Raw genomic sequence first — 225,540 nt, 5'->3', positions numbered from 1 at the left:
CCCCCGGCAGAGCCCGGGGTCGCGATCACGCTCATGTGCACGACGGTGTCGATGTCCTCCTTGGCGAGGACCTTGGCGATGACCGGCGTGCGGATGTCGGCGCGCACGAAGGAGACGTCGCCGATGTCACCGCGAGGTGGGACGACGTCGACGCCGATGACTCGGTCGATGGACGGGTCGTGGGCGGCCGCGCGCGCGAAGCGGCGGCCGATGTCGCGGGAGATCCCCGTGACCAGTACGACCCGTCCCATGACCTGAGCCCCCGGCCCGGGACCTACTTGCCGAGCTTGCGACGCTGGACGCGCGTCTTCTTCAGCAGCTTGCGGTGCTTCTTCTTGGCCATGCGCTTGCGCCGCTTCTTGATGACAGAACCCACAGGGAAACCTTTCACGTGCGTCGCACGAGCACTCCTGCGCACGTGCGGCGCGCAGGCAGGTGCCCGCGCGACCAGCACAGCCTACTGGCAGCACCGGACGGTGGAGAATCGTGTGTCCGGGCTCGCACCCGGCCACACCTCCAGGAGGGACCGACGTCGGTCGGAGGGACGTGCCGGACTGGGTCAGCCGGCGTTGTAGAAGCTCTTGCGGAGGTACTCGTTGACGTCGTCCTCCGTCACCCGGAAGGAGCGACCCACGCGCACGGCGGGGAGCTCCCCACCGTGGACGAGGCGGTAGACGGTCATCTTCGAGACGCGCATCTTCGCGGCGACCTCGGCGATCGTGAGGAACACGACGTCCGACATGTCGCCGGGTGAGTTGGGGGCCATGATGCACCGATCCTTCTGTTGCCACGGCACCGGCTTCCCCACCGGTGTCACAGTTCGTGGCGCTCTGCCGCGACAATAGGGCCTGTGTGACCCGTGGGGAAGAGGATCACTCCTGAAACTTGTGGGACCAGCGGCGTGTCGGGTTGATTTTGCCCTTGAGGGCGTCGATCAGGGGTAGGGGTCGAGCCCGTGCAGCGGGAAGACCTCGGTCCGCGTGGCCATGATCGCGCGGTCCAGCCAGGTCTCGGGGTCGTACCCGTCGGCCCAGTCCCGGTAGGCCGGTGTGCGACCGTCGGTCATCCGGTGCGGCGGGGTGCGGTCCAGCAGCTCGGTGACGTGGGACCGCCACCCGGGCGGCGTCGGCGTCTCGGGCGGGATCGGGTGCCCGCCCACGATCGCGAGCAGGTGGGTCCAGGCACGCGGCACCACCTCGACGAGGGCATAACCGCCGCCGCCGGTGACGACCCACCGCCCGTCCGCGACCTCGTGGGCGAGCTCGTGGAGCGCGACGTACGCCGCCCGCTGGCCGTCCACGGTGAGCATCAGGTGGGCGAGCGGGTCCTCCATGTGGGAGTCGCAGCCGTGCTGGGTCACCAGGATTTCCGGCTCCCACGCGCGCAGCACCGGCGGCACCACCGCGTGGAAGGCGCGCAGCCAGCCCGCGTCCGCGGTGCCGGGCGGCAGGGCGACGTTGACCGCTGTCCCCTCGGCACCCGGACCGCCGCTGTCGGAGGGGAAGCCGGTGCCCGGGAAGAGCATCTGCCCGGTCTCGTGCAGGGAGATGGTGAGCACCCGCGGGTCGTCGTAGAAGATCCGCTCGACGCCGTCGCCGTGGTGGACGTCGACGTCGACGTAGGCGATGCGCTGGTAGCCCTGGTCGAGCAGCGTCTGGATGCCGACGGCGATGTCGTTGTAGATGCAGAAGCCCGCGGAGCGGTCGGCCATCGCGTGGTGGAGCCCGCCGGCGATGCTCGCGCTGTGCAGGGACTCCCCGCTCGTCACCTGGCGGAACGCCTCGACCGTCGCGCCGACGACGTGGGCCGCGGCCTTGTGCATGTCGCGGAAGACCGGGTCGTCGTCGGTGCCGAGGCCGTGCTCGGCGTCCTCCCCGCCCTCGGTCCCGCAGCGGGTGACCGCGGCGATCAGGCTGCGGTCGTGGACGGTGGCGATCAGGTCGTCGTCGGCGACCGGTGCCTCGACCATGCGGACGTGCTCGAGGACGCCGAGCTCCTCGGCGAGGCGCATCGTCAGGTCGACGCGGACCGGGGACATCGGGTGGCCGGGGCCGAAGTCGTACTCCACGAGGCTCTTGTCGAAGACGACGGACGCGGGACCGGAGCACTCCATGTGACGGACGCTACCCGCAACGCGCCCGGTGGGCGGCGGGCACCCGCGGCGTGAGAGCCACCTTTCCGACCGGGTGGGAGACTCGTCGCATGGACACCACGACCACCCGCGGCACCGGCCTCGACCTCGACTACCCCCAGTCGCTGGCCGTCTACGACACCTACGAGCAGGCGCAGCGCGCCGTCGACCACCTCTCCGACGAGGAGTTCCCGGTCGAGAACCTCCTGATCGTGGGCACCGACCTCAAGCGCATCGAGCGGGTCACCGGCCGCCTCACCTGGGGCCGGGTCGCGCTCGCGGGAGCCGTGTCGGGCCTGTGGTTCGGCGTCTTCGTCGGCCTCGTCCTCGCCCTGTGGGTCGAGGACGACCTGCTCAGCGTCCTGCTGTCCACCGCGGCCTTCGGGGCCCTCTTCGGGCTCGTCTGGGGCCTGATCGGGTACGCCGCGACGCGTGGGCGCCGCGACTTCAGCTCGGTGACCGCCGTGGTCGCCACCCGCTACGAGGTGCTCGTCGAGCACAAGCACCGCGAGGCCGCGCGCACCATCCTGGCCGCCACGCCCGGCCTGCTCCCCGACCCGCACGCCGCCGGCTGACGCACGACGCGGGCTGACGCTCAGACGCCCTCGGCGAGCTCGCGCGAGCGGTTGCGGGCGGCCTCCATGGCCGCGAGGAACGCGGCGCGCACCTTGTGGATCTCGAGCTCGCGCAGCGCCGACGCGGTCGTGCCGCCCGGCGAGGTCACCTGCTCGCGCAGCACGACCGGGTGGGTGCCCGTCTCGCGCAGCATCGTGGCCGACCCGTAGAGGGTCTGGATGACCAGCTCGGTGGCCGTCGCGCGCGGCAGGCCGAGGTGGACACCCGCCTCGATCATCGACTCGACGACGAAGAAGATGTAGGCCGGTCCGGAGCCGCTGATCGCGGTGACCGCGTCCATCTGCCGCTCCGGGATCCGCAGCACCTTGCCGGTCGAGGCCATCAGGGACTCGGCCTCGGCCAGGTGCCCGTCGTCGCAGTGCGAGCCGGGTGAGATGGCCGCCATGCCCTCGTCGACGAGCGCCGGGGTGTTGGGCATGACGCGCACGACCGCGACGCCCTCGGGCACCCGGGACTCGATGAAGGCGGTGGTGATGCCCGCGGCCAGGCTGACCAGCAGCTGTCCGGGTCGCAGCTCGCCGGCGATCTCGTCGAGGACGGCCGCCATGTCCTGCGGCTTGACCACGAGCGCGACGGTGTCGGCCTTGCGGGCCGCCTCCGCGTTGGACACCACGGCGACGCCGTACTGCTCCTCGAGCTCGCGGGCCCGCTCGGGCCGCTTCTCGCCCACCAGCAGGTTGTCGACGCGACGCCCGGCGCGGACCAGCCCCAAGAGCAGGGTCTCGCCCATCACGCCGGCGCCGATGATCGCGGTCTGCGGCATCGCCGGTCCTACTTCTTGGAGATCAGCGAGCGGAGGAAGAAGGTGAGGTTCTGCGGGCGCTCGGCCATCCGGCGCATGAGGTAGCCGTACCACTCCTCGCCGTACGGGACGTAGACGCGCACGGTCTCGCCGGTCTCCGCGAGGCGCTTCTGCTCCTCGGGCCGGATGCCGTAGAGCATCTGGAACTCGTAGGTCCCCGGGCGGCGGCCGTAGCGGCTGGCCAGCGAGGACGCGATCTGGATCATCCGCGGGTCGTGGCTCGCGATCATCGGGTAGCCCTGACCGGCCAGCAGCACCTTGAGGCAGCGGACGTAGGACTTGTCGATGTCGAGCCGGTCCTGGAAGGCCACGCTCTCGGGCTCGTGGTAGGCGCCCTTGCACAGCCGCACGCGCGACCCCTCGTAGGCAAGCGCACGGCAGTCGGCCTCGGTGCGGTGCAGCATCGCCTGCAGCACGGCACCGGTCTCGGGGAAGTCCTTGCGCAGCTCGCGCAGGATGCCGAGGGTGGAGTCGGTGGTGGTGTGGTCCTCCATGTCGAGGGTGACCGTGGTGCCGGCGTTGCGGGCGGCGCGGCAGATCTCGCGCGCGTTCTCCAGCGCGACCTTCTCGCCGTTCTCCGGGAGCGCCTGGCCGACCGCGCTCAGCTTGACGCTGACCTCGGCCTTCGCGGCGAGGCCGCGGCGGGCCAGCTCGGCCAGCAGGTCCTTGTACGCCGCGACGGTGGCCTCGGCCTGGGCGAGGTCGAGGGTGTCCTCTCCGAGGAAGTCGAGGGTCACCCAGAGGCCGCCGTCGACCAGCTCGGCGGTCGCGGTGACGGCGTCGTCGGTGGTCTCACCGGGGACGTGGCTGGTGACGATGCCCGACGAGACGGGCATGGTGCTGACGAGCTTCTTGACCTGCTCGCTCTTGGCGAGCAGCAGGATCGGCTGGCGGAGCAGAGGCATGGCGCACAGGCTACGCCGACACGCCCCGGACGGCCTCCTCAGGATGTGCCATCCGTCTGCACCAGCCCCCTGCCGCCCGCCCTGCACAGGACCTCCACGACTCCTCCACCTCTCCGGCCGGACGGCGCCCTACGGTCGGTGGACCAGCCGCTCGCCTTCCGAGGAGACCCCATGAGCACCGCCCGCACCCGCTACGTCCTGGCCGCCACCGTGTGGGCCGGCACCCTGCTGGTCCTGCTCTTCGGGGTTGGCGCGCTGGGCATCGTCGGCGACGGCGGTCCCCCGGACCTCATGTACCTCGCCGCCGCCGTGGTCGGTCTCCTCGGCGCCGCGGCCGCGCGCTTCCGCCCGGCCGGTACGGCGCGCGCCCTCGCCGTTGCTGCCGGGCTCACCCTCGTCGCCGGTGTCGTGGCGGTGGCGGCCGGGTGGCAGGAGGACAGCTCGGTCGTCGACGTGCTCGCGCTCAGCGCGATGTTCGCCGGGCTGTACGCCGCCTCCGCCTGGCTGTTCCGCTCCGCCGCCCCGCGGACCGCCTGACGGGTGATGGGTCGGAGGGCGCCGGGGGGATCGGAGCGCGCCAGGAGCTGGCGGCGTACGACATCCACCTCGGCCGCCCCTTGTCGGCCGCCGCCAGTCACGGAGGAGCCGGGCGGAGGAGCGGGCGGAGGAGCGGGCTCAGGCCGTACGCCGCCGCAGGGTCGCGGCGCCGAGGGCGAGCCCGGCGAGCGCGAAGCCGAGGACGACCGCCACGTCGGCCCACACGCTCGCCTGGTCGGCCGCGCCGACCAGCTCCTGCATGGCGTCGACCGCGTAGGAGAGCGGCAGCACGTCGCTGATGGCCTGCAGCACCGGTGGCAGGAACTCCCGGGCGACGAACAGCCCGCACAGCAGCAGCTGCGGGATGACGAAGGCCGGCATGAACTGCACCGCCTGGAACTCGGTGTCCGCGAACGCGCTGACCAGCAGGCCGAGCGCCGTGCCCAGCACGGCGTCGACCACCGCCACCACGCCGAGCAGCCAGACCGGGCCGTTGACCTCGAGGCCGAGCAGGCCGACGCTCACCCCGACCGCCAGCGCCGACTGGACGGCGGCGAGCAGCCCGAAGGCGAGGGCGTAGCCGAGGAGGAAGTCCAGCTTGCCCATCGGCATCGACAGCAGCCGCTCGAGGGTCCCGCTGCCCCGCTCGCGCAGGGTGGTCACGCTGGTCACCAGGAACATGACGGTGAACGGGAAGATCGCGAGCAGGCCGGGGCCGATCCCGTCGAAGACGTCCCCGGGCAGGTCCAGGAACATCCACCAGAGCAGGGTCATCAGCAGGCAGGGCAGCAGCAGCAGCATCGCCAGCGTGCGGTGGTCGCGACGCACCTGCGTGAGCACCCGGCCTGCGACGGCGAGCGTCACCCGGGCGCTCATGCCGCGCCCTCGACGATCTGGAGGAAGGCCGCCTCGATGTCAGGCGCCCCGCCGCGGATCTCGGCGGGCGTGCCGTCGGCGATGATGCGGCCCTCGCGCATCAGCAGCAGCCGGTCGCACCGGTCCGCCTCGTCCATCACGTGGCTCGACACGAGCACGGCCTTGCCGCTGTCCGCGAGCCGGTGGAAGAGCCGCCACAGGTCACGGCGCAAGACCGGGTCGAGGCCGACGGTCGGCTCGTCGAGCACCAGCACGTCGGGGTCGCCGAGCAGCGCGACGGCCAGGCTGGCCCGGCTGCGCTGGCCGCCACTGAGGTTGCCCACCACGTGGTCGCGACGGTCGGCCAGGTCGACGGCGGCGATCGCCTCGTCGACCTCGGCACGGTCGACCCCGAGCACCCGGGCGAAGAAGTGGAGGTTCTCGGCGACGGTGAGGTCGTCGTACACGCTCGCGGCCTGGGTGACGTAGCCGACGCGGTCGCGCAACCGTCGGTCGCCCGCGGGCAGCCCGAGCACCTCGACCCCGCCGGACCGCACGCGCTGGACGCCGACCACGGCCCGCAGCAGCGTGGACTTGCCGCAACCGCTCGGACCGAGGAGGCCGGTGACGCCGGCGGCCACGGCCAGGGAGATGCCCGGGAGCACCTCGTGGCCGCCGCGCACGACGACCAGCTCCCGGATGTCGATGACGTTATTCATCATGCGTTGAATTGTGCTCCCGGCCATCGCGCCCGTCAAGGGTCGGGAGGCCGGGACTCAGGGCGGCAGGTCCCCGGTGAGGTAGCGCTGGATGGTCGGGGCGTACGTCGCGACCACCTGTTCACCGGTCAGCGACGCCACCGGCTCCACGCGCATCACGTAGCGCACCAGGATCAGCCCCATCACCTGGCTGGCGACGAGCGCCATCCGGTGCTCGGGCCGGTCGATCCCCAGCGCAGCGCCCACCGGCTGGACCACCACCGGCAGGAACCCCTCGCTGAGCAGGCGGTGGGCCGACGGGTCCATCACCCCGCGGGCCACGGCCAGCAGGGCGGGCTGCACGTCGGCGTCGTCCCACACCGACAGGAAGGCGCGCAGGAAGCGCTCGGCCGCCTCCTCGACCGGACCCGCGATAACCCCGCCGATGACCTCGCGGGGGTCGACGGGCAGCTCCATCGCGGCGAGGAAGAGGTCGTCCTTGGTGCCGAAGTAGTGGTGCACGAGCGCCGGGTCGACCCCGGCGTCGGAGGCGACCGCGCGGATCGTCGTACCCCCGAAGCCCTTGGCGGCGAAGGCCGCACGAGCCGCGGCGAGGACCGCGGCACGCGTGTCGGGGGCGCCGGGTCGGCGGCCGCGGGAGGGGCGCGTCATGCGAGGGAGGGTACGACGCGTCAGCGCGCCGGCACGGAGAAGTGCTCGCGGGCGAACTCCAGCGACTCGCGCAGGTCCGCCTCGCGCTCGGCACGCGTGGAGCAGCGGCGGGTGTTGATCTCCAGCACGATGTGGCCGGCGAAGTCGCGGGCGGCCAGGTGGGCCAGGAAGTCCTCGGCCCCCATCGCCCCCCGACCGGGCACCAGGTGCTCGTCCTTGGCCGAGCCGCTGCCGTCGGTGAGGTGGATGTGCCGGAGCCGGTCACCGAGCCGGTCGGCCATGTCGATCACCGAGGTGCGCGCGATGGCCGCGTGCGAGAGGTCGATCGTGGTGTTGGCGTACTCGTGGTCGCTGGGGTCCCAGCTGGGGAGGTACATCTCCATGCCCCGACGCTGGGAGGCCCGCCAGGGATACATGTTCTCCACCGCGAAGGCGATGCCGGTCGACTCCTCCAGGGCGGCGATGCCGTCGACGAAGCCGGCGGCGTACTCCTTCTGCCAGCGGAACGGCGGGTGCACCACGACCACGTCGGCGCCGACCGCGGTAGCGAGCTCGGCGGAGCGCTCGAGCTTGCCCCACGGCTCGGTGCCCCAGACCCGCTGCGTCCACAGCAGGCACGGCGCGTGGATCGCACAGATCGGCATCTCGTGGTGGTCGGAGAGCTGCTGGAGGGCGGAGGTCTGCTGCGACAGGGCGTCGACGCCGACCATCACCTCGACGGCGTCGTAGCCCACCTGCGCGGCCCACGCGAACCCGTGGGCGGTGGACTCCGGATAGACCGAGGCGGTCGAGAGCGCGACGAGGGTCACGACGCGCCCCGCCGTGCCGCGGGACGGGTCACGACGGACAGCTGGTCGAGACGCTCCAGGATGACGCCCTCGCGCAGCGCCCACGGGCAGATCTCGAGGGCCTCCAGGTCGAAGATGTCCATGCAGGCCTCGGCGACCAGCGCGCCCGGCACGATCTGGTGGGTGCGGCTGGGCGACACGCCCGGCAGCGCGGCGAGCTCGTCGGCGTCCAGCGCGATCAGCTTGGGGATCCACTGCGAGAGGGTGTCGAGATCGAGCACGCGCGGGACGAGCGGGCCGTCGCCGCTCGGCGCGGCGCCGCAGATGCGGGCCAGCGAGCGGAAGGTCTTGGAGGTGGCCGCCGCACGGTCGGGCGCACCGGGGCGCAGCAGGTTGCCCGCGTCGCGGGCGATGTCGGCGCGGATCTGCTTGCGCAGCCGGCGGATCGCCTCGTCGTCGGGACCGGCCCCACGTCCGAACCCTTGGGTTGAGGAGGACCCCCCGGGCCCGTCTCGAAACCAGTCGCGCGCCAGCCGGGCCGCGCCGAGCGGCATGGACCACGCCACGTCGGGCGCCTCGTCGGAGCCGCCGGCGATCTCCAGCGAGCCGCCGCCGATGTCGAAGACCGCCAGCCGGCCGGCCGACCAGCCGAACCAGCGGCGTACGGCGAGGAAGGTCAGCCGCGCCTCGTCCTCCCCCGACAGCACCGACAGGTCGACCTCGGTCACGTCGTTGACGTGGGACAGGACGGCGTCGGAGTTGACCGCGTCGCGCACCGCGGACGTGGCGAAGCCGAGCATGTCCTCGCACCCCTTGTCCTCGGCGACGGACACGGCCTCCCGACAGAACTGCGTGAGCGCGTCGACGCCCGCCTCGGAGACCGCACCGGACGCGTCGAGGTGCTCGGCCAGGCGCAGCGGCTGCTTGTAGGAGAAGGCCGGCAGGGGCGCGGCGCCACCGTGGGCGTCCACCACGAGCAGGTGGCCCGTGTTGGATCCGATGTCGAGGACGCCCAGGCGCATGTGGCCAAACTACTAGGCTTGGCCAGTGCCCGAAGTCGACCTCGTGTTTCCCCGTGCCTACGTCGAGTTCGTGGACCCCGCCGACGAGGAGCAGGTCTTCCGCTGCGACCTCACCTGGCTGACCTCGGCCTACACCTGCATCTTCGGCAACGGGTGCCAGGGCATCTACGCCGACTCCCCCGACGTGGGGTGCTGCACCCTGGGTGCGCACTTCAGCGACGCGGACGACGAGCAGCGCGTCGCGTCGTACGTCGCGCAGCTCACGCCGGAGCAGTGGCAGTTCCACCCGCAGCGACCCGTCGAGACCGACGACTGGGTCGAGTCCGACGAGGACGGCGAGCGCAAGACCGTCGCCCTCGAGTACGACGGACAGTCGGCGTGCGTCTTCCACAACCGGGCCGATTTCGGCACCGGAGCGGGCTGCGCGCTGCACGGCCTGGCCCTCGAGCAGGGCCGCAACCCGCTCGAGACCAAGCCCGACGTCTGCTGGCAGCTCCCCATCCGGCGCACGTTCCGCAACGTCGAGCGCCAGGACGGGACGGCGTACACCGAGGTCTCGATCGGCGAGTACGACCGCCGCGGCTGGGGACCGGGCGGCCACGACCTCGACTGGTACTGCTCGGGCAACACCGAGGCCCACGTCGCGCCGGAGCCGGTCTACGTCACCCACGAGCCCGAGCTGACGGAGCTGATGGGCGCCGACGGCTATCGCGAGCTGGTGCGCCACTGCGACGCGCACGTGCGGTCGCGCTCGGCCCTCGCGCTGCACCCCGCCGACCCGCGCTGACCCCCGCCCGTCGGGCCCGAAATCCCTCGACGTCAAGACAACCTGACCCCGATGTGGCACCCCGCGGGGTGTGAGCACACAATGCTCGCATGCGCCTGGACCATCTCTCGTTCGCAGCCGGACCGGATGGACTTGCCAGCACTGCCCAGCGCATCGGGGGCCAGCTCGGCAAGAACTTCATCGACGGCGGCGTGCATCCCCGCTTCGGGACCCGCAACATGATCATGCCGCTGGACGGCCGCACCTACATCGAGATCGTCGAGGTGCTGGACCATCCCGCGAGCGACAAGGCCCCCTTCGGGCAGGCCGTCCGCGCTCGCTCCGCACTCGGTGGCGGCTGGCTCGGCTGGGTGGTGGCCGTCGACGACATCACCGTCGTCGAGACCCGCCTCGGCCGCGAGTCGGTCAAGGGCAACCGGCACCTGCCCAACGGCAAGGAGCTCCTCTGGCGCCAGATCGGCGTCCACGGGCTGCTGTCGGACCCGCAGCTCCCCTACTTCCTCCAGTGGGAGTCCCCGGCCGAGATGCACCCGAGCAACGCCGCCGACAGCGACTTCTCGCTGGTGGCGCTCGAGATCGCCGGCGACCCGCAGCGGGTCAGCGAGTGGCTCGGCGAGACCGTCGAGGCACCGCTCGAGGACATCAAGGTGGAGTGGGTCGCCCCCAACGGCACCCCGGGGATCATCGCGGTCCAGATCCAGACGCCCTCCGGGCTCGTCCGGCTCTGAGCCGTCCGCCGGCTCGTGACGGGGCCACACCGAGCCCGAACATCTGGCACCACCCGGAGACCTACGAGCTCGAGAACCTCGCCGCGGACCCGCACGGCCGCATCGAGGCCGCCATGCGGTCCGTCGCGTCCTGGGACGACCGGGTCCTGCTCGACGTCGGGTGCGGCACCGGCTTCCACCTCCCCCGCTGGGCCGAGCACGCCCGGACGGTGATCGGCGTCGAGCCGCACGCCTCCCTCGTCGCGCTCGCGCGGCGTCGTACGCGTCGGCTCGACCACGTCGAGGTGCGGCAGGGCACCGCCCAGCACCTCCCGCTACCGGACGCGTCGGTCGACGTCGTGCAGGCCCGGTGGGCCTACTTCTTCGGTCCCGGCTGCGAGCCGGGCCTGGCCGAGCTCGACCGGGTCGTACGCCGCGGGGGCACGGCGTTCGTGATCGACAACGACGCGAGCCGGTCGACGTTCGGGGCGTGGTTCCGCCTCGGCTACCCGATGGTCGACCCCGACGAGGTCGAGCGCTTCTGGTCGGGGCGTGGCTGGACCCGGGTGCCGGTCGACATGGGCTGGTCCTTCGCGCGGCGCGAGGACCTCGAGGCGGTGGTGCGGATCGAGTTCTCCCCCGAGGTCGCGGAGCGGGTGCTCGCGTCCCACGAGGGCACCGAGGTGGACTACGCGGTCAACCTCTGGTGGCGGGAGTACTGACCCCCTCGCCGCTCTCAGCAGCGGCGGGCCGTCGCACGCCGGTCAGGAGGACTCGCGCACGACCAGCGTCGGGGTGAGGAGCACGCCGTCCTCGGGGGCCGGCTGGTGGGACAGCAGGCTCTGGAGGGCGTTGACGATCTCGACCGCGACGTCCTCGAGGGGCTGGCGCACAGACGTCAGACCCACCGGGTAGACCTGCGCGACCTGCGAGTCGTCGAAGCCCACCACCGCGATGTCCTTGCCGGGTGCGAGCTGGCGCAGCCACAGCGTGTGGAGGACGCCCATCGCCAGGGTGTCGGAGGCGCAGACGAAGGCGGTGGGCTCCGACTCGTCGAGCAGCACCGCGGCCGCCTCTCCCCCGGACTGGACGGTGTCCTCGACCCGGCTGGCGAGGCCGGTGGTGGGGAGCCCGTGCTCGTGCATGGTCTTGAGCCAGCCGGCGCGCCGGTCCTCACCGATCGGGGAGTCCTTGCGCCAGCCGATCCAGGCGATGCGGGTGTGGCCCTTGGCAATGAGGTGCTCGGTCGCGAGCCGGGTGCCGGCGGCCCCGTCGACGTCGACCCACGGGTGGCGGGCGCTGGCGCGGTCCCACGGGCGTCCGAAGGCGACGAACGGCGCCCGCTGCTGGGCGAGCCAGGCGGCCTGCGGGTTGCCGAGGTAGGTGTCGGTGACGACGAAGGCATCCACCGCGGTCGAGCGCAGCAGGTTGTCGTAGCCCGCGACCGGGTCCTCGTCGTCACCGGTGAAGAGCAGCACGTGGTGCCCCGCCAGCGCCGAGGTCTCGACGAGGGTGTGGACGAAGCGGTCCATCATCGCGTTGGCGGTGCCCTCCTGGACCGGCGAGACGCGCAGGCCGATCAGCTGGGAGGTGCGGGTGCGCAGGTTGCGGGCCGCGCGGTTGGGCGAGTAGCCCATCTCCTCGATGGCACCCCGGACCCGCTCGAGCGTGCCCGGACGCAGCAGGTCGGGGTTGTTGACGGCGTTGGACACCGTCTGGCGACTGACCCCCGCGCGCTCGGCGACGTCGGCCAGCGTCGGTGGGGACACCGGCAGGTGTGCACCCAACCGAGACTCCGGTCGCGACATGTTCGGCCCCCTTGATCGTTCCAATCAGGGGCAGCATAACCGCGCTGTCGGTGCTGTCGCCTAGCGTGCCGCCCATGAGCAGACAGCGCGCCGCCTACAAGTGCTCCGAGTGCGGCTGGGAGACCGGCAAGTGGGTGGGCCGGTGCGGTGAGTGCCAGGCCTGGGGGTCGGTCGCCGAGGCGGCCGCCACCCCGACCGGGCGCACGACGGCCTCACCCGTGACGCGCCCGGCCGTGCCCATCGGCCAGGTGTCGGTCGAGGACGCGACGTTCCGCTCCTCCGGGGTCCCCGAGCTCGACCGCGTGCTGGGCGGCGGGCTGGTGCCGGGTGCGGCGATCCTGCTGGCCGGCGAGCCCGGTGTTGGCAAGAGCACGCTGCTGCTCGAGGTGGCCGCCCAGACCGCCCGGGTGCGCACCCGCACCCTCTACGTCACCGGCGAGGAGTCCGCCTCGCAGGTGCGGCTGCGCGCCGATCGCACCGGCGGCGTCCACGACGAGCTGTTCCTCGCGGCCGAGACCGACCTCGGGGCCGTGCTCACCCACATCGAGCAGGTGCGCCCGACCCTGCTGGTCATCGACTCGATCCAGACCATCGGCGCGCCCGGCATCGAGGGGGTGCCCGGCGGCGTCACCCAGGTCAAGGAGGTCGCGGCCGCGCTCGTCCGGGTCGCCAAGACGCGCAACATCACCACGGTGATCGTCGGCCACGTCACCAAGGACGGCTCGATCGCCGGCCCGCGGGTCCTCGAGCACCTCGTCGACGTGGTGCTCAACTTCGAGGGCGACCGCAACTCCCGCTTCCGGATGGTCCGCGCGATGAAGAACCGCTTCGGCCCCGTCGACGAGGTCGGCTGCTTCGACCTGTCCGCCGGCGGCATCACCGCGGTCACCGACCCGACCGGCCTGTTCGTCGAGCACCACAGCCAGCAGGTGCCCGGCACGTGCGTCGCCGTCACCATGGAGGGCCGCAGGCCCTTGCTCGCCGAGGTCCAGGCGCTGGTGACACCCTCGCCGCTCGAGCGTCCGCGGCGCACGACGTCGGGCATCGACTCCTCCCGGGTGGCGATGATCCTGGCCGTGCTGCAGCAGCACGCCTTCATCAAGCTGCACGCCCACGACGTCTTCGCCTCGACCGTGGGCGGCGCCCGGCTCACCGAGCCGGCCACCGACCTGGCCGTCGCGGTGGCCATCGCCAGCGCCACGCACGGTCTGGCCCCGCCCAAGGGGGTCGTGGCGATGGGCGAGATCGGGCTGGCCGGTGAGCTGCGCCGGGTGCGCGACCTGCCGCAGCGCCTGGCCGAGGCAGCACGGCTCGGTTTCGAGGTCGCCGTGGTGCCGCGGGAGGCGCACGAGCCCGAGACCGGGTCGCACCGGATGGTCGACGGGCTCCGGGTGATCTCCGAGGGCACGGTGTGGGGCGCGCTCTCCACCCTGCGTGTCACGAAGGCCGACCACCCCCGACTGCGTCCCCTAGACTGAGCGCCGCGACGCCCGGCGTCGTACCCGTCAGAGAGGACCACCGTGCCCGAGCGTTCGGACGACGTGCTGCGCCTGCGCGCCACCCTCGCGATGATCGCGCCCGGCACCGCCCTGCGAGACGGCTTGGAGCGCATCCTCCGCGGCCGCACCGGCGCGCTCATCGTGCTCGGCCAGGACAAGATGGTCGAGTCGCTCGCGACCGGTGGCTTCACCCTCGACGTGCCGTTCACCGCCACCGGCCTGCGCGAGCTGGCCAAGATGGACGGCGCCATCATCGTCGACCGCGACGTCACCCGGATCTCGCGGGCCGCGGTCCACCTGATGCCCGACCAGTCGATCCCCTCGGAGGAGACCGGCACCCGGCACCGCACCGCAGAGCGGGTGGCCAAGCAGACCGGCCACCCGGTCATCTCGGTGTCGCAGTCGATGCAGATCATCGCCGCCTACGTCGGCGAGATCCGCCACGTCCTCGAGGACTCCGGCAAGATCCTCTCCCGCGCCAACCAGGCGCTCGCGACGCTGGAGCGCTACAAGCTGCGTCTCGACGAGGTCTCGGCCACCCTGTCGGCCCTCGAGATCGAGGACCTCGTGACCGTGCGCGACGTCGCCGTCGTGGCCCAGCGACTCGAGATGGTCACCCGGATCGCCCGCGAGATCGACGACTACGTCCTCGAGCTGGGCACCGACGGCCGGCTGCTGTCGCTCCAGCTCGAGGAGCTCATCACCGGTGTCGACGCCGAGCGCGAGCTGGTGGTCCGCGACTACCTCCCCGCCGGCAAGCGCCGCAAGGTCGAGGCGTCGGTGATCCTCGGCGACCTCTCCACGCTCTCCCCCACCGAGCTCGTCGACCCGGGCGCGGTCGCGGCCGTCCTCGGTCTCGGCACCGGCGAGCACCTCGACGGCGCGGTCGCACCGCGGGGCTACCGTCTGCTGGCCAAGGTGCCGCGCCTGCCGGGCTCCGTGGTCGACCGGCTCGTCGAGCACTTCGGCGGCCTCCAGCAGCTGCTCTCCGCGGGCATCGACGACCTCCAGGCCGTCGAGGGCGTCGGCGAGCTGCGGGCCCGCAGCGTGCGCGAGGGGCTCTCCCGGCTGGCGGAGTCGAGCATCACCGAGCGCTACATCTGAGTCACGCAGCAGGACGCGCTCGCGCGTCCTGGTGGGCGTGGCCAGATCGAGCAAGCCCCGCGAGCGAGGCGCCGTCCTGAGGAGGCGCGCCAGCGCCGTCTCGAAGGGGACGAGCTCGCGACGGGCGCGTCGAGGTCGAGAGGCGCGCACCCGCGCGCGCTTCGCACGCACTGCGTCGACATGCGCCTCAGGCCCGCGCCGGCTCGGACCCGGCCCGGGGGGCGAGCACACAAGTAACGCGGTGTTAGACGGACGAAACAAGGCGTCGAGGGCGGGTTTCGTCCGTCTAACACCGCGTTACTTGTCCGGGGCGCCGCGCGAAGCGGCGGGCTCTCAACCCGCGGAGTTGCCCTCGCCGTCCTCACCGGGCTGGTGGGCGTTGTCCTGCTGCTTGTTCTTCCCCTTCTGGGGCTTCGGCGTCACCGTCTTGGTGATCACCTCGCTGGCGGGGCGGACCAGCTCGAACTGCACGTCGGTCGGCTCGCCCGCGAGGGCAGCCGCCTCCACGTGGTAGAAACCGGGCATCGCCCACTCGGTGAAGGCGGAGCACTCGTCGTCGGAGCGCTTGGCGTTCCAGGTGATGACGACCGGCGCGTCGACGGCCTGGCGCACCACGACGTCCTGAGGCACGATCGCCGCCGGGCACTCGCGGCTCGACCAGATGGAGTCGGTGCCCGAGGTGATGCTGACGGTCAGCGTGTCCGGGGACACCGTCCAGGTGCAGGCGGCGGTGACACGGGTGCGCAGGTTGAGCGTGATCGGGACGTCGCTGCCGCCGGGCGCCTCGGTGATGGTCGGGGTGGCGACGATGTCGCCGTTCTCGCAGGTGCCGACGGGCTCGGCGAGCGGAGGCTCGGTCGGGGTCTGCTTCTTCTTCTTGCGCTTCGGCTTGTCCGTCGGGACGGTCGGCGCCTGGGTCGCGGCGCTCTCGCCGGGGTCGGCGCTCGTGCTCGTCGTCGCGCCGGCGGTGGTCGCCTGGGGGTCCTCGTCGGACGACGCGTCGCTCGAGCCGCCCAGGAGACGGGCCAGGCCCGCGACCAGGAGCACGGCCACCCCGAGCACCACGAGGCGACGGAACCAGTAGACGCGAGCGGGCAGAGGACCACGCGGTGCCATCGGAGGGGCAGGGCGCGAGGACGGCATGACCCCGACCCTAGGAGCAGCGTGGTCGCGCGAGGTGGTGCCACACCGGGCCCCCGCGGATCCGTGCGTACGATCACCGCGATGACCGACCTGCACGCGCCGATCCTCGACTGGTACGACGCCCACGCGCGCGACCTGCCGTGGCGTCGGCCGGACGCTTCCGCCTGGTCGGTGCTGGTCTCCGAGCTCATGCTCCAGCAGACCCCGGTCGTGCGGGTGCTGCCGGTCCACGACGCCTGGATGGAGCGCTGGCCGACGCCGGCGGCCCTCGCCGCCGAGCCGACCGGAGAGGCGGTCCGGATGTGGGGTCGCCTCGGCTATCCGCGGCGCGCGCTGCGGCTGCATGCCGCGGCCGTGGCACTCGTGGAGCGCCACGACGGCGAGGTGCCGGCGGCGTACGACGAGCTGATCGCGCTGCCCGGGGTGGGCGACTACACCGCAGCGGCGGTGGCGAGCTTCGCCTTCGGCCGCCGGCACGTCGTGCTCGACACCAACGTGCGGCGGGTGCTGGCGCGGTTGGTGTCGGGGGTCGAGTTCCCGGGCGCGTCCGTGACCCGCGCGGAGCGTGACCTGGCCACCGACCTGCTGCCCGAGGACGAGGACACGGCCGCCACCTGGGCGGTGGCCGTCATGGAGCTGGGCGCCCTCGTCTGCACCGCCCGCGACCCGCGGTGCGACGCCTGCCCGGTCGCGGACCGGTGCGCGTGGCTGGCGGCCGGCCGGCCGGCGTACGACGGTCCCCCGCGGCGCGGGCAGGCCTGGGCTGGCACCGACCGCCAGTGCCGCGGCCGGATCATGGCCGTGCTCCGTGAAGCCGACGGCACCGTCCGGCCGGCCGCGATCGAGGCGGTGTGGCCCGGCGCCGAGCAGCGGGAGCGCTGCCTGGCCGGCCTGGTCGAGGACGGCCTCGTCGCCATCGTCGACGGCGGCTACGCCCTCCCGGGGTAGTCGGGTCCCGGGGTAGTCCGTGACGATCGGACCCCTCAGAGTCCCGACCCGGGGTCCGTTCGTCGGGGACTACCCCAGGAGAGGTCCACTCCCGGGGGCGGCGAGACAGACGGGTCCCGGACGCACGGGAGCCCCCGGCGCGGGTGCGCCGGGGGCTCCTCGTGGTGGTGCGGTGTCAGTCGATCGTCACTCGGGACCGGTGGCCCGGGGGACGTCGGTGGGACCCTCGGAGTCGTCGGGACCCTCGCCCTCGACCGGGACCGCGATGTCGAGCGACTCGGCGCCCACGTCGGCCGTCTCGAACGGCGGCAGGTCGGGCAGCGCCGAGACCTTCTGGCCCTGGAAGGTGAAGGTCGCGGACGGACCCTCGCCCTCCACGTCGACCAGCACGATCTGACCGGGGCCGATCTCGCCGAAGAGCATCTTCTCGGCCATCACGTCCTCGATCTCGCGCTGGATCGTGCGACGCAGCGGGCGCGCACCCAACACCGGGTCGAAGCCCCGCTGGGCCAGCAGGTTCTTGGCCGGCTGGGTCAGCTCGAGCTGCATGTCGCGGTCCTTGAGCCGCAGCTCGACGCCCGCGATCATGTTGTCGACCATGGAGACGATCTGGTCCTGCGACAGCGGCGGGAACACGATGATCTCGTCGACGCGGTTGAGGAACTCGGGCTTGAAGTGCTGCTTGAGCTCCTCCGAGACCTTGCTCTTCATCCGGTCGTAGGACCCCGCCTCGCCCGACTGCTGGAAGCCGAGGTTGACGCCCTTGGCGATGTCGCGGGTGCCGAGGTTGGTGGTCATGATGATGACGGTGTTCTTGAAGTCGACCACCCGGCCCTGCGAGTCGGTCAGGCGACCTTCCTCGAGGATCTGCAGCAGGCTGTTGAAGATGTCCGGGTGGGCCTTCTCGACCTCGTCGAACAGCACCACCGAGAACGGCTTGCGCCGGACCTTCTCGGTGAGCTGGCCGCCCTCTTCGTAGCCGACGTAGCCGGGAGGCGAACCGAAGAGCCGCGACACGGTGTGCTTCTCGCCGAACTCGCTCATGTCGAGCTGGATCAGCGAGTCCTCGTCGCCGAAGAGGAAGTCGGCGAGCGTCTTGGACAGCCACGTCTTGCCGACGCCCGAGGGCCCGGCGAAGATGAACGACCCGCCGGGACGCTTGGGGTCCTTGAGTCCGGCACGCGTACGACGGATGGCGCGGGAGAGTGCCTTGACGGCCTCCTCCTGGCCGATCACGCGCTTGTGGAGCTCGTCCTCCATGTTGAGCAGGCGCGTCGACTCCGCCTCGGAGAGCTTGACGATCGGGATGCCGGTCGCCACGGCGAGCACCTCGGCGATGAGCTCCTCGTCGACCTCCGCGACCTCGTCCATGTCGCCCGAGCGCCACTGCGACTCACGCTCGGACTTGCGGGCGATCAGCTGCTTCTCCTCGTCGCGCAGGCGCGCGGCGGCCTCGAAGTCCTGGCCGTCGATCGCGGCCTCCTTGCGCTGGCGCACGTCGGCGATCTTGTCGTCGTACTCACGCAGGTCGGCCGGGGCCGTCATCCGACGGATGCGCAGGCGCGAGCCCGCCTCGTCGATGAGGTCGATCGCCTTGTCCGGCAGGAACCGGTCGGAGATGTAGCGGTCGGCCAGGGTCGCGGCCGAGACGAGCGCCTCGTCGGTGATGGTCACCCGGTGGTGCGCCTCGTAGCGGTCGCGCAGGCCCTTGAGCATCTCGATGGTGTGCGCGATCGAGGGCTCCTGCACCTGGATGGGCTGGAAGCGGCGCTCGAGGGCGGCGTCCTTCTCGAGGTACTTGCGGTACTCGTCGAGCGTGGTGGCACCGATGGTCTGGAGCTCACCACGGGCCAGCATCGGCTTGAGGATCGAGGCAGCGTCGATGGCACCCTCGGCCGCGCCGGCACCGACGAGGGTGTGGATCTCGTCGATGAAGAGCACGATGTCGCCGCGGGTGCGGATCTCCTTGAGGACCTTCTTGAGGCGCTCCTCGAAGTCACCGCGGTAGCGGGAGCCCGCGACCAGCGCGCCGAGGTCGAGGGTGTAGATCTGCTTGTCCTTGAGCGTCTCGGGCACGTTGCCCTTGACGATGTCCTGGGCCAGGCCCTCGACGATGGTCGTCTTGCCGACGCCGGGCTCGCCGATGAGGACGGGGTTGTTCTTCGTGCGGCGCGACAGGATCTGCATGACGCGCTCGATCTCCTGCTCGCGCCCGATGACCGGGTCGAGCTTGCCCTCGCGGGCGGCCTGCGTCAGGTTGCGGCCGAACTGGTCGAGGACCAGCGAGCTCGAGGGCGCCTCGGACGACGAGCCGCCGGTGGCGGAGCCGGACGCGGCCGACTCCTTGCCCTGGAAGCCGCTGAGCAGCTGGATGACCTGCTGCCGGACCCGGTTGAGGTCGGCGCCGAGCTTCTGGAGGACCTGGGCGGCCACGCCCTCGCCCTCGCGGATCAGCCCGAGCAGGATGTGCTCGGTGCCGATGTAGGAGTGGCCGAGCTGGAGCGCCTCGCGCAACGACAGCTCGAGCACCTTCTTGGCGCGTGGCGTGAAGGGGATGTGGCCGGACGGGGCCTGCTGGCCCTGGCCGATGATCTCCTCGACCTGGGCGCGCACTGCCTCCAGGGAGATGTCGAGGGACTCCAGCGCCTTGGCCGCGACGCCTTCGCCCTCGTGGATCAGCCCGAGCAGGATGTGCTCGGTGCCGATGTAGTTGTGGGAGAGCATGCGGGCCTCTTCCTGGGCCAGCACGACAACTCGCCGGGCTCGGTCGGTGAACCGCTCGAACATGTGCGCTCCTTGCTCCGTCTGTGCGTCCGCGAGACCACCGTCAGACGGTGGGCGGACAGTGGGCTCAACGCCCGACTCCACCCTACGTGTTCCCGGTCGCGCAGCGGAGGCGTCCGCTCTCAGCGAACACCCGCGAGGCGGCCGACGTCCACCCTTCGTCCACACAGGTCGCACGTGCGGGCCACAGCGCGACGGCCTCGCGGGAATCACATCGACAGTGCAACCGGGACCGGAAAGGGGCAATGGCCGATGAGCATGGGTCGATTGTCAAGGAATCAATGACACGGCGCCGCACTCCCGGACGGGAATGCGGCGCCGATCGAGACTTAATTCAGTGCGCGGCGTCGTACGCCTGCTGGACGTCGGCGGAGATGCGTCCGCGCTCGGAGACGTCCATGCCCTGGGACTTGGCCCATTCGCGGACGTCCTTGGTGTTGGAGGCGCCGGACGACGAGGAGGCGGAGCCGGCACGGCGACCGCGGCGGGCGCCGCCGGTGACCTTGCGCGCGTGGCCGACATAGCCGCTCAGGGCCTCACGCAGGGCGGCGGCGTTGCCGTCGTTGAGGTCGATCTCGTACGACGCGCCGTCGAGGCCGAACGAGACGGTCTCGGTGGCCTCGGAGCCGTCGAGGTCGTCGACCAGGATGATGTTGACCTTTTGTGCCACGTTTTCCTTCTTCCAGAAGACGAGCATTACTACTCGGGGGTGTCAGGAAGATACTCGCGCGCAATTCGCAAAAGCAAATAGCCACGCCAAATGGTATTGACCATTGGCTATTGACCGAAGGGAGTGGAATTCAAGAGTTGCGCTCATAGACGAGGCGCAGTCCCTGGAGCGTGAGCCACGGGGAGTGCTCGGTGAAGCAGTCGCACTCGTCGAGCAGCAGCGTCGCGAGGTGACCGGTCGCGATGACGGTGACGTCGCCGACCGCGACGCCGAGCTCGGCGATCATCCGGTCGACGATGCCCTCCACCTGCGCAGCGACGCCGAAGATCATCCCGCTCTGCAGTGCCTCGACGGTGTTCTTGGCGATGACCGAGCGGGGCCGGGCCAGCTCCACCTTGCGCAGCTGGGCGCCCCGACGGCCGAGGGCCTCCAGCGAGATCTCGATGCCGGGGGCGATGGCGCCGCCGATGTACTGGCCGGCGCCGCTGACCACGTCGAAGGTCGTCGCGGTCCCGAAGTCCACGACGATCGCCGGGCCGCCGTACAGCGTCGCGGCGGCGAGCGCGTTGATGATGCGGTCGGCACCCACCTCCCGCGGGTTGTCCATCAGCACCGGGACCCCGGTGCGCACGCCGGGCTCGACGACGACGCTGTGCGCCTGCGGGAAGTGGCGGGCCATCATGTCGCGCCACTCGTGCAGCACCGCCGGGACGGTCGCGCACACGGAGATGCCGGTGATCCCGGTGGCGTCCACGTCCGCGAGCAGCCCCCGCACCAGGACGGCCCACTCGTCCGACGTACGCCGCTCGTCGGTGGCCACCCGCCAGTGGTGCGCCACCTCCTCGCCGTCGAAGAGGCCGAGGAAGGTGTGGCTGTTGCCGATGTCGGCCGCGAGGAGCGTCATCTCAGGAGTCCGTGGCGCTGTCGTCGACGAGGTCCATGCCGAGGTCGAAGACCACCACGCTGTGCGTCAGGGCCCCCACCGAGATGTAGTCGACGCCCGTCTCGGCGACCGAGCGGGCGCGCTCGAGGGTGAGGCCGCCGGACGCCTCGAGGATCGCCCGACCGCCGGTGATCCGGACCGCCTCGGCCATCGTCGCGTCGTCCATGTTGTCGAGCAGGATCCACTCCGCGCCGACGTCGAGCAGGGCCCGCAGCTGGTCGAGGTCGGTGACCTCGCTGATGATCGGCAGTCCGGGGTACGCCGCCCGCACGGCCTCGATGGCCGGCACCACTCCCCCGGCCGCGATGACGTGGTTGTCCTTGATCATCGCCTTGTCGGCCAGGCTGAAGCGATGGTTGACGCCACCGCCGCACCGCACGGCGTACTTCTGGAGCGCCCGCCAGCCCGGCATCGTCTTGCGGGTGTCGAGGACCCGGGCTCCGGTGCCCTCGAGGGCCGCGACCCAGCGGCTGGTGGCGGTGGCGACCCCGGAGAGGTGGCTGGCGAAGTTGAGGGCGGTGCGCTCGGCGGTGAGCAGGCCGCGGGTCGGCCCGGCGACGTGCAGCACGACGTCGCCCGCGTCCACGCGGGTGCCGTCGGGGACCCGGCCGGTGATCGTGACCGCGTCGCCCATGACGAAGTGGAAGACCATCGCGGCGAGCGCGAGGCCGGCCACGACCCCGGGCTCGCGGGCCGCCCAGTCTGCCCGGCCGGTGGCGTCGGCCGGGATCGTCGCGACGCTCGTCGCGTCGTCCGCACCGTCGGGCAGGTCCTCGGCGAGGGCACGGGCGATGTCGGCGTAGACCTGCTCCGGGTCGAGCCCCGCGTCGCGGACCTCGGCGAGCAGCTCCGGCGGCAGGGCGTCGTACGGCGTGGGGTTCATCGCTTCTCCGCGGTGGGGGTGGACGGGTCGGTCGAGGGAGCCGGGACGAAGTCCTGGCGGAGCAGGCCGTCGACGACGCGGCTGTCGACGTGCCCGGCCCAGGCGACGTCGTCGCGCTCGGGGAAGTCCTCGCGCCAGTGGGAGCCGCGGGTCTCCTCGCGGAGCAGCGCGGCGCCGGCCAGGGCGGTGCTGAGGGAGAGCAGGTTGGTCGTCTCCCACCCGTCGACACCGGGGGCCTCGTGGCCGTCGGCGCCCAGGCCGGACAACCCGTCGAGGGCGGCTCCGATGCCGTCGGCCGAGCGGAGCACGCCGACCCGGGTCGTCATCAGCTCCTGCAGCGGACGGCGGCGGTCCCCGGCGACGAGACCGTCGGGACGCGGGTCGTCGGCGACCGGGTCGGCCCACGGCCGGAGCTCGCCGGGCAGGACCGCGGCGATCCGCCGGGAGAAGACGAGCCCCTCGAGCAGCGAGTTGGAGGCCAGCCGGTTGGCGCCGTGGACGCCGGAGCAGGCCACCTCCCCGGTGGCGTAGAGGCCGGGGACGTCGGAGCGGCCGTGCAGGTCGGTGGCGACCCCGCCGGAGGCGTAGTGCTGGGCCGGCGCCACCGGGATCAGGTCGGTCGCCGGGTCGATGCCGTGCTCGCGGCAGACGGCCAGGATGGTGGGGAACCGGCGCTCCCAGAAGGCCGCCCCCAGGTGACGGGCGTCGAGCCACATGTGCGGCCGTCCGGTCTCGATCATCCGACGGGTGATCGCCTTGGCGACCACGTCGCGGGGCGCGAGGTCGGCGAGCTCGTGCTCGCCCTGCATGAAGCGGGCGCACTCCCAGTCGACGAGGAAGGCCCCCTCCCCGCGGACCGCCTCGGAGATCAGCGGCTGCTGGCCCTGGGAGTCGGGTCCGAGGTACATCACGGTGGGGTGGAACTGGACGAACTCGAGGTCGCGCAGGGTCGCTCCGGCCCGCAGCGCCAGGGCCATCCCGTCACCGGTCGAGACGCTCGGGTTGGTCGACTGGGAGAAGACCTGGCCGAGGCCGCCGGAGGCCAGCACCACCGCCCGGCAGTGCACGGCCCCGACCCCGTCGCGCTGGCCCTCGCCGAGCACGTGCAGCGTGACGCCCGCGACGCCGCCGTCGTCGGCGCGGAGCAGGTCGACCGCGAGGGCGTGCTGGATGACCTCGATGGCCGGTGCCCGCTCGACGGCGGCGATGAGGGCCCGCTGGATCTCGGCGCCCGTGGCGTCGCCGCCGGCGTGGGCGATGCGGTCGCGGTGGTGGCCGCCCTCCCGGGTCAGCGACAGCTCGCCGTCGGGGTGGTGGTCGAAGACGGTGCCCAGGTCGATCAGCTCGCGGACCGCATCGGGCCCCTCCGTCACCAGCACCCGGACCGCCTCCTCGTCGCAGGCACCCGCGCCGGCGACCAGGGTGTCGTGCAGGTGCTGCTCGGGGGTGTCACCGGGCCCGAGGGCGGCCGCGATGCCGCCCTGCGCCCACTGGGTGGAGCCGGCGTTGAGGACGTCCTTGGTGACGACGAGCAGCGACAGCGAGCTGTCCTCGGCGTGGATGCGCAGCGCGGCCGTCAGCCCGGCGATCCCGGAGCCGATCACCACGACGTCCGCCCGGGTGGTCCAGCCCGGGTCGGGCGCCCGCAGGCGCTGGGGAAGCGTCACCGTGGACGTCGACTGCATCAGCGCAGGCTAGCGGGACACGGCGTCGCCGCGGGTCAGCGACGGGTCGCCGAACGTCTCGGCGGGGTCGTAGCCGGTGGCCATCACCTTGTTGTCCGCGTCCACGAACACCACCGAGGGCGTGAGCTCGCGGGCCTCGGCGTCCTCGACCTGCGCGTAGGCGATGAGGATGACGGTGTCACCGGGGTGCACCAGGCGGGCCGCGGCGCCGTTGATGCCGATCACGCCCGAGCCGCGCTCGCCGGCGATCGTGTAGGTCTCCAGCCGGGCGCCGTTGGTGACGTCGACGATGTGGACGAGCTCGCCCACGAGCAGGTCGGCGGCGTCGAGGAGGTCCTCGTCGACCGTCACCGAGCCGACGTAGTGGAGGTCCGCCTGGGTGACGGTGGCCCGGTGGATCTTGGACTTCATCATCGTGCGCAGCATCAGCTGCTCCTTTCGTGGGTGGTCGGGCCCCCGGTGGGGGTGCCCGCCTGCGGGAGCGTGTCGAAGACGATGGGCATGTTGTCGATGAGCCGCGTGGTGCCGAGCCGGGCGGCCACCAGGATCCGGCCCTCACCGTGCGCGGGCGGCTCGCCGAGGTCGACACCGGTGAGCGCGAGGTAGTCGAGCTCCACGCCCGGCTCCGCCTTGAGGACCCGCATCGCCGCCCAGCGCGCCGAGGGGACGCCGTACGCCGCCCGCTCCCGCGCCGCCCGCAGCGCGCGGCTGAGCGCGACCGCGGCGATCCGCTGGTCGGCGTCGAGGTAACGGTTCCGGCTGGAGAGCGCCAGGCCATCAGCCTCGCGGACGGTCTCGGCGCCCACGACCTCGACCGGCAGGCAGAGGTCGCCGACCATCCGGGTGATCAGCGCGAGCTGCTGGTAGTCCTTCTGGCCGAAGACCGCGACGTCGGGCTGCACCAGGCCGAGGAGCTTGGCGACGACCGTGAGCACCCCGGTGAAGTGACCGGGGCGGCTCTCGCCGTCGAGGATGTCGCCGAGCCGGCCGGGGTCGACGGTGACGCCCCGCTCGCTGCGCACGCCGTGCGGGTAGACCTCGTCCACTGACGGCGCGAAGACCACGTCGACGCCCTCGGCCGCGCAGACGTCGAGGTCGGCGTCGAGGGTGCGGGGGTAGCGGTCGAGGTCCTCGCCCTCACCGAACTGGAGCGGGTTGACGAAGACGCTCACCACCACGGTGTCGGCGTGCTCGCGAGCGGTGCGCATCAGGCTGGCGTGCCCCTCGTGGAGGGCACCCATGGTCGGCACCAGGGCGACGCGGCCGGGCCGTTGTGCGCGCCAGGACCTCAGCTCCTCGCGGGTGGACGCGAGGACGGGCGTGGCGGTCATCGACGCGAGGACCCCGGCCGGGCCGCCGGAGCGCCCTGGTGGTCGAGCGGGGCCTGGCGGTCGAGCGGGGTCGAGACCTCCGCGGCGTCGAGGACCGAGGCCAGCTTGGCCGCACGGATGGGCAGCACCCGGCCGTCGAGGACGACGCGCTCGAGCGTCGCGCGGGCCATCGCGACGTACGACGGGAGCGTGTGCGGGGCGGTCGCGGCGATGTCGGCGAGGTGGGCACGCACGGTCTCGACGTCGCCGCGGACGATCGGCCCGGTGAGGGCGGAGTCGCCCTGCGCGAGGGCGTTGTCGAGGGCCGCGGTGAGCAGCGGGCGCAGGGTGTCGGCGGGGCTGACGGCGTCGCTGCCGTCACCCGTGACGTCCATCGCCTGGGAGAGCAGCTCCATCGCCTGCGTCACGAGGGTGACCAGGTGGTTGGCTCCGTGGGCAAGACCTGCGTGGTAGAGCGTGCGACGGTCCTCGGGCACCCACATGGTGCGACCGCCGAGGTCGGCGACCAGCCGCTCGGTGAGCTCGCGCTCGGCGTCCCCGGCGGTGACGCCGAAGACGCAGCCCGCGAGGCGGGGCAGGTCGACCTCGGTGCCGGTGAAGGTCATCGCCGGGTGCAGCGCGATGACGCGGGCACCGACGGCGGCGGCCGGCTCGAGGACGGCGAGGCCGTGGCGACCGGAGGTGTGGACGACGTACTGGCCCTCGCGGATCGCGCCGGACGCGCTCAGCATCGCGACCACGTTGGGGAGCATGTCGTCGGGGACGGTGAGCAGCAGGAGGTCGCAGGCCCGGGCGACGTCGGAGGGCTTCGCGAGGGGTACGCCGGGCAGCAGTGCGGCGCTGCGCTGGCGGGAGGCGTCGGACTCGCCGGCGACGGCCACGATCTCGTGGCCCGCGCGGACGAGGGCGGCGGACAGGGTCGCGCCGACGCGACCGGCGCCGATGGCGCCGACCCGCAGGCCCGTGCTGGGCTGGGTCATCTGGTGCGAACCTCTCGTTTCAGTCCCGCTGCCCCCCGATGGGGCAGGTTGGGTACCGCTCGATGTGCTCGTGACTGCGACGAGAGTACGCCCGGCGAAACGGCCGTGTGAACAGTCGGTGAACGTGACGTACCCGACACCGAGGTGGTGGGCGGCGGGCGCCGACCGTCCGGGATGGGCGGTGTCAGGCGCGCAGGTGCAGCTTGGCGTGGTCGGGGTCGTCGACCGCGAACGGGCGCGGGGCACGGGGCAGCCACGCGTGGGTGACGTGGTCGACGACGTGCACCCCGGCCGGGGCGACGATCTCGGTGACCCCCTCGGGGACCTCGCCGTTGTTGAGCGCGTTGAAGACCGTCCACTCGCGGCGCTTGCGCCGGTTGCGGATGCTCGTGGCGAACGACGCCGGGTCGGTCCAGTGCGCGAACTCGTCGCCGTCGAGGTACTTCAGCTCGACCACGAGGCCCTGCGGCAGCGCGAACATCCGGAACGTCTCGGGTGTCGTACGGATCTCCCACTCCGGCGCCTTGGAGTAGACGAAGTCCGGGCTCATCGGGAAGCCCCACTCCTCGATGTTGCGCAGGCCGAGGTCGAGGTAAGCCGTGGTGTCGTCCTTGATGTAGAGGCCGTGGCGCGGGATGCGGACCACGGCGTCGGTCATCCCGATCTGCCACGACAGGTCGGCCAGCGAGACCTCGCCCTCGGTGGTGAGGACCATGTCGCCGTCCCACTTCCACGAGTAGCGGGTCCGGACGTGGCTGAAGCACCAGTTGTAGAAGTAGGCCAGCGAGTGCACCGACCGCTCGTTGACGGCCAGGTGCTCCGCGCCGGCGCGGGCGACGGAGAAGGGGTACTCCGCGAGCGTCAGCTTGTCCGGCAGGCCGGCGTCCGCGGCCGCGGCCCGCGCCGCCTCGCCCGTGCCGTCGTCCGACCCGTTGTCGACGACGAGCACGTGGTCGCAGGCCCGCAGCAGCGGCGGCAGCACGAAACGCATCGAGGGCGCCTCGTTCTTGACCCGGAGCACCGCGGTGGCGCCCCGACGCAGGCCGCCCTCCCGGTTCCAGGGCCAGACGATGTCGAAGTCGGTGTGCCCCTCGAGGTTGCTGAGGCCATGGCCGGAGCCGATGGGGATGCTCATCCCTGGGACCGCTCCCGACCGAGCGCCTTGCGTACGCCGCGGCGTACGGACGGCGGGATCTTGGCGCGCACGTCGTGCGGGATCTTGTCGGCCAGGCCGCCGGCCGGGGCCGGCTGGTCGGCGCCCGCCGCCTGGGCACCGGCGATCCGGGCCGCGACGACCGACGACTTGCTGATCGCCTCGGCCTCCTCGTAGAGGTCGGTGTAGGCGTCGCGGAGCTCGTCGAGGGTGGCGTGCACCTCGGTGGTGTCGCCGTCGGGCTCGGCGAGCTTGTTGAGCTCCTCCCACGTGGTGGCGGTCAGCTCGTGCAGCCGCGGCGGGAGACCGAGGTCGTCCAGGCTCTGGGTGACCCGGCGCAGGTTGGGGTCGATGAAGCGGTGGACCTCGCGGATCTGGTCGCTGCGGGTGTGGATGATGGTCTGGAGGTCGAGGGACCGGCCGACGTGCATGGTGGTCTTCACCCAGTCGGTGAGCAGGTCCTCGTAGCGGACGAAGACCCGGGCGCCGCCGGCGTTCTCGCGGGTCGCGCGCTCGGTGTGGAGCAGCATGTTGAGCCAGCTGGCGGCGAGGTGCGAGGCGCCGAGCTTGTTGGCGTAGTACTTCTGCTTGCTGCCCACGACCTCGGCCGGGGGGCGCAGCATCGTGGCGAAGACGGGGGTCGCACCCGTGCGGATGGCCGCGACCCGCCACAGCCCGATGAACCAGCTGAGCCGCGGGTCCTTGACGACCAGCTCGGGGTGGACGTCGAAGTGCGGCTCGAGCCACTCGGCGACCCGGATCCGGGCGGGCTCGCGGGTTGAGATGCGACCGGTCTCGAACCAGGCGTTCGGCCGGCTGTCGCTCACCTGGACGCCGGCCTCCTTGAGGAGCCGGTCGTGGAGGTCGACGACCCACTGGGGCTCGCTGAAGCCGCGGGGGTTGGACGCGTCGGCGGGGACCTCAGGCAGCGGGACGTGCATGCCGAGCAGGCTGGTGATGCCGGCCATCGTGGAGGTGCCGCTGCGACCGGCCCCGGCGACGAACAGCACCTTGCGGGGGACGCCGTCGGGATTCATCTCGTCGATGGCCCGGGCCTGCCGCTGCGTCGTCGATCCGGCCGTCGCTCCGATGGTCGGTCCGGTCGTCGCTCCGGTGGTCCCGCTCGCCTCAGTCACGGTCGGTGAGCCTACAACTCGTTACTGTCCCCACCTGTGAAGTGGTTTGGTCGGCGACAGCCCCTCGTCAGCGTGGTCGTGCCCGTCTATGCCGTGGAGGAGTGGCTGCCCGCCTGCCTGGCCTCCCTGGTGGCCCAGACGCACACCCGGTGGGAGGCCGTGGTCGTCGACGACGGCACCCCCGACCGGGCCGGCGAGATCGCCGACGAGTGGGCCGCCCGCGAGCCGCGTATCCGCGTCGTGCACACCCACAACGGCGGGCTCGGCGCCGCCCGCAACGAGGGCCTGCGGCACGTCCGCGGCGACTACCTGGCCTTCCTCGACTCCGACGACGTGCTCCCCCCGACCGCCCTCGCCGTCCTGGTCGGATCCCTGGAGGCCTCCGGCTCGGACTTCGCGACCGGCTCGGTGCTGCGCTGGGAGGACGGCACGCTGTCCGAGCCGCCGTGGATGCGCCGGCTGCACCACCCGCCCCTGACCGGGGTGCGGGCGCACGACCACCCCGAGATCCTCGGCGACGTCTTCGCGTGGAACAAGCTGTTCCGGCGGTCCTTCTGGGAGTCGGCCGGGCTGTCGTGGCCCGAGCGGATCCGCTACGAGGACCAGCCGACCACCACCCGCGCCTATCTCGCCGGCACCTTCGACGTCCTCGACGAGCCGGTCTACCACTGGCGGATCCGCTCGGACGGCAGCTCGATCACCCAGCAGCGCGCCTCGGTGCCCGACCTCGTCGACCGCTGGGAGACCAAGCGGATGACCCTCGCCTCGGTCGAGGAGCACGGGGACCCGGGGGTGACGTCGTACGTCGTGGACCGGGTGCTGGTCGGCGACCTGTGGCGCTACTTCCTGCTGATCCCCGGCGCGAGCGAGGAGTGGTGGCGGCTGCTGCGGGCCGGGGTGCTGGAGATCTGGGGGCAGCGCTCCCTGGTGCACAGCGGGCTGCCGCCCGTGCACCGGCTCTGCGGGTGGCTGGTCGAGCAGGACCGGCGCTCCGAGGCGGCCGAGCTGATGACCTGGGTGGCGGGCCTGGACGGGCCGGCGGGCAGGGTGCAGGACGTCGCCAGCGGCGCATGGCGGCTCGACGTACCGCACCGGGTGCTCGACGTCGCGACGGTGGACCCTGCGGCGCTGGAGGTGCGGCCGCACGAGGTGTGAGAGTCCCCGCTCCAGCGGGGATGTTGACGCTTGCTGGCCGAAATGTCGGCCAGCAAGCGACAAAGTCCCCGCCTCAGCGGGGACTTTGTCGGAAGCACGAAGCGGTCAGCGGGTCAGAGCAGGCCCTGCTCGCTGAGGAAGTCGGCCGCGACGTCCTCGGCGGTCTCCCGGTCGACGGCCATCCGGCCGTTGAGCTCGGTGAGCCCCTCGGTCGTCAGCGCCGCCATCAGCGGGTTGAGGATGTCGGCGACGTCGGGGTTGTCGGCGAGGAAGTCGGCGGACACGGCGGGCACGAGGTTCTGCGCCGGCTGGATCTGCTTGTCGTCCTCGAGGATCACCAGGCCCTGGGACTCCAGGGTGCCGTCGGTGGTGGAGGTCTCGCCGAGCTCGGACTCGCCGTCGAGGACCGACTGGTAGGTCTGGTCGGAGGCGTAGCCGAGCGGCAACACCTCGGTGACGTCGATGCCGTACTCGTCGGAGAGACCGCCCTCGCAGTCGAGGCGGCCCTCGCAGTCGGGCGCCGCGGCCAGGGTGACCGACTGGCCCTCGAGGTCGGAGAGCGTGGTGACGCCCTCGGCCTCGCTGAACTCCTGGGTCACGAAGAAGGCGTTGGCGTCGGTGGCGGGCGAGAGGTCGAGGAGCTCGATGCCGGCCTCCTCGAGCAGGGACGCGCCGTCGGAGGCGAGCTGCTCGCCGTCGCCGGCCTCGAAGGGCTCGGCGTCGGCGCCGTTGGCCTGGGTGTTGAGGAAGTTGACGATGCCGCCGACGTACTCCGGGACGATGTCGACGTCACCGGGGAAGGTCGGCATGTAGGCGTCGCGGGAGTCGACGAGCTTGGTCTCGACGGTGTAGCCGGCGTCCTCGAGGAGCTGCTCGTACATCGAGGCGACGAGGGTGGCCTCGGGGAAGTTCTGCCCGGCGAGGGTGAGGGAGCCCTTGTCGGCGGCGGCGGAGGTCTCCGGGTCGGAGGCGGAGTCGTCGGCGAGGTCGTCGCCGGCGCAGCCGGTGAGGGTCAGGGCGCCGGCGGCGAAGACCGCGGCGAACGTGCGAGCGAGGTGCATGGGAGGTTTCCTTCTGTGTCCCGCATCCCGAGGGTGCGCGTGTCCGGATGCTGCGTTCAGCCGACGGATTCGGCGGAGGACTCCACGGTAGCCCCGGTCACCGACAACGCGTCGTCGTGACCACCTGCGGGGGTGGATGCACCCGTACGCCGCGCGGGGTCGGCCGCGCGCTGCGCCAGCGCCGCCGCCATCTCGAGCACCAGCGCGACCGCGGCCACCACGACGGCACCCGCGATGCCCTTGCCGTAGTTGGAGCGGAAGAACCCGTCGGTGATGATCCGGCCGAGCCCGGGCCCGGCCACCAGCGCTGCGATGGTCGCCGTCGCCCAGACCTGCACGAGCGCGAGCCGCAGGCCCGACATCACCAGCGGCAGGCCCAGCGGGAGCTCCACCCGCCAGAACTGCTGGCGGCCGGTCATGCCCATCCCCCGCGCCGCCTCCCGCACGTCGGGCGCGACCTCGCGCATGGCGACGTACGAGTTGGTGATGATCGGCGGCAGCGCGAAGAGGGTGAGGGCGATCAGCGTCGCCAGGCCGGCGCGCCCGTAGGGGCCGAAGGAGTCGGTGCCCGGCCACGGTGCGACGACCAGCAGCGCCAGCAGCGCGAAGGTCGGCACCGCACGGCCGATGTTGGAGATGTTGATGGCCAGGAAGCCACCCCGGCCCAGGTGGCCCAGCCACAGGGCGAGCGGCAGCCCGAGCACCATCGCCATCAGCAGGGCCGTGAAGGTGAGCAGCAGCTGCTCGGCCATCAGGGCGAGGATCCCGTCGCTGCCCGTCCAGTTGGCCGGGTCGGACAGGTAGGCCCACATGTCCGTGAGGACCGTCATGCCCGCACTCCCCTCGTCCACGGCGTGAGCACCCGTTGCATCAGCACCAGCAGCGCGTCGAAGACGACCGCCAGCACCACGCACAGCACCGACGCCGTGAAGAGCTCGGCGCGGAAGTTGGTGAGCACGCCGTCCTTGATGAGGTTGCCGAGGCCGCCGTACGCGACCAGCGAGCCCACCGTGGTGAGCGCGACGGTCGAGACGGTCGCGACCCGCAGGCCGGCCATCACCACCGGCAGGGCCAGCGGCATCTCGACCTTCATCAGCAGGGACCTGCGCCCGTAGCCGAGGCCGACCGCGGACTCGCGCACCTCGTCGGGCACCGAGCGCAGTCCCTCCAGCAGGCTGCGGACGAGGATGGTGAGCGCGTAGAGCGCCAGCCCGATGACCACCGTCGTGGCCGACAGCCCGGTGAAGGGCACCAGCAGGGGGAAGAGCGCGAGCGAGGGCACCGTGTAGATGCCGGTCGTCACCGCGAGGATGCTCGACTCCATCCGCGGCAGCCGGCGCGCCAGCAGCGCCAGCGGGAACGCGATCAGCAGCCCGAGGACCACCGCCACCACCGTGATGCCGATGTGCTGGACCGTGGCGTCGACGATCTCGTCCCAGCGGTCCACGACGTACTCGCCGCAGACCCACTCGTTGACCTGCCGGCTGTAGCAGCTCGGCTCGTCGGCACTCGACAGCCGGATCTGCGCGGCCTGCACCAGTAGGGTCACCGCATGGACGCTACCGCCTCCGACCACGGATTCCAGTCAGCGTCGGCGACCCCCGACGCGCACGACGACGCGGCCGACGGTGCGGACTCCGACACCATGATCCGCCTGTCCGGCGTGGGCAAGACGTACGACGACGGCACGGTCGCGGTCCACGAGCTCGACCTCGACGTACGCCGCGGCGAGATGGTCTGCCTCGTCGGTCCGTCGGGCTGCGGCAAGTCCACGACGCTCAAGATGATCAACCGGCTCATCGAGCCCACCACCGGGCGCATCTGGCTCGACGGCACGGACGTCACCCACGCCGACCCGGTGGAGCTGCGCCGCGGCATCGGCTACGTCATCCAGCAGATCGGCCTCTTCCCGCACCAGAAGATCATCACCAACGTGATGACCGTGCCCCTCCTGTACGGCGAGTCCAAGTCGACCGCGCGCGAGCGCGCCCGCGAGCTCATGCACACCGTGGGCCTCGACCCCGACCAGTACGCCGACCGCTACCCGCACCAGCTGTCCGGCGGCCAGCGCCAGCGCGTCGGCGTGGCCCGCGCCCTGGCGGCCAACCCGCCGGTGCTGCTGATGGACGAGCCCTTCGGCGCCGTCGACCCCGTCGTCCGCACGCGGCTCCAGGACGAGTTCCTGCGTCTCCAGCGCGAGCTGGGCAAGACGGTCGTGCTCGTCACCCACGACATCGACGAGGCCGTCCGGATGGGCGACCGGGTCGCGGTCTTCGCCACCGGCGGCCGGCTGGCGCAGTTCGCCACGCCGATGGAGCTGCTCGCGCACCCGGCCGACGACTTCGTGGCCGACTTCGTCGGCTCGACGCGGGGCCTGCGCCGCCTCGCCGTGACGCCGCTGCGCGTGGAGCACCTCGAGCCCCTCGAGGGCGTGCAGGGCGGTCAGCTCGGTGCGGCGATCGACCTCGACTCCACGCTGGAGGAGGCGTTCGCCGCGTTGCTGCGCGACGACAAGCCGATGATCGGGGTCAAGCAAGGTGCGGCCTTCGTCGGCGTGCTCACGCCGGCCGGGGTGCACCGCGCGCTGCGCGAGTCCCTGCGCTGAGGCGCGGCGCGAGTCGCTGCGCTGAGCGCTGCGCCGGGCCCCGAGGACGACGTCAGCGGACCGGCACGTCCTTGTGCCACGACTCGGTGACGTAGCGCGTCTCCCAGCCCATGGCGACGTACAGGCCGTCGGCCCCGGTCGGGGAGTCCGCATCGACCTCCAGACCGACCCGGTCCCGGTCGCGCGCGGCGGCGTCGGCCACGATCGTGCGCAGCAGCCCGGTCGCCACGCCCCGGCCACGGGCCGACTCCAGGACGCCGAGGTAGGACACGTAGGAGCCGTCGGGGCCGTCGTCGCTCTCCGAGACCGTGCCGACGAGGGCGCCGACGGGCTCGGGGGCCTCCGGGTCGTCGAGCAGCTCGGCGAGCCACCAGTGGTCCCAGCGGTGGCCGGGGTCCTCGCGGAGCCGGTGGATGAACTCGTCGAAGGTCTCCTCCGCCGAGTTGAAGTGGTCGGTGAAGGCACCCTCGAGCACGTCGTGGACCGCCCGCAGGCAGGACTCGTCGGGCATCCCGTCGTCCTCGCGACCGACGAGCCGGAAGCGCACGCCCTTGCGCTCCCACCCGGCCGGGTCGGCCACCAGCGTCGCCTCGTCGGCGGTGACCGGCCGGCTCATCTGCCACCAGGTGCGGACCTTGGTGAAGCCGGCCCCCTCGAGGAAGCGGTGCTGGCGGTCGTCGCCGGCGAACGCGCCGGTGTCGATCTGCTGGACCTCGAGGCCGCGACCCTCCCCCACCGACCGGGCCTGGGCCTCGGCCCACTCGAACAGCACGTCGGAGCATGCCAGCGCGGTGTCGTCGTCGAGGTCGCGGTCGACGACGTGGACGAAGAGCATCCGGCCCTCGGCCCGGTCGTGCACGCTGCCCCATGCGCGGATCGTGCCCGCGGTGTCGCGGACGACGACGTTCTCGCGGGTGGCGAGGCCGTGGTCGGAGACCTCGACGCGTACGTCGTCCTCGGACGCGCCCGCCCAGCCCCGACCGGCGGCCTCGTGGGCGCGGAGGAGGTCCCTGAGGCGGGCCACCGTCGCGGCGTCCCCGCCGTCGACCGGCCCGGGCTCCCAGCCCTCCGGTAGCGGGTGATCCTCGGGAATGACGCTGGCGGGGTCGCTCTCGAACCGGTTGTCCTCAGGGATCACATCAGTTGATTCTGCCCTACGGGCCGGGCGGTCACCCGGCCACGGTCACCCGGCCGCCGCCGGCGGGACGGTCGGCGGCGTCGTGGATCAGGCGGACTCGGCGCGCTTGGCGGCCGCGGCGGCCTTCCAGGAGACGAGCTCGGCGCGCATCACGTCGAGCTCGGCCTCGAGCTCGGCGACCAGCACGATGGCCTCGGCCGCGCGGTCCTCGGAGGCGTCGAGCAGCCGGGCGGACTCGGAGACCTCACGCTCGGCGACGTCGGCGCGACGGGCCTCGGCGTTGAGCTTGCGGGTCTGGTCGGCGGCGAGGCGCTGGGCCTTGCTCAGGGCCACCTCGAGTCCGTCGATGACCTCCTCACGATCGGCGATCTTGCGGCGCATGTCGGCGGCGAAGACGGCGTTCTCGGCGGTGCGCTCCGCGGTGAGGGCGGCGTACGCGGACGCCTGCTCGGCGCGGTCCCGCGCGGCGTCGCGACGGGCCTGCATGACCTCGGTGTGGGTGATGCGGGTCGCGGCAGCGCCGAGCACCAGGGCCGCGACGGCGACCAGCGACGTCAGCCAGCCGATGCCCGCGACCAGGGCCCACCCGACCAGCAGGGTCGCCACGGCGAGCAGGGCGACGGCCACGGTCAGTCGCGTGCTGCGCTGGCGACGACGGGAGGCGCTGCGCGCGGTGGGCGCGGTGCTCGTCGGGGCCGGGGCAGCCGGAGCGGACACCTGTGACTGCTGGGGCTGGAGGGAAGGCATACCAGCAGGTTAGGGCCCGTTCTCGCGGGAGGGCAGCCGACACGCGCGCTCGAGGAGCAGCGAGGAGATGACGATCGCCACTCCGGCGGCGGCCGCCACGGCCGAGCGGAGCACTCGCTGGCCGGCCAGCTCGGAGGCGTCGCCGACCCAGGTCACGGCGTACGCCGCATAGCCCGCGGCCACCAGCGCACCGACCAGGGCGCAGGCGCGGGCCAGCACGAGCCGGTTGACCGCGCGGTGCGGCTCCAGCCGCTCGTGGCGGACGTGGAGGGTCCGGCGGGTGTCCCACGCCAGCGCACCGACGAAGCACGCCACGAAGACCAGGGCGAGCACCTGGACCCACGTGACGATCGGCGCCGTCCCGTCGAGGGCGACCGCGACGTCGCGCAGCACCCCTCCCCCGACCATCCCGAGAGCGGCCGCGACCGCCAGGGCGGTGGCGGAGGTCGGACGCAGGCGGCCCTCCGGCTCCTCCTCGGGACCGGGGACCTCCGGGCCCCCGTCGGGAGGGCCTGCGGTCACTGGACCTCGAGGGCCAGGTCGTCGCGGCGCGAGATGCCGGTGGCGTCGGCCTGGTCGAGCAGGTCGGCGATCGGGCCGTGGTCGGGGAGCTCGGCGTCGGGCTCGAGGTCGTGCCACGGCTTCAGCACGAACGCGCGCTGGTGGGCGCGCGGGTGCGGCAGGCGCAGGAAGTCGTCGTCGGCGCGGCGGTCGCCCACGACGATCAGGTCGACGTCGAGGGTCCGCGGGGCGTTGCGGAGGTCGCTGCGCTCGCGGGCGAAGGCGTCCTCGATGGCGAGGGCCCGCTCCATCAGCCGGGCGGCCGGGAGGGTGGTGTCGGCCAGCACGACCGCGTTAAGGAACATCGGCGAGTCCTCGACCGGCGAGTCCACCGGCTCCGACTCGTAGACCGGCGAGACCCCGGTGAGGAAGAGGTCCGGAGTGTCGGCGAGTGCGTCCACGGCGCCCTGGAGGGTGGCGAGCCGCTCGCCGAGGTTGGATCCGAGCGCGACCACGATCCGGCGGATCGGGTGCATCTCTCCGGTGAGGGAGTCCGTGTCCACGATGTAGGGATTGGGGGTCTCGGTCATCGACTGGCCTCTGTCCTGGTGATCGTCAGCGCGACATCCCGAAATGTCGCGTCAATGGGTGCATCTGGCTTGTGGATCGTGACGCGGGCCCATTCAACACGACCGTCGGTCAGGCAGATGTCGGCGATGCGCTGGGCCACTGTCTCGATGAGGTCCACGGGGTCGGACTCGACTGCCGCCCGGACCCGGTCCACGAGAGTCCCGTAGTTGACGGTGTCCTGCAAGTCGTCGGACGCGGCCGCCGGACGGGTGTCGATGCCCAGTGCGAGATCGATCACGAAGGTCTGTCCCTCGCGTCGCTCGAAGTCGAAGACGCCGTGGTGCGCGAAGCACTCGACGCCCGTGATGCTCAGCTCGTCGGTCATCCGTGCTGCTCCTGTCCGGTGGTCGGCGCGGGTCCTGGCGACCGGTGGGTCCGCCAGGCCTGCCAGGCCGCGAGGGCGTCGGTGGTGGCGCGTACGTCGTGCACCCGCAGGCCCCACACGCCCAGGTCGGCGAGCAGCGGCACCAGGGCGGAGTGCGCGTGCTCGCGCTCGCCGGGCGGTCGCGGGGTGCCGTCGGGGCCGGCGAGCAGGGCGCCGAGGAAGCTCTTGCGGCTCGCGCCCACCAGCAGCGGTCGACCCAGGGCCGCCACCGCCTCGAGGTGGGCCAGCAGCTGCCAGTTGTGCTCCCCGCGCTTGGCGAAGCCGAGGCCGGGGTCGAGCACGACGCGGTCGGGGTCGATGCCCGCGGCGGTCGCCGCGTGCAGGCGCTCGGCCAGCTCGTCGACGACGGCCGTCACGACGCCGCCGGGACCGTCGTACGTCGCGAAGTCGGCCATCCGGTCGCTGTGCGCGCGCCAGTGCATGGCGACGTACGTCGCGTCGGAGCCCGCGACGACGCCGAGGATCGCCGGGTCGGCCAGCCCGCCCGAGACGTCGTTGACGATCCGCGCCCCGGCCTCGAGCGCGGCCGCGGCGACCTCGGCACGCATGGTGTCGACGGAGACGACCGCGCCCAGCGCGGCGAGCCCGGAGATGACCGGCACGACCCGGTCGAGCTCCTCGGCCACCACGGGCCGGGTCGCCCCGGGACGCGTCGACTCGCCGCCCACGTCGAGGACGTCGGCCCCCTGGGCCAGGAGGTCGCGGCCGTGGGCGAGGGCGGACGCGGTGTCGGCGTACAGGCCGCCGTCGCTGAAGGAGTCGGGGGTGACGTTGACGATCCCCATCACGAGGGGTCGCTCGGGGAGCGTCATCGGCGGGAGTGGATCAGCGCCATCGCCTCGGAGCGCGTGGCGGCGTTGTGCATGATGCCGCGCACCGCCGACGTGATCGTGCGGGCGCCCGCCTTGCGCACCCCGCGCATGGTCATGCAGAGGTGCTCGGCCTCGATGACCACGATGACGCCGCGCGGCTCGAGGATCTCCATGAGGGCGTCGGCCACCTGCGTGGTGAGCCGTTCCTGCACCTGCGGTCGCTTGGCGAAGACGTCGACGACGCGCGCCAGCTTGGACAGCCCGGTGATCTTGCCGGTCTCGGCCGGGATGTAGCCGACGTGAGCCACCCCGGTGAAGGGCACCAGGTGGTGCTCGCACATCGACCACAGCTCGATGTCGCGCACCAGCACCATCTCGTCGTGGCCGATGTCGAAGGTGGTGGTGAGGACGTCCTCCGGGCGCTGCCGCAGGCCGGCCGTCAGCTCGGCGTACGCACGCGCCACGCGAGCCGGGGTGTCGTGCAGGCCCTCGCGGTCGGGGTCCTCCCCGATCGCGTGCAGCAGCTCGCGGACCGCCGCCTCGGCCCTGGCGTGGTCGAAGTCGGGAACCTCGCGCTCGTCAAGGCTGATCGGGTCGGTCATGGCGTGGGCCCGTCAGGTCGTCGTGGGCGGGGTGGGCGGCGTGGTGTCGGGACCGCCCACGGTGTCGCCGTGGGTGTCGCCACCGGCGCCGGGCGGGGTGAGGACGATGCCGCCCTCGACCCGGTCGGGCGCTGTGCCGTTGGCGTTGCGGGCCCGCTCGCGGATCTCCTCGGGGATCTCGACCGGCGGGATCGCGGACGGGTTGCGGTCCGGCGACCCGGTCCAGGCCGGACGCGCCCCCTGCAGCCGCAGGGGCTCGAAGATCCTGGCGATCTGCGCCTTGTCGAGGGTCTCCTTGTCAAGGAGCTCGAGGACCAGGGCGTCGAGGACGTCGCGGTTCTGCTCGAGGATGTTGAAGGCCTCCTGGTGGGCGGTGCCGAGGAGCATCTTGACCTCGGCGTCGATCACCGCGGCGACCTCCTCGGAGTAGTTGCGCTGGTGGCCCATGTCGCGGCCCAGGAACGGCTCGGAGGTGCTGTCGCCGAGCTTGATCGCGCCGAGCCGCTCGCTCATGCCGTACTGCGTGACCATGGCACGGGCCAGGCTGGTGGCCTTCTCGATGTCGTTGCCGGCGCCGCTGGTGACGTCGTGGAAGATCAGCGCCTCGGCCGCCATGCCGCCGAGCATGTAGGCCAGCTTGTCGAGCATCTCCGAGCGGGTCTGGCTGTACTTGTCCTCGTCGGGCAGGACCATCGTGTAGCCCAGGGCCCGGCCGCGCGGGAGGATCGTGACCTTGTGCACCGGGTCGGTGCCGGGCACCGCGGCGGCGACGAGGGCGTGGCCGCCCTCGTGGTAGGCCGTGATGAGCTTCTCCTTCTCGCTCATCAGGCGGGTACGGCGCTGCGGTCCCGCGATCACGCGGTCGATGGCCTCGTCGAGGGACGCGTCGGTGATCAGCTTCTCGTTGCCGCGGGCGGTGAGCAGCGCCGCCTCGTTGAGCACGTTGGCCAGGTCGGCGCCGGTGAAGCCCGGCGTACGACGGGCCACGCTCAGCAGGTCGATCTCCGGGGCCATCGGCTTGCCGCGCGAGTGGACCTTGAGGATCTGGTGGCGACCGTTGAGGTCGGGGGCGTCGACCTGGATCTGGCGGTCGAAGCGGCCCGGGCGCAGCAGCGCCGGGTCGAGCACGTCGGGCCGGTTGGTCGCGGCGATGAGGATGACGCCGCCGCGGACGTCGAAGCCGTCCATCTCGACGAGGAGCTGGTTGAGGGTCTGCTCGCGCTCGTCGTGGCCGCCGCCCATGCCGGCGCCGCGGTGGCGTCCGACCGCGTCGATCTCGTCGATGAAGACGATGGCCGGGGCGTTCTCCTTGGCCTGCTCGAAGAGGTCGCGGACGCGGCTGGCGCCGACACCGACGAACATCTCGACGAAGTCGGAGCCGGAGATCGAGAAGAAGGGCACGCCGGCCTCGCCGGCGACGGCGCGGGCCAGCAGCGTCTTGCCGGTGCCGGGCGGGCCGTAGAGGAGGACGCCCTTGGGGATCTTGGCGCCGACCGCCTGGAACTTGGCGGGCTCCTGCAGGAACTCCTTGATCTCGCCGAGCTCCTCGACCGCCTCCTCGGAGCCGGCGACGTCGGAGAACGTCGTCTTCGGCATGTCCTTGGTGATGAGCTTGGCCTTGCTCTTGGCGAACTGCATGACGCCGCGGCCACCGCCCTGGGCCTGGTTCATCAAGAAGATGAAGAGCAGCACGATCAGGGCGAAGGGCAGCAGGGTCACCAGCAGCGAGCCGAGGACGCTGGGCTGGGGGTTCTCGGAGTTGGCCTCCTCGATGGTGCCGGCCTCCACCTGCTCGTCGACCGCGGCCAGGATCGACTCCTGCTGGCCCTGGATGTAGTAGGCGACGACCTTGTCGCTGCCCTCCCGTACGCCGGAGTCGAGCGTGGCCCGGATCTCCTGGTCGCCGTCCACGAACGTGATGTCCTTGACGTCGCCGGCGGCGATCCAGGCGTTGAGCTCGGAGGTCTTGACCTCGTCGTGCCCGCCGTTGGGGATGAGGAACTGGATGGCGAGGAGCGCGGCGACGCCCGCCACCAGCGCTATCAGCCAAGGGCCCTTGAAAATACGCTTCACAAGCATCTTTCGCGACGAGGGGTTCGGGGGGTGTGACCGTACATCGTCACGCCCACCCGCGGGTGTGGACCATTCTTTCAGGCCGGGTGAAGCGCGGGGCCTTTCACGAGTAGACGTGCGGCGCCAGGGTGCCGATGTCGCGCAGGTTGCGGTAGCGCTCCTGGTAGTCGAGCCCGTAGCCCACGACGAACTCGTTGGGGATGTCCCAGCCGACGTACCGGGGCTCCACCGGCATGCTCAGCGCCTCCGGCTTGCGCAGCAGGGTGGCGATCTCGACGCTGGCCGGGCCGCGGCTGCCGAGGCTGTTGACCAGCCAGCTCAGGGTGAGCCCGGTGTCGATGATCTCGTCCACGATCAGCACGTGCCGACCGGTGATGTCGGTGTCGAGGTCCTTGAGGATCCGCACCACGCCGCTGGACTTGGTGCCCGAGCCGTAGGAGCTGATCGCCATCCAGTCCATCTCGACGTGGCGGCCGAGTGCGCGGGACAGGTCGGCCATCACCATCACGGCGCCGCGGAGGACTCCGACCATGAGCAGGTCGTGGCCCTCGTAGTCCGCGGCGATCTGCTCGCCCATCTCCCGCAAGCGGGCTTGGATCTGCTCCTCGGTGAAGAGCACGTTGACCAGGTCAGACTCCACGTGGGACGCGTCCATGGCGAGCAGCCTAGGTGCACCGGGCGCCGGGTCGTCGGGGCGGTCGAGGAACGGGCGGGCAGCCCCGGCGCGGGTGGGGAACCACCACGGCGTACGCCGCGGGGATCGGGCCGCCCTCGTTCCCCGGCGACGCCGGTGGGGAACAGGATCGGCCGGCACGGTCGCGGTGAGCCGGGTCTGGTTCCCCGCCGACGCGAAGCGGTCAGGCGGGCGCGGGGCCGCCGGGCGCGGACGGGGCGCGCTCGAGGACGAGGTGGCCGTTGCGGCGTACGGCACGCAGGTGGCCGGGGAGGTCGATCCACTTCTGGCCGCGCCAGTCGGTGAGCAGGGCGTCGACGGCCAGCACGTGCTCGTGGTGCACCTCGGAGGCCGGGGCGCCCGCGGCGAGGAGGGCGCTGCGGAGCACGCGGCGACGCAGCGAGGGGTGCTGGTCGGCCAGGGGATCGACCGCGAGCCCGTCGTCGGTGGTGACGGCGGCGGCGACCGCGGTGGCGAGCTCGTCGAGCAGGCCCATGTCGTCGCGGAGCTGGTCGGCGGTGCGGGCCAGGGTGGGTGCGACACCGGGTCCGAGCTCGTCCTCGAGCACCGGCAGCACCCGGCGGCGGACCCGCACCCGGGTGTAGGCCGGGTCGGTGTTGTGCGGGTCCTCCCACGCCCGGAGGCCCTCGACCTGGCAGGCGGTGACGGTGTCGTCGCGGCGTACGCCGAGCAGCGGCCGGGCGAACACGTCGAAGCGGCGGCGCATCCCGGCCAACGAGCGCCCGCCCGAGCCGCGGGCCAGCCCGAGCAGCACGGTCTCGGCCTGGTCGTCGAGGGTGTGACCAAGGAGGACCACGGCCGCGGAGGTGCGCGCGGCGACCTCCTCGAGCACGGCGTAGCGCGCCTCCCGGGCGGCCGCCTCGGGCCCGAGCCCGGCGGCGTCGACCACCACGGTGGCGGTCATCGTCTCGTCGGCGCCGAGCCCGGCCATCTGCTCGACCACCCGCGACGCCTGGTCGGCGGACCCGGCCTGGAGCCCGTGGTCGACGGTCACGCCGATGACGCGCTGGTAGCGCTTGTGGCCCTCGAAGACGGCCGCGCTCATCAGGGCCAGCGAGTCGGCGCCGCCGCTGCAGGCCACCACGACCGTGGCCCCGGCGGGCAGGTCGTCGAGCACGGCCCGTACGCCGCGGCGTACGGCAGCGATCGCGGGGTGCAGGCTCACCGCCCGCCTCAGAGGACCCGGGTGATCCAGGCGTCCGGGTCACCGATCTCGGACTTGCTGGGCAGGTGTGCGGGCTCGGCCCACACGGCGTTGAAGTCGTCCATGCCGACCTTGTCGACGACGTGGCGCACGAAGGCGGCGCCGTCGCGGTACTGCGCCATCTTGGCGTCGAGGCCGAGCAGCCGGCGCAGGATGCGGTCGAGGGTGCCGACACCCTTGCGGCGCTCGTTGAAGCGTCCCCGGATCCGCTCGACGCTGGGGATCACCGTCGGCCCGACCCCGTCCATCACCACGTCGGCGTGGCCCTCGAGCAGGGACATGACGCCGGTGATCCGGTCGAGGATCTCCTTCTGCTCCGGGGTGCCCATGACGTCGACCAGGCTGCCGCCGCCCCCGCGGACGGCCTCGGAGACGCGGCGTACGACGTCGTCCATCATCCCGGTGGGCTCGACGGTCCCGGTGAGGGCGAGCATCTCGGAGTAGAGGTGGTCGCGCATCCACGGCACGGCGGTGAACTGCACCCGGTGGGTCTCCTCGTGGAGGCAGACCCAGAGGCGGAAGTCGGTCGGGTCGACGCCGAGCTCGCGCTCCACGTGGACGATGTTGGGGGCGACGAGCAGCAACCGGCCGGTGTCCGTGGCGACTCCCCCGTCGGGCCCCTCGTCGGGAAGGCCGTAGAAGGGGTCGAACTGGCCGAGCACCTTGGTGCCGAGGAAGCCCAGCATGAGGCCGACCTCGGCCCCGGTGACCCGCGAGCCGATGGCCAGCGACAACCCCTGCGGCGTGCCCTTCTTCTCCGTCAGCCGGGTCACGAGGGGATCCAGGATGCGGGCGAAGCCGTCGGCGTTGGCCTGCACCCAGCCGCGCCGGTCGACCACGAGGACGGGTGCAGAGTTGCCGTGGGCGACCAGGCCGGTGAAGTCGCGGACCAGCCCGGTGGAGCGGTTGGCGTCGTCGCGGAGCTCGGTCACCGCCGCGGCCGCGTCGGCCGGGGTCACCTCGGGGCCGTCGCCGGCGACCTTCGCCCCGAGGTTCACCGCGAAGTCCCAGTCGACCATTGACGTCATGGGGCGACCCTAGCCGGACGGCCCACGTCAGCCGGCGCTGCAGCGGCAGGCCGCGAGGTCCCCCGCGAGGCGGTCGACGGCCTGCTGCGCATCGAGCTTGTCCTCGTCCCTGGCCCGGTCCACGGCCACCACGAAGGCCATGGCGTTGCCGTCGCGGTCGGTCGTCACGCCGGCCAGCGAGTGGACCCGGCTCAGGGTGCCGGTCTTGGCCCGCACGTGCCCCGGCCCGGCGGGCGAGCCGGTGTCGAAGCGGAAGGCGAGCGACCCGGTGAACCCGGCGACCGGGAGGCCGGTGAGCACCGCCCGCAGGGCCGGGTTGGCCGGTGCGGCGGCGGCCTGCACCACCTGCAGGAGGGTCCCGGCAGAGACCCGGTTCTGCCTGGAGAGCCCCGAGCCGTCGTGGATCACGTCGGAGCCGGTGTCGACGCCGATCCCCCGGAGCGTCGCGAGCACCGCGGCCGCGCCGCCCTCGAAGGACCCCTCACCGCTCACCGCGATCCCCACGTGGCGGGCCAGCACCTCGGCGGCCTCGTTGTCGCTGACCTCGAGGACGTGCTCGACGATGTCGGCCACCGGCGCGCTGGTCACGGAGGCGATCTCGGTGGCCCCGGCCGGCGCCGTGGTCGGTGTCGGGGCGCCGACCACGCGCACCCCCGCGTCGCGCAGGGCGGCGGCGAACGTCTCGCCGGCGGTCGCGCTGGGGTCGTCGGAGTAGCCGAAGCCGGTGGGCGAGGCCCCGCGGTCGACCCACAGGGCCGTGATCGGGCTGACGATGTCGTCGGGCACGTAGTCGGCCCGCCACCGCGGGTTGTTGCTCGGCCCGGTGAAGAGGCTGTCGTCGTACTGCACCCGCACCCGCTGCCCGGGGTCGACGCTCGCCGCCACCCGGCGGGCGAGGGTCACCACGTCGGTGCGCTCGGGATAGGCCGTCAGCGACTCCTCGGGGGTGAGCGGCCTGCTCGCGAGGTAGGGGTCGCCGCCTCCGACGAGCACCACGTCGCGCGGCGAGGCGCCCGTGACGACGCGGGTCGTGAAGCGGGTGTCGGGGCTGAGCGCCTCGAGCGCAGCGGCTCCGGTGAGCAGCTTGGTGGTCGAGGCGGGGATGACCGCGCCCTCGCCGTACGACCAGACGGGCCCGTCGCCGTTGAGGTCGCCGACCGCGGCGACCACGTGCCGGCCGAGGTCCTCGTCCTGGAGCCCGGGGGCCATGGCTGCCGCGACCGCGGCCGGGTCGACGGTGCCGCGTCGAGCGGGCGGTACGACCTCCGAGACCGACGCGGGCTCGCTCCACTCCGGCAGCGCCACCCCGGCGGGTGGGGCGATCGCGGCGGGCTCGGACTGCGGGTCGAGCGCGAGCCAGGGGAGGTAGCGGGGGCCGAGGTCGAGGCGGTACGACGCGAACGCGGCGGCCACCAGGGCCAGCACCAGGAGGGTGGGCACCCAGTGCGCGACGCGGCCGGGACCGGTGGGTCCCGGCGAGTGGCGTCGGTCACGTCCCACAGGAATTCCCCCCTCACTTTGGCCGTCGGGGGTCATTGTGCGCGACACTGGCCGCCGATCACCCACATGCCCCAGGAGATAACCGTGCCCGACGAGCAGGTAGCCGACGACGTCCGCGACGAGATCAGTGAGAGCGACGTCCACCCGCCCGAGGGCGGCCAGCTCCTCTTCGACGTGCTGATCGAGATCCCCAAGGGCTCGCGCAACAAGTACGAGGTCGACCACAAGACCGGGCGCCTGCGCCTGGACCGGATGCTCTTCACCTCGACCGCCTACCCCGAGGACTACGGCTACATCGAGAACACCCTCGGCCAGGACGGCGACCCGCTCGACGCGCTCGTGCTGCTGCAGGCGCCGACCTTCCCCGGCTGCCTCATCGAGTGCCGCGCGATCGGCATGTTCCGCATGACCGACGAGGCCGGCGGCGACGACAAGGTCCTGTGCGTCCCGTCCCACGACCCGCGCCTGCAGCACCTGCAGGACATCGGCGACGTCTCCAAGTTCGACCGTCTCGAGATCCAGCACTTCTTCGAGGTCTACAAGGACCTCGAGCCCGGCAAGTCCGTCGAGGGCGCCAACTGGGTCGGCCGCGCCGAGGCCGAGGCCGAGGTCCGCGCGTCGTTCGAGCGCGCGCAGACCGAGGGCCACTGACCCACTGACCCCTCGCCCTCAGCGGGCGAGGGGGACAGGCTCCCCGAGCGACGCGAGCTTGTCGGGGTTGCGGACCAGGTAGAGCCGGGTGACGACCCCGTCCTCGACGAGCATCGTGCCGACGCCGTCGCGGTGGCCGCCGACGACGAACTGGATCGCCGGCGACCCGTTGAGCCAGACCGGCACCAGCTCCAGCGCGTCCGGCGCGACCGCGGTGAGGAAGCGCAGCACCTTGTCGCGCCCGTGGATAGGGTTGAGCGCCGCCTTCACCTTCCCGCCGCCGTCGGTCATGAGCACCACGTCGGGGGCGAGGACGTCCATCAGCAGCTGCAGGTCGCCGGTCTCGGTGGCCAGCCGGAAGCGCTCGATGACGGCGTCGCGCTCCCCCGCGGTGACCGCCGTTCGCGGGCGCCGGGCCTGCACGTGGGCGCGGGCCCGGTGGGCGACCTGCCGCACCGCGGCCTCCGACTTGTCCACGGCGGCCGCGATCTCGTCGTACGGGACGTCGAAGACCTCGCGGAGCACGAAGACCGCCCGCTCGGTCGGCGGCAGCGTCTCCAGGACGAGCAGCATCGCCGTCGAGACGCTGTCGGCGAGCGCCACGTCGTCGGCGACGTCCGGGGTCGTGAGCAGCGGCTCGGGCAGCCACGGGCCGACGTACTCCTCCCGGCGCCGCGCGCCGCTGCGCAGGTGGTTGAGCGCGAGCCGGGTGGTGATGCGCACGAGGTAGGCCCGCGGCTCGCGCACGTCGTCGTGCTCGACCCCTGACCAGCGCAGCCAGACCTCCTGGAGGACGTCCTCGGCGTCGGCGGCCGACCCGAGCATCTCGTAGGCGACCGTGAAGAGCAGGTTGCGGTGGGCGACGAACGCCTCGGTGGCCGGACCGCTCATGGGGTGGAGGGTACGGCGAGGGGGAGGAGCTCGCAGCGGTCGGCGTACCCCTGGCTGGCCAGGCCGAACGCGGCGTTGAAGCGCGAGCGTTCGTTCTCCACGGCGATCACCATCGTCAGCTCGACCACGGCCTCGTGACCGAGTGACGCGTCGAGGGCGGCCACCATCTCGTCGGTGACCTCCGGCGGGGTCACGGTCATCGCCTCGGCGTAGGCCATCACGTCGCGCTCGAGCTCGGTGAAGGCCTCCGACTCGCGCCACCGGGGCACCTCCCGGACCTTCTCCAGGGTGAGGCCTTCCTCGTGGGCCAGGAAGTAGCCGAAGTCGAGGCACCACGAGCAACCGATCCGCGCGGCGCTGGCCAGCTGGGCGTAGGTCTTGAGGTGCGGGTCGAGGGCCTTCCAGCGCGCGACCTTCTGCTCGAAGGCGAAGACCGCGCGGGTGACGGGCCTGTGATGGAGCAGGACGTAGGCGTTGTCGGGCACCTCGCCCCACATGCGTCGCGCGACGACGGTCATGACGCGGCCGTAGACGCCGTCGGGCGTGGCCTTCGGGATGCGGAAGTTGCTGGGCATGGTGCCTCCTCGTCGGTGGGTCCCTGGTGGGCTCGCCATGGAGACACCGGCGGAACGGGATCTGTGACAACCCGGGACACCGGCCGCGACCGTGCCCGACGATGGGGCGATGACGGGGGTCGGTGCACGGGTGACGATCGCGGTCGGGCTGCTCGCGCTGGTCCCGGTCGCGGGCGGCTGCGGGGGCTTCGAGGCCCCGACCACGCTCGAGGAGTGTCGAGCCTCCGCTTCCGACGGCGGTGGCGACGGCGAGCTGTGGACCGTCGCGTACGACGAGGCGGACCGGCCGCTGGGCGCGAGCGGCACCGTCTACGCGTGCGTGGGTGACATGCCGGGGTCCGTGGTCAGCGTGGACCCGCCTGCCGGCGTCGTGGTCGAGCCGGGCGAGGTCACGGCACCCGTCGGGGGCGGCGTGGTGGAGCTCGCGGTCACCGTGACCGGGGACGAGGACGTGACCCTGGAGCTGCACCTCGACGGCGGCGCCGACGGGAGTGCCACCCACTGGGTGGACCTCGACGTCGACGACGACGAGTGGTCGTTCGCCCAGCCGGACGGCCGGGACCTGTGACACCCCGCCGGGACGTCATGGGAGTCGGTCGCCCGGACGACCAGGTCCCATGACGTCCGCAGGCGTCAGGTCGCGGTCGCGCGGAAGTAGCCGAGCCCACCGCTCAGGTGCAGGTCGACGTCGCGGCAACCCGCCTCCGTCAGCCAGGCCACCGCCTCCCGGCTGGTGCACATGGGTCCGAGCACCCCGGCCAGGGTGCCCATCCGGCGGGCCGGCTCGTGGGCCCGCCCGGTGTCGGTGAACATCGAGCTCCCGGTGATGACCCCGCCGGGGCGCAGCACGCGCACCATCTCGATGACCGCCCGGTGCGGGTCGGGGAAGCAGTGCAGCCCGGTGAAGGTGGCGACCAGGTCGACCGAGGCGTCGGCGAGCGGGAGGTCGCCGACATCGGCGACGAGCGGCGTCACCTGGTCCTCGACCCCGAGCCGTCGGGCCGTCGCCAGGGCGCGGTCGAGCATGGAGGCGGAGATGTCCGCGGCGACGTAGTCGAGCCCCTGGCCCGCGGTGATGCCTCGCATCGCGATGCCGTTGCCCGTCGGCACGTCGAGCACCCGCGACCCGGCGGGCAGCCGCCCGACCTCGCGCACGGCGTCGTACAGGAGGCCGAGGTCGCTGCCGAGGCCGAGACGCCAGGCCACTCCCCCGACACGCCGGTGCTCCACGAGCCAGCCGTAGATGCTGGCCCACAGGGGGTCCTCGTGCCAGCCGCCCAGCAGCCTCATGAGCCCAGGATCTCCTCGGAGCGCAGCATCTCGCGGGGTACGCCGAGCGCGTCCACGAGGTCGGGCGCCAGCGGCCGGATCTTGCGGCACAGGTCGTTGACCTCGCGGCTGATCGCCTTTGAGCGGGCCGCGGTGAGCCGGCCGTGCTCCATGAACCAGGCGCGGTCGGCCTCGATCGTGGTGAGGGCGTGCAGGTCGCAGAGCAGGTTGAGGGCGACCTTGGTGTCGCCGTCGGGGAAGTCGCCGGCCTTGGCCACGAACGCGTCGAGCACCAGCCGCTCCACGTGCGCGCGGGCCGCGCCGATGACGTGGTCCTGGACCCTGGAGAAGACCTCACCGGGGTTCATGCCCTGGTCGATGCCGCGCTTGAGCCGCCGGGCCACGCCGCCGAGCATGTGCTCCTCGCGGAGGCGCAGCATCGCCTGCTGGTAGGCCGGGTCGAGCAGGCCCGCCTCCTGGTCCCACTCGTCGCCGCCGGGCAGGGCGTCCTTGATCGCCGAGAGCAGCTTGCGGGCGCTGGTCCGCTCCAGGACGGTCTCGACCGCGAGACCGGCGACGAAGCGGACCATGCCGAACTGGTCCATGTCCTCGAACTCGCTGGCGTAGTCGGTCAGCAGCCCCTTGGCGACCAGCTGGAGGAGGACGTGGTTGTCGCCCTCGAAGGTCGTGAAGACGTCGGTGTCGGCCTTGAGCGCGTCGAAGCGGTTGGCACTGAGGTAGCCCGCGCCGCCGCACGCCTCGCGGCACTCCTGGATCGTCCGGGTCGCGTGCCAGGTGCCCAGTGCCTTCAGACCGGCGGCGTCGGACTCGAGCCGGCGGCGCTCCTGCTCGCCCTCCTCCCCGCCGGTGGGCGGCGGGCCGGAGAAGACCTCGTGCAGCTGCTGGGCGACGTTCTCCTGCGCGAAGTGCAGCGCGTAGGTGCGGGCGAGCAGCGGGAAGAGCCGGCGCTGGTGCATGCCGTAGTCGAGGATCAGGTCCTCCGCCGGCGGGGCGGTCGCCTCGAACTGGCGGCGCCGGACGGCGTACTTGACGGCGATGGCCAGCGCGACCTTGGACGCGTTGATGCCGGCACCGCCGACGCAGACGCGGCCCTGCACGAGGGTGCCGAGCATGGTGAAGAAGCGTCGGTTGGGGTTGTCGATCGCGCTCGAGTAGATGCCGTCCTCGGACACGTCGGCGAACTGGTTGAGCAGGTGGTCGCGGGGGATCCGGACGGCGTCGAACCAGATGCGCCCGTTGTCGACGCCGTTGAGGCCCATCTTCGGGCCGCAGTCCTCGATGCGTACGCCGGGCAGCACGGCGCCGTCCGCGCGCAGCGGCACCACGAAGGCGTGCACCCCGCGGGACTCGCCGCCGACCTCGAGCTGGGCGAAGACGACCGCCACGTCGGCGTGCGCGGCCGCGTTGCCGATGTAGTCCTTGCGGCTCGCGTCGTCGGGCGTCGTGATGACGAACTCGCCGGTGTCCTCGTCGTACGTCGCGGTGGTGCCGAGGGCCTGCACGTTGGAGCCGTGGCCGGTCTCGGTCATCGCGAAGCAACCCATCAGCTCGCCGGTGACGAGCCGGGCGAGATAGGCCTCGTGGTGGCGCTCGGTGCCGAGCTGGAGGATGGCGCCGCCGAAGAGCCCGAACTGCACGCCGACCTTGACCAGGACGCTCAGGTCGCCGAGGGCGAGGGTCTCGAAGGCCGCGATGGAGGCGCCGATGTCGCCGCCCCCGCCGTACTCCTCGGGGAAACCCATGCCGGTCTGGCCGGTGGCCGCCATCTCGACCACCACGTCCCTGACGCGCTCGCGGAACGCGGCGGTGTCGAGGGTCTCCGCGTCGGTGAGGAGGTCGGCGTGCGCGACCAGGTTGGAGCGCACGAGCCGGCGCACCTCGGCGTACCGGCCGTCGAGCAGGGCGGTCATCGCGGCGACGTCGACCTCTGGCTGGACGTAGCCCTTGGCGGGCTGGTCGGTGGTCTCCCCTGCGACTGCCTCGGTGGCGTGCTCCGTGGTCATGGGCACAAGGTAGCGTCGCGCGCGTGAACCGTCCGGAGCCCGACGTCGATCTCGGGCGGATGCCCTACAACTTCTCGATCGTTGGCGTCCAGAAGAGCGGCACCTCCACGTTGTCGGGGACGATCAGCCAGCACCGCCTGGTGTGCCGGCCGCCCCGCAAGGAGGCGCACTTCTTCAACGACGAGTCCTACGACTGGGACCACCCCGACTACGAGCGCGACTACACCGCGCCGCGGCGGGCGAAGGTCCACACCATGGTCGGGGACTCCACGCCGGTCTACCTGTTCTGGCCCAACGCGCTGGAGCGGATGCGCGACTACATGCCCGGGATGCCGCTCATCGCGGTCTTCCGCGACCCCCTGGAGCGGCTCTTCTCGCACTGGACGATGCTCCGGACGCGGCACCCCGACTGGCCGGACTGGCCGGGGTTCCTCACCGAGTTCCGGCCCACGTCGCTGCCCGACACGGTGCCGACCGACGTCAAGCCGATGCGCTACAAGCACATGTCCGGGATCGCCCGGGGCTACTACGGCGCCCAGCTCGAGCGGGGCTTCTCGGTCTTCCCGCGCGAGCAGTGGCTGCTGCTGGAGTTCCGCTCGATGCTGGCGTCGTTCGACGCCTCCGTCGACCGGGCCACCGACCACCTCGGGCTGCCGCGCTTCGAGGCGCACCCGCCGCTGCGCAACCGGTACGCCGGGGCGGAGCTGGTGAGCGGGACCCCGCCGACCGCCGAGGACCTGCAGTCGCTGGCCGAGCTGTACGCCGCCGACCTCGCCGTCTTCGACCGGCTCTCCGGTCTCGACACCTCGGGCTGGCCGACCACGCAGATCCTCGCCGGGACGCTGGACCCGGGCGAGCTCGCCGCGCGGCTGGCGACCAAGGTCGCGCCGGCCTGACGGGCACACCCGGCTAACCCCTGCCCGGGGTAGTACCGGACCTTCGGGTGGCCGACATCGGCGTGTCGCCACGCGAACGTCCGGTACTACCCCGGGACCGGGTCAGCGTCAGGGGCGGGCGAAGAAGTTGGGCGTGGTCCAGGAGTAGATGGACTCCCTGACCACCGGGCGGCCGGTGCGCGGGGCGTGGATCATCTGGCCGCCACCCACGTAGAGGCCCACGTGGTAGATCGAGCTCGGGCTGCTGCTCGAGCCCCAGAACACGAGGTCGCCCGGCGCCAGCTGGGCGGCGGTGATGCGCGTCGAGCCGGTGAACTGCGCGACCGAGTAGTGCGGGAGGTACTTGCCACCCCTGGCCCAGGCGCCGGCGGTGAGGCCCGAGCAGTCCCAGGCGTCGGGGCCGGCCGCACCCCAGCGGTACGGGTCGCCGATCTGGGCGGTCGCGAAGGCGATCGCCGCGGCGGCGCCCGTGCTCGCGGGCGGCGGCGGGGTGGGTGCAGGAGCGGGCGCCGGAGCGGGGGCCGGAGCCGGTGCCGGCGCGGGCGCCGGAGTCGTGGGGGCCGGCGTGGTCGGGGCCGGGGCCGGGGCCGGCGTGGGGGTCCTCGTCGGCGTGGGGGTCGGGGTGGGCGTCCTCGTCGGCGTGGGGTTCGGTGTCGACTCCTGCTGGGCCTTGGTGGCAGCCTCCTGGGCCGCCTGGTCCGCAGCCTCCTGCGCGGCCTGGTCCGCAGCCTCCTGCGCGGCCTGGTCGGCGGCGTCCTGCGCCGCCTGGTCCGCAGCCTCCTGGGCGGCGGCGGCAGCGTCCGCGGCGGCCTGCTCGGCGGCGTCCTGCGCGGCCTGCTCGGCAGCCTCCTCGGCGGCAGCCTGCTCCGCGGCCTCCTGTGCGGCCTGGGCCGCAGCCTCGGCGGCGGCCTGCTCCAGCGCCGACTGGCGCCGCTCCGCGAGCCGGACGCTGATCCCCTGGAGGTCCGCCAGCTCGGAGATGAGCGCCGTCTTGGAGACCGCGATCGCCTCGGCCGTCGCGGCGGCCTGCGCCTCGGCGGCCGACGCGGCGGCACGGGCCTCCTCGGCCTCCGCCTCGAGCCGCTCGGCGTCGGCGAGCGCGTCCTCGGCCTGCGTGCTGGCGAGGTCCGCCAGCGTGGCGGCGGCGCGGAACGCGTCGTACCTGCCGTCGAGGGCGTCCTCGGCGTTCTGCATGGTGGTGGTGCGGTCGATCATCGTCTCGATGCCGTCAGAGCCGGCGACGGCAGCGAGGCCCTGCAGGGTCGGGGCCATCTCATAGCTGCGGACGAGCGCGTCGCTGTAGTCCTCCTGCTGGCGCTGCACGTCGGCCTCGGCGGCCTCGGCGGCGGTGGTGGCCGCAGCGGCGACGGTGCGAGCCTCGTCGGCCGCCCAGCGGGCGCCGTTGTAGGCCTCGGCCGCCTGCGCGGCCGTGACGGCGGTCTGGCGGAGCTGCTCGTTGGCCAGCACCAGGTCGGCCTGGACGGCGGAGACGTCGCGGGCCTTGTCGCTGGCGTTGCGCTCGGCGACCGCGACGTCCTCCTCGGTCGGCACCTCGTCGTCCGCCACCGCGGTGGTGGTGACGCCGGCCGCGAGCACGAGGCTCAGCGCGGCGACAGCGGGCCAGCGCAGCCGTCGGGCGCGGCCCGGCGTACGGCGTGGTGCGGGTGCAGGCAGTGCTCGCACAGGTGTGTCCCCTCGGAGGTCATGGCCACGGGTGACTTCCCTTTCACCCGTGACACTCGCGGCACGCTAGTGCTCACGAGTCCCAATAGGAACAACTTTCCCAACCTTTTACCAACTCGGCGGCGTGTCGACTTGACGAACTACAGGGTTGTAATTCGTGTCGATCCGCCCTCGCGCGCCAGGGGACGGCGTACTTGCTGGCCGACTTCTCCGGTTGCTGGCCGATGCATCGGCCAGGAAGCGACAAAGTCCCCGCCGGAGCGGGGACTTTGTCAGGGCGCAGGCGTACGACGCTCAGTCGGCGTCGACGGGCACCTGCGAGGTGGTCGTCGTCGGGTGCGAGGCGAGCCCGCCGCGGTCGAACTTCTGCCCACTGGCGAGGCCGCCGAGCCAGAAGGAGATGAGCGCGATCGCCACCCCGGCGATGTCGTCGGCGACGTAGTGCCAGCCGAAGTAGAGGGTCGCGACGACCGTGATCGCGAAGTTGATCCAGAACACCCAGTGCAGGACGCGGCTGCGGAGCGTGTACTGCACCATCAGCGCCACGAGCAGGGTGATCGCGACGTGCAGGCTCGCGAAGCCGGCCACCGACTGGACGGCACCCTCGATGCCGTCCCTCAACACCCCTTTTCGGGCATAGAAGAGCGAGTCCATCAGCGCCCCTGACCCCGTGTCCGGCAGGTCGTTGTAGAGCCACGAGTAGGCGAAGCCGGGCCCGAGGGTCGGGAGGGCGTAGTAGGACGCGGTGCCGAGCGCCCAGGCGAGGCACTGGGAGGTGGCGAACCAGTAGCCGAAGCTGATGTTGCGCGACCACACCAGCCAGGCCGCCAGCGCCAGCGGCACGAGCGGGAGGAACCACAGGTAGATCGAGGACAGCACGTGCGCGGTCCAGCCGGTGCCGAAGACCTGGTGGAGGATCGTGGCCGGCTCGTGGCCGAGGAACAGGGCCCGGTCCATGAGGTGCAGCTCGCGGTCGTACTTGCCGTCGCCCATCACGAAGGGCAGGAACGACTTGAGGTTCCGGTAGCTGACGTAGGTGATGTAGAAGCACACCAGGCCCATCACGACGAGGGTCATCCGCTCGCGGGTCCAGTGGTCGCGCACCCGGGCCCGGGCGATGTCGGGCATCAGCCGGGGGTTGAAGCGCGAGCCCCACAGCGTGCGCGGCAGCATGTCGAGCAGGAACGCTCCGAGCAGCAGCATCGGCAGGCGCAGCCACGAGGGTCCGAGGAACCCTTCGGGGTCGACGAGGGGACGGTCCAGCGTCACCGATGCGAACACGGCGAGCAGACCCATGACTGCGGCGACTCCCACGAGGAGCGCATAGGCCGGGCGATACACGCAGGCCAGTCTAGGGACGACCGGTGAAACCGACCCGATCGTGAGTCAGGTGATCGTCGCCACCCTCGTGGGGTCGACCCGCAGGCGCACCGGTTCGCCGGGTGCGACATGGCTGCCGGGGGGTGCCACGGCGTCGAGCTCGCCCATGTCGTCGACGGTGACGACCAGCCGCACCAGCTCGGGGGTCGCCCGGGCCGAGACGACGGTGCCGACGAGGTCGCCCTCCCCCGCGACGAGCGCGGAGCGGCGCAGCGCGACGCTGGAGGCGTCCGGCAGCCGGGCCGCGGCGAGGAGACGTCGGGCCGGTACGCCGACCAGCACGCGCGCGTAGCCGAGGAACAGCGCCGTGGCCTCGTCGGCCGGCGCCGCCCACACGGCACCGATGGGCCCCGACTGCACCACCTCGCCCGCTCGCATCACGGCCAGCCGGTCGGCGACGGTGAAGGCCTCCTCGTGGTCGTGGGTGACCATCAGCGCGGTGGTGCCGGCCGCCCGGAGGATCGCGCGCAGGTCGACGGCCAGCCGCTCGCGCAGCGACGCGTCGAGCGCGGACAGCGGTTCGTCGAGGAGAAGCAACCGCGGCTCCACGGCCAGCGCCCGGGCCAGGGCGACCCGCTGCCGCTCGCCGCCCGACAGCGTGGCCGGGAGCCGGTCGTCGTACCCCTCGAGGCCGACGAGCGCGAGCAGCTCGCGGACCCGGGCGGTGGAGGGCTTGCGGCGCAGCCGCAGGGCGTAGCCGACGTTGCGGGCCACGGTCATGTGCCCGAAGAGCTGCCCGTCCTGGAACATCAGCGCGAAGCCGCGGCGGTGGGTCGGCAGGTGGTCGACGGGCGAGCCGTCGAAGGCGATGCCACCCCCGGTCAGCGGCTCGAGGCCGGCCACCGCCCGGAGCAGCGTCGACTTGCCGCACCCGGACGGCCCGAGCACGGCGAGGACCTCGCCGTCGGGCAGGTCCAGGCTGACGTGCCGGACGGCGGGGACGTCGTCGTACGCGACGGAGACGTCGGTGAGGCTCAGCATCAGAAGGCTCCCAGGCTGGGGACGCGCAGGCGTTCGACGACCAGCATGACGGTGGCGGTGGCCACGGCGAGGACGACGGACGCCGCGAGCGCCATGCCGTAGTTGTGCTCGCCGGGGTGGCCGAGCAGGCGGAAGATCACCACCGGCAGGGTGGGCTCCTCGTCGCGGGCGAGGAACGCGGTCGCCCCGAACTCCCCCAGCGACACGGCGAAGGCAAAGCCGCTGGCGGCGAGCAGCGGCTTCCACACGACGGGCAGGTCGACGGTGAGCAGCGCCCGCCACGGGGGCGCACCCAGGGAGGCGGCCGCCTGCCGCTGCCGGTCGTCGATGCCGGCCAGCACCGGCGCGATGGTGCGCACGACCAGCGGCAGCGCGACGAGCGCCTGGGCGATCGGCACCAGCAGCGGCGAGTCGCGCAGGTCGAGGGGCGGCTCGTCGAGGGCGATGAGGAAGCCGAAGCCGATCGTCACCGCGCTCACGCCGAGCGGCAGCATGAAGAGGAGGTCCAGCGACCCGCGCACCCGGCGCTCGACGCGGGTCCGCGACCTCCGGGTGACGAGCAACGACACCGCCAGGCCCATCAGCAGCGCCATCCACGTCGCGTCGACGGCGATCCGCAGCGACGTCACCAGGGCGACGGTGACCGGCACGAGCAGGGCCTGGTCCTCGCCCGTGGTCGCCAGGCGGCGGTAGTTGTCCAGGCTCCAGGCCCCGTCCACGTGCAGCGAGCCCGAGACGAGGGTGACGATCGGCAGCGCCACCAGCGCGAGCAGCACGGCGGTGCCCACGAGGACGGGTACGTCGCGCCGGCCCGGCCGCTGCGGACGCGGGGTGGACCGGGCGGTGGCCGGGTCGGGGGTGGCGCGCAGCCGGGCCGCGACGACGAGCAGGACGACCACGACGACGAGCTGCACGAGTGACAGCGCCGCCGCCGCGCGCAGGTCGAACAGCGTCGTGGTGAGCAGGTAGATCTCCGTCTCGACGGTCGCGTAGCGCACCCCGCCGAGGGTGAGCACGACACCGAAGGCGGTGGCGCAGAAGAGGAAGACCACGCTCGCCGCGCTCACGATCGCCGGCCGCAGGGCCGGCAGGGTGACCGTCAGGAGGACCTGCCACGGCGACGCACCCAGCGCGGCGGCCGCCTCACCCGGGCGCCGGTCCAGCGACTCCCAGGCCGCACCGACCGCCCGGACGACGACGGCCACGTTGAAGAACACCAGACCCGCGATGATCGCGACGGGGGTGCCGTCGAGGCCGAGGCCGCCGAGCGGACCCGACTCACCGAGCAGCTGCCGGAAGGCGACGCCGACCACGACGGTGGGGAGCACGAACGGCACCAGCAGCGCCGCCCGGACGATCCGCCGCCCCGGCAGCGCGAGCCGGTGCAGCGCGTACGCCGCGGGCAGGCCGAGCAGGACGGCGACCGCGGTGGCGACCGTCGAGGACCAGACGGTGAACCACGCGACCCGCAGCACCCGGGGGCGGGTCAGCACCTCGAGCACACCGGCGACGTCGAGCTCGCCGTCGACGAAGAAGCCCTCCGAGACCATGGCGGCCACCGGGAGCACGAAGAACACCCCCAGCAGCAGCACCGGCCCGAGGGCCAGCAGCGCCAGGACGGCGAGTCGCCTCACCTGCTGATGACGTCCGTCCACTCGGTCAGCCACTGCTCACGGTTCGCGGCGATGTCGGCGGGCGCCACCTCGTAGGGCTCGGCGGGTTGCTCGGCGTACCGCGCCCAGTCGGCGGGCACGTCGACGGCGTCGCTCACCGGGAAGACGTACATGCTCGTCGGCAGCGCGGCCTGCACCTCGTCGGAGACCAGCCAGTCGACGACCGCCTCGGCGCCGGCCGGGTTGGCCGCACCCTCGAGCACCCCGGCGTACTCCACCTGGCGGAAGCAGGTGTCGAGCAGCGCGGCCGTGGTCGAGCGGCCGTCCGCGACGGTGAACGCCGGCGACGAGTCGTAGGACAGCACGATCGGGCGCTCGCCCTCGCCGCCACCCTGGGTGAAGTCGCCGTAGTAGGCGTCCTCCCACCCGTCGACCACCTTGGCGCCGTTGGCGAGCAGGTCGGTCCAGTAGTCCTGCCAGCCGTCCTCGCCGTACTCCGCGATCGTGCTCAGGAGGAACGCCATCCCCGGCGAGCTCGTCGAGGCGCCGGAGGTGACGAAGAGGTCCTCGTACGCCGGGTCGACCAGGTCGTCGAGCGTCTGCGGCGGGTCGATGCCCTCCCGCTCGAACCAGGTCGTGTCGACGTTGACGCAGACGTTGCCGACGTCGACCGGGGTCAGCTTGTCGCCGCCCTCATCGAGGGCGTACTCGTCGGCACCCGCCGGCAGGTCGGCGGCGTACGTCGCGAAGACGCCCTCGTCGAGCGGCCGCGAGGCGAAGGTGTTGTCGACGCCGAAGGCCACGTCGCCGGTCGGGTTGTCCTTGGTCAGCGACAGCCGCGCGGTGAGCGTGCCGCCGTCGCCGGCGGAACGGGTCTCGAGGTCGATCCCGGTCTCGGACTCGAAGGAGCGGACGAGCTTCCTGGGCAGCGCGAACGACGAGTGGGTGACCAGCACGACGGTGCCGCCGACCTCCCCCTCGGTGCTGTCGCTGCTCCCCTCGCTGGTGCCCGACGGGCTCGGCTCGGTGGCCGAGTCGCCGCCGCCGCCCATGGTGCTGCAGCCGGTGACGGCGAGCAGCAGGGCTGCGGCGGTCGTGCGGGCGGTGAGGGCGCGTGCGCGCGCGGTCTTCATCATGGACTCCCTATCGCCGGTGCTAGCCGGATCAGGTTCGGAGGGTCTGCGGTCTCCCGCACTCTCAGCACGCTGGCGTGCTCCCCTGTCTGTGTGCTGGGCACTCTACGCTGGCCGCCATGCCGAGCCGACGCCACCAACTCGTCGCGGCCGCGATCCCGCGCCTGCGCCGCAGCCGCGACCTCGACTCGGAGCCCGCCGAGCGAGCCCGCGTCGAGGCCTGGCACCGGACCCTCGACCGGTCGCTCCCCACCCGCGCGGTGCGCGGGCTCGACCGCCGCTACGCCGTGCGGGTCGAGGAGCTCGACGGCTTCGTGGCGCACGTGCTCACGCCCCGGGACGTCGAGCCGGTGCGGACGATCTACTACGTCCACGGCGGCGGCTACATGGCCGGCATCGACGCCTTCCACGTCCGGTACGCCGTCCGGCTGGCCCGCGCGCTCCGGGCCCGGATCGTCATGCCGGACTACCCCCTGGCGCCCGAGCACACGTGGCGCGACTCCCACGACGCGTTGGTCGAGCACGCCGCGCGCTGGGCCGACGAGCCCGGCGGGATCGTGCTGGCCGGCGACTCCGCCGGCGGCGGGCTGGCGCTGGCGATCGCCCAGTCGATGCGGGACCGCGGGCACACCCCCGCGACGCACCTCGTGCTCCACGCCCCCTGGGTCGACCTGACGACGAGCACCCCGGAGACCGCCGCGTTCGCCGAGCGGGACACGTGGTTGTTCCTCGGCAAGCTGCACGCGTACGCCGGGTGGTGGGCCGGCTCCCCCGACGACCTGGGCCGGCCCGAGGTCTCCCCCGCGCTGGCCGACCTCTCCGGGCTGCCCCCGGCGCTGATGCTCTACGGCACCCGCGACCTTCTCGCCCCCGGGTGCCGGCTGCTTGCCACCCGGGCCGCGGAGGCCGGCTGGGACCTCACCTGGGTCGAGGAGCCCGACCTCATCCACGTCTACGGGATCCTCCCCCTCGTGCCCGAGGCCCGTCGCGCCTTCCGCCAGGTCGTGGAGTTCTGCTCGTGAGGATCTCGACGGTGACCTTCGACGACCTCGACGCGCGGGCGGCGTACACGCTGTGGCGGCTGCGCCAGCAGGTCTTCGTGGTCGAGCAGGCCTCGCCCTACCCCGACCTCGACGGCCGTGACCTGGAGCCGGAGACGCGGCACGTGCTGGCCCACGACGGCGACGAGCTGGTCGGGTGCCTGCGACTCCTCGACGACGGCACGCACGCGCGGATCGGCCGTGTCGTCGTCGCCGCGTCAGCCCGCGGTCGCGGCCTGGCGCGGGACCTGATGGACGCCGCGATGGCGGAGGTCGGCGGGCGCGAGGTGCGGCTGGACGCCCAGACGGGGCTGACCGGGTTCTACGCGTCGTACGGCTTCGAGGTGAGCGGCCCGGAGTTCGTCGAGGACGGCGTGGCTCACGTGCCCATGGTGCGCCGGTAGACGACGACCCCGTCCTGCTCGGCGTGCCCGACGGCGCCGCGGGCGACGAGCAGCTCGAGGTGGGCGCGCGTCTCGAGGGTGGCCAGCGCCGAGTTGAAGACGTCGAGCGAGGCCAGCGTCCGCTCGTGCCGCGTCCACGGCAGCACGCCCGCGACGTCGTACGACGACAGCGCACCGTCGCCGACCGCCTCGAGGCACAGCGCTAGCCGGTCCTCGTGGTGGGCCAGCAGCTCGTCGACCCGGGCGTGCGAGGACGGCGCGACCGGGCCGTGGGCGGGCAGCAGCGCGAGGTCGGGCAGGCCGCGGACCTTGGTCAGCGAGCCCAGGAAGTCGCCCAGCGGCTGGGCCGCGACCGCCGGCTCGAAGCCGATCGACGGCGTGATGGTCGGTAGCACGTGGTCGCCCGCGAACAGCAGCGAGGCGTCCCGGTCGGCGAAGACGTAGTGGCCCCGGGTGTGGCCGGGGGTGTGCACGGCGTCGAGGGCGCGGTCACCGACCTCCAGGGTGGTGTCCCCCTCCAGCCAGGTGTCGGGGTAGTCCCACAACGAGAGGTCGGGGGTCTGCCGGCGGGTGAAGTCACCCCACGCTCGGGCGATGTCGGGCGCCCCGGCGCGCTCGAGCAGCGTGATGTGCGGATCGGTCCCGCCCGAGTCGTGCTCGTGGATCACGTCCAGGGTCGCCTTGTCGCCGATCCCCAGGCTGACGTGCGAGCCGACCTCGCGGCGGATGGTGACGGCCTGCGTGTAGTGGTCGCGGTGCACGTGCGTGACGAGGAAGCGCCGGATGTCGCCGACCTGCCGGTCGATCTCCTTGAGCGACTGCTCGAGCTGGGTGCGGGACACCTCGATGGCCCAGCCGCCGTCGATGAGCGTGAGCCCGTCGTCGGTCTCGAGCACGTAGACGTTGACCGCCCGCAGCCCGTCCATCGGGAGCGGCAGCGGGATCCGGTGCACCCCCGGCGCCACGGCCCAGGCGCCGGGCTCGGTCCAGTGGGTGCCGGAGTCAGGCGAGATCGCGAGGGCGGTCGAGGTCACCGGCCCGACTCTAGGCGGGTGGCTCAGCCGAGCCAGGCACGGTAGGCGGTGACGTCTGGCGTGACCACCCCGTCGGCGCCGACGTCGCGGAGCGTGCGCCACTCCGGGCGGGTGAGGGCGTAGCCGCCGAGGACGACCGCGCCCTGGCGGTGCAGCCGCCTCACGCGCTGCTCGGAGAGCAACCGGGCGGGCACGTTGTAGCCGCCCACCAGGCCCTTGGCCTGCCGGACCTTGCGCCAGCCGCTGACGATCAGCTGGTTGCCCATCCGCGGCGAGAGGCGGCGTACCCGCTCGAGGACCGTGGCGCGCAGCGACGAGATCGCGGTGACGTCGACGAGCCCGGCGTCCTTGACCAGGTTGACCACCCGGCGGACCTGGGTCACCGACCAGTTGCTGCCCTTGAGCTCGAGCATCAGCGAGAACGGCCGGCCCCGCTCCGCGCGGGACGTCGCCAGCGCGAGCAGCTCCTCGACGTGCGGGATCGGCCGGCGTCCGGTGCGCTCGAGGCACTGCCGGTCCAGCTGGCGTCGCGTCCACGCGCCGATCGGGCCGGTGCAGGTCGTGGTGCGGCCCAGCCCGCTGTCGTGCAGGACGACGAGCTCGTCGTCCCGGGTGCGGCGTACGTCGGTCTCGAGGGCGGTCGCGCCGGCGCGCAGGGAGTGCCGGAAGGCCGCCATGGTGTTCTCGCCGAGGGTCTTCGTCGGGCCGCCGCGGTGGGCGGTGACGGAGAAGTCCCGTCCACCGCCGGCGCCCTCGGTGGCGGACGCGGGGACGGCGGCGAGCGGGAGGGCGAGCGCCAGCGCGACGAGCGGCGTCAGGACCAGGGCGAGGGTGCGGGACACGGCGGACATCATGCCTGCCGGGACGAAGGTCCCTTGTCCCCCTCCCCGCCCCGACGCACACTGGAAGGAGGGCCGGGCGCCCGCCCGGCCGCACGGGAGTCGCGCCATGGACACGCTCGTGCCCGGTCTCCGGGTGACCCACCAGATGCTCGTCGAGAGGCTCGACCTCGCCTCCGTGGCGCGCCCGACGACCGATCCCCAGCACCCGCGCGACCAGTACCCGGCGATCGACACGTTCCTCGCCAGCGCCAGCCGGCACAACGCCGCGACGCTCGCCGTGGTCGTCCCCGCCGTCCGGAGCCACGTCGTGGACGGACCCGAGCGCGCCCACGACTTCGTCGCACAGAGCCGTCGCTTCGAGGTCGCCCTGTCGCAGGTCAAGGCCAAGCTCTACGGGTCGTCGTACGCCGTGCGCCGGCCGTGGGAGTCGATCTGGAGCGACGTACGACGCGAGCTCGCCGAGACCTGCCAGATGGAGCGCGCGCTGGTGGTCGACCTCGCCGCCGCCCGGCGTGAGAGCGACCCGGACTGGGGCGAGCGGCTCTACCGGGCCGAGCTCACGGCGCCGACCCGGCCGCACCCCTACATCCCCCACCAGGGCGTGCCCGGCCGGGTCGCGCGCACCGTCGCCCGCCGGGTCGACGGCTTCTGGGACACGGCGGAGGGCCGGATGGTCCCGGAGCCGCTGCGCCACCACGAGCGGAGCGAGGACGGCCGGTTGACGCAGTACCTCCTCGCCGACCCGCACCTGCCCGACGAGGACGAGGACGACGGGGGCGGCCAGCGGGCCGCGGGCGACCCGGGCCCGGAGGGCTGATCAGAGGGAGTCGGGCACCTGCAGTGTGTCGGGATCGCTGCGCGGCGGGAGCCCCGCGAGCGCGGCCCGCAGCACCGCGACCCGGGCCGCGACGACGACCTTGCGACGCATCCGGCCGCCGGGCGCGTCGCCGAGTGTCTCCTCGACCGCGGCGAGGACCTGGGCGTCGCTGAACTCCGGCCGGGTCCCGGTCGCGACCTCCACGTCGGGCAGCGCCACCAGGGCCGGCAGCAGCTGGCCACCGAGGGCGTCGAGCACCTGGTAGCGCTCGTAACCGGTCATCTCGCTCCACACGGCGTCCGGGTCCTGGCGGCCCTTGCGGAGGCCCCGCTTCTGGGCCGCGGCGACCGGCTTGGCCGCGGCGGTGAGGGCGACGGTCAGCTCGTGCTCGGTGAAGCGCATGGCACCAGCATGCCGTCACCTCCCGGAGCCCGCCTCACCAGTCGAGCTCGTGGCACTCCCGGGAGGCGGCCGACTCCACCTGGAGGGTGGCGTGCGAGATCTCGTGCTCGCGACGCAGCAGGCTGCGGGCGTCGTCGAGCACCCGCTGAGCCTGCCCCTCCTGTGCGACGAGGTGGGCGGTGGCGACGTGCATGCCCGACGTCAGCGTCCAGACGTGGACGTCGTGGACGTCGGCGACCCCCTCGAGGGCGGCGAGGTCGGCGGCGATCACCTCGACCTCCATCCCGGCGGGCACGTGCTGGCCGAGGACGGCGAGCACCTGGCGGCCCAGCACGAGGGCGCGCACGGCCACGAAGATCCCGATCGCCAGGGCGACCACGGTGTCCCAGACCCCGTCGCCGGTGGTGGCGACCAGCCACCCCGCGACGAGCACGCCGACCGAGCCCAGGGTGTCGGCCACGACCTCGAGGTAGGCGCCCTTCACGTTGAGCGACTCGTCGGCGCCGCCGCGCAGCAGGAGCAGGGCGACGAGGTTGACCACGAGGCCGAGGCCACCGACGACCAGCATCGGGGTAGAGGCGACCGCGACGTCGGAGCCGCGGCGACCGAGCGCCTCGACGACGACGTACGCCGACACCCCCAGCATGAGCAGCACCGCGAGGCCGGAGGCGAAGACCTCGGCCCGGTAGGAGCCGTACGTCCGCCGGCCGGTCGTGTCGGGGCGGCTCGCGACCCGGGTGGCGACGAGCGCGGCACCGAGCGCCACCACGTCGGCGGCCATGTGGCCGGCGTCCGAGAGCAGCGCGAGCGAGCCGGACGTGAGGCCGACGACGAGCTCGACGGAGAAGAAGGCGGCGATCAGCCCGAAGGAGACCGCGAGCCGCCACCGGTGCCGCTCCCCGGCGTGCCCGGACCCGTGACCGTGGCCGTGCCCTGCCCCCATGCCGCCTCCGCTCGTCCTGCCGGGACCACGGTAGCCAGCCCGCAGCCGGACCGGGACGTCAGCCGCCGCGGCGACCCCAGCGGGACGTCCGCGGCTCGCGCGGCTGGGAGGCCCGGAAGCGCATCCCGGCCTGCTGGACGGGCACGCCGGTCGACGCCGGGGCGGGCACGGGTGCGGACGCCGCGGCAGGGTCCGCCCCGAGCGGCTCCACCCGGGTCTCCCCGCTCGCGATGGTGTCGGCACGGGCGACGTCGCCGGGCGCGAGCACGGCCCGGACCTCGTCGACGATCTCGGCCACCACCCGGGGGTCGAGCTTGTCGGCGAAGGCGTAGAGCGCATGGTCCCCGACCGCGGCGACCAGCATCGTCCCGTGCGTGTAGTCGAGCAGGACGCAGGTCTCGCGGTAGGGCTCCTCCAGCGCGCCGAGCACGGCCAGCGCCCGTACGCCGACCTCGGGCAGGGCGGCCATCGCATCGAGGACCGCGCCGCCGGACTGCGGGACCGCCGCGGCGACGACCCGCTTGTCCCCGGTGATGACCGCGCTCCAGTGCGTGCCCAGCATCTGTCGCACCCGTTGCATGCAGTGGCCCAGCGCCGCGTGCACGTCGGCGCCGCCCACCACGGTGAACTCCTTGGGTGCGCGGGCCTCCCCGGTCTCGACCTCGGCCGACAGCGTCACCTCGCGCGCATCGCTCCACCCGACGCGGGCGGTGACGGCGGTGGTGCTCACGGTGCTGACCCACTCGAGGTCGCCCGCCCCGGTGAGGAACTCGAGCTGCCCGGCCACCCGGCAGGCGTAGCGCAGCGACGCGGCGAGGCGGCCGTCGGCGCCGTCGTCACCGTGGATCGTGCCGTCGGCGGCGACGGTGAAGCGTCGCGCCGGCGTCTCGGGCGGGCTGGCGTCGTACTCGGTCATCGGGACCTCCACACGCGGCGGTTGCGGCAAGCGCCCGACGGTCCCGAGACCCCTCCAACCCACGGACACACTGCCCTCAGGACACCAGCATCGAGGACGGCCCGTGGGGTCTTCAGCGAAACCGTCCACCTTTCACACGCCCGACACGCGGCCCCCGGATCGGTAACCGCGACGAAACGCCGCCGGCCCGCAGGGACAACACGGCGGCCCGAGGGTGGTGCCACGGTGCGGCTCGGGAGCACGAACCTGCTTCTCCACGACCTCAGGAGGTCACCATGGTCAACACCGGCGACACCGCCTGGATCCTCACCAGCGCGAGTCTCGTGCTGCTGATGACGCCCGGCCTCGCACTCTTCTACGGCGGCATGGTCCGGGTGCGGAGCGTGCTCAACATGATGATGATGTCGTTCGGCGCGCTCGGCCTCATCAGCGTGCTGTGGGTGCTCTACGGCTACTCGATGGCGTTCGGCGACGACATCGGCGGCGGTCTCCTCGGCGACCCGTTCCAGTACGCCGGCCTGCGCGGCCTGATGGAGGACGTCACCTCCACCCAGGGCGGGCTCCCGGCGATGGCCTTCGTCGGCTTCCAGGCGGTCTTCGCGATCATCACCGTGGCGCTGGTGTCGGGCGCGGTGGCGGAGCGGATGAAGTTCGGCGCCTGGATGGTCTTCGCCGGGATCTGGGCGACGCTGGTCTACTTCCCGGTCGCGCACTGGGTCTTCGACTTCTCCCTCGGCGACCACGTCGGCGGCTGGATCGCCAACGACCTGGCGGCGATCGACTTCGCGGGCGGCACGGCCGTCCACATCAACGCGGGTGCCGCGGCCCTGGCCCTGGCGATCGTGATGGGCACCCGCCGCGGCTTCGGCGCCGAGGCGATGCGCCCGCACAACCTGCCGCTGGTGATGCTCGGTGCCGGCCTGCTGTGGTTCGGCTGGTTCGGCTTCAACGCCGGCTCGGCGGTCGCGGCCAACAACACGGCCGCCGTCGCGTGGGTCAACACCCTGGTCGCCACCGCCGCCGCCAGCCTCGCGTGGATGGCCACCGAGAAGGTCGTCGGCGGCTACGCCACCTCGCTGGGTGCGGCGTCCGGTGTCGTGGCCGGCCTGGTCGCCATCACCCCGGCCTGCTCCTCGGTCTCGCCGCTGGGCGCGATCGTGGTCGGCGCGGTCGCGGGCATCCTGTGCTCGCTGGCGATCGGCGTGAAGTTCCGCTTCGGGTACGACGACTCGCTCGACGTCGTCGCCGTCCACCTGGTCGGCGGCCTGTGGGGCACGGTGGCGGTCGGCTTCCTGGCCACCGCGGCCGCGCCTGCCGGCGTCGACGGCCTGCTCTACGGGGGCGGCATCGACCAGCTCACCCGGCAGGTGGTCGGTGCGCTCGCGGTCCTGGTCTTCTCCTTCGTGGTCACCTTCGCGATCGCCAAGGTCCTCGACTCCGTGATGGGCCTGCGGGTCGTCGAGGAGCACGAGGTCGCGGGCATCGACGCAGCGGTGCACGCGGAGCAGAGCTACGAGCTCGGTGTGTTCGGCGGTGGGACGACAACACACTGATCGCTCGGGGTGGAACGGCGCCACGGCCTGCTGCAGGGCCGTGGCGCCGTTCGCCTGTCCGGAGCGGACCGGGTGGGGCTACTCCGCGCCCGGCACGATCCGCAGGTCCCGCACGGCGCCGCCGTCGAGCGCGGCCAGCGCCTCCTGGTAGGCCGGGCTGTCGTGGGCGGCCCGGGCCGCGTCGACCGAGTCGAAGACGCTGACCACGGTGCGCGTCACCTCGCCCGCTTCGTAGGTCTGCTCCGGCAGTCCGCGCACCACGAACGTCCCGCCCGCCGCCCGCAGCGCGGGCCCGGCCAGCTCGGCGTACGCCGCGACCTTCGCCTCGTCGGTGATCTCCCGGTAGATGCTGATCCAGTAGGCACTCATGGGACCCATCCTGTCGGGTGCCGGGTGACGCGTCGGTGGCAGCATGCAGGGGTGGACGAGTCACGGGCACGGGCACGGCTGGAGGCCGAGCGGGCGACGGTGCTCGCCCGGCTGGCGGCACTCACGGGTGACTACGACTCGGTGGTCGCGGCATCCCTCGACACCAACGCCGACGACGAGCACGACCCTGAGGGGGCGACGATCGCCTTCGAGCGCTCGCAGATCGGGGCGCTGGTCGCCCAGGCGCGCGACCACCTCGCGGAGGTGGACCGTGCCGTGTCCCGGCTCGACGACGCGACCTACGGCACCTGCGAGCGCTGCGGCAACCCGATCCCGGCCGCCCGCCTCGAGGCCCGACCCACGGCGCGCAGGTGCGTGCCTGCGCGTCCCTGCCCTGACCCGGCACTGACCCAGCCGGGTGCACGCTAGCGGGCCCTTCCCTGCGCAGGTGCGCAGCCATGGGGCGAGCCGTCCGCGCGTTCCCTGCGCGCGTGCGCAGCTCTCGGGCCGAGGAGATCGGGCCTTCCCTGCGCAGGTGCGCAGCCATGGGGTGCGGCCATCGGGCCTTACCTGCGCGGGTGCGCAGCTATCAGGGCAGGCGACCGGGCCTTACCTGCGCACGTGCGCAGGGAAACGTCCACTGCCCGCCTCGATACCTGCGCAGGCGCGCAGGGAAGCGGAGGACACCCACCCTGTGAGTTGCGCAGGTGCGCAGGGAAGCGAGCCGAACCTCGCGCGCAGCGACGGGTCCTCCGCGAGGGCGCCCAGCGCGGCCGCCGAGCCGGCCGGCCCCGCACCGACCACGACGACGTCCCACGCCTCGCGGCTCAGGGGAGGTCCACCGCCTCGTCGTCGACGAGGACCACGTGCAGGGTGCGCGGGCCGTGGACGCCCTCGACCCGGTCGAGCTCGATGTCGCTGGTGGCGCTGGGCCCGCTGATCCAGGTCAGCGGACGCTGCGGGTCGAGCAGCGCCACCGCGTCCGGGACGTCGGCGACCACCTGGTCGGCACGCACGATGCAGACGTGCAGGTCGGGGACCAGGCTGATCGCCCGGCGACCCTGGTCCTCTGCGTGGTCGAGCACGATGGTGCCGGTCTCCGCGATGCCCACGCGGGCGGCGGTCACCACGGCGTCGATCCCGTCGAGGTCCGCGGCGGAGAGGCCGACGCGGTGTCCTGGGCCCGTCGAAGGGTCGACGACGGCACCGGGCACGTCGAGGCCGAGGCCGGCAGGTACGACGGCGCTGCCGCCGGCGAGCACGGCGGCCACGGTGGCCGCGACCTCGTCGGCCGAGCAGCGGGTCACCACGGCGCGGTAGTCCTCGACCCGCTCGGCGAAGCGGCCCACCAGGTCGTCCACCGGGTGCACGATCGGCGGCGCGGGCAGCGGCCCGGCCGGCTCCACGCCCTCGAGGGCGGCCCGGACCTTGGCCAGGATCTCGTCGCGGGCGCTCGTCATCGCCGTCCTCCGTCGGTGCGCTTCCACCAGGCGCGGAAGGACTCCGCAGGCGGTGCGGGCAGGTCGCGCGCCGACGTCCACGCGCTCGCGGGACCCGGCAGCCGGCCGGCCGCCCGGCGACCGCCCGGGAGCGTCGTACGACCGAAGCGGCCGAGCACGCGACCGGCGAGGCCGGACGCCGTCTCGGCCCAGCCCAGGCGCCGGGAGTCGGAGAACGTCCAGGCCGCGGCCTTCATCGCCGCGGCCTCGGGCTTGGGCACGGTGTCGCCGCGGTGGCTGTCGACGACCTGCGCGCGCAGGTCGACCAGCACCGAGGGGATGTCGATGAGCACCGGGCAGACCTCGAAGCAGGCACCACACAGCGAGGAGGCGTAGGGCAGCGACGCGGTCTGCTCGTCCGAGACGCCGTTGAGGAGCGGGTTGAGGATCGCGCCGATCGGCCCGGGGTAGACCGAGCCGTAGGCGTGACCGCCGACCCGCTCGTAGACCGGGCACACGTTGAGGCAGGCCGAGCAGCGGATGCAGCGCAGGGCCTGGCGCCCGACGTCGTCGGCCAGGGCGTTGGTGCGGCCGTTGTCGAGCAGGACGACGTGCACCTCCTGCGGCCCGTCGCCGGGGGTGACCCCGGTCCAAGTGGAGGTGTAGGGGTTCATCCGCTCCCCGGTCGAGGATCGCGGCAGCAGCCGCAGCAGTGGGTCCAGGTCGCGCCAGGTGGGCACGACCTTCTCGATGCCGACCACGCTGACGAGCACCTCAGGCAGGGTCAGGCACATCCGGCCGTTGCCCTCGGACTCGACGACCACGAGGGTGCCGGTCTCGGCGACGGCGAAGTTGGCGCCCGAGACGCCGACCTTGGCGCGCAGGAACTTCTCCCGCAGGTGGGCGCGGGCGGCGGCGGCCAGCACCGCGGGCTCGTCGGTGAGGTCGTCGGGGGCGGGGCGGCCGACGTCGGCCATCCGGCGGCGGAAGATCTCGCGGATCTCGGCGCGGTTGCGGTGGATGGCCGGTACCAGGATGTGGGAGGGCAGGTCGTCGCCGAGCTGCACGATGAGCTCGGCGAGGTCGGTCTCCCACGCGGCGATGCCCTCGGCCTCGAGCACCTCGTTGAGGCCGATCTCCTGGGTGGCCATCGACTTGACCTTGACCACCTCGTCGACGCCGTGCGAGCGGGCGACCTGCGCGACGATCTCGCAGGCCTCGGCCGCGTCGCGGGCCCAGTGGACCGTCGCGCCGCCGGCGACCAGGGATGCCTCGAGCTGCTCGAGGTGGGTGGCCAGGTCGCGCAGCGCGGCCTCCTTGACGGCGGCGCCGGCGATGCGCAGCTCCTCCCAGTCCTCGACCTCGGCGACAACCCGGGCCCGCTTGTCGCGGATCGTCTTGGTGGCGTGCGCGAGGTTGTGGCGCAGCTGGGTGTCGCCCAGCGCGGCGCGGGCGGCCTCGGGGAAGGCCGGCATGCCGACGAAGGTGCCCGTCATGCCAGATCTCCTGCCCGGGCGCCGACGGCCGGTCCACCGGAGCGGGACTCGGTGTCCTCGGTGGCGGCCAGGATCTCGGCGAGGTGCACGGTGCGGACCCCGGAGCGCTCGCGCGAGAGCAGCCCGCCGATGTGCATGAGGCACGAGTTGTCGCCGGCCGCCACCATCTCGGCTCCCGTCTCGCGCACGTGGCGCGCCTTGTCGGATCCCATCGCCACGGACGTGTCGGCGTTCTTCACCGCGAACGTCCCACCGAAGCCGCAGCACTCCTCGGCCTGAGGCAGGTCGACGAGGGTCAGCCCGCGCACCTTCTCGAGCAGCTGCCGGGGCCGGTCGCCGACCCCGAGCATCCGCAGCGAGTGGCAGGTGGGGTGGTAGGTCACCCGGTGCGGGAAGTAGGCGCCGACGTCGGTCACGCCGAGCACGTCGACGAGGAACTCGCTCAGCTCGTAGGTCCGCGGGCCGGTCTCCGCGACGGCCGCCACGAGGCCGGGGTCCCCGGAGCGGCGGGCCACGATCGAGTGCTGGTGGCGCGCGGAGCCGGCGCACGAGCCGCTCGGCGTGACGATGGCGTCGTACCCCGCGAAGGCGTCGACGAACGTGCGCACCACGGGGACGGCCTCGTCGAGGTAGCCCGTGTTGACCATCGGCTGGGCGCAGCACGTCTGCGCTGTCGGGAAGTCGACCTCGACCCCGAGGCGGCGCAGCAGCGTGACCACGGCCTTGCCGGTGTCGGGGTACATCGCGTCGTTGATGCACGTGACCAGCAGGGCGACTCTCATGCGTGCATCCTGCCCCGCGCGTCACGAGGCGTGAAGCGTCGCAGGTCGTGGGTCACCCCTACGAGGGCACGCAGGTCGTCGAGCCCGCCGGTCACCGCGCCGGCCGCTCGGGCCTGCACGAGCACGTTGCCCAGGGCGGTGGCCTCGACCGGGCCGGCGACGACCTCGCGCCCCGAGCGGTCGGCGATCGCCTGGCAGAGCAGGGTGTTCTGGGCGCCCCCGCCGACGACGTGGACGGTGCTGACCGTGCGACCGGCCAGCGTGCCGGCGGTGTCGAGGGCCGTGGCGTACGCCGCCGCGAGCGACTCGACGATGCTGCGCACGGTGGTCGCGGCGTCGCCCAGTGGCCGGACGTCGTGCTCGGCGCACCACGCCGCGATGCGGGCCGGCATGTCGCCCGGCGGCACGAAGCGCGGGTCCTGGACGTCGAAGACCGGCACCTCGCCCGTCACGTCCGCGGCCGCGGCCAGGAGGGCGGCCAGGTCGGTCCGGTCCCAGGTGCGCATGGTCTCGCTCAGCAGCCAGGTCCCCATGACGTTGGTCAGGAAGCGCACGGTGCCATCGACGCCGCCCTCGTTGGTGAAGTTGGCCGCGCGGGCCGCGCCGGTGAGCACGGCCGAGTCGAGCTCCAGGCCGACGAGCCCCCACGTGCCGAGGGAGAGGTACGCCGATGCGTCGTCCGCGAGCGGGGTCCCCACCACGGCGGAGGCGGTGTCGTGGGAGCCGACCGCGACCAGCGGCAGGTGGTCCACCCCCAGCGAGGACGCGACGTCCGCGGACAGGTCTCCCACCACGTCGCCGGGCCGGACGAGATCGGCGAAGACCTTCCGCGGCAGGCCGAGCATCGCGATGAGCTCGTCGTCCCACCGCCCCGTGCCCGGGTCGAGCAGACCGGTGGTCGAGGCGTTGGTGACCTCGGCGACCTCGCGGCCGGTGAGCCAGTGGCCGAGCAGGTCGGGCACCAGCAGCATCCGGTCGGCGTCGTGGACCCACGGGTCGGCGGCGAGCTGGTAGATGGTGTTGAACGGGAGGAACTGCAGCCCGTTGCGGCGCTGGAGGTCCTCGGCGTGCACGGCGGCGTGCACGATCTCGGGTCCGACGGTGCAGCGCCGCTCGTCGCGGTAGTGGTAGGGCGTGCCGAGCAGCCGGCCGTCGCGGAGCAGGCCGTAGTCGACCGCCCAGCTGTCCACGGCGACGCTGGCCAGCGGCCCCGTCCCCGAGGTCCCGGCGAGCCGGGCCGCCGAGCGCAGGCCCGCCAGCGCCGCGGCGTACAGGCCGAGGACGTCCCAGTGCAGGCCGTCGGGCGTGCGCACCGGGGTGTTGGCGAAACGGGCGACCGGTTCGAGGTGCAGGCGTCCGGGACCGACCTCGCCGAGCATCACCCGGCCGCTCGACGCGCCCAGGTCGACGGCGGCGACGCTGACGGACGGTCTCGAGGCTCGCTGCGCTCGCACCTCAACCACCGGGACCTCCTGATCGCACCTCAACCACCGGCCCCTCCTGCTCGCACCCTAGTCGTCGGTCAGCGGAGGAACGCCGCGGCGACGCCTGCGTCGACGGGGATGTGGAGGCCGGTGGTGTGGGTCATCTCCGGGCCGCAGAGCGCGAAGACGGCGTTGGCGCAGTGCTCGGGGAGCACCTCGCGCTTGAGCAGGGTCCGCTGGGCGTAGAACTCGCCGAGGTTCTCCTCGTCGACTCCGTAGACCGCGGCCCGCTGGGCGCCCCAGCCGCCGGCGAAGATCCCGGACCCGCGGACCACGCCGTCGGGGTTGACGCCGTTGACCTTGACGCCGTGCTCGCCGAGCTCGGCGGCCAGCAGCCGCACCTGGTGGGCCTGGTCGGCCTTGACCGCGGAGTAGGCGATGTTGTTGGGGCCGGCGAAGACGGAGTTCTTCGACGAGATGTAGACGATGTCCCCGCCGAGCTTCTGGTCGATGAGCACCCGTGCTGCGGCCCGCGAGACGAGGAACGAGCCCTTGGCCATCACGTCGTGCTGGAGGTCCCAGTCCGCGACGGTGGTGTCGAGCAGCGACTTGGACAGCGACAGCCCGGCGTTGTTGACGACCAGGTCGAGGCCACCGAAGGCCAGCACGGCGGCATCGACCATGGCCTGCACGGCCCGCTCGTCGGACACGTCGACCTGCACGCCGACGGCCACGTCAGGACCGCCGATCTCGGCGGCGGCTGCCTGCGCCTTCTCCAGCGACAGGTCCGCGATCACCACGCAGGCACCCTCGGCGGCGAGCTTGACCGCGATGGCCCTGCCGATGCCGGACGCGGCACCGGTGACCAGCGCGATCCGGGTGGCGAGCGGCTTGGGGGCGGGCATCCGCTGGAGCTTGGCCTCCTCGAGGGCCCAGTACTCGATGCGGAACTTCTCCGACTCGTCGATCGGGGCGTACGTCGAGAGCCCCTCCGCGCCACGCATCACGTTGATCGCGTTGGTGTAGAACTCCCCCGCCACGCGGGCGGTCTGCTTGTCCTTGCCGTAGGAGAACATCCCGACGCCGGGCACCAGGATGATCAGCGGGTCGGCGCCGCGCATGGCCGGCCACGTCCCGCCGAGGGCCTTCGCGTTGCGGTCGTAGTAGGCCGCGTAGTCGGCGCGGTAGGCCTCGTGCAGCTCCGCCACCCGCTCGCGCACCTTGTCCAGCGAGGCGGTAGGCGCCACGTCGAGCACCATCGGCTTGACCTTGGTGCGCAGGAAGTGGTCCGGGCAGCTGGTGCCGAGCTCGGCCAGCCGGACGTGGTTCTTCGCGGCAAGGAAGTCGAGGACGACCCGGTCGTCGGTGAAGTGCCCGACCATCGGCCGGTCCTGCGAGGCCACGCCGCGCAGCAGCGGGGCCAGCTCGGCCGCGCGGGCCCTGCGCTTCGCGGGGGCCAGGGGCTCGTACTTCTTGAGCCGCGTCCCGAAGGGGTCCTTCTTCGAGTGCTTCTTGATGTAGCGCTCCGCGGTGCGGATCATCCACAGCGAGTTCTTCTCGCACGCGGCGCTCGTGTCGCCCCATGCCGTGATCCCGTGGCCGCCCAGGACGCAACCGACCGCCTGCGGGTTGGCCTCCTTGATGGCCGCGATGTCGAGGCCGAGCTGGAAGCCGGGCCGGCGCCACGGCACCCACACCACCTTGTCGCCGTACACCTGCTCGGTCAGTGCCTCGCCGTCCGCGGCGGTCGCGATCGCGATCCCGGAGTCCGGGTGCAGGTGGTCGACGTGCGCCGCGTCCACGAGCCCGTGCATGGCGGTGTCGATCGAGGGGGCGGCGCCGCCCTTGCCGTGCAGGCAGTAGTCGAACGCCGCGACCATCTCGTCCTCGCGCTCGACGCCCGGGTAGACGTCGACCAGCGCACGCATCCGGTCCAGCCGCAGCACGGCCAGCCCGGCCGGGGTCAGCGTGCCCAGGTCGCCGCCGGAGCCCTTCACCCACAACAGCTCGAGGTCCTCACCGGTCACCGGGTCGGTCTCGACGCCCTTGGCGGAGGTGTTGCCGCCGGCGTAGTTGGTGTTCTTCGGGTCCTGGCCCAGGCGGTTGGACCGCTCGACCAGGTCGGAGACGGCAGACGGGGCGGCGGTGCTGGGGTCACTCACGGTGGTGTCCTTCGGTGTCGTACGTCGGGGGGCGTCGGTCGGTCGAGGCGTGCGGGCGGTCAGTTCCAGCCGGCCTGGGCGCCGCCGACCCGGTCGGCCGCGATCTGCTGCTGGTAGCCGGAGTCGAGGTAGGCGCGCATCGGGTCGCCCGGCAGCCCGCGCTCCTCGCGCCAGCCGGCGAGGTCGGCGCGCACGTCGGTGTAGAAGGCGTCCATGAAGACCGCGTTGGCGGCGAGCACGTCACCCGCGGCCCGGGCCGCGGCCAGCGCCTCGGCGTCCAGGAGCAGCGCACGGGCGGTCATCTCCTGGACGTTGAGCACCGACCTGATCTGGCCGGGCACCTTGTCCTCGATGTTGTGGCACTGGTCGAGCATCAGCGCGACGTCGCTGTCGGGTCCGAAGCCGCCGCCCCGGATGACCTCGACCATGATCCGGAACAGCTGGAACGGGTCGGCGGCACCGACGATGAGGTCGTCGTCGGCGTAGAAGCGGCTGTTGAAGTCGAACGAGCCCAACCGGCCCAGGCGCAGCAGCTGCGCCACGATGAACTCGATGTTGGTGCCGGGCGCGTGGTGACCGGTGTCCAGGCACACCAGGGCCCGCTCGCCGAGGGCGGTGCAGTGGGCGTACGACGTACCCCAGTCCGGGACGTCGGTGTGGTAGAACGCCGGCTCGAAGAACTTGTACTCCAGGACCAGTCGCTGGTCCTCGGACAGCTGGGCGTAGATCTCCGCGAGGCCCTCGGCCAGCCAGTCCTGCCGGGCGCGGATGTCGCCCTGGCCGGGGTAGTTGGTGCCGTCGGCGAGCCAGATCTTGAGGTCGCGGGAGCCGGTCCGGTTCATCACCTCGATGCAGGCGAGGTTGTGCTCGACCGCCTTGCGACGGACCGCGGGGTCGGCGTTGGTGAGGCTGCCGAGCTTGTAGTCGTCGTCCTGGAAGGTGTTGGAGTTGATCGTCCCCAGCGCGACGCCGTGCTCCTTGGCGTAGGCCCCCAGTGCGGCGTAGTCGTCAACGTGGTCCCACGGGATGTGCAGCGCCACCGTGGGAGCGAGCCCGGTGAAGCGGTGCACGGTCGCGGCGTCGGCGATCTTCTCCTGCACCGTGCGGGGGGTCCCGGGGCTGCCGAACACCTTGAAGCGGGTGCCGGAGTTGCCGTAGGCCCACGACGGGACCTCGATGGCCAGCCCCTCGAGGGCGGTGGCGATGTCGGCGAACACGGTCATGACGGATCCTTCGTCCTGGAGGTCGAGCTGGAGGTCGGGCTGGGAGTCGAGCGGGTGCTCGCGGGGTGGGTAGCGGGGAGCTGGTCCTCGAGGTGGAAGACCTCCTCCAGGAGCAGGAACCCCTCGTCGGGAGGGACGTCCAGGTCCTCGAAGAACCCGCCCATCGCGGCCTGCCACCGGGCGTTGACCTCGGTGGCCGCCATCGCGCTCTGGGCCGCGGCCAGGTCGTCGCTCTCGACGTAGCCGATGAGCAGGCCGTCACGCCGGAGGAAGAGCGAGTAGTTGTGCCAGCCGGTGTCCGCGAGGGCCGCGAGCATGTCGGGCCACACGGCTGCGTGGGCCTCGACGTACTCGTCGATGCGGTCGGGCCTGACCTGGAGCTGGAAGCAGTAGCGCTTCATGGCAGGCTCACGCCTCCTCGTCGATCGCAGGTGGTGGTGGTGGTCGCCGGTTGAGGAGGGCCCCAGGGCCCGTCTCGAAACGTGGCTGAGGTTTCGAGACGGGTTCCGCAGCCCCTCACACGTTCGGGTCTGCGGGACCCTCCTCAACCTGATCGTCTTCTCCAGCCCTCGCTTCGCTCGGGCTGGGACGATCAGAAGTCGAAGTCGGCGATGTTGTCGGCGTTGAACGTGAACGGCTCGCCCAGCAGGACGACGCCGTCGGGGCCGACCTCGAACTCGCCGAGCTCACCGGCCTCGAAGGTGTCGCCCTCCTCGCCGGTGATGTCACCGTTGACCAGCGCCGCCGTGGCGTAGACCGCGAGGGAGCCCAGGTCGGCCGGGTTCCACAGGGCGAAGGCCTCGACGGTGCCGTCCTCGACGAACGGCCGCATCTGGTTGGGGGTGCCGAGCCCGGTCAGCATGACCTTGCCCTTGGCCTCCGACTCGGAGAGGTAGCGCGCCGCGGCAGCGATCCCGACCGTGGTGGGCGAGATGATGCCCTTGAGGTCCGGGTGGTTCTGGAGGAGGGCCTCGGTCTGGTCGAAGGACTTCTGGTCCTGGTCGTCGCCGTAGACGGTGTCGACCAGCTCGATGTCGGCGTAGTCCGGGTTGGACTCGAGCTCGGCCTCCATCATCTCGATCCAGGCGTTCTGGTTGGTGGCGTTGGCCGCCGCCGAGAGGATGGCGATCTCACCGGCGCCGCCGATCTGCTCCGAGATCAGCTCCAGCTGCTTGGCGGCGATGCCCTCCGAGGTGGCCTGGTTGATGAAGAGGTCGCGGCACTCGGGGTTGGTGTCGGAGTCGAAGGTGACGACCTTGACGCCGGCGTCGCGGGCCTCCCCGATGGCGTCACAGATCGCCTCCGGGTCGTTGGCCGACACGATGAGCCCGTCCTCACCCTGCTGGGCGACGGTGTTGATGAAGGGCACCTGTCCGGCGGGGTCGTCGCCGGTCTCGGGGCCGACCTGCTCGATGGTCGCGCCGACCTCCTCGGCCGCCGCCTCGGCGCCCGTGGTGCTGGTGTCGAAGTAGGGGTTGCCGAGGTTCTTGGGGAGCATGGTCAGCGACACGTCTCCGCCACCGTCGGACTCGCCGCCGGAGTCGCTCCCGGAGTCCTCGGAGCCGCACGCGGTCAGGAGGGACAAGCTGAGCACCAACGCTGCCAGCGCGGTCGCCCGGTTCGAATGGAGGTTCATTCCATCCAACCTTTCTCTTGGTTTCAGACGCCGGCCGGTGTGGCCTGCTTCGGAGTGGTCGGCTCCTCGGACGGAGGAGCCTTGCGTGGGAGCCGGGTGGCGACCCACGACAACAGGGGGGTGGAGATCACCGAGGCGATGAGGAGCAGCCCGATGATGATGTTGGTGACGTTGACGGTCACGCCCTCGAGGCGGAGCGCGCTGGCGATCACGCCGATGAGCACGACGCCGGCGATCACGCCGTGGAGGCGGCCGCGTCCGCCGAAGATCGAGACCCCGCCCAGCAGGACCGCCGCGATCACCTGGAGCTCCATGCCGGTGGCGTTGTCGCCGCGGGCACTGCCGAAGCGGAGCGTGTAGTAGACGCCGGCGAAGGCCGACACCACGCCGGAGAGCACGAACAGGATCCACTTGGTGCGCGCCACGTTGACGCCGGTGAAGTGGGCCGCCTCGTCGTTGAGCCCGATGTCGTAGACGCCGCGGCCGAAGGTCGAGAAGTGCAGCAGCAGGGAGAACCCGATCGCGAGGACGACGAACGGGACCATCACGACGGGGATGTTGCTGGACCCGAGCGTGTCGGTCGCCAGGTCGGTCCAGCGCTCGGTGAACTCGGTGACCGCCTTCGTCCCGAGCAGGCCCACCGCGATCCCCCGGAACAGGGCGAGGGTGCCGATGGTGACGGCCAGTGACGGCAGGCCGACGTAGGCGATCAGGAAGCCGTTGAGCGCTCCGCAGGCCGCACCGAGGAGCAGCGCCAGCAGGGCGGCGACCGGGACCGAGAGGCCGTTGTCGTGGAGCACCCCGAGCATCACGCTGCTCAGGCCCACGATGCTGGCCACCGACAGGTCGATCTCGCCGGTGATGATGATGAGGGTCATCGGCAGGGCGATGAGCAGGATCGGGGCGATGTCCTGCAGCAGGAACTTGACCGTCAGCGGACCGTCGAAGTTGGGCACGTTGGCCAGCGAGTAGAGCACCACCGCGACCGTCAGGACGATCACCGCCATCTCGCGGGTCAGCAGCACCCGCCTCCACAACGGCTGGGAGAAGTCGGAGTAGGTACGCGGCGACGTCATGTCGTCATCTCCCTTGCTTCGGCGAGCTTGCGCGCCTGGCGGTTGGCCAGGAGGCGGTCGAGCACGATGGCGCCGAGGATCAGTACGCCGACCACGGCGCGCTGCCAGAAGTCCTCGATGCCCAGGCTGGGCAGGGCGCGGTTGATGGTCACCAGGAGGAAGGCGCCGATGGCCGCTCCCCACACCGTGCCGCTGCCACCGAAGATGGCCACGCCGCCGACCACCACGGCCGCCACCGCCTGCAGCTCGATGCCCGAGCCCACGCCGGAGCTGACCGTGCCGTACCGAGCGGTGTAGAGGACGCCGACCAGGCCGGCCAGTGCTCCGCTCAGCACGAAGGCCGCGAGCACCCGGCGGCGTACGTTCAGCCCGTAGAGCACCGCCGCGTCGGGGTCCGAGCCGATGGCGTAGAACTCGCGACCGCCGCGTGCGGTGTAGAGGTAGTAGCCGACCGCGGCCAGCACCGCCATGGCGATGATCGTCAGCACCGGGATGGTCAGGATCGCCTTGTTGCCCAGGGCGAGGAAGTCGCTCGGCAGGTCGCCGGCGTTGATCCGGTCGCTCCCGGCCCACGAGAGGACGATGCCGCGGTAGATGTAGAGGGTGCCCAGCGTGATCACCAGCGAGGGCACGTTGAAGTAGGCGACCAGCATGCCGTTGACCAGGCCGAGCACGGCGCCGGCGAGGATGCAGATGGCGAAGACCGCCACGATGGGCAGGCCGGGCTGGTCGATGAAGAGCCGCCCGGTGAGGTACGCCGTCAGCGCCATCACCGATCCGACCGACAGGTCGACGTTGCGGGTGATCACCACCACCGCCTGACCGACCGCGAGCAGCAGCAGGAGCGACGGGTTGACCCAGAAGTTGCGCCAGCCGTCGGCGCTGAAGAGGAAGCTCTCGTTCTTGAGGGTGGCGACGACCGTGACGGCGACGAGCACCAGGAAGATCGACAGCTCGCGGGACCGCAGGACCGTGGTGGCCATGCGTCGCGCGGGCGACAGCGTGCTCGGCTCGACCAGGAGCACCTCGCTCGTGGAGGCCTCGGTGCCGTCCGGGTGCCTGATCCCGGCGTGGGGTGTCATCCGGCAACCTCCAGCTGGCGGGTGGCCGCGTGCATCACGGCCTCGGGGGTGGCGTCCGCACGCGGCAGGTCGGCGGTGATCCGGCCCTCGCAGACGACCAGGACGCGGTCGGCCATGCCGAGCACCTCGGGCAGCTCGCTGGAGATCATCAGGATCGCCATGCCCTGTCCCGCGAGCTCGGACAGCAGGCGGTGCACCTCGGACTTGGTACCGACGTCGATGCCGCGCGTGGGCTCGTCGATGATCAGCAGGTCGGGCTCGGTGGCCAGCCACTTGGCGATGACGACCTTCTGCTGGTTGCCGCCGCTCATGGTGCGCGCGCTCATGTCCAGGGCGTTGGTCTTGACCTCGAGACGGCCGGCCCACGGACCCGCGGCCCGGTTCTCGGCTCCGGTGGTGAGGAGCCCGGCGCGGGCGAGCCCGCCCCGGATCACCGAGGCCACGTTGCGGGCCACGGACGCCTCGGTGACGAGGCCCTGCGCCCGGCGGTCCTCCGGCACGAAGGCCATGCCCGCGTCGATGGCGGCGCGGGGGCTGCGTCGGCGGATCTCGCGGCCGTTGAGCCGGACGCGACCGGCGTCGTAGCCGTCCACGCCGAAGACGGCTCGGGCGATCTCGCTGCGGCCGGCGCCGACGAGCCCGGCCAGGCCGACGATCTCCCCGCGGCGCACGGTGAACGAGACGTCGTGGAAGACGCCGCGCGACTGGAGGCCCTCGACCTCGAGGACCGGTTCACCGATCTCGGCTGGTGTCTTGGGGAACAGGTCGGCGACCTCGCGGCCCACCATCTCCGCGACGATGGCCGGGGAGGACGTGTCCTCGGTGCGGTGCGTGGCGACGTACGAGCCGTCGCGCATCACGGTGATCGTGTCGCACAGGTCGAAGACCTCGTCGAAGCGGTGCGAGATGAAGACGAGGGCACGGCCCTCGTCGCGCAGGCTGCGGGCCACCGCGAAGAGGCGCTCGACCTCGACCCCGCTGAGGGCGGCGGTCGGCTCGTCCATGATGAGGAGGCGTGCATCGAGGGAGATCGCCTTGGCGATCTCGATGATCTGCTGGTCGGCGATGGAGAGGCCGCGGGCCGGCCGGCGCGGGTCGAGGTCGACGCCCAGACGGCCGAAGAGGCCCTCCGCCTCGGCGTACATCGCCGCCCGGTCGATGCGGCGGCCGCGGCCGACGATCTGGCGCCCCATGAAGATGTTCTCCATGACCGAGAGGTCGGGGAAGAGCGTCGGCTCCTGGTAGATCACGGCGACGCCCGCGTCCTTGGAGTCGGAGGTCGAGCCGAAGTCGACGCTGTCGCCACCGAGCAGGAAGTCACCGCCGTCGCGGCGGTGCACGCCGGCGACGACCTTGACCAGCGTCGACTTGCCAGCGCCGTTCTCCCCCACCAGGGCGTGGATCGAGCCGGCCTCGACCCGCAGGCTGCCGGCGCGCAGGGCGACGACCGGGCCGAACGACTTCGAGACGTCGCGGAGCTCGAGCACGGGGGTGCTGCTGCCGGTCACGGGTCCTCCTCGTCATCGATTGAAAGGTTTCAATTCGATGGCTGAGACGTTAAGTGATGGCAGTCACAGCCGTCAAGGCCCTTCTGGATCATTTCCGGCTAGAGTGCGGCTCACCGCTGACGGTGGACCGCACCGCATCAGCGTTCGATCGTTTCAACTTCTCGGAAGGAGGCGCCGTCGTGCCGCACCCACGCGACGGCTCGGGGCGCAGCGCATCCGTCAAGGACGTCGCCCTCCGCGCCGGGGTCTCCCTGGGCACCGTCTCCAACGTGCTCAACCGACCCGAGCGGGTCAGCGCCGACACCCGCACCCGGGTGGAGAAGGCCATGGCCGACCTCGGCTTCGTCCGCAACGAGTCGGCCCGCCAGCTCCGGGCCGGGCGCAGCCGGACCATCGGCTACGTGATGCTCGACGCGACCAACCCGTTCTTCACCGACGTCGCCCAGGGGATGGAACACGTCGCCGAGGACCGCGACCTCTCGCTCTTCCTCTGCAACAGCGACAACCGCGCCAGCCGCGAGGCCGCGCACCTCGGGCACCTGCAGGAGCAGCGGGTGCAGGGCATCCTGGTCACGCCGGTCGACCCGGACTCCCCCACCCTGGCCGACCTGGCCGGGCGCGGCACCCCCCTGGTGATCGTCGACCGGACCCGTCCCGGGGCCGCCTTCTGCACGGTGTCGGTGGACGACGTGCTCGGCGGTCGACTCGCGGTCGACCACCTCGTGGACCGGGGGCACCGTCGCATCGCCTTCGTCGGCGGCCCCGACTCGCTCGGCCAGGTGCGCGAGCGCCTCGAGGGCGCCCGCCAGGCGTGGCGCGAGGCCGGGCTGCCCGAGGCCGACCTCGTCGTCGTGCCCACCACCGCGCTCTCGGTCGCCGAGGGCCGCGCCGCCGGCGAGCGGCTCGCCGGGCTCCCGGCTCGGCGTCGCCCCACCGCCGTCTTCTGCGCCAACGACCTGGTCGCCCTCGGGCTGCTCCAGCAGGCCACCTCCGCAGGGGTCCGGGTCCCGGACGACCTGGCGATCGTGGGCTTCGACGACATCGACTTCGCCGCCGCCGCGGCCGTCCCGCTCACCTCGGTGCGCCAGCCGCGCGCCGAGCTCGGCAGCACCGCCGCCCGCCTGCTGCTCGCCGAGGCCGACGACCCGGCCCACGTGCACGAGCAGGTCGTCTTCGAGCCCGAGCTGGTCGCCCGGCGCTCGACGCTGGGCTGACGCGCCCGTACGCCGGTCGGCCCGGGTCGGTTCCGATCGACCCATCGCCGGGGAGTGGGCTGGGTTCCGAGATGACAGCGGCCCGTGCGGTCCACCGGGTGGATCGCACGGGCCGCTGTCGCGGGTGGAGCTGTCAGTCGCCGGCGTCGTACGCCTGAGGTCGGACGCCGGTCCCCGCCTCCCCGCTGTAACGCGCCGTCACGGTTGCTCCACACCCCACCGGTGGGGTGTGGAGCGGGTGTAACAGCGCGTTACACGCGAGGGACAGCCCGCCGGACCGGGCCATCGGGAGGCTCAGGCGTCGACGGCCATCTCGCCTAGCTCGGACCAGTCCGAGTCCTCGATGGTGGTGTTGACGATCCTCGGGGTGGCGGCGAGGTGCTGCGGCAGCTCGGCCGTCGCGGCCTTGAAGTGGTCCGACCCGACGTGGGCCGCACCCGCGGCGTCGTCGGCGAAGGCCTCGACCAGGACGTACTCGCAGTCGTCGTCGAGGCTGCGCGACCAGTCGAACCACAGGCAACCGGGCTCGGCGCGGGTGGCCTCGGTGAAGGCCCGGCTGATCTCGGGCCACTGCTCGGCCGACTCGGGACGGACCTGGAACTTGGCGGTGATGAAGATCAACGCGTGACTCCTCGTGCGGGGGCGGGACGGACGCGTCCGAGGATACGGCCGGCCCGGGGACCGGGGACGCTCAGCGCAGGACGCCGGCCTCGAGGAGCGCGTCGGCCACCCGGGTCCCGAAGACCCCGTGGCTCTCCGGGGTCAGGTGCAGCCGGTCGGGGAGGTAGCCCAGGTCGTCCCAGGCCAGCGTCGAGACGTAGACGATGCCCGACTCGTCGGCGGCCCGGGCCAGCGCCTCGTCCGTCGCTGCCGTGAGAGCCAGGTCCCGGTTCGGCGCCGGGGGCGGACCGACGACCGCCTCGGCGTCCGAGGTCTCGATCACCGCGACCGCGGCGGACTCGATGAGCCCCGGGTCGGCGTTGACGTCGTTGAGCCCGCCCTGGATCACCAGCACCTCGTCGTCGCCGCGGGCGAGACCCTTGGCCCGGGTGCCGAACTCCTCGCCGTCGCAGAACGCGGACCCGGTGAAGCCGGAGCCGGCGAAGCCGTCGACCCGCACGGTGGCGTCCGCCTCGGCGGCGAAGGCGGTGGGCCAGGACTCGGTCTGGTCGCTGAGGCCGAAGCCCTGGGCGTAGGAGTCGCCCATAACCACGACCTTGCGCGGCCCGGTCCCCACCGCCTCGTCGGGCCGGCGCTCGACGCCGGCACGGATGATCTCGCACGCCTCGCCCTGCTGGTGGGCGCGCCAGAGCCACGCACCACCGGCGGCGACCGCCAGGGCGACGACGATGACGGGCACCACGCGCTTGACCACCGACCGACCGTACTGACCGACCGCCCCGGGCGCCGAACCCGCTCCCCCGAAGGTGGGGGGGAGGCGCCGAACCCCCGGTGCTGTCATCCTCGCAGGATGGAGACGCCGACCTTCGACGAGGTGATGGAGCTCGTCGTGCACGGCTTCGAGATCGGCGGGGTCGCGATCCTCGTCGTGGGCTCGCTGGCCGCCTGCCTGCACGCCGCCTGGTCCTACCGCACGGTGGGCGGGCAGCAGGCCTACGAGTCGGCCCGTCGCAACGTGGGCCGGGCCATCCTGCTGGGCCTGGAGTTCCTGATCATCGCCGACATCGTGCTCACCATCACGGTGGACCCGACGCTGGAGAGCGCGCTCGCGCTGGGGCTGATCGTGCTGGTGCGGACGTTCCTCAGCTTCTCCCTCGAGGTCGAGCTGGAGGGGACGCTGCCCTGGCGCAAGGCCGGCACGCGCGCGCCGGGCACGCCGCCCGGCTGAGACCGGCGTCCCGGCGTACCCACCTCGGAGACTGACCACGATCGCCCAGCGGGACTAGTCTCGAGGCGTGCAGAGTGCGCGGGGCCGGGGCCAGCGCAGGGACGCGGACGTCCCTGAGTGGGCTCGTGCGGCCCTGATCTCGCTGAGCGGGCTGCCGGGCGTACGCCGTGCCGGTGTCGGTCTCGTCGAGGGCGGCGGCCGTCGCCTGCGCTTCACCGCCAGCGACCGGGGCGACATCGGCGCCGACAGCACGGCCGTGGAGTGGTGCCACGTCGACGCGTACGACGACGTCCCCCTCACCACCGTGGTCCGCTCAGGACAGGCGGTGCTGGGCGACCTCGCGGACCTGGCACCCACGTTCCCCGACTTCGTCGAGCGGCAGCGCGACACGGCGACCGTGTGCCTGGCGGCGGTGCCGATGACCGTGGCGGGCCAGGTCCTCGGCGGCTACGTCCTGATGTACGACGAGGCGCAGGACTTCGGCGTCGGGCAGCGCGAGATGCTGGCCAGGCTGGGCGTCGAGCTGGGGCGGGGGCTGCGGCGCGCCCAGCGGGGCGACCTGCGTCGTCGCGACCACTGGTCCTCCGAGCCGGCTCCGCCCGGGGCCGAGGTCGCGGTGCACGACGTGCCGGGCGACCCGGCGGCCGTCGCCGGGGCCCGGCACTTCCTGCGACGCACCTTCAGCGACTGGGGAGTCGACGAGGACACGACCGACGTGGCCACGCTCTGCCTCTCCGAGCTCGTCACCAACGCCGTCGTCCACGCTCACGACGGGTGCGTGGTCCGCATCCTGCGCGAGCCGGGCGTCATCACCACCGCGGTGCGCGACAACGGCACGCAGCCGGGCTCGGCGGTCAAGGAGCCCGACGACCCCCTGCGCGTCCACGGTCGCGGGCTGCAGCTCGTCGACGCCCTCGCCCCCCGGTGGGGCTCGGAGCTCGACGCGGTCGGTACCACGGTGTGGTTCGTGCTTGAGGCCTAGCCGCCCGAGGCCTGGCCGCTCGAGGCCCGGCCGCCCGAGGCCTGGTCGGTCGGTGACTGGCCGCGCGCGGCCGGCGGCAGGTCGTCGTACGACGCCACGGGCGCGGCGAGCGGGTCGGCCGGGAGCTCGGCGACCTGCTCGCGGCACCACGGGGAGATGTCCCGGCTGCCGTCGAGCACGCCGGCGCGGAACGCGTCCCACGGCTCCCACCGCGCCTCCTCGACCTCGGCCGGGTCGGGGCGGACGTCGTCGGCGGTGGTGGCGGCGAAGACCGGGCACATCTCGTGCTCGACCATGCCGTCGTCCATCACCGCGCGGTAGCGGAAGCGCGGCAGCAGCAGCCGCAGCCCCTCGACGCGCACGCCGAGCTCCTGCCCGACGCGACGTCGTACGGCCTCCTCCAGGTCCTCGCCCGGCGCCGGGTGCCCGCAGCAGCTGTTGGTCCACACCCCCGGCCAGGTGGGCTTGTGGAGGGCGCGCTGGGTGACCAGGACGGAGCCCGCACCGTCGAAGAGGTAGCAGGAGAACGCCAGGTGCAGGGGCGTGGCCGTGTGGTGCACGCCGCGCTTGTCCGCGGTGCCGATGGCGCGGCCCTCCTCGTCGAGCAGGACCACCGACTCGGCCGGGGACAGGGGGACGGACGTCATGCGGGCACCTCGATCGGTCGGGCGAGCTGGTTGACGGCGGCGGAGAAGAGCCAGGGGGCGCGGGCCGCGGCCGGCACCAGGTGCCGGCGCAGCGGCCGGTGCGCGGTCGCGCGGAGCAGGGCGTGGGTGAGCAGCTCGTGACGGCGGCTGAGCCTCTTGGCCATCGCCTCGAAGCGGGCCGGGTCGTCCGCGACCGCGCAGGCCACGGCCGCCCGTGCGTGGGCCAGCCCCAGCGCGATGCCCTCACCGGTGAGGGCGTCGACGTAGCCGCCGGCGTCGCCGACCAGCATCGTCCGGCCGGCCACCCGACGCCGGGACCGCTGCCGCAGCGGACCGGCGCCCATCACCTTGGTGCGCTCCCCGGTGAGCCGCTCGCGGAGCGCCGGAAAACCGAGGAGCACCTCGTCGAAGGGCGCGCCGCTGTCGGTGAGCACGGCGACCCCGACGAGGTCGTCGGCGACGGGGGTCACGTAGGCCTCCGCGCCCGGCGACCAGTGCACCTCCACGAAGGGGGTCCACGGCGCCTGCCGGACGTGGCAGCGCAGGCCGAAGCGACGTGGACCGCGCGCGGCGACCTCGAGGCCGAGCAGGCGCCGGACGGGCGAGTGCAGGCCGTCGGCGGCGACGAGGTGGCGGGCCGGCTCGTCGTCGACGAGCACGTGGTCGCCGGCGTCGCGGACCGAGCGGACCGGCTCGGGCTCGACCTCGACGCCCGCCCGGTCGAGCGCGTCGGTCAGGGCGGCGTGGAGGGTCGTGCGGCGCACCCCGCGCCCGGGGCCGGCGCCGAAGACGGCCTCCGCGGCCGCGCCGGAGCCGTCGACGTAGCGGATGCCGGAGAGGGGGTGCCCGTCAGGGTCGACGCCGAGGGCCGCGAGGTCGGCCACGGCTCCGGGCATCAGGCCCTCGCCGCACGCCTTGTCGACAGGGCCGGTACGCGGCTCGCGCACGACGACGTCGAGCCCCGCGCGAGCGGCGTACAACGCGACGGCCAGGCCGACCGGGCCGCCACCGGCGACGACGAGGTCACGCATCGCTGGCCTCGCGCTCGGGCAGGGTCGCGAGTGCGGCGTCCTCGGCCCGGATCCGCACGGTCAGGAGGGCGGCGTTGAGGACCGTGAAGACCAGCGCGGTGATCCACGCGGCGTGCACCATCGGCAGGGCCACGCCCTCCACCACGACGGCGACGTAGTTGGGGTGCCGGAACAGCCGGTAGGGCCCCGAGCGCACCGGGGGCAGGCCGGGGACGATGATCACCCGGGTGTTCCAGCGCCGGCCGAGGGTGGTGATGCACCACCAGCGCAGCGCCTGCGAGGCGACGACCAGCGCCAGCATCGACCAGGCGAGAGCGGAGGGCACGTCGGGTCGCCGCAGCCACGCCTCGGCGAGCGCGCCGACGAGGAGGCCGGTGTGCAGGACGACCATGAACGGGTAGTGCCCGCGACCCGACTCGACCCCGCCGTGCTCCATGCTCCACGCGGCGTTGCGGGTCGAGACGACGAGCTCGGCGATCCGCTCGAGGCCGACCAGCGCGACGAGGACGGTGAAGGCGAGGAGCGTGGTCATGCGGTGGCCCGCAGCAGGACCAGCTCGGAGCAGAAGCCCGGGCCCATCGCGAGCAGCACCCCGTGGCTGCCGGGGGCGGGCGGTCGCTCGCGGAGGGTGTCCTCGAGGACGTGGAGGACCGACGCGGAGGACAGGTTGCCGACGCGCGCCAGCGAGTCCCAGGTGAGCTGGACCGCGTCGCGCGGCACCTCGAGCGCGGCCTGGAGGGCCTCGATCACCTTGGGACCGCCCGGGTGGCAGACCCACCAGCCGATGTCGTCGCGGGTGAGCCCGTGGTCGGCGAGGAATCCGTCGACGTCGCCGCGCAGGTGGCGCTCGACGATCGCGGGCACCTCGGCGTCGAGGACGATCCGCAGGCCACCGCCGGTCACGTCGAAGCCCATGGTGCGCTCGCTGTCGGGGTAGAGCCGGCTGCGCGACGCCAGCACCTCGACGGGTCCGTCCGGGCCCTGGGAGCCGACCGCCACCACGGCGGAGGCGCCGTCGCCGAAGAGCCCGCTGGCCACCAGGTTGGGCACCGACACGTCGTCGCGCTGGAGGGTGAGCGAGCAGAGCTCGACGGCGACGAGGACCGCGGTGTGGTCCGGGTGGCCGAGCAGGTAGTCGTGCAGCCGGGCGATGCCGGCCGCGCCCGCCACGCAGCCGAGGCCCACGAGGGGCATCCGGCGGACGTCCTCGCGGAGGCCGACCACGGCGGCGATGCGAGCGTCAAGCGACGGGATCGCGAGACCCGTGACGGTGGCCGAGACGATGAGGTCGACGTCGGACGGGGTGAGGTCGGCGGCCTTGAGGGCGTCGACGAGCGCCTGGGCACCGAGCTCGACGGCGTGCTCGATGAAGAGGTCGTTGGCGTGCCCGAAGTCGCGGAGCCCGGCGTACTCCTCCAGCGGCAGCACGGTGTGGCGCCGCTCGACGCCGGCGTTGCGGTGGAACCGGCGCAGCAGGGCGCGGTCGAGGCTGCGCTGCGAGATGACCTCGCCGAACGCCTCGGTGATCTCCTCCTGCGGGTAGGAGTGCTGCGGCAGCGCACCACGTGCGGACAGGATCCTCATGACAGCCTCCGGAGATCTGGGCGGGTGGACGAGCAGGTCATCGGGCGACGACCAGGAGCGTGGCGTCGACGAGGGCGATGCCGATCGCGGCGAGGAACGGGAGCCGGCCCCGGCCGGCGACCACCAGGATCGCGAGCACACCGACGACGACGCCGGCGACCACCGCGAGCGCCACCGGTGGCGACGAGCCGACCACCACCACGGCGGTCGCGGCGACCAGCACGACGGTCGCCACGGGGGCGATCCACCGCTCCCCGAGCCGGTGCGGGAGGCCGCGGACGCCGGTGCCGGCGTCGTCGTCGAGGTCGGGCAGCACGTTGAGGAGGTGGGCGCCGATCCCGAGCAGCGCGCCGCCGACGGGCCACCACCACGGGGGCGTCGTGGACCCGGCCAGGGCGACGAAGACGGGCAGGCCGCCGAACGCCACGGCGTACGGCACCCACGACCAGACCGTCGACTTGAGCCCGAGGTTGTAGGCCCACCCCGCCGCGACGCACAACAGGTGCACGGCTCCGGCGGCAACGCCGCAGGCGAACGACAGCACCAGGCAGGCGGCCAGGGACAGGAGGCACGCCGCCCGGACCAGCCCCACGGGGACGGCCCCGCTGACGAGCGGCTTGTCGGTGCGCCCGCTGCGGCGGTCGCGCTGGAGGTCGAGCAGGTCGTTGCTCCAGCCGATCGTGAGCTGGCCGGTGAGCACGGCCGCGGCGACGAGGAGCACACGGCCGGGGGCCAGGTCCGCCGCGACGGCGAGCAGCACGACGAGGACGGTGACCGCGAGGGTGGGCCCGGCGTGCGCGGCGGCCACCAGTCCGGCCACCCGCGACGTGGCGGGCGCGCGACCGGGAGAGACGTCAGCGGTCATGGCCTCCCCTGTCCGCCCGGCCCCGGGCCTGTGCCCGGGGTGCTGTCCCCGACGGTACTCACCGGACGCTCATCATCCGCACTCAGCCGGCGAGGGTCACGCCCGGCGGCGCCGCTCGTCGACCACCAGGGCGAGCGCGTTGAGCACGCCGTAGCCGGCCGCGACGGCGACGGCCTTCTTGCGCGCGGAGGCCGAGGAGGCGGTCGTCCCGAGCGTGACCGCGTCGGTGACGTCGCCGGCGATGCGCAGGAGGGCCGCCGTGCGGGCGCCCCCCGCCCCGCCGAGCAGCGCCAGGGTCGAGATCGGCACGTCCCGCCCGGCGTAGGTGAAGGCGAGCCGCGACGCCGGGAGCCGCCAGTCCGCCGGGTCGTCGAGCTGGGTCCGCAGGGTGTCGCTGCTGGTGACCACCCAGGCGCTGTAGCCCAGGGTCACGACGGCCAGGGCCTTGGTGAGGGGATACTCCATGCCTCGAACGTAGGTCGTGCCCGGTGAACCGGTCAGACCCGCAGGGGTACGACGCGGGCTACCGCTCGACGGCCGTCTGCTGCGAGCGCCGCACCAGGCGTCGTACGACGAACCAGAGCACGGCCACGCCGAGGACCGCGTAGATGACCACCGACGCCTCGCCGACGTACGCCTCGACGCGGTGCCACTGGGCGCCCAGCTCGTAGCCGGCGACGATGAGGGCGCTGTTCCACAGCAGGCTGCCGGCCGTCGTGTAGAGCGCGAACCGGAGCACCGGCATCCGGTCGATGCCGGCCGGGATGGAGATGAAGCTGCGCACACCCGGCACCAGGCGGCCCAGGAAGATGGCCGACCGCCCGTTGCGGCCGAACCACGAGATGGCCCGCTCCACGTCGCGGGCGTGCAGGAGCGGGATGCGCTCGGCCATCGCCTCGAGCCGCTCGGCGCCCCAGAGCGCACCGAGCCAGTAGAGGACGAAGGCTCCCACCAGCGAGCCGACCGTCGCCCAGGTGATGGCGGCGAGGAGGCCGTAGTGGCCCTGGCTGGCCGTGTAGCCGGCGAGCGGGAGGACGACCTCGCTCGGGACCGGGGGAAAGACTGTCTCCAGCGCAGTGGCGAGGCCGACGCCGGGCGCGCCCAAGGTGCGCATCACCTCGACGACCCAGTCGAGCACGGAACCCATGGAGCACCTCTCGTCGTCGGGTCGGCGCGGCCAGCATGCCGCACGGGTGGGTGTGCCTACCCGGTCGGGTTTGCGCCAACACGCCTGAAGTCCCCCCGCAGGCAGCCGCGCTGGCCTAGCATCGCGACGCCCGTTGAGGGCCGGGTCCGGTCCGCCACCCCCCCATGACCAGGCGACGCCGGGCCTGCCGCGCCGGCGAACCGTCGACCCCCCGTCGACGTGGCGCCGGCGCGGGTCTTCCGGGCCGATCTCGGGCCTGCAGGCTCGTGCGATTACCCCATCGTGGGACTGTCTGCCACCCGGGGCGGGCCCTATCGTGGATCAAGACGCGTCTGGCGATGCACCCATCCCCCGGGGTTCCGCCAGACGCGTCGAGGACCACCGGGCCGGCCCGGTGGGTCAGAGGTTGATCGTGATGTCCGCGTCCTTGCGGAGCTGCTCGACGAGCTTTCCTGCGACCGTGCCCACCCGCTGGGACTCGGCCTGCTCCACGAGCTGCGACTTGACGTCGGCGAACGGCGGGATCTCCTGCTGCTGGCCGCCCTGCTGGGCCATCTGCTCCTGCTGCTGCACCGCCTGGCGGTAGAGGGTGCGCAGCTCCTTGTCGGTGACCTCGGCCGGTCCGGCCTCGTCGTCGACGAGCTGCTCGACCATGACCTGGGTCTCGAGCTGGGCGCGGGCCTGCTCCTCGGTGGTGCCCTGCTGCTCCAGCGCGGCCAGGAGCTCGTCGGCCGAGCCGAGCTGGTTCTGCTCGGCGAGTGCCGTCAGCTCGGCGTCGACGTCCTCGTCGGAGACCTCGAGGCCCCGCGACTCGGCCTCCTGCGCCAGCAGCTCGGTGTCCACGAGGCTGTCGGCCGTCTGCTTCTGCAGGGCGGCCTCGTCGGGCGCCTCGCCGCCCATCTGCTCGGCCTGGGTCGTCGCCTGCTCGAGCTGCGCCTGGTAGATCGGCGCGAACTCGTCCTTGGTCACCTCCTCGCCGTTGACCTCGGCCACGACGTCGGGGATCCCCTCGAGCTCGGGAGCCGAGGCCTCCTGCGAGGTCGCCTCGGAGGCGTCTCCTCCGCCTGAGGAGCTGTCGTCGCCACCGCCGCAGGCGGTCAGGGCGATCATGGCGGCGGCCATGGTGAGGCCGAGGACGGTGCGGGTGCGCTTCACGTGAGTCATCCGTCCCGACGGTACGGAACGACCCTGAGTGCCACCTAAATGGCACCCGGAGCGTCGTACAGGACGACACGGGCGACCCCGGGTGCGGTCAGGAGTCGAAGCCCAGCCCGAGGCGGTCCAGCAGCCGCAGCCACGCGTTGCGCCGACCCGTGGCGTCCTCGCGGGACAGAGACCAGCGGGTGGCCTGGATGCCCAGCCAGGCGAACGGCTCGGGCGGGAAGGGCAACGGCCGCCGGCGGACCATCTCGAGGCGGGTGCGCTCGGTCGACTCCCCGTCGAGCAGGTCGAGCATCACGTCGGCGGCGAAGCGGGAGGCCCCGACACCGAGGCCGGTGAAGCCAGTCGCGTACGCCGTCCGGCCGCGGTGGGCGGTCCCGAAGAGGGCGCAGAAGCGGGTGGAGGTGTCGATGACCCCGGACCAGCGGTGCGTGAAGCGGATCCCCCGCAGCTGGGGGAAGGTCTGCGCGAAGTTGCGGGCGAGGACCTCGAAGGTCTCCCGGCGGTCCGCGTGCTCGTCGGAGATCGAGCGCCCGTAGTGGTAGATCGCGTCGTAGCCGCCCCACAGGATCCGCCGGTCCGGCGTCACGCGGTAGTAGTGGAACTGGTTGCCGGAGTCGGAGATGCCGATGCTGGGGTCCCACCGGAGCGCGGCGAGCTGCTCCTCGGTCAGCGGCTCGGTCGCCAGCACGTAGTCGTAGACCGGGACCACCGACCAGCGCGGGCGCCGGAGCAGGTTGCGGAAGACGTTGGTGGCCAGGACGACCCGGGTGGCCCGGATGACCGCCCGGTCGGTCCGCACCTCGACCCCGGCGCCGCGGCGCCGGGCCGAGACCACGCGGCTGTGCTCGTGCAGCCGCACGCCGAGCTCCTCCGCGGCGTCCGCCAGTCCCCACGCCAGGCGCGCGGGGTCGACGACGGCCGTGCCGTCCGGCTCGAGGCGTCCGGCGAGGTACGTCGGGGAGTCGACGAGGGCGCGCACGGCCGCGGCGTCGAGGAAGCCGGGCTCCTCCGGGTCGAGGTGTCCCACCTCGTGGGCCCGGGTGGCCACCGCGAGGGTGCCGCCGCGGGCGAAGCCGCAGTCGATCTCGTAGCGCTCGACCGTCTCCTCGATGGCGTCGAGGTTGCGCAGGCCGAGCTCGTGCAGCCGGTCGTACTCGTCGGGCCAGCGGGTGCGCCCGTTGGACTCGCCGTGGGTCAGGCTGGCCTCGCAGAAGCCACCGTTGCGACCGGTCGCGTGCTCGGCGATCCGGTCGCCCTCGACCAGCACCACCGACAGTCCCGGGTCCCGCTCGACCGCGCGCAACGCCGTCCACAGCCCGGTGAAACCGCCGCCCACGACCAGCAGGTCGGCGTGCACCACCCCCGAGGCGGCCGGCCGCGGGGCGGGACGGTCGGGGGTGTCCAGCCACAGCGGCGCAAGCACGGAGTCGTCGAACGAGCCGGCCGGCCACGCGTCGTACCGCTCGTGGGAGCTGGACCGTCGGGAGGTGCGGATCACGAGGCGGCTGCCGCTTCGGCGAGCGACTCGCCGAGGACGGCGATGGCCTCGCGCACCTCGTCGGCGGAGGTGGTCAACGGCGGCACCAGGTGGATGCGGTTGAAGTTGGCGAACGGCAGCATCCCGCGGCGCTTGCACCCGGCGATGACCGCGGCCATCTGCGGGCTGCTCCCGCCGTACGGCGCGAGGGGCTCGCGGGTCTCGCGGTCGCTGACCAGCTCGATCGCCCAGAAGGCCCCGGTGCCGCGGACCTCGCCGACCCAGGCGTGGTCCTCGAGCAGTGCCTCGAGGCCGGGACGGAAGACCTCCTCGCCCAGGGCCGCCGCGTGCTCGACGACGCGGTCGTCCTCCATCGTGCGGATCGTGGCGACCGCGGCGGCGCAGGCCAGCGGGTGGCCCGAGTAGGTGAGGCCGCCGGGGTAGGCGCGGTCGGCGAAGGTCGCGGCGACGGCCTCGCTCATCGCGACGCCCCCGAGCGGCACGTAGCCGGAGTTGACGCCCTTGGCGAAGGTCAGCAGGTCGGGCACGACCCCGTCGAGCTCGCAGGCGAACCACCGGCCCGCGCGACCGAAGCCCGACATCACCTCGTCGGCGACCAGCATGATGCCGTGCCGGTCGCACAGCTCGCGCACCCCGGAGAGGTAGCCGGCGGGCGGGACCATGATCCCGGCGGTGCCGGGGATGGACTCGAGCACGACCGCCGCGATCGTCGAGGGACCCTCGAGGGCGATGACCTGGGCGAGGTGCTCCAGCGCCCGCTCGCACTCCTCCTCGCTCGTGGTGGCGTGGAAGGGGCTGCGGTAGAGGAACGGCCCGAAGAAGTGGACCGTCCCGGTCGAGCCCTGGTCGTTGGCCCACCGCCGCGGGTCGCCGGTCATGTTGATCGCGAGCTGGGTGCCCCCGTGGTACGACCGGTACGTCGACAGCACCTTGGGCCGGCCCGTGTGCAGCCTGGCCATCCGGACGGCGTGCTCGTTGGCGTCGGCGCCGCCGTTGGTGAAGAAGACCCGGTCGAGGTCGCCCGGCGTGTGGGTGGAGATCAGGCGTGCGGCCTCGGACCGGGCGGCGTTGGCGTGCTGCGGAGCCACGGTGCACAGGTGCGCGGCCTGCTCCTGGATGGCCGCCACGATCCGCGGGTGCTGGTGGCCGAGGTTGGTGAAGACCAGCTGCGAGGTGAAGTCGAGCAGCCGGTTGCCCGCGCCGTCCCAGATGTGCGACCCCTCGGCCCGGGTGATGACCATCGGGTCGAGGGACGCCTGGGCCGACCACGAGTGGAAGACATGGCGTCGGTCCAGCTCGTGGGTGCGCTCGGCGCCGAGGTCGACGAAGTCCGGCGAGGTCGTGAGCAGCTCGGTCATGGCGGTGTCGGTGGTCGCGGTGTCAGACATTGCGGGGGAACCCCAGCTCCAGGCCGCCCTGCGGCCGGTTGGCCGGGTCGACCCACCGGGTGGTGACGACCTTGCCTCGGGTGAAGAAGTGCACGCCCTCGGCACCGTGGGCGTGGGTGTCGCCGAAGAGCGAGCGCTTCCAGCCGCCGAAGGAGTAGTAGGCGACCGGCACCGGGACCGGCACGTTGACGCCGATCATCCCGACGTGGACGTCGGCCTCGAAGCGGCGGGCCGCTCCCCCGTCGTTGGTGAAGACCGCCGTGCCGTTGCCGTACTGGTTGGCGTTGACGAGGGCGACCGCCTCCTCGTAGGTCTCCACGCGGACGACCGACAGCACCGGGCCGAAGATCTCCTCGGTGTAGACGTCCATGTCGGGGGTGACGTGGTCGAAGAGCGTCGGGCCGAGCCAGAAGCCGTCGGCGGCACCGCGTGCCTGCACGTCGCGGCCGTCGACGACGACCTTGGCGCCCTGGTGCTCGCCGGAGTCGATGAACGACGCGACCTTGTCGCGGTGGGCCTTGGTGACGAGCGGACCCATGTCCACCTCGCCGCCGTCCTCGTCGCGCGCGCCGCCGTCGCCGATGACCAGGGTGCGGGTGCGGTCCGCGATCCGGGCGACGAGCTCGTCGGCGACCGAGCCGACCGCGACGAGCACGCTGATCGCCATGCAGCGCTCACCGGCGCTGCCGTAGCCGGCGTTGACGGCCGAGTCGGCGGCGAGGTCGAGGTCTGCGTCGGGCAGCACGACCATGTGGTTCTTCGCCCCGCCCAGGGCCTGCACGCGCTTGCCGTGCCGCGACGCTGTCTCGTAGACGTACTCGGCGATCGGGGTCGAGCCGACGAAGCTGATCGACTGGACCTCCGGGCTCTCCAGCAGGGCGTCGACGGCCTCCTTGTCACCCTGGAGGACGTTGAAGACGCCGTCGGGGAGACCGGCCTCCTTCCACAGCTCGGCGAGCCAGACCGCGGCCGAGGGGTCCTTCTCGCTGGGCTTGAGCACGACGGTGTTGCCCGCCGCGATGGCGACCGGGAAGAACCACATCGGCACCATGGCCGGGAAGTTGAACGGCGAGATGATCCCGACGACGCCGAGCGGGTCACGCTTGGAGTGCACGTCCACCCCCGTCGAGACGCCCTCGGAGTGGCCGCCCTTCAGCAGGTGGGAGATCCCGCACGCGAACTCCACGACCTCCTGGCCGCGGGCGATCTCGCCCATCGCGTCGGACAGCACCTTGCCGTGCTCGGCGGTGATGAGCGCGGCGAGCTCGCCCTTGCGGGAGTTGAGCAGCTCGCGGAACGCGAACATCACCTGTGTGCGCGCCGCGAGCGACGTACGTCCCCATGCGGGTGCGGCCGCGGCGGCGGCCGCGATGACGGCGTCCGCGTCGGCGCGGGACGCCAGCGCGAGCCGGCCGGTCACCTCGCCGGTCGCGGGGTTGGTGACGTCGGCGGTCCGCTCGCTCGTGCCGGCGAAGGCCTCGCCGCCGGCCCAGTGGCCGATGTTCTTCGTCGTGGTCATGTCGTCCTTCTCTCTTGTCAGCTCGTCCGGAGGGCCTGCTCGGGGAGCGCCTGCTCGCGCATCCCCCAGGGACTGCCGTAGTCCTCCAGCAGCTGCAGGAACGGCGCGGCGTCGAAGGCCTCCGGGCCCAGCACGCCGACGCCGGACCACCGGCCGTGGGCCAGCAGCTCCAGCGCGATCACCGGATTGATCGCGGTCTGCCAGACCACGCACTGGTGGCCGTACTCACGCATCGTCCACTCGTTGTCGACCACGTGGTAGAGGTACGTCGAGCGCGGCTCGCCGTCCTTGCCCTTCCCGGTCACCCACAGCCCGGCGCACGTCTTGCCCGACATCCGGGGGCCGACGGTCGCGGGGTCGGGCAGCACGGCGGCGACCACGTCGCGGGGGCTGACCTCCACGCCCTTCACCGTGACCTTCTCGGTGCGGTCGAGGCCGAGCGTGTGGAGCACCTTGAGGATGGTGATGAACTCGTCGCCGAGGCCGTACTTGAAGGTCGCCCGCTTGCACTCGATCCAGCGCGGCATGAGGAGGACCTCCTCGTGCTCCACGTTGACGCACTCCACCGGACCGATGCCCTCGGGGAAGTCGAAGACCTCCGGCTCGGAGAAGGGCGCCGTCGTGTGCCAGGCCCCGTCCTCCCAGATCACCGGCGGGTTGAGGCACTCCTCGATCGTCGTCCACATGGAGAACGACGGTGCGAAGACCTCGTTGCCGTCGTCGTCGGTGACGACCAGGTTGGCACCGTCGCGGGTGCCGAGCTCGTCGATCTCGCTGAAGAGGTGGTCCGCGGCGTACCGCGCGAAGACGTCGGACAGCCCGGGCTCGACGCCCATCCCGACCAGCGCCAGCCGGCCGGCGCCTGCCCACTCGTGGGCGACGGCGAACTGCTCGTCACCGAGCTTGACGCCGGTCTTCTCGTACGGCGCCTCGGGGTGCGGCTGCGACAGCGACATCGCCATGTCGACGTAGTCGGCGCCGGCCGCGAAGGCCCCGTTGAACAGCGGCATGTTGAAGACCGGGTCGACCGCGTTCATCACGTGGGTGATGCCGTGCTCGCGGCACAGTCGCTCGACCGCCGCCGCGTCGGACGCGTCGATGTGCGCGCCGAGGAAGCGGTCGTCGGCCTCGGCCGCACGTTCCGCCTTCGCCTGGTCGTAGTCGGCGATCACGATCTGCTCGTAGAAGTCGCGTCGGGCCGCGATGGCCGCGAACGCGCCGCCGACGCCACCGGCGCCGGCAAGGAGGATCTTCATGTGTCGTTTCCGTTCTTTCCTACTCGACTGAGCGTCGCGAGATGGGTGTGATGCCAAGGCGGAGGCCCGAAGGCGGCCGTGGAGCGGAGCGGGCCGTCGAGGGCCGACAACGCAGGCAGCGCGCCGAGATCGCGGCGGTCAGCCGATGTAGGACATGACGTGCTTGATTCGTGTGTAGTCCTCGAGGCCGTACATGGACAGGTCCTTGCCGTAGCCCGACTGCTTGAAGCCGCCGTGCGGCATCTCGGAGACGTAGGGGATGTGGGTGTTGATCCACACCACGCCGAAGTCGAGGCCGCGCGACATCCGCATCGCGGTGCCGTGGTCGCGGGTCCAGACGCTCGAGGCCAGGCCGTACTTCACGCCGTTGGCCCACTGGAGCGCCTGGGCCTCGTCGGTGAAGCGCTGGACGGTGATGACCGGACCGAAGATCTCGTCCTGCACCTGCTCGTCGTCCTGCTTCAGGCCGGACAGGACCGTCGGCTCGTAGAAGTAGCCGGTGGAGCCCTGGCGACGCCCACCGGCGCGGAGCTCGGCGTGGTCGGGGAGGCGGTCGACCATCCCGGTGACCCGGGCGAGCTGGTCGGCGTTGTTGAGGGCGCCGTACAGGATGTCCTCGTCGTCGGGCATGCCCGTGCGGGTGGCCTTGGCCTGCTCGGTGAGGGCGGCCACGAAGTCGTCGTGGATGCCGGGGCCGACGAGCACGCGGGTGGCGGCGGTGCAGTCCTGGCCGGCGTTGAAGTAGCCGGCCTCGGCGATGCCCTGGGCGGCCTTCTCCACGTCGGCGTCGTCGAAGACGATGACCGGCGCCTTGCCGCCCAGCTCGAGGTGGACGCGCTTGAGCTGCGTCGCGGCCGCGCCGGCGACCTCCATGCCCGCGCGCACCGAGCCGGTGATCGCGACCATCTGCGGGGTGGGGTGCTGCACCAGCGTGCGGCCGGTGTCGCGGTCGCCGCACACGACGTTGAGCACGCCCGGCGGCAGGAACTCCGCGGCCAGCTCGGCCATCATCGTCGAGGTGGCGGGCGTGGTGTCGGAGGGCTTGAGGACGACGGTGTTGCCCGCGGCCAGCGCCGGGGCGATCTTCCAGACCATCATCGGCAGCGGGTAGTTCCAGGGCGTCACCTGGCCGACCACACCGATGGGCTCGCGGCGGATGAAGGAGGTGTGGTCCTCCATGTACTCCCCGGCCGACTTGCCCTCGAGGACCCGGGCCGCGCCGGCGAAGAAGCGGAAGTGGTCGACGGTCGGGGGCATCTCCTCGCTGGCGGTCAGGCCGAGCGGCTTGCCGGTGTCGCGGCACTCGGCCGCCACGAACTCCTCCGCGCGGGACTCCAGGGCGTCCGCGATCCGCAGCAGTGCCAAGGAGCGCTCCTGCGGCGTCGTACGACCCCAGGAGCCGAAGGCGCGCTCGGCCGCGGCGTAGGCGCGGTCCACGTCCTCGGCGCCCGACAGCGGGGCGCGGGCGTACACCTCCCCGGTGCTCGGATCCACCACCTCGTAGGTCTCGCCGGACACGGAGTCGACGGCCTCACCGTCGACGACGTTGCGGAAGGTCTGGTGCTCAGTCTGCTGGGCCATGGGGCGAGCGTAGTGATTCCCGCAGCAAAACGGGAGGTCCGGCGACGGATTTCGTCGCCAAATGGACACAGAACGCACGGATCGCTTGCGTGAGAGCGGTGTGGACGAGCACGATAAGGCCATGACTGACGCTCGCCACCCCGACTACGACCACCTCCAGCAGGCCGCCAAGGACCACCTGTGGCTGCACTTCACCCGGCAGGGGCAGTACGCCGACATGGACGTGCCCGTGATGGTCCGGGGTGAGGGCGCCTACCTGTGGGACGCGAAGGGGAAGAGGTACCTCGACGGACTGGCGGGCCTCTTCGTCTCCCAGCTGGGCCACGGCCGCACCGAGCTCGCCGACGCCGCGGCCGCCCAGGCCCGCGAGCTGGCGTTCATGCCGCTGTGGTCCTACGCGCACCCGCCGGCCATCGAGCTCGCCGAGAAGATCGCGTCGTACGCGCCCGGCGACCTCAACCGCGTCTTCTTCACCTCCGGCGGCGGCGAGGCGGTGGAGACGGCGTGGAAGCTGGCCAAGAACTACTTCAAGATGGTCGGCAAGCCGATGAAGCACAAGGTCATCAGCCGGGCCATCGCCTACCACGGCACCACCCAGGGCGCGCTGTCCATCACCGGGCTGCCGCTGCTCAAGCAGCAGTTCGAGCCGCTGGTGCCCTCGACGTTCCGGGTGCCCAACACCAACGCCTACCGGGCCTCCGAGATCACCTCGGGCCACCACGACGGCAGCGACCCCGAGGCCTTCGGCCGCTGGGCCGCCGACCAGATCGCCATCGCCATCGAGAACGAGGGCCCCGACACCGTCGCCGCCGTCTTCCTCGAGCCGGTGCAGAACGCCGGCGGCTGCTTCCCGCCCCCGCCCGGCTACTTCCAGCGGGTGCGCGAGATCTGCGACGAGTACGACGTCCTGCTCGTCTCCGACGAGGTGATCTGCGCCTTCGGGCGGCTCGGCCACATGTTCGGTGCCGAGCGCTACGACTACATGCCCGACATGATCACCTGTGCCAAGGGCCTCACCTCCGGCTACGCGCCCCTCGGCGCGATGATCGCCACCGAGCGCCTCATCGAGCCCTTCCTGGCCGACAAGGCGTCGTTCGCCCACGGCTACACCTTCGGTGGCCACCCCGTCTCGACCGCGGTCGGACTGCGCAACCTGCAGCTCTTCGAGGAGGAGAAGGTCCTCGAGCACGTCCGGGAGAACGAGCCCCGCTGCCGGGCCATCCTGGAGCGGCTGCTGGACCTGCCGATCGTCGGCGACGTCCGCGGCGACGGCTTCTTCTACGGGATCGAGCTCGTCAAGGACAAGGCGACCAAGGAGTCCTTCACCGACGAGGAGTGCGAGCGCATCCTCTACGGCTTCGTGTCCAAGCAGCTGTACGCCGAGGGCCTCTACTGCCGTGCCGACGACCGTGGCGACCCGGTCGTCCAGCTCGCCCCGCCGCTCATCTGCGGGCCCGAGCACTTCGAGGAGATGGAGCAGATCCTCCGCGTCGTCCTCGACAAGGCCCACTCGATGCTCTGAGCTTCTCGCGGGCGGGACGGCCCGGGGGCCGGGGGGCTGCCGGGCCGTCTGCCGCGCGCCGTGGGAGCATCCGCGGGTGATCGGCAGCCCGGAGACCCGCCTGGTGATCCTGCGAGGCAACAGCGGGTCGGGCAAGTCCTCGGTCGCCCGTGCGCTGCAGCGGCGCCGGGGTCGGGGCCACCTCGCCGTCGTGTCGCAGGACGTCGTACGCCGGGACGTGCTCTGGGCCCACGACCGTGCGGGCAACCCGGCGATCGCACTGATGGACCTGATGGCGCGGTACTCGCTCGACGCCGGTTACTCGGTGGTCGTGGAGGGCATCCTGCACCCGGACCGGTACGCCGAGATGCTGCTGCGGCTGGTGCGCGACCACGGTGGATCCACCCGGGCCTACTTCTGGGAACTGCCCTTCGACGAGACCCTGCGGCGGCACACGACCAAGGACAAGGCGTCGGAGTTCGGCGAGACCGAGATGCGCGAGTGGTGGTACGGCGATGCTCGCATCGCCGGGCTGGACGAGGAGCTGCTCGGCCCCGAGTGCTCCCTGGACGACACCGTCCGTCGCATCGAGACCGACTGCGGCTGGCCCTGACGACCTCGGCATGCCCGTCAGCGTGGAAGATCCGACGCCCCACAGCCGTCGGATCTTCCAGCGTGGCCCGACACCGCCCGCCGGAGGACAGCGGCGGTCGCGTAGACACGCGGACACAACCACGGTGACGGGCGCCGCGGCGCGCGCCCGCGTCGTACGCCGCAGGGCTTGTGTCCGCGTGTGTACGACGCGCGCAACCGTCAGCGGCCCGCGCGCCGCCTGCTCGCCATCTCCCCCAGCACCACGACGAGCAGCGCGATGAAGAACATGATCGTGCCGATCACGTTGATCTGCGGTGGGATGCCGCGCTGGTTGGCGCCCCACACGAACATCGGGAAGGTGACCTCCTGCCCGGCGTTGAGGTTGGTGATGATGAAGTCGTCGAAGGACAGCGAGAAGGACAGCAGCGCTGCGGCGAGGATGCCCGGGAAGACCAGCGGGAAGCTGACCCGCCAGAACGTCTGCCACTCGTTGGCGTAGAGGTCGGCCGCGGCCTGCTCGAGGCGCGGGTCGAGACCGGAGAGCCGGGCCTTGACCGTCACCACGACGAACGACAGGCAGAACAGGATGTGCGAGATCAGGATGGTCCCGAAGCCCAGCGCCCCGGCGAAGCCCGCGTTGACGAAGAGCGCCAGCAGCGAGGAGCCCATCACGATCTCCGGCGTCGCCATCGGCAGGAAGACGAAGAGGTTGGCCGACGATCGCCCACGGAAGCGGTGCCGCACCATCGCGAAGGCCATCAGCGTGCCGAGGATCGTCGCGCCGAGAGTGGCCAGGAGGCCGATCTCGATGCTGGTGCGCAACGAGGAGCAGAGCTGGAAGGGCTCGCAGACGTTGAGCCAGTTGTCGAGCGTGAAGCCGTTGAAGGTGTAGCTGTTGCGGGCGCCCGGTGCGTTGAAGCTCATCAGGATCACGACGAAGATCGGCACGAACATGTAGAGCAGCACCAGCAGGCCCAGGATGAGCACGAGCCGGTCGCCGAGCCAGCGGGAGAAGGTGTTCACACGAGCTCCTCGGTGCCGGCGCGGCGTACGTAGAGGAAGACGAGCAGCACGATCGCCGACATCAGCGTCACCGAGAGGGCCGCCGCCGTCGGGTAGTCACCGGCCCCGAACAGGTCCTGGATCTCGTTGCCGACCATCCGGGTCTGCGGGTTGCCCAGCAGCTCCGAGTTGATGTAGTCACCGGCCGCCGGGATGAAGGTGAGCAGGGTGCCCGCGACCAGGCCCGGCATGGCCAGCCGCAGGGTGACCGTGCGGAACGTGGTGATGGGCGAGGCGTAGAGGTCGGCGCCGGCCTCGATGAGGCGCGGGTCGATCTTCTCCAGCGAGGCGTAGAGCGGCAGGACCATGAAGGGGAGGAAGTTGTAGGTCAGCCCGGTGACCACGGCGAACGGCGTCGCCAGCAGGTACCCGTCGGGACCGAGGATGTGCAGGGTGCGGAGCAGCGAGACCAGCGGCTCGTTGTCGCCGAGGATGTACTGCCACGACAGCGTGCGGATCAGGAAGCTGGTGAAGAACGGGGCGATCACCGCGACCAGCATGAGGTTCTTGTAGCGACCGGCCTTGAACGCGATGGCGTAGGCCAGCGGGAAGCCCAGCAGGATGCAGGCGATGGTGGCGATGCTGGCGTAGATCAACGAGCGCACGAACTGCGGCCCGTAGTCCTGCAGCGCGTCCACGTAGTTCTGCCAGTGCCACGTCATCTGGTAGCCCAGCTGCAGCGAGCCCGCGGGGTCGTAGAGGCTGGTCGCGACGAGGGTGACGGTGGGCACCACGAAGAACAGCAGCAGCCACAGCCCGCCGGGCAGCAGCAGGAGGTAACCGGCCCAGCCCCGCTTCTGTCCCTCCGGGTCGGGCGGCCCGTCGAGCTGGGCCTCCGCGGGACCCAGGGAGGAGATGTGCCCTGCGGCGCTCACGCGTCCTCCCGCTCGACCCCTGCCGAGGCGTCCTGGGAGGCGTCGAGGAGGAACGTGTGCTCCGGGCGCCAGTGCAGGTCGACCTTGTCGCCGGCGCGGAACCGCTCGCGGGCGCCGGTGTTCTGCTCGAAGACGGTGAGCTCCTGGCCCCAGGCCATCCGCACGAGGTACTGCGTGCTGACGCCCACGAAGCTGACGTCGCTCACCACGCCGTCGGAGAGGGTGTTGACCCCCGAGCCGTCGTCGTGGCCGGCTGAGCTGAGGTAGACCTTCTCGGGACGTACGCCGGCCCAGACCTCGCCGCTCGTCACCCTCGCGCGCGCCTTGTCGGCCACGACGCGGGTGCCCTGGACGTCGAGGTCGATCACGTCGCCCCTGGCCCCGGCGACCGAGCCGGAGACCAGGTTGGACTGGCCGAGGAAGTTGGCCACGAAGGTCGTGGCGGGAGCCTCGTACAGCTCCTCGGGCGGGCCGAGCTGCTCGATGCGGCCCTCGTTCATCACCGCGACCGTGTCGGCCATGGTCATGGCCTCCTCCTGGTCGTGGGTGACGTGCACGAAGGTCAGCCCGACCTCGGTCTGGATGGACTTGAGCTCCAGCTGCATCTGCCGGCGCAGCTTGAGGTCGAGGGCACCGAGGGGCTCGTCGAGCAGCAGCACCTGCGGCTGGTTGATCAGGGCCCGCGCCAGCGCCACTCGCTGCTGCTGGCCACCGGAGAGCTGGCCGGGACGGCGCTTGGCGAGGTGCTCCAGCTCGACCAGGGCGAGCATCTCGGTGACCTTCGCGGCGACGTCCTTCTTGCCCTGGCGCTTGAGGCCGAAGGCGACGTTGTCGCCGATGGTGAGGTGCGGGAACAGCGCATAGCTCTGGAAGACCGTGTTGACCGGCCGCTTGTAGGGCTTGAGGCGGGTGATGTCGTCCTCGCCCAGCATGATCGTGCCGGTGGTGGGCTCCTCGAGACCGGCGACCATCCGCAGGGTCGTGGTCTTGCCACAGCCCGACGGGCCCAGCAGCGCGAAGAACGAGCCCTGGGGGACGGTGAGGTCGAGGTCGTCGACGGCCGTGAACGCGCCGAACCGCTTGGTGACCGACGTCAGCTGCAGGTCGGTGCCCATCAGGCGCCGATCACCTTCGCGAAGTCCTTGTCGTACTGCTGGCGCGTCTTCTCGTCGAGCTCCATGAAGCCGTACGCGTTGGCGAGGAAGGCCTCGTCCGGGAAGATCAGCGGGTTGTCCACGAGCGACGGGTCGATCTTCTCCATCGCCTCCTGGGCACCGGCGACCGGACAGATGTAGTTGACCCACGCGGCCAGCGTCGCCGCCACCTCGGGGTCGTAGTAGTGGTTCATCAGGGCCTCGGCGTTGGCCTTGTGGTCGGCCTTGTTGGGCACCAGCATGTTGTCGGACCAGAGCGAGAGGCCCTCCTCGGGGACGACCCACTTGATGTCCGGGTTGTCGTACTGCATCGCGATCACGTCACCGGACCACGCCTCGCAGGCCACGATGTTGCCGGCGTTGAGGTCGCGGATGTAGTCGTTGCCGGTGAAGCGGCGGACCTGGCCGGCACTGACGTAGCCCTCGAGGCGGCCGATCGCCGCCGACCACTCCTCGGAGCTGAAGTCCTCCGGGTTTGCGCCCTCGAGCAGCAGCATGAACAGCATCGTGTCGCCCATCTCGGACAGCAGGCTGATCTTGCCCTTGAGGTCGCCGCGGGTCATCAGCTCCTCGAACGATCCGACCTCGTCGGTGTACTTCGAGTTGTAGGCGATCCCGGTCACGCCGGACTGCCACGGCACGCTGCGGGTGCGGTCGGAGTCCCACGAGGGCGACCGCAGGTCGGGGGCGAGGTTGGCCTCGACGTTGGGCATGTTGGCCTTGTCGAGCTCCTGGATCCAGCCCAGGCCGATCATCCGGGCGGCCATCCAGTCGGTGAGCGTGATGATGTCGCGACCGATGGGCTCGCAGCTGCCGAGCTGGTCCTTCACCTTGCCGAAGAAGTCGTTGTTGTCGTTGACGTCGGTGTTGTAGGTGACCGAGATCCCCGACTCCGACTGGAACTGCTCGAGCGTGGGCATCGCCTTGCCCTTGCGGTCGATGTACTCGGGCCAGTTGGAGAAGACCAGCTCCTTCTCCTCGGCGGAGATGTCGGTGCTCTCGCACGTCTCCGCGCTCTGCACCTGGGAGTCGGTGCCGCAGGCGGAGAGGAGGCTCGGCGCCCCGAGCGCGAGGGCGGCCAGCGACGCGCCCCGCAGGACGTTGCGGCGACCGAGTGGACGCCCTGCGACATTGCTGCGAGCGGCTCGCAGCATCGCATCCAGGGACGGCTGGTCAGTGGGCATGCGCACTCCTCGTGGTCCGGTGATTCGAAGTGGATCGTGTCAAAGGAACCCCGCCTCCACAAGGGATCCAGTCGAAACGAAACCTCCCCGCAACGAAATCGCTTGTTTTCTGGCGCGATTCCTTTGCTCTGGGGCTCTCGTCCTGCCAGAGTTCGGCCCATGACTCGGAACCAGGAGAAGCCACCGGTGCACCTCGACGACGTGTCGAAGGCGATCATCGAGCAGCTCCAGCAGGACGGCCGTCGCTCGTACGCCGCCATCGGCAAGGTCGTGGGCCTCTCCGAGGCAGCGGTGCGACAGCGCGTCCAGCGCCTCATCGACGGCGGCGTCATGCAGGTCGTGGCCGTCACCGACCCGCTGGAGCTCGGCTTCGCCCGCCAGGCCATGGTCGGCGTCCGAGTCCAGGGCCCACTGGAGCCGGTCGCCGACGCGCTCACCGCCCTCGACGAGGTCGACTACGTCGTCATCACCGCCGGGTCCTTCGACCTCCTCGTCGAGGTCGTCTGCGAGAGCGACGACCACCTGCTCGACCTGATCTCCACGCGCATCCGCACGGTCGACGGCGTGGTGGCCACCGAGACGTTCATGTACCTCAGCCTGCGCAAGCAGACCTACTCGTGGGGCGTGCGCTGAGAGCTCAGCCGGCCGTCGCGGCGAAGGCCGCGTCGAGCACGTCGAAGGCCTCGTGCAGCTGGTCGTCGGAGATGGCCAGCGGCGGGAGGAAGCGCAGGACGTTGCCGTAGGTGCCGCAGGTGAGCACCACGACACCCTGCCGGTGCGCCTCGGCGGCGACGGCCTTGGCCGTGGCGGGGTCTGGGGTGCTGGTGCCGGCCTCGACGAGCTCGACCGCCATCATGGCGCCGCGACCGCGGATGTCGCCGACGCGGCCGTCGGCGGTGCGGATCCGCTCCAGGCGCTCGGTGAGGATGCGCTCGACCTGGCCGGCCCGCTCGACGAGGCCCTCCTCGACGATCGTGTCCATCACGGCCAGCGCGGCGGCGCAGGCGAGCGGGTTGCCGCCGTACGTGCCCCCGAGACCGCCGGCGTGGACGGCGTCCATCATCTCCGTGCGACCGGTGACGGCCGAGAGCGGCAGCCCGCCGGCGATGCCCTTCGCGGTGACGATGAGGTCCGGCACGACACCCTCGTGCTCCGAGGCGAACATCGCGCCCGTGCGGGCGAACCCGGTCTGGACCTCGTCGGCGACGAAGACGACGCCGTTGTCGCGGCACCACTCGGCGAGCGCCGGGAGGAAGCCGGGCGCGGGCACGATGAATCCGCCCTCGCCCTGGATCGGCTCGATGACGACCGCGGCCAGGTTGGCCGCGCCGACCTGCTTGTCGATGAGGTCGATGGCCCGGGCCGCCGCCTCGGCGCCCGACAGCCCGCCGTCGCGGAAGGGGTAGGACAGCGGCGCCCGGTAGACCTCGGACGCGAACGGGCCGAAGCCGTGCTTGTAGGGCATCGACTTGGACGTCATCGCCATCGTGAGGTTGGTGCGGCCGTGGTAGGCGTGGTCGAACGCCACCACCGCCTGCCGGCCGGTGTGCGTGCGGGCGATCTTGACGGCGTTCTCGACGGCCTCGGCGCCGGAGTTGAAGAGCACGCTGCGCTTGTCGTGGTCGCCGGGGGTCAGCTCGTTGAGCCGCTCGGCCACGGCGACGTACCCCTCGTAGGGCGTGATCATGAAGCAGGTGTGGGTGAAGGCCGCGACCTGCTCCTGCACCGCCGCGACGACCCGCGGGGCGCTCGAGCCGACCGTGGTGACCGCGATGCCCGAGCCAAGGTCGATCAGCACGTTGCCGTCGACGTCCTCGACGACGCCGCCGTGCGCGCGCACGGCGTACACGGGCATCATCGTGCCGACGCCGGAGGCGACCGCGGCGGACTTGCGCGCGGCGAGCTCGCGCGAGCGCGGGCCGGGGAGCTCGGTGACGAGGCGGCGCGACCCGGAGACGGGGGCGGTGGCGGGGCGGCTCTCGGTGCTGGTCATGGGTCTACCTCTCGGGGTCTGCGACGGGACGGAGCGGGGACGGGACGGCGAGGATCCGCTCGGCGGCGGCCTCGCCCATGCGGATGCCGCCGTCGACGTGCTGGAAGCCGAGGCCGGCGATGTCGCTGCTGGCGAAGGACAGCGGACCGACGTCCTCACGGGTCAGCGGGCCGAAGCGGGTGAGCGAACCGGTGGCGAAGCTGGTGGCGTAGGCGCCGGCCGTCCACTCCTCGTGCATCCAGGGGCTCTCGTAGTAGCCGACCGGGTGCAGGGCATGCTCGCCGTAGTAGCCGGCCAGCGACTCCAGGACGCGGCGGCGGCGCTCGTCGTCCGGCAGCGCGAGCAACGCGTCGGCCTGCTCGTCGGACACGAAGCCGACCAGGGTGCCGCGGGTCTCGCCGGGGACGTCCTCGTTGGTGTTGTCGTAGGCCTCGTGCACCAGCGCGTAGGGGCTGAACGCGGTGCCGGACAGGCCGGCGTCGCGCCAGAACGGCGTCTCGTAGGTGATGTGCAGCTTGATGACCAGCCCGAAGGACTGGTGCTGCCGCATCTGCTGGTGGCCGGCAGGCAGGGCGGGGGTGAAGGCGATGCGCCCCACCAGGGTGGGCGGGACGGCGAGCAGCGCGCGCCGGGCGGTGACCGTGAGGTCGGGGGCGGTGACCGTGACACCGTCGTCGTCCCAGCCGATCGCGGTCACCGGGGTGGAGACGCGGACGGCGTCGCCCAGCCCCTCGGCGAGGCGCAGCGGCACCTCCTGGAGCCCGCCGACGACGCGGCGGTCGAGGATGAAGTCGGCGTCGACGAGGTTGCTGAAGCCCCCGGCACTGGCGGCCATCAGCACCGCGGTGAGCACGGAGAAGGCGTGGGTCGGCTTGGTCAGCATCGCCGGCCCGACGTAGAGCGCGATGTTGTCGCGCGCCTCGACGTCGTCGGTCTGGCGCACCAGCCACTCCGCGAAGGTGACGCGGTCGAGCTCCTCGGCGTCGGGGTGCTCCCAGGGCGCCAGCGGATCCATCCCCGCGGCCAGCCGGTCGAGCTCCGCGGTGATCCGGTCGACCTCCGCGGCGGTCTCCGCCGGGACCGGGAACGCGTCACCGGTGAAGGTGCGGCGGACGCCGTCACGACCCACGTAGACCGACTCGCCCTCGCGGTGGCGGGGGTACGTCGCGAGGTCGAGCTCGTCGAGCATCGCGAGCAGGGCCGTCTGGTCCGGCGACACCCACTGGCCGCCGACCTCGAGGCGGACACCGTCCACGTCGTCGGTCAGCAGCCGGCCCCCCACCCGGTCCCGGGCCTCGACGACGAGCACGCTCCGGCCGGCCGCACGCAGCCGGCGCGCGGCGGTGAGCCCGGTGACGCCGGCGCCGGTGACCACCACGTCGACGTCGACGGCCTCCGCGGCGGAGGCGTCGCGCTGGGGAATCTGGTGGGTCATGGCGTCAGCCTAGCCTCAGACCACCGATTTCGTCGCCTCGGGATCCTTTCACCGATGGAATGCGTAACAATCGGCATGATTGACCCCCGAAACAGTGCGTCGATCATGCTTCGAACACCGGACGGCCGTCCGCCCAGGTGTGCGTGACCCGGGTCCGGGCCAGGGCCATCGGGTCCCCGCCGAGGACGTCGGCGTCGACGGCGACCAGGTCCGCGGCGTACCCGACCTCGAGGCGGCCGGAGACGTCCTCGAGGCCGTTGAGGTAGGTCGAGCCGGTGGTGTAGCCGGCCAGCGCCTCGACGACGGTGAGCGCCTCGTCGGGGAGCAGGGGCTCGTCGCCAGGGCCCATGTCGGGCGACCGGCGGTTGACCGCCACGTGCATCCCGCGCAGCGGATCGGCCTCGGAGACCGGCCAGTCGCTGCCGCAGGCGAGCCGGGCGCCGGCGCGCAGCAGCGACCCGAAGACGTACTGCTGCTGGCGTGCGGTCTCGGACACGAAGGGCAGCGTGAGCTCCTCGACCGCCTGGTCGCGGCACGCCCACAGCGGCTGCGCGTTGGCGGTGACGTCGAGGGCGGCGAAGCGGGCCACGTCGGCGGGGTCGATGACCTGCAGGTGCGCGAAGTGGTGGCGGTTGCCGCGCGGGCCGTTGACCGTGCGGGCGTGCTCGACGGCCGCCAGGCTGTCGCGTACGGCGCGGTCGCCGAGGGCATGGACGTGCACCTGGAAGTCCTCGGCGTCCAGCGCCGCGACGTACGCCTGGAGGTCGTCGGCGGCGATGAAGGAGAGGCCGCGGTTGTCGGTGGCGTGCCCGTGCGCGTCGAGATAGGGGTCGAGCATCGCGGCCGTGTGGGTCTCGCACACGCCGTCCTGCATGATCTTGACGCTGGTCGCGCGCACCCCGGCCTCGGCCGCCCGGCGCCGGCGCTCGACGAGCTCGGGCACCTGCTCGATGCCGCGCTCGCGGTCCCACCACAGCGCCAGCACCACCTTGGCGGTCAGCCTTCCGGACCGCCTGGCGTCGAGGTAGGTGTCCAGGGAGTCGAGCATGCCGAGGCCGGCGCCGACCAGGGCGTCCTGCCAGCCGACGATGCCGATCGAGTGGAGGTGCTGCTGCGCGGTCATCAACCCGGCCATCAGCTCCTCCTGCGTCGCCTTCGGCGCGTGGGCGGCGACGAGGTCCATCGCGCCCTCGTGCAGCGCACCGGTCGGTCGCCCGTCCGGGTCGCGCTCGATCCGCCCGTCCGCCGGGTCCGGCGTGTGCGCGTCGATGCCGGCCAGCTCGAGCGCGCGGGTGTTGACCCACGCGGAGTGGTGGTCGCGGTTGGGCAGGAATGCCGGACGGTCCGGGCACGCCCGGTCCAGCAGGTCTGCGGTGGGGACCCCGCCGGGGAAGGCGTCCATCGACCAGCCGCCACCGGTGACCCACGGGCGGTCGGGGTGCGCGGCGACGTACGACGCGACCCGCTCGACGTACTCCTCGATGGTCCCGAGGTCGGTGAGGTTGCAGAGGTTCAGCTCGGTGCCCGCCTGCACCGGGTGCACGTGGGCGTCGTGGAACGCCGGCAGCAGCCAGCGCCCGGCGAGGCTCTCGACCCGGGTGTCGGGGCCGACGAGGTGGGCGACGTCGTCGTGGCTGCCGAGACCGGCGATCAGGCCGTCGCGTACGACGAGGCAGTCGCCGTCCCAGCGTCCGTCGCGGTAGAGCGGCGCGTCGCGCAGGAGCAGGTCGCCGGGGCGGGTGTCGGTGCGGTCCATGGAGTTCCGATCGTGGGGTCTCGGCGGCAGGTCGGACAGGGGTCCGTCAACGGCCGGCGACGACGTCGGCCGCCCGGGCGAGGGGCGAGGTGGTGGGCCGGCCGGACGCCTCCTGGCGGTCGGCGGCGTGGTAGGCGCGGTAGAGGGCCTGGACGCCCAGCCACCGCAACGGCTCGGGCTCCCAGCGGCGCGCCCGGTGCCCCACCCACGGCAGCCGGGTGGTCTCGGTGTCGTGGCCGAGGACCAGGTCGGCGAGGGTGCGGCCGGCGAGGTTGGTGGCGGTGACGCCCGTCCCGACGTACCCGCCCGCCCAGCCCAGGCCGGTGCGGGCGTCGTGGCCGACGGAGGCCGACCAGTCGCGCGGAACGCCCAGGACGCCGCACCAGGCGTGGTCGATCGCGGCGTCGCGGGCGGCGGGGAAGAAGGTGCGCAGCAGGCCCGTCAGCGTGCCGATCGTCTCCGGGTGGGTCGCGCCGTCCGTGTCCGTGCGCGACCCGTAGCGGTAGGGGACACCGCGGCCGCCGAAGGCGATCCGGTCGTCGGCGGTCCGCTGGGCGTAGATGTAGGCGTGCGCGAAGTCGCCCAGCGCCTCGCGGCCGTGCCAGCCGATGCTGTCCCAGACGTCCGTCGGGAGGGGCTCGGTGACCACCAGGCTGGAGTTCATCGGCAGCAGGGTCCGCCGCTCGCCGGCCAGCCCCGGCGTGAAGCCCTCGGTGGCCCGGATGACGTGACGGGCCCGGACGTCGCCGCGTCCGGCCAGCGCCCGGCCCTCCTCGATGGCGGTGACGGGGGTGTCCTCGTGGATCGTCACGCCGAGCCGCTCGACCGCGGCGGCGAGACCCGCGACGAGCCGCGCCGGGTGGAGGGTGGCGCAGTGCGGGTGCCAGAGTCCGCCGACCGCCCCGGCCACCGCCACGCGCTCGGACGTCGCGGTGGCGTCGAGCAGCTCGGTGTCCGTGTGCGGCCACGTCGCCTCGGAGGCGGCCTTCGCCCGCAACCGGGCGAGCTGCGCCGCGTTGCGGGCCACCTCGAGCTCGCCGCCGCGGACGATGTGGGCGTCGATCCCCTCGCGCTCCGCGACCTCGATCACCTCGGTCACCGACTCGTTGAGCGCCTTCTGCTGCGCGATCGCCGGGCCGCGGTCACCGGCGCGGACGTACTGCTCGCGCCCGCCGGTCACGCTGTTGGTGAGCCAGCCGCCGTTGCGCCCCGACGCGCCGTACCCGGCGAACCGCGCCTCCAGCACGACGACCCGCAGGTCCGGCTGCGCCCGCTTCAGGTAGTACGCCGTCCACAGCCCGGTGTAGCCGGCTCCGACGATGCACACGTCGGCGTCGGTGGAGCCGGGCAGCGGCGGCCGTGGCGTCGGCGTACCGACCTGGCTCCACCAGAAGGACACTCCGCCGTTGGTCGGTCCGGCACCCTCGCTCTGCACGGGACGACCTTGGCACCTCGGCGGTCGTCCCGCCAGAGGCGACCCGTCGCGGCGCACCGGCGGACCGGCGGTGGATCAGGCGTGCAATCCGCGCAGGACCTCGTGGAAGACGGCCTTCCCCTCCAGGCCGATGCCCGGGCGCTCCCCCGGTGACACGCGGCCACCCTCGACGACCGCGTCGTCCGCGAAGCCACCCGTGGGCCGGAACTCCCCGGGGTAGGACTCGTTGCCACCGAGCTTGAGGGCGGCCGCGATGTGCAGGGAGAACTGGTGCCCGCCGTGCGGGATGCACCGCCGCGAGGACCAGCCGTGCTGGCGCAGCATGTCCTGGATCCGGACGTACTCGACGAGTCCGTAGCTCAGCGCCGGGTCGACCTGGATCCAGTCCCGGTCGGGCCGCATCCCGGCGTACCGCACGAGGTTGCGCGCGTCCTGGAGGGAGAAGAGGTTCTCCCCGGTGGCGATCGGGTGGCGGTAGTGCTCCGACAGCGTGGCGTTGAGCCCGTAGTCGAGCGGGTCGCCGACCTCCTCGTACCAGAACAGGCCGTAGGGCTCGAGGGCCCGGCCGTAGGCCAGCGCGGTGTCGAGGTCGAAGCGGCCGTTGACGTCCACCGCGAGGCGCGAACCGTCGCCGTCGAGCACCTCGATGACGGCCTCGATGCGCCGCAGGTCCTCGGCGAGGTCGGCGCCACCGATCTTCATCTTGACGACCTCGTAGCCGGCGTCGAGGAAGCCCCGCATCTCGTCCTGGAGGTCGCGGTCGGTCTTGCCGGGCGCGTAGTAACCCCCGGCGGCGTAGACGAAGACCGACTCGTCGGGCTCCCCGTCGCCGTAGTGGTCGGAGATCCAGCGGTAGAGAGGGACCCCGGCGGCCTTGGCGGCCAGGTCGTGCAGCGCCATGTCGACGACACCGACCGCGACCGAGCGCTCGCCGTGGCCGCCCGGCTTCTCGTTGCGCATCATCACGTCCCACGCCAGCGTCGGCGAGAGCTCGCCGCCGTCGTCGAGCAGGCTGTCGGCCGGGGCGTCGGTGAGGCGCGGCAGGATCCGTCGGCGCAGGATGTCGCCCGCGCTGTAGCGGCCGTTGGAGTTGAACCCGTAGCCCACGAGCGGCTCGCCGTCGACGACCACGTCCGAGACGAGGGCGACGATGGAGCAGTCCATCGTGCTGAAGTCGATGAACGCGTTGCTCATCGACGAGCTGATCGGGATGACGCCCTCGTGGACGGAGACGATCTTCATCGGGGTAACCCTTCCGCGGATCTTATAAGATGTGAGATCCGCACGATAGGCCGCAGCCCACACGGTCCGCAAGTCGGTCTTATAAGGTCTGGAGGTGGTCGACAACGTGTACTCCAGCAAGAGCGACGTCGCGTACGCCGAGCTCCGCGCCCGCATCCTCGACGGTCGCCTGGAGGCCGGCTCCAAGCTGATGCAGTACGTCCTGGCCGACGAGCTGGGCATCAGCATCACCCCGCTGCGCGAGGCGATCCGCCGTCTCAGCGGCGAGGGGCTCATCGACCTCGACGCCCACCGCAACGCCCGCGTCGCCCCCATGGACGCCGACGAGGCCCGCGAGCTCTTCGAGACCCGGCGCGCCCTCGAGTCGGAGGCGGTCGCGCTCGCGGCCACGCGGCGTACGGATGCCGACATCGAGCGCATGCAGGAGGCCCTGGGCCGGCTGCTGCCGGTGACCCAGCAGTGGGGCGAGGCCGCGCTCGTCGCGCACCGTGACCTCCACCGCGCGCTGTACGTCGCGTCGCACAACACCGTGCTGATCGCGCTGCTCGACGGGCTCTGGGACCGGTCCGACCGCTACCGCCGCGCCGGGCTCGAGCTGCCCCCGGGCGCGGAGCCGCGCACCCGCGACTTCGAGGAGCACGGCCGCCTCGTCGAGCTCGTCGTGGCGGGGGGCGCCGACCAGGCGGCCGCCCTCATGCGCAGCCACATCGACCACAGCCTGACCGCCACCGCGCTCGCCACCGAGGCGGGCGAGGAGGCGCTCAGCAGCTGAGGCCTACCGTGGACCCATGGCCACGACCGACCTGCGCGCGCAGATCCGCGACTTCCTCAGCACCCGGCGCGCCCGGATCACGCCCGAGCAGGCCGGCCTCCCGGCGTACGGCGGCAACCGACGGGTCAAGGGCTTGCGCCGCGAGGAGGTCGCGATGCTGGCCGGGGTCTCGGTCGACTACTACGTGCGCATGGAGCGCGGCAGCCTGGCCGGCGCATCCGAGGGCGTCCTCGAGGCCCTCGCCGGGGCGCTCCAGCTCGACGAGGCGGAGCGCACCCACCTCCTCGCCCTGGCCAGGGAGAGCGGAGCCGGTACGACGCGACGCCGCCGGGCCGCGCCCGTCAGCGTGCGCCCGGCGATCCAGCAGGTGCTGGACGCCATGACCGACGCCCCGGCCTGGGTGCGCAACGGTCGCCACGACATCGTCGCGATGAACCAGCTGGCCCGCGCCCTCTACAGCCCGGTGCTCGCCGATCCCGAGCGCCCGGCCAACACCACGCGCTTCGTCTACCTGCAACGCGAGGCCGCCGAGGAGTTCTTCGTCGACTACGACAAGATCGCCAACGACGCCGCCGCGATGCTCCGGCTCGAGGCGGGCAAGAACCCGCACGACAAGGCGCTGATCGAGCTGGTCGGCCGGCTCTCGACGAGCTCGGAGCTCTTCCGCCAGCGCTGGGCCTCGCACGACGTGCAGTTCCACCGCAGCGGTCGCAAGCGGCTGCGCCACCCCGCCGTCGGGCAGCTCGACCTCGACTTCGAGTCGATGGAGCTCGCCTCCGCACCCGGCCTCCACCTCGTCGTCCACACCGCCCCGGCCGGCACGCCCTCGGCCGACGGACTGCGCCTGCTCGCCTCGTGGGCGGCCTCGCAGGAGGATCTCGCCACCGAGACCGCGGCAACGACCTGACCCTCCCGCCGCGGGGCCCGCAGCGTCGCGGGACGGAGGGGGTAGTGCTGGTACCCCCCAGACCGGGCATCGATCCCGGCGCCACGTCGTTGGGACCGGACGTAAGCCGTCACACCACCCCCAAGGAGCACCCATGCAGGTCACAGCATTCGCTGCCCCCGCCGAGGGCGAGGCCCTCGCCCGTACCCAGATCACCCGCCGCGACGTCGGCGCCCACGACGTCCTGATCGAGATCACCCACGCTGGCATCTGCCACTCCGACATCCACACCGTCCGCGGCGACTGGGGTCCCCAGTCCTACCCGCTGGCCCCCGGCCACGAGATCGTCGGCACCGTCACCGAGGTCGGCCCCGAGGTCACCCGCCACGCCGTCGGCGACACCGTCGGCGTCGGCTGCATGGTCAACTCCTGCGGCGAGTGCGCCAACTGCCAGCGCGGCGACGAGCAGTACTGCGTCGAGGGCATGGTCGGCACCTACGGCGCCGAGGACCGCGACGGCACCGTCACCCAGGGTGGCTACTCCACCCACGTCGTCGTGAACGACGAGTACGTCCTGTCCGTCCCCGAGGGCCTGGACCCCGCCGCCGCCGCGCCGCTGCTCTGCGCCGGCATCACGACGTACTCCCCCCTCAAGCACTGGCAGGCCGGCCCCGGCAAGCGCGTCGCGGTCGTCGGCCTCGGCGGGCTCGGCCACATGGCCGTCAAGATCGCCCACGCGATGGGCGCCGAGGTCACCGTGCTCTCGCAGTCGCTGAAGAAGCAGGAGGACGGCCTCCGCCTGGGCGCCGACCACTACTACGCGACCAGCGACCCCGACACGTTCGAGTCGCTCGCCGGCTCGTTCGACCTGATCATCAACACGGTCAGCGCCAAGATCGACGTGAGCGCCTACCTCGGCCTCCTCGACGTCAACGGCTCCCTCGTCAACGTGGGCGCCCCGGCCGAGCCGCTGAGCCTCAACGTCTTCGCGCTGCTCACCAACCGTCGGTCCTACTCCGGCTCGATGATCGGCGGCATCGCCGAGACGCAGGAGATGCTCGACTTCTGCGCCGAGCACGGGATCGTCTCCGAGGTCGAGGTCATCGAGGCGGACCAGATCAACGAGGCGTACGAGCGCGTGCTCGCCTCCGACGTCCGCTACCGGTTCGTCATCGACGCGAAGACCTTCTGAGTCGTTCGTCGCCGTCGCTCCCCGGAGCCCTCGCACCCTCGTGGGTGCGGGGGCTCCGGTGCGTCCGGGGCAAAGTCGCTCGCGTGCGCGCCGTACGACGCCTAGCCTCCGAGGCGTGATGCCGTCCCGCTCGGAGGAGACCCGGTGACCGCACGACTCGAGGCGCTGACCATCCGTGCCACCGACCCCGACCGGCTGGCCCGCTTCTGGGTCGACCTCCTCGGCTGGGACGTGTCCCCCGACTCGACGACCCAGCTGGTGCCCACCGACGACACGGGCTTCGGGCTGCGGTTCGTGCCGGCCACGCACCCCCGCGTCGGGCTCAACCAGGTGCACCTCCACCTCGGGAGCGCGGAGCCGCAGGACCAGGCGCTCACCGTGCAGCGGGCCCTCGACCTCGGAGCCCGGCACCTCGACGTCGGCCAGCTGCCGGAGGAGGACCACGTCGTGCTGGCCGATCCCGACGGCAACGAGTTCTGCGTGATCGAGGCCGGCAACGGCTGGATGGCGGGTTGCGGGTTCCTCGGCGAGGTCGCCTGCGACGGCACCCCGGAGGTCGGCCACTTCTGGGCCGCGGCCCTCGACTGGCCGCTGGTCTGGGAGCAGGACGGCGAGACCGCGATCCGGTCACCCCACGGCGGACCCAAGATCGCGTGGGGCGGGCCGCCGCTCAACGAGAAGCACGGGCCGAACCGGATGTTCTTCGACCTCGTCACGTCCGGTGACCTCGCTGCGGAGGTCGAGCGGCTCGTGTCGCTCGGCGCGACCGTGCTCGAGCGCGTCGACGACGCCGCGGTGCTGGCCGACCCGGACGGCAACGAGCTCCGGCTGTCCCTCCGCTGACCCGCCCGGGCGGGCCTCGGGCGTGCACAACGAAGGCAGTTCGCGTGCCGATCGACATCGCCACGCGGGGCCGAGAGCTGCCGTCCACCAACTGCCTACGTCGTGCTCACTCGGCTCGGTCCGCGCGCTCGTCAGCCGGCGGTGAGCCAGACCGCCTGGTAGGGGCGCAGGCGTACGTCGCCCGGCCCCGCGAGGTGGGGCGGCTCGCCGCTGACCCGGTCCACGCAGCGGTCGGGGTCGAGGCCGAGGTCGCGCAGCCGGTCGCCCCAGACCCAGCGCTCGGTCGCGGTGACGTTGTAGGCGCTGACCATCGGGCCCAGCGGGTGCTCGCGCAGGGTCAGCAGGACGCCGGTGTCGTGGGGGTCGAGCACCGTGGTGCCGGTCGAGGCGTGCAGGTGCGGGGTCGCCGCGCGGGCCCGGACCAGGCGTCGTACGCGCTGGAGGAGCTCGCCGTCCTCGTCGACCGGCCAGGGCATGCGCGGGCGGTGCGCCCACCGGTTGTCGCCCTCGTGCCCGGGCTCGTCGGCCCAGTCGGGGTCGTTGAGCAGCCCCACCTCGTCACCCATCCACAGCACCGGCAGGCCGCCCCAACCCAGCACCACCGCGTGGGCCAGCAGGATCCGGTCCACGGCGAGCGGGTCTCCGCACTCGAGCCCGGCGAGGCTGGCCAGCGTGCCCGAGATGCGTCGGTCGCCGGTCGCGGGGTTGTGCTGGAAGACCAGCCCGCGCGCCCACGAGCCGGGGAAGTCGCCGCTGTAGAAGTCCGCGAGGAACGAGCGGTGGCTCCACCCGTCCAGCCCGACGGCCGCGGCGTCGCCGTCGTCGATGGCCCAGCCGATGTCGTCGTGGCAGCGGACGTAGGTGATCCAGGCCGTCGAGGCCGGGATCGGGTCGAGCCGCTGGAGCGCCTCGGTGGCCAGCCGGACGTCGCCTGCGGCGAGCATCGACCAGACCTGCACCATGAGCCCGTTGTGGTAGGCGAGGTCGCTGACCTTGCCGTGGTGGCGGCCCTTCCCGAGGTACTGCACGAGGTCGCGCGGCCCGACGATCGCCTCCGCCTTGAAGATGGTGGCGGGGGCGGCCAGGCGGGTGACCGTGCGCAGGGCCTGGGTGAGGGCGTGCACCTCGGGCTGGTTCTGGCAGGCGGTGCCGAGGCGCTTCCACGTGAACGCGATGGCGTCGAGCCGGATCGCCTCCACGCCGTGGTTGGCCAGGTGGAGCACGATGTCGGCGTACTCGCAGAAGACGTCGGGGTTGGCCCAGTTGACGTCCCACTGCCAGCTGTTGAAGGTCGTCCAGACCCAGGCCTCGAGGTCGTCGTCCCAGGTGAAGCTGCCCGGCGCGAAGTCCGGGAACACCTCGGGCAGCGTCGCCTCCCAGGCGTCCACGGCCGCCCGGTCCGCCTCGACGTGGAAGTAGTCGCGGTAGCGCTGCTCCCCCGCCCGGGCGCGCACCGCCCACTCGTGCTCCGCGGCGACGTGGTTGAGCACCAGGTCGAGGCACAGCGAGATCCCCTCGCCGCGCAGGGTGCCGGTCAGGTCGCGCAGGTCCTCCATGGTGCCCAGGTCCTCGCGGATGCTCCGGTAGTCCATGACCGCGTAGCCGCCGTCGTTGTCGCCCGGCCGCGGCTTGAGCAAGGGCAGCAGGTGGAGGTAGGTGACGCCGATGCGCTGGAGGTGCCCCACCTTGTCGGCCACCCCGCGCAGGTCGCCGGCGAAGCGGTCGACGTACGCCGCGTAGCCGACGGCCTCCGGTCGCTGGAACCAGTCCGGGGCCAGGGTGCGGCGCAGGTCGAGGGCGTGCAGCTCGTCGTCACGCTCCTCGAAGGCGCGCGCGGCGAGGGCGACGACCCGTTCGCCCACCGCGGCCGGGTCGGCGTACACCGACAGGCCGTCGAGGAGGTCCGGCCACCAGCGCTCGACCCGGGCCTCGAAGAGCTCGCGGCGGTGGGACGGGAGGGCTCCCAGGAGCTCGGCGAGGTCAGGCGGCGGGACCGACATGGAGACATCCAACCGCACGGGCGCGGCGTGGGGGTCAGACAGCGGCGCGGGTCGGGACGCCGTACGTCGTGGTGCGCTCGCGCATCGGGCGCCCGATGCCCTCCCCGATCTCGTGGAGGTCGGCGATGGTCTTGGCCGAGCCGTGCTCGGAGCCGGCCATCCGGGAGATGGTCTCCTCCATGAGCGTCCCGCCCACGTCGTCGGCACCGGCGCGGAGCATGGCCCGGGTGCCGTCGACGCCGAGCTTGACCCAGCTCGTCTGGATGTGGCGGATCGAGCCGTGCAGCATGATCCGGCCCATCGCGTGGACCGCGAGGTTGTCGCGCATCGTCGGGCCCGGGCGCGCGACGCCGGCGAGGTAGATCGGCGAGGAGGTGTGCACGAACGGCAGCGGCACGAACTCCGTGAACCCACCGGTCTCGTCCTGGATCCGGCGCAGCACCCGCAGGTGCTGCACCCAGTGGCGGGGGTTGTCGACGTGGCCGTACATCATCGTCGAGCTCGACGGCAGCCCCACGCGGTGCGCCGTGCTGACCACGTCGATCCAGGTCCGGGTCGGCAGCTTGCCCTTGGTCAGGATCCAACGCACCTCGTCGTCGAGGATCTCCGCCGCGGTGCCGGGGATCGAGCCCAGGCCGGACTCCTTGGCCCGGATCAGGAAGTCCTCGACCGACAGGCCGGTGCGGGTCGCGCCGTTGACGATCTCCATCGGGGAGAACGCGTGCACGTGCATGCCCGGCACGCGCTCCTTCACCGCGGCGGCGAGGTCGAAGTAGGCCGTGCCGGGCAGCTCGGGATCGATGCCGCCCTGCATGCAGACCTCGGTCGCACCCAGCTCCCACGCCTCGACCGCCCGGTCCGCGACCTGGTCCAGCGACAACGAGTAGGCATCCGCATCCGTGCGCCGCTGGGCGAACGCGCAGAACCGGCACCCGACGTAGCAGACGTTGGTGAAGTTGATGTTGCGGTTGACGACGTAGGTCACGTCCTCGCCCACGGTGTCGCGGCGCAGGTCGTCGGCCAACCGGCACACCTGCTCCAGCAGGTCGCCCTCGGCGGTCATCAGGGCCAGAGCCTGGTCGTCGGTCAGGCCCGCCGGGTCCGCCTCGGCGGCGCGCAACGCGGCCCAGCTGTCGCCGGTCAGTGCGCTCTCGCTGGCGGATCCGCGGGCGGCGACGCTCGTGCGGAGCTCGTCCCAGTCGCCGTACACGCTGTCGAAGTCGGCCCGCCGGTCCTCGGTCCGGCCCTCGGTGTCGATGCTCGCGTGCAGGTCGACCCGGCCCCGACCGTCGCCGTGGAACTCCAGGCCTCCGTCGGGGGCCTGCCACGGCAGGCCGCTCGGACGTACGCCGTCACGGGCCAGGCCGTCGGGCCCGGCCAGCGCCGCCACGTGGGCCGCGACCCGCGGGTCGAGCCACGGCTCCCCCGCCAGCACGTATTCCGGGTGCACCGTCAGCCGCGGCCGCAGCTCCAGCCCGGCCTCCGCGGTCAGCGCACGCAACCGCTCCAGCGACGGCCACGGCCGCTCCGGGTTGACGTGGTCCGGCGTCAGCGGCGACACCCCACCCCAGTCGTCGATGCCGGCATCGAGGAGCAACCGGCACTCGTCCGTGTCGGTCAGGTTGGGCGGCGCCTGGACGCGCGCCTTCGGCCCGAGCACGATCCGGGTGACCGCGATCGCGGCGCGGTACTCGTCGAGCCCGAGGTCGTCGACGTGGCGCATCGCGGTGTCGGGCTTGGCCCGGAAGTTCTGCACGATGACCTCCTGCAGCCCGCCGTACCGGCGCCCCACCGCGCGGAGAGCGAACACCGTCTCGGCGCGCTCGGCCAGGGTCTCGCCGATCCCGACCAGGAGCCCGGAGGTGAACGGGACCGACAACCGGCCCGCGTCCTCGAGCACCCGCAACCGGACCTCGGGGTCCTTGTCCGGTGACCCGAAGTGCGCCAGCCCCTTGGTCTCGAAGAGCCGCTGCGAGGTCGTCTCCAGCATCATCCCCATCGACGGGGAGACCGGCTTGAGGCGCGTCATCTCCTCCCACGACATGACACCCGGGTTGAGGTGCGGCAGCAGCCCCGTCTCCTCCAGCACCCGCACCGCCATCGCCCGGACGTAGGCCAGCGTCGAGTCATAACCCTGCTCGTCCAGCCACGCCTGCGCCTCGGGCCACCGCTCCTCAGGACGGTCGCCCAGGGTGAACAGCGCCTCCAGGCACCCCAGCTCGGCACCCTCGCGGGCGATCGCCACGATCTCGTCCGGCGACAGGTACGGCGCCCGCCCCCCACGCTCCGCCTGCGCCGGCGACTCCACGAACGTGCAGTAGTGGCAACGGTCCCGGCACAACCGGGTCACCGGGATGAACACCTTCGGTGAGTACGTCACCACGCCCGGCCGACCCGCGGCCACCAGCCCGGCGTCGCGCACCCGCGCAGCCACGGCCGTCAGCCGGTCGAGGTCCTCACCGGTTGCCGCCAGCAGCACCGCGGCCTCGTCCACGTCGAGGGCCGCACCCCGCTCGGCGCGCGCGAGCGCCCGACGTACCTGCTGCGGGGTGGGCACCGTGTCGGTCATGCGCCCATCCTCTCGCGACCGCGCGAGGGAGCTTCCGTCGGCCGGGTGTGGGGCTCGAGGGACATGGCCTCAACCACGCTCTTCGCGCGTGGGTTGAGGCCATGCTCGACCGCTGCAGACAAGGAGCGCACGTCATCCACGTCGCAGCGCAGACCCGGCAGCTCCAGGCGCACCCCTCGGGCGCCGACCTCACGGTGGCGGCTCGCGGAGCGGCCACCGAACCGGGGCACCAGGCCACCGCTGGGACCGGCCAGCAGGGTCGTGCCACCGCCCCACGCATCCTCGACAAACACCACGTCCCCACCGGCGCGGGCGTCACCCAGCACGTGATCGAGCTCGCACGCCCGCAGGGCCGGCAGGTCCGCCATCAGTACCGCCGTAGGCCGTCGCGACCCCACCCCCAGCCGACGAAGAGCCCACCGGAGCTCGGAGTTGAGCTCCCGTGTCCCCCCGGGGCGCATGGACCTCGCGCCGAGCCTCCCGACCTCCCGGGCCACCTGCCGGTCCCGGGTGAGCACCACGACCTCCCCAACCCACCGTGCCCCCAGCGCCACCTCGACCGTGTCCACGGCGAACGCCAGCGCCAGTCGGTGACGTGTCGCCTCGTCCACCTCGAGCCGTGTCTTGGCGTGCCGCAGCTCCTTGACCGGGACGACGACCCTGAAGTCGCCTTCAGGAGAGCCCAACAACTCGAATCCCGGCGTGCGTCTTGTTGCGGATGTTGATTCCGATCAGCAGGGGCGTCAGACCTTCCACCATCCTGCTCATCTCAAGTCGGCCCGCATCCACGACGCGTAGACCGTCGATGTTGGCAAGAACCTCCGTCACGACCCTCTTGTCCTCCGCCGAGTCGCCGCAGACGAGGGTGTCCTGGTCCAAAGACTCGTCCAGCCTCTCCAGGGTCGCTGCGCTGAGGGTGTGCAAACCCGACACGACACCGATGTGGTCGGGGACCGCGCCGCGCGCCTGTTGGGCCGCCGAGCCGCTCCACACACCAATCAACTGCGTCGGTCTGCCACCCACCGCCGGTCCGAGTGGCACCGTCGCGTCGAGCACGACTTGCCCCGCGCGCAGCTCCCCCGCCACCGACTTCAAGGTCGACACCTGGTTCGCAAAGGGAACAGCCACCACGACGACCCGGTCTGCGGCCGCGGCCGCGGCTTCGTTGGACCCACCACGGAACTCACCGTCAGGCACGGCGACGGCCGCGCGCTCCGCAGCCTGCTCCGCCCGCTCCGACGACCGCGAGCCGATCACCACCGACACACCGGCTCGACCCAACCGCAGGGCCAAGCCGTACCCCAGGTTGCCGGTGCCACCCAGTATGGACACGGTCTCGCTCATCGCGAACCCCTCCCCGGTGCGGCGGAGTCGACGGTGCAGGCGCTGGGTGGCGGGACGATCTCGGACATGGGCAGTACCTCTCGTCGACTTGATGGACTTGGCTGGAGGAGCAGGGGCAGCGGTCGGTGCTCATCTGCCGAGGAAAGCAGCCATCCGCTCGATGGCCCGGGGACTCCCGGCCAGCTTCGAGATGGCCTCGGCCTCGGCGGCTAAGTGCGGGGTCAGGTCGCAGCCGTCCGCCTCACGCACCAGGCGCTTGGTCTCACGCAGTACTTCGCCGGGCAGTGCCAGCATGGAAGACATGACATCCTCGACGGCGCGGTCGAGGTCTACGTCGTCGACCACACGACCCAAGATCCCCCACGCACATGCCTCCTCGGCACCGAGCCGGCGGTTGGTCAGCAGCCAGTCGCTCGCCCGCCGGGTACCGACGACTCGGGGCAGGTGCCAGCTCACGCCCGCATCGGGGGTGAGGCCGACAGCGGCGTACGCCGGGGTGAAGGTCGCCCCGCGGCCGCCGACTGCCACGTCAGCCGCAAGGACGAAGCCGAGCCCGGCACCGGCCACGGCACCCTGGACACGCACCACTACCGGAATCGGCAACCGGTGCAGACGGCCCATGCCCCGGTGCGCGTAACCGGCCATTCGCAAGACGTGCGGGGGCGCGGCGGCTGGGTCGCCGGGAAAGTCGCCCAGGTCCCCGCCGACGCAGAAGTGCCTGCCCTCACTCGCGATCAGGACGCAGTCCACCCTGCCATCGTCCCCGAGCCGGGCCAGCTCATCGGTCACTTCGTCCAGCTGCTGCACGAAGGCGAGGTCGATCGCGTTGCGTCTCTCCGCCCCGGTCAGCCTCACAACGGCGAGGCGGCCGTCGACCTCAAGCCGCACCCGCTCGGGAGTCACACGAGCTCCAGCACGGTGGCGTTGGCCTGTCCGCCGCCCTCGCACATCACCTGGAGCCCGAACCTACTGCCGCGGCGGCGCATCTCCGAGATCATCGACGTCATCAGGCGCGTGCCGCTGGCGCCGATCGGGTGTCCGAGGGAGATGGCGCCACCGTTGACGTTCACCGTCTCCATGTCAGCGTCCAGCTCGCGGGCCCAGGCGAGGACAACGGACGCGAAGGCCTCGTTGACCTCGACCACCCCGATGTCCTCGAGGGACAGTCCGGTGCGTTCCAGAGCCCGGCGGGTGGCAGCGATGGGACCGGTCAGCATCAGGTGAGGGTCAGAGCCTACTACCGACAGGTGGTGCACGCGCGCCAGCGGCTGGAGACTGTGCTCCTGCACTGCGCGCTCGCCGGCCACCAGCACTGCCGAGGCTGCGTCGGAGATCTGGCTGGACACTGCGGCGGTCAGTCGGCCGCCCGGTTGCAGAGTACGCAGGCCCGCCATGGTCTCGAGACTGCTGTCGCGCCGGGGGCCTTCGTCCGTGGAGAGGTCACCCCACGGCACGATTTCCTCCTCGAAGAGGCCGTCGTCGATGGCCGCGACCGCGCGACGGTGACTCTCCAGAGCGAGCTCCTCCATCTCCTCGCGACTGATCGACCAGCGCTCCGCGATCGCCTCGGCCCCATGGAACTGGCTGACAGGCCGGTCGCCGTACCGCTGTGTCCAGCCGACCGAGGAGCGGAAGGGGTCGTCGCCCAGTCCCATCTCGGCCCCGGCGCGCTGCGAAGTGCCCATCGGCACCATGCTCATGTTCTGCACACCCCCGGCCACCACGAAGTCGGCGGTCCCGCTCATTACTGCCTGTGCGGCGAAGTGCACGGCCTGCTGCGACGAACCGCACTGGCGGTCGATGGTGACACCCGGGACGTGGGTCGGCAGGCCTGCGGCAAGCCATGCCGTGCGGGCGATGCAACCGGTCTGCGGCCCGATGTTGTCGAGGCACCCCAGTATCACGTCGTCCACCAACCCGGCGTCGATCCCCGAGCGCTGCACCAGCTCCTGCAGGACGTGCGCGGCCAGGTCCGCCGGGTGGACCGAGGCCAGACCCCCGCCTCGTTTGCCGACCGGCGTGCGGGCGGCTGCGACGATGTATGCGTTGTTCATGGTGCCTCCTTGTTCGTGCGGGGGTCTGAGCGCCCGAGGGCGCCGCGTCACCAGCTGGCGACGAGGGCGCGCCGGTGGTCGGCGGGGTGTCCCAGGAGGGACAGGTCGGCCAGCGCGCGCTTGTAGTAGAGGTGGGCGTCGTGCTCCCACGTGAAGCCGATGCCACCGTGCAGGTGGACGGTCTCCCGGGCAATGAGCACGAACGCGTCGGCCGCGACGGACTTCGCGAGGGATGCGGCATCCACGAGGTCGGCAAGGAGCTCCGCATCGGAGACCGGGGATCCGATGACACGGTCGAGGGCCGTGGCGGCTGCTTCGACACAGGCCTGCGCCGCCTCCAGGTCGCCGTGCAGATCCGCGAGGCGGTGCTGAACAGTCTGGAACGACCCGATCGGGCGGTCGAACTGGTGCCGCAGGCGCACGTAGTCCATCGTCGAGTCGAGGCTCGCACGAGCACCTCCGACCGCCTCGGCGGCCAGCAGGACCGTGGATTCGGCGAGGGCGGCACGGAGGCCGGCGACGGTCACGTTGCCGAGCTCCTCGCCAAGTGTCCTGTCCAGGTCGACGCGTGCCCGGTTCCGGGTGGTGTCGATGGTGTCCTGCGGCGTCGTCGACAGGCCGGGCGCGCCTTGCTGGACGACGACCACGCCCAGGTCGTCGGTCCCCTCGACGTCGGCGAGAACCAGCAGCCAGTCGACGGACGCCGCGTCGCAGACGAAGGGGGCGCTGCCGCTCAGACGAGATCCGTCCGCGGTCCGGGTCAGGATCGGCCGTTCCGGGGCCGTCGGCGCGAGAGGACCACCTGTGCCGGCCGCGACGCCCGTCCCGAGCAGCCCACGGTCCGCGCCAGCCAGCGTGGCGGTGGCCACGCCGGCGAGCAACGGGGACAGCAGTCGTCGCTGCTGGTCGGTCGAGGCGTTGGCGAGAAGCACGGGAGCAGCGAGGACCTGCGAGCCGAGGAACGGCGAGCGGGCGAGGTGGTGGCCGTGTGCCTGGGCAACCAGGATGCTGTAGGCCGACGAGAGTCCCTGGCCGCCTACCTCGACAGGTTGATGGAGGCCCAGCAGCGAGTGTTCCTCGGCCGTGCGCCGCCAAGCCTCGCGCCGTGCCCCGCCGTCCACCGCGGGAAGTCGGGGGTCGTCGTCGCCGTGGAGGGCCGCCACCATCGTGTGGACGGCGGCACGCATCTCGCGCAGTTCGGCAGGGTCGACGACCGGCGGTGCCGACGTCGTCATCGCGTCACTCACCGACGACACCCTCCCGGAGGACCCGCTTGAGCACCTTCTGACTGGCGTTGCGAGGGAGCTCGTCCACGAAACAGATCCGTGACGGGCGCTTGAAGCGGGCGAGGTAGGTGCCGCAGTGGTCGATGACGTCCTGCTCCGTGAGCTCGGTGCCCGGGCGGCGCACGATGAAGGCCATCGGTGTCTCACCCCAGCGTTCGTGCGGGACGCCGATGACGGCCACCTCCGCCACCTGCTCGAGGTCGGTGATGCAGTACTCGACCTCGGAGGGGTACACGTTCATGCCCCCACTGACGATCAGGTCGGTACGCCGCTCGGTGACGTAGACGTAGCCCTCGGGGTCCATCGCGCCGAGGTCACCGGTGTGGAACCAGCCGTCCCGGAACGCCGCGGCGGTGGCCGCCTCGTTGCGCCAATAGCCAGTGACCAGCGCCGGCGTCTTGACAACGAGCTCTCCGATGGTCGTGCCGTCGTGCGGACACTCCTGGCCGTCTTCGTCAACCACCCGGACCACCACGTCGATGCAGGGTCGGCCGACGGAGGCGAAGAAGTCCTGAGCGGACGAGCCCTTCACCACGTCGTCCACGTCCGTGACGGTGAAGAGGCTTCCCGATCCCTCGGTCATACCCCAGCCCTCGAGGTAGCGATGCCCGATGACCTCGGCCCAACGCTCGAGCTGCGCTGGGCTGGCCTTGGAAGCCGAGTGGACGATCGAGCGCACCTGCTGCCACTTCTCGGGCTGCTCACGGGCGATCTCCGTCATCGGAGCGATCCATGGCGACGCGACGAAGGTGAAGGTGCCCCGCTCCTCTCCCATCGCGTCCATAGCGTCCTGGGGCCCGTCGACGGGGGCAACGATGACGATCGTGCCCCGCACGAAGATGTGTGAGATGAGCAGCCCAAGCACCGTCGCGACGAACGACATGTTGGCGTAGTAGAGGACGACGCTGCCCTGCGGAGTGCGGTACGAGTGCGCATGGTTGCGAGAGGTGTTCTTGAGCGAGCGATGCGTGACCATGGCGCCCTTGGGGCGGCCGGTCGTGCCACTCGTGTACGACAGCACGTAGAGGGCGTCGTCGTTCGGCTCGGGCGGTGGGACCAGCCCGCCCGAGCGGACCAACGCCTCGTAAGGGGTGTCGACCGCGTGCCAATCCCCGACAGGAACGAGGCACCGCAGGGCGAACTTGTCGGCCAGCGTCTGCGCCTGGTCGGAGTGGGACTCGAGGTGGAACATGCCCACCGCACCCGAGTCCTCGAGCTGGTAGGCGGCCTCATGCTCGGTGAAGAGGATGTTGACCGGCACCAGGACGAGGCCAGCCTTGGCGACGGCGAGGTAGATCTCCAGGTACTGGGGGCAGGTGCCGAGCCAGGCGGCCACGCGGTCGCCCGGTTCGAAACCGGCCTCCAACAGCGCGTTCGCCAAGCGCGTGGCCCGTTCCTCGAACTCCGCGTAGGTGCGCACGAGGCCGTCGCGGGTCCGGATCGCCACTCGCTCCGGATACTGCAGTGCCGCGTCGCTGAGAAGCCGGCCGATCTGATCCACGAACATCTCCTACCAAGTGGTTGGTTGGTTAGGTTACGGCGTCCGATCGGCCACCGCAATGACCGAGAGGCGCCGCCCGGCTCAGCCCCGAGGGCCGATCCACCGGAAGGCGAAGTCTTGCTCCCCCGTCACCCTCAGGGTGCGTCGGGTGAACAACCATCGACCCCCGCGCCGCACCAGCTCGTCCTCGTAGCGGGCCCACAGCAGACCGTCCGGGCGCTCCTCGAGGAACCGGTGCCAGGCGTACAGGTAGGTCGTGGCTCGCGCCGCGTCGTCCCCGGTCAGGTCGACCCGGATGTTGGACACGTGATGACTGGTCGCGGCGAAGGTGGAGAGCAGGCGAGCGACCAGGCTCGACACGCCGTCACGCCCGCGGGCCTCCCCCTTGCTGCCCTCGAAGACGCGGAAGACGCAGTCCTCGGTGAAGAGGTCTGCGACGGCGTCGGCCCGCTGGTCGTCGATCGCCGCAGCGTAGGCCGTGATCACGTCCGCGACCGCCGCCCGATCCTCGAGCGACCGGTCGACCGAATGACGTCCACACGCCTCACAGGCGTCACTGCCATCCATGTCGCTCCTCCCTGTCCTAGACGAGTGCGATGGCATTGGCAGGGGATCCAACGCCGCCGACGAGGTGGAGCGGAACGGAGACGAAGAGGAACTCCCACCGGCCGGTGCCCGCGCACAGCTCGGAGAGCTCCTCGAAGTCGAACAGCTCCCCCAGCGGCATGCCGAGCATGGTGATGAGCCGGTGGTGCAGGTAGCCGTCACGCTTGTCCCCGGGCTGCACTTCCACCGTCGGGTTGTCGCAGGCGACGGCCCCCACGCGGGCGTCCCACAGGAAGCGGGCCATCTCGGGGCGTGCGCTGAGGCCGACTCCCACCGGCGACCCCATGACCCGCTCCCGGTCGGCCGCGTCCAGGCGGTCGTAGGCGTCGTGCCAACCGAATCGGAGGCACAGGATGTCCCCTGGCCGCAGGGCGACGTCCTGCGCGGTGGCGATCTCGCGGAGCTGTTCGGGGTCGATCGCCCGCCGCTCCAGCGCGTCGTACGCACCTTGCGCGCCGAGGTGCCGCGCGACGTCGAGCAGCACGCCGCGACCGACGACCCCCGAGCGTGCGAGGACGTCGATCCCCAAAGGGTCGCCCGGCGCCGGCGGACTCTGCCGACCCCCATAGAAGCCGTGCTCCTTGTGCCGCACGTGCAACAGGCCGTCCCACTGCGAGGAGGACTGCATGTCGAGCCCGTCGACCCGGTCGCCCCAGCTGAAGCCATTGGCCTGGTAGACCGAGTGGACCAACGAGCTCCTGCCGTACGGCGGCGGGTCCGGCTGGCCCAGCGGCAGGGTGAGGCACACGGAGCGACCGGTCCTCGCGAGCGCCAGAGCGTCGAAGCGATCCCGCTCGGTCAGGTGGTTCAGTGTGCCGAGGCGGTCCTCGCGCCCGAAGTGGTCCCAGGCATGGCGGAGGTCGGTGCCCTCCAGCACCGGCAGGTCGTCGTACGACGGATACATCCGACCTCCTTCGAACCTTGCTCGGGGACACGACGCTGGGTACAGTACCAAGCAAGCGCTTGGGTGGCCAGAGTCCATCCGAAGGAGACCACGTGCAGCTGCAACCGTTCGGGACGTTCACCGCGCCACTGGAGCGAGTCGAGTTCGTCGGGACCACACCTCGGGGTCGCCGTCTGGTCGGTCCCATCGTGAACGCCCGCCTCCAGGGCGAGCACGTCCGTGCCAGCCAGCGTGGTCGGTCCGCGGCCGACTGGCTCATCACGGGGCCTGGAGGCGCCACCGTCATCGACGTGCGTATCAGCCTCAGGTGCGACGACGGGGCCTTCCTCCAGGTGTCCTACTCCGGACGCACTGACTGGGCGGGGGGTGTCGGCAGCGGCGCCGTCTACTCGGCCTTCCGTTTCGAGACCGGGGACGATCGCTACCGCTGGCTCCACTCGCGCCTGGTCGTTGGCAAGGGCCAGGTCCACGAGGACCACGGCGTCTACGACCTGTTCCTGCTCACTTGAGCCCTCCGAGGAGGAGAAGCACATGATCAAGCTGATGTTCTGCCTGCGCCGCCACCCGAGCCTGACCCGCGAAGAGTTCCTCGCCCATTGGCGAGGGCCCCATGCGGCCCTCGGAGTGGCCGGGGCCACTGCACTCGGCGCCCGACGGTACGTGCAGAACCACACCCTGACCCACGACCTCAACGCAGCCCTCCAGGCCTCGCGCCAGGCACCGGAAGCCTTCGACGGCGTGGTGGAGCTGTGGTTCGACTCCACCGACGCCGTGTCGACGACGTTCACCGACGAGGATGCTCGCCGGGCGGTCCGCGCCCTGATCAAGGACGAGCCGAACTTCATCGACCTCGAGAACTCGCCCATCTTCCTCACCGAGGAGCACGAAGTGTGGGACTCCGCCTCGTGACCGATGCCCTCGCCTGGCACCGCGAGGTGCTGGAGCGCAGGCCCAGGAGGCTGACCTCGGTGGTCGCCGGAGCCGCCATCGCGGTGCGCTCCTGGGGCGACACCGCCGCACCCTCCGTCGTCCTCCTCCACGGCGGGGCAGCCCACGGCGGATGGTGGGACCTCGTGGCCCCTGCCTTGGCGGACCGGTTCCACGTGCTCGCGCCCGACCTCTCCGGGCACGGTGACAGCGACTGGCGTACGGCCTACGGCCTCGAGGCATGGAGCGCCGAGGTCGCCCGGGTGGTCCGCGACCACACGACGACACCTCGTCCCGTCCTGGTCGGGCACAGCATGGGCGGACACGTGGCGCTGGCCCTGGGACGCAACGAGGGCGCGCGCCTCGGCGGGGTCGTCGTCGTGGACTCCGAGCTGCGCAAGCGCGAGAGCGGGCCGCGCCGCAGGCGCTGGACCGCGATCGACCCGCAGCAGCGTCCGGTCTACCAGGACGAGACCACGATCCTGTCGCGCTTCCGCACGCTGCCCGACGACTGCCGGGCACCGTCCCTCGTGCTCGACCACGTGGCCCGTCAAGCCGTCATCGGTCACGTCGATGGCTGGTCCTGGAAGTTCGACCGCCGATTCGTGGAGCACGAGCCCCTCGTCCAGGAGGACCTCGCCCCCTTGGCCTGCCCCGTCCGGGTGATCCGCGGCGAGCACGGCCTCGTCGGTGCCGACATGGCTGCCTCCGTCGAGGAGCGCCTTCGTCCGCGACTGCCCACCGTCACAGTGGCCGACGCCGGCCACCACGTCCCCCTCGAGGAGCCCCGGCGCCTCGCAGGAGTGATCTCCGAGATCGCCACCGCATGGTCCACACCGTCGTCCTACCAACCGTTGGAGAACCGATGAGTCACTACCGCACCAATCTCACCGACGTCCGCTTCAACCTCTTCGAGGTCTTCGGTCGCGACCAGGTGCTGGGCACCGGGCCGTGGACGGACCTGGACCGCGAGACCGTGGAGGACATGCTGACGGCAGGTGCGGAGCTTGCTGAGACCGCGCTGGCCGCCTCGTTCGCCGACGACGAGCACGGTGTCGTGGAGTTCGACCCGGCCACCCACTCGGTCCGGCTCTCCCCGGCCTTCCACCAGTCGTACAAGAGCTACGTGGCCGCCGAGTGGTGGCGGATGGACGTCGGTCCCGAGCTCGGCGGGATCGCCGCACCTCAATCGGTGCGATGGGCAATGTCAGAGTTCCCGCTAGGCGCCAACCCGGCCGTCTTCCTCTACGCCTCGGGGTGGCCCCAGGCCGAGATCCTGCACCGCCAGGGCAACGAGGAGCAAAGACGCGTCGCCGAGCTGATGGTCGAGCGCGGTTGGGGCGCCACCATGGTGCTGACCGAGCCGGACGCCGGCTCCGCGGTGGGCTCGGGCAAGACCAGGGCGGTGCCTCAGCCCGATGGCTCGTGGCATCTGGAGGGCGTCAAGCGCTTCATCACCAGCGCCGAGCACGACCTCACCGACAACATCGTCCACCTCGTGCTCGCCAGGCCGGTGGACACTCCGGGCGTCGGCGGCCCCGGCACCAAGGGCCTCAGCCTGTTCATGGTCCCCAAGTTCCACATCGACGTGGAGAGCGGGACCCTGGGCGACCGCAACGGCGTCCGCGTGACCAACATCGAGTCCAAGATGGGCCTTAAGGTCTCCGCGACCTGCGAGCTGACCTTCGGCCAGGACGAGCCCGCGGTCGGCTGGCTCGTCGGTGACGCGCACGATGGCATCGCCCAGATGTTCGAGGTCGTCGAGTACGCGCGCATGCTGGTCGGCACCAAGGCCATGGCCACATTGTCGACGGGCTACCTGAACGCGCTCGACTACGCGCGTACGCGCCTGCAGAGCCCCGACCTGACCCGCAAGGGCGACCGAAGCGCGCCGGACATCGCCATCATCGGGCACCCGGACGTGCGCCGATCCCTGATGGTCCAGAAGGCGTACGCCGAGGGCATGCGGGCCTTGGTCACGTTCGCCGCATGCAACCTCGACGACATCGTCCTGGCCGAGCACGAGGGGCGTGACACCACCGCGCTCGCCGCGCGGAACGACCTGCTCCTGCCGGTCGTCAAAGGCTATTGCTCCGAAAAGGCCTACGCCACCCTCACCGAGAGCCTGCAGGTCTTCGGCGGCTCGGGCTACCTCCGCGACTACCCCGTCGAGCAGTACATCCGCGACGCCAAGATCGACACGATCTACGAGGGCACCACCGCCATCCAGGGCATCGACCTCTTCTTCCGCAAGGTCAGGCGCGACGGCGGGACGGCACTCGGCCTCCTCCTCACCGAGGTCGACGCGTTGGTCGACGGGCTGGGCGCCGGTCCACACACGGCCCTGGCCGACGCGTTGCGCGAGGCGCTGACGGCCGTACGCCGCAGCCAGCAGGTGCTGGTCGAGTGGGCGGACGCCACAGGGGACGATCCGAGGTCCGTCTACCTCGTCGGCCAGAACACGACACGATTCCTGATGATGGTGGGCGACCTACTCCTCGGCTGGCTGCTGGCACGTCAGGCCCTCGTGGCCTCCGTCCGACTGGAGTCGGGGGAGCCCGGGGTGGCCCGCCCTGACTTCTACACGGGCAAGGTCGCGGTCGCGCGCTTCTTCGCGACGGAGCGGCTGCCCCTGTTGTCCGAGGAGGCGGACATGCTCACCGCCAGCACCCAGGACCTCATGGACATGCCCGACTCCGCCTTCTGACTGAGGCCCGGTGGTCTGCGCAGACCGGCCACCGGGTTCTGGGTCTCACGGACCACGGGCTTGTCCGTCCTGCGCGGTGTCGAGTTCGACGTCAGGTCGTGCAGGATCCCGGCAGCGCTCCGTCAGGCGACCGACACGGACAGGTAGCGGTCCTGGAGCTCGGCGTCGGCTGCGAAATCCGCAGTAGGACCCGCATGCACGACTCGCCCAGTCTCGAGGACGTAGACGCGAGACGTCAGGCTGGTGACGAACGGCAGGTTCTGCTCCGCCAGCACGATGGTGACGTCGAAGAGCTCCGGCAGCCGCGCGATGGCGTCCGCGATCCCCTCGACGATGAGCGGAGCCAAGCCCTCGGTCGGCTCGTCGAGCAGCAGGAGGGCGGGCCGGGGGACCAGCGCCCGTGCGATGGCGACGAGCTGCTGCTCGCCACCACTGAGCTGGTTGCCCTTGCGGTTGATCAACTTGTCGAGCAGCGGCAGGGAGTCCAGCAGTTCGTCGACGCCGACGGGTTCCCGGTCCCCGCACGCGAAGCGGGCCAGGTCCAGGTTCTCCCGCACCGTCAGGTTGCTGAATATCCGGCGGTCCTCAGGCACCCAGGCCACTCCGGCCCGGGCAATCTGGTCGGCCGTCCTCTTGGCCACCGATCGACCGGCCACGAAGATCTCCCCCGACGAACGTAGCTCCAGGTTCATGATCGCGTTGAACGTGGAGCTCTTGCCCGCGCCGTTGCGACCGAGCAACCCCACCACCTCTCCGACGCCGACCTCGAGGTCCACGCCGAAGAGGGCCTGCGCCGACCCGTACCAGCCGTCGAGTCCTCGGACCGACAACATGCTCGAACGCTCCGAGCCACTCATGACGCACCTCGTCCCAGATAGAGTTCCTTGGTCACCGCATGGTCAGCCACGTACTGCGGGGAGCCGTCGAGGACAACCTTGCCGTTGGCCATCAGCACCACCCTCTCGGCGAGGGAGTGGATGACCTCCATGTCGTGGGCCGTGAGAATGATCGTCATCTCCCGGCGTTCCTCGAGCAGGGCGCCCAGCTGCTTGGTCGCAATGCGCGCATCGTCGTACCCCATCCCCGCTGTCGGCTCGTCGAGCAGCAGCAGCGTCGGCTTCTGAACGACGGCCATCGCCATCTCGAGCGTCTTGCGGGCCCCCTGGGCCAGCGAGGAAGCCAGCACGTCCGACAGGTCCGCCAGACCGGCGGCCACCATTGCGGCCTCCGCCTCCTCGGTCACGTCCGGCCGGGTGGACAGTGCGTCCCAGAAGCGGATCCCTTGGCGCTGGCCGGTCAGGGCGGCGAGGAAGAGGTTCTCCCGGACGGTCATCGTCGGCATGAGGCGGGCAACCTGGAAGGTGCGGCTGATCCCAGCCCGGGCACGACGCGACGAGTGGTGCGTGGTGACGTCCTTCCCGTTGAACCACACGGACCCTTCTGTCGGCCGGTGCTCCCCCGCGATCATGCCGAAGAGCGTCGACTTCCCAGCTCCATTGGGCCCGATGATCGCCAGGCGCTCACCCCGCTGCACCTCCAGGTCCACGGCCTGCACGGCGGGGACACCCTGATAGGCCTTGGACGCAGCCCTGAGCTCCACCATCGCGGTCATCGCAGGGCCTCCTCGTCGCCGGCGGAGACCGGTGAACCGTCGGGAACCGACTCGTCCGCGAGTGAGCCGGTGGGCGCCGGTGGTATGGATGGGGGTCCTGAGGCGCGGCGCCGGTTGCGCACCCTGCCGGGCAGCGACACGAGGCCCTGCGGCAGTGCGATGACGATGACGAGCAGGAGCAGGCCCACGAACATGCTTGAGTCGTGGAGCAGGTTGCTGATGAGCGTCTGGGACCAGATGAGCACGATGGCTCCCAGGATCGGGCCGCCGAAGCGGCTCATGCCACCGATCAGGCACGCCACGAGGATCTCGCCCGAGATGGCGAAGCTCAGCATCCCAGGACTCACCACCCCTTGTCCCTGCGCGAGCAATGCCCCGGCCACGGCAGAGAGGGCGGCGCTGACGGCAAAGGCGCACACCTGCACCCGTCGCACGTTGATGCCCAGCGCCGCCGAACGCCACGGGTCGTCCCGGACGGCGCGCATGGCCATCCCGGCCGTGGACCGATGCAGCAGCCACAGGAGCCAGACGCAGAAGCCGACTACGGCGATCGTGTAGTACCAGAGGTCGAGGTCGGAGGTCAGCGGGTTGCTGATGATGTTGACGGAGAACAGCCCATGGAAGCCGTCCTCGCCCTTGAGCCACGAGACCCGATAGGTCAGCAGCCACAGCACCTGCGCCAGCACCAGGGTGAGGATGGCGAATTCGGCACCGCTGGTGCGCAGGGCGAACAGGGCGAAGACGGCGGCCACCACGGCTGCGACGAGGGCGGCGGCGAGGAGCATCACCAGGCCCGGCGTCTCCGGCCGGTTCTCGTGGATGAGTGCCATCGTGTACGCCCCGATGCCGAAGAAGGCGGCCTGCCCGAACGACAGGAGGCCGGTCCAGCCGAAGAGCACTGACGTGCTCATGGCGAACAGCACCCACACCGCCGCGGTCGTCCAGGTGAACAACGGGCTGCCGCCGAAGAAGACCGGCATCAGCACGGCAACCACGGCGAACCCGATCAACACGTGAACCCCCGATCTGGTGACTACGGGGAACCGCCGGCCGATCGTGGTCATGGTCATCTCACCTGGCCATCTGGGTAGAACGGGAGGGGGATCCGAAGATCCCCTGCGGACGGAACATCAGGAACAGCGCCACCACGAGGTAGTAGCTGAAGCCGCTGAGGGAGGGGGCCACCCGGAACAAGGCACTCTCCAGAACACCCAGGGCCAGGGCCGCGATCAGAGCGCCGGGCACCGAGCCGAGTCCACCCACGATGATGACGATGAAGGCCGGGAGCATGTAGTCCGAGCTCAGGGCCAGGCTCTCGTCGATGGAAGACACCGGCGCGATCAGGGCGCCGGCCACGCCGGCCAGGAAAGCACCAATCGCAAAGATGCTGGTGGAGACCCGCTGGACGCGGATGCCCAGGGCGAGGGCCATGGTCCGGTCGTGGGACACCGCGCGCACCCGGGTCCCGAGCGACGTCCGGGTGAGGAGGAGGTACAAGCCGGCCGCGATCACACCGCCGACCGCGACCAGCGCCAGGTCGTACTGGCCCACGCGGGCACCGCCAACGTCGAACGAGCCGTTGAGCGCCTCGGGATAGGCCACGGTCCGCGGGTTGGTCCCCCAGATGAGGAGGGCGATGCCGACCAATGCCAGGAAGAGGGCGAACGCGCCGAGGAAGCTCACCGTCGAGCCGGCCTTGTAGAGGGGGCGAAACACCGCCACCTCGCTCACGACGCCGATCAGCATCACCCCGACACCGGCAAGGAGCACGGACAGGCCGAAGGCCGCCAGGCTCGGGCCCTGCAAGGTCGTGGTGACGATGAGTGCCCCGATGAGGAAGAAGCCGCCGTGGGCGAAGTTGAGGACGTGCAGGACGCCGTAGATGAGCGTCAGTCCGCTCGCCACCACGAAGATCGGTACGCCCTGGGCGATACCGGCGACGACAATGGGAACCAGGTCGTTCATGGGTGCTCTCCGTTCTTGTCGGAAGGGCTCACCTGGCGGTGCGCCGGGCGAGCCCTCCCGACCTGGTTCGGCGTGGCGTCAGTCGACCGGGAACACGTCGCACTCGGTGATCGAGACGCCCTGAGGGGCGTCCGGGTCACCCTGCAGCAGGGCTGTCGTGACACCGCCCTTGCCTGCGTGGCTCTCGGCACCGATGTCCATCGTGGGACCCATGGGAGTCTCGATCGACAACCCCTGCAGCGCCTCCTGCACCTCGGCCGAGTCGGTGGTCCCGGCCTCGGTCACCGCCGCCTCGAGCAGCTTGATCGCCAAGTAGCTCTGGTAGGCGCCAGCGTCCGGCTTCTCGCCCGTCATCTCCTCGAACTCGGCCACGAAGGCGTCATTCTCGGGGTCGTCCTGACAGGCGTAGAAGTAGTCGTGGACGTTGTAGATCGGCGGGGCCTCACCGTCGAGCGCCGTAGCCGTCGGCCAGTAGACGCCCGTCTGCGCAAGCACTCCGTACTCATCGAGCAGCCCAGTGGGCTTGGCCTGCTGGATGAAGCTGGTGGTGCCGGCGCCGTACACACCGAGGAACAATCCGCGGTCACCCTTGTCGCCCGCGGAGACGAGCCCGGAGATCTCCTTGCGCATGCTGGTGGCGCCGATCGGCACTGAGTACTGCTCGCCTACCGTCACCTCGCGCCCCAGCTCGGCCTCCATGGCCTCCTTGGCGATGTCCCACGAACCACGCATCACCTCGACGTCGTAGGTGACGACGTCCCAGGTCTCGATGTCCGGGTAACGCTTGGCCAGACCGGTGCCGATAGCGGTGGCGAGGTCAGTCATCTGCTGACCGATCATGAAGAAGTTGTCGGTGATGGGCGGGTCCACCAGCTCGGGCGAGGTGCAGTGCGCGCCGATGAAAGTCAGGTTGAAGCGCTGCGAGGCCTCGGCCGAGGACTTGCACAGGTCCGACGTCTGGCCACCGATGGCCAGCTGGACACCTTCGTCGTTGAGGTCGCGGACGACCGTGGCACTGCGGGCCGGGTCGAGCTGGTCATCGACCTCGACCAGCTCGATCTCCCACTGGCCGTCGATGCCTCCCTCGTCGTTGATCATCTTGGCCGCCACCTCGGCGCCTTGGCCCTCGAGCTTTGCGATGGTCGCCTGGACCCCCGAGAACGGCAGGACGACGCCGACCTTCACGGTCCCCTCGTCCGCGCTACCTGCCTCAGACTTGCCACAACCTGCCAGCACGAGGCCCGACAGGGCGAGCGCCACCGTGGTCCGTAGTACGAGTGCGTTCTTCATGCCCTAGTTCTCCTGTCTGAAATCTTCGAAGATCGCATTGAGACGATCGGGTTCGCCCACGGGCCATCCGTAGTACGACGAAGTGCGGTCCGCCCGCGTGCCCAGGTGCTTGCGCGCCAGGTCGGGCATCTCCTCGGGCCGTCCCGAGATGGCGAAGTGGTCGACGAAGTCCGCCGGCACCACCTCCGCCAGCCGGTCCCAGTCACCGGACTTGCTAAGCGACGTGAGCTCCGGTTGGAGCTCCCCGTAGCCGATCGCGTCGAGCACGGGCCGGTAGGCCGGTGTCGAGCCGTAGAACGCGAGCTGGGCCGTCACCTCGCGCCGCTTCTGGACGACCTCCTCCTCGGTGTCACCCATCGCCATGAACATGGGGATCGAGATCTCGATGTCGTCGAGCGTCCGGCCCGCCTTCGCGAGACCTCGTTCGATGGCCGGGAAGGTGACCTCGTCGAGGTACGACGGGTTCGTGAACGCGTGGAGGATGATCCCGTCGGCCACCTCGGCGGCCATCTCGAGCATCTTGGGCCCCACAGCAGCCAGGTGGATCGGGATCCGGTGATCGTGCGACCGGGGCGCCCAGAACGGACTCATCAGCGTGTGGGTGTAGCGCTCCCCCTCGAACTCCAGGCGCTCTCCGGTGCGCCACGAGTCCCAGATGGCCCGCAGCGCCAGCACGAACTCCCGCATCTGCCCGACAGGGCGGTCCCACGTCATCGAGTAGCGGCGCTCCACGTGAGCCTTGATCTGGCTCCCCAGGCCCAGCGTGAAGCGACCGTCGGAGACGTCCGCGATGTTCCAAGCGCTGTAGGCCACCGTCATCGGCGTACGGGCCAGGGCGACAGCGATTGCGGTCCCGAGCTGCACGGTCTCCGTCTGCCGGCCGACCTCGTAGGCCTGGAGGAAGACGTCCAAGCCGGTCTCGGTGCACCACACCGCGTCCAAACCGGACTTCTCCGCCCGTACAGCTCGCTCGCCGGAGACGAGGAGGTCTTTCTCGATCAGGGTCGTGTCGATTCGCAACGGTCGAACCTCTCGGGTGACTGGCAGGTCGCTCTTAACCAAGCGTTTGCTTGTTAGAGTATTGGGACCAGTAACTGTGATGTCAAGCACATGACGAACTTCGGACGATCACGACAACCGGGAGCGCAGAACTCCCTTCAGGACCTTGAGGTTCGCGTTGCGCGGCAGAGCGTGGACGAGCTCGACCCGGGTCGGCTTCTTGTAGCCCGCGAGCCGAGACCGGACGTGGTCCACGACCTCGTCGGCGGTCAACGCACTGCCCTCCCTCGGCACCACAACCGCACACACGGACTCGCCCCAACGGGGGTGCGGCACTCCCACGACCGCGGACTCCACGATGTCGGGGTGGGTGTGCAGCACCCGCTCGACCTCAGCCGGGTACACGTTCATCCCACCGCTGATGATGAGGTCCGCCTCGCGCCCATCGACGTAGACGAAGCCGTGCGGGTCGACGTGTCCGAGGTCTCCGGTGTGGAGTCGTCCCTCGCGCAGGGCGGCAGCAGTCGCCTCCGGGCGCTCCCAGTAACCGGCGAAGAGCGAGGGTGACTCGACCACCAGCTCACCCACCTCGCCTGGTCCCACACGGCGCCCCGCGGCGTCGACGGGGTAGACGTCGGCCGGGGGCAGGGGCCGTCCGATCGTGAGGTGCGGGGACTCAGCCTGCGAGCCGGGACCGGGGTCTAGGGAGGTCGTCACAGTGACCGCAGCGAGCGTCTCGGTCATCCCGTAGGACTCCAGGTACACGGGACCCAGGGCGGCTACCATTGCCTCGCGCTGGCCAGCGGTCGCCGGCGAGGCCGAGTGGCACACGCCCGCCAGGCGCGCGGTCGCGGCGGGGCGGCGCGATGCCTCCGCCGCGAAGTCGTCCAGGTAGGGGGTGGGGACGAAGGTGAACGTGCTGCCGTGCTCCTCCATCCGGTCGAACCACCGCTCCACGGTCAGGTCCGGCTGCAACATGTCGATGCTGCAGCCCAGGTGGAGGTGCGGATAGACGAAGCCCCACAGCAGTGCGGTGAAGGACACGGAGCCGGAGAACGCGCAGGCGCCGTACGGCACCACACGGAAGGCGACGAGGTTGGCCCGTAGCGCCTCGAGCCCTGCTCGGTGGGTCATGACCGCGCCCTTGGGGTGGCCGGTGGTGCCGCTCGTGTAGCCGATCATCGCCACGTCGTCGGGTTCCACCAGGACGTCCGGCGCGTCGCTGGACCCCTGGGTGACCAGTGCCTCGTAGGCCGGGTTCGTGGCGGCACCGTCGCCGGGGCCGGTGTCGAGCACCAGGTCGAGCTCCCCGACGACCTCGGAACGGGCCACAGTCGCACCCACTCCGCTGCTGTGGGCGAGGGCGCGCGCACCACAGTCGCGCAGGATGTGGTCCAGCTCCTCCGTGCGGAACCGGGCATTGACGGGCACGACCACCAGTCCTGCCAGGGCTGCCGCGAGATGGGGCTCGAGCGAGCGCAGCCCGTCCTCCACCATGGCGACCACCCTGTCCCCGGGCACCAGCCCGCTCCGCGCGAGATGTCGCGCCAACCGGGAGGCCCGGTCGACCAGGTCGCTGTGGGAGCGCTCCCCGGAGCCTGCCCGCACGGCCACCCGGTCGCCGAAGCGGCGACCGAGCAGCACGACCTCGCGCAGCGTGTCCGGCACGACTCAGACTGCTTGTCCCGCGGCCGTACGAGCGGCGACGTACGGCGCCAACATCTCCAGCTCCTCGGGCGCCGAGAGCGGGATGCTGTACGTCGAGGAGTCGAGGATGCGATCCATGTGCTCGGCGACGGCCTCGGCCGAGACCACCTCGGCCGGATCTGCCTGCCAGCCTGCACCCAGGCCCGTGAAGACGCGGGCGAAGTGGCCCGCGCCGGCCGAGATCACCTGATGGGTCTCCCGGCACCGCTCGCTCGCCAAGTAGGCCACCAGCGGAGCGACGTGCTCCGGCGACAGCGCCTCCGGCGCGTCGAGCATGGACTCGGTCATGCGGGTCCGCGCCAGCGGACACACGACGTTGCTGAGGATGCCGTGCCGCTGCCCCTCGATCGCCACCACCTGGGCCAGGCCGATGACGCCCGCCTTCGCCGACCCGTAGGAGGCCTGGCCGAAGCTGCCGAAGGTGCCGGCGTTGGAAGACACGAAGACGAATCGTCCGTAGCCCTGCTCGCGCATCGCGCGGAAGGCCGGCTGGCTGACGTACGCCGCTCCGCGCAGGTGGACGTCCTGGACGGCGTGGAAGTCGTCCCAGTCGATCTTGCCGAAGCTCTTGTCCCGCAAGATGCCCGCGTTGTTCACCACGGCGTCGACGCGTCCGAATCTGTCGAGGGCCGCCGCGACCATGGCCTCGCCCCCTTCGGGGGTCGACACGGAGTCCTGGTTCGATGCCGCACGTCCGCCCAGGCCGAGAATCTCCTCGACCACGGCGTCCGCGGCCGAGGTCTGTCCGGTGCCATCGAGCGTTCCGCCCGTGTCGTTGACGAGCACGGCTGCCCCACGCCGGGCCAGCTCGAGGGCGTAGGCCCGGCCGAGCCCTCCTCCGGCGCCGGTGACGACGGCGACACGACCGGACAGCGAGACTTCTTCCACAGTGCTCTTCTCCTGGGTTGGGGCTGATGGATCCCGGCTTCGGATGGGCACCCGGGTCCGGGTCGGGGGGCAGGTCAGGCGAGGGCGGACTCGGGCAGGACACCCTCGAGGTCGGCCTTGATCTGGAGGGCCATGTAGGTGGAGTACAGGCGAGCCTCCATCAGCGCGCCCCCCATCACCCAGAAGCCGTCCTGGCGCGTGCGGACCCAGACATTCCTCATGACGTGGTTCTCGTCGAAGCCCCACACAGGCCCGACCCGCTCGGCGACCTCGTCGCCGAAGAGCAGCCGAATGCCCTCTTGCTGGTTCTTGTAGCCGGTCGCCAGGACCACTGCGTCGGCATCGATCTGGCTGCCGTCCTGCATCAGCACGCCGCCGGACACGAGCCGGTCCACGTCGGCGGCCTGGCGCACCTGAACCTGTCCGTCGATGATCAGGTCCGAGCACCCGACGTTGATGTAGTAGCCGCCCCCCTTGCGCAGGTACTTCATGTGGAAGCCGGTGCCGTCCGGCTCGAAGTCCGTGCGGAAGCCAGCGGCCTCGAGACCGGAGATCAGGTCACGATCCAGCTCGCAGGTCTTGCGGGTCAGCCACTGGTAGGTCTGCTTGAGGATCGGATACGGCGTGGCGGCCTGCACGAAGTCCACGTCCGCGGGATCGCGGTCGTCGGAGTAGGCGGCGTAAACCATCGTCCCGCAGGGGTCGAGGCTGATCACGGCCGTCGGGCTGCGCTGGATCATGGTGACAGCGGTGGCGCCGTTCTCGTGGATGTCCTGCGCGATGTCGTGGGCACTACTGCCGGTGCCGAAGACGACGACCCGCTTGCCCTCGTAGTCGCGTCCGCCGCGGAACCGGCTGGAGTGCAACAGCGAGCCCTCGAAGTCGTCGGCGCCGGGAATGTGCGGGACGTTGGGGACCCCACTGTGACCTCCCGTGGCCAGGACCACGTGCGGGGCCGTCTTGACCACCTCGGTGCCGTCCTGGCGCCGGATGCGCACGCTCCACCGGCCGCCCGCCTCGTCACGCTCCCCGTGAAGCACCTCGGCGCCCGTCCAGACGTTGAGCTCCATTGCTTCGGCGTACGACTCCAGCCAGTGCGCCAGCTTGTCCTTTGGCAAGAAGGCCGGCCACGTCTCGGGATAGGGCATGTAGGGGAGGGTGTTGGTGGCGACCTCGTTGTGCAGAGTCAGGGAGTGGTAGCGGTTGCGCCAGTTGTCGCCGACCCGGTCGTTCTTCTCGATGATGAGGACGTCGACGCCCATCTGCCGCAGCCGGGCGCCCAGGACCAGTCCCCCCTGACCGGCGCCGACGATGATGACCTCGGGCTCGCGGTCGGCGAACTGCAGTTCGCGAAGCCTGCGGTCGAGCCAGTTCTCACGACCGACCTCGTGCTCGCGGCCCTTGGGACGATTGGCCCCCGTACGGTGCTCGAAGCCGCGCAGCGACTGCAACGTGGTGAGCATGATCCAGATGCGGGGCTCCCCCGAGGGGTCGTCGAGTCGCAGCCGCACGTAGGCGGTCCCGTGTCCCACCGCCGTCTCGTACTCCAGGTACCCCTCGAGCACGTCGACGCCCGAGCGGCGGGTGAAACGCGGACGCGCCCTGAGGGTCGAGACCTCGACCTCCTTGGGACGGGCATGGTCAAGGGTCCGACCAAAGGCCTCGGCGATCTCCCCGCGACCGGCGAAGGTGCGATACCGCCAGGTGAAGGCCAGGTAGTCCATCCAGTAGCCGTCGTCCGCGAACAGCGCGGCCAGCTGGTCGGGGTCGCCGTTGGCCAGGCCCACGCGCAGCCCCTCCGCCCACCGAGCCAGGGCCTCGGAGGCCGCCAGGTCGCGCTCGAGCTGCGTCGCGACGACGTCAGTGCTGCCCACGTTGTCCTTGGTCACGACGAGGACCCTACCTAATGATTGCTTGGTTGTCAGCCGACAAACGACCAAGCGCTTGGACAAATCCATGGGATACCCTGTGACATCCTCGGAAAGGCAGCATTCATGAGCGTGAGCACCACCCCCACCCGGACCGCCGCAGCCAAGAAGGCGCGAGGCGGCGTCGACCGTCGTGGCGAGCTCATCCAGATAGCCGGCCAGCTGTTCGCCGAGAAGGGCTTCCTCGCAACGACCATCCGTGACATCGCCGATGCTGCGGGCATCCAGTCAGGCAGCCTCTACTACCACTTCGAGTCCAAGGAGTCGATGGTCGAAGAGCTGATCCGTCAGTACTGGACCACCCTGCTCGAGCGCTACCGAGCAGTGATCGATGCCGACCTCGACGCGACCGAGACCGCGCGCGGCCTTATCCGCGCGTCGGTGCTGCTGCTGGACGAGTGCGAGCTCGCCCTGCGCCTCATGCTCAACGACTGGAACTACCTGTCGGAGATCTTTCCCTTCATGGAGGAGAGGCTCGAAGAGTGCCGCGAGCTCTGGCTCGAGACCCTCGACCGCGGCGTCTCCGCCGGCGAGTTCAGCACCTTGGTGGACCCGCTCATCACCTACCGCACCGTCATGAGCGCAGTGAGCGGCACGGCACGGTGGTTCCGTCCCGGCGGCCAGCTCAGCGTCGAGACCCTGGCCGACGAGATGGCCAGCGTGTTCATGGCCGGCATCATCGCCCGGCCGTAGCAGGACGAAGACGCCGGCCGCGGCGTCAGCGCACCTCGAACACGTCGTAGCGGACCTGTCCTGCCGCGGTGTCGATGGACCCCTTGCCGACGAACAACCGGGTGTTCATCCAGGCGTAGCGAGCATCCTCGACCTCGAACGTGATGGCTGTGTACATGGTTGCACCGTCCAGGCCCTGGGAGGCATCCCCGCGCCCCTGGTACTCCATGTAGACGAAGGCGCCGTCGTCGGTCCGCAGGGCCATCCGCACGTCCGGGATGGCGGTGCCGTCTGGACCGATGAGCAACCAGTCCGCCGCCGAGTCGCCACGTTGGGACGCCGCGAAGCGTTCGCCCTCGCAGCGACCGTCACGGACGCCTACCACCACCCGCTGACCGAGCGGCGTACGGCCAGCAAAGTCGGGCTTGGCGGCCAACGGGGTCGCGGTGAACGTGAAGAAGGGAACGAGCTCCATGGTGTCTCCTGTCGATGGGTGCAACGTGTGGGGTGGGTTGGTCCGGTCAGGTTCCGAGGATGTGAGCGGAGGAGACGGCGGTGCTGCCCTTGATCAGTCCGCCGCCGCACTGCAGGAAGGCCCGGCGCGCGCCGGCCACCTGACGGTCACCGGCCACCCCTCGAAGCTGCTGGACGGCTTCGTAGACCTGGGCGACGCCCGTGGCCCCGATGGGGTGGCCACGGGCGACCAGCCCGCCCGACGGGTTGACCGGCATTGCTCCATCGATCCGTGTGCGACCATCCATGGCCCAGGCCATCTCGTCGCCGGGCGGACAGATCCCGGACTCCGCCCAGGACACGATCTCCCCCGGTGACGTCGCGTCGTGCAGCTCGGCGAAGTCCATCTCCCGGGGGCTGAGGCCCGCCTGCTCGAAGGCGGCGGCCGCGGAGTACTCGTGCGAGTCCGACGGACCGTGGGCATCGGCGGGCAGGGACCGCAGTTGCGAGGCCAGAATCGACACGTCGCGAGAGTCCCTGACCGCGGGTGCGGCCGTGATGACGGCGGCGGCGGCCCCGTCACCGACGGGGGAACACATCAGCACGGTGAGCGGACCGAGCACGTGCCGGGCGGCCAGGATCTCCTCGGCCGACCGGGGAGTACGCCGCTGGGCCAGGGGGTTCAGTGAACCGTTGTAGTGCGCCTTGGACGCCACCTCGGCGAACGCTTCCGGCGTGACACCGCGCTCGTTCATCAGGTAGTCGGCGACCTTCGCGTAGCGGTCGATGAAGGGGCTGCGACTCACGCCGGCCCCCTCCCCGAAGTCCTGGTGGTCAACGTCCATCCCACCCATGAATGCCTTGAAGCTGAGCTGCTTGTCCGAGGAGTAGAGCTTTTCCGCGCCCACCACGAGCACTGTGTCGTACTGACCGCCCGCGACGGCGCTCCAGCCCAGGTGGAAGGCGTTCCCGCCGGAGGCGCAGGCGTTCTCAACGTTGTTGACCGCCAGCGGCCCGGCACCCATGTAGTGGGTCACCGTCTCCCCCCGGATCGAGTGCTGGCCGTACATCACGCCCGCTGCCACGTTCCCGAAGTAGACGGCCTGCACGTCATCGAACGTGACGCCGGCGTCCTCGAAGGCCTGGTTGATCGCGTTGGCAGACAGGTCCTTCAGGCTGGTGTCCTCGAACCTCCCGAACGGGGTCATGCCGACTCCGCGCACCACTGTGTCCCTCATGTTCACTCCCTGTCGTCGTTGTCGCTGGGCACGTGCGTGCCCTTCACTCGTGCGTGGGGCCGAAGGCGCGGGCGTACCTGGCGTCGTACCGCCCGTCGGCCGTGCGACCGCCGTCGACGACCAGGCACTGTCCTGAGATGAAGCTGGCGTCGTCGGAGGCGAGGAAGGCCACGGCAGCCGCTGCCTCGTGCGGCTGCCCCTGACGACCCAGGGGCTGCATCAGGTCGCGCCGACGGCGCAGGTCGGGGTCGTCGCCGAAACCGCCACGCACCATGGAGGTGTCGATGACGCCGAGGGCGACCGCGTTGGACCGGATCCCCCGGTCGGCGTAGCGGACCCCGAAGTGTCGCGAGACCGCGATCAGGGAAGCCTTGGTCGCCTCGTAGGAGAGCGAGTAGCCACTGGAGATCAGGCCGGCGATGGAGGTGACGAAGACGAAGCTCCCCTGCCCGCGCTCCATCATCCCGGGCAGCGCAGCCTGCGCGACGAGCCAGTGCGACCGGACGTTGACGTCCTGCACCCACTGCCAGTCCTCGACCGTTTGGGTGCGTCCGGGGAACCCTCCGGTGACGCCGACGTTGGCCACGACGACGTCGAGCGGTCCGACGAGGTCCTCCGCCGCCGCCGGCAGCGCGGCACAGTCCTCAACCGAGGACGCGTCCGAGCGGAGTGCGACCGCCCGGTCGTCACCGATGGCGGCCACAGTGTGCTCGGCTCGGGCGAGGTCGACGTCGGACACGGCCACGGTGGCGCCTTCGGCCGCGAGCCGCAGCGCGATCTGGGCGCCATTGGCGCTGAGGTCGTCGGAGCCGTTGGCGCCTCCTCCCACCACCAGGACACGCCGCCCGTCGAATCTGCCCTCGCCCATCCCCACATCCCGTCAATTCGCTAGCCAAGCAAGCGCTTGGCCCGTACCCTAGCACGGTGCCGACCTCCGCTTCCGTACCGTTGCCCACGTCGCCTCAGCCGTCCACGCGGCGTCCCGGGTTGGACGCCTTCCGTGCAGAGGCCCACGACTTCGTCGCTGCCCATCACCCGTTGCGCGCCGGGGCCGAGTCGCCCTCGGACGAGGACTTCAGCGTGCTTCCCGAGAAGACAGCGGCGCTCGAGCAGCGCGAGCTCGAGAGCGCATTGTCATGGCGCCGGACGGCGTACGACGCTGGGTTCGGCTGGATCGACGGTCCCGTCGAGCACGGCGGCCGGGGTCTCCCGGCGGCGTATGCCTCGGCCTACCGCGACGTGGAGCGCCAGTACGAGGTGCCGGACGAGGCCTACACGCGCTTCAGCGTGGCGATCCTGTGCCCCACGCTGCTGAGCCACGCCAGCGCCGCCCTGCGCGAAGAGGTCCTCACCCCTCTGCGCCGCGCCGACACCGTCGCGTGTCAGCTCTTCTCCGAGCCGGACGCCGGATCGGACATGGCTTCCGCACGAACCCGGGCCACGCGTGACGGCGACTCCTGGGTCGTGGACGGACAGAAGGTATGGACGTCGGGGGCCCACTACAGCCGAGTCGGCCTGCTGCTCGCCCGCACCGAGCTCGGCACCCGTCGCAACGCGGGCCTGACGGCCTTCCTCATCGACATGGACCAGCCAGGCATCGAGGTGCGGCCGATCCGACAACTCACCGGCGGGTCGTCCTTCAGCGAGGTCTTCCTCGACGGTGCACGCGTGCTCGACACCCGCCGCGTCGGGGACCTGGGCGCCGGGTGGCAGGTCATCAGCACCACCATGCGATACGAGCGCGCCATCATCGGGACTGATGGCGGGGTCGATCTCCTGCTGGCGCGTCGCCTCGTCGACCTGGCCCGGTCCCGCGACTGCTGGGACGACCCGGGCATCCGCGACGCCGTGGGTGAGATCGTGGCGCACGGGCGTGCTGCCGCCCTCATGACCCAGCGCTTCCTCGACCAGGCGGACGACTCCGGGATACCTGGACCGGAGATGTCGCTGTCGAAGCTGATGCTCACAGACAACCTCCTGCGGATCTCCAGTACCGCCCAGCGCGTCCTCGGCACCGGCTTCGCCACCGACTCAGGCGAGGCTGCGACGTACGCCTGGCACCAGCTCGCCCTGACCACCGAAGGGCTCCGTACTGGTGGAGGCACCGACGAGATCATGCGCACGATCGTCGCGCAGCGCGTCCTCGGCCTGCCCCGCTCCTAGCCCCAGTCGAGAACGACACGACGACCGATCGACAGACCCAGACAAGGACGCCATGACCACCACACCCGCCCAGCTCTTCGCCCTCGACTCGTTGCTCAGCGACGAGGAGCGCGACATCGCCACCACCGTCCGCAAGCTGGTCGACGAACGGCTTCGGCCCGAGGTCGCTGCCTGGTACGAGGTCGGCGAGATCCCCGCGCGCGAACTGGCCCAAGAATTCGGCCGCCTCGGTCTGCTGGGCATGCACCTGACGGGATACGAGTGCGCCGGGGCGAGTGCGACCGCCTACGGTCTCGCCTGCCACGAGCTCGAGGCCTGCGACTCGGGACTGCGCTCACTGGTCTCGGTGCAGGGCTCCCTTGCGATGTTCGCCATCTGGCGCTTCGGCTCCGAGGAGCAGAAGGAGCATTGGCTCCCCGCCATGGCCGCCGGCCGGGCGATCGGCTGCTTCGGTCTCACCGAGCCGGACTTCGGCTCCGACCCTGCGGGCATGCGGACCCGGGCTGTGCGGGACGGCTCGGACTGGGTGCTCAACGGAGCCAAGATGTGGATCACCAACGGATCGGTCGCCGACGTCGCGGTCGTCTGGGCGCAGACCGAGGAGGGCATCCGGGGATTCGTCGTCCCGACCGACACCCCGGGCTTCACGGCACCGGCCATCAAGAACAAGCTCTCGCTGCGCGCCTCGGTCACGTCGGAGCTGGTCCTGGAGGAGGTACGACTGCCCGCCGATGCCATGCTCCCCGAGGCGAAGGGCCTCTCCGGCCCACTGTCCTGCCTCAACGAGGCACGCTTCGGCATCGTCTTCGGCGCATTGGGCGCAGCCCGTGACTGCCTGCGGACCACGCTGGACTACACCGCCACGCGTCGGATCTTCGACCGCCCGCTGGCCGGGTACCAGCTGAGTCAGGCCAAGCTGGCGGACATGAGCCTGGAGTTCGGCAAGGGGATGCTGTTGGCCCTCCACCTCGGTCGCCTCAAGGACTCCGGCGCGTTACGACCCGAGCAGGTGAGCCTGGGAAAGCTGAACAGCGTCCGGGAGTCGCTCACGATCGCGCGGGAGTGCCGCACGCTGCTCGGTGCCGCCGGCATCACGGGTGAGTACCCGCTCATGCGGCACGCCAACAACCTGGAGTCCGTTCTCACCTACGAGGGAACGTCGGAGGTGCATCAGCTCGTGATCGGTCGGGCGCTCACCGGGGAATCAGCCTTCCGCTGACTCCGACGGAGGACCTCTCGTCTCGCGGGCGCCCGTGGACCCGTGGGCGGGACGGCCGCTGCGAGAGGATGAGGGATGCCTGCGATCTCCCCGACCGACTCCGTCACCGTGCTCGACGGCGGTCTCTCCACCGCGCTCGAAGGGCTCGGCGCCGACCTCGGCTCCTCGCTGTGGACGGCCCGTCTGCTGAGTGACGACCCCCAGCTGGTCGTCGCGGCCCACCGCGCCTACTTCGACGCCGGCGCCCAGGTCGCGATCGCGGCCAGCTACCAGGCCAGTGTCCCCAGCCTCGTGGACGCCGGGTTCGATGCGGCCGAGGCCGCCCGGCTCATCACGTCGAGCGTCACCCTCGCCCGGCAGGCGCGGGACGAGGCGGCGGAGCACAGCGGTCGGCGTCTCTTGGTCGCCGCCTCGGTCGGGCCGTACGGCGCGGTGCTGGCCGACGGCTCGGAGTACCGCGGCCGCTACGGGCTCTCCGCGTCCGAGCTGCGCGACTTCCACGCGCCGCGCCTCGAGCTGCTCGCCTCCTCCGCTCCCGACCTCTTCGCCGTCGAGACAATCCCGGACGTCGAAGAGGCCCGCGTCCTGGTGGAGCTGCTGGACGAGGTCGGCATCCCCGCGTGGTTCACCTACTCGGTCCGGGAGGGCCGGACGTGCGCCGGGCAGTCGCTGTCCGAGGCGTACGACGCCCTCGCGGGCTCCTCATCGATCCTCGCCGCCGGCGTCAACTGCTCCCACCCGGACGAGGTGCTCGACGCGGTGCGGACCAGCGTGACCGCCACCGGCCTGCCCGCGGTCGCCTACCCCAACAAGGGCGGCAGCTGGGACAGCGCGACCCGCACCTGGGAGGGCGCGTCCGGCCTGGACGCTGCCTCCGTGAGCGCGTGGGTCGAGGCAGGGGCGCGCTACGTCGGCGGGTGCTGTGGCACCGGGCCGGTCGACATCGAGGCGCTGGCCGCGGCGCTCGCGGGTTGAGCCCCGACCGGGATCAGGTCAGCGCGGCCAGGAGCTCGGCCTTGGACTTCCTCGAGTAGCCGGCGAGTCCGCGCGTGCGGGCCTCGGCGCGGAGCGCGGTGACCGTCCAGCTGTCGTCGGGGCCGGCCTTGGCTGCCGGGCCGGGGGTGGACTCCGCCGGCGTCTCGACCTCCACGACCTCCGCCGCAGGGGCCACCTCGTCCGGCTGGGCCGGCGCGTCCGGGGCCACCGCCAGGGTGGGTCGGGACACCCCGACCGAGGCCTTCGGCGCCGGCTGCTGCGCCTTGGCCAGCTTCTTCTCCAGCTTGGAGACCTTGCTGCTCGATGCCGCAGCCTCGGCCCGGTCCTTCTTCGCCCGCTTCATCCACTTCGCGGCCTTGGCCTCGGCGCTCGCGACGGCCGCCTCGAGCTTCTTGATGCGGCCCTCCAGCTTCTTGGCGACCGCCTTGAGCTGCGCCTCGCGTGCCGACGCCGCGTCCTTCTGCTTCTTCACCGCATCCTTCTTCGCGGTGTCCTTCTTCGCGGCCTTGCTCGGTGCCTGCTTCTTCTTCGCGACGGTCTTCTTCGCCATGTCCACCTCCGGGTTGGCCCCCATCATGACCGGCCGATGGGGTCATGACCATGGGCGGTGACCAGCATGCGGGGGCGGGAGCTCTGCGAGTTCGGTGTGGGTTCGGTGTCACCGGGTGGCACCGAACCCACACTCAAGGGACCCGCTGGTGGCGGGCGAGCACGAATCGGGAGACACGAACGAGCCGCTGCGTCCAGTGGCCGCCCCGAATCTAGGGGAGCGCCACGCGACACCGCCTCCTCCGGTGCGAGGTGGACGAGACTGTCGGGCATGCAGCAGATGAGCCTGCGTCAATACATCGACTCCCTGGCTCGGGAGGGGTACACCGTCCGCGACGACCACGGTGACGACCCGGTCCTGATCAGGCCTGATGGGCGGGCGGTCGAGACATGGCGGGACAACTACCCGTACGCCGAGCTCATGAACCGCAACGACTACGAGGTGGAGAAGTACCTCCTCCAGATCGAGCTCCTGAAGTTCCAGTACTGGGTCCAGGACACCGGCCAGAAGCACGTCATCGTGTTCGAGGGACGCGATGCCGCGGGGAAGGGCGGGACGATCAAGAGGTTCATGGAGCACCTCAACCCCCGTTCCGCCAGAGTCGTCGCGCTGACCAAGCCCACCTCGACCGAGCTGGGGCAGTGGTACTTCCAGCGCTACGTCTCGCACCTCCCGACCTTCGGCGACATCGTCCTGTTCGACCGTTCCTGGTACAACCGCGCGGGCGTGGAGCGGGTGATGGGCTTCTGCGACGAGGAGGAGTACCGCACCTTCATGGGACAGGCCCCGCTGTTCGAGCAGATGCTCCTCGAGGCGGGTGTGAACGTGACGAAGCTGTGGTTCTCGGTGACCCAGCAGGAGCAGCGGACACGATTCGCCGTCCGCCAGCTCGACCCGGTCCGGCGCTGGAAGCTCTCCCCCATGGACCTCGAGAGCCTCGACAAGTGGGAGGCCTACACGGAGGCCAAGGAGGAGATGTTCCTTCGCACGGACACTGACCACGCGCCTTGGTACACGGTCAAGAGCAACGACAAGAAGCGAGCCCGGGTCAACGCCCTGCGGCTGTTCCTCAGTCTGGTCGACTATGAAGGGAAGGACCCGCAGGTGGTCCTCCAGCCCGATTCGAAGCTCGTCCGGCGGGGACGCGGGGCCATCGGCGACTGAGCGCCTCCGGTGACCGGGAGTGACCGGCGAGGCGAGAGCCAGCCGCGTCCGCGGCGATGCGTCCGGAAGACGCCGCCATTGACGCGAGTGTCGCTGGGACGGTGCCAGTCGTGCCGACATGACGCCTCGTGCGCTTGTCAGTCCATCCGCTCGGCCCGCTCGGCAATTCCCACCAGCATGCGGCGCATCATGGGGAAGTCTCCGATCTCCATCAGCAGCACGGTCACCGGCAAGAACGGCCCTGGGTCGTAGCGTGCTTTCAAGCGGGTGCCAAGACGGGTCCGCCCGCTCCGTCCGCTGTCAGTCGCCACGCCCAGGTCGAGTCGGGCTTGCTCCACACAAGTGAGCGAGGCTCATCGAGACTCGCGACCCGAAACGCCGTCCGGTCGTCCGCCGTGGCGGTCATCGGTGCCGCCAGGTCCCCGACCGACAGGGATTGGAACTCCTCGAGGACTTCTTCGGTGCTGGGTCGGCCGAGGTTGACGAGCAGGTCATACGAGTAGAAGCCGGCGCGTCCGTAGCCGACCTGCACGATCCAGGGCCACACCCTGTCCGGGGAAGCGGCGATCGAGATCGCTCGCGTGGCAACGAAACCCGCTCCGTGCAGGAGGTCGTCGCCCGGCATCGGACCGGAGACCTCGTCGTGGGTAGCGCCCCACGTCAGGTGCCACGATCGGTAGCGCGCCACCGCTGTGACCGCACCGCCGACCGCAGCGAGCGCGACCAGCGTCCGCCGGATCCACCGCTGGACCTTCCGAGGCACCATGCTCGACCACATCATGCGTCCAGCATCGAACCAAGTGAGCAGGGCTGCGACAAGCCAACAGGCGGGGGGGTCTGGCCGCCCCTCAACCCACGCATGCGGCCTTGTAGTTGCCCCGTCGAGCACTGCTGCCGCGGAGGACGTTTGTGTGGAGCAGCCACTCCGTCGACGACAGCACGAAGGCCCCCGCCCTGCATCTCTGCAGGTCAGGGGCCTTCGGTGGAGCCGCCTGTCAGAATCGAACTGACGACCTAATCATTACGAGTGATTCGCTCTACCGACTGAGCTAAGGCGGCGTGCTGCCCGGCTGAGGTCAGGACCGGCCGGGCAACTCGAGAAGGATAACGCCCGACCGTGCGGCGGTCGAAATCACCCCGCGTCCGCCTCAGCAGTCGGTCGGGTCGGCCGGCACGTCGCCGTCGAGGAGGTAGTCCTCGATCGCGGTGTCGACACACTCGTTGCCCGAGTTGTACGCCGTGTGGCCGTCGCCGTCGCGACGCAGCAGCACCCCGGACTCGAGCTGCTCGGCGAGGGCCTCGGCCCACTTCAGCGGCGTCGCCGGGTCGCGCGTCGTACCCGTGACGAGGATCGGGGCGGCGCCCTCGCCGCGGATGTCGAGCGGCTCCTCGCTCGAGCGGAGCGTGAACGCCCCACAGGTGGACTGCGACCAGGCGAAGATCCGGCCGAAGGTCGGCGAGGCCTCCTCGAAGTCGGCGTACTGGTCGGGGGCGTCGGCGAACGGGATCGACGACGGGTCGTCCAGGCAGTTGATGGCGAGGTTGGCCTCGACGCTGTTGTCCGTGAATCCCCCGGGCCCGCGCGAGGAGTAGAGGTCGGCCAGCTCCATCAGCGCCTGGCCGTTGCCGTCGAGGGCGCTGCCCAGGGCGGCGCTCAGGATGAACCAGTAGTCGCGGTTGTAGAGCGGCGCGACGATGCCGTAGAAGGCGTTGCCGATGGCCAGGTCGCGGTCGCCGCTGGTGGGCAGCGGGGACTCCTCGATGTCCGCCAGCAGCCCGTCGATGGTGGCCAACCCCTCGTCGACGCTGTCGCCGAGGAAGCACGAGTCGGTGGTGTCGATGCAGTTCTGGACGTAGGCGCGCAGGGCGGTCTCGAAGCCCTCGGCCTGCTCGAGCCCGAGCTGGCGGTTGTCCAGCGAGACGTCGACGGCGCCGTCGAGCACGAAGCGCCCGACCCGGTCGGGGAAGAGCTCGGCGTAGGTCGCCCCGAGCTTGGTGCCGTAGGACGCACCGAGGTAGGTCAGGGTCGACTCCCCCAGCGCGGCCCGCAGCACGTCCATGTCACGGGCGGCCTCGGTCGTGGTCACGTGGCCGGCCACCTCGCCCGAGGCGGCGCACCCTGCACCGAAGGCGCGCACGTCCGCGGCGTACTCCTGCTCCTCGGCCGCGTCGTCGGGGTCGGGGTCACCGGCGAGGTAGGCGTCGAGGTCGTCGTCGCTGATGCAGTCGACCGGGCTGGACTCCCCCGTGCCACGGGGGTCGAAGCCGACGACGTCGAAGGCTCGCAGCAGCGGCTCGCGCAGGACCTGGCCGGCCAGGGCGGCGTAGTCGGTGCCGGGAGCCCCCGGGCCTCCGGGGTTGACCACCAGCGAGGCCTGCGCCTCATCGGTGGCCCGCACCCGCAGCAGCGCGAGGTCGATCGTGTCGCCCTCCGGCTCGGCGTAGTCGACCGGCACCGTCAGCGTCGCGCACTCGCGGTCGCCCTCGCAGGTGGACCAGTCGACCTGCTGGTCGTAGAAGGACTGGAGCGCGGCCGACGGCGCCTCGTGCGCGTCGGCGGCCTCCTCGCGCTCGACCCGCGGGGCCTGCGTCGAGGACGAGCCCGAGGTCGGGTCGGCGAAGGAGTTCCAGATGACGACCGCTCCCGCGCCGACGGCGAGGAACACCATCGCCACCACCACGACCAGTGCCACGACCTTCTTCATCGACCCGCCCCCGTCGGCAGCTTGAGCGCCACCATCATCGACTCCAGTGCCAGCTGCGGCTGCACGTTGAACTCCAGCATCTGCGTGCGCGCGGTGAAGATCGCGTCGATCATCCGCAGCAGCTCCTCCGGGGTCACGACCCGCGCGATCTGCGCGACGTCGGCCCGGAGCTCCTCGTTGACCAGGTCGCCGGGTGCGCCCACCGACACGGCGATCGCGTCGCGGTAGACCGACACGAGGTCCATCAGCGCCCGGTCGACCACGTCGAGGACCCGCCGCTTGGCGCGGGTCTTCTGCCCCTTCTCCAGGGCGTTGAGCGCCGGGGCGTACTCCCGCGGTCGCCGACCGCGGGCCTCCACGCCGTACGCCGAGTCGAGATCGGCCTTCTCGCGTGCGTCGAGGTCGGCCGTCTGCACCTCTGCCTCGACCTTGCTCACCTCGACCACGTTGGTGGCCGCCGTCATGCAGGAGCCGAGCGTGGTCAGGCGGGCGGGCAGCGAGACGACCTCGCGGCGCCGGCGGCGGGTCTCCTCGTCGCGGGCGAGCGCCCGGGCGCGGCCGATGTGCCCCTGGCTGGCTCGCGCGGCGTGGGCCGCGAGCTCCTCGCCCACCCCGACCGAGCGGACCAGGAAGGCCGCGACGTCGACCGCAGTCGGCGTCGTCAGCGACACCAGCCGGCAGCGGGAGCGGATCGTGGGCAGGACGTCCTCGGTCGTGGGGGCACAGAGCAGCCACACGGTGCGGGCCGTCGGCTCCTCGATCGCCTTGAGCAGCGCGTTGCAGGCCTGGTCGGTGAGCCGGTCGGAGTCCTCGACGATCATGATCTGCCAGCGGTCGCCGGACGGGGCGAGGGCGCTGCTGCGGACCAGGTCGCGCACCTCGTCGACGCCGATGGAGAGCTTCTCGGTGCGGATGATCCGGACGTCGGCGTGGCTGGAGGCGAGCACGGTGCGACACGACTTGCAGGTGCCGCACCCGGTGCCGGTCTCGCACTGGAGCGCGGCCGCGAAGGCGACCGCGGCGTTGGAGCGACCGGACCCGGGCGGTCCGGTGAAGAGCCAGGCGTGGGTCATCCCGTCGCCGCCCGCCGCCCGGCTGAGCGCCTCGATCACCGGCCGCTGGCCGACCAGGTCGTCCCACACGGTCACGGCAGCAGCACCTCCACCCGGGCGCGGATGGCGGCGGCGATCTCCTCGATCGGGGCGCGGGCGTCGAGCACGACGTAGTGGTCGGGGTCGGCCGCGGCCAGGTCGAGGAAGCCCTGCCGGACCCGCTCGTGGAACTCCACCGACTCGCCCTCGATGCGGTCCCGCTCGGTGAAGCGCCCGAGGCCGGCCTCGGGGGCCAGGTCCAGCACCACGGTCAGGTGCGGTCGCAGGTCGCCGGTCGCCCAGCGGTTGACCCGCTCGACGTCGGCGAGCAGCAGGTCGCGGCCGGCGCCCTGGTAGGCGAGCGAGGAGTCGACGTAGCGGTCGGTGATGACCACCTCACCGCGGGCCAGGGCCGGGAGCACGACGGTGTCGACGTGCTCGGCCTTGTCGGCGGCGTACAGCAACGCCTCGGTGCGGTGCGAGAGCTCGCCGGTCTCGGGGCTGAGCACGATCCGCCGCAACGCCTGCCCGACCGGGGTGTCGCCCGGCTCGAAGGTGAGCAGCACGGTGTGGTCACGCTCCTCGAGCCACGTGCGCAGCAGCCCCGACTGGGTCGACTTGCCCGCGCCCTCGCCACCCTCGAAGCAGACGAAGACGCCGGTGTCGGCATAGACGCGTCGGCTCACGCGCACACCCTACGGGCGGGCACCGACGGCGCCGGACGCCGAGCGGACCACCCGGCGTACGGAAACACGGGTGACGTCGGGCGTGCGGCGCGCGCAGACTCCTCCCATGACCCCGATCGACGGCCTGCCGGAGGGCCTCACCGCCCGGCCCCTCACCCACGACGACGCCGAGGCGGTGACCGCGGTCGTGGCCGCCGAGGAGGTGATCGACCTCGGCGAGCCCGAGGTGACCGTCGAGGACGTGCTGTCGGACTGGCTGCGACCGAGCTACGACATCACGGAGAGCACCGTCGGCGTCCTCGACGGCGACCTGCTGGTGGCGTACGGCGACCACAGCGGCCCGGACATCGGCTACACGGCCGTGCTGCCGGCGTACCAGGGTCGTGGCATCGGTACGGCGATCGCACACTGGCTGCAGGCCAAGGCCCGGGCCGCCGGGTCCCCCCGCATCGGCACCCAGGTGGCGGAGGGCAGTGCCGCCGACCGGCTGCTGGCCGACCTCGGCTACGAAGTCCGCTGGACCGCGTGGGACCTCGAGCTGCCCGCCGATCGAGAGATCAGCGCCCGCCCCCTGCCCGACGGGTTCACCCTCCGCGACGCCGAGGACGCCGACCGGGAGGCGGCCTGGACCCTGGTCGAGGACTGCTTCCTCGAGTGGTCCGACCGCGAGCGGATGAGCCTGGCCGACTTCGGCGCCCGGGTCTGGGACCGCGGGGGGTTCGAGCCCTGGAACCTGCGCCTGCTGGTCGCGCCGGACGGGGAGGTCGTCGGGGCCACGCACGTGTTCCTCGCCGGCGAGGGCGGGTACGTCGCCCGGATCGCGGTCCGCCCCGACCACCGGGGCCGGGGCCTCGCCCCGCCGATGCTGGTCGACGCGTTCGCCCGGGCGCGGGAGCACGGCGCCGTCCGCTGCTACCTCTCCACCGACACCCGGGCGGGGGCGCGGGGGCTCTACGAGAAGGTCGGCATGGAGGTCGCGTCGACCTGGGTGAACCGGGCCATCACCCTCTGATCGGCCCTAGGCTGCGGCCACGGGCAGGCACGAGGGGGACGGCATGACGACGGACGCTGCGGCGACGGCACCACCGGGTCGGCTGGCCGACGACTGGGGTCGCCGCGACCGGGTCGCCGGGTGGGTCCTCGTCGGCGCCTGGACCGCGCTGCTCGTCGCCACCCTCCTCACGGGCCACCGGATCTCGGACTTCGGCCGGCTCGAGGGGCTCGTCGCCGCCGGTGAGGTGACCGAGGTCGAGGTGGTCGGCGGCTTCGCCGGCGCGGAGGACTGGCAGGGCTGGGGCGGTGCCGAGGTCCGGTGGCGAGTGGGGTGGGTCGTCCACACGGCCGAGGTGACCGAGGCCAGCAACGAGCGCCAGGCCGCCCGGGCCCGAGAGCAGGGCGATGCCGACAGGACTGTGGTCGTGGGCAGTGTCGAGGACCACCTGGCCCGACTCGATCCCGACGTCGCCTTCGTCCGCGGCGAGCCGCGTAACCCGTACTCGACGGTGGTCGGGCTGAAGGCCCCGGGATGGGTGGGCCTGATCTACGTCGTCCTGCTGGGCGCGACCCTGGTGCTCAACGGCGGCCCCCGACCGTGGCGCGCGACGAGGTGGGCGTGGGTCTGGCTGGTCCTGCTGGTGCCGCCGTTCGGCATCGCGGCGTACCTGGCCCTCGGCGGCCCCACCGGGCTCTTCCGTCCCCGCGATCCCCGACGGGTGTTGCTCACCGGCGGCTGGGCGTTCCTGCTGGCGCTGCTCCTCGGCGGCGGTTCCACCGCCGCCTGAGGACGGAGACACGCGGACACAACCCCTGTCGGCCCACGACCCCGACCGGGGTCGGGCGGGGATCAGGCGGGTTGTGTCTGCGTGTCTACGCGAGGCAGCGGGAGGTCAGGCCTTCTTGGCCGCGGCCTTCGTCGTCTTCTTCGCAGTGGTCTTCTTGGCGGTGGTCTTCTTGGCCGTCGCCTTCTTCGCGGTGGTCTTCTTGGCGGGCGCCTTCTTCGCACCCTTGGCGGCCTTCTTGGCCGGACCCTTGTCGCGCCGCTCCTGGAGCAGCTCGGCCGCCCTCTCGGGAGTGATCGACTCGACGGTGTCGTCCTTGCGCAGGGTGGCGTTGTACTCGCCGTCGGTGACGTACTCCCCGAAGCGGCCCGCCTTGACGACGATCGGCTGCCCGGAGACCGGGTCGTTGCCGAGCTCCTTGAGCGGCGGGGTGGCCGCGCCACGGCCGCGCTGCTTGGGCTGGGCGTAGATCGCCAGCGCCTGGTCGAGGGTGATGTCGAAGATCTGGTCCTCGGACGTGAGCGACCGCGAGTCGGTGCCGCGCTTGAGGTAGGGCCCGTAGCGGCCGTTCTGCGCGGTGATCTCCTCGCCGTCCTCGCCGGCACCGACCACCCGCGGCAGGGAGAGGAGCTTGACGGCCTCCTCCAGCGACACGGTGTCGAGCGTCATCGACTTGAAGAGCGAGCCGGTGCGCGGCTTGGCCGACTTGGGGGCGTCCTCGGGCAGCTGCTCGGTGACGTAGGGGCCGAAGCGGCCGTTCTTGGCGACGACGACCAGGCCGGTCTCCGGGTGCTCGCCGAGCACCTGCTCCTCGCCGGCCGGGTTGGCCAGCAGCTCCTTGGCCTTGGCCACGGTGAGCTCGTCGGGCGGCAGGTCGTCGGGCACGTTGGCGCGCACGGTCGCGCCGTCGCCCTCCTCCTCCGGACCGGGAGCCTCGACGTACGGGCCGTAGCGGCCGACCCGCAGCACGATGCCGGAGTCCTCGCCGATCGGGAACGTCGCGAGCTCCTTGGCGTCGATGTCGCCGAGCTCGTTGACCAGCGTCTTGAGGCCCTCGACGTCGCCGGTGCCGTAGTAGAACTCGCCGAGCTCGGTCTTGCGGTCGCGACGACCGCCGGCGATGTCGTCGAGCACGTCCTCCATGAGCGCGGTGAACTCGTAGGAGATCTGCCGCGGGAAGTGCTCCTCGAGCAGCCGCACCACCGAGAACGCGAGCCAGGCCGGCACCAGCGCCGAGCCCTTCTTGTAGACGTAGCCGCGGTTGACGATGGTGCCCATGATCGAGGCGTACGTCGAGGGGCGACCGATCTCGCGCTCCTCGAGCTCCTTGATCAGCGTCGGCTCGGTGTAGCGGGCCGGGGGCTTGGTCTCGTGGCCCGCTGCGGTGACCGACGCGGCCGAGATGGCCTCGCCCTGCTCCAGGTTGGGCAGGCGGGTCTCCTGGTCGTCACGTGCGGACGCAGCGTCGTCGGTGCCCTCGACGTACGCCTTGAGGAAGCCGTGGAACGTGATGACCCGACCGCTCGCCCCGAAGACGACGTCCTCACCGGTCGCCGCGGCGCCGCCGAGGCGGATCGAGACCGTGTGGCCGGTGGCGTCCTTCATCTGGGAGGCGACGGTGCGCATCCAGATCAGCTCGTAGAGCCGGAACTGCTCGCCGGTCAACCCGGTCTGCGCGGGGGTGCGGAACGAGTCGCCGGCGGGCCGGATCGCCTCGTGCGCCTCCTGGGCGTTCTTGACCTTGGACGTGTAGGTCCGGGGGCTGTCGGGGACGTACTCCGCGCCGTACAGCTCGCGCACCTGGTCACGGGCCGCCTCGACCGCGGCGCCGGAGAGCGTCGTGGAGTCGGTACGCATATAGGTGATGTAGCCGCCCTCGTAGAGGCGCTGCGCCACCGACATCGTCACGCTCGAGCTCATGCCGAGCTTGCGACCGGCCTCCTGCTGGAGGGTGGTGGTGCGGAACGGGGCGTACGGCGAGCGGCGGTAGGGCTTGGACTCGACCGAGCGGACCTCGTACGTCGTGTCCTCGAGCGCCGCGGCCAGGGCCTCGGCGCGGCTGCGGTCGAGGTGGACGAGGTCGGACTTCTTGAGCTGGCCGTCGGGACCGAAGTCGGAGCCGCGGGCGACGCGGGCGCCGTCGACGGAGTGCAGCTTGGCCGGGAACATCCGCTGCTCGTGCGTGCTGCCGGCGTCGAAGGTGCCCTCGAGGTCCCAGTAGGAGGCCACCCGGAAGCGCATCCGCTCGCGCTCCTTGTCGACCACCAGGCGGGTCGCCACGGACTGGACGCGACCGGCGGAGAGGCCGGACATGACCTTCTTCCACAGGACCGGGCTGACCTCGTAGCCGTAGAGGCGGTCGAGGATGCGGCGGGTCTCCTGCGCCTCGACGAGGTGCATGTCGAGCTCGCGCGGGCTCTCGGCGGCGGCGAGGATCGCGGGCTTGGTGATCTCGTGGAAGACCATCCGCTTGACCGGGATGCCCTTCGGGTCGAGCTCGTCGAGCAGGTGCCAGGCGATCGCCTCGCCCTCGCGGTCCTCATCGGTGGCGAGGTAGAGCTCGTCGGCGTCCTTGAGGAGCTTCTTGAGCTTGGCGATGTGGCTCTTCTTGTCACGCGGCACGACGTAGTAGGGCTCGAAGTCGTGGTCGACGTCGACCGCGAGACGACCCCACGGCTTGTCCTTGATCTTGGCCGGGGTGTCCGCCGCGTTGTTGGGCAGGTCCCGGATGTGACCGATGGACGACTCGACGACATACCCGCTGCCGAGGTAGCCGCCGATCATCTGCGCCTTCTTGGGCGACTCGACGATGACGAGCTTGTGTGCCACGTGATTCCTGCTTCCTGATTCGGTGATGCGCGGCAACCGTAGCGCTCCGGGGCGACAACTCCAGCCGGGGCGACCGGCGGCGGGCACCGGCGCGGCGTACGACGCCCCCGGGCGAGGCGGGCCCGGACCCCCTCTCCCCGGGCACGGCACGGGCCCCACGTCGATCGACGTGGGGCCCGCTCCGGGGGGTGGATCAGAACTCGACGTCCTCCAGGTACAGCTTCCCGATGGCTGCCGTCGTCACCGGGTTGAAGTCGGGGGTGTCGTTCTCGACGATGTACTCCTCGACCTGGTGACGCCTGAAGATCGCCGGGAAGTCGATGACCCCCATGCCGAGGTCGGCCATGTCGCCCGGCTGCTCGTCCCCGAAGAGCGCGAGCGCGTCGTCGCCGTGCCGGTCCTTGACGTGGTACTGCCGCACCTCGAGCGGGGCCGTGCGGATGACCTCGTTGGCGAAGGCCAGCGGATCCGCCTCGAGGAGGTTGACCCCGGCGGTGTAGGCCCAGTAGAGGTCGACCTCGAGGTGCACGAGCCTCGGGTCGAGCTCGGACATCAGCACCTCCCACGGCGTCGTGCCGTCGGGGAACGTGATCGTGAACTCGTGGGCGTGGTTGTGGTAGCCGTAGCGGAGGCCACGCCTGCGTGCCGCCGCCGCCTCGGTGTTCATCTGGTCGGCGAGGTCCTGCCACGCGGCCTTGTCCGGCGAGTTGAAGTACGGGACGTTGAGGTACTTCTGCCCGAAGGTGTTGGCGTCGTCGAGCTTCTTGTTGAGCGCGGCCGCGTCCCTGTTGCTGACACCGTCGTGGCTGGAGCTGGCCCAGATGTCGCGCTCGTCGAGCAGCGCCTTGAGCTGGGCGGCGCTGTAGGAGTAGAGCCCGGCACGCTCGACCCGCTCGTAGCCGAACTTGGCCAGCTGGTCGAGGACCAGCTTGATCTGGGTGTCCGAGGTCATCGCCGACCGCAGCGTGTAGAGCTGGATGCTGATCCGGTCGGTGGCCACCTCGTGGCTGCGGCCGTGGCCCCGGCCCCGGCCACGACCCTTGCCGTGGGCGGCCGCTGGCGTCGCGGCCCCTACGCCGGCGCCGAGGGCGGCGGCGCCCGCGGCCCCCGCGAAGGCGCCGCGGATCAGGTTGCGACGGCTCGCCCCCTGCCTCTCGAGGGACTCGCGCAGCGCGCCTTCTCCGTCATGTCCGGAACACATCTCAGGCCTCTTCTCGGGGCGCCGGGCGCGCCCGTGTCGGTGGTGGGTGGCCTCGAAACTAGGAGGGTGACGGACATCACGTCAACGATCGCGCAACTTTTGCATGAAAACTGTCAGAAGTCCGCGCACCACCCGCCCCACGGATGCACCCGGGTGGTCACCGGTCCCGCACGAGGAACCCCTCCGCCACCAGCTCGTCGACGACGGGCAGCAGCGTCCGGCGTACCTCGTCGACGTCCCGCTCCAACAGCTGCGCCAACGCACCGATGATCTGCCCGACGGCGAGGTCGCCGTCGCAGGCCCCCACGAAGGCCGCCTCGGCGTTGTCGACCTGGCGAGCCCTGCGCAGCCCCCGTTGCTGGCGCACCACGATGGTCGAGGGATCCTCGGCGCCGGGGCTGCCCTGCGTCTCCTGGAGCAGGTCGGGCCGCGCCACGAGGTGGTCGGCCTCCGTGACCTCGGCGCCGACCGCAGCGCCCCACTCGGCGATCGCCGGGCCGATGGGCTGCTCGACGTCGTAGGGCCAGTCCAGCAGCTGGTGGCTCCCGCCCCCGGTACGCCGCAGGTTGAGCCAGCCGAAGCCGACACCCTCGATGCCCTGCTCGTCGAACCACGACAACCAGGTGTCGTAGCGGCGGACGTAGTCGTCGCCGCCGTGCAGCCCGGCGTCCTTGAGCCACAGCTCGACGTACTCGCTCGGGTCCACGACCTCGCGCTGGACGACCAGGGCGTCGCAGTCGGCGTCCAGCCAGGTCGCGAGGCGCTCGTCCCACGGCCGGCCGCGCTCGATCACCCAGTTGCCCAGCACCTGGCACCACCCGCCGTCGGCGAGCAGGTCCGGCGCCTGGCGCACGATGTCCTCGACGACCCGGTCGCCGGGCAGGCCGGAGTCGCGGTAGACGAGTCGCTCACCGGTCGCCGGGGAGATGACGAACGGCGGGTTGGTCGCGATGAGGTCGAATCGCTCCCCGCGCAACGGCTCGAAGAACGACCCCTCCCGCACGTCCACGGTCACCTCGTTGAGCGCCGCGTTGATCCGTGTCATCCACAGCGCCCGGGTGTTGACGTCGGTCGCGACGACCTCACGGGCGTGGGCGGCGAGGTGCAGGGCCTGGACGCCGCAGCCCGTGCCGAGGTCGAGGGCGCGGTCGACGGGCTCGCGGATCGTGAGCTGGGCCAGGCTGGTCGACGCGCTGGAGATGCCGAGCACGTGGTCGCTGCCGACCCGGTTCGGGGCGCCGTCGAGGCCGGGCGTGAGGTCGGAGACGATCCACAGGTCCTCCTCGTCGGTGCGGTAGGGCCGGCAGTCGAGCCGCGCCGCCACCTCCCCCACGCTCTGCTCGAGCAGGCCCGCGTTGCAGAGCCGGTCGACGAGCCCGGGGAGCGCCCGCTCCGCCTCGTCGTGGGACACCGGCGCCTCGAGCAGGAAGAGCCGGGTCAGGGTGGAGAGCGGGCTGCCGTCCGTCGTACGCCGCAGGCCCGACGTGGTCTCGTTGCGGCTCAGCGCGCGGTGGCCGGCCTCGCCCAGCTGGCCGGCGACGCCGTCGTAGGTGAAGTCGGCCGCGACGAGGGCGTCGCGCAGGGGTCCGGTGAAGTCGAGGCTCATGCGTTGACTCCCCTGTCGTGGTAGCCGGTCATCGGTTCGCCCGAGCGCCACTCGTCGAGGGCGCCGCGGTAGATCCCGTGGCGCAGCTCGACCTCGTAGCCGTCGTACTGGGGGGCGCCCATCGCACGGGCCACCGCGAGCTCGGCCTCCACGTCGTACGGGACGCGGGCGAAGGACACCGACCACGGGGCCGGCTCCTCGCTGCCGAGCTCGCCCTCGAGGATGCAGTACATCGGCGTCGGGTCGCCCATGCAGTTGCCGACGCTGCCGGTGTTGAAGGTGGTGCGTCCCTCGAGCTGGCACTCGTAGAGCGGGTCGTGCGTGTCGGCGTACCCGACCAGGTCGGGCACCGGGCCGCCGCCCGTGGCGTCGGTGTGGGTGAAGAGCCCCTCGAACTCCTCCTGGGTGCGGACGTAGCGCACCCGCCGGTGCACGGTCTCCTCGCTGGCGTGGAAGAGCCGCACCCGTCGACCGCTCAGCCAGAAGTCGTGGTTGAACGGGAGCCCGCGCAACCACTCACCTTGGCCCGGTCCCAGCTGGGCCAGCCAGAACTGCAGGGCCTCGCTGTCGAACTCGCGGTCGGGGTCGGGCAGGAAGTCGTCCCAGTTGCCCAGCAGGTTGACCTCGCAACGCTCCTTGCACAGCTCGACCACCTCGCGACCCCGCGGGCCCTTGCCGACGTAGTCGCCGAGGTTGAAGACCCGCGAGATCCCCCGGCGATCGATGTCCGCGAGGACCGCCTCGAGGGCGGTGAGGTTGCCGTGCACGTCCGAGACGAGGGCGATGCGCTCCATGGCCGCCATCCTTCCAGCCGCCCTCGCCCGGCTCGGCAGCCCTCGCCACGACATGTCACTGGCCCGCCGTGCGGGTGCACGACGGGCCAGCGGGAGGTGTTGCGGTCAGCTGTGGGCGTGCGGCGTCATCGACGAGCTGCCGGTGTTGTCACCGTCGTCGCTGATGGCGACCCCGCGCTGCTTGGAGATGTAGATCGAGCCGGCGATGATCGCGACCGCCACCAGGGCGATGGCGATGCGCAGGACGTCGTTCTGGTCCTCGCCCACGCTCAGGGAGACGATCGCGCTCGCGATGAGCAGCGAGACGAGGTTCATCACCTTGAGGAGCGGGTTGATGGCCGGGCCGGCGGTGTCCTTGAACGGGTCACCCACGGTGTCGCCGATGACCGTCGCCTCGTGGGCGGGCGACCCCTTGCCACCGTGGTGCCCGTCCTCGACCAGCTTCTTGGCGTTGTCCCAGGCGCCGCCCGCGTTGGCCAGGAAGACGGCCATCAGGGTGCCGGTGCCGATCGCACCGGCGAGGAAGCCGGCCAGCGCCGTCACGCCGAGGCCGAAGCCCACGGCGATGGGGGCCAGGACGGCCAGGATGCCGGGCGTCACGAGCTCGCGCAGCGAGTCCTTGGTGACGATGTCGACGACCTTGCCGTACTCCGGACGACCGGTGCCCTCCATGATCCCGGGGATCTCGCGGAACTGGCGCCGCACCTCGAAGACGACGGCTCCCGCGGCTCGGGCGACGGCGTTGATCGCCAGGCCCGAGAAGAGGAACACGACGCACGCGCCGAGCAGGACGCCGACGAGGACGGCGGGGTTGAAGACGTCGAACTGGATGAACTCGTCCGGGGCGGGATTCGCCTCCAGCAGGGCCTCGAAGACCGAGGTGGCGTAGGACCCGAAGAGCGCGGTCGCCGCCAGCACCGCGGTGGCGATCGCGATGCCCTTGGTGATCGCCTTGGTGGTGTTGCCGACGGCGTCGAGCTCGGTGAGGATCTGGGCCCCCTCCTCGCTCACGTCGCCGGACATCTCGGCGATGCCCTGGGCGTTGTCCGAGACCGGACCGAAGGTGTCCATGGCGACGATGACGCCGACGGTGGTCAGGAGGCCACAACCGGCGAGGGCCACCGCGAACAGCGACACGGTCAGCGCCGCGCCACCCAGCAGGTAGGCCCCGAAGACGGCGGCGCCGATGACCAGCGTGGTGTAGACCGCGGACTCGAAGCCGACCGACAGGCCGGACAGGATCACCGTGGCGGCACCCGTCAGCGACGTCTTGCCGACGTCCTTGACCGGGCGGTACTCCGTGCCGGTGTAGTAGCCGGTGAGCGCCAAGATGCCCGCGGACATCACGATGCCGATGACCACGGCGGCCGAGGCGATGAAGCGCGGGTCGCCCTCGGCGGCGACCAGGTTCTCGGAGATGTTGGTGAACTCGGAGAAGCTGCTCGGCAGGTAGACGTAGGACAGCACCACGCTGGCCAGGGCGGCGATGCCCGAGGAGAGGTAGAACGACCGGTTGATCGTGGTGAGGCCGTTCTCGCCCACCTTGGGCCGGGTGAGGTAGACGCCCGCCACCGCGGTGAGGGCACCGATGGCCGGGATCAGCAGCGGGTAGACGAGCCCCTTGTCGCCGAAGGCCTGCGACCCGAGGATCAGCGCGGCGACCAGCGTCACGGCGTACGACTCGAAGAGGTCGGCGGCCATGCCGGCGCAGTCACCGACGTTGTCACCCACGTTGTCGGCGATCGTCGCGGCGTTGCGCGGGTCGTCCTCGGGGATGTTCTGCTCGACCTTGCCCACCAGGTCGGCGCCGACGTCGGCCGCCTTGGTGAAGATGCCGCCGCCGACACGCATGAACATCGCGAGGAGGGCCGCGCCGAAGCCGAAGCCCTCGAGCACGTCGGGGGCCGAGTCCTGGAAGAACAGCACGACCAGGCTGGCGCCGAGGAGGCCGAGGCCGACCGTGAGCATGCCGACCATGGCGCCGGTCCGCAGGCCGATCCGCATGGCGTTCTCGCGACCGGTGGACTCGGCGGCGGCGGCGACACGGAGGTTGGCGCGCACCGCGAGGTTCATGCCCAGGTAGCCCACCGCAGCGGAGAAGCCGGCACCGACGATGAAGAACACCGAGCGGAAGATCCGCACGGTCATGTCGTCGGCCGGTAGCACGAGCAGCGCGAAGAACGCGATCGCCGCGAAGATGGCGAGCGTGCGGAACTGTCGCGCGAGGTAGGCGTTGGCGCCTTCCTGCACGGCCCTGGCGATGGTCTTCATGTTGTCGGTGCCCTCAGCGGCGGCCATGACCTGCTGGCGGAACATCGCAGCCATCGCGAGCGCGGCGAGCGCGATCACGGCGACGACGATGACCAGCACGAGATTGCCGCCAGTGAGCTCCGGCGTCACGACGACTGGGTTGATCCCCGTCATGTGCGTCCTCCTGGCAGTGGTTCGAGTGTGCGAACGCGCGGGAGTCTACGCAGATGTGTCACAGATCACGTGCGACACGTGATGCGCGACACACACCTCTCAGGGGGTCAGCCCGTGGCGACCGACGGGTCGGCGGAGTCGTGGATCACGAACACCTTCGCCAGACCGGTGATGCGGAAGATCTTGAGCAGCCGCTCCTGGCTGCAGATGAGCTCGAGGGAGCCGTCGTGGGCGCGGACCTTCTTGAGGCCGCCGACCAGCACGCCGAGCCCCGTGGAGTCGAGGAACTCGACTGCTTCGAGGTCGATCACGATGTTGTAGGAGCCCGCACCGACCAGCTCGGTGATCTGGTCACGCAGCTTGGGCGCCGTGTAGACATCGATCTCACCGCCCACCGCGACGACGGCACGGCCGTCGACCTCGCGGGTCGCAAGGGTCAGATCCACGACTGCTCCAGGTCCGGGAGAAATAGTCACACGGAGCCAGTCGCCCCGAATGCTGTCGGCAGTATCAAACCACGTGGGGGCGAACTGCGCAGGCGTACCCGGGAGCAGGTATCTCCATGCCCGTCCCGGCGACCCTCCCCGATGGTGGTGCCACCCTGCGCGCGCACGGTCGTCGGGACCGCCGCGGGCGCCGTTGTCGGCGGCGTTTGCGACACTGCGCTGGTGGCCACCGCGACTCCTGCACACCGCTCGGTCGCCGCCCTCGTCGACCGGCTCACCGGCGTGCCGGGACGGGAGGACCGGCTGCGTCACCTCGAGGTGCTGCCACCCCGCACCGCCCGCTTCGCCGACTGGCCCGCCTGGGTCCCGGACGACGTCCGGGGCGCCTTCGTCGCCGCGGGGATCACCCGGCCGTGGCAACACCAGGCGGCCGCCGCCGACGCCGCGCACACCGGTCACCACGTCGTCCTGGCGACCGGGACGGCGTCGGGCAAGTCGCTGGCCTACCAGCTGCCCGCGCTGGCCGCGATCCGCGCCTCGCGCGGCGCCCGGGGCGAGCGGGGCGCCGGCGTGCTCTACCTCGCGCCCACCAAGGCGCTCGCCCACGACCAGCTGGCCACCGTCGCCGGGCTCGGGCTGGACGTCCGCGCCGCCACCCACGACGGCGACAGCCCCCGCGAGCAGCGGGAGTGGACGCGCGACTTCGGGGAGTACGTCCTCACCAACCCCGACATGTTGCACCGCTCGCTGCTGCCCGGCCACGCCCGCTGGGCGTCGTTCTTCGCCTCGCTGGAGTACGTCGTGGTGGACGAGTGCCACCACTACCGCGGTGTCTTCGGCGCGCACGTGGCCCACGTGCTGCGCCGCCTGCGCCGGGTCTGCGCGATGTACGGCGCGTCGCCGACCTTCGTGCTGGCCTCCGCGACCGTGTCCGACCCGGAGGTCGCCGCCGGGCGGCTCACCGGACTGCCCGTCGAGGCGGTCACGGCCGACCACTCCCCCCGCGGGCAGGTCTCGCTGCTGCTGTGGGAGCCGCCGTTCGTCAGCCATGCCGGCGAGAACGGAGCGCCCGTACGCCGCGCCGCATCGTCGGAGGTCGCCGACCTGCTGGCCGACCTGGTCGCCGAGGACGTGCGCACGCTGGCGTTCGTGCGGTCACGGCGGGGCGCCGAGCAGGTGGCACTCACCGCGGCCGAGCTGCTGGCCGAGGTCGATCCCTCACTGCCGTCCCGCGTGGCCGCCTACCGGGGCGGCTACCTGCCGGAGGAGCGAAGGGCCCTGGAGTCGTCGCTGCGTCGCGGGGAGCTCACCGGGCTGGCCGCCACCAACGCCCTCGAGCTGGGCATCGACATCAGCGGGCTCGACGCGGTGCTGATCGCCGGCTTCCCCGGCACCCGGGCCGCCCTGTGGCAGCAGGTCGGGCGGGCCGGGCGTGGAGCCCAGGACGCGCTCGGCATCCTCGTCGCACGCGACGACCCGCTGGACACCTATCTCGTCAGCCACCCGGAAGCGCTGATCGGCCGACCCGTGGAGGCGACGGTCTTCGACCCGACCAACCCCTACGTCCTCGGCCCGCACCTGTGCGCCGCGGCGCAGGAGGCACCCCTGACCGAGGACGACCTGCCGCTCTTCGGACCGACCGCCCGCGAGGTCGTGGACCGGCTGGTCGAGAGCGGCCTGCTGCGCAAGCGGGCCCGGGGCTGGTTCTGGACCGACCGTCGGCGCGCCAGCGACCTCGCCGACATCCGCTCCACCGGCGGCGCGCAGGTGCAGCTGATCGAGTCGTCCACGGGACGGGTCATCGGCACCGTGGACGGGGCGAGCGCCCACGGCACGGCCCATCCCGGCGCGGTCTACGTCCACCGCGGCGAGACCTGGCTGGTCGACTCGCTCGACCTCGACGAGCACGTGGCGGTCATGCACCCCGCCGACCCCGACTACTCGACGTCGGCCCGCGAGGTCACCGACATCACGGTGCTGGCCGAGCGCGAGCACCGCGACTGGGGTGCCTGCCGGCTCTCGCTCGGCGAGGTCGACGTGTCGCACCAGGTGGTGTCCTTCCTCCGGCGACGCCAGCCCGGCGGCGAGGTGTTGGGCGAGGAGCCCCTGGACCTGCCGGAGCGCTCGCTGCGCACCACGGCCGTGTGGTGGACCGTCCCGGCCGACCTGCTGGCCGAGTCGGGGCTGGCCGCTGCCGACCTGCCCGGCGCGGCGCACGCGGCCGAGCACTGCTCCATCGGCCTGCTGCCGCTGTTCGCCACGTGCGACCGGTGGGACATCGGTGGGGTCTCGACCGCCCTGCACTCCGACACCGGACGGCTCACCGTCTTCGTGCACGACGGGCACCCCGGTGGCGCCGGCTTCGCCGAGCGGGGCTTCCACGCCGCCCACGAGTGGCTGACGGCCACCCGCGAGGCGATCGCCGGCTGCGAGTGCGAGAGCGGGTGCCCGTCGTGCATCCAGTCGCCCAAGTGCGGCAACCAGAACAACCCGCTCGACAAGCCCGGCGCGGTCGCGCTGCTGGACCTGCTCCTCACGCACGCCGTGGGTGGGTAACCTGCCCCCATGGTGATACTCGGACTGCTGCTGATCATCCTCGGCGCGATCGCGATCCTGTCGGCGATCTTCGTCAGCGAGGGCAGCGGTGAGCTGCTGGGCATCGACATGAGCTCGCTGGAGATCTTCCTGGTCGGCGTGGCCGCCGGTGCCGCCGTGCTGTGGGGCTACACGATCCTCAAGTGGGGCACCAAGCGCGGCCTCGCACACCGCCGGGAGCGCAAGGAGCTCCACAAGCTGAACGACAAGCTCGACCGCGTCGAGGCCGAGAAGCGCGAGGACCACCCGACCACACCCGACGAGCGCGTCTGACGCTGGCCCCTACCGTCGGTGTCTCCGCTCCGGCGGCGACTTTGGCGCTCACTGGCCGACACATCCCCCCAAGGCGGACAACTCGGCCAGTAGGTCCGGTCCGAGGCGGCACCCGGCGGTACGACGGCGTGCTGGCCGGCGGGGTACGACAGGGTGGCACGCAGGCTGGCGGCGTGCGACACGTCGATCAGCGCCGCGATTGTCGGCGCCCGCCAGTGTGCTGAGGCCCCTCCGTCGCACCTGTCGGCGCTCGGCTGGCCCCCTGCCGAGGAGGCACCGGCCTAGCCCGGACCGGCCCGGGCCTCGGCGACCACGTCGACGGCCCGCCCCGCCGGACCGGAGACCCGCACGCGGACGCTGACCCGGACGTCGTCGGCACCGTCCACGCACGACACCAGAGCGGCACCGTTGGCCCGCGCCGTGGCGGTGGCCGCAGCACAGCCGTCCCGGCCGTCCGCCGCAGCGGTCGCCCCGGACAGGGCGGCCAGGTCGGCCCCCGACTGCGCCCGGCGCTGGGCGACCACCACGGCACTCACCCCGCTCAGCGCCAGTCCGACGAACAGCAGCAACCCCGCCGCGGCCACGACGAGCAGGGTCGCGGCGCCGCGCTCCCCCGTATGCCGGCGGTGATCCCTCCGACCCCGACGACGGGGGCGCAGGTCGCGGCCCCGCCGCGTCACCCGGTCTCCTCCGCGGCGGCGACGGCCGTCGAGCGCACCGTGACTCCGGGCAGGAAGTCGAAGAGGCCACCCGGGCCGTCGATGCGGACCGCTGCCTCCGCCCGCACCTCGTCGCCGGCGAGGCGCACGTCCACCTCCGCGCCCTCGGGGGCGATACGCCGCCCCACGTCTCGGGCCGCCTCGATCCCGTCGCCCCGGGCGGCGACCCGGGCGGCCTCGCGGGCCGCGTCGACGACCCGCACCTGGGCGGTGCCCGCCGCCAGGAGCCACACGAGCCCCACGGTGACGGCGAGGAGCAGCGGCAGACCGAGCGCCAGCTCGGCCGTCACTGCCCCCCGCTCGGACCGTCGGCTCATCCGATGCCCAGCAGGCCCATGACGTGGTCGAAGAGGGTCTTGAGGAGCCGGTCGCCGAAGCCGCCGCTCAGCAGCTGGTAGAGCAGCCCGGCGAAGCCGGCACCGGCCGCGGTGCCGACGGCGTACTCCGCCGTGGTGATGCCGCGCTCGTCGCGTCGGCCGGGTCGAACGGTCTCGTGCATGTCGTGTCCTCTCGGTCGCGACCCACCCGCTGCGGGTCGTCGTGCGTCGACTCTGGGCGGACCGGCCGGTGTCCGGGAGGGGGCGGCCGGGAGCTGTGGAGGGGCTCGCCCTCGGGCGTTCCCTGTGGAGGGCAGGTGGCTCACGGTCCCGGCCGCAGCGTGGCCAGCAGGCCGGCCACCGTGGGGACGATCCCGATGAGGATGAAGGCGGGCAGCAGGCACAGGCCCAGGGGGACCGCGGCCCTGACCCCCACCGCGCGGGCGCGGTCCTCCACCGAGGCGAGGGCCTCCCGCTCGAGGTCGTCGGCGAGGCGCTCGATCGCGTCGGCCACCGAGGACCCGCTCGCCTCGGCACGGGCGAGGGTGTGGCCGAGCGGGGCCAGCACGGCGTCGAGGGACAGCACCCGCCACACCTCCGCGGCGGGCAGCCCGACCCGGAGCCGGCCCAGCACGGGGTCGAGGCGGTCGGCGGCCGCACCGGGGCAGGCGGCACACACGGACGCCAGCGCACCGGCGGGCGCGGCCCCGGATCGCAGGGTCGCCGCCAGCAGGTCGACGAGGTGCGGGAGGTCGCGGGCCGCGGAGGCGCGGGCCTCCCTGACCACCCGGGACTCGGACCGGTCCAGCGCCACCCAGGCGGCGCCTGCCGCCACCGGCCCGGCCACCAGACCCACCGGAGGGCCGAGGAGGAGCCCCGCGCCACACTCCGCGAGGGTCGAGAGCAGCACACGCCACCCCACGGACCGGGGGCGGCCCGGGGCGGGCAGGTTGTCGCCGGCGGGATCCTGCGACGGCGCGTCCGCCCAGCCGGTCCGCGGGGGGAGGGCCAGGAGCACGGCCATCAGGGTGGCCACCACGGCGACCGCGGTCACGGGCGGTCCACCCCGTCGGCGATCGCCTCGATCCACCAGAGCCCGAGCAGGCCGAACGCGAGCCCCAGCCCGAGGCACCCCCAGCCGACCGGTGTGCCGAGCAGGAAGCCCCACGGGTCACCGCCCGCTCCCGAGCCCATGCCGAGCGCGACCACCGGCAGGCCGGCGACCAGGCGAGCGGTGGCCCGAGCCGACGCCAGCTCGGAGGTGACCACCCGGCGGGTCTGTCGACGCGCCCGGATCCGGGCCGCGACCCGGGACAGGGCGTCGGCCAGGCCGTGGCCGGAGTGCTGGGACACCTGCCACGCCGAGGCGACGACCCGCAGCTCGCCCGCGCCGGGGGTGGAGGCGAGGCGCCGCAGCGCGTCGGGGACGTCCGAGCCCAGGGCGTGTGCCTCCACCACGGGCGCGAGGCCGGACCACTGCCCGGCCGCCTGGGCGAGCGCGGCGTCGGCGGGCCGGCCGGCGGCCAGCTCGGCGGCGACCACCTCACAGGCGCCGAGGACGCGTCGAGAGGTCTCGGCGGCGGCCAGGCGGTCCCGGCGCCGGCCCCAGATCCGCCGGGCCGCGAGCACGGTGAGCAGGCCGATGGCGCCGAGGACGAGGACCCGGAGCGGCACCACCCCGGCCGCCACGAGCGCCACCGACAGGCCGAGGAGAGTGAGCGAGAGCCGCGCCCGCCGGTGGCCGGGATCCCGGTCCCCCGGCCCCCTCGGGTCCGCGGGGAGCGACCGCGACGGCACCGGGCAGGCCAGCCACACGGCCACGGCGACGACGACGGGCACGACCCAGCCGAGCAGGCCGGTCACCGTGAGATCCGACGGGCCAGGTCGCGGGCGGCCGGCCCCCTCTCGACCCGGCCTGCGGCGTCGAAGGACACGGCGACCTCGAGGCTCACCAGCCCGTCGGCCCCGCGGCTCGGCACGCCGATCTGGGCCACCCGGCGTACGCCGTCGGGACCCCGGGCCACGTGGACCACCACGTCGAGGGCGGCGGCGAGCTGGCTGTGCACGGCTGCCCGCGGGAGTCCGGCAGCGAGGGCCAGGGCCTCGAGCCGGGCGGGCACGTCGGCGGCGGAGTTGGCGTGCACCGTGCCGCACCCGCCGGCGTGGCCGGTGTTGAGCGCGGCCAGCATCTCCACCACCTCGGCACCACGCACCTCCCCCACGACCAGGCGGTCGGGGCGCATCCGCAGCGCCTGGCGCACCAGCGTGCGCAGGGTGATCTCACCGGCACCCTCGATGTTGGGCGGTCGCGCCTCCAGCCCGATGACGTGCGGGTGGGCGGGTCGCAGCTCGCTGGAGTCCTCGACCAGCACCAGCCGCTCACCGGGGTCGACCAGGGAGAGCATGGCGGCGAGCAGGGTCGTCTTGCCGGTGCCGGTGCCACCGGTGACGAGGAAGGCGCACCGGGCGGCGACGATCGCCGCCAGGAGCTCGGCACCCTCCTCGGTCACCGCCGCGGCGGCCACCAGGTCCGCCATCGTGAAGACCCTGGCCCGCGGGACCCGCAGGGAGACCACCGTCCCGGGGCGCGCCGTCGGTGCGAGCACCGCGTGGAACCGGGTGCCGTCGGGCAACCTGACGTCCGCGTGCGGGGTGGCGTCGTCGAGGCGACGACCACCCGTCGCGGCCAGCCGTTGCGCGAGGCGGCGCACCGCCACGTCGTCGGGGAAGCGCACCCCGGTGAGCTCGAGCCCGGCCCCGCAGTCGATCCACACCTCGTCGGCCCCGTTGACCAGGACGTCGGTGACCCCGGGCCGTCTCAGCAGGGGCTCGAGCGGCCCGGCGCCCAGCACGTCGCGGCGCAGCTCGTCGTGCACCGCCAGCACCATCGCGTCGCCCACCGGCCTCCCGGCCGCACGCAACGCCTCCGCCACCCGGTGGGGCGAGAGGTCGCCGGGAGTGGCGGCGAGCCGCTCCCGCACCTCGTCGAGGAGGCCGGGGGCGATCGTGGCTGCGACGGTCACGCGGCCTCCTCCAGCACCTGCCGCGCCGCCCGGGCGAGCGGGACCCGGAGGTGGCGCACCGGTCCCAGGCCGAGGTCCACCGCCTCGAGGAGGCCGCGCTGCTCGGGCACCTCGACGGCGATCGGGAGGCCGGTGGCGCGTTCGACGTCGTCCCACGAGACGCCGCCCCGCCGCACGGCCAGCACCGCTCCGGAGACGGGGCCGAGGCGGTCGAGGAGCCGCACCGTCGACGCGACACCCGCGAGGGTCGCCGGCAGGACCACCAGCAGCCGGTCGCACCGTGCGACGAGCTCGTCGACCAGCGCCGGGCCGTGTCGCGCGAGGTCGAGCACCACCAGGTCGTGGCCCCGCTGGGCGGCCGCCACCGCTTCCCGGACGACCGTGGCGTCGGGTGCGGAGGCGCCGCCTGAGGCCCACGACAGGACCCCGACCCCGGACTCGGACCGCGGCACCGCCTCGCGCAGGGACCTCGCTCCGAGGCGCCCGGAGCTCGACGCGAGGTCTCCCCACCGCACCCCGGCGGCAGACTCGAGGCCGAGCATCCGGTCGAGACCGGGCCCGAGGGGGTCGGTGTCGACCACCAGCGTCGGTCCCCGCGGGGCGGACACCTGGCCCAGCGCGCACGCGAACGTCGACGCGCCCGCGCCACCGGCCCCTCCGATGACGCCGACGGTCCGGCCCCGCCCCGGCGCCTCCTCCGAGTCGGCCAGCAGGTCGACCAGCCAGGCCTCGCACACGGGCAGCTCGCCGACCGTGCCGGCGCCGATGGCCAGCGCGGCGCGGAAGACGCCGTCCGCCGGGGCCCAGCCCACGACGTGCACCCCGTCACGCCGTCCCGGACGGGCCGCCGCCACCTCGGCGACAAGGTCGGCCCCGACGAGGACCAGCGGCGCACGCGGCCAGGCCGCAAGGGCCGTGAGCGGGTCGTCGTACACGTCGGGGCGGACCCCGGCCGCGGCGCTCAGCCGGGCGACCTCGTCGGCCAGGGAGCGGTCACGGGTGAGGAGGATCGGCTGCATGGAGCGAGGTTCCCCGCGGTGACCGACACCGCGCCGGGACCGGTGGTGACCCTGTGGAGGAGCGTCGCCTCCGGACGGCCGGTGGACGGCTGGTGGCCCGGGCAGGCGACCCGGTCGCGGTCACCGCCCTACGATGGCCGACATGTCCCGCCCCACCGCGGCCTTCTTCGACCTCGACAAGACGATCATCGCCAAGTCGAGCACGTTGGCCTTCAGCAAGCCATTCCAGGCGGGCGGGCTGATCAGCAGGCGCGCGATGCTGCGCAGCACCTACGCACAGTTCGTCTACCTGGTCGGCGGTGCCGACCACGACCAGATGGAGAAGATGCGGGCCTTCATGTCCGCGCTCTGCGCCGGCTGGGACGTGGCGACGGTCCGCGAGATCGTCGCCGACACACTCCACAACATCGTCGACCCGATCGTCTACGACGAGGCGGTCAGCCTGATCGAGGAGCACCACCGGGCCGGTCGCGACGTCGTCATCGTCTCGACGAGCGGCTCGGAGGTCGTCGAGCCGATCGGCGAGATGCTGGGCGCCGACCGGGTCGTCGCCACCCGCATGGAGATCGTCGACGGCAAGTACAGCGGGGACATCGAGTACTACGCGTACGCCGAGGAGAAGGCGCGCGCCATCGAGGACCTCGCCGAGCTGGTCGGCTACGACCTCGACGAGTGCTACGCCTACAGCGACTCGGTCACCGACGTGCACATGCTGCGGGCCGTCGGCCACCCGCACGCCGTCAACCCCGACCGCGAGCTGCGCAAGGCGGCCATGGCGGAGGGTTGGCCGGTGCTGGTCTTCGACAAGCCCGTCGCCCTGCGGTCCCGGGTGCCGCTGCCCCCGGCCAGGCAGACCCTCGCCGCGCTGGCGGTCGGCGGCGCGATGGCCGCCGGGGGCGTGCTCTGGGTCAACGCACGCAAGCGTCGCAACGAGGCCTGAGCCCGCACCTATCGGTGGGGATGTCAACCCTTGAACGCGCGGCAGGACCGGCGTACAACGGAGTCACACAACTCCACAGACAGCACGTGAGCCTGGTACCCACGCGGCGATCTACCCTTCGCACAAGGGCGCGAGTCACCGGCCATGACCGGGGCAGCAGTTAGATGTTGCACGCTTGGTAGCCAAGCGTCACGTGTCAGCGACGGCACCTGATCTCACGATCGGGTGCCGTTCGCATGTCATGGCCCGTCCGGACTACTCCGCGGCCCTCCGCAGCGGCGACGCCTCGGCGCCCGCGGCGTACGCCTCGCTCGCGTAGAGCACCCACGCGTGCACCCCGCGCGCACCTCCGTCGCGGTAGGCGCCGAGGTTGGACTCGTACTGCGCGCGCAGGGCGAGGTGCCCGGCCTCCGGCACGACCAGCGACTTGGCGTCCACGCCCCGCGAGACGAGCACGAGCCGCTCCACGGCCCGCGCCACGATGCCGTTGTGGGAGGCGAAGGGCGCGGCCGTCGCCAGGTCGGCGTGCACGACGGCTGCCACGAGCAGCGCCGGTGCGGACGTCTCGGCGAGCAGCAGCTCGGCGACCCCGCGGAGCCGGTCCGCGGAGGCGGCGTCGCGCGGGCGGCCCAGCTCGTCGGGCCCGAGCACCGCGGACCCGACGACGCTGTGGATGCGGGCGATCGCCTGGAGGGGCGCGGTCTTGAGCAGGGGCGCGAGGGCCAACAGCGAGGCCGACATCCGGACGGCGTCGGCGGCGACCTGGTCGCCGGAGCCCTCCCGCAGCTCGGCCAAGGTGGCCGAGGACCCCTCGAGCACCGCCGAGGCGTGCGCGCCGCGCAGGAGCGACTCGGCGGTCATCTCCGGGGAGGTGCGTCGCAGCCCGCGGTCGCGGAGCATCACGTCGATGCCGTCACGGACCGCGGCGTACCCGGAGGGCACGCCTTCGAGGTCCACCAGCCAGGCCAAGGGATCGGTCGTCACGCAGCAGGACGCTAGTAGCCTGCGGGGGATGAGTGACGAGCAGCCCACCCCCGAGGACATGAAGCGCTGGTCGGGGTCCTTCGGGGCCGTGGCCCAGACCTACGACCGGGGCCGTCCGTCCTACCCCGCCGAGGCGGTCTCGTGGCTCGTCGGCGGCGAGGCGAAGGTCGTCCTCGAGCTGGGGTCCGGCACCGGCAAGCTCACCCGCGAGCTGGTCGCCCAGGGCCACGCTGTCTACGCGACCGAGCCGGACGCCGCCATGCTTGCGCTGCTCGAGAAGCAGGTTCCCGGCTGCAGCGCGAAGGTGGCGGGTGCGGAGGAGATCCCCGCCAACGACCGCTCGGTCGACGTGGTCGTCGCCGGGCAGGCGTTCCACTGGTTCGACCACGACGTCGCGCTGCCGGAGATCGCCCGCGTGCTCAAGCCCGGCGGCCACCTCGCGCTCGCGTGGAACTTCTTCGACCAGCGCATCCCGTGGGTACGACGCCTCGTCGAGGCCATGGGCGAGCAGGGGATGACGTCCTCGTCCCAGCGGATCCTGGCGGACTCCGACCTCTTCGGCCCCGTCGAGGCCAAGAACTTCGCGCACTGGCAGGACGTCAACCGCGAGACGCTCGTCGACATCGTGGCGTCGCGCTCCTACGTCGCCAGCCTCGACGAGGCCGCCCGCGAGGCCCGCCTCGACAAGGTCCGCGCCCTGTACGACGACTACGGCCGCGGCCACGACGGCATGCAGCTGGCCTACCGCACCGAGTGCTTCCGCGCGCAGGTGATCGACCGCGACGAGGGCCCGTCGACCGATCCCGGGGACGACGCGTCGCACGAGGGTCCGATCATCTCCGACGGCACCGACACCGACATGCTGCTCATCGACTTCCGGTAGGCGCCGCAGCGAGCGCCCCGGCACTAGTCTTCGGGCATGCGGCGCTGGCGACGGTCCGACCACCGGCGCACGGCGCTCGGCTCCCAGGCCGACCGCGCGACCTTCCGGGCGCTGCACAACGCGTCGCTGGCCAGCCCCGCCCTGCGCGCAGGACTCACGACCGACAGCGCGGAGCGCAGCCTCGGCCACCTCCGCGCCCTCCTCGGCACACCCGCCGCCGCCCTCACCGACACCCGCGGCGTCCTGGCCTGGGACGGATCGGGCCAGCACCACGTCGAGGACGTGCCGCGCTTCCTGCCCGACCTCGTCGACACCGGCCGCACCCGGGTGGCCGACCTCGCCTGCCAGCACCCGCGGTGCGAGGTGCGACAGGTGGTGCTCGCGCCGCTGGTCGTCGAGGAGACGATCGCCGGCGCGCTCGTCGTCGGCGCGGCGTACGCGACCGGTGGGCTCATCCGGGCGGCCGACGAGGTGGCCCTGTGGGTCTCGGGCCAGCTCGAGCTCGCCGAGCTCGACGCCTCCCGGACCCGCCTCATGGAGGCGGAGGTGCGCGCCCTGCGCGCCCAGATCAGCCCGCACTTCATCTACAACTCGCTCGGCGCCATCGCCAGCTTCGTCCGCACCGACCCCGACCGGGCCCGCGAGCTGCTGCTCGAGTTCGCCGACTTCACCCGCTACTCCTTCCGCCGCCACGGCGAGTACACGACCCTCGCCGAGGAGCTTCGCTCCGTGGAGCGCTACCTGCTGCTGGAGCAGGCCCGTTTCGGCGACCGCCTCCAGGTCACGCTCCGGATCGCGCCCGAGGTGCTGCCGGTCGCCGTGCCCTTCCTCTGCATCCAGCCGCTCGTCGAGAACGCCGTGCGCCACGGCCTCGAGGCCAGCGCCGACAAGGAGGACGGGGTCGGCCGGCTCAGCATCCTGGCCCGCGACCTCGACCAGGAGTGCATCATCGAGGTCGAGGACGACGGCAGCGGCGAGGACCCCGAGCGCGTACGCCGCGCGCTCGCCGGGGACACCTCGATGGACTCGGTCGGGCTCGGCAACGTCGACGCCCGGCTGCGCAACGCGTACGGCGACGAGTACGGCCTCGTCGTGGAGACCGCGCCGGGGGCAGGCACCAAGGTGACCGTGCGGGTCCCGAAGTTCGCGCCCGGCGTGGCCGCGAGCGCCTGATCCGACACTAGGCTGCCGCGCATGAGCCAGAGCGGCCTGCGCATCCTCGTCATCGACGACGAGCGGCCCGCCCTCGACGAGCTGACCTACCTCCTCGAGCGCGACGACCGCGTCGCCGGCGTGCTCGGCTGCAACTCCGCCACCGAGGCGCTGCGGATGCTGCAGGACCTCGAGGTGGACGCGGTCTTCCTCGACATCCAGATGCCCGGCCTCACCGGGCTCGACCTCGCTCAGGTGCTGTCCCGCTTCCGCACGCCGCCGCCGATCGTCTTCGTGACCGCCCACGAGGAGCACGCCGTGTCGGCGTTCGAGCTCGCCGCGGTCGACTACGTCCTCAAGCCGGTGCGGGCCGAGCGCCTCGCCGAGGCCGTACGCCGCGTGGTCGAGGCCGGCGCACCGGCGCCGTCCGGCGACGCGCAGATCGCCGTCGAGCGCGGCGGGGTGACCCGCTTCGTGCAGCGCTCCGACATCACCCATGTGGAGGCGCAGGGCGACTACGCCCGGCTGCACACCAGCGAGGGGTCGCACCTGGTCCGCACCCCGCTGTCGACCCTGGCCGAGGAGTGGGCGCCGGCCGGCTTCGTCCGCATCCACCGCTCCCTGCTCGTCGCGCTCCCGCACATCGAGGAGGTCCGCACCGACGCCGGCCGGGTCTCGGTGGTGGTGGCCGGGCAGGAGCTCGCGGTCAGCCGCCGGCACACCCGCGAGCTGCGCGAGCTGCTCACCCGGCGGGCCCCGTGAGCGAGCCCGGGAGACCGGCCCGGGTCCGGGTCACCGGCCCCCCGCGGCGCCGGACGAGCGGCGTACGACCGACGGCGTCGCGCGAGATCGACGCCGACACCGAGCTCGGCGCCGTCTACATGAGCTCGTTGCTCGGCGAGCAGCTGCGGCTGGCGGCCGGGGTGCTCGTCGCGCTCGGGCTCACGGTCGGGGTGCTCCCCCTGGTCTTCCACCTCTTCCCGCACCTCAGCGAGGTGCGGGTGGCCGGCGTGCCGGTCCCGTGGCTGCTGCTCGGGGTGCTGGTCTACCCCTGGCTGCTCGCCCTGGGCTGGATCTACGTGCGCCGGGCCGAGGCCAACGAGCGCGACTTCATCGACCTGGTCGACGACCCGGAGACCCCGTGAGGAGGGCGGGGTGACCAGCGTCCCCGGGATCGTCGCGGTCGTCCTCGTCACGGTGGCGACCCTGGCGATCGGCACGTGGGGGCTGCGGTTCTCCCGCACCACCAGCGACTTCTTCGTCGCGTCCCGCACGGTGCGACCCGGGCTCAACGCGAGCGCGATCGGCGGCGAGTACCTCTCGGCCGCGTCCTTCCTCGGCGTCGCCGGCCTGGTGCTGGTCTTCGGCGCCGACATGCTCTGGTACCCCGTCGGCTGGACCGCCGGCTACCTCGTGCTGCTCGTGCTGGTGGCCGCGCCGCTGCGCCGCTCCGGGGCCTACACGCTGCCGGACTTCGCCGAGGCCCGGCTGGGCTCGCGGCGGGTGCGGTCCCTGTGCTCGGCGCTGGTCGTCGGCATCGGGTGGCTCTACCTGCTCCCCCAGTTCCAGGGCGCGGGCATCACGCTGGCGGCCACCATCGGGGCGCCGACCTGGCTGGGCGCCGTGATCGTCGCGGCCGTCGTGCTCATCAACGTCACCTCCGGCGGCATGCGGTCGATCACCTTCGTGCAGGCCTTCCAGTACTGGCTCAAGCTGACCGCCCTGCTCATCCCGGCCTGCGTGCTGCTCGCCGTCTGGGTCGGCGACGGCGCCCCCAACCCCGCGGACGCGGCCGCCCCCGGTGACGCCTTCTGGTCGCTGCCGCTGGGGGACGGCGGCGCGCAGGGCCTCTACGTCACCTACTCGCTGATCATCGCGACGTTCCTCGGCACGATGGGCCTGCCGCACGTGGTCGTGCGCTTCTACACCAACCCCGACGGCCGCGCCGCGCGGCGTACGACGCTCGTGGTCCTCGGCCTCCTCGGCGTCTTCTACCTGCTGCCCCCCGTGTACGGCGCGCTGGGACGGCTCTACGCGTCCGACCAGGCGGTCGGCGCCTCCGACACCCTGGTGCTCGAGCTGCCGCGGCTGATGGTCCCGGGGCTCGGCGGCGAGCTGCTGACCGGCATGGTGACGGCCGGCGCCTTCGCCGCGTTCCTGTCCACCAGCTCGGGGCTGACCATCGCGGTCGCCGGGGTGCTCAGCCAGGACGTCGCGAGCAAGCGGCTCAGCGGGATCACCGCCTTCAGGGCCGCCGGGGTCGTCGCGGTCGTCGTGCCGTGCGCCGTGGCCATCGCGGCCCCCGACGTCGGGGTCGCCCGGACCGTCGGGCTGGCCTTCGCGGTGGCCGCCTCGACCTTCTGCCCGCTGCTGCTGCTCGGCATCTGGTGGCGCGGGCTCACCGCGGCCGGCGCGGTGGCCGGCCTGCTCGTCGGTGGCATCGGGTCGGGCTGCGCCGTCGGGTGGACCCTGCTCACCAACGCGACGACCGGGTGGGCGGCGGTGCTGCTGGGCCAGCCGGCGGCGTGGAGCGTCCCCGCCTCGCTGGCCACGATGGTGGTCGTCAGCCGCCTCACCCGCGCCCGGATCCCCGCCCACGCCGGCCGCTTCATGGTGCGGCTGCACACCCCGGAGGCCGTGGACCTGCAGCGCTGACGCGGGACCACCCGGCGACGCGACCCTGCGGCAATGCCGGACAGCGGACCGCGACGTCTGGCATGCTGGGCGCCCCGTCGGGGGAGACGGGCGCGCGGCACGGGGGAGATGCATGACGACGTTCATGGTGATCGGGCTGGTCGGACTCGGCCTGCTCCTGGTCTCGCTCGTCGTCGGCGACCTCTTCGACGGCGCCCTCGACGCCCTCGGTGGGGACGCCTTCTCCAGTGCCGTGGTCGGCGCCTTCGTCGCCGCCACCGGCTTCGGGGCGGCCGCCGTCCAGGGAGCGCTCGGTACGGCGCTCGCGATCCCGGTCGGCCTGGTCACCGGCTCCGCCTTCGCGTGGTTCGCCTGGTGGCTGACCCGGTTGCTGAGCGACGGCAGCAGCGACTCCACCCCCACGACCGACGACACCATCGGTCGCGACGGTCGCGTCATCACCCAGATCCCCGCGGACGGGCTCGGCGTCGTCGACATCCTCGTCGGCGGCCACACCATGCGCCTCAACGCCCGCGCCGAGCACCCCATCGAGCCCGGGACGCCGGTGCACGTCACCAGCGTGCTGTCGCCCACCTCGGTCACCGTCGCCCCGGTGTGGCCCGAGATCGCCTGACCGACCCACCACCCGCACACCCACCACACGCCCAGGAGAACCCCGTGGAACTGTCCAGCCCCCTCGTCGCCGTCGGTGGCCTCGTCGTCCTCGTCGTCCTGCTGCTGCTCCTCATCACGAGCCGCTACAAGGTGGCCGGTCCCAACCAGGCGTACATCGTGACCGGACGCAAGGGCAAGGCCGTGCTCAACCCCGAGACCGGCGCACTGAGCCACGACCTCTCGGGACAGAAGGTCATCCTCGGTGGCGGCGTCTTCGTCATCCCGTTCGTCCAGAAGCTCGGCACGCTCGACCTCTCCTCGCGGCGCATCTCGGTGCAGATCCGCGGCGCGGTCTCCGGCCAGGGCATCAAGCTCAACGTGGAGGGCGTGGCCATCGTCAAGGTCGGCGGCAACGCCGACCAGATCCGGCTCGCCGCCCAGCGGTTCCTCAGCCAGCAGGAGGAGGTCGAGGCCTTCACGCAGGAGGTGCTCGCCGGGGCCCTGCGCTCCATCGTCGGCGGCCTGACGGTCGAGCAGATCATCCGTGACCGGGCGGCGTTCGCCCAGCGGGTGGCGGACGAGTCCGAGAACTCCCTCACCGGCCAGGGCCTCATCCTCGACACCTTCCAGATCCAGGACGTCACCGACGACGGCACCTACCTCGCCGACCTCGGTCGCCCCGAGGCCGCGCGCATCCAGCAGGCCGCCTCCATCGCCGAGGCCAACGCCCGGCAGGCCGCCGAGCAGGCCCGGATCGCCGCCGAGCAGGAGATCGCCATCTCCACCCGGACCCTCGCCCTCAAGCAGGCCGAGATCAAGGCCGAGACCGACGCGGCCTCCGCGACCGCCGCCGCCTCGGGACCGCTGGCCCAGGCCGACCGGGACCAGGCGATCCTGCTGGAGCAGGAGAAGGTCGCCGTCCGCCAGGCCGCGCTGACCGAGCGCAACCTCGAGACCGAGGTCCGCAAGCCGGCCGACGCCGCCCGCTACAAGGTCGAGCAGGAGGCCGAGGCCCAGCGCTCGGCCGAGATCGCCGCCGCCGAGGCCCGCAAGGCCGCCACCATCGCCGCCGCGCAGGCCAAGGCCGAGGAGGCCCGCCTCAGCGGTGAGGCCGAGAAGTCCCGTCGTACGGCGCTCGCCGAGGCCGAGGCCATCGAGGGGGCGCGCCGTGGTGAGGCGGAGAAGGCCCGGCGTACGGCGGAGGCCGACGCGACGCGCGCCGAGGGCGAGGCCACCGCGGCCGCGACCCTGGCCGTCGGGCAGGCCGAGGCCGAGGCGATGGACAAGCGCGCCGACGCGTTCGCGCACTACAACGACGCCGCCGTCCTGCAGATGCTCATCGAGGTCCTGCCCCAGATCGCCCGCGAGGTCGCCGCCCCGATGGCGGCGATCGACCAGCTGACAGTGATCTCCTCCGACGGCGCCGGGGCCCTGCCGCGCCAGGTCAACGACAACGTCGTGCAGACACTCAACATGCTCAAGACGTCGACCGGCCTCGACCTCGAGGCGCTGATCAAGAAGTCCGTCGGGAACGCCGCCGGCACGTCCGGCGACGGCACCGCGCCCGCGCTCGACGGCACGGCCCGCGACGGCCACGCGCAGGCCTCGTCGTCCTGACCCACGGCTCCACTCCACGGCTGCACCCGGTGAAGACGCGGTGACACCGCGGTGACTCCGGCGCCCTCGCCGCCCGCCGGCCGGGGGCGCCGCGTCGACCGCTCGTCGTACGCATCCGACCGCTCAGCGACGCGCGGACCCCGCCCGCCGACGTACGGCCGCGACCCCCTCCCCCGGTACGCCGCGACGGTGCGACGGTGACGGCGGTCACACATCGGTGACCCCCGCGTGGAAGGAATCACCGTGACATCCGAGACCCACGAACAGGCCGCGCGCCACGACCCGGTCTACGACCGACTGCACGAGTCGTCCGAGTTCACCGAGCTCCGCCGCCGCTACCGCGGCTTCGTCTTCCCCGCCACGGCGGCGTTCCTCGCCTGGTACCTGCTGTACGTCTGCATGTCGAACTGGGCGGGCGACTTCATGGCCATCAAGGTCGTCGGCAACATCAACGTGGCCCTGATCTTCGGGCTGCTGCAGTTCGTGACCACCTTCGGGCTGGCGTGGCTGTACAGCCGCTTCTCCAACGCCAAGCTCGACCCGCTGGCCCGCAACCTCGAGCAGGCCTACCGCGACCAGGCCGGCACCGACGCGAAGCGAGGCCAGGCATGAGCGACCAGTTCCTGACCACCTTCCTGTTCCTGTCGGTCGTCGCCCTGACGATCGGCATCACGTTCTGGGCGAGCCGCCAGACCAAGACCGCCGCCGACTTCTACTCGGGTGGCCGGTCCTTCTCCGGCTTCCAGAACGGCCTCGCCATCGGCGGCGACTACATGTCGGCCGCGTCCTTCCTGGGCATTTCCGGGGCGATCGCGATCTACGGCTACGACGGCTTCCTCTACTCCATCGGCTTCCTCGTCGCGTGGCTGGTGGCGCTGCTCCTCGTCGCCGAGATGCTGCGCAACGCCGGGCGCTACACGATGGCCGACCAGCTGGCCTTCCGGATGAACCAGCGCAAGGTGCGCACCGCGGCCTCGATCTCCACGGTCGTGGTCTCGATCTTCTACCTGCTGGCCCAGATGGTCGGCGCCGGCACCCTGGTGGCGCTGCTGCTGGGCGTCGACAGCCAGGCGATCAAGAACATCACCATCATCGGCGTCGGCGTGCTCATGATCTTCTACGTCGTCGTCGGCGGCATGAAGGGCACGACGTACGTCCAGATCACCAAGGCCGTGCTGCTCATGATCGGCTCGGCGCTGATCGTGGTGCTGGTGCTCGCGGAGTTCAACTTCAACCTCTCCTCGCTGCTCGGCGCCGCCGCCGAGAACTCCGGCCAGGGAGACGCGTTCCTCCAGCCCGGCCTGCAGTACGGCAGCACGCTGACCTCGCAGATCGACTTCCTGTCGCTCGGCCTGGCCCTCGTCCTGGGCACCGCCGGCCTGCCGCACATCCTGATCCGCTTCTACACCGTCCCGACGGCGCGCGACGCGCGCAAGTCGGTGCTGTGGGCGATCGGCCTGATCGGTGCGTTCTACCTGATGACGCTGGTCCTCGGCTTCGGTGCCGCGGCCCTGCTCGACCGTGACGTGCTCGACCCCGCGACCGGTGGCAACCAGAACCTCGCCTCGCCGCTGCTGGCCGAGGCCGTCGGTGGCGGAGAAGGCTCCACCGGTGGCGCCGTGCTCCTCGCCCTCATCGCGGCGGTGGCCTTCGCCACCATCCTCGCCGTGGTGGCCGGCCTGACGCTCGCGTCGTCCTCCTCGGTGGCGCACGACCTCTACAAGGGAGTCATCAAGAAGGACAAGCCGGTCAGCGAGCAGGACGAGGTCCGGGTCGCCCGCATCGCGGCCTTCGGGATCGGGGCGGTGGCCATCGTGCTGTCGATCCCGGCCCAGCGGCTCAACATCGCCTTCCTCGTGGCCCTGGCCTTCGCGGTGGCGGCGTCGGCCAACCTGCCGGCGATCATCTACAACATGTTCTGGCGGCGCTTCAACACCCGCGGCGCCACGTGGAGCATCTACGGCGGCCTCATCTCCGCCGTGGGCCTGGTGCTGCTCTCCCCGGTCATGTCGGGAGCACCCACCTCGATGTTCCCGGACTCCGACTGGGCGATCTTCCCGCTCAACAACCCGGGCATCGTGTCGATCCCGCTGGGCTTCCTGCTCGGCTACATCGGCACCATCTCGGCCCGCGAGCCGAGTGCGGAGGACCGCTTCACCGAGCTCGAGGTCCGCGCCCTCACCGGCGCCGGCGCCGAGGGTGCCGTGCACCACTGATCGACCCACCCGACGCCCGGACCGGCCCACACCAGCGCTGCACCCAGCGCAGGGCCGGCCCGGGCGTCGGACCATCGACCGGCCGACCTCCGCCGAGTAGGTTCGGGACCGGCCGTCCGGCGGCGCACGTCGCCGCCGCACCTCGACACCACCGATCCGACAAGACGGAGCCACGATGACCGAGCAGAAGTCCGACGCCCTCGCCAACCTCGCCACCGAAGACCGCCGCTTCGAGCCCCCGGCCGACCTCGCGGCCGACGCCAACGTGAAGGAGGAGGCCTACGACCGCGCCTCGTCCGACCGCGAGGCCTTCTGGGCCGAGGCGGCTGAGCGCCTCGACTGGGGCCAGAAGTGGGACCAGGTCCTCGACTGGTCCAACGCCCCCTTCGCGAAGTGGTTCGTCGGCGGCACCATCAACGCCGCCGTCAACTGCGTCGACCGGCACGTCGACGCCGGTCGCGGCGACAAGGTCGCCATCCACTGGGTGGGCGAGCCGGAGGACGACACCCGGGACCTGACGTACGCCGACCTCAAGGACCAGGTCTCCCGTGCCGCCAATGCCCTCACCGAGCTCGGCGTGAAGAAGGGCGACCGGGTCGCGATCTACATGCCGATGATCCCCGAGGTCGCGATAGCGATGCTGGCCTGCGCCCGCCTCGGCGCCCCGCACACGGTCGTCTTCGGCGGCTTCTCCGCCGACGCGCTGGCCACCCGGGTCGCCGACTGCCAGGCCGAGGTCATCATCACCTCCGACGGCGGCTACCGCCGGGGCGCCCCGAGCGCCCTCAAGCCGGCCGTGGACGAGGCCGTCACCAAGGCCGCGGAGCAGGGCCAGGAGGTGCGCTCGGTCGTCGTGGTGCGACGTACGGGCCAGGACGTCGACTGGGACGAGAGCCGCGACGTGTGGTGGCACGACGTCGTCGACGGCGCCTCCCCCGACCACGAGCCCGAGATGCACGACAGCGAGCACCCGCTCTACGTGATGTACACGTCCGGCACGACGGGCAAGCCCAAGGGCATCCTGCACACGACGGGCGGCTACCTCACCGGGACGTCGTACACGCACTGGTCGGTCTTCGACCTCAAGCCGGAGACGGACGTCTACTGGTGCACCGCCGACGTCGGCTGGGTGACCGGCCACAGCTACATGGTCTACGGACCGCTCGCCAACGGCGCCACGCAGGTGATGTACGAGGGCACCCCGGACTCCCCGCACAAGGGCCGCTGGTGGGAGATCATCGAGAAGTACGGCGTGACGATCTTCTACACCGCGCCCACCGCGATCAGGACCTTCATGAAGTGGGGCGACGACATCCCCGCCAAGCACGACCTGTCCTCGATCCGCCTGCTCGGCTCGGTCGGTGAGTCCATCAACCCCGAGGCCTACATCTGGTACCGCAAGCACATCGGGGCCGACAGGACGCCGATCGTCGACACCTGGTGGCAGACCGAGACCGGCCAGATCATGATCAGCCCGCTGCCCGGTGTCACCGCGGGCAAGCCCGGCTCGGCGATGCGAGCGCTGCCCGGCATCTCGGTCGACGTCGTCAACGACGAGGCCGAGTCGGTGCCCGACGGCTCCGGCGGTTACCTCGTCATCAAGGAGCCGTGGCCCGCGATGCTGCGGACCCTGTGGGGCGACGACCAGCGCTTCAAGGACACCTACTGGTCGCGCTGGGAGGGCCTGTACTTCGCCGGCGACGGCGCCAAGAAGGACGACGACGGGGACATCTGGCTGCTCGGCCGCGTCGACGACGTCATGAACGTCTCGGGCCACCGGCTCTCGACCACCGAGATCGAGTCGGCGCTCGTGTCGCACCCGAAGGTCGCCGAGGCGGCAGTCGTCGGTGCGGCCGACGAGATGACCGGCCAGGCGGTGTGCGCGTTCGTGATCCTGCGCGAGTCGGCGCTCGACGACGACGGCGCCGCCCCCGACGACCTCATCGAGGAGCTGCGCAAGCACGTGCAGAAGGAGATCGGCGCGATCGCCAAGCCGCGCCAGATCATGATCGTCCCCGAGCTGCCCAAGACCCGCTCGGGCAAGATCATGCGCCGCCTCCTCAAGGACGTCGCCGAGCACCGCGAGGTGGGCGACGTGACGACGCTCGCCGACTCCACGGTGATGGAGCTCATCAAGGGCAAGGAAGGCGCGTCCGCGGACGACTGATCCGCCTGACTCTCCGCTGGGTAGTTGGGGACCACGCGGGGTAGTCCGTGACGGACGGACCCCAGATCCTCGAAATCTGGGGTCCCTTCGTCACGGACTACCCCGGCGAGGGGCCTGCGCCTCGATCCGTCTTGCTGGGGTAGTACCGGACCTTCGGGTGGCGACACGCCGATCGTGGCCACCCAAAGGTCCGGTACTACCCCAGCAGGGACCCCGACAGTGGCCTCAGTCGGCGTCCAGCGGCTCCGGCTCGTGCCCCCGGGTCGCGGCGAGCAGCAGGACCGTGCCGATCACCGCGGCCACGAGCGAGGCGACCAGGATCCCGACCTTGGCCTCGCTGGTCAGCACGTCGGAGCCGGGGAACGACAGGCCGGCGATGAAGATCGAGACGGTGAAGCCGATGCCGGCGACCGAGCCGAGCCCGATCACCATGGGCCACGTGGTGTGGTCCGGCAGCCGTCCGAGCCCGAGGCGTACGGCGATGAGGCAGGCCACCAGGATGCCCAGCGGCTTGCCCACCACGAGGCCGACCATGATGCCGAGCCCGACCGCCGAGGTCAGCGCGTCACCGAGCGCACCACCCCCGAGCGCCACCCCGGCGTTGGCCAGCGCGAAGATCGGCAGCACGACGTACGACGACAACGGGTGCAGCGAGGTCTGGAGCCGCTCCACCACCGGCACCGACTCGTTGAGCAGGAAGCGCAACCGGCTCAGCTCCTCCGGGTCGAGGTGCCGGTCCCGGAGCGCGCGCTGGGCGTAGGAGCGGGCGACGTCCTCGCGCAGCAGGGACGTCGCCGGGGTGATCAGGCCGATGGCCACGCCGGCCAGCGTGGCGTGGACGCCCGACTCCAGCATCGCGAACCACACGAAGAAGCCCAGCACGGCGTACACCCACAGCGACCACACGCGCAGCATCCGCAGCGCGATCATCACGCCCAGCAGGACCAGCGCGAGCGCGAGCCACTCCAGGTGCAGGTCGTCGGTGTAGAACGCGGCGATCACGATGATCGCGCCGATGTCGTCGACGATCGCCAGCGTCAGCAGGAAAAGCCGGGCCGCCGACGGGATCCGCCGACCGAGCAGGCCGAGCACGCCGACGGCGAAGGCGATGTCGGTGGCCATCGGGATGCCCCAGCCGTCACGGCCGGCGCCGCCGCCCGCGATGAGCAGGTAGAGGCCGGCCGGGACGAGCATGCCGCCGATCGCGGCCACGATGGGCAGCGCCGCCGTCTTGGGGTCGCGCAGGCCGCCGGTGACGAGCTCGTACTTGATCTCGAGCCCGACCACGAAGAAGAAGATGACCATCAGGGCGTCGTTGACCCAGTGCTGGAGGGTCTCCTCGATCCGGAAGCCGCCGAGGTCGATGCCGACGACGGTGTGCCAGAACGCGTCGTACGACGACGCCCACGGGCTGTTGGCCCAGATCAGGGCCGCCGCGGCGGCGAGGAGCAGCAGGATCGAGCCCGACGCCTCGATGCGCAGGAACTCCCGCACCGGACGGGCGACGAGGCGGGCCAGCGGCTTGTTGCTCGCGAGGTACGACGGGCCGGTCGCCCAGACCTCGTCCTCGGAGACGTCGGAGGTGTCCCGGTCTGCATCGGGCTTGCGGGGGATGTCGCTCGGCATGCGGCACACGCTTTCGGGGTCGCTGTCAGGTCACTCCGCGGCCTGCTGGGCCACGGGCCGACCAGACTTCCCGGCACACCACGCACGATCCTATCGGGGCGGGAGGCGACGGACGCCCTCGTATAGGGTCACGAGCGTCAGATCCGCGTCGTACTCTGCGAAGGACCACACATGGCCACCACCCCGGTCAAGGACACCGATCCCACGATCGGCGGCCTCGTCGTCGACGCCAGCCGCGACATCTCCACGCTGATCTCCAAGGAGATCGAGCTGGCCAAGTCCGAGCTCAAGGTCAGCTTCAAGCACGGTGGCACCGGCATCGGCCTGTTCGCCGGCGCCGCCTTCATCGGCGTGCTGGCGATCATCATGTTGTCGGTCGCGATCGCCTACTTCATCAACATGACCGGGCTCGACCTGGCGTGGTGCTTCCTCATCGTCTTCGGCGTCTACGTGCTGATCGCCGCCCTGCTCGCCTACATCGGCCTACGGCAGGTCAAGCAGGTCAAGGCCCCCGAGCGCGCGATCAACCAGGGCCAGCAGATCCCGGCCGCCCTCAAGGGCAGGACGGACGCCGGCCCGGTCGACACGCTGGCCAAGCCCCGCCCGAAGGCCTGACCGCTCAGGTCGTGCAGGCCCCGGTGCCCACGGCCTCCTGGGCCGTGAGCCCCCGCGCCGCGGACTCGGCGACCTGGTCGGCCGTCAGTGCGTAGCCCGTGTCGCGGTCGGTGACCGACGCGGCGAACACCAGGCCCACGACGTCACCGCCCGAGGAGATGATCGGGCCGCCGGAGTTGCCGGCCCGGACGAGCCCGCGCAACGAGAACACCTCGCGGATGACGGTGCCGTCGCCGTAGATGTCGGGCGAGCGCAGCCGTTGCACGGAGCGGATCCGGCCGGCCTGGACGTCGTACGGGCCGTCCTGCGGGTAGCCCACGATGGCCACGCCGTCCTGCGGGCCGGCCTCGCGGTCGAAGACCAGGGTCGGCAGGTCGCCGTCGTCGAGGGCCAGGACGGCCACGTCGATGTCGGGGTCGTAGTGCACGACGGTCGCGGTGACGCTGGTGCCGTCGCCGAGCTCGACCTCGGGCTGGCGCACGCCGGCGACGACGTGGGCGTTGGTCATCAGGCGGCCGTCGGAGTAGAGGAAGCCGGTGCCCTCGAGGCCGCTGCCGCAGGCGTTGGTGCCGCGGACCTTCAGCACGCTGCTCTGCGCGTCGACCACGTCGGGATCGGTGAGCAGCCGCTGGGGGCCGGCCTTGACCTCCACGATCCGCTCGGGGGCGAAGGGCTCGAGGTAGCGCGGGAAGAACGTCGTGCCCACCACGTTGTTGAAGGCCTGGAGCACCCCGGTCGCCTGGCCGGGCAGCATGGAGTCGACCTTCGCGAGCACCGTCGAGTCGCGCACGGTGGGGGTGATGGCCCCGATCCGGGAGCCCGACACAGCGACGCCCAGCGCCCAGGCGACGATGAGGACCGCGACGGCGCTCAGGGCGGCACCGCCGACCGCGTCGACCGCACGGATCGGCTGCCAGCGGATCCGTGCCCGGATCCGCGCGCCGACGTACTGGAAGAGCGCCTGCCCCAGCGAGGCCGCCAGGATGACGATGAACAGCGCCCCCAGCGAGACCCACAGGGACGGGTCGGCGTCACCGAGCGCGATCGGGGCGAGCCACACGCCGAACAGGCCACCGAGCAGCAGCCCGGCGGTCGCGAACGCCCCGGTGACGAAGCCCTGCCAGTAGCCGGAGAGGGCGTAGATGCCCACCAGTGCGACGAGGCACCAGTCGAGGACGTTCATGCTCACTCCCCGAGCCTGGTGTTGGCCCGGATGTCCTGGCCCGGCGTGGGATCACCCTGCAACATGTACGCCGGGAGGTCACGCACCCGCTCCGCGTCCCAGGGCGTCGTCCAGTCGAGGAAGTCGAAGAGCCGGGCGATGATCCCGGCGGTGAAGCCCCACAGGATGACGTCGCGGTCGGCTCCGATGAGGAAACCCGGGCCGAGCCAGCCGCTGGGGTGGCGGACGGTGATGCGGTGGGTGGGATCGAGCAGCTCGCTGATCGGCACGTGGTGGATCTCGTGGACCTCGTCGGGGCTCGCGATGCCCACCTCGCCCCTCTCCCGCCACCAGCCGAGGACCGGGGTGACCGCGAAGTTGCTCGGCGGCAACCACAGCTCGGGCAGCTCGCCGAAGACCTCGATGGACGTGGGGTCGAGGGCGATCTCCTCCTCGGCCTCGCGCAACGCGGCCTCGATCGGGGTCTCCCCCGGGTCGATGGTGCCACCGGGGAAGGACACCTGGCCCGGGTGCGAGCGCATGTGGTGGGCGCGCTCGGTCAGCAGGATCTCGCCCTCGCCGTCGGCGTCGGTGTCGGCGAAGAGCATCAGGACCGCCCCGCGGCGGGCGTCGTTGCCCTCGGGCGGCATGAAGCGGGTCAGCTCGTGGACCGTGATCTCGGCACACGCGTCGACCACGGGGCGCAGCCAGCCGGGGAGGTCGTCGCGTCCGACCATCGCGTCCACACCACTCACAGGGTCACCCCGAGGTGCTGCTCGGCCAGGGCCACGATCTCGTCCACCGAGTCGACCTCGCCGGCCTTGAGGTGGGTGACCGTGCCGTCGGCGTCCACCAGCGCCCAGAAGGGCAGCCCGCGCAGGTTGGGGAACGCGCCCTGCCCGCTGACCTCACCGTCGGGGTCGGTCACGAGCTGGTAGGTGACGCCGGTCTGGGCGACCAGCTCGGCCGCCTTGGCGGGCTGGGCGTCCTGGTAGTCGATGCCGAGCACCGACACCTCGTCGCCGTGCTGCTGGTGGAACTCCTCCAGGAGGGGCATCTCCTCGCGGCACGGACCGCACCACGACGCCCACAGGTTGACCAGCGCCGGCCCCCGCAGCTCGCCGAGGTCCACGGCCTCGCCGCCGTCGAAGCCGGCCAGGGTGACGTCGGGCATCGTCGTGGGGCGCTCGGGCTCGTCGGCCGAGCAGGCGCCCAGCGACAGGGCCAGGACTGTTGCGAGAGCGGCGGCGGTGCGGGTGGGTGTGCGCGTCACGCAGGCCCCTGGGTCTTGACGAGCTTCTCGGCCTCGTCGGCGTCGATCGGCCCGGTGCCGAAGGACGGGCAGAGGCGGGCGAGCGGACAGGCCCCGCACGCCGGCTTCTTGGCGTGGCAACGACGGCGGCCGTGCCAGATGACGTGGTGGGAGAGCATCGTCCAGTCGCGCTTGGGGAAGAGAGCCGCGACAGCGTGCTCGACCTTGACCGGGTCGGTCTCCTCGGTCCAGCCGAACCGACGGACGAGCCGGCCGAAGTGGGTGTCGACGGTGATGCCGGGGACGTCGAAGGCGTTGCCGAGCACGACGTTGGCGGTCTTGCGGCCCACGCCCGGCAGGGTCACCAGGTCGTCGAGACGACCCGGCACCTCCCCGTCGTACCGCTCGACGAGGGCCTGGCTGAGCTTGAGCAGCGCGTCGGTCTTGGCCCGGAAGAAGCCGAGCGGGCCGACGATCTGCTCGAGGTGCTCGCGCGGGGCCGCCGCCATCGCGGTCGCGTCGGGATAGGCGGCGAACAGGGTGGGCCGGACGGCGTTGACCCGGCGGTCGGTCGTCTGGGCGCTCAGCACGGTCACGACCAGCAGCTCGAACGGGGTGTCGAAGTCCAGCTCGCACCGGGCGTCGGGATAGGTCTCGGCCAGGACCCGGTCGACCCTGCGCGCGCGCCGCACCAGGGCCGTGTCGGGCCGGGGAGCAGGGGCAGCGTTCGACGCGCGGGCAGGCACGCGGACAGCCTACGGCCCACCTCCGACACCCCCTCCCGGGTGAGGTGGAGGCGCAGATCACGGGTTGATCACGCCAGCGCGTGGCGTGGGTGCCACCTGTGATCCGGACCACGGCTAGGATCAGGCGCAATCACCAGGGCGGCCCACGGGGCGGCCGTAACCACGGGAGGGACCTTCGTGGACAACGACGTACTTCGTCAGGCACCGCTGTTCAGCGCGCTCGACGACGAGGCGGCGACCGCGCTGCGCGGCTCGATGGCCGAGACCAAGCTGCGCCGCGGCGACGTGCTCTTCCACGAGGGCGACTCCGGCGACAAGCTCTACGTCGTCCTCGACGGCAAGGTGAAGCTCGGCCGATCGTCCTCCGACGGCCGGGAGAACCTCCTCGCGATCATGGGCCCCGGCCAGATGTTCGGCGAGCTCTCGCTCTTCGACCCGGGCCCGCGCTCGGCCACCGTCACCGCGGTCACCGACGCGACCTTCGCCTCGCTGTCCCACGAGGACCTGCTGCGCTGGCTCGACGGTCGCCCGATCGTGGCCCGCGGCCTGCTGTCGCAGCTCGCCGCCCGCCTGCGCAAGTCCAACGACGTCGTCGCCGACCTCGTGTTCTCCGACGTGCCCGGCCGCGTCGCCAAGGCGCTGCTCGACCTCGCGGACCGCTTCGGCCGCACCGCCGACGACGGCGTCCACGTGCACCACGACCTCACCCAGGAGGAGCTCGCCCAGCTGGTCGGCGCCTCCCGCGAGACGGTCAACAAGGCCCTGGCCGACTTCGCCTCGCGCGGCTGGCTGCGGCTCGAGCCCCGCTCGGTCGTGATCATGGACGTCGAGCGCCTCTCGCGCCGCGCCCGGTAGTCACATCCCACCGCTCGTGAGCCTGGCCCCCGGGGAGTTCGCTCCTGCGGGGGTCTTCCTCAACTCGGCCACGCTCGGGCTCGCGCCACGGCGCAGCGTCGAGGCGATGCGCGCCTTCGAGGACGCCCGGGCCGCCGGCGAGGTGGACGCCGTGTCCGTCGACACGTACGTCGAGCGCGGTCGCGCCGCGTTCGCCGCGATGATCGGCCGGTCCCCCGACGACGTGGCGACGGGCAGCCAGACCTCCCAGTTCGTCGGGCTCGTCGCCGCCGGCCTCCCGCCCGGGTCGGTCGTGCTCGCCGCCGAGGAGGACTTCACCTCGGTGCTGTTCCCCTTCCTGCGCACGCCGGGTCTCGACGTACGCCTCGTGCCCCTCGACGGACTGCTCGACGCGGTCACCGACGAGGTCGACCTGGTCGCCGTCTCGGCCGTGCAGTCGTCCGACGGCCGCGTCCTCGACCTGGCCGGGCTCGCCGAGGCGGCCGCGCGGCACGGCGCCCGCACGCTCGTCGACGTCACCCAGGCCGCGGGCTGGCTCCCGCTCGAGGGCCTCGTCGCCGACTACGTCGTGGCTGGCGGCTACAAGTGGTTGCTCGGGCCGCGCGGCACCTGCTTCTTCGCCGTCGGGGCCGACCTGCGTGACGCGGTGCCCACGCTGGCCGCGGGCTGGTACGCCGGCGGCTCGCGGTGGGACTCCATCTACGGGCCGCCGCTGCGGCTGGCCGAGGACGCCCGGCGCTTCGACCTCTCGCCGGCCTGGGGCTGCTGGGTCGGCCACGCCCCGGCGCTCGACCTCCTGCTCGAGGTGGGGATCGACCGCATCCACGCCCACGACCTGGCCCTCGCCGACGCCTTCCGCGAGGGCCTCGGCCTGCCGTCCGGGGACTCGGCGATCGTGTCGGCGCCCTGTCCTCCCGACGTCCCCGAGCGACTCGCCGCAGCCGGCATCCGGGCGGCCGTCCGGGCCGCCCGGCTGCGGCTGTCCTTCCACCTCTACAACTCCGACGCCGACGTCGAGGCCGTGCTGCGCGCCCTCGCCTGAAAGTTTCTTCGCGACTGTGACCCCCGCGGGGCGGCACGCGCGCGTCGTACTGCATGAAGGGGGGCCATGAGGAGCAGGGACGACCGGGACCGTGCCGCGTTCGACGAGTTCGTCGCCGCACGCAGCGGGTCGTTGCTGCGCACCGCCTGGCTGCTCACCGGCGACCACCACCTCGCGGAGGACCTCGTGCAGCACGCACTCATGCAGGTAGCGCGGCACTGGGAGCGCATCTCGACCTCCCCCGAGGCCTATGCCCGCCGCACGATGCACCACCAGCACATCTCGCTGTGGCGCAAGCGCCGCTTCTCCGACACGACGCTGAGCGGGTACGACGCCGCGCAGCCGGCCGCGGACTCCGACCTGCGGCTGTCCGTGACCGAGGCCCTCGCCCGGCTGACGCCCAAGCAACGCGCCGTGCTGGTGCTGCGCTACTTCGAGGACCTCACCGAGGTGCAGGCGGCCGCCGTGCTCGGGGTGTCGGTCGGCACCGTGAAGTCGTCGACCCGGCAGGCGTTGGGCCGGCTGCACGTGCTAGCTCCCGAGCTGGCCGAGGTCGTGGGGGTGGAGTCATGAGCCGGCTGCACGACGCCCTCGAGGAGCTCTCGCACGACGCCCCCCGGCCGACCCCGCACCCGGACCTCTGGCACCGCGGGCGACGGTTGCGCCGGCGCGACCGGGTGGTCAGCGCCGGACTGGTGCTCGTCATGGTGCTCCTCGTCGGCGGGCTGGCCACGCTCGTCACCGGCCCACCGGCCCTGGTGGGTCCTGCGGGCGAGGTCGTGCCGGAGGGGGCGGTGCCGAGGCAGATCGAGGACGTCCCCGACCACGTGACCGAGCCGACGGACGCCGACCTCGCGGTCGGGCCGGTCTCGGTCGCCTTTGTCTCTGGCAACGACCTGCCCGTGGTGGTCGGTGCCACCGACGGCCGCTACCGCGTGCTCGACCTCCCGGGGTGGCAGGACGACTCGGTCCTCGCAGTCTCGCCGTCCGGCGAACGGCTTGCCTGGTTGAGTGCCACCGGCCGGCAGACCCTCGATCCGGCACTCAGCGTCCTGACGACGGCAACCGGACAGGTCCAGACGACTCGACTCGTCCTCGGCGCCGGGCTTCGCCCGAGTGCGGCCTCCTGGTCCCCGGACGGCACACGGATTGCGTGGCTGGGTGATCTGGCGGGGTCGCGAGGTTCCGGTGGAGGAGCAGTCTTCGGAGTCGTCGAGGTCGCCGACACGCTCACCGAAACGCCCGCGACCCCCAGTCAGCGCGGTCTCGTCGGCGTCGCTGTTGCCGAGGACGGCAGTCTTGCGCTCGGCACGCAGTCCGGCGGACTGCTGCTGGACGCCGACACACGTGACCCGCGGCTGCTGCCCCGGACCGACGGCTTCCCCGGGCACTTCTCACCCAGCGGCGACGTGCTCGCCCTGGAGACGCGCGTCCCCGCGCAGGAGTCGTCGACCGTGCAGGTCGCCACCGGAAAGCAGTGGCGCCACGCCTTCCCGGCCGACACCTTCGACGCCTCGACCAGCACACCGGTCGGTTGGCTCGACGACAGGCTGCAGCTGCTGCTCGTCACGTCCGAGGAGGACCTCGCCTCCGAGCTCGTGGTCACGACCCCCGAGGTCGACGGGACGAGCACCTGGCGCAGGGGCATCGGCACGGTCGATCCGGTGGCCGCCTCGTCACTCACCGTGGCCGTGGACCTGCTCCCCGACCCGGACGGGTCGTCGACCCAGGCCCTGACGCACGACTTCGGCGAGCCCGATTGGCCGATGTCGGACGAGACGCGCCTGGGCCTCCTTGTCGGCGGTGGGGTGCTCCTCGCGGCGCTGCTGCTGACGGCGTACGTGCTGAGGCGGCGTACCCGACGCCTCATCTGACCCGCCGCACCGCCACCGCCGCGGGACGTCATGGGGACTGGTGGCCCGGGCGACCACTTCTCAGGACGTCCGCACCGGGCGCCTCAGCGCGGAGTGCGCCCCGCCCAGGCGGCCAGCCGGTCGTGCACCGACGCGTCGCCGGCGACCTCCACCTCCGGCGCGAAGACCCCGACGCGGTTCTCGGGCGTCAGCCCCTGGCGCATCGCGGCCAGCGCCCGCTCCGCGACGGCGGGGTCCAGCGCGCGGCCGGGATCGACCGCCTGCGCGAGGTCCCAGGCGTGCACGGCGAGCTCGGCGGTGGTGAAGTCGGCGCCGGGGGCCTGGTCGTCGGGCTGCGACTCCCAGTGCGCGAGCAGGGCGGCGGCATCCGCGCGGAACTGCACGGCCCACCTGCTCGGAGCGATGTCGGGCGACGCGTTCCAGTCGACCGACTCCCCGTGCGCCATCCCCAGGAAGCGGCCCGGCGAGGCGGCCAGGTGGTCGCCGAGGTCACGGACCGTCCAGCCGTCGCAGGGCGTCGGCAGGTCGAGGTGGTCGGTCTGCACGACGGACAGCAGCTCGCCGGCCTGGTCGAGGGCTGCGGAGAGGGTGGTGACGGCGTCGTGGGTCATGCCCGCCACGCTAGGACGACGGGCGGGCCGCGTCGAGGGTCAGCGCGACAGGTAGGCGAGCTGGGCGCGGACCGACAGCTCGGCAGCCCCCCAGAGCACCGGGTCCACGTCGGCGTACACGATCTCGACCACCTGCCGTGGCAGGGAGACCGCGTCGGCGACGCCCCCGGAGCGCAGCAGGGCGACGGCGTCGCGCACCTGCCCGAGGCGCTCGCGGCGGTGCGCGAGGTAGAAGTCGAGCGCGCCCAGTGCATCGTCGATGACCGGCCCGTGCCCGGGCCAGACGGACGTGATGCCCTGCGCCGAGCACAGCGCGTGCAGGCGGTCGAGCGAGTCGAGGTAGGCGCCGAGCTCGCCGTCGGGGTGCGCGACGACGGTGGTGCCGCGGCCGAGGACCGTGTCCCCGGTCAGCACCGCCGACTCCGAGGGCACCACGAACGACAGCGAGTCGGCGGTGTGCCCGGGGGTGGCCACGACGTGCACCTCGAGGTCGCCGACCGTGACCACGTCGCCGTCGGCGAGGCCCTCCGAGCCGAGGCGGTACGCCGGGTCGAGGGCGCGTACGCCGCAGCGGTGCCGCTCGGCGAAGGACCGGGCCGCCTCCGAGTGGTCCGCGTGGTGGTGCGTCAGGAGCACGCCGACGACGTCCTGGCCGGTGGCCGAGACCTCGTCGAGGTGCGCCTCGATCTCCGGACCCGGGTCGACGACGAGCGAGCGTCCGCCCGAGGAGAGCACCCAGGTGTTGGTGCCGTCGAGCGTCATCACGTCCGCGTTGGGTGCGAGCACGCAGGTCGCCGACGTCCCGAAGGACCCCCCGGTCCAGCTCACCGCCCGGCCACCAGCGGCCGGTAGCGCTCGGGCATCGACAGCACGAAGTCCTCGCCCGACGACACGACCGCGGGGGTGAACATCTCGACCCGCCGACCGGCCGACGCGGCAAGCACCTCGGCCGGGGTGGGGTGCTGCGCCACGTCGAGGCAGGTGAGGTAGGTCGGCGGCAGCATCAGGATCTCGCGAGCCTCGACCGACTCGACGGCCGCCATCGCCGGCGTCCAGTGCACCGAGGACGACTCGGTCGACACATCGCGGGTCACCTGCCCCTCGGGCAGCACCGCGACGAAGAACCACGTCTCGTAGCGCCGCGGCTCGAAGATCGGCGTCAGCCACCCCGCCCACGCGCCGAGCAGGTCGGTGCGCAGGACGAGCCCGCGGCGTACGAGGAAGTCGGTCATCGACAGCTCGCGCGTCTCCAGCGCGACCCGGTCGGCCTCCCAGTCGTCATCGGTCGTGTCGGACACGACCGAGTCGTCCGACGGGCCGGCGAGGAGCACGCCGGACTCCTCGAAGGTCTCGCGCACGGCCGCACACACCAGGGCCCGGGCCAGCGACTCGTCGCAGGCGAGCCGCTCGGCCCACTCGGCGGGCGACGGGCCGGCCCACGCGACGCTCGCGTCGTGGTCGCGGGGGTCGACGCCTCCGCCGGGGAAGACACACATCCCGCCGGCGAAGGCCATCGAGGTCTGGCGGCGCAGCAGATAGACCTCGGGGCCGACGTGCCCCTCGCGCAGCAGCACCACCGTGGCCGCGTGGCGCGGCTCGGCGGGCACGGCCTCGCCGGTCTCGAAGGCACGCGCCTGGTCCACGAGCGCCTGCGGCAGCGGGATCCGCTCCAAGGTCAGGCCCTGATCTCCACGACGAGCTCGACCTCGACCGGGACGTCGAGCGGGAGCACGGACACGCCGACGGCGGAGCGGGCGTGCTTGCCCGCGTCGCCGAAGACCTCGCCGAGCAGCTCGGACGCGCCGTTGGCCACCTTGGGCTGGCCGGTGAAGTCGGGGGTCGAGGCGACGAAGACGACGGCCTTGACGATCCGCACGATGTCGTCGAGGGAGCCGATCTCGGCCTTGATCGCGGCGAGGGCGTTGAGCGCGCACTGGCGGGCGCACTCGTAGGCCTGCTCCTCGGTCACGTCGGCGCCGACCTTGCCGACGGCGATCATCTCGCCGTCGCGGGCGGGCAGCTGGCCGGCGGTGAACACGAGGTTCCCGGTGCGGGCCGTGGGCTGGTAGGCCGCGACCGGCGGGACCACCTCGGGGACGGTGATGCCCAGCTCGGCCAGGCGCGCCTCCGCTCCCATCAGGCTGCCTTCGCGCGCTTGAGGAAGGCGACGAGGCCGCCCTGGGCGTTGGTGTGGATGGCCACCAGCTCCCAGCCGTCCTGGCCGAAGTTGTTGAGCATCAGGGCTTCGTTGTGGAGCGGGATCGGCGCCACCTGGTATTCCCACGTCGTCATGCCCGGCACCCTACTCGGGGACGCACTAACCTCCGATCATGGAGCGCAACGAGGCCGCAGAGGACCGCGGCAAGGACAACCGACCGGACGCCTTCGAGCGGTTCGTCGACGCGGCCAACCAGGTGGTGAGCCGGGCTCCGTTCTTCACCGTCATCGTGGCGGCCCTCGTCCTGTGGGCGCTCAGCAAGCCGCTGTGGGGCAGCACCACGAAGTGGGAGCTGGGACTGCACACCGGCTCGGCGATCCTCTCCCTGCTGCTGCTGGTGCTCCTGGAGAACGCCGGCCGCCGCAGCGAGGAGGCCGCCCAGGAGAAGCTCAACGTCATCGCCGAGGCCCTCTCGGACCTGATGAGCCACCACGCCCGCGACTCCGACGAGCTGCGCGAGTCGGTGGACAAGCTCCGCGAGGCCGTCGGCCTCGAGGAACGCCACTGACCCGCGCCTGGCTCACCCGGCCAGCAGGCGGAGCGTCTCCTCCCGCGCCGGAGACGCGGCCGCGTCGGTGCCCGCGAAGGCCGAGGTCACCGGGTGCACCATCACCTCGTCGACACCGAACTCGGCGGCCAGCTCCTCCACCCGTCGGCGGGCGGCGACGGGCTCGTCGACGACCCAGCGGGTCAGCATCGCGTCGACCATCCCGCGGTGCGCGTCGGGGACGGGAGTGGTCTCGGCCTCCTCGACGAGGCGCTGGGCGGTCAGCGGGGCACCGGTGCGCAGCGCCACCATCTGCAGCACCTGCGGCAGCGCCAGCCGGCGCGCCTCGTCGGCCGTCGCGGCCACGGCGGCGTTGACGGTGAGGAAGGTGCGCGGCTCCGGGTGAGCCTCCGACGGCTGGTACGACGAGCGGTACAGCTCGATCGCCTCGGCGGTGCCCTGGCCGGCGAAGTGGTGAGCGAAGACGTACGGCAGTCCCCGCGACGCGGCCAGCCGGGCCGAGTAGTCCGACGATCCGAGCAGCCACACGGTGGGCAGCGACGCCGAACGGGGGGTCGCGCGCAACGGCTGGCGCCGGCCCCCCACGGTCATCTCGACGCCGTCCGGGTGCATCAGCGTGATGATGTCGTCGACGTACTCCGGGAACCGCGTCACCGCGTCGTCGGCGGCCGCGGAGGAGCCGCCCCGCAGCACGTAGCGGGTGAGCGGGTCGGTGCCGGGGGCGCGGCCGATGCCGAGGTCGATGCGTCCGGGGAAGGCCGCCTCGAGCAGCGCGAACTGCTCGGCCACCACCAGCGGCTCGTGGTTGGGCAGCATCACGCCGCCCGACCCCACCCGGATCCGCTCGGTGGCCGCGGCCAGCATCGCGATCAGCACCGGCGGGTTGGTCGCGGCGACGGCCGGCATGTTGTGGTGCTCGGCCACCCAGTAGCGGGTGTACCCCGCGGCGTCGGCGGTGCGCGCCAGGGACCGCGAGGCGGCGAGGGCGTCACCGGTCCGCTGGTCGCTGCGGACGGGCACGAGGTCGAGGACGGAGAGGGCTGGGAAGGTCACCTCAGGGCAACGTCGTCGGCTCGCCACTATTCCGTCGCCCCCCTTCACGTGGGCCCGCTCACGCCGGCTTGATCTCGAGTGCACGTGAGGTCCTAGCGTCTGCGATCGTGACGACGATGACGGGCAGCACGGGGGACGACACGAGGGACGACACCGGCAACGACACCGGGAGCGTCACGGGCAGCGCGCCCCGCGAGCGGCTGCTCTCCCCGTCGTACGCCGCGACGACGATCGGCATGTTCGCCCTGATCGCCTTCGTGGCGTTCGAGGCGATGGCGGTGACCACCGTGATGCCGACCGTGGCGCAGGCGCTGGACGGCGAGTCGCTCTACGCCCTCACCTTCGCCGCGCCGCTGGCCTGCGGGGTGCTGGGCACCGTCGCCGCCGGGCGGTGGAGCGACCGTCGCGGCCCGGCCCTGCCGCTGGTCGTCGCGATGGTGCTCTTCTCGGCCGGGCTGCTGGTGTGCGCGGCGGCCCCCACCATGGAGGTGCTGCTCGCCGGCCGCGTCCTGCAGGGCCTCGGCGGGGGCGCGCTCACCGTCGGGCTCTACGTCCTGGTCGGCATCGTCTTCCCGCCCGTCCTGCGACCCGCCGTCTTCGCCAGCTTTGCCGCCGCGTGGGTGCTCCCGGCCCTCTTCGGGCCGGCGGTGGCGGCCCTCGTCGCGGACGCGCTCGGCTGGCGGTGGGTCTTCGGCGGCGCGGTCGTGCTCGTCGCCGCTGCAGCACTGCTCATCACGCCGGCCCTGCGGTCGGGGCACCGTCCGCCCACCGAGGCGGGGACCGACGCCGGCACTGCACCGCGCGGCAGCCTCGTCTGGGCTGCGGTCGCGGCGGTGGCCGTCCTCGCCCTGGAGCTGCTCGGCTCCGAGCCCGGCACGGCGCTGCCCGCCGTGCTGGCGCTCGTCCTGGTGGTCGTCTCGCTGCGGCGGCTGCTGCCGCCCGGCACCCTGGTCGGACGCCGCGGACTGCCCTCGGTGATCGCCACCCGGGGCCTGCTGAGCGCGTCGTTCTTCTGCGCCGAGGCCTACATCGTCTACGTCCTCCAGGAGCAGTGGGGACTCTCGCCGGGCCGCGCCGGCATCGCCCTGACCTTCGTCGGCATCACCTGGGCGGTCGCCAGCCAGGCCCAGGCCCGGCTCGGCAGCCGGGTCTCCGACGTCACCGCCATGCGGGTGGGCACCGCGCTGGTGCTGGCCGGCGTCACCGCCCTGGCCCTCTCCGTCGAGCTGCACCTGCCCGCCCTGGTCACCGGGGCGTCGTACGTCCTGGCAGGTGCGGGCATGGGCTTCGGCTACCCGCGCACGAGCGTGGCGATGCTGGCCGTCTCGTCGGACCGCGACCGCGGCTTCAACTCATCCGCCCTCACCATCGCCGACTCGCTCGGCGCCGCGCTGGCCCTGTCGGTCTCGGGCGTGGTCTTCGCCGCCTCCGAGCGGGGCGGCCAGGACCCGTTCCTCGCGGTCTTCCTGCTCGGCGGGCTGATCGCGGCGCTCGGCGTCGCCGCCGCCAGCCGCACCCGGGCTGCCTAGCCCCGGCGCAGCGGCCCGCCGGAGCGCCCGTGGCCCTCGGCGACGATCTCGGCCACCACCGAGAGCGCGATCTCGCCCGGCGCCTTGCCGCCGGTGTCGAGGCCGGCCGGGACGTGCAACCGGTCGAGCCCGGGCACGCCCTCCTCCGCCAGGTCGGCGAGGAGGCCCTCGGCGCGACGGCGGCTGGCCATCATCGCGACGTACGACGCGGGCGAGGCCAGCGCGTCGCGCAGCACCCGGGGCGCGTCCGGGGCGTCGTGGTCGCAGAGCACCACCGCGTCCCCGGCCCGCAGGGCCAGCGCCGCGATGCCGGCGACCCCGCGACCCTCCTCGTCCTCGGCCACCACCACGACCTCACGGCCGACGGCGGTCGCGATCGCCTCGATGGCCTCCGAGATCGGGTTGCGGCTCAGCACGACGAGGCGCCCGCGAGCAGCCGCGTCGGACGGATCGTCGGACCAGGGCTGCTCGCGGGTCGTCATGTCAGACCAGCTCCGGACCGGTCTTCTCGCGGACCTCGTCCTCGGTGACCCCGGGGGCGAGCTCGACGAGCTTGAGCGCCCGCTCGCCGAGCGTGCCCGAGGGGGCGACCTCGCCGGTGGCCGGGTCGATCACGTCGATCACGCACAGGTCGGTGATGATCCGCTGCACCACCCGCTTGCCGGTGTAGGGCAGGTCGCACTCGTCGAGGATCTTGAGCGAGCCGTCCTTGGCGGTGTGCTCCATCAGCACGATGACCCGCTTGGCGCCGTGGACCAGGTCCATCGCGCCACCCATGCCCTTGACCATCTTGCCGGGGATCATCCAGTTGGCGATGTCACCCACCGCGGACACCTGCATCGCGCCCAGGATCGCGGCGTCGATCTTGCCGCCGCGGATCATCCCGAACGACGTCGCGGAGTCGAAGAACGACGCCCCGCGCCGCAGCGTCACCGTCTCCTTGCCCGCGTTGATCAGGTCCGGGTCGACCGCGTCCTCGGTGGGGTAGGGACCCACCCCGAGGATGCCGTTCTCCGACTGCAGCACCAGCTCCACGTCGTCGGCGACGTAGTTGGGCACCAGCGTCGGCAACCCGATCCCGAGGTTGACGTAGGAACCGTCGACCAGCTCGGAGGCCGCCCGCGCGGCCATCTCCTCACGCGTCCATGCCATGTCAGCCTCCCGGGTTCTGTTCCTGGACAGCCTCGGACGCAGGCTGCACGGTGCGCTTCTCGATCCGCTTGTCCGCGGCCTGCTCCGGCGTCAGCGCGACCACGCGCTGCACGAAGACACCAGGAGTGTGGATGTCGTTGGGGTCCAGCTCGCCGGGCTCGACGAGCTCCTCGACCTCCGCGATCGTGACCCGCCCGCACATCGCGGCCAGCGGGTTGAAGTTGCGGGCCGAGTCGTGGAACACGAGGTTGCCGTGCCGGTCGCCCTTCCAGGCCCGCACCAGCCCGAAGTCCGCCACGATCGCGTGCTCCAGGACGTACTCCTTCTCGCCCTCGGGGGTCTCGAAGACCTGCGTCTGCTTCGGCGGCGAGGCGACGACCACGTTGCCCGCGTCGTCGTACCGCCAGGGCAGGCCGCCCTCGGCGACCTGCGTGCCGACACCGGTCGCGGTGAAGAACGCCGGGATCCCGGAGCCACCGGCGCGCATCCGCTCCGCCAGCGTGCCCTGGGGGGTCAGCTCGACCTCGAGCTCACCGGAGAGGTACTGCCGGGCGAACTCCTTGTTCTCCCCGACGTACGACGCCACCATCCGGCGCAGCCGCTTGTCCATGAGCAGCAGGCCCAGGCCCCAGTCGTCGACACCGCAGTTGTTGGACACCGCCTCGAGGTCCGTGGTGCCCGCCTCCAGCAACGCCTGGATCAGCACCGACGGGATCCCGCACAGACCGAATCCGCCCACCGACAACCTGGCGCCGTCGGGGATGTCCGCCACCGCTTCCGCGGCGCTCGCGACGACCTTGTCCATCGCCCACTCCTCTCCCGGCCCGACGGTCCGCGCCGGGCTCGCTGCGATGCTAGTCACCCTCGCGGAGGGGGCCGATGGGCGCCACCCACACACTAGGCTCGACGACGTGTCCCCCGTCCACGGTGCAGCCCAGGCCGGCCACCGTCGCAGCGACTGGCCCGAGGTCGAGCTGCACGTGGTCAGCGGCAAGGGCGGCACCGGCAAGTCGACGGTCGCGGCCGGTCTCGCGCTGGCGCTGGCGAGCACCGGCAAGAACGTCCTGCTGTGCGAGGTCGAGGGCCGCCAGGGCATCTCCCGGATGTTCGACGTCGAGCCGCTCCCCTACGAGGAGCGGCGGATCGCCCGCGGGCTGCCGTTGGGCGACGTCGCGCCGGGGTCGGTCTACGCGCTGCACATCGACCCGGAGTCGGCGCTGCTCGAGTACCTCTCGATGTACTACAAGCTCGGTCGCGCCGGCCGGGCCCTCGACCGCTTCGGCATCATCGACTTCGCCACCACCATCGCCCCCGGCGTCCGTGACGTGCTGCTGACCGGCAAGGTCTACGAGGCCGTCCAGCGCAACGCCCGCAACAAGGACGCCCTCGCATACGACGCCGTCGTCCTCGACGCTCCCCCGACCGGTCGGATCACCCAGTTCCTCAACGTCAACGGCGAGCTCGCCGGGCTCGCCAAGGTGGGCCCCATCAAGGCGCAGGCCGACACCGTGATGACCCTCTTCCGCTCGCCGCGCACCGTCGTCCACCTGGTCACCGTCCTCGAGGAGATGCCGGTCCAGGAGACGGTCGACGGCATCGCCCACCTGCACGAGGCCCACCTGCCGGTGGGCGGGGTCATCGTCAACATGGTCCGCCCGCGCGACCTCGGACCCGCCGACCTCGAGGCGGCGCGCACCGGCACCCTCGACCGGGAGGCCGTCACGGCCGACCTGGCCCGGGCGGGGGTCCGGGTCTCGCACGAGCTCGTCGACTCGCTGCTCGACGAGGCCCGCGACCACGCCGACCGCAGGGCGCTGGAGGACTCGCAGCGCGAGGTCGTCCGCGCGCTCGACGTGCCGTCCTACGAGCTGCCGCGACTGCCGGGCGGGATCGACCTGGGCGGTCTCTACGAGCTGGCCGCCCGGATGAGGGAGCAGGGACTCGCATGACCCGCAGCCGCCCCCGCGTCGGCCCGCTCGCCGCCACCGCCGAGCGCGCCCCCCGCCTCGACGTCGACGCCCTGCTCGACGACCCGGGCACCGGCATCATCGTGTGCTGCGGCTCGGGCGGCGTCGGCAAGACCACCACCAGCGCCGCGCTGGCGCTGCGTGCCGCCGAGCGCGGTCGCAAGGTCGTCGTGCTCACGATCGACCCGGCCCGCCGGCTCGCCCAGTCGATGGGGATCGAGACGCTCGACAACACCCCCCGCCCGGTGGACGGGGTCGGCCCCGGGACGCTCGACGCGATGATGCTCGACATGAAGCGCACCTTCGACGAGGTGGTGCTCAGCCAGACCACGCCGGAGAAGGCCCGGGCGATCCTGGACAACCCGTTCTACATCGCCCTGTCGAGCTCGTTCTCGGGCACGCAGGAGTACATGGCCATGGAGAAGCTGGGCCAGATCCACCGCCAGGCCCAGGCCGAGGGCACCTACGACCTCATCGTGGTGGACACCCCGCCGAGCCGCTCGGCGCTGGACTTCCTCGACGCGCCCGAGCGACTCTCCAGCTTCCTCGACGGTCGCTTCATCCGGCTGCTGCTCGCCCCGGCCAAGGGCCCGGCGCGGCTGATGACCGCGGGGCTGGGGATGGTCACCAACGCGCTCACCAAGATCCTGGGCGCCCAGGTGCTGCGCGACATGCAGACGTTCGTGGCCGCCTTCGACACCCTCTTCGGGGGCTTCCGCCAGCGGGCGCAGCGCACGTTCTCGCTGCTCCAGGCGCCGGGGACGGCCTTCCTCGTGATCGCCGCGCCCGAGCCGGACGCACTGCGCGAGGCGTCGTACTTCGTCGAGCGCCTCACCGAGGACGAGATGCCGCTGGCCGGGCTGGTGGTCAACCGGGCCAGCCCCGCGGCCCGCACGGACCTGTCGGCGGAGGAGGCGACCGCCGCGGCCGACCGGCTGGGCCGTACGTCGTCGGAGTCGACGACGGCGGGCCTGCTGCGGCTGCACGCCGACCGGGTGCGCATCGTCGAGCGCGAGGCCTATCTGCGTGAGCGCTGGGCGACGGCCCACCCGGGGGTGGAGACCACCGTCGTCCCTGCCCTGGCCACCGACGTGCACGACCTGGTGGGCCTGCGTCGCATCGGCGACCTGCTGGCGGGCGGACCCGCCGGCTAGACGCTCAGACGGTGGCGACGACCTTGACGTGCTCGAGGCGGGCGGTCTCCAGCACGGTGCGCCACGAGGCGGCCGGGCGACGACGGAGGAGGGCCCGGCGCTCACGCTCGGTCATGCCGCCCCAGACGCCCCACTCGATCTGGTTGTCGAGGGCCTCCGCGAGGCACTCGGTGCGCACGGGGCAACCGGCGCAGACCTGCTTGGCCTTGTTCTGCTCCGCGCCACGCACGAAGAGCGCGTCCGGAGTGTCCTGCTTGCAGGCCGCCCGCGGCGCCCAGTCCTCAACCCACATGTTGATCCCCACATTCATGGGACCCGATGGTCACCCCCATAGCGACCATTCACGACCCGGGCTCAAAGGTATGTACCAGTGACAGGTTGAGATAGGGACCACTTGGCTCAAATCACATGGTCCATTGTGACTAGTGCCGACTCGCGAGAAGTGGGGGTGTGATAGCCCCCTCCCGTACATTGGGACCCATGTCCACGCCCTCCCCCCGACGTGAGTCCGGTCGTTCGACGGCCCGGACGGTGGCGTCACACCTCGCCGTGATGGCCGTCGTCTCCGCGATCCTCGGTGTCCTGGTCGCCGGTCTGGCGATCCCGTTCGCCGGTGTCATGGGTGTCGCCGCCAAGGACGTCAGCAAGGGCATGGTCAACCTCCCCGCCGAGCTGGAGGCCAAGGAGCTGGCGCAGAAGACCCGCATCTACGACGCCAACGGCAACCTCATCGCCTCGCTCTACGACCAGAACCGCATCAACGTCCCGCTGAGCCAGATCTCGCGCAAGATGGTGCAGGCGATCGTGGGCATCGAGGACTACCGCTACTACAACCACGGCGCGATGGACATCCGCGGCACGCTCCGCGCCTTCGTCACCAACCAGGCCAGCGGCTCGGTGCAGGGTGGCTCGTCGATCACCCAGCAGATGGTCAAGCAGACCCTGCTGACCCAGGCGGAGACCAAGGAGGAGGCGGCCGCCGCCACCGACGACACCTACGCCCGCAAGCTCCGCGAGCTGCGCTACGCGATCGCCTTCGAGAAGAACTACTCCAAGGACTGGATCCTCGAGCGCTACCTCAACATCGCCTACTTCGGCGACGGTGCGTACGGCGTCCAGTCGGCCGCCCGGCACTACTTCTCCAAGAACGCCAAGAACCTCAACCACGTGCAGTCGGCCCTGCTCGCCGGCCTCGTCAAGAACCCCACGGGCTACGACCCCACCAACTCCCCCGAGCGCGCGCTCAACCGCCGCAACGTCGTCCTCGACCGGATGGCCCAGCTCGGCGTGATCGAGGAGGCCAAGGCCGAGAGGCTCAAGGAGCGCAAGCTCGGCCTCAAGATCGAGAAGTCGCCCAACGGGTGCCAGCAGTCCCAGGCGCCGTTCTTCTGCGACTACGTCGTCAACTACCTGATGAAGGACAAGTCGCTCGGCGACACGGCCAAGGACCGCCGGCGCCTCCTCCAGTCCGGCGGCCTGACCATCCAGACCACCATCGACCTCGACTACCAGAAGGCCGCCGACCAGGCCGTCTCCTCGCACGTCTTCCCGACGGACCAGGCCATCGGCGGACTCGCCATGGTCGAGCCCGGCACCGGCTACGTGAAGGCGCTGGCGCAGTCGCGCCCGATGGGCAAGGACCGGGCCAACGGCCAGACCTACCTCAACTACGTCGTCCCGCGGAAGTACGGCGACGCCAACGGGTTCCAGGCCGGCTCGACGTTCAAGGTCTTCGTGCTCGCCTCCGCCATCAACCAGGGCATCCCGCTCAGCACCTCGATCCGGTCCCCGCAGACCATGGAGATCCCGGACTCGGAGTTCGAGACCTGCAACGGCCCCTACATCGGTGACGGCGGCTGGAACGTCTCCAACTCCACCGGTGAGGGCACCTACGACCTCTACTCCGGCACCCAGAAGTCGGTCAACACGTTCTTCGCCCAGCTCGAGGCCCGCACCGGGATGTGCGAGCCCCTCGAGCTCGCCGAGCAGATGGGCATCACGCTGCCCGAGACCCAGAAGGTCCCGTCCTGGATCCTCGGCGTCTCCGACTCCAACCCGCTGACGATGGCCGAGGCCTACGCCACCTTCGGCGCGCGCGGCATCCACTGCGACTCGCTCCCGGTGACGTCGGTCTCCGACGCCGACGGCAACCTCGTCAAGGACTACCCGCAGACCTGCGAGCAGGTGATGCCCGGCGCGACGGCCGACGCCGTCAACGACATCCTGCGAGGGGTCATGGAGCCCGGCGGCTTCGGCCAGAACATCGCCATCGACAAGCCGTCGGCCGGCAAGACCGGCACCAACAACGACAACATGTCGGTGTGGTTCGCGGGCTACACCCCCGAGATCGCCGCCGCCGCGATGGTCGCCGGCGCCGACCCGCTGGGCAACTGGGTGACGCTCAACGGCCAGTCGGTGGGTGGCACCTTCATCTCCAGCGCCTTCGGCTCCACGGTGGCCGGCCCGATCTGGGGAGATGCCATGGCCGCCGTCTCGCCCAAGCTCGACTACACCGATTTCACCACGCCGAGCGGCGACCAGATCGCCGGCCTCCTCAGCGCGGTGCCCGAGGTGAGCGGGATGACGCAGGAGGCGGCCACCGCGACGCTCGAGGCGGCGGGCTTCGCCGTCAGCGTGGGCGGTCAGGTCAACTCCGAGGTGGGCGCGGGCCTGGTGGCCTACTCCTCCCCCGGCAGCGGCACGTCGCTGAGCAGCGGTGACACCGTCGTCATCTACCCCTCGACCGGGTTCGTCCCGCCGCCCCCGCAGCCCGAGGGCAACGGCGGTGGCAACGGCGGCGGTGGCGGTGGCGGCAACTCCGGTCCCGGCAACAACGGCAACGGGAACGGCAACGGGAACCGCTGACCCACCCGCCGCCCGGCCGCGTCAGCCGAGCTGGCGGCGTACCTCCGCGGCGACCGCGCCACCGTCGGCGCGGCCCTTCACCTGCGGGGTGACGACGCCCATGACCTTGCCCATGGCACGCATGCCCTCACCGGCCGCGCCCGTCTGGGCGATGGCCGACGTGACCAGGTCCGCGATCTCCGCCTCGGTGAGCTGCTCCGGCAGGTAACCGGCGATCACCTCGCCCTCGGCGGCCTCCTTGGCGGCCATCTCGGGCCGGTTGCCCTCCTCGAAGGCCACCGCCGCCTCGCGGCGCTTCTTGGCCTCGGTGGACAGGACCCCGATGATGTCCTCGTCGGTGAGCTCGCGCTGCACCTTGCCCGAAACCTCGGCGTTGGTGATCGCCGTCAGCACCATGCGCAGCGTCGAGGAGCGCACCTCGTCGCGGGCCTTCATCGAGGCGGTCAGGTCGGTGCGGAGACGGTCCTTGAGGGTGCTCATGTGGCCATTGTGGCAGCCTTGCGGCATGCCTCTCCTCCCCTTTCTCGGCCGCACCCTCGGCACCGGCCTCGCGGCGGGAGCGGCACTGGCGACGTACGCCGCGTGGGAGGCCCGGCAGTACACCCTGCGGGAGGTGAGCGTCCCGCTGCTCCCCGCCGGGCACCGCCCCCTCCGGGTGCTCCACCTCAGCGACATCCACATGGCGCCCGACCAGCGCGCCAAGCGGGAGTGGCTGCGCGGGCTGGCGGACCTCGAGCCTGACCTGGTCGTCGACACCGGCGACAACCTCGCCCACATGCGGTCGGTCCCCTTCGTGCTCGACGCGCTCGGGCCGCTCCTCGCCCGGCCCGGCATCTCGGTCTTCGGCTCCAACGACTACTTCTCGCCCGGGTGGCGCAACCCGGCGCGCTACCTGCTGCCCGACACCGGGCACCGCAACACCCACACCCCCCAGCTCCCGTGGCGTGACCTGCGTCGCGGCCTCGTCGACGCCGGGTGGGTGCACCTGTCCAACGAGCTCGGCTCGCTCACCGTCGGTGACACGACCTTCGCACTGGCCGGGATCGACGACCCGCACCTGGACTACGACGACCTGACGGCCGTGGCCGGTCCGGCGGACCCCACCGCCGACGTACGCCTCGCGATCACCCACGCGCCGTACCTCCGGGTCCTCGACCGCTTCGCCGCCGACGGGTACGACGCCGTCCTCGCCGGCCACACGCACGGCGGCCAGGTGTGCCTGCCCGGCTACGGCGCACTGACGACCAACTGCGACATCGAGCCCGCCCGGGCGAAGGGCCTGCACCGGCACCCGGCCGACTCGCGTCCCGGTGATCCCGGCTCCGCGTGGCTGCACGTGTCGGCGGGCATCGGCACCAACCCCTACGTCCGCTTCCGCGTCGCCTGCCGCCCCGAGGCGACCCTGCTGACGCTGGTCCCGCGGGCTTGATCCGCGACCCTGATCTCCCCCGCCGAGCCCGATTTCTGACCGGTCCGACGGCTCGGGTATGCTCGCCGTGCTCCGATGCCGGACACCGGTGAAGAGCGGATCGGGCTGTGGCGCAGCTTGGTAGCGCGCCTCGTTCGGGACGAGGAGGCCGCAGGTTCAAATCCTGTCAGCCCGACCATGTGATGTCTCCCGACATCGATCAGGCCGGACCCGCGAGGGTCCGGCCTGATCTGTCTCGGGCCGTCAGCTCAGCAGGAAGGAGTCGACGCCGACGTAGGGTCGACCGGCCGTCCCCTCCACGACGATCCTGATCGTGTGCGTGCTGCTCGAGGGGAAGTTGAACCACGCGACCACGGTCCGGTAGCTCGCGCTGGCGCGGTAGTTGTCGATCGTGAACTGGTAGGTGCCGTCGAGGTAGACGAACGCGCGACCGCCCTGCGGACCCTGGGTGCCGACCAGCCCGAAGTTCGTCCCGGTGACCTGCACGGTCATCTGCGCGTTGGCCTGGCTGCTCTCGTAGGACTGGCCGTTCATGTAGGCGGGGTCGGAGTAGCTGAGCCAGCTGCCGGAGTACGCCGCCACGCTCTCGGCGTAGTTCTGGGGCGTGAACTGCGCGCTCAGCGACCAGTCGCTGAGGTTGCCGGCAGCGTCGTACGCCGCCACCGCGAACTGGTACGACGAGCCGAACGCGAGGTTGTAGGTCACGCTCGTCTGGGTGTCGCCGATCGGGAGCTCGAGCCAGTTGCCGCCCCCGGCCCGGTAGTAGAGGACGTACTTGCTCACCCCGACGTTGTCGGTCCCGGCCCAGGAGAAGGTCATCGGTGCCTGCGCGTCGTTGGCCACGTAGGAGGTCGCGAACTGCTTGCCGAAGGACGTGATGGACGGCTTGACGGAGTCGCCACCAGCGGTCGAGGGCGCCACCAACCCGTGGGCGAAGGTGGCCTCGTAGAGATCGCGTCGGACCGCGTCCCACGTCATGTAGACGTAGCCGCCCACGCCGTGGTCGGTGCCCCACGAGTTCTGGATGAAGAGTCCGTTGGCGTCGTAGCCCAGGGCCAGCATCTCGTGCAGGCCGTTGGTGAGGGCACCGGTCCCGGCGTACCAGCCCGAGCCGTAGGTGTTGAAGTCCTGGCGGACGCGGAAGGCGATGGCCACCGGGTGTCCGGCGGCCAGCCGGCTCTTGAGGGCCTCGACCTCCGTCGGGGTCGTGCCGACCGTCGGACCGCCGAGGCTGTCCGCGTGGCGGAAGATCGTGTCCCATCCGCTGAGGCGGTAGTTGGCTGCATTGGCCACCTGCGAGGCGTTCGGTCGCACGTTCCAGGTGGTCGCCCACCCGCCGCCGTAGTGCGCGGCCGTGTCGACACCCTGGGCCCGGAGTACCTCCAGGGCGTCCTTGGCGTGGGAGCCCGACGGCTGGCCGGCGGCGTCGAGGCGGACGTAGGTCTGCGAGTAGACGTACATCGGCGCGAACGGCACCGACTCACCGTACTTCTGCCGGTAGTACCAGCCCACCAGCCCGTACGCCGTGGTCCAGGAGACGCACGAGTTGAGGTCTCCCTGGCTCTGCACCGCCATGGCGGATCCGCGCAGGTCGACGGAAGCGGGTGCCCCGGCTCCGTCACCGGCACCGGGCGCGGTGTCCGCCTCGATCGCGACCTCGTCCTCGGGCAGGGGCGGCTCGGCACCGAAGCCGAGCTGGTCGACGGGCGTGACGACCGTGTCGTCCGTGGGCGGGGCGACGACCGCGGCCCTCGCCCGCACCAGCACGGTGCGCTTCGAGGTCGCCTTCCTGCCCGTCCGGTCCTTGACCACCAGCGTGGCCACGTACGCGCCGGGCTTCGCATACGCGTGCCTCCGGATCACGGCGAGCTTCCTGCTGCGTGTGCTGGACCCGTCGCCGTACCTGATCCGGAGGACCTTGAGGCCGCGCTTCGCACGCGAGCCCTTGGTCCGGAACGACGTGGCAGCGCCCGCCTCGAGGGTGGCGTCCCCGACGGTCAGCCGCGCCCTGAGAATCCTGCTCGCGCGCAGCGCGGCGCGCGCGTCGTCGCCCATCGGAAGCCTCGCGACCCGGGTGGCGTCGTCCTCCCCACCCGCCGCACTGATCCGGACCAAGGCGCTGTCGTGCACCCGCCGCTCGTCCGATCGGGCCGAGGCAGGAAGGACCGTGAGGCCGAGGGTGAGGGCCGTGACCAAGGCCGTGCACAGGATCCGGGTGCTCCGGCGGGGGACGCCGGACCTCTTACGTGGTGTGGACATCGGTGACCTCCAGCTCGGGCCGCGGGGCTGCGGTAGGACCACGCTGGGCGGCTCCCCTGAGGACGCGCTGAGGTGTCCGGACCAGTGGCGCGAGGTGGTCAGTCGCCCTTGTCGGGGCGCGGGCAGGCGGTGACCGCGCAGGTGTCGCTCCGGGGAGCGCGGGGCAGGTGCGTGCGGCCGGTCGGCGTGCTGCGGTCGGGGGCGGGCGGCGCACCGGTGACCACCGGGGCGGCCGTGGTCGTCACTGTCTCCTCCTGCTGCTGGGCCGGGGGCTGCACCACGGGCGGGGGTGCCGTGGGCTTCTTCTTGGGGGGCACGTAGCGGTCGACCCGCACCCGCGCGCTGCGGGTCAGGGCGCCGACGTTGCCCTTGCCCGACCCCACCACCACGCGCACGTTCCACCGTCCGGGGTGACCGGCCTTTGCCGTGAGGGTGAACTTCCCACCGCTGCGAGTCTTCGACTTGTCGAGGGTGCGCCACTGGCGACCCACGCGCCGCTGGAGCCAGGTCGTGGTCCCCTTGTTGCCGGGCTTGATCCTCCCCACCACGGTGATCCGCTGGCCCTCGGTGATCCGGGCATCCAGCAGTCGTGCCTTGATGCGCGCGGCGACGTCCACCACCACCGTCTCCGACTGGCTGCCCTCGTAGACCGGTGAGCCGGTGGCCGAGAACCAGTACTCCGTGCGCCTGCTGGGTCGCACCGCGAAGCCCGCGTAGTACTGCGCGTCGAAGGTGCCGTCCGCGACGCGGACGAAGTCCGTCTGGCCCCACGTCCTCGACCACAGCGTGCCCGGCCCGGTGTAGTACTCCGGGACGGCACCGGCGTGCCCATGGCTGTGGCCCAGCATCCAGAACTTCTGCTGGAAGCCTGCGATGAATCCCGCCCCGTCGCGCACCGTCTCGCCGTCGGTCGACCACTCGAGGTGGGCCATCGATGGCGCCCCGTCGAGGTCGTACGACGACGAGGTCGCGGCGCTGCCGACGCGCAGCCGGTCGGCGTAGAACGCCTCACCGTCGCACCCCATCAGCACGCCAAGCTCCACGCCGTTGCCGTTGCCGAGGAACTGGGTGAAGCCGGGGACGGTGTAGGTCCCGGGCCAGGTCTGCACGAAGGCCCCCTGGTCGTACTGGCTCCAGGTCAGCTGGACGCCCAGGAGGTTGTAGCGCTGCCAGGTGGTGGTGGAGGCCGTGAGCGGCGCCCAGCCCTGCCAGTAGGTGTCCGCGTCCTGGTAGTAGCGGGCGAAGACGTGGCCGCGACTCGACCCGCCGGGGGCCAGCAGGTCGACCTCGAAGGCGCCGAGGCTGGCGGGTTCCGGGGTGAACGCTACCGGCCCCACCTCGTAGCCGGTGGATCCGAGCTGCCAGCCGAGGGCGTGCGAGCCGAGGGTCCCCGACGCCTGCGCCAGGTTGTACTGCAACGGCGGCGACACCACGCTCGTGCAGCTGTCGCCGACGAGGCGGAGGTTCGGCGTGGTCGCCAGCGCAGCGTGCCCCGCGACGACGTATGCCGTCTCAGCCGCGTGCGCCGGCGGCGCGAGCAGGGTGAGCGGCAGCAGTGCGGCGACCCCCAGGACGACGACTCTCCTCATGGCATGACTCCTCGAGCTCGTGGCTGTCCCAGGACTGACGACCCAACCCCGCGTCGCTGAGGCCCCGCTGAGGTGTGACCTCAGGGCCACCTCAGTGCGCGTTGGAACCCTCCGTGGACCACCACCGGTCGCGCCCCGGTCATCGGGAGCCGACCGGGAGCCGACCGAGAGCAAGGGGCCGCGTGATGCCACTGGGACCGGAGGACCTGACGCGCATGGCTGCGGCCCTGCGGTTCGTGCTGGACTCCGCCACCGACCCCACCAGCCCTGGCCGGCTCCGGGTGGACCTGGTGCAGCGTCTCGGCCCCGAGGAGTCCCACCGCCTGCGCGCCCTCCTCCACCAGGTGGTGACGGCTGCGGAGGAGAACCTCCCGACCGCGCTCCGCCGCGTCAACCCGCTCACCCCCGAAGTGCTGCGCCGCCTCAGCGCGGAGCTCGCCGAGTCCCGCGGGTGGTCTGGTGCCGCCGCCGAGCGGACGACCCGGGTGTGGGTCGCAGCGCTCGGCCGCGACGACCTGGCCCACGCGCCGTGGCCGTCACCGCCCGGGGCGTCGAGACCCGGCGTCGAACCGCCCCCGCAACCCCTGCCGCTCGGCGTGACCGCGGCACCGCCCGGGATGCCCCCGGCCAACCCAGGCCCGGCCAACGCAGCCCGGGCCGCGGCTCCACCGGTGCGCGTCGCCCCGCCCGCACCGCCGGCTTCCGACTCGCGGTGGCCCCGAACCCCGAAGCAGCTGGCCGCCCACACCCACGACCGCTCCGGACAGCCGGCCCGCGGGGTCGTCCTCGCCTACGGCGGCATGAACCTGGCGCTCTGCGTGCTCCTCGTCCTGCTGCTCCTCACCGTCCTCGTCATCCCCGTTCTCGTCTGGGACGTGAGTGGGCTGCTGCTGCCTGTCGTGGGTACCCTCCTGGCGTCGGTGCTGGTGCGTAGCCTGGGCCGCGGCGCACTCGTCGCCACCGACGGTGGCGTGGAGTTCACGCCGTACGACCAGCTGATGCGCCACCCCCGACCGGAGCACGGGTTCGCCGCCCCGTGGTCCGAGGTGAGCGTGACCGAGGGATTCGTCTCGGTGGTCCGCCTCGCCGGCCACCGCGTGCAGGTGGGACCCCGCAACCGGACGTTCGCACAGCTGGCCGCGGCAGCGAGCGGAGGACGGGGATGAGGCGCGCGACGCCCTGCTCAGACCTCGAGCACGCCCCGCGCCCGCCCGAAGTCGATGGTCGTGCCGAGCAGCAGCCCGATGCTGCGGCCGGTGTCGACCGCACGGGGGTCGCCGCCGGGAGCGGTCACCCGCCAGGGGCCCGCCCCGAGGTTGCGCAGTCCCCACAGGCCGGGCCGGGTGGGGTGCGCGACCACCTCACCGACGACCCTGTCATAGGCGTAGTCGCGCTGGAGGTGGTGGCGCGTCACCTGGGTGCCGGCGTTGAGCACCAGCACCCGGTTGTCGATGCGCAGACGCACCGGCGGGGTGATCGGCCGCTCGCAGGCCCAGCAGTCGCGCATGGGGCGCCCGTCCTCGGTGAGGTTCTCCCGCCCGCACTGGCACACCACGATCGAGTCGAGCAGCCGGGAGAGGTGGGAGCGCCAGACCCCCTCGCGGACCCGCTTGGCGGGGTCGCGCAGCCCGACCGTGAAGGCGCGCGTGAAGTCTTCGCGCACGTACGGCGGGTAGAGCGGCCAGTACTGCAGGACCGCGCCGTGGATGACCGGGTCCGGACCGTTGGAGTCGTCGACGGGGTCGAAGATGAAGAGCGGGTCGGTCCCGAAGAGCGATCGCTCGGCCTCGCGGTCGAAGCAGTCGAAGGCGAGCTCACGACGGCCCTGCAGCGGGTGGTGGAACATCAGGAGGTAGAAGATCAGCACCGCCAGCGAGAACAGGTCGGTGGAGGTGGACGGCTGCGCGTCCCCGCTCACGACCTCCGGGGCCATGAAGCGCGAGGTGCCGAGGACCCGCGCGGGCTCTCGCCCGTCGATGCCCACGTTGTCGTTGTCGCAGACGAGCGGGCGTCCGGTCGTGGGGTCGAAGAAGACGTTGCCGAGGCTGATGTCGCGATAGCACAAGCCCTGCGCGTGCAGCTTGAGGAAGCAGTCCGCGAGACCCATGCACAGCCGAGTGACCGCGGAGAAGGACGCGTCCGCCCGCCCCGTCAGCAGGTCGGCGATGGGCAGGTAGCCCGGCGGCCGCAGGGGCATGACGTAGCCGAAGCCGCCGTCCGGGCCGTCGATCACCTCGATCGGCCACAAGAAGGCGTCCGACGGCGCCGGCACCTGCGCGAGACGGGTCAGGGCGGCATGCTGGACCGGGTGCGCCGCCTCGGCGCGGTACCACTTCAGCGCGAGCCTGCGGTTGTCGCCGGGGGCGTCGGCCTCGAGCGCGAACACGGCGCCCTGGCCACCCTCACCGAGCAGCTCTCCCACTCGCCAGGCCCCGCCGTGACGGGGCAGGAGTATCCGCGTGCCTCGTGGCAGCAACCCCATCACCTCACTTCCGTTGCATCATCACCCACCCGAGTCCGACTGGCCACTGGTCTGCTCCACACCTGCCCCACGCCGGGTACGCCGCGCGGACCGTCGAGGAGGCGCACGTGACCGAGCGACCAGGTGCCCAGCTCGCGCGGCGTCCCCTCCACTTCTTCCTCCTGGCCGACTGCTCGGGGTCGATGGCCGCCCGCGGCAAGATGACCGCGCTCAATACGGCGGTGCGTGAAGTGCTGCCCCTGCTCGCCGAGACGTCGCAGGGCAACCCGCACGCCGACGTCTCGGTCCGGGCGATCGGCTTCGCCACCGGCGCCCGCTGGCACGTGGGCGTCCCGACCCATCCCGACGCGCTGGACTGGGTGGACCTCGAGCCCGGCGGCTACACCGACCTGGGTGCGGGCATCGACCTCCTCTGCGGGGCTCTCACGGTGCCACCCATGGAGGAGCGGGCGCTGCCCCCTGCCATCGTGCTCGTCTCCGACGGCATGCCCACCGACGACTTCGAGGAGTCCATGCAGCGGCTGCTCGCCCTGCCGTGGGGAGCCCGGGCGGTCCGGATGGCCGTCGCGATCGGTCACGACGCGGCGTACGACACCCTTGCCACCTTCATCGCCGACCCCGAGATCGAGCCGGTCACCGCCGCCAACCCCGAGCAGCTCATCCTCGCGCTGCGCTGGGCGACGGCCCACGTGGCACGGGCCGCCTCCTCGCTCGCCGCCGCGGCCCCGCCGCCGGCCCAGGTCACCGCCTGGTCGATCGAGGACGAGGAGACGGTGTGGTGAGCGACGCCGAGCCCGCCTGCTGGCGTGCGACCACGGCGTCGCAGCGCGGGTCGTCCCACGCCGGCTCGTCGCCCAACCAGGACGCCGCCGCGATGCACGCCGTGGGTGCGGCGGGGCGCACCTGGGTCGTCGCGGTCTCGGACGGGCACGGGGGCGCCCGCTACGTGCGCTCCGACGTCGGCGCCGCACTGGCCGTCGAGGTGGCACTCGCCCGGGTCACCGCCGCCCTGGGCGACGCCGCGCCGTCCGACCCCGTCGGCACCCTGCGCCGGGCGGTCCCCGAGGTGGTCGCGGCCTGGCGGGCCGCGGTGGCCGAGCACCGCTCCACCCGCCCCTTCACGGCGGAGGAGCACGCCCGCGCCGGCCGGTCACTGGAGCCCGAGCCCGAGGTGGCCTACGGGGCCACGCTGCTGGTGGCGATCGTCGGCGAGGACGGCGTCGGCATCGCCCAGGTGGGTGACGGCGACGCGTTGATCCGGTCCCACGGCTATGCCGTCCGCCCTGTCCCCGGGGACGCGCGGCTCGCCGCCGGCCAGACGACGAGCCTGTGCCTGCCCACCGCGGAGGACGACTTCCGCTACGCCGGGCTGCCGCCGTCGGCCGAGGCCGACCTGGTGCTCCTGGCCACCGACGGCTACGGCAACTCCTTCGCCGAGGTCGACTGGTGGCACGACCTCCTGGGCGACCTGGCGTCGTACGCCGCGTCCGACGGCTTCGAGGCGCTCGAGTCGGGGCTGCCCGCCTGGCTCGCCGACTCCGCCGAGGTGGGCGGCGACGACGTGACCGCCGTCGTGCTGGTGCGCGAGCCCCTCGCGGTCCCCCCGCATGCCGCCCTGCCGCCCCCGCAGCGGCCGCCAGCCGCGGTGAGCGGACCGCGTGCGGACGCGGGCGACGAGGGCGACGAGGGCGACGGCGCGGTCGGCGCCGGGTTCGTCGGCCGCACCCGGGATCTGCCCGACCACGAGGCGGCCGGCGGGGCGACCGCGACCGCACGCCGGCGCCGCGCGGTGCTGGCCTTGCTCGGCGTCGCGGTCGTCGTGGTCACGGCGCTGGTCGCCGCACGCCTCGTCGGCGCGTCCGGCTCGCCACGGCCCGACGACCCGGCACCCCCCACGTCGACGAGCACCCCGACCCCGGCGGGCACCGGGTCGGGGACCGGCCGGGTCCGCGACGACCGCACGCCACCCTCGGGGGGGGACGCGCAGGACCGCAAGCCTCCGCGGCGCGGCAACGACCCCGCCCGTCCCGGCACCGGTCCCGGTGAGGCCGACATGTCGCCCCCGACCGAGCCTGCCGACCCCGGCGACCCCGGCGACCCCGGCGACCCCGGCGACTCCGGCAACCCGGGCGGACCCGGGTGACCGGGGTGCGCGGCGCACCCCTCAGTCCCACCTCAGCGCGCCCGGACAGTCTTTGACCACTCCCCCGATCGGGGGACCAGACACGACACGGAGGTAGGACGATGGCACGAATCGGTGGAGAGCTCGAGCAGCTGGTGACCCTGCGGGGCGTCTTCGAGCGCGAGTCGGGAACCGTCGACGAGCTGACGCGGACCATCCGCGGGCAGCTCGCCGGGACGAGCTGGGAGGGACCGGCCGCGGACCGCTTCCGGCAGATGTGGGACGCGGAGTTCGAGCCGAACCTGTCCAAGCTCCGGACCGCCCTCCAGGACGCCGCCATGGAGGTCTCGCGCCGGCGCGAGGCCCTGATGCAGGCGGGCAGCTGACCATGACCCTCGTGACCGGCGACCCCGCCAGCATGCGGGCCGCCGCCGCCCAGCTCCGCACCAACGCGGAGACGCTGAGCGGCATCGCGGCGCAGGTGGACGGCAGCGTCGTGGGGATGGCGTACGCCGGCCCCGCGGCGGACCGGTTCCGGGGGTCGATCGCCACGCAGAGCGGACGACTACGGGCCGTGTGCGCCCGGATGGTCAACACGGCCGACACGCTCGTGCGCCAGGCCGCCGTCGTCGAGGAGCAGATGCTCCTCGCCGCCGCCCAGGAGAGGTACTGAGATGACCGAGCTGCTCTGGCGGGCCCCGGCCCGCCTCTCGTTGTCCGGCCCCGCCGGATGGACTCCGGCCCAGCGCGTGGAGGTGTACCACCGCGACGGCGACGCCCTCGTGCGAGTCGAGACGTGGCCCGTCGACCCGTCCGCGGACCTCGACACCCTGGCGGCGGCCCACGCCGGCGTACCGCAGGATGCCGAGGACCCCGAGGACGGCGGCATCCGTGTCGCGGACGTGCTCGGGTCGGTGGACGGGCGGCAGCGGGTGCTGACCTGGACGGACCCCGCCGGGGGCCGTCGTACCGCCACCCTGAGCTACGTCCTCGAAGGTGGTCGGATGGTAGCGGTGTCCGTGGTGGTGCCGACGTCCGACCCGGACAAGGCCGAGCAGGCCTCGGCGATCACGGCGTCCTTGTCTCGATCGTCACCACTGGACCTGCCGACCGAGGGGCTTCCGCTGCGGCCGTCGTCGATCGACCACGACACCCTGCGGGCCTCATGGCTCGCCGGTTCGGACCCCGACACCGGCCCCTGGCAGACGATCACCGTCGAGGAGTCCTTCGCCGCCGCGCGGCACTTCGGGGTGCCGATGCTGCCGGGGGCCGACACAGCGTCGTGGTCGGTGCTCGACCCCGCGCAGCGCGACCTGGCCGCCGCGGTGGCCTGGCGCAGCCTGCAGGCCCGGGGCGCCGAGGACGACCCCGTCCTGCGTGAGGCCCTGGAGCTGGCTGCCGGGCACGACGTCATCGTGGTGCTGTCCACCGGAGGTGACTCGCCGACCACCCGGTGGCTGGCCGCCCGGCCCGACCGGTCGGTCGAGGTCGCCCCCGGGGCACGTCCCGGCGTCATCCGACTCCGCAGCTTCGCCACGGCCGGCCTGGCCGACCTGGTGCTCGCCACCACGCCCGCAGGAGCCGAGGTCAACGCCTCCAGCGTCTACCGTGCCGACGGCCGGCTCCTGGGACGCGAGACCCGGTGGACGGCGGACACCGACGATGGCGACGTCGTACGACGCGGTCTCGCCGACCTACTACCTCCGGACCCCCTGACCGGACCGGACCGATGACGGTCATCTGGATCGACCCCGTCGAGCTGGCTGCCGAGGCGACGCTGCTCGGCGAGCTCGGCGCACGCGTCCAGGAGACCGTCACCGGCACCCGTACCGCGTGCACCTGCGCCGTCCCCCGGGCCCTCGAGCCCTGGCTCGAGGAGGAGCTGACTGCCATCGTCACCGAGGCCCTCATCGCGACCGTCGCCCTCTTCCTGGAGTCGATCGAGCTGCAGCTGCGGGCCGACAGCGTGACGGCCGAGCAGTCCCTGGTCGCCGCAACGCCGGACCTGACCGGCGTCGCTGGCGGGCTGGTGTTCGCCGGCACCACGATGGGCGGCTTCTCGTCCTTCGGCGAGGCTGCCGGCCCGTCAGCCGCCACCGTGGGCGGCTTCGGTTCCTACGGCACGCCGATCGACTCCCCGCTGGTCGGCGGCGTGGTGGGCGGCTTCGGCTCCTACGGCACTCCGATCGACTCCCCGCTGGTCGGCGGCGTGGTCCTCGGCGGCCCATCCTCCATGCAGTCCTTCAGCGAGACCCCGCTCGGCGGCAGCATGGCGATCGTCGGCGGCATGGTGATCGACACCCGGTCGACCAGCCCCCTCGGTGGGGTGTCCTTCCCCGGGTTGTCGTCGGACGCCTTCGCCGCGCAGAACGGCTCCTGGGGGACGGGGCAGGCCGGCATCATCCGCGCCCTCGAGCCGCGCGGACTCAACCACGTCGAGGGACGGACGTACGTCGACGGCTCCGGGCGCATCGGCACGATGGCGCAGCTCCACACCGACCCGAGGACCGGCGTCAGCGAGATCGTCTGACCACTGCCTCAGGGCCGCCTCAGGGCCCTGGAGCACCGTGATGTGAAAGGAGGAGACGACATGACCACGACCGCCATCTGGATCGATCCGGTGGAGCTGACCGCGACCTCGGGTGCACTCGCCGAGCAGGCGATGCGCATCCAGGAGACCGTCACCGGCACCCGGACGACCTGCACCTGCGAGGTGCCCCGCTCGCTCATCGCCTGGCTCGACGAGGAGCTCAACGCGATCACCGTGGAGGCCCTGACGGTCGCCGTCGGCTACCTCCAGGAGGCGCTCGACTGCCGCCAGCGGGCCGTCGAGCTCGAGGCCGAGCAGTCGCTGGCGCTCCAGGCCAGCGGCGACGCCTTCGCCGTCGACGGGTCCGGCTGGATGGCTGGCGTGATCGGTGGCGCCTCGATCGTGGGTGGGAGCACGATGACCATCGGCGGGCCCAGCGCCTTCGGGATCACCTCGGACCCCGGACCCACCACGATGACCATCGGAGGGCCGGGGTCCTACGAGACCTTCCTGGCCAACAACCCCCTGCTCGCCGCGGCCGAGAACCTCCGCAACACCAACCCCGGGGCCGCCAACCAGCTGCTGGGGCTCCAGGGATCCCTGTTCCAGAGCCAGTCCAACATGGCCGCCACGTGGCTCGCCCCGCAGGGACTGAGCTTCGTGAGCCCCGGTCTCTACGCCGACGACTTCGGCCGGACCGGCAGCCTCTCGCAGAGCTACCGCGACCGTCGTACCGGCGACCTGGTCTTCTGACGCCGGACGGGACGGACATGACGACATCGGACGGCGGGAGCTTCAGGCCGGGCGCCCAGCTGGCCGGGCGCCCCCTGCACTTCGTCTTCGTCCTGGACGGCTCGGGCTCCATGAACGCCGACGGCAAGATCCAGTCCCTCAACGAGTCGATCCGCGACGCGCTCCCGCACCTGCGCGACCTCGCCGACCAGAACCCGTTCGTGCGGATCCTGGTGCGGGCACTCGTCTTCGCCGACGGCGTGCGGTGGCACCTCGCAGATCCCACCCCCGTCCACGAGGTGTCGTGGCCGCCGGTCGTGGCGGGCGGCTACACGGACCTGGGGGCTGCGCTCGCCGAGGTCAGCGGGATCCTGCACGTCCCCCCGATGGACTCCCGGGCCTTCCCCCCGGTGGTGGTGGTGATCTCCGACGGTCGGCCGACCGACGACTTCGAGGCCGGGCTGGCGCGACTGATGGCCGAGCCGTGGGGGCGTCGAGCCGTCCGGCTGGCCATCGCGATCGGGTCCGACGCGGACCTGGACGTGCTGTCCGCCTTCATCGGCGACCCGTCCATCCCGCCGTTCGCCGCCCGCGACCCCGAGCAGCTGGCCTACCTCGTGCGCTTCGTGTCGACCGCTGCCTCCCAGCTCGCCTCCTCGCCCGCGGGGATGGCCGAGGAGCGGTCGTTCCCCACACCGCCGGACGTCCCCCAGCCAGCCGACGGCGAGCTGATGGTGTGGTGAGGCCCCCGTGACGGAGAGGATGCGCGTCGACCTCGAGGTGTCCCGCACGGACTCGGCTCCGCGGCTCATCACCCTGACGGCCCCGTACGACGTGACGACGGGCGCGGCGCTGGACGTGCTCGGCGCTCACCTCGGCCTCCGCGGCGCAGCGGGCGCCGTGCAGGCCCGGTCCCTCGTGAGCGACGCGTGGCTCGACCGCGGCGCTCGCCTCGGTGACGTCGGGCTGCTGCGTGGCGAGCGGCTCACCATCACCGTCGGGCTCACCCCGGGCTCCGCGGCCCGGCCCCTGCGCCGGTGGCCGGCGGGCCACGCGGGAGACCTCGAGGGCCGGGTCGCGATCAACCGTCCACCCCGCGCCGTACGCCGGGAGCCGACGGCGGTCGTGCCGGTCCCGACCCGTCGGCGGGTGCGAGCGGCCCGCCGCTTCCCGTGGGGGGCGATGCTGCTGCCCCTGGTCATCGGTCTGCTGCTCGTGCTGGTGACCCGGCGCTGGGAGATCGCCCTCTTCTCGCTCTTCACCCCCGTCATGGTTGCGTGGAACCACGTCGAGGAGCGCCGCGCCCGCCGGGACGAGCTCGGGGAGCATGGCCGCACCTACGCGGAGGAGTGCGCCGCCACGCTGGACCGGGTGGAGCGGACGACCGACGAGTGGGCGCAGTGGCTGCGGGAGACCCACCCCGCACCGGAGGAGGTCCTCGACATCTGTCGTCGCCTCACCCCGAGGCTCTGGGAACGCCAGCCCGGGGACCCCGACTTCCTGCACCTGCGGCTCGGCACGGGGATCCGGGAGGCGCCGGTCGACCTCCGGGAGACCTCCGAGGCGATCGTCCCCGACGCCGAGGGCAGGCCGGACTTCGCGGCCGCGGCCCGGGTCGCCGACGTGCCGGTGGTGGTCGACCTCCTGCGTGACGGGGTCGTGGCCGTCCTCGGCGGCGAGCGCGACCTCGACCGCACCCTGGCCTGGGTGGCCGCGCAGGTCGCCGCGCTGCACAGCCCGGCCGACGTCCTGGTGGCGGCCGCGCTGTCGGGGCAGGACACGGCCGACTGGTGCCGCTGGCTCCCGCACCTCGCCCACGGCTGGTTGCCCTGCCCTCCCCTGGCGACGGACCGCCGCGCCACCGACGCCCTCCTCGCCGCGCTCGCCGAGCTCGCCGGGCAGCGACGGGCCGAGGGACACGGGCGCGGGCACGCGGGCGGGACGACGCCCGCCGTGGTGGTGCTGGTCGACGACCGGGTGGGGCCCGACCCGGCCCTGCTCGCGGCCGTCGTCGACGCCCGGGACGTCGGGATCACCACCGTCTGGTTCGGCACGGACGCGCGGGCCGTCCCCACGGCCGCGCCGTCGCTGCACACCGTCGACGGCAGGCAGGCCGTCCTGGTGGACCACCGTGGCGGGACGCGGCTCGAGGTCACCCCGGACGCGGTGGCGGGCGCCGACATGATCGACCTCGCGGGGTGCCTGGCCCCACTCCGCGACGCGGCCGACTCCCGCCGGGCCCGCTCGATCCCGGACCGGGTCAGCCTTGAGGACCTGATCCCCGACGTCACGTCACCCGTCGCTGTACGCCGGCGCTGGGACGCCGCCCCTCTGACCCACCTGACCGCGCGGCTCGGGCTCTCCAACGACGGCCCCGTCGAGCTCGACCTCGGTCCCGAGGGCTCGCACGCGCTCGTCGGGGGCACCACCGGCTCGGGCAAGAGCGAGCTGCTCCAGACGCTCGTGGTCTCCATCGCGGCGGAGTACCCGCCGAGCCGGGTCGGCTTCCTGCTGGTCGACTACAAGGGTGGCGCGGCGTTCAAGGACGCGATGCATCTGCCGCACTGCGTCGGCGTGGTCACCGACCTCGACCAGCACCTCACCCGCCGCGTGATGCAGGCGCTGGACGCCGAGATCCGGCGCCGCGAGGAGCTGCTCGCGGCCGGGGACGCCCGCGACCTCACCGAGCTCAGGCACCGCTCGCCCGACGCCGCCCCGGGCGACCTGCTCATCGTGGTCGACGAGTTCGCCACCCTGGCCAAGGAGATCCCCGCGTTCGTGGAAGGGGTCGTCGACATCGCCGCGCGGGGTCGCTCGCTCGGACTGCGCCTGGTGCTCGCGACCCAGCGCCCCGCCGGCGTCATCAACGACCGGATCCGGGCCAACGTCGGTGTCCGGATCGCCCTGCGGGTCAACGACGAGGCCGACAGCCAGGACGTCATCGGGCAGCGCGACGCCGCGCACATCCCGCGTGAGCTCCCCGGTCGGGCCTACCTGCAGCTGCACCGCGACCTCGACGAGTTCCAGAGCGCCTACGTCGGTGGCCCGGCCCGGACCGCCTCCGACGCCGCGATCGA

Annotated in this window: 221 protein-coding genes, 2 tRNA genes and 1 riboswitch (2 of these 224 running past the window's edge); of the genes, 74 read left to right on the top strand and 149 right to left on the bottom strand. The window is 72.1% G+C overall.

Features of this window, described 5'->3' with window-relative positions; all coding sequences use genetic code 11:
• The 4 genes from DAE25_RS01355 to DAE25_RS01340 form a co-directional block, all read right to left on the bottom strand.
• On the bottom strand, positions 1-251 hold the beginning of the coding sequence (locus tag DAE25_RS01355) for an NAD-dependent epimerase/dehydratase family protein (RefSeq protein WP_107764460.1). It extends 760 nt beyond the left edge of the window; only the first 251 of its 1,011 coding nucleotides appear in the window; the start codon lies at positions 249-251; the stop codon falls past the left edge of the window.
• A 23-nt stretch (positions 252-274) separates the two neighbouring features.
• Entirely contained in the window at positions 275-376 is a 102-nt protein-coding gene (locus DAE25_RS01350) for a 30S ribosomal protein bS22 (RefSeq protein ID WP_008356322.1), read from the bottom strand.
• Between the two features lie 183 nt (positions 377-559).
• On the bottom strand, positions 560-766 hold the full coding sequence (locus DAE25_RS01345; RefSeq protein WP_056887541.1) for a helix-turn-helix domain-containing protein: 207 nt from the start codon (positions 764-766) through the stop codon (positions 560-562).
• A gap of 168 nt (positions 767-934) precedes the next feature.
• Positions 935-2,113, bottom strand: a complete 1,179-nt coding sequence (locus DAE25_RS01340; protein ID WP_107764459.1) for an acetoin utilization protein AcuC — start codon at positions 2,111-2,113, stop codon at positions 935-937.
• An 89-nt stretch (positions 2,114-2,202) separates the two neighbouring features.
• Between DAE25_RS01340 and DAE25_RS01335 the strand changes: the two genes are divergently transcribed.
• Entirely contained in the window at positions 2,203-2,706 is a 504-nt protein-coding gene (locus DAE25_RS01335; protein ID WP_056887539.1) for a general stress protein, read from the top strand.
• 20 nt (positions 2,707-2,726) lie between these two features.
• Here the strand turns inward: DAE25_RS01335 and proC are convergent, their stop codons facing one another.
• Together proC and DAE25_RS01325 are read right to left on the bottom strand one after the other, a co-directional pair.
• A complete protein-coding gene (gene proC, locus DAE25_RS01330) occupies positions 2,727-3,530 on the bottom strand; it encodes a pyrroline-5-carboxylate reductase (protein WP_107764458.1) in 804 nt (267 codons plus the stop codon).
• A gap of 8 nt (positions 3,531-3,538) precedes the next feature.
• Positions 3,539-4,474, bottom strand: coding sequence for a proline dehydrogenase family protein (locus tag DAE25_RS01325; RefSeq protein WP_234410774.1), 936 nt, complete (start codon positions 4,472-4,474; stop codon positions 3,539-3,541).
• A gap of 171 nt (positions 4,475-4,645) precedes the next feature.
• On the opposite strand from DAE25_RS01325, the gene DAE25_RS01320 reads away from it, so the two are divergent.
• The gene (locus DAE25_RS01320) at positions 4,646-5,011 is read left to right on the top strand and encodes a hypothetical protein (RefSeq protein WP_107764457.1); all 366 of its coding nucleotides are present in this window, start codon (positions 4,646-4,648) and stop codon (positions 5,009-5,011) included.
• Between the two features lie 138 nt (positions 5,012-5,149).
• On the opposite strand, the gene DAE25_RS01315 is transcribed toward DAE25_RS01320, so the two are convergent.
• The 5 genes from DAE25_RS01315 to DAE25_RS01295 are packed head-to-tail and all read right to left on the bottom strand — an operon-like array spanning position 5,150 to position 9,046.
• On the bottom strand, positions 5,150-5,887 hold the full coding sequence (locus DAE25_RS01315; RefSeq protein ID WP_107764456.1) for an ABC transporter permease: 738 nt from the start codon (positions 5,885-5,887) through the stop codon (positions 5,150-5,152).
• Positions 5,884-6,588, bottom strand: a complete 705-nt coding sequence (locus DAE25_RS01310; protein WP_199907382.1) for an ABC transporter ATP-binding protein — start codon at positions 6,586-6,588, stop codon at positions 5,884-5,886. The genes DAE25_RS01315 and DAE25_RS01310 overlap by 4 nt, the downstream gene beginning before the upstream one ends.
• A 54-nt stretch (positions 6,589-6,642) precedes the next feature.
• Positions 6,643-7,236: a TetR/AcrR family transcriptional regulator gene (locus DAE25_RS01305; RefSeq protein ID WP_107764455.1), complete on the bottom strand. Its 594-nt coding sequence runs from the start codon at positions 7,234-7,236 to the stop codon at positions 6,643-6,645.
• A 20-nt stretch (positions 7,237-7,256) separates the two neighbouring features.
• On the bottom strand, positions 7,257-8,045 hold the full coding sequence (locus tag DAE25_RS01300) for a sugar phosphate isomerase/epimerase family protein (RefSeq protein ID WP_107764454.1): 789 nt from the start codon (positions 8,043-8,045) through the stop codon (positions 7,257-7,259).
• The gene (locus DAE25_RS01295; protein WP_107764453.1) at positions 8,042-9,046 is read right to left on the bottom strand and encodes a Ppx/GppA phosphatase family protein; all 1,005 of its coding nucleotides are present in this window, start codon (positions 9,044-9,046) and stop codon (positions 8,042-8,044) included. The genes DAE25_RS01300 and DAE25_RS01295 overlap by 4 nt, the downstream gene beginning before the upstream one ends.
• Positions 9,047-9,071: 25 nt before the next feature.
• Here DAE25_RS01295 and DAE25_RS01290 point away from each other — a divergent pair, with 25 nt between their 5' ends.
• From DAE25_RS01290 to DAE25_RS01280, 3 genes are all read left to right on the top strand, one after another.
• Positions 9,072-9,833 (top strand): hypothetical protein, encoded by a 762-nt coding sequence (locus tag DAE25_RS01290; RefSeq protein WP_107764452.1) that lies wholly within the window; start codon positions 9,072-9,074, stop codon positions 9,831-9,833.
• Positions 9,834-9,922: 89 nt separating this feature from the next.
• Complete coding sequence (locus DAE25_RS01285) at positions 9,923-10,561, top strand: VOC family protein (RefSeq protein ID WP_107764451.1); 639 nt, start codon at positions 9,923-9,925, stop codon at positions 10,559-10,561.
• A 113-nt stretch (positions 10,562-10,674) separates the two neighbouring features.
• On the top strand, positions 10,675-11,262 hold the full coding sequence (locus DAE25_RS01280; protein ID WP_234410773.1) for a class I SAM-dependent methyltransferase: 588 nt from the start codon (positions 10,675-10,677) through the stop codon (positions 11,260-11,262).
• Between the two features lie 42 nt (positions 11,263-11,304).
• Here DAE25_RS01280 and DAE25_RS01275 read toward each other — a convergent pair whose 3' ends face one another.
• Positions 11,305-12,348, bottom strand: coding sequence for a LacI family DNA-binding transcriptional regulator (locus tag DAE25_RS01275; protein WP_107764450.1), 1,044 nt, complete (start codon positions 12,346-12,348; stop codon positions 11,305-11,307).
• Positions 12,349-12,422: 74 nt separating this feature from the next.
• On the opposite strand from DAE25_RS01275, the gene radA reads away from it, so the two are divergent.
• Both radA and disA read left to right on the top strand, forming a co-directional pair.
• A complete protein-coding gene (gene radA / locus DAE25_RS01270) occupies positions 12,423-13,826 on the top strand; it encodes a DNA repair protein RadA (protein WP_107764449.1) in 1,404 nt (467 codons plus the stop codon).
• A 42-nt stretch (positions 13,827-13,868) separates the two neighbouring features.
• Positions 13,869-14,951, top strand: a complete 1,083-nt coding sequence (disA, locus tag DAE25_RS01265) for a DNA integrity scanning diadenylate cyclase DisA (RefSeq protein WP_107764448.1) — start codon at positions 13,869-13,871, stop codon at positions 14,949-14,951.
• Between the two features lie 333 nt (positions 14,952-15,284).
• Here the strand turns inward: disA and DAE25_RS01260 are convergent, their stop codons facing one another.
• The gene (locus tag DAE25_RS01260; RefSeq protein ID WP_159083510.1) at positions 15,285-16,094 is read right to left on the bottom strand and encodes a hypothetical protein; all 810 of its coding nucleotides are present in this window, start codon (positions 16,092-16,094) and stop codon (positions 15,285-15,287) included.
• Between the two features lie 81 nt (positions 16,095-16,175).
• Here DAE25_RS01260 and DAE25_RS01255 point away from each other — a divergent pair, with 81 nt between their 5' ends.
• A complete protein-coding gene (locus DAE25_RS01255) occupies positions 16,176-17,042 on the top strand; it encodes an HhH-GPD family protein (RefSeq protein WP_107764899.1) in 867 nt (288 codons plus the stop codon).
• A gap of 186 nt (positions 17,043-17,228) precedes the next feature.
• On the opposite strand, the gene DAE25_RS01250 is transcribed toward DAE25_RS01255, so the two are convergent.
• From DAE25_RS01250 to DAE25_RS01205, 10 genes are all read right to left on the bottom strand, one after another.
• Positions 17,229-19,829, bottom strand: coding sequence for an ATP-dependent Clp protease ATP-binding subunit (locus DAE25_RS01250; protein ID WP_107764446.1), 2,601 nt, complete (start codon positions 19,827-19,829; stop codon positions 17,229-17,231).
• 331 nt (positions 19,830-20,160) lie between these two features.
• Positions 20,161-20,496, bottom strand: a complete 336-nt coding sequence (locus tag DAE25_RS01245) for a histone-like nucleoid-structuring protein Lsr2 (RefSeq protein ID WP_107764898.1) — start codon at positions 20,494-20,496, stop codon at positions 20,161-20,163.
• A gap of 130 nt (positions 20,497-20,626) precedes the next feature.
• Complete coding sequence (locus DAE25_RS01240; RefSeq protein ID WP_107764445.1) at positions 20,627-21,400, bottom strand: type III pantothenate kinase; 774 nt, start codon at positions 21,398-21,400, stop codon at positions 20,627-20,629.
• Position 21,401: 1 nt separating this feature from the next.
• On the bottom strand, positions 21,402-22,322 hold the full coding sequence (nadC, locus tag DAE25_RS01235) for a carboxylating nicotinate-nucleotide diphosphorylase (RefSeq protein WP_107764444.1): 921 nt from the start codon (positions 22,320-22,322) through the stop codon (positions 21,402-21,404).
• On the bottom strand, positions 22,319-24,007 hold the full coding sequence (locus tag DAE25_RS01230) for an L-aspartate oxidase (protein WP_107764443.1): 1,689 nt from the start codon (positions 24,005-24,007) through the stop codon (positions 22,319-22,321). Before DAE25_RS01230 ends, nadC begins: the two co-directional genes overlap by 4 nt.
• 9 nt (positions 24,008-24,016) lie before the next feature.
• A complete protein-coding gene (gene panD, locus DAE25_RS01225; protein WP_107764442.1) occupies positions 24,017-24,433 on the bottom strand; it encodes an aspartate 1-decarboxylase in 417 nt (138 codons plus the stop codon).
• Positions 24,433-25,338, bottom strand: a complete 906-nt coding sequence (panC, locus tag DAE25_RS01220) for a pantoate--beta-alanine ligase (protein ID WP_107764441.1) — start codon at positions 25,336-25,338, stop codon at positions 24,433-24,435. Before panC ends, panD begins: the two co-directional genes overlap by 1 nt.
• Positions 25,335-26,318 (bottom strand): Rossmann-like and DUF2520 domain-containing protein, encoded by a 984-nt coding sequence (locus tag DAE25_RS01215; RefSeq protein WP_107764440.1) that lies wholly within the window; start codon positions 26,316-26,318, stop codon positions 25,335-25,337. The genes panC and DAE25_RS01215 overlap by 4 nt, the downstream gene beginning before the upstream one ends.
• A 184-nt stretch (positions 26,319-26,502) precedes the next feature.
• A complete protein-coding gene (locus DAE25_RS01210; protein ID WP_107764439.1) occupies positions 26,503-27,453 on the bottom strand; it encodes a glycosyltransferase in 951 nt (316 codons plus the stop codon).
• A complete protein-coding gene (locus DAE25_RS01205; protein ID WP_234410772.1) occupies positions 27,450-28,607 on the bottom strand; it encodes a sulfotransferase family protein in 1,158 nt (385 codons plus the stop codon). Before DAE25_RS01205 ends, DAE25_RS01210 begins: the two co-directional genes overlap by 4 nt.
• Positions 28,608-28,643: 36 nt before the next feature.
• On the opposite strand from DAE25_RS01205, the gene DAE25_RS01200 reads away from it, so the two are divergent.
• Positions 28,644-29,762: a glycosyltransferase family 2 protein gene (locus DAE25_RS01200; protein ID WP_107764438.1), complete on the top strand. Its 1,119-nt coding sequence runs from the start codon at positions 28,644-28,646 to the stop codon at positions 29,760-29,762.
• 113 nt (positions 29,763-29,875) lie between these two features.
• Here DAE25_RS01200 and DAE25_RS01195 read toward each other — a convergent pair whose 3' ends face one another.
• From DAE25_RS01195 to DAE25_RS01185, 3 genes are read right to left on the bottom strand one after another with little or no spacing between them, the layout of a single operon-like run.
• Positions 29,876-30,823: an ABC transporter substrate-binding protein gene (locus DAE25_RS01195; protein WP_107764437.1), complete on the bottom strand. Its 948-nt coding sequence runs from the start codon at positions 30,821-30,823 to the stop codon at positions 29,876-29,878.
• A 56-nt stretch (positions 30,824-30,879) separates the two neighbouring features.
• A complete protein-coding gene (locus tag DAE25_RS01190; protein WP_107764436.1) occupies positions 30,880-31,653 on the bottom strand; it encodes an ABC transporter permease in 774 nt (257 codons plus the stop codon).
• Positions 31,650-32,372 (bottom strand): ABC transporter permease, encoded by a 723-nt coding sequence (locus tag DAE25_RS01185; protein WP_234410771.1) that lies wholly within the window; start codon positions 32,370-32,372, stop codon positions 31,650-31,652. Before DAE25_RS01185 ends, DAE25_RS01190 begins: the two co-directional genes overlap by 4 nt.
• Positions 32,373-32,375: 3 nt before the next feature.
• On the opposite strand from DAE25_RS01185, the gene DAE25_RS01180 reads away from it, so the two are divergent.
• Complete coding sequence (locus DAE25_RS01180) at positions 32,376-33,428, top strand: ABC transporter ATP-binding protein (RefSeq protein WP_407669310.1); 1,053 nt, start codon at positions 32,376-32,378, stop codon at positions 33,426-33,428.
• Between the two features lie 52 nt (positions 33,429-33,480).
• On the opposite strand, the gene DAE25_RS01175 is transcribed toward DAE25_RS01180, so the two are convergent.
• The 12 genes from DAE25_RS01175 to dacB all read right to left on the bottom strand — a co-directional run bounded on the left by DAE25_RS01175 (position 33,481) and on the right by dacB (position 44,742).
• On the bottom strand, positions 33,481-34,566 hold the full coding sequence (locus tag DAE25_RS01175; RefSeq protein ID WP_107764435.1) for a GNAT family N-acetyltransferase: 1,086 nt from the start codon (positions 34,564-34,566) through the stop codon (positions 33,481-33,483).
• A gap of 87 nt (positions 34,567-34,653) precedes the next feature.
• Positions 34,654-35,313: an SPX domain-containing protein gene (locus DAE25_RS01170; protein WP_234410770.1), complete on the bottom strand. Its 660-nt coding sequence runs from the start codon at positions 35,311-35,313 to the stop codon at positions 34,654-34,656.
• Positions 35,314-35,322: 9 nt separating this feature from the next.
• Complete coding sequence (locus DAE25_RS01165) at positions 35,323-35,835, bottom strand: DUF3180 domain-containing protein (RefSeq protein WP_234410769.1); 513 nt, start codon at positions 35,833-35,835, stop codon at positions 35,323-35,325.
• Positions 35,832-36,404: a 2-amino-4-hydroxy-6-hydroxymethyldihydropteridine diphosphokinase gene (folK, locus tag DAE25_RS01160; protein ID WP_107764433.1), complete on the bottom strand. Its 573-nt coding sequence runs from the start codon at positions 36,402-36,404 to the stop codon at positions 35,832-35,834. The genes DAE25_RS01165 and folK overlap by 4 nt, the downstream gene beginning before the upstream one ends.
• Positions 36,401-36,769 (bottom strand): dihydroneopterin aldolase, encoded by a 369-nt coding sequence (folB, locus tag DAE25_RS01155; protein WP_056887513.1) that lies wholly within the window; start codon positions 36,767-36,769, stop codon positions 36,401-36,403. The genes folK and folB overlap by 4 nt, the downstream gene beginning before the upstream one ends.
• A complete protein-coding gene (folP, locus tag DAE25_RS01150; protein WP_234410768.1) occupies positions 36,766-37,641 on the bottom strand; it encodes a dihydropteroate synthase in 876 nt (291 codons plus the stop codon). Before folP ends, folB begins: the two co-directional genes overlap by 4 nt.
• Positions 37,638-38,243: a GTP cyclohydrolase I FolE gene (gene folE / locus DAE25_RS01145; RefSeq protein WP_107764432.1), complete on the bottom strand. Its 606-nt coding sequence runs from the start codon at positions 38,241-38,243 to the stop codon at positions 37,638-37,640. Before folE ends, folP begins: the two co-directional genes overlap by 4 nt.
• Before the next feature lie 12 nt (positions 38,244-38,255).
• Positions 38,256-40,322 (bottom strand): ATP-dependent zinc metalloprotease FtsH, encoded by a 2,067-nt coding sequence (gene ftsH / locus DAE25_RS01140; RefSeq protein WP_107764431.1) that lies wholly within the window; start codon positions 40,320-40,322, stop codon positions 38,256-38,258.
• Between the two features lie 97 nt (positions 40,323-40,419).
• Positions 40,420-40,971: a hypoxanthine phosphoribosyltransferase gene (gene hpt, locus DAE25_RS01135; RefSeq protein ID WP_107764430.1), complete on the bottom strand. Its 552-nt coding sequence runs from the start codon at positions 40,969-40,971 to the stop codon at positions 40,420-40,422.
• A gap of 202 nt (positions 40,972-41,173) precedes the next feature.
• Positions 41,174-42,175, bottom strand: coding sequence for a tRNA lysidine(34) synthetase TilS (gene tilS / locus DAE25_RS01130; RefSeq protein ID WP_107764429.1), 1,002 nt, complete (start codon positions 42,173-42,175; stop codon positions 41,174-41,176).
• Between the two features lie 8 nt (positions 42,176-42,183).
• Positions 42,184-43,242, bottom strand: coding sequence for a zinc-dependent metalloprotease (locus DAE25_RS01125; RefSeq protein ID WP_107764428.1), 1,059 nt, complete (start codon positions 43,240-43,242; stop codon positions 42,184-42,186).
• A 27-nt stretch (positions 43,243-43,269) separates the two neighbouring features.
• Positions 43,270-44,742, bottom strand: a complete 1,473-nt coding sequence (dacB, locus tag DAE25_RS01120) for a D-alanyl-D-alanine carboxypeptidase/D-alanyl-D-alanine endopeptidase (RefSeq protein WP_159083509.1) — start codon at positions 44,740-44,742, stop codon at positions 43,270-43,272.
• A 123-nt stretch (positions 44,743-44,865) separates the two neighbouring features.
• On the opposite strand from dacB, the gene DAE25_RS01115 reads away from it, so the two are divergent.
• Positions 44,866-45,393 carry an inorganic diphosphatase gene (locus DAE25_RS01115; RefSeq protein WP_234410828.1) on the top strand — a complete coding sequence of 176 codons (528 nt, stop codon included), beginning with the start codon at positions 44,866-44,868 and terminating at the stop codon, positions 45,391-45,393.
• Positions 45,394-45,411: 18 nt separating this feature from the next.
• Here the strand turns inward: DAE25_RS01115 and DAE25_RS01110 are convergent, their stop codons facing one another.
• Together DAE25_RS01110 and DAE25_RS01105 are read right to left on the bottom strand one after the other, a co-directional pair.
• A complete protein-coding gene (locus DAE25_RS01110) occupies positions 45,412-46,284 on the bottom strand; it encodes an RNA polymerase sigma-70 factor (protein WP_107764425.1) in 873 nt (290 codons plus the stop codon).
• Complete coding sequence (locus tag DAE25_RS01105; protein ID WP_107764424.1) at positions 46,281-46,859, bottom strand: carboxymuconolactone decarboxylase family protein; 579 nt, start codon at positions 46,857-46,859, stop codon at positions 46,281-46,283. The genes DAE25_RS01110 and DAE25_RS01105 overlap by 4 nt, the downstream gene beginning before the upstream one ends.
• Positions 46,860-46,968: 109 nt before the next feature.
• Between DAE25_RS01105 and DAE25_RS01100 the strand changes: the two genes are divergently transcribed.
• Positions 46,969-47,427 (top strand): hypothetical protein, encoded by a 459-nt coding sequence (locus tag DAE25_RS01100; RefSeq protein ID WP_107764423.1) that lies wholly within the window; start codon positions 46,969-46,971, stop codon positions 47,425-47,427.
• A 65-nt stretch (positions 47,428-47,492) separates the two neighbouring features.
• On the opposite strand, the gene DAE25_RS01095 is transcribed toward DAE25_RS01100, so the two are convergent.
• Both DAE25_RS01095 and DAE25_RS01090 read right to left on the bottom strand, forming a co-directional pair.
• Entirely contained in the window at positions 47,493-48,149 is a 657-nt protein-coding gene (locus DAE25_RS01095) for a class I SAM-dependent methyltransferase (protein WP_107764422.1), read from the bottom strand.
• Positions 48,146-50,152 carry an acyl-CoA dehydrogenase family protein gene (locus DAE25_RS01090; protein ID WP_107764421.1) on the bottom strand — a complete coding sequence of 669 codons (2,007 nt, stop codon included), beginning with the start codon at positions 50,150-50,152 and terminating at the stop codon, positions 48,146-48,148. The genes DAE25_RS01095 and DAE25_RS01090 overlap by 4 nt, the downstream gene beginning before the upstream one ends.
• Positions 50,153-50,175: 23 nt before the next feature.
• Here DAE25_RS01090 and DAE25_RS01085 point away from each other — a divergent pair, with 23 nt between their 5' ends.
• Positions 50,176-51,048 (top strand): sulfotransferase family protein, encoded by an 873-nt coding sequence (locus DAE25_RS01085; RefSeq protein ID WP_107764420.1) that lies wholly within the window; start codon positions 50,176-50,178, stop codon positions 51,046-51,048.
• 108 nt (positions 51,049-51,156) lie between these two features.
• On the opposite strand, the gene DAE25_RS01080 is transcribed toward DAE25_RS01085, so the two are convergent.
• The 5 genes from DAE25_RS01080 to DAE25_RS01060 all read right to left on the bottom strand — a co-directional run bounded on the left by DAE25_RS01080 (position 51,157) and on the right by DAE25_RS01060 (position 57,838).
• The gene (locus tag DAE25_RS01080; protein WP_159083508.1) at positions 51,157-52,731 is read right to left on the bottom strand and encodes a C40 family peptidase; all 1,575 of its coding nucleotides are present in this window, start codon (positions 52,729-52,731) and stop codon (positions 51,157-51,159) included.
• A gap of 294 nt (positions 52,732-53,025) precedes the next feature.
• Positions 53,026-54,072 (bottom strand): phosphatase PAP2 family protein, encoded by a 1,047-nt coding sequence (locus DAE25_RS01075; protein ID WP_234410767.1) that lies wholly within the window; start codon positions 54,070-54,072, stop codon positions 53,026-53,028.
• 45 nt (positions 54,073-54,117) lie between these two features.
• Complete coding sequence (locus DAE25_RS01070; protein WP_107764417.1) at positions 54,118-55,092, bottom strand: ABC transporter ATP-binding protein; 975 nt, start codon at positions 55,090-55,092, stop codon at positions 54,118-54,120.
• Positions 55,092-56,726 (bottom strand): ABC transporter permease, encoded by a 1,635-nt coding sequence (locus DAE25_RS01065; protein ID WP_234410766.1) that lies wholly within the window; start codon positions 56,724-56,726, stop codon positions 55,092-55,094. The genes DAE25_RS01070 and DAE25_RS01065 overlap by 1 nt, the downstream gene beginning before the upstream one ends.
• Positions 56,723-57,838, bottom strand: coding sequence for a thiamine ABC transporter substrate-binding protein (locus tag DAE25_RS01060; RefSeq protein ID WP_107764891.1), 1,116 nt, complete (start codon positions 57,836-57,838; stop codon positions 56,723-56,725). The genes DAE25_RS01065 and DAE25_RS01060 overlap by 4 nt, the downstream gene beginning before the upstream one ends.
• A riboswitch (TPP riboswitch) is annotated at positions 57,829-57,935 on the bottom strand. It overlaps the preceding gene by 10 nt.
• 22 nt (positions 57,936-57,957) lie before the next feature.
• Between DAE25_RS01060 and DAE25_RS01055 the strand changes: the two genes are divergently transcribed.
• Together DAE25_RS01055 and DAE25_RS01050 are read left to right on the top strand one after the other, a co-directional pair.
• Positions 57,958-58,860, top strand: a complete 903-nt coding sequence (locus tag DAE25_RS01055) for an alpha/beta hydrolase (protein ID WP_107764416.1) — start codon at positions 57,958-57,960, stop codon at positions 58,858-58,860.
• Positions 58,861-58,871: 11 nt separating this feature from the next.
• A complete protein-coding gene (locus DAE25_RS01050) occupies positions 58,872-59,282 on the top strand; it encodes a GNAT family N-acetyltransferase (protein WP_234410765.1) in 411 nt (136 codons plus the stop codon).
• Here the strand turns inward: DAE25_RS01050 and DAE25_RS01045 are convergent.
• Positions 59,258-60,316 carry an MBL fold metallo-hydrolase gene (locus tag DAE25_RS01045; RefSeq protein WP_199907381.1) on the bottom strand — a complete coding sequence of 353 codons (1,059 nt, stop codon included), beginning with the start codon at positions 60,314-60,316 and terminating at the stop codon, positions 59,258-59,260. The genes DAE25_RS01050 and DAE25_RS01045 overlap by 25 nt on opposite strands.
• 23 nt (positions 60,317-60,339) lie before the next feature.
• Complete coding sequence (locus tag DAE25_RS01040; RefSeq protein WP_159083507.1) at positions 60,340-61,158, bottom strand: glycerophosphodiester phosphodiesterase; 819 nt, start codon at positions 61,156-61,158, stop codon at positions 60,340-60,342.
• A gap of 106 nt (positions 61,159-61,264) precedes the next feature.
• Between DAE25_RS01040 and DAE25_RS01035 the strand changes: the two genes are divergently transcribed.
• The gene (locus DAE25_RS01035; protein ID WP_107764413.1) at positions 61,265-61,975 is read left to right on the top strand and encodes a hypothetical protein; all 711 of its coding nucleotides are present in this window, start codon (positions 61,265-61,267) and stop codon (positions 61,973-61,975) included.
• Here DAE25_RS01035 and DAE25_RS01030 read toward each other — a convergent pair whose 3' ends face one another.
• The 3 genes from DAE25_RS01030 to DAE25_RS01020 are packed head-to-tail and all read right to left on the bottom strand — an operon-like array spanning position 61,976 to position 64,236.
• Positions 61,976-62,377 carry a hypothetical protein gene (locus tag DAE25_RS01030; protein ID WP_107764412.1) on the bottom strand — a complete coding sequence of 134 codons (402 nt, stop codon included), beginning with the start codon at positions 62,375-62,377 and terminating at the stop codon, positions 61,976-61,978.
• 34 nt (positions 62,378-62,411) lie between these two features.
• Positions 62,412-63,320, bottom strand: a complete 909-nt coding sequence (locus tag DAE25_RS01025) for a cation diffusion facilitator family transporter (RefSeq protein ID WP_107764411.1) — start codon at positions 63,318-63,320, stop codon at positions 62,412-62,414.
• A gap of 58 nt (positions 63,321-63,378) precedes the next feature.
• Entirely contained in the window at positions 63,379-64,236 is an 858-nt protein-coding gene (locus tag DAE25_RS01020) for a hypothetical protein (RefSeq protein WP_107764410.1), read from the bottom strand.
• A gap of 275 nt (positions 64,237-64,511) precedes the next feature.
• Between DAE25_RS01020 and DAE25_RS01015 the strand changes: the two genes are divergently transcribed.
• Positions 64,512-65,789: an ammonium transporter gene (locus DAE25_RS01015; protein ID WP_107764409.1), complete on the top strand. Its 1,278-nt coding sequence runs from the start codon at positions 64,512-64,514 to the stop codon at positions 65,787-65,789.
• A 78-nt stretch (positions 65,790-65,867) separates the two neighbouring features.
• On the opposite strand, the gene DAE25_RS01010 is transcribed toward DAE25_RS01015, so the two are convergent.
• Positions 65,868-66,158, bottom strand: a complete 291-nt coding sequence (locus tag DAE25_RS01010) for a DUF1330 domain-containing protein (RefSeq protein ID WP_107764408.1) — start codon at positions 66,156-66,158, stop codon at positions 65,868-65,870.
• Between the two features lie 51 nt (positions 66,159-66,209).
• Between DAE25_RS01010 and DAE25_RS01005 the strand changes: the two genes are divergently transcribed.
• A complete protein-coding gene (locus DAE25_RS01005; RefSeq protein ID WP_107764407.1) occupies positions 66,210-66,587 on the top strand; it encodes a TraR/DksA family transcriptional regulator in 378 nt (125 codons plus the stop codon).
• 398 nt (positions 66,588-66,985) lie between these two features.
• Here the strand turns inward: DAE25_RS01005 and DAE25_RS01000 are convergent, their stop codons facing one another.
• The 11 genes from DAE25_RS01000 to DAE25_RS00950 all read right to left on the bottom strand — a co-directional run bounded on the left by DAE25_RS01000 (position 66,986) and on the right by DAE25_RS00950 (position 79,986).
• Positions 66,986-67,618 carry a LutC/YkgG family protein gene (locus DAE25_RS01000; protein ID WP_107764406.1) on the bottom strand — a complete coding sequence of 211 codons (633 nt, stop codon included), beginning with the start codon at positions 67,616-67,618 and terminating at the stop codon, positions 66,986-66,988.
• Entirely contained in the window at positions 67,615-69,093 is a 1,479-nt protein-coding gene (locus tag DAE25_RS00995; protein ID WP_107764405.1) for a lactate utilization protein B, read from the bottom strand. Before DAE25_RS00995 ends, DAE25_RS01000 begins: the two co-directional genes overlap by 4 nt.
• Positions 69,090-69,875, bottom strand: coding sequence for a (Fe-S)-binding protein (locus DAE25_RS00990; protein ID WP_107764404.1), 786 nt, complete (start codon positions 69,873-69,875; stop codon positions 69,090-69,092). Before DAE25_RS00990 ends, DAE25_RS00995 begins: the two co-directional genes overlap by 4 nt.
• Positions 69,872-71,338, bottom strand: a complete 1,467-nt coding sequence (locus tag DAE25_RS00985) for a rhamnulokinase (RefSeq protein ID WP_234410764.1) — start codon at positions 71,336-71,338, stop codon at positions 69,872-69,874. The genes DAE25_RS00990 and DAE25_RS00985 overlap by 4 nt, the downstream gene beginning before the upstream one ends.
• A gap of 59 nt (positions 71,339-71,397) precedes the next feature.
• Positions 71,398-73,461 (bottom strand): bifunctional aldolase/short-chain dehydrogenase, encoded by a 2,064-nt coding sequence (locus DAE25_RS00980; protein WP_107764403.1) that lies wholly within the window; start codon positions 73,459-73,461, stop codon positions 71,398-71,400.
• 59 nt (positions 73,462-73,520) lie between these two features.
• A complete protein-coding gene (gene rhaI, locus DAE25_RS00975; RefSeq protein ID WP_107764402.1) occupies positions 73,521-74,684 on the bottom strand; it encodes an L-rhamnose isomerase in 1,164 nt (387 codons plus the stop codon).
• On the bottom strand, positions 74,681-75,085 hold the full coding sequence (locus DAE25_RS00970) for an L-rhamnose mutarotase (RefSeq protein WP_107764401.1): 405 nt from the start codon (positions 75,083-75,085) through the stop codon (positions 74,681-74,683). Before DAE25_RS00970 ends, rhaI begins: the two co-directional genes overlap by 4 nt.
• Positions 75,086-75,276: 191 nt before the next feature.
• Positions 75,277-76,320 (bottom strand): rhamnose ABC transporter substrate-binding protein, encoded by a 1,044-nt coding sequence (gene rhaS / locus DAE25_RS00965; protein ID WP_107764400.1) that lies wholly within the window; start codon positions 76,318-76,320, stop codon positions 75,277-75,279.
• Between the two features lie 23 nt (positions 76,321-76,343).
• Positions 76,344-77,396 (bottom strand): ABC transporter permease, encoded by a 1,053-nt coding sequence (locus tag DAE25_RS00960; protein ID WP_107764399.1) that lies wholly within the window; start codon positions 77,394-77,396, stop codon positions 76,344-76,346.
• Positions 77,393-78,478 (bottom strand): ABC transporter permease, encoded by a 1,086-nt coding sequence (locus tag DAE25_RS00955; protein ID WP_234410763.1) that lies wholly within the window; start codon positions 78,476-78,478, stop codon positions 77,393-77,395. Before DAE25_RS00955 ends, DAE25_RS00960 begins: the two co-directional genes overlap by 4 nt.
• A complete protein-coding gene (locus DAE25_RS00950) occupies positions 78,475-79,986 on the bottom strand; it encodes a sugar ABC transporter ATP-binding protein (protein WP_107764398.1) in 1,512 nt (503 codons plus the stop codon). Before DAE25_RS00950 ends, DAE25_RS00955 begins: the two co-directional genes overlap by 4 nt.
• Before the next feature lie 179 nt (positions 79,987-80,165).
• On the opposite strand from DAE25_RS00950, the gene DAE25_RS00945 reads away from it, so the two are divergent.
• Positions 80,166-81,200 carry a LacI family DNA-binding transcriptional regulator gene (locus tag DAE25_RS00945; protein ID WP_234410762.1) on the top strand — a complete coding sequence of 345 codons (1,035 nt, stop codon included), beginning with the start codon at positions 80,166-80,168 and terminating at the stop codon, positions 81,198-81,200.
• 294 nt (positions 81,201-81,494) lie between these two features.
• On the opposite strand, the gene DAE25_RS00940 is transcribed toward DAE25_RS00945, so the two are convergent.
• Both DAE25_RS00940 and DAE25_RS00935 read right to left on the bottom strand, forming a co-directional pair.
• The gene (locus tag DAE25_RS00940; protein ID WP_107764396.1) at positions 81,495-81,821 is read right to left on the bottom strand and encodes a putative quinol monooxygenase; all 327 of its coding nucleotides are present in this window, start codon (positions 81,819-81,821) and stop codon (positions 81,495-81,497) included.
• Positions 81,822-81,891: 70 nt separating this feature from the next.
• Positions 81,892-82,575 (bottom strand): SGNH/GDSL hydrolase family protein, encoded by a 684-nt coding sequence (locus tag DAE25_RS00935; RefSeq protein WP_159083506.1) that lies wholly within the window; start codon positions 82,573-82,575, stop codon positions 81,892-81,894.
• Between the two features lie 96 nt (positions 82,576-82,671).
• On the opposite strand from DAE25_RS00935, the gene DAE25_RS00930 reads away from it, so the two are divergent.
• Positions 82,672-83,049: a DUF1622 domain-containing protein gene (locus DAE25_RS00930; protein ID WP_107764394.1), complete on the top strand. Its 378-nt coding sequence runs from the start codon at positions 82,672-82,674 to the stop codon at positions 83,047-83,049.
• A 67-nt stretch (positions 83,050-83,116) separates the two neighbouring features.
• On the top strand, positions 83,117-84,031 hold the full coding sequence (locus tag DAE25_RS00925; RefSeq protein ID WP_107764393.1) for an ATP-binding protein: 915 nt from the start codon (positions 83,117-83,119) through the stop codon (positions 84,029-84,031).
• On the opposite strand, the gene idi is transcribed toward DAE25_RS00925, so the two are convergent.
• The 13 genes from idi to DAE25_RS00860 form a co-directional block, all read right to left on the bottom strand.
• Entirely contained in the window at positions 84,028-84,678 is a 651-nt protein-coding gene (gene idi, locus DAE25_RS00920; protein ID WP_107764392.1) for an isopentenyl-diphosphate Delta-isomerase, read from the bottom strand. The two genes, DAE25_RS00925 and idi, sit on opposite strands and share 4 nt — an antisense overlap.
• Positions 84,675-85,709 (bottom strand): NAD(P)/FAD-dependent oxidoreductase, encoded by a 1,035-nt coding sequence (locus DAE25_RS00915; RefSeq protein ID WP_107764391.1) that lies wholly within the window; start codon positions 85,707-85,709, stop codon positions 84,675-84,677. Before DAE25_RS00915 ends, idi begins: the two co-directional genes overlap by 4 nt.
• Entirely contained in the window at positions 85,702-86,241 is a 540-nt protein-coding gene (locus DAE25_RS00910; RefSeq protein WP_107764390.1) for an isoprenylcysteine carboxyl methyltransferase family protein, read from the bottom strand. Before DAE25_RS00910 ends, DAE25_RS00915 begins: the two co-directional genes overlap by 8 nt.
• Positions 86,238-87,293: a type III polyketide synthase gene (locus DAE25_RS00905; protein WP_107764389.1), complete on the bottom strand. Its 1,056-nt coding sequence runs from the start codon at positions 87,291-87,293 to the stop codon at positions 86,238-86,240. Before DAE25_RS00905 ends, DAE25_RS00910 begins: the two co-directional genes overlap by 4 nt.
• Before the next feature lie 37 nt (positions 87,294-87,330).
• Positions 87,331-88,158 carry a UbiA family prenyltransferase gene (locus DAE25_RS00900; RefSeq protein ID WP_107764388.1) on the bottom strand — a complete coding sequence of 276 codons (828 nt, stop codon included), beginning with the start codon at positions 88,156-88,158 and terminating at the stop codon, positions 87,331-87,333.
• A gap of 96 nt (positions 88,159-88,254) precedes the next feature.
• Positions 88,255-88,623, bottom strand: a complete 369-nt coding sequence (locus tag DAE25_RS00895) for a hypothetical protein (protein WP_107764387.1) — start codon at positions 88,621-88,623, stop codon at positions 88,255-88,257.
• A gap of 58 nt (positions 88,624-88,681) precedes the next feature.
• Complete coding sequence (locus DAE25_RS00890; protein WP_107764386.1) at positions 88,682-89,305, bottom strand: DedA family protein; 624 nt, start codon at positions 89,303-89,305, stop codon at positions 88,682-88,684.
• Positions 89,306-89,704: 399 nt separating this feature from the next.
• Positions 89,705-90,469 carry a SurA N-terminal domain-containing protein gene (locus DAE25_RS00885; protein WP_107764385.1) on the bottom strand — a complete coding sequence of 255 codons (765 nt, stop codon included), beginning with the start codon at positions 90,467-90,469 and terminating at the stop codon, positions 89,705-89,707.
• An 88-nt stretch (positions 90,470-90,557) separates the two neighbouring features.
• A complete protein-coding gene (locus tag DAE25_RS00880) occupies positions 90,558-91,967 on the bottom strand; it encodes an NAD(P)/FAD-dependent oxidoreductase (protein ID WP_234410761.1) in 1,410 nt (469 codons plus the stop codon).
• Positions 91,964-93,355, bottom strand: coding sequence for an aspartate aminotransferase family protein (locus tag DAE25_RS00875; RefSeq protein WP_107764384.1), 1,392 nt, complete (start codon positions 93,353-93,355; stop codon positions 91,964-91,966). The genes DAE25_RS00880 and DAE25_RS00875 overlap by 4 nt, the downstream gene beginning before the upstream one ends.
• Positions 93,348-94,874 carry a CoA-acylating methylmalonate-semialdehyde dehydrogenase gene (locus tag DAE25_RS00870; RefSeq protein ID WP_107764383.1) on the bottom strand — a complete coding sequence of 509 codons (1,527 nt, stop codon included), beginning with the start codon at positions 94,872-94,874 and terminating at the stop codon, positions 93,348-93,350. Before DAE25_RS00870 ends, DAE25_RS00875 begins: the two co-directional genes overlap by 8 nt.
• 17 nt (positions 94,875-94,891) lie before the next feature.
• On the bottom strand, positions 94,892-96,130 hold the full coding sequence (locus DAE25_RS00865; RefSeq protein ID WP_107764382.1) for a saccharopine dehydrogenase family protein: 1,239 nt from the start codon (positions 96,128-96,130) through the stop codon (positions 94,892-94,894).
• A gap of 138 nt (positions 96,131-96,268) precedes the next feature.
• The gene (locus tag DAE25_RS00860) at positions 96,269-97,711 is read right to left on the bottom strand and encodes a gamma-aminobutyraldehyde dehydrogenase (protein WP_107764381.1); all 1,443 of its coding nucleotides are present in this window, start codon (positions 97,709-97,711) and stop codon (positions 96,269-96,271) included.
• Between the two features lie 121 nt (positions 97,712-97,832).
• Here DAE25_RS00860 and DAE25_RS00855 point away from each other — a divergent pair, with 121 nt between their 5' ends.
• Positions 97,833-99,233, top strand: coding sequence for an aspartate aminotransferase family protein (locus DAE25_RS00855; protein WP_107764380.1), 1,401 nt, complete (start codon positions 97,833-97,835; stop codon positions 99,231-99,233).
• A gap of 76 nt (positions 99,234-99,309) precedes the next feature.
• The gene (locus DAE25_RS00850; protein ID WP_107764379.1) at positions 99,310-99,825 is read left to right on the top strand and encodes an AAA family ATPase; all 516 of its coding nucleotides are present in this window, start codon (positions 99,310-99,312) and stop codon (positions 99,823-99,825) included.
• A gap of 200 nt (positions 99,826-100,025) precedes the next feature.
• Here DAE25_RS00850 and DAE25_RS00845 read toward each other — a convergent pair whose 3' ends face one another.
• Genes DAE25_RS00845 through DAE25_RS00830 form a run of 4 tightly spaced genes read right to left on the bottom strand, consistent with a single transcriptional unit; the run spans position 100,026 to position 104,081 of the window.
• Positions 100,026-100,829 (bottom strand): ABC transporter permease, encoded by an 804-nt coding sequence (locus tag DAE25_RS00845; protein ID WP_082600274.1) that lies wholly within the window; start codon positions 100,827-100,829, stop codon positions 100,026-100,028.
• Positions 100,826-101,743 (bottom strand): ABC transporter permease, encoded by a 918-nt coding sequence (locus DAE25_RS00840; RefSeq protein ID WP_234410760.1) that lies wholly within the window; start codon positions 101,741-101,743, stop codon positions 100,826-100,828. Before DAE25_RS00840 ends, DAE25_RS00845 begins: the two co-directional genes overlap by 4 nt.
• On the bottom strand, positions 101,740-102,858 hold the full coding sequence (locus DAE25_RS00835) for an ABC transporter ATP-binding protein (RefSeq protein WP_107764378.1): 1,119 nt from the start codon (positions 102,856-102,858) through the stop codon (positions 101,740-101,742). Before DAE25_RS00835 ends, DAE25_RS00840 begins: the two co-directional genes overlap by 4 nt.
• Entirely contained in the window at positions 102,858-104,081 is a 1,224-nt protein-coding gene (locus DAE25_RS00830) for a polyamine ABC transporter substrate-binding protein (RefSeq protein WP_234410759.1), read from the bottom strand. The genes DAE25_RS00835 and DAE25_RS00830 overlap by 1 nt, the downstream gene beginning before the upstream one ends.
• Positions 104,082-104,240: 159 nt before the next feature.
• Here DAE25_RS00830 and DAE25_RS00825 point away from each other — a divergent pair, with 159 nt between their 5' ends.
• Positions 104,241-104,714 carry an Lrp/AsnC family transcriptional regulator gene (locus tag DAE25_RS00825; protein WP_056887454.1) on the top strand — a complete coding sequence of 158 codons (474 nt, stop codon included), beginning with the start codon at positions 104,241-104,243 and terminating at the stop codon, positions 104,712-104,714.
• A gap of 4 nt (positions 104,715-104,718) precedes the next feature.
• On the opposite strand, the gene gabT is transcribed toward DAE25_RS00825, so the two are convergent.
• From gabT to DAE25_RS00800, 5 genes are all read right to left on the bottom strand, one after another.
• The gene (gene gabT / locus DAE25_RS00820) at positions 104,719-106,074 is read right to left on the bottom strand and encodes a 4-aminobutyrate--2-oxoglutarate transaminase (RefSeq protein ID WP_107764377.1); all 1,356 of its coding nucleotides are present in this window, start codon (positions 106,072-106,074) and stop codon (positions 104,719-104,721) included.
• 4 nt (positions 106,075-106,078) lie between these two features.
• Positions 106,079-107,509: a flavin monoamine oxidase family protein gene (locus DAE25_RS00815; protein ID WP_107764376.1), complete on the bottom strand. Its 1,431-nt coding sequence runs from the start codon at positions 107,507-107,509 to the stop codon at positions 106,079-106,081.
• A 103-nt stretch (positions 107,510-107,612) separates the two neighbouring features.
• Complete coding sequence (locus DAE25_RS00810) at positions 107,613-109,265, bottom strand: amidohydrolase (RefSeq protein WP_107764375.1); 1,653 nt, start codon at positions 109,263-109,265, stop codon at positions 107,613-107,615.
• 46 nt (positions 109,266-109,311) lie between these two features.
• On the bottom strand, positions 109,312-110,700 hold the full coding sequence (locus DAE25_RS00805; protein WP_107764374.1) for an NAD(P)/FAD-dependent oxidoreductase: 1,389 nt from the start codon (positions 110,698-110,700) through the stop codon (positions 109,312-109,314).
• Between the two features lie 75 nt (positions 110,701-110,775).
• Positions 110,776-111,942, bottom strand: coding sequence for a mandelate racemase/muconate lactonizing enzyme family protein (locus DAE25_RS00800; RefSeq protein ID WP_107764373.1), 1,167 nt, complete (start codon positions 111,940-111,942; stop codon positions 110,776-110,778).
• 94 nt (positions 111,943-112,036) lie between these two features.
• Between DAE25_RS00800 and DAE25_RS00795 the strand changes: the two genes are divergently transcribed.
• From DAE25_RS00795 to DAE25_RS00780, 4 genes are all read left to right on the top strand, one after another.
• Positions 112,037-112,714, top strand: coding sequence for a GntR family transcriptional regulator (locus DAE25_RS00795; RefSeq protein WP_199907380.1), 678 nt, complete (start codon positions 112,037-112,039; stop codon positions 112,712-112,714).
• A 16-nt stretch (positions 112,715-112,730) separates the two neighbouring features.
• Positions 112,731-113,621: a helix-turn-helix transcriptional regulator gene (locus DAE25_RS00790; protein ID WP_107764371.1), complete on the top strand. Its 891-nt coding sequence runs from the start codon at positions 112,731-112,733 to the stop codon at positions 113,619-113,621.
• Positions 113,622-113,754: 133 nt separating this feature from the next.
• Positions 113,755-114,792, top strand: coding sequence for an NAD(P)-dependent alcohol dehydrogenase (locus DAE25_RS00785; RefSeq protein WP_107764370.1), 1,038 nt, complete (start codon positions 113,755-113,757; stop codon positions 114,790-114,792).
• 144 nt (positions 114,793-114,936) lie between these two features.
• Positions 114,937-115,635 carry a VOC family protein gene (locus tag DAE25_RS00780; RefSeq protein WP_107764369.1) on the top strand — a complete coding sequence of 233 codons (699 nt, stop codon included), beginning with the start codon at positions 114,937-114,939 and terminating at the stop codon, positions 115,633-115,635.
• Positions 115,636-115,766: 131 nt separating this feature from the next.
• Here the strand turns inward: DAE25_RS00780 and DAE25_RS00775 are convergent, their stop codons facing one another.
• The 10 genes from DAE25_RS00775 to DAE25_RS00730 all read right to left on the bottom strand — a co-directional run bounded on the left by DAE25_RS00775 (position 115,767) and on the right by DAE25_RS00730 (position 127,899).
• Positions 115,767-117,635: an alpha-amylase family protein gene (locus DAE25_RS00775; RefSeq protein WP_107764368.1), complete on the bottom strand. Its 1,869-nt coding sequence runs from the start codon at positions 117,633-117,635 to the stop codon at positions 115,767-115,769.
• Between the two features lie 34 nt (positions 117,636-117,669).
• Complete coding sequence (locus DAE25_RS00770) at positions 117,670-120,204, bottom strand: bifunctional FO biosynthesis protein CofGH (RefSeq protein ID WP_107764367.1); 2,535 nt, start codon at positions 120,202-120,204, stop codon at positions 117,670-117,672.
• Positions 120,201-120,890 carry a 2-phospho-L-lactate guanylyltransferase gene (cofC, locus tag DAE25_RS00765; RefSeq protein WP_107764884.1) on the bottom strand — a complete coding sequence of 230 codons (690 nt, stop codon included), beginning with the start codon at positions 120,888-120,890 and terminating at the stop codon, positions 120,201-120,203. Before cofC ends, DAE25_RS00770 begins: the two co-directional genes overlap by 4 nt.
• Complete coding sequence (gene npdG / locus DAE25_RS00760; protein WP_107764366.1) at positions 120,877-121,548, bottom strand: NADPH-dependent F420 reductase; 672 nt, start codon at positions 121,546-121,548, stop codon at positions 120,877-120,879. Before npdG ends, cofC begins: the two co-directional genes overlap by 14 nt.
• Positions 121,549-121,677: 129 nt before the next feature.
• Positions 121,678-122,451 carry an enoyl-CoA hydratase/isomerase family protein gene (locus tag DAE25_RS00755; RefSeq protein WP_159083505.1) on the bottom strand — a complete coding sequence of 258 codons (774 nt, stop codon included), beginning with the start codon at positions 122,449-122,451 and terminating at the stop codon, positions 121,678-121,680.
• The gene (locus tag DAE25_RS00750; RefSeq protein ID WP_107764364.1) at positions 122,448-123,602 is read right to left on the bottom strand and encodes an acetyl-CoA C-acetyltransferase; all 1,155 of its coding nucleotides are present in this window, start codon (positions 123,600-123,602) and stop codon (positions 122,448-122,450) included. The genes DAE25_RS00755 and DAE25_RS00750 overlap by 4 nt, the downstream gene beginning before the upstream one ends.
• 47 nt (positions 123,603-123,649) lie before the next feature.
• On the bottom strand, positions 123,650-124,849 hold the full coding sequence (locus DAE25_RS00745; RefSeq protein WP_159083504.1) for an acyl-CoA dehydrogenase family protein: 1,200 nt from the start codon (positions 124,847-124,849) through the stop codon (positions 123,650-123,652).
• Complete coding sequence (locus DAE25_RS00740) at positions 124,842-126,389, bottom strand: class I adenylate-forming enzyme family protein (protein ID WP_159083503.1); 1,548 nt, start codon at positions 126,387-126,389, stop codon at positions 124,842-124,844. The genes DAE25_RS00745 and DAE25_RS00740 overlap by 8 nt, the downstream gene beginning before the upstream one ends.
• An 81-nt stretch (positions 126,390-126,470) precedes the next feature.
• Entirely contained in the window at positions 126,471-126,956 is a 486-nt protein-coding gene (locus DAE25_RS00735; protein WP_267895239.1) for a nuclear transport factor 2 family protein, read from the bottom strand.
• Between the two features lie 16 nt (positions 126,957-126,972).
• A complete protein-coding gene (locus DAE25_RS00730) occupies positions 126,973-127,899 on the bottom strand; it encodes a cyclase family protein (RefSeq protein WP_159083501.1) in 927 nt (308 codons plus the stop codon).
• Between the two features lie 92 nt (positions 127,900-127,991).
• Here DAE25_RS00730 and DAE25_RS00725 point away from each other — a divergent pair, with 92 nt between their 5' ends.
• The 4 genes from DAE25_RS00725 to DAE25_RS00710 are packed head-to-tail and all read left to right on the top strand — an operon-like array spanning position 127,992 to position 131,533.
• The gene (locus DAE25_RS00725) at positions 127,992-128,408 is read left to right on the top strand and encodes a DUF3237 domain-containing protein (protein ID WP_159083500.1); all 417 of its coding nucleotides are present in this window, start codon (positions 127,992-127,994) and stop codon (positions 128,406-128,408) included.
• 22 nt (positions 128,409-128,430) lie between these two features.
• On the top strand, positions 128,431-128,808 hold the full coding sequence (locus DAE25_RS00720) for an EthD domain-containing protein (RefSeq protein ID WP_107764359.1): 378 nt from the start codon (positions 128,431-128,433) through the stop codon (positions 128,806-128,808).
• Complete coding sequence (locus tag DAE25_RS00715; protein ID WP_159083499.1) at positions 128,790-129,695, top strand: alpha/beta fold hydrolase; 906 nt, start codon at positions 128,790-128,792, stop codon at positions 129,693-129,695. Before DAE25_RS00720 ends, DAE25_RS00715 begins: the two co-directional genes overlap by 19 nt.
• Complete coding sequence (locus tag DAE25_RS00710; protein WP_107764357.1) at positions 129,692-131,533, top strand: acyl-CoA dehydrogenase; 1,842 nt, start codon at positions 129,692-129,694, stop codon at positions 131,531-131,533. The genes DAE25_RS00715 and DAE25_RS00710 overlap by 4 nt, the downstream gene beginning before the upstream one ends.
• A gap of 122 nt (positions 131,534-131,655) precedes the next feature.
• Here DAE25_RS00710 and DAE25_RS00705 read toward each other — a convergent pair whose 3' ends face one another.
• From DAE25_RS00705 to DAE25_RS00665, 9 genes are all read right to left on the bottom strand, one after another.
• Complete coding sequence (locus DAE25_RS00705) at positions 131,656-132,366, bottom strand: ABC transporter ATP-binding protein (RefSeq protein WP_159083498.1); 711 nt, start codon at positions 132,364-132,366, stop codon at positions 131,656-131,658.
• A 20-nt stretch (positions 132,367-132,386) separates the two neighbouring features.
• Positions 132,387-133,145, bottom strand: coding sequence for an ABC transporter ATP-binding protein (locus DAE25_RS00700; protein WP_107764355.1), 759 nt, complete (start codon positions 133,143-133,145; stop codon positions 132,387-132,389).
• Complete coding sequence (locus DAE25_RS00695) at positions 133,142-134,158, bottom strand: branched-chain amino acid ABC transporter permease (RefSeq protein ID WP_159083497.1); 1,017 nt, start codon at positions 134,156-134,158, stop codon at positions 133,142-133,144. Before DAE25_RS00695 ends, DAE25_RS00700 begins: the two co-directional genes overlap by 4 nt.
• A gap of 58 nt (positions 134,159-134,216) precedes the next feature.
• A complete protein-coding gene (locus tag DAE25_RS00690) occupies positions 134,217-135,110 on the bottom strand; it encodes a branched-chain amino acid ABC transporter permease (RefSeq protein ID WP_107764353.1) in 894 nt (297 codons plus the stop codon).
• 78 nt (positions 135,111-135,188) lie between these two features.
• Positions 135,189-136,400: an ABC transporter substrate-binding protein gene (locus DAE25_RS00685; RefSeq protein ID WP_107764352.1), complete on the bottom strand. Its 1,212-nt coding sequence runs from the start codon at positions 136,398-136,400 to the stop codon at positions 135,189-135,191.
• Between the two features lie 3 nt (positions 136,401-136,403).
• Positions 136,404-137,420 (bottom strand): TIGR03617 family F420-dependent LLM class oxidoreductase, encoded by a 1,017-nt coding sequence (locus tag DAE25_RS00680; RefSeq protein ID WP_159083496.1) that lies wholly within the window; start codon positions 137,418-137,420, stop codon positions 136,404-136,406.
• A gap of 108 nt (positions 137,421-137,528) precedes the next feature.
• Positions 137,529-139,067: a class I adenylate-forming enzyme family protein gene (locus DAE25_RS00675; RefSeq protein WP_107764350.1), complete on the bottom strand. Its 1,539-nt coding sequence runs from the start codon at positions 139,065-139,067 to the stop codon at positions 137,529-137,531.
• 3 nt (positions 139,068-139,070) lie between these two features.
• Entirely contained in the window at positions 139,071-139,994 is a 924-nt protein-coding gene (locus DAE25_RS00670; protein WP_107764349.1) for an SDR family NAD(P)-dependent oxidoreductase, read from the bottom strand.
• A 74-nt stretch (positions 139,995-140,068) separates the two neighbouring features.
• Positions 140,069-141,883, bottom strand: a complete 1,815-nt coding sequence (locus DAE25_RS00665; protein WP_107764348.1) for an NAD(P)-binding domain-containing protein — start codon at positions 141,881-141,883, stop codon at positions 140,069-140,071.
• Positions 141,884-141,994: 111 nt separating this feature from the next.
• Here DAE25_RS00665 and DAE25_RS00660 point away from each other — a divergent pair, with 111 nt between their 5' ends.
• Positions 141,995-142,615, top strand: coding sequence for a TetR/AcrR family transcriptional regulator (locus DAE25_RS00660; RefSeq protein WP_159083495.1), 621 nt, complete (start codon positions 141,995-141,997; stop codon positions 142,613-142,615).
• A gap of 25 nt (positions 142,616-142,640) precedes the next feature.
• On the opposite strand, the gene DAE25_RS00655 is transcribed toward DAE25_RS00660, so the two are convergent.
• The 3 genes from DAE25_RS00655 to DAE25_RS00645 are packed head-to-tail and all read right to left on the bottom strand — an operon-like array spanning position 142,641 to position 145,153.
• Positions 142,641-143,069 carry a DUF3237 domain-containing protein gene (locus DAE25_RS00655; protein ID WP_107764346.1) on the bottom strand — a complete coding sequence of 143 codons (429 nt, stop codon included), beginning with the start codon at positions 143,067-143,069 and terminating at the stop codon, positions 142,641-142,643.
• 46 nt (positions 143,070-143,115) lie between these two features.
• The gene (locus DAE25_RS00650) at positions 143,116-144,285 is read right to left on the bottom strand and encodes a thiolase family protein (RefSeq protein ID WP_159083494.1); all 1,170 of its coding nucleotides are present in this window, start codon (positions 144,283-144,285) and stop codon (positions 143,116-143,118) included.
• 43 nt (positions 144,286-144,328) lie between these two features.
• The gene (locus tag DAE25_RS00645) at positions 144,329-145,153 is read right to left on the bottom strand and encodes an SDR family NAD(P)-dependent oxidoreductase (protein ID WP_107764344.1); all 825 of its coding nucleotides are present in this window, start codon (positions 145,151-145,153) and stop codon (positions 144,329-144,331) included.
• 56 nt (positions 145,154-145,209) lie between these two features.
• On the opposite strand from DAE25_RS00645, the gene DAE25_RS00640 reads away from it, so the two are divergent.
• From DAE25_RS00640 to mmuM, 3 genes are all read left to right on the top strand, one after another.
• Positions 145,210-146,448 (top strand): acyl-CoA dehydrogenase family protein, encoded by a 1,239-nt coding sequence (locus DAE25_RS00640; protein ID WP_107764343.1) that lies wholly within the window; start codon positions 145,210-145,212, stop codon positions 146,446-146,448.
• Positions 146,449-146,500: 52 nt separating this feature from the next.
• Positions 146,501-147,667 carry an acyl-CoA dehydrogenase family protein gene (locus DAE25_RS00635; RefSeq protein ID WP_107764342.1) on the top strand — a complete coding sequence of 389 codons (1,167 nt, stop codon included), beginning with the start codon at positions 146,501-146,503 and terminating at the stop codon, positions 147,665-147,667.
• Between the two features lie 75 nt (positions 147,668-147,742).
• Positions 147,743-148,642 (top strand): homocysteine S-methyltransferase, encoded by a 900-nt coding sequence (mmuM, locus tag DAE25_RS00630; protein ID WP_107764341.1) that lies wholly within the window; start codon positions 147,743-147,745, stop codon positions 148,640-148,642.
• Between the two features lie 13 nt (positions 148,643-148,655).
• On the opposite strand, the gene DAE25_RS22980 is transcribed toward mmuM, so the two are convergent.
• Positions 148,656-149,213 carry a hypothetical protein gene (locus DAE25_RS22980; protein WP_159083493.1) on the bottom strand — a complete coding sequence of 186 codons (558 nt, stop codon included), beginning with the start codon at positions 149,211-149,213 and terminating at the stop codon, positions 148,656-148,658.
• Between the two features lie 270 nt (positions 149,214-149,483).
• Between DAE25_RS22980 and ppk2 the strand changes: the two genes are divergently transcribed.
• Positions 149,484-150,377: a polyphosphate kinase 2 gene (ppk2, locus tag DAE25_RS00620; RefSeq protein ID WP_107764340.1), complete on the top strand. Its 894-nt coding sequence runs from the start codon at positions 149,484-149,486 to the stop codon at positions 150,375-150,377.
• 259 nt (positions 150,378-150,636) lie between these two features.
• Here ppk2 and DAE25_RS23435 read toward each other — a convergent pair whose 3' ends face one another.
• The 5 genes from DAE25_RS23435 to tmk form a co-directional block, all read right to left on the bottom strand.
• Positions 150,637-151,002: a hypothetical protein gene (locus DAE25_RS23435; RefSeq protein ID WP_199907379.1), complete on the bottom strand. Its 366-nt coding sequence runs from the start codon at positions 151,000-151,002 to the stop codon at positions 150,637-150,639.
• A gap of 358 nt (positions 151,003-151,360) precedes the next feature.
• Positions 151,361-151,436: transfer RNA gene (locus tag DAE25_RS00610), tRNA-Thr, on the bottom strand.
• Between the two features lie 89 nt (positions 151,437-151,525).
• A complete protein-coding gene (locus DAE25_RS00605) occupies positions 151,526-153,082 on the bottom strand; it encodes an alpha/beta hydrolase (RefSeq protein ID WP_107764339.1) in 1,557 nt (518 codons plus the stop codon).
• Complete coding sequence (locus DAE25_RS00600; protein WP_107764338.1) at positions 153,079-154,230, bottom strand: DNA polymerase III subunit delta'; 1,152 nt, start codon at positions 154,228-154,230, stop codon at positions 153,079-153,081. Before DAE25_RS00600 ends, DAE25_RS00605 begins: the two co-directional genes overlap by 4 nt.
• Entirely contained in the window at positions 154,227-154,859 is a 633-nt protein-coding gene (gene tmk / locus DAE25_RS00595) for a dTMP kinase (RefSeq protein ID WP_107764337.1), read from the bottom strand. Before tmk ends, DAE25_RS00600 begins: the two co-directional genes overlap by 4 nt.
• A 106-nt stretch (positions 154,860-154,965) precedes the next feature.
• Here tmk and DAE25_RS00590 point away from each other — a divergent pair, with 106 nt between their 5' ends.
• Both DAE25_RS00590 and DAE25_RS00585 read left to right on the top strand, forming a co-directional pair.
• Entirely contained in the window at positions 154,966-155,871 is a 906-nt protein-coding gene (locus tag DAE25_RS00590) for a GNAT family N-acetyltransferase (protein WP_107764336.1), read from the top strand.
• Between the two features lie 43 nt (positions 155,872-155,914).
• On the top strand, positions 155,915-156,640 hold the full coding sequence (locus tag DAE25_RS00585; protein WP_107764335.1) for a hypothetical protein: 726 nt from the start codon (positions 155,915-155,917) through the stop codon (positions 156,638-156,640).
• 105 nt (positions 156,641-156,745) lie between these two features.
• Here DAE25_RS00585 and topA read toward each other — a convergent pair whose 3' ends face one another.
• The 6 genes from topA to DAE25_RS00555 form a co-directional block, all read right to left on the bottom strand.
• Positions 156,746-159,466, bottom strand: coding sequence for a type I DNA topoisomerase (gene topA / locus DAE25_RS00580; RefSeq protein ID WP_107764334.1), 2,721 nt, complete (start codon positions 159,464-159,466; stop codon positions 156,746-156,748).
• A gap of 193 nt (positions 159,467-159,659) precedes the next feature.
• Positions 159,660-160,667, bottom strand: a complete 1,008-nt coding sequence (locus DAE25_RS00575) for a sugar phosphate isomerase/epimerase family protein (protein WP_107764333.1) — start codon at positions 160,665-160,667, stop codon at positions 159,660-159,662.
• 157 nt (positions 160,668-160,824) lie between these two features.
• The gene (locus DAE25_RS00570) at positions 160,825-162,273 is read right to left on the bottom strand and encodes a DUF7059 domain-containing protein (protein WP_107764332.1); all 1,449 of its coding nucleotides are present in this window, start codon (positions 162,271-162,273) and stop codon (positions 160,825-160,827) included.
• Positions 162,270-163,067, bottom strand: coding sequence for a metallophosphoesterase family protein (locus DAE25_RS00565; protein WP_107764331.1), 798 nt, complete (start codon positions 163,065-163,067; stop codon positions 162,270-162,272). The genes DAE25_RS00570 and DAE25_RS00565 overlap by 4 nt, the downstream gene beginning before the upstream one ends.
• Positions 163,068-163,172: 105 nt before the next feature.
• The gene (locus DAE25_RS00560) at positions 163,173-165,491 is read right to left on the bottom strand and encodes a sodium-translocating pyrophosphatase (protein ID WP_107764330.1); all 2,319 of its coding nucleotides are present in this window, start codon (positions 165,489-165,491) and stop codon (positions 163,173-163,175) included.
• Positions 165,492-165,598: 107 nt separating this feature from the next.
• On the bottom strand, positions 165,599-165,937 hold the full coding sequence (locus DAE25_RS00555) for an STAS domain-containing protein (protein ID WP_056888214.1): 339 nt from the start codon (positions 165,935-165,937) through the stop codon (positions 165,599-165,601).
• Positions 165,938-166,159: 222 nt separating this feature from the next.
• On the opposite strand from DAE25_RS00555, the gene DAE25_RS00550 reads away from it, so the two are divergent.
• The gene (locus tag DAE25_RS00550) at positions 166,160-168,493 is read left to right on the top strand and encodes a DEAD/DEAH box helicase (RefSeq protein WP_234410758.1); all 2,334 of its coding nucleotides are present in this window, start codon (positions 166,160-166,162) and stop codon (positions 168,491-168,493) included.
• A 9-nt stretch (positions 168,494-168,502) separates the two neighbouring features.
• Complete coding sequence (locus tag DAE25_RS00545; protein WP_107764328.1) at positions 168,503-168,805, top strand: basic helix-loop-helix domain-containing protein; 303 nt, start codon at positions 168,503-168,505, stop codon at positions 168,803-168,805.
• Positions 168,806-169,086: 281 nt separating this feature from the next.
• Here the strand turns inward: DAE25_RS00545 and DAE25_RS00540 are convergent, their stop codons facing one another.
• The 7 genes from DAE25_RS00540 to ssd all read right to left on the bottom strand — a co-directional run bounded on the left by DAE25_RS00540 (position 169,087) and on the right by ssd (position 173,883).
• Positions 169,087-169,485: an Rv3654c family TadE-like protein gene (locus tag DAE25_RS00540; RefSeq protein WP_234410757.1), complete on the bottom strand. Its 399-nt coding sequence runs from the start codon at positions 169,483-169,485 to the stop codon at positions 169,087-169,089.
• The gene (locus DAE25_RS00535; protein ID WP_056888212.1) at positions 169,482-169,841 is read right to left on the bottom strand and encodes a TadE family type IV pilus minor pilin; all 360 of its coding nucleotides are present in this window, start codon (positions 169,839-169,841) and stop codon (positions 169,482-169,484) included. Before DAE25_RS00535 ends, DAE25_RS00540 begins: the two co-directional genes overlap by 4 nt.
• A complete protein-coding gene (locus DAE25_RS00530) occupies positions 169,838-170,023 on the bottom strand; it encodes a DUF4244 domain-containing protein (RefSeq protein ID WP_107764327.1) in 186 nt (61 codons plus the stop codon). The genes DAE25_RS00535 and DAE25_RS00530 overlap by 4 nt, the downstream gene beginning before the upstream one ends.
• 140 nt (positions 170,024-170,163) lie before the next feature.
• Positions 170,164-170,895, bottom strand: coding sequence for a type II secretion system F family protein (locus DAE25_RS00525; RefSeq protein WP_234410756.1), 732 nt, complete (start codon positions 170,893-170,895; stop codon positions 170,164-170,166).
• Positions 170,892-171,704, bottom strand: a complete 813-nt coding sequence (locus DAE25_RS00520) for a type II secretion system F family protein (RefSeq protein ID WP_107764326.1) — start codon at positions 171,702-171,704, stop codon at positions 170,892-170,894. Before DAE25_RS00520 ends, DAE25_RS00525 begins: the two co-directional genes overlap by 4 nt.
• Positions 171,701-172,864 (bottom strand): TadA family conjugal transfer-associated ATPase, encoded by a 1,164-nt coding sequence (locus DAE25_RS00515; protein WP_107764325.1) that lies wholly within the window; start codon positions 172,862-172,864, stop codon positions 171,701-171,703. Before DAE25_RS00515 ends, DAE25_RS00520 begins: the two co-directional genes overlap by 4 nt.
• Positions 172,861-173,883: a septum site-determining protein Ssd gene (gene ssd, locus DAE25_RS00510; RefSeq protein ID WP_107764324.1), complete on the bottom strand. Its 1,023-nt coding sequence runs from the start codon at positions 173,881-173,883 to the stop codon at positions 172,861-172,863. Before ssd ends, DAE25_RS00515 begins: the two co-directional genes overlap by 4 nt.
• Positions 173,884-174,025: 142 nt before the next feature.
• Between ssd and DAE25_RS00505 the strand changes: the two genes are divergently transcribed.
• Positions 174,026-174,823 (top strand): HAD family hydrolase, encoded by a 798-nt coding sequence (locus DAE25_RS00505; protein ID WP_107764880.1) that lies wholly within the window; start codon positions 174,026-174,028, stop codon positions 174,821-174,823.
• A 255-nt stretch (positions 174,824-175,078) separates the two neighbouring features.
• On the opposite strand, the gene DAE25_RS00500 is transcribed toward DAE25_RS00505, so the two are convergent.
• The gene (locus DAE25_RS00500; RefSeq protein ID WP_107764323.1) at positions 175,079-175,807 is read right to left on the bottom strand and encodes a Fic family protein; all 729 of its coding nucleotides are present in this window, start codon (positions 175,805-175,807) and stop codon (positions 175,079-175,081) included.
• A gap of 28 nt (positions 175,808-175,835) precedes the next feature.
• On the opposite strand from DAE25_RS00500, the gene DAE25_RS00495 reads away from it, so the two are divergent.
• The 10 genes from DAE25_RS00495 (at position 175,836) to acs (ending at position 187,091) form a co-directional block, all read left to right on the top strand.
• Positions 175,836-176,690: a class I SAM-dependent methyltransferase gene (locus DAE25_RS00495; protein ID WP_234410755.1), complete on the top strand. Its 855-nt coding sequence runs from the start codon at positions 175,836-175,838 to the stop codon at positions 176,688-176,690.
• A 36-nt stretch (positions 176,691-176,726) separates the two neighbouring features.
• Positions 176,727-177,863: a sensor histidine kinase gene (locus DAE25_RS00490; protein WP_107764322.1), complete on the top strand. Its 1,137-nt coding sequence runs from the start codon at positions 176,727-176,729 to the stop codon at positions 177,861-177,863.
• Between the two features lie 21 nt (positions 177,864-177,884).
• Positions 177,885-178,604 carry a LytR/AlgR family response regulator transcription factor gene (locus DAE25_RS00485; RefSeq protein ID WP_107764321.1) on the top strand — a complete coding sequence of 240 codons (720 nt, stop codon included), beginning with the start codon at positions 177,885-177,887 and terminating at the stop codon, positions 178,602-178,604.
• A complete protein-coding gene (locus DAE25_RS00480; RefSeq protein WP_107764320.1) occupies positions 178,601-178,987 on the top strand; it encodes a hypothetical protein in 387 nt (128 codons plus the stop codon). Before DAE25_RS00485 ends, DAE25_RS00480 begins: the two co-directional genes overlap by 4 nt.
• Positions 178,988-178,997: 10 nt before the next feature.
• Complete coding sequence (locus DAE25_RS00475) at positions 178,998-180,497, top strand: sodium/solute symporter (RefSeq protein WP_107764319.1); 1,500 nt, start codon at positions 178,998-179,000, stop codon at positions 180,495-180,497.
• A 112-nt stretch (positions 180,498-180,609) separates the two neighbouring features.
• Entirely contained in the window at positions 180,610-181,110 is a 501-nt protein-coding gene (locus tag DAE25_RS00470; protein ID WP_107764318.1) for an NfeD family protein, read from the top strand.
• Positions 181,111-181,154: 44 nt separating this feature from the next.
• Positions 181,155-182,708: a flotillin family protein gene (locus tag DAE25_RS00465; RefSeq protein WP_107764317.1), complete on the top strand. Its 1,554-nt coding sequence runs from the start codon at positions 181,155-181,157 to the stop codon at positions 182,706-182,708.
• Positions 182,709-182,951: 243 nt separating this feature from the next.
• A complete protein-coding gene (locus DAE25_RS00460; RefSeq protein ID WP_199907378.1) occupies positions 182,952-183,320 on the top strand; it encodes a DUF485 domain-containing protein in 369 nt (122 codons plus the stop codon).
• Positions 183,317-184,924: a solute symporter family protein gene (locus tag DAE25_RS00455; RefSeq protein ID WP_107764316.1), complete on the top strand. Its 1,608-nt coding sequence runs from the start codon at positions 183,317-183,319 to the stop codon at positions 184,922-184,924. Before DAE25_RS00460 ends, DAE25_RS00455 begins: the two co-directional genes overlap by 4 nt.
• 175 nt (positions 184,925-185,099) lie before the next feature.
• Positions 185,100-187,091 carry an acetate--CoA ligase gene (gene acs / locus DAE25_RS00450; RefSeq protein ID WP_107764315.1) on the top strand — a complete coding sequence of 664 codons (1,992 nt, stop codon included), beginning with the start codon at positions 185,100-185,102 and terminating at the stop codon, positions 187,089-187,091.
• A 225-nt stretch (positions 187,092-187,316) separates the two neighbouring features.
• Here acs and nhaA read toward each other — a convergent pair whose 3' ends face one another.
• Positions 187,317-188,717: a Na+/H+ antiporter NhaA gene (gene nhaA, locus DAE25_RS00445; RefSeq protein WP_107764314.1), complete on the bottom strand. Its 1,401-nt coding sequence runs from the start codon at positions 188,715-188,717 to the stop codon at positions 187,317-187,319.
• Between the two features lie 171 nt (positions 188,718-188,888).
• On the opposite strand from nhaA, the gene DAE25_RS00440 reads away from it, so the two are divergent.
• Positions 188,889-189,332 (top strand): phage holin family protein, encoded by a 444-nt coding sequence (locus DAE25_RS00440; protein WP_107764313.1) that lies wholly within the window; start codon positions 188,889-188,891, stop codon positions 189,330-189,332.
• A 4-nt stretch (positions 189,333-189,336) separates the two neighbouring features.
• Here DAE25_RS00440 and DAE25_RS00435 read toward each other — a convergent pair whose 3' ends face one another.
• The 4 genes from DAE25_RS00435 to nth are packed head-to-tail and all read right to left on the bottom strand — an operon-like array spanning position 189,337 to position 192,492.
• Positions 189,337-190,515 carry a MarP family serine protease gene (locus DAE25_RS00435; protein WP_107764312.1) on the bottom strand — a complete coding sequence of 393 codons (1,179 nt, stop codon included), beginning with the start codon at positions 190,513-190,515 and terminating at the stop codon, positions 189,337-189,339.
• Between the two features lie 2 nt (positions 190,516-190,517).
• A complete protein-coding gene (locus tag DAE25_RS00430; protein ID WP_234410754.1) occupies positions 190,518-191,249 on the bottom strand; it encodes an NUDIX hydrolase in 732 nt (243 codons plus the stop codon).
• Positions 191,246-191,767, bottom strand: a complete 522-nt coding sequence (locus tag DAE25_RS00425; protein WP_107764311.1) for a TlpA family protein disulfide reductase — start codon at positions 191,765-191,767, stop codon at positions 191,246-191,248. The genes DAE25_RS00430 and DAE25_RS00425 overlap by 4 nt, the downstream gene beginning before the upstream one ends.
• A complete protein-coding gene (nth, locus tag DAE25_RS00420) occupies positions 191,764-192,492 on the bottom strand; it encodes an endonuclease III (RefSeq protein ID WP_107764310.1) in 729 nt (242 codons plus the stop codon). Before nth ends, DAE25_RS00425 begins: the two co-directional genes overlap by 4 nt.
• 177 nt (positions 192,493-192,669) lie before the next feature.
• On the opposite strand from nth, the gene DAE25_RS00415 reads away from it, so the two are divergent.
• The 4 genes from DAE25_RS00415 to DAE25_RS00400 all read left to right on the top strand — a co-directional run bounded on the left by DAE25_RS00415 (position 192,670) and on the right by DAE25_RS00400 (position 196,263).
• A complete protein-coding gene (locus DAE25_RS00415; RefSeq protein WP_056888191.1) occupies positions 192,670-193,347 on the top strand; it encodes a Crp/Fnr family transcriptional regulator in 678 nt (225 codons plus the stop codon).
• A 16-nt stretch (positions 193,348-193,363) separates the two neighbouring features.
• Entirely contained in the window at positions 193,364-194,389 is a 1,026-nt protein-coding gene (locus DAE25_RS00410) for an aminotransferase class V-fold PLP-dependent enzyme (protein ID WP_234410753.1), read from the top strand.
• A gap of 66 nt (positions 194,390-194,455) precedes the next feature.
• Positions 194,456-194,962 carry a SigE family RNA polymerase sigma factor gene (locus DAE25_RS00405; protein ID WP_107764308.1) on the top strand — a complete coding sequence of 169 codons (507 nt, stop codon included), beginning with the start codon at positions 194,456-194,458 and terminating at the stop codon, positions 194,960-194,962.
• Complete coding sequence (locus tag DAE25_RS00400; RefSeq protein WP_107764307.1) at positions 194,959-196,263, top strand: PD40 domain-containing protein; 1,305 nt, start codon at positions 194,959-194,961, stop codon at positions 196,261-196,263. The genes DAE25_RS00405 and DAE25_RS00400 overlap by 4 nt, the downstream gene beginning before the upstream one ends.
• An 83-nt stretch (positions 196,264-196,346) precedes the next feature.
• Here DAE25_RS00400 and DAE25_RS00395 read toward each other — a convergent pair whose 3' ends face one another.
• The 5 genes from DAE25_RS00395 to DAE25_RS23430 are packed head-to-tail and all read right to left on the bottom strand — an operon-like array spanning position 196,347 to position 199,166.
• Positions 196,347-196,874: a TIGR03086 family metal-binding protein gene (locus tag DAE25_RS00395; RefSeq protein WP_107764306.1), complete on the bottom strand. Its 528-nt coding sequence runs from the start codon at positions 196,872-196,874 to the stop codon at positions 196,347-196,349.
• Between the two features lie 39 nt (positions 196,875-196,913).
• A complete protein-coding gene (locus DAE25_RS00390; RefSeq protein ID WP_234410752.1) occupies positions 196,914-197,702 on the bottom strand; it encodes an MBL fold metallo-hydrolase in 789 nt (262 codons plus the stop codon).
• Positions 197,699-198,547 (bottom strand): NUDIX hydrolase, encoded by an 849-nt coding sequence (locus DAE25_RS00385; RefSeq protein WP_325050356.1) that lies wholly within the window; start codon positions 198,545-198,547, stop codon positions 197,699-197,701. The genes DAE25_RS00390 and DAE25_RS00385 overlap by 4 nt, the downstream gene beginning before the upstream one ends.
• 2 nt (positions 198,548-198,549) lie before the next feature.
• Complete coding sequence (locus tag DAE25_RS00380; protein WP_107764305.1) at positions 198,550-199,011, bottom strand: RidA family protein; 462 nt, start codon at positions 199,009-199,011, stop codon at positions 198,550-198,552.
• Positions 199,011-199,166, bottom strand: a complete 156-nt coding sequence (locus DAE25_RS23430; RefSeq protein ID WP_199907377.1) for a hypothetical protein — start codon at positions 199,164-199,166, stop codon at positions 199,011-199,013. Before DAE25_RS23430 ends, DAE25_RS00380 begins: the two co-directional genes overlap by 1 nt.
• A gap of 38 nt (positions 199,167-199,204) precedes the next feature.
• Here DAE25_RS23430 and DAE25_RS00375 point away from each other — a divergent pair, with 38 nt between their 5' ends.
• Positions 199,205-199,600, top strand: a complete 396-nt coding sequence (locus tag DAE25_RS00375) for a low affinity iron permease family protein (RefSeq protein ID WP_107764304.1) — start codon at positions 199,205-199,207, stop codon at positions 199,598-199,600.
• Positions 199,601-199,612: 12 nt separating this feature from the next.
• Here DAE25_RS00375 and DAE25_RS00370 read toward each other — a convergent pair whose 3' ends face one another.
• Complete coding sequence (locus DAE25_RS00370) at positions 199,613-200,653, bottom strand: LLM class flavin-dependent oxidoreductase (RefSeq protein ID WP_107764303.1); 1,041 nt, start codon at positions 200,651-200,653, stop codon at positions 199,613-199,615.
• A gap of 116 nt (positions 200,654-200,769) precedes the next feature.
• Between DAE25_RS00370 and DAE25_RS00365 the strand changes: the two genes are divergently transcribed.
• Positions 200,770-202,182 carry an MFS transporter gene (locus DAE25_RS00365; RefSeq protein WP_107764302.1) on the top strand — a complete coding sequence of 471 codons (1,413 nt, stop codon included), beginning with the start codon at positions 200,770-200,772 and terminating at the stop codon, positions 202,180-202,182.
• Here DAE25_RS00365 and DAE25_RS00360 read toward each other — a convergent pair.
• Genes DAE25_RS00360 through DAE25_RS00350 form a run of 3 tightly spaced genes read right to left on the bottom strand, consistent with a single transcriptional unit; the run spans position 202,179 to position 204,139 of the window.
• Positions 202,179-202,664: an XdhC family protein gene (locus tag DAE25_RS00360; protein ID WP_107764301.1), complete on the bottom strand. Its 486-nt coding sequence runs from the start codon at positions 202,662-202,664 to the stop codon at positions 202,179-202,181. The genes DAE25_RS00365 and DAE25_RS00360 overlap by 4 nt on opposite strands.
• A 1-nt stretch (position 202,665) precedes the next feature.
• Entirely contained in the window at positions 202,666-203,334 is a 669-nt protein-coding gene (locus DAE25_RS00355) for a 3-oxoacid CoA-transferase subunit B (RefSeq protein WP_107764300.1), read from the bottom strand.
• Position 203,335: 1 nt separating this feature from the next.
• On the bottom strand, positions 203,336-204,139 hold the full coding sequence (locus DAE25_RS00350; protein ID WP_107764299.1) for a CoA transferase subunit A: 804 nt from the start codon (positions 204,137-204,139) through the stop codon (positions 203,336-203,338).
• A gap of 106 nt (positions 204,140-204,245) precedes the next feature.
• Here DAE25_RS00350 and DAE25_RS00345 point away from each other — a divergent pair, with 106 nt between their 5' ends.
• Positions 204,246-205,283, top strand: a complete 1,038-nt coding sequence (locus DAE25_RS00345) for an ArsA-related P-loop ATPase (RefSeq protein ID WP_456093760.1) — start codon at positions 204,246-204,248, stop codon at positions 205,281-205,283.
• Complete coding sequence (locus DAE25_RS00340; RefSeq protein WP_107764297.1) at positions 205,280-206,455, top strand: ArsA family ATPase; 1,176 nt, start codon at positions 205,280-205,282, stop codon at positions 206,453-206,455. Before DAE25_RS00345 ends, DAE25_RS00340 begins: the two co-directional genes overlap by 4 nt.
• A 4-nt stretch (positions 206,456-206,459) precedes the next feature.
• Here DAE25_RS00340 and DAE25_RS00335 read toward each other — a convergent pair whose 3' ends face one another.
• A complete protein-coding gene (locus DAE25_RS00335) occupies positions 206,460-206,747 on the bottom strand; it encodes a WhiB family transcriptional regulator (RefSeq protein ID WP_056888301.1) in 288 nt (95 codons plus the stop codon).
• 188 nt (positions 206,748-206,935) lie between these two features.
• Here DAE25_RS00335 and DAE25_RS00330 point away from each other — a divergent pair, with 188 nt between their 5' ends.
• Positions 206,936-209,320 (top strand): transglycosylase domain-containing protein, encoded by a 2,385-nt coding sequence (locus DAE25_RS00330; RefSeq protein ID WP_159083491.1) that lies wholly within the window; start codon positions 206,936-206,938, stop codon positions 209,318-209,320.
• 21 nt (positions 209,321-209,341) lie between these two features.
• Here DAE25_RS00330 and DAE25_RS00325 read toward each other — a convergent pair whose 3' ends face one another.
• Positions 209,342-209,800, bottom strand: a complete 459-nt coding sequence (locus tag DAE25_RS00325; protein ID WP_107764296.1) for a GatB/YqeY domain-containing protein — start codon at positions 209,798-209,800, stop codon at positions 209,342-209,344.
• Positions 209,801-209,825: 25 nt separating this feature from the next.
• Here DAE25_RS00325 and DAE25_RS00320 point away from each other — a divergent pair, with 25 nt between their 5' ends.
• Complete coding sequence (locus tag DAE25_RS00320) at positions 209,826-210,749, top strand: metallophosphoesterase (protein ID WP_107764295.1); 924 nt, start codon at positions 209,826-209,828, stop codon at positions 210,747-210,749.
• Positions 210,750-210,850: 101 nt separating this feature from the next.
• Positions 210,851-210,927: transfer RNA gene (locus DAE25_RS00315), tRNA-Pro, on the top strand.
• Between the two features lie 65 nt (positions 210,928-210,992).
• Here DAE25_RS00315 and DAE25_RS00310 read toward each other — a convergent pair.
• Both DAE25_RS00310 and DAE25_RS00305 read right to left on the bottom strand, forming a co-directional pair.
• Positions 210,993-213,008, bottom strand: a complete 2,016-nt coding sequence (locus tag DAE25_RS00310) for a C1 family peptidase (RefSeq protein WP_107764294.1) — start codon at positions 213,006-213,008, stop codon at positions 210,993-210,995.
• A gap of 98 nt (positions 213,009-213,106) precedes the next feature.
• Positions 213,107-214,597: a hypothetical protein gene (locus tag DAE25_RS00305; RefSeq protein ID WP_107764293.1), complete on the bottom strand. Its 1,491-nt coding sequence runs from the start codon at positions 214,595-214,597 to the stop codon at positions 213,107-213,109.
• 185 nt (positions 214,598-214,782) lie between these two features.
• On the opposite strand from DAE25_RS00305, the gene DAE25_RS00300 reads away from it, so the two are divergent.
• Positions 214,783-215,763 (top strand): hypothetical protein, encoded by a 981-nt coding sequence (locus DAE25_RS00300; RefSeq protein WP_159083490.1) that lies wholly within the window; start codon positions 214,783-214,785, stop codon positions 215,761-215,763.
• Between the two features lie 17 nt (positions 215,764-215,780).
• Here DAE25_RS00300 and DAE25_RS00295 read toward each other — a convergent pair whose 3' ends face one another.
• Positions 215,781-217,019, bottom strand: a complete 1,239-nt coding sequence (locus DAE25_RS00295) for a protein kinase domain-containing protein (protein WP_159083489.1) — start codon at positions 217,017-217,019, stop codon at positions 215,781-215,783.
• A gap of 167 nt (positions 217,020-217,186) precedes the next feature.
• On the opposite strand from DAE25_RS00295, the gene DAE25_RS22975 reads away from it, so the two are divergent.
• The 9 genes from DAE25_RS22975 to DAE25_RS00255 all read left to right on the top strand — a co-directional run.
• Positions 217,187-217,861, top strand: coding sequence for a vWA domain-containing protein (locus DAE25_RS22975; protein WP_159083488.1), 675 nt, complete (start codon positions 217,187-217,189; stop codon positions 217,859-217,861).
• Positions 217,858-219,222, top strand: coding sequence for a protein phosphatase 2C domain-containing protein (locus DAE25_RS00290; RefSeq protein WP_159083487.1), 1,365 nt, complete (start codon positions 217,858-217,860; stop codon positions 219,220-219,222). Before DAE25_RS22975 ends, DAE25_RS00290 begins: the two co-directional genes overlap by 4 nt.
• 101 nt (positions 219,223-219,323) lie before the next feature.
• Positions 219,324-219,587, top strand: coding sequence for a WXG100 family type VII secretion target (locus DAE25_RS00285; protein WP_107764289.1), 264 nt, complete (start codon positions 219,324-219,326; stop codon positions 219,585-219,587).
• Positions 219,588-219,589: 2 nt separating this feature from the next.
• Positions 219,590-219,874 carry a hypothetical protein gene (locus DAE25_RS00280; RefSeq protein WP_107764288.1) on the top strand — a complete coding sequence of 95 codons (285 nt, stop codon included), beginning with the start codon at positions 219,590-219,592 and terminating at the stop codon, positions 219,872-219,874.
• A gap of 1 nt (position 219,875) precedes the next feature.
• Positions 219,876-220,934, top strand: coding sequence for a hypothetical protein (locus DAE25_RS00275; RefSeq protein WP_107764287.1), 1,059 nt, complete (start codon positions 219,876-219,878; stop codon positions 220,932-220,934).
• Positions 220,931-221,731 (top strand): hypothetical protein, encoded by an 801-nt coding sequence (locus tag DAE25_RS00270; protein WP_107764286.1) that lies wholly within the window; start codon positions 220,931-220,933, stop codon positions 221,729-221,731. The genes DAE25_RS00275 and DAE25_RS00270 overlap by 4 nt, the downstream gene beginning before the upstream one ends.
• Before the next feature lie 60 nt (positions 221,732-221,791).
• A complete protein-coding gene (locus DAE25_RS00265; protein ID WP_107764285.1) occupies positions 221,792-222,484 on the top strand; it encodes a hypothetical protein in 693 nt (230 codons plus the stop codon).
• A 17-nt stretch (positions 222,485-222,501) separates the two neighbouring features.
• Positions 222,502-223,206 (top strand): vWA domain-containing protein, encoded by a 705-nt coding sequence (locus DAE25_RS00260; RefSeq protein WP_107764284.1) that lies wholly within the window; start codon positions 222,502-222,504, stop codon positions 223,204-223,206.
• 7 nt (positions 223,207-223,213) lie between these two features.
• Positions 223,214-225,540, top strand: the 5' portion of a protein-coding gene (locus DAE25_RS00255; RefSeq protein WP_159083486.1) for an FtsK/SpoIIIE domain-containing protein. Its footprint extends 1,675 nt past the window's final position; only the first 2,327 of its 4,002 coding nucleotides appear in the window; the start codon lies at positions 223,214-223,216; its stop codon lies beyond the right edge, outside the window.

It is taken from the genome of Nocardioides terrigena (assembly GCF_003047265.1).
In the GTDB taxonomy this organism is placed as follows: Bacteria; Actinomycetota; Actinomycetes; order Propionibacteriales; family Nocardioidaceae; genus Nocardioides; species Nocardioides terrigena.
This window is presented reverse-complemented; position numbering and strand designations above follow the sequence as displayed.

Excerpts from the sequence above, each read along its gene's own strand:
- DAE25_RS01345 (WP_056887541.1), bottom strand. The coding sequence starts at position 766 with ATGGCCCCCAACTCACCCGGCGACATGTCGGACGTCGTGTTCCTCACG.
- DAE25_RS01340 (WP_107764459.1), bottom strand. The coding sequence starts at position 2,113 with ATGGAGTGCTCCGGTCCCGCGTCCGTCGTCTTCGACAAGAGCCTCGTG.
- DAE25_RS01335 (WP_056887539.1), top strand. The coding sequence starts at position 2,203 with ATGGACACCACGACCACCCGCGGCACCGGCCTCGACCTCGACTACCCC.
- proC (WP_107764458.1), bottom strand. The coding sequence starts at position 3,530 with ATGCCGCAGACCGCGATCATCGGCGCCGGCGTGATGGGCGAGACCCTG.
- DAE25_RS01325 (WP_234410774.1), bottom strand. The coding sequence starts at position 4,474 with ATGCCTCTGCTCCGCCAGCCGATCCTGCTGCTCGCCAAGAGCGAGCAG.
- DAE25_RS01320 (WP_107764457.1), top strand. The coding sequence starts at position 4,646 with ATGAGCACCGCCCGCACCCGCTACGTCCTGGCCGCCACCGTGTGGGCC.
- DAE25_RS01315 (WP_107764456.1), bottom strand. The coding sequence starts at position 5,887 with ATGAGCGCCCGGGTGACGCTCGCCGTCGCAGGCCGGGTGCTCACGCAG.
- DAE25_RS01310 (WP_199907382.1), bottom strand. The coding sequence starts at position 6,588 with ATGATGAATAACGTCATCGACATCCGGGAGCTGGTCGTCGTGCGCGGC.
- DAE25_RS01305 (WP_107764455.1), bottom strand. The coding sequence starts at position 7,236 with ATGACGCGCCCCTCCCGCGGCCGCCGACCCGGCGCCCCCGACACGCGT.
- DAE25_RS01295 (WP_107764453.1), bottom strand. The coding sequence starts at position 9,046 with ATGCGCCTGGGCGTCCTCGACATCGGATCCAACACGGGCCACCTGCTC.
- DAE25_RS01285 (WP_107764451.1), top strand. The coding sequence starts at position 9,923 with ATGCGCCTGGACCATCTCTCGTTCGCAGCCGGACCGGATGGACTTGCC.
- DAE25_RS01280 (WP_234410773.1), top strand. The coding sequence starts at position 10,675 with ATGCGGTCCGTCGCGTCCTGGGACGACCGGGTCCTGCTCGACGTCGGG.
- DAE25_RS01275 (WP_107764450.1), bottom strand. The coding sequence starts at position 12,348 with ATGTCGCGACCGGAGTCTCGGTTGGGTGCACACCTGCCGGTGTCCCCA.
- radA (WP_107764449.1), top strand. The coding sequence starts at position 12,423 with ATGAGCAGACAGCGCGCCGCCTACAAGTGCTCCGAGTGCGGCTGGGAG.
- DAE25_RS01260 (WP_159083510.1), bottom strand. The coding sequence starts at position 16,094 with ATGCCGTCCTCGCGCCCTGCCCCTCCGATGGCACCGCGTGGTCCTCTG.
- DAE25_RS01255 (WP_107764899.1), top strand. The coding sequence starts at position 16,176 with ATGACCGACCTGCACGCGCCGATCCTCGACTGGTACGACGCCCACGCG.
- DAE25_RS01250 (WP_107764446.1), bottom strand. The coding sequence starts at position 19,829 with ATGTTCGAGCGGTTCACCGACCGAGCCCGGCGAGTTGTCGTGCTGGCC.
- DAE25_RS01240 (WP_107764445.1), bottom strand. The coding sequence starts at position 21,400 with ATGACGCTCCTCGCGGCCGACATCGGCAACAGCCACACCTTCCTCGGC.
- nadC (WP_107764444.1), bottom strand. The coding sequence starts at position 22,322 with ATGAACCCCACGCCGTACGACGCCCTGCCGCCGGAGCTGCTCGCCGAG.
- DAE25_RS01230 (WP_107764443.1), bottom strand. The coding sequence starts at position 24,007 with ATGCAGTCGACGTCCACGGTGACGCTTCCCCAGCGCCTGCGGGCGCCC.
- panD (WP_107764442.1), bottom strand. The coding sequence starts at position 24,433 with ATGCTGCGCACGATGATGAAGTCCAAGATCCACCGGGCCACCGTCACC.
- panC (WP_107764441.1), bottom strand. The coding sequence starts at position 25,338 with ATGACCGCCACGCCCGTCCTCGCGTCCACCCGCGAGGAGCTGAGGTCC.
- DAE25_RS01215 (WP_107764440.1), bottom strand. The coding sequence starts at position 26,318 with ATGACCCAGCCCAGCACGGGCCTGCGGGTCGGCGCCATCGGCGCCGGT.
- DAE25_RS01210 (WP_107764439.1), bottom strand. The coding sequence starts at position 27,453 with ATGAGCATCCCCATCGGCTCCGGCCATGGCCTCAGCAACCTCGAGGGG.
- DAE25_RS01195 (WP_107764437.1), bottom strand. The coding sequence starts at position 30,823 with ATGCACCTCGCTCGCACGTTCGCCGCGGTCTTCGCCGCCGGCGCCCTG.
- DAE25_RS01190 (WP_107764436.1), bottom strand. The coding sequence starts at position 31,653 with ATGACGGTCCTCACGGACATGTGGGCCTACCTGTCCGACCCGGCCAAC.
- DAE25_RS01180 (WP_407669310.1), top strand. The coding sequence starts at position 32,376 with ATGGACGCTACCGCCTCCGACCACGGATTCCAGTCAGCGTCGGCGACC.
- DAE25_RS01170 (WP_234410770.1), bottom strand. The coding sequence starts at position 35,313 with ATGCCTTCCCTCCAGCCCCAGCAGTCACAGGTGTCCGCTCCGGCTGCC.
- folK (WP_107764433.1), bottom strand. The coding sequence starts at position 36,404 with ATGACCGAGACCCCCAATCCCTACATCGTGGACACGGACTCCCTCACC.
- folB (WP_056887513.1), bottom strand. The coding sequence starts at position 36,769 with ATGACCGACGAGCTGAGCATCACGGGCGTCGAGTGCTTCGCGCACCAC.
- folP (WP_234410768.1), bottom strand. The coding sequence starts at position 37,641 with ATGACGCTCCCCGAGCGACCCCTCGTGATGGGGATCGTCAACGTCACC.
- folE (WP_107764432.1), bottom strand. The coding sequence starts at position 38,243 with ATGACCGACCCGATCAGCCTTGACGAGCGCGAGGTTCCCGACTTCGAC.
- ftsH (WP_107764431.1), bottom strand. The coding sequence starts at position 40,322 with ATGCTTGTGAAGCGTATTTTCAAGGGCCCTTGGCTGATAGCGCTGGTG.
- hpt (WP_107764430.1), bottom strand. The coding sequence starts at position 40,971 with ATGGACGCGTCCCACGTGGAGTCTGACCTGGTCAACGTGCTCTTCACC.
- DAE25_RS01125 (WP_107764428.1), bottom strand. The coding sequence starts at position 43,242 with ATGACGTCAATGGTCGACTGGGACTTCGCGGTGAACCTCGGGGCGAAG.
- DAE25_RS01110 (WP_107764425.1), bottom strand. The coding sequence starts at position 46,284 with ATGAGCGGTCCGGCCACCGAGGCGTTCGTCGCCCACCGCAACCTGCTC.
- DAE25_RS01105 (WP_107764424.1), bottom strand. The coding sequence starts at position 46,859 with ATGCCCAGCAACTTCCGCATCCCGAAGGCCACGCCCGACGGCGTCTAC.
- DAE25_RS01100 (WP_107764423.1), top strand. The coding sequence starts at position 46,969 with ATGACGGGGGTCGGTGCACGGGTGACGATCGCGGTCGGGCTGCTCGCG.
- DAE25_RS01095 (WP_107764422.1), bottom strand. The coding sequence starts at position 48,149 with ATGAGGCTGCTGGGCGGCTGGCACGAGGACCCCCTGTGGGCCAGCATC.
- DAE25_RS01090 (WP_107764421.1), bottom strand. The coding sequence starts at position 50,152 with ATGACCACGGAGCACGCCACCGAGGCAGTCGCAGGGGAGACCACCGAC.
- DAE25_RS01070 (WP_107764417.1), bottom strand. The coding sequence starts at position 55,092 with ATGCTGAGCCTCACCGACGTCTCCGTCGCGTACGACGACGTCCCCGCC.
- DAE25_RS01060 (WP_107764891.1), bottom strand. The coding sequence starts at position 57,838 with ATGAAGACCGCGCGCGCACGCGCCCTCACCGCCCGCACGACCGCCGCA.
- DAE25_RS01055 (WP_107764416.1), top strand. The coding sequence starts at position 57,958 with ATGCCGAGCCGACGCCACCAACTCGTCGCGGCCGCGATCCCGCGCCTG.
- DAE25_RS01035 (WP_107764413.1), top strand. The coding sequence starts at position 61,265 with ATGGACACGCTCGTGCCCGGTCTCCGGGTGACCCACCAGATGCTCGTC.
- DAE25_RS01030 (WP_107764412.1), bottom strand. The coding sequence starts at position 62,377 with ATGCGCTTCACCGAGCACGAGCTGACCGTCGCCCTCACCGCCGCGGCC.
- DAE25_RS01025 (WP_107764411.1), bottom strand. The coding sequence starts at position 63,320 with ATGGGGGCAGGGCACGGCCACGGTCACGGGTCCGGGCACGCCGGGGAG.
- DAE25_RS01020 (WP_107764410.1), bottom strand. The coding sequence starts at position 64,236 with ATGACCGAGTACGACGCCAGCCCGCCCGAGACGCCGGCGCGACGCTTC.
- DAE25_RS01015 (WP_107764409.1), top strand. The coding sequence starts at position 64,512 with ATGGTCAACACCGGCGACACCGCCTGGATCCTCACCAGCGCGAGTCTC.
- DAE25_RS01010 (WP_107764408.1), bottom strand. The coding sequence starts at position 66,158 with ATGAGTGCCTACTGGATCAGCATCTACCGGGAGATCACCGACGAGGCG.
- DAE25_RS01000 (WP_107764406.1), bottom strand. The coding sequence starts at position 67,618 with ATGACGAGCGCCCGCGACGAGATCCTGGCCAAGGTCCGGGCCGCCCTC.
- DAE25_RS00995 (WP_107764405.1), bottom strand. The coding sequence starts at position 69,093 with ATGACGGGCACCTTCGTCGGCATGCCGGCCTTCCCCGAGGCCGCCCGC.
- DAE25_RS00990 (WP_107764404.1), bottom strand. The coding sequence starts at position 69,875 with ATGAGAGTCGCCCTGCTGGTCACGTGCATCAACGACGCGATGTACCCC.
- rhaI (WP_107764402.1), bottom strand. The coding sequence starts at position 74,684 with ATGACCGTGTTCGCCGACATCGCCACCGCCCTCGAGGGGCTGGCCATC.
- DAE25_RS00970 (WP_107764401.1), bottom strand. The coding sequence starts at position 75,085 with ATGAAGCGCTACTGCTTCCAGCTCCAGGTCAGGCCCGACCGCATCGAC.
- rhaS (WP_107764400.1), bottom strand. The coding sequence starts at position 76,320 with ATGAACCTCCATTCGAACCGGGCGACCGCGCTGGCAGCGTTGGTGCTC.
- DAE25_RS00960 (WP_107764399.1), bottom strand. The coding sequence starts at position 77,396 with ATGACGTCGCCGCGTACCTACTCCGACTTCTCCCAGCCGTTGTGGAGG.
- DAE25_RS00955 (WP_234410763.1), bottom strand. The coding sequence starts at position 78,478 with ATGACACCCCACGCCGGGATCAGGCACCCGGACGGCACCGAGGCCTCC.
- DAE25_RS00930 (WP_107764394.1), top strand. The coding sequence starts at position 82,672 with ATGGAGACGCCGACCTTCGACGAGGTGATGGAGCTCGTCGTGCACGGC.
- idi (WP_107764392.1), bottom strand. The coding sequence starts at position 84,678 with ATGACGTCCGTCCCCCTGTCCCCGGCCGAGTCGGTGGTCCTGCTCGAC.
- DAE25_RS00915 (WP_107764391.1), bottom strand. The coding sequence starts at position 85,709 with ATGCGTGACCTCGTCGTCGCCGGTGGCGGCCCGGTCGGCCTGGCCGTC.
- DAE25_RS00910 (WP_107764390.1), bottom strand. The coding sequence starts at position 86,241 with ATGACCACGCTCCTCGCCTTCACCGTCCTCGTCGCGCTGGTCGGCCTC.
- DAE25_RS00905 (WP_107764389.1), bottom strand. The coding sequence starts at position 87,293 with ATGAGGATCCTGTCCGCACGTGGTGCGCTGCCGCAGCACTCCTACCCG.
- DAE25_RS00900 (WP_107764388.1), bottom strand. The coding sequence starts at position 88,158 with ATGACCGCTGACGTCTCTCCCGGTCGCGCGCCCGCCACGTCGCGGGTG.
- DAE25_RS00895 (WP_107764387.1), bottom strand. The coding sequence starts at position 88,623 with ATGGAGTATCCCCTCACCAAGGCCCTGGCCGTCGTGACCCTGGGCTAC.
- DAE25_RS00890 (WP_107764386.1), bottom strand. The coding sequence starts at position 89,305 with ATGGGTTCCGTGCTCGACTGGGTCGTCGAGGTGATGCGCACCTTGGGC.
- DAE25_RS00885 (WP_107764385.1), bottom strand. The coding sequence starts at position 90,469 with ATGACTCACGTGAAGCGCACCCGCACCGTCCTCGGCCTCACCATGGCC.
- DAE25_RS00875 (WP_107764384.1), bottom strand. The coding sequence starts at position 93,355 with ATGTCTGACACCGCGACCACCGACACCGCCATGACCGAGCTGCTCACG.
- DAE25_RS00870 (WP_107764383.1), bottom strand. The coding sequence starts at position 94,874 with ATGACCACGACGAAGAACATCGGCCACTGGGCCGGCGGCGAGGCCTTC.
- DAE25_RS00865 (WP_107764382.1), bottom strand. The coding sequence starts at position 96,130 with ATGAAGATCCTCCTTGCCGGCGCCGGTGGCGTCGGCGGCGCGTTCGCG.
- DAE25_RS00860 (WP_107764381.1), bottom strand. The coding sequence starts at position 97,711 with ATGGCCCAGCAGACTGAGCACCAGACCTTCCGCAACGTCGTCGACGGT.
- DAE25_RS00855 (WP_107764380.1), top strand. The coding sequence starts at position 97,833 with ATGACTGACGCTCGCCACCCCGACTACGACCACCTCCAGCAGGCCGCC.
- DAE25_RS00835 (WP_107764378.1), bottom strand. The coding sequence starts at position 102,858 with ATGGGCACCGACCTGCAGCTGACGTCGGTCACCAAGCGGTTCGGCGCG.
- DAE25_RS00830 (WP_234410759.1), bottom strand. The coding sequence starts at position 104,081 with ATGCCCACTGACCAGCCGTCCCTGGATGCGATGCTGCGAGCCGCTCGC.
- DAE25_RS00825 (WP_056887454.1), top strand. The coding sequence starts at position 104,241 with ATGACTCGGAACCAGGAGAAGCCACCGGTGCACCTCGACGACGTGTCG.
- gabT (WP_107764377.1), bottom strand. The coding sequence starts at position 106,074 with ATGACCAGCACCGAGAGCCGCCCCGCCACCGCCCCCGTCTCCGGGTCG.
- DAE25_RS00815 (WP_107764376.1), bottom strand. The coding sequence starts at position 107,509 with ATGACCCACCAGATTCCCCAGCGCGACGCCTCCGCCGCGGAGGCCGTC.
- DAE25_RS00810 (WP_107764375.1), bottom strand. The coding sequence starts at position 109,265 with ATGGACCGCACCGACACCCGCCCCGGCGACCTGCTCCTGCGCGACGCG.
- DAE25_RS00800 (WP_107764373.1), bottom strand. The coding sequence starts at position 111,942 with ATGAAGATCGTCTCCGTCCACGAGGGCGTCATCCCGATCAGCTCGTCG.
- DAE25_RS00790 (WP_107764371.1), top strand. The coding sequence starts at position 112,731 with ATGGCCACGACCGACCTGCGCGCGCAGATCCGCGACTTCCTCAGCACC.
- DAE25_RS00785 (WP_107764370.1), top strand. The coding sequence starts at position 113,755 with ATGCAGGTCACAGCATTCGCTGCCCCCGCCGAGGGCGAGGCCCTCGCC.
- DAE25_RS00775 (WP_107764368.1), bottom strand. The coding sequence starts at position 117,635 with ATGTCGGTCCCGCCGCCTGACCTCGCCGAGCTCCTGGGAGCCCTCCCG.
- DAE25_RS00770 (WP_107764367.1), bottom strand. The coding sequence starts at position 120,204 with ATGACCGACACGGTGCCCACCCCGCAGCAGGTACGTCGGGCGCTCGCG.
- npdG (WP_107764366.1), bottom strand. The coding sequence starts at position 121,548 with ATGAGCGAGACCGTGTCCATACTGGGTGGCACCGGCAACCTGGGGTAC.
- DAE25_RS00750 (WP_107764364.1), bottom strand. The coding sequence starts at position 123,602 with ATGAACAACGCATACATCGTCGCAGCCGCCCGCACGCCGGTCGGCAAA.
- DAE25_RS00735 (WP_267895239.1), bottom strand. The coding sequence starts at position 126,956 with ATGGATGGCAGTGACGCCTGTGAGGCGTGTGGACGTCATTCGGTCGAC.
- DAE25_RS00730 (WP_159083501.1), bottom strand. The coding sequence starts at position 127,899 with ATGTATCCGTCGTACGACGACCTGCCGGTGCTGGAGGGCACCGACCTC.
- DAE25_RS00720 (WP_107764359.1), top strand. The coding sequence starts at position 128,431 with ATGATCAAGCTGATGTTCTGCCTGCGCCGCCACCCGAGCCTGACCCGC.
- DAE25_RS00710 (WP_107764357.1), top strand. The coding sequence starts at position 129,692 with ATGAGTCACTACCGCACCAATCTCACCGACGTCCGCTTCAACCTCTTC.
- DAE25_RS00705 (WP_159083498.1), bottom strand. The coding sequence starts at position 132,366 with ATGTTGTCGGTCCGAGGACTCGACGGCTGGTACGGGTCGGCGCAGGCC.
- DAE25_RS00700 (WP_107764355.1), bottom strand. The coding sequence starts at position 133,145 with ATGACCGCGATGGTGGAGCTCAGGGCTGCGTCCAAGGCCTATCAGGGT.
- DAE25_RS00690 (WP_107764353.1), bottom strand. The coding sequence starts at position 135,110 with ATGAACGACCTGGTTCCCATTGTCGTCGCCGGTATCGCCCAGGGCGTA.
- DAE25_RS00685 (WP_107764352.1), bottom strand. The coding sequence starts at position 136,400 with ATGAAGAACGCACTCGTACTACGGACCACGGTGGCGCTCGCCCTGTCG.
- DAE25_RS00655 (WP_107764346.1), bottom strand. The coding sequence starts at position 143,069 with ATGGAGCTCGTTCCCTTCTTCACGTTCACCGCGACCCCGTTGGCCGCC.
- DAE25_RS00650 (WP_159083494.1), bottom strand. The coding sequence starts at position 144,285 with ATGAGGGACACAGTGGTGCGCGGAGTCGGCATGACCCCGTTCGGGAGG.
- DAE25_RS00645 (WP_107764344.1), bottom strand. The coding sequence starts at position 145,153 with ATGGGCGAGGGCAGATTCGACGGGCGGCGTGTCCTGGTGGTGGGAGGA.
- DAE25_RS00635 (WP_107764342.1), top strand. The coding sequence starts at position 146,501 with ATGACCACCACACCCGCCCAGCTCTTCGCCCTCGACTCGTTGCTCAGC.
- mmuM (WP_107764341.1), top strand. The coding sequence starts at position 147,743 with ATGCCTGCGATCTCCCCGACCGACTCCGTCACCGTGCTCGACGGCGGT.
- DAE25_RS22980 (WP_159083493.1), bottom strand. The coding sequence starts at position 149,213 with ATGGCGAAGAAGACCGTCGCGAAGAAGAAGCAGGCACCGAGCAAGGCC.
- ppk2 (WP_107764340.1), top strand. The coding sequence starts at position 149,484 with ATGCAGCAGATGAGCCTGCGTCAATACATCGACTCCCTGGCTCGGGAG.
- DAE25_RS23435 (WP_199907379.1), bottom strand. The coding sequence starts at position 151,002 with ATGCCGGGCGACGACCTCCTGCACGGAGCGGGTTTCGTTGCCACGCGA.
- DAE25_RS00605 (WP_107764339.1), bottom strand. The coding sequence starts at position 153,082 with ATGAAGAAGGTCGTGGCACTGGTCGTGGTGGTGGCGATGGTGTTCCTC.
- DAE25_RS00590 (WP_107764336.1), top strand. The coding sequence starts at position 154,966 with ATGACCCCGATCGACGGCCTGCCGGAGGGCCTCACCGCCCGGCCCCTC.
- DAE25_RS00585 (WP_107764335.1), top strand. The coding sequence starts at position 155,915 with ATGACGACGGACGCTGCGGCGACGGCACCACCGGGTCGGCTGGCCGAC.
- DAE25_RS00575 (WP_107764333.1), bottom strand. The coding sequence starts at position 160,667 with ATGTGTTCCGGACATGACGGAGAAGGCGCGCTGCGCGAGTCCCTCGAG.
- DAE25_RS00570 (WP_107764332.1), bottom strand. The coding sequence starts at position 162,273 with ATGAGCCTCGACTTCACCGGACCCCTGCGCGACGCCCTCGTCGCGGCC.
- DAE25_RS00565 (WP_107764331.1), bottom strand. The coding sequence starts at position 163,067 with ATGGAGCGCATCGCCCTCGTCTCGGACGTGCACGGCAACCTCACCGCC.
- DAE25_RS00560 (WP_107764330.1), bottom strand. The coding sequence starts at position 165,491 with ATGACGGGGATCAACCCAGTCGTCGTGACGCCGGAGCTCACTGGCGGC.
- DAE25_RS00545 (WP_107764328.1), top strand. The coding sequence starts at position 168,503 with ATGGTGATACTCGGACTGCTGCTGATCATCCTCGGCGCGATCGCGATC.
- DAE25_RS00535 (WP_056888212.1), bottom strand. The coding sequence starts at position 169,841 with ATGAGCCGACGGTCCGAGCGGGGGGCAGTGACGGCCGAGCTGGCGCTC.
- DAE25_RS00530 (WP_107764327.1), bottom strand. The coding sequence starts at position 170,023 with ATGCACGAGACCGTTCGACCCGGCCGACGCGACGAGCGCGGCATCACC.
- ssd (WP_107764324.1), bottom strand. The coding sequence starts at position 173,883 with ATGCAGCCGATCCTCCTCACCCGTGACCGCTCCCTGGCCGACGAGGTC.
- DAE25_RS00505 (WP_107764880.1), top strand. The coding sequence starts at position 174,026 with ATGTCCCGCCCCACCGCGGCCTTCTTCGACCTCGACAAGACGATCATC.
- DAE25_RS00495 (WP_234410755.1), top strand. The coding sequence starts at position 175,836 with ATGAGTGACGAGCAGCCCACCCCCGAGGACATGAAGCGCTGGTCGGGG.
- DAE25_RS00490 (WP_107764322.1), top strand. The coding sequence starts at position 176,727 with ATGCGGCGCTGGCGACGGTCCGACCACCGGCGCACGGCGCTCGGCTCC.
- DAE25_RS00485 (WP_107764321.1), top strand. The coding sequence starts at position 177,885 with ATGAGCCAGAGCGGCCTGCGCATCCTCGTCATCGACGACGAGCGGCCC.
- DAE25_RS00470 (WP_107764318.1), top strand. The coding sequence starts at position 180,610 with ATGACGACGTTCATGGTGATCGGGCTGGTCGGACTCGGCCTGCTCCTG.
- DAE25_RS00455 (WP_107764316.1), top strand. The coding sequence starts at position 183,317 with ATGAGCGACCAGTTCCTGACCACCTTCCTGTTCCTGTCGGTCGTCGCC.
- acs (WP_107764315.1), top strand. The coding sequence starts at position 185,100 with ATGACCGAGCAGAAGTCCGACGCCCTCGCCAACCTCGCCACCGAAGAC.
- nhaA (WP_107764314.1), bottom strand. The coding sequence starts at position 188,717 with ATGCCGAGCGACATCCCCCGCAAGCCCGATGCAGACCGGGACACCTCC.
- DAE25_RS00440 (WP_107764313.1), top strand. The coding sequence starts at position 188,889 with ATGGCCACCACCCCGGTCAAGGACACCGATCCCACGATCGGCGGCCTC.
- DAE25_RS00435 (WP_107764312.1), bottom strand. The coding sequence starts at position 190,515 with ATGAACGTCCTCGACTGGTGCCTCGTCGCACTGGTGGGCATCTACGCC.
- DAE25_RS00405 (WP_107764308.1), top strand. The coding sequence starts at position 194,456 with ATGAGGAGCAGGGACGACCGGGACCGTGCCGCGTTCGACGAGTTCGTC.
- DAE25_RS00400 (WP_107764307.1), top strand. The coding sequence starts at position 194,959 with ATGAGCCGGCTGCACGACGCCCTCGAGGAGCTCTCGCACGACGCCCCC.
- DAE25_RS00395 (WP_107764306.1), bottom strand. The coding sequence starts at position 196,874 with ATGACCCACGACGCCGTCACCACCCTCTCCGCAGCCCTCGACCAGGCC.
- DAE25_RS00380 (WP_107764305.1), bottom strand. The coding sequence starts at position 199,011 with ATGGGAGCGGAGGCGCGCCTGGCCGAGCTGGGCATCACCGTCCCCGAG.
- DAE25_RS23430 (WP_199907377.1), bottom strand. The coding sequence starts at position 199,166 with ATGACGACGTGGGAATACCAGGTGGCGCCGATCCCGCTCCACAACGAA.
- DAE25_RS00375 (WP_107764304.1), top strand. The coding sequence starts at position 199,205 with ATGGAGCGCAACGAGGCCGCAGAGGACCGCGGCAAGGACAACCGACCG.
- DAE25_RS00365 (WP_107764302.1), top strand. The coding sequence starts at position 200,770 with ATGACGGGCAGCACGGGGGACGACACGAGGGACGACACCGGCAACGAC.
- DAE25_RS00360 (WP_107764301.1), bottom strand. The coding sequence starts at position 202,664 with ATGACGACCCGCGAGCAGCCCTGGTCCGACGATCCGTCCGACGCGGCT.
- DAE25_RS00355 (WP_107764300.1), bottom strand. The coding sequence starts at position 203,334 with ATGGCATGGACGCGTGAGGAGATGGCCGCGCGGGCGGCCTCCGAGCTG.
- DAE25_RS00350 (WP_107764299.1), bottom strand. The coding sequence starts at position 204,139 with ATGGACAAGGTCGTCGCGAGCGCCGCGGAAGCGGTGGCGGACATCCCC.
- DAE25_RS00340 (WP_107764297.1), top strand. The coding sequence starts at position 205,280 with ATGACCCGCAGCCGCCCCCGCGTCGGCCCGCTCGCCGCCACCGCCGAG.
- DAE25_RS00335 (WP_056888301.1), bottom strand. The coding sequence starts at position 206,747 with ATGTGGGTTGAGGACTGGGCGCCGCGGGCGGCCTGCAAGCAGGACACT.
- DAE25_RS00330 (WP_159083491.1), top strand. The coding sequence starts at position 206,936 with ATGTCCACGCCCTCCCCCCGACGTGAGTCCGGTCGTTCGACGGCCCGG.
- DAE25_RS00325 (WP_107764296.1), bottom strand. The coding sequence starts at position 209,800 with ATGAGCACCCTCAAGGACCGTCTCCGCACCGACCTGACCGCCTCGATG.
- DAE25_RS00320 (WP_107764295.1), top strand. The coding sequence starts at position 209,826 with ATGCCTCTCCTCCCCTTTCTCGGCCGCACCCTCGGCACCGGCCTCGCG.
- DAE25_RS00310 (WP_107764294.1), bottom strand. The coding sequence starts at position 213,008 with ATGTCCACACCACGTAAGAGGTCCGGCGTCCCCCGCCGGAGCACCCGG.
- DAE25_RS00305 (WP_107764293.1), bottom strand. The coding sequence starts at position 214,597 with ATGAGGAGAGTCGTCGTCCTGGGGGTCGCCGCACTGCTGCCGCTCACC.
- DAE25_RS00300 (WP_159083490.1), top strand. The coding sequence starts at position 214,783 with ATGCCACTGGGACCGGAGGACCTGACGCGCATGGCTGCGGCCCTGCGG.
- DAE25_RS00285 (WP_107764289.1), top strand. The coding sequence starts at position 219,324 with ATGGCACGAATCGGTGGAGAGCTCGAGCAGCTGGTGACCCTGCGGGGC.
- DAE25_RS00280 (WP_107764288.1), top strand. The coding sequence starts at position 219,590 with ATGACCCTCGTGACCGGCGACCCCGCCAGCATGCGGGCCGCCGCCGCC.
- DAE25_RS00275 (WP_107764287.1), top strand. The coding sequence starts at position 219,876 with ATGACCGAGCTGCTCTGGCGGGCCCCGGCCCGCCTCTCGTTGTCCGGC.
- DAE25_RS00270 (WP_107764286.1), top strand. The coding sequence starts at position 220,931 with ATGACGGTCATCTGGATCGACCCCGTCGAGCTGGCTGCCGAGGCGACG.
- DAE25_RS00265 (WP_107764285.1), top strand. The coding sequence starts at position 221,792 with ATGACCACGACCGCCATCTGGATCGATCCGGTGGAGCTGACCGCGACC.
- DAE25_RS00260 (WP_107764284.1), top strand. The coding sequence starts at position 222,502 with ATGACGACATCGGACGGCGGGAGCTTCAGGCCGGGCGCCCAGCTGGCC.